At 35.6% G+C, this 230,686-nt stretch carries 214 protein-coding genes, 8 tRNA genes and 1 other RNA gene (2 of these 223 cut by a window edge); 105 read left to right on the forward strand and 118 right to left on the reverse strand.

Annotated elements, in window-relative coordinates:
• The 3 genes from AC52CF_RS01670 to AC52CF_RS01680 all read left to right on the forward strand — a co-directional run.
• A protein-coding gene (locus tag AC52CF_RS01670) for a DUF8202 domain-containing protein (protein ID WP_290263770.1) crosses the window boundary here: on the forward strand, positions 1 to 870 show its final stretch. The gene continues 1,098 nt to the left of window position 1, outside the view; the window shows 870 of its 1,968 coding nt (coding positions 1,099–1,968); its start codon lies off the left edge, out of view; its stop codon occupies positions 868 to 870.
• A 114-nt stretch (positions 871 to 984) separates the two neighbouring features.
• Complete coding sequence (locus AC52CF_RS01675) at positions 985 to 11,022, forward strand: SpvB/TcaC N-terminal domain-containing protein (RefSeq protein WP_496517753.1); 10,038 nt, start codon at positions 985 to 987, stop codon at positions 11,020 to 11,022.
• 6 nt (positions 11,023 to 11,028) lie between these two features.
• Entirely contained in the window at positions 11,029 to 11,313 is a 285-nt protein-coding gene (locus AC52CF_RS01680) for a hypothetical protein (RefSeq protein ID WP_214591046.1), read from the forward strand.
• A gap of 438 nt (positions 11,314 to 11,751) precedes the next feature.
• On the opposite strand, the gene AC52CF_RS01685 is transcribed toward AC52CF_RS01680, so the two are convergent.
• The 3 genes from AC52CF_RS01685 to AC52CF_RS01695 form a co-directional block, all read right to left on the reverse strand.
• Positions 11,752 to 12,714 carry an IS256 family transposase, variant Zn-binding type gene (locus AC52CF_RS01685; protein WP_250902065.1) on the reverse strand — a complete coding sequence of 321 codons (963 nt, stop codon included), beginning with the start codon at positions 12,712 to 12,714 and terminating at the stop codon, positions 11,752 to 11,754.
• Positions 12,715 to 13,324: 610 nt separating this feature from the next.
• Positions 13,325 to 13,660, reverse strand: a complete 336-nt coding sequence (locus AC52CF_RS01690; protein WP_002976288.1) for a DUF3276 family protein — start codon at positions 13,658 to 13,660, stop codon at positions 13,325 to 13,327.
• 99 nt (positions 13,661 to 13,759) lie between these two features.
• Positions 13,760 to 15,421: an ABC transporter ATP-binding protein gene (locus tag AC52CF_RS01695; protein ID WP_496517754.1), complete on the reverse strand. Its 1,662-nt coding sequence runs from the start codon at positions 15,419 to 15,421 to the stop codon at positions 13,760 to 13,762.
• 91 nt (positions 15,422 to 15,512) lie between these two features.
• Between AC52CF_RS01695 and AC52CF_RS01700 the strand changes: the two genes are divergently transcribed.
• The 5 genes from AC52CF_RS01700 (at position 15,513) to AC52CF_RS01720 (ending at position 19,166) form a co-directional block, all read left to right on the forward strand.
• On the forward strand, positions 15,513 to 16,418 hold the full coding sequence (locus AC52CF_RS01700; protein ID WP_087709578.1) for a transcription antitermination protein NusB: 906 nt from the start codon (positions 15,513 to 15,515) through the stop codon (positions 16,416 to 16,418).
• An 11-nt stretch (positions 16,419 to 16,429) separates the two neighbouring features.
• Positions 16,430 to 16,927, forward strand: a complete 498-nt coding sequence (locus AC52CF_RS01705; RefSeq protein ID WP_496517755.1) for a DUF1573 domain-containing protein — start codon at positions 16,430 to 16,432, stop codon at positions 16,925 to 16,927.
• A gap of 10 nt (positions 16,928 to 16,937) precedes the next feature.
• Positions 16,938 to 17,300: a preprotein translocase subunit YajC gene (gene yajC / locus AC52CF_RS01710; protein WP_214591145.1), complete on the forward strand. Its 363-nt coding sequence runs from the start codon at positions 16,938 to 16,940 to the stop codon at positions 17,298 to 17,300.
• A gap of 586 nt (positions 17,301 to 17,886) precedes the next feature.
• Positions 17,887 to 18,687: an SDR family NAD(P)-dependent oxidoreductase gene (locus tag AC52CF_RS01715; RefSeq protein ID WP_375181149.1), complete on the forward strand. Its 801-nt coding sequence runs from the start codon at positions 17,887 to 17,889 to the stop codon at positions 18,685 to 18,687.
• Between the two features lie 8 nt (positions 18,688 to 18,695).
• Positions 18,696 to 19,166 carry a hypothetical protein gene (locus AC52CF_RS01720; RefSeq protein ID WP_214591041.1) on the forward strand — a complete coding sequence of 157 codons (471 nt, stop codon included), beginning with the start codon at positions 18,696 to 18,698 and terminating at the stop codon, positions 19,164 to 19,166.
• Here AC52CF_RS01720 and AC52CF_RS01725 read toward each other — a convergent pair.
• The 7 genes from AC52CF_RS01725 to ku all read right to left on the reverse strand — a co-directional run bounded on the left by AC52CF_RS01725 (position 19,159) and on the right by ku (position 25,502).
• Positions 19,159 to 20,067, reverse strand: a complete 909-nt coding sequence (locus tag AC52CF_RS01725; protein ID WP_375181150.1) for a helix-turn-helix domain-containing protein — start codon at positions 20,065 to 20,067, stop codon at positions 19,159 to 19,161. The genes AC52CF_RS01720 and AC52CF_RS01725 overlap by 8 nt on opposite strands.
• Before the next feature lies 1 nt (position 20,068).
• Positions 20,069 to 20,431 (reverse strand): hypothetical protein, encoded by a 363-nt coding sequence (locus tag AC52CF_RS01730; protein WP_214591039.1) that lies wholly within the window; start codon positions 20,429 to 20,431, stop codon positions 20,069 to 20,071.
• 13 nt (positions 20,432 to 20,444) lie between these two features.
• The gene (locus AC52CF_RS01735) at positions 20,445 to 21,380 is read right to left on the reverse strand and encodes an oxidoreductase (RefSeq protein WP_375181151.1); all 936 of its coding nucleotides are present in this window, start codon (positions 21,378 to 21,380) and stop codon (positions 20,445 to 20,447) included.
• Between the two features lie 4 nt (positions 21,381 to 21,384).
• Positions 21,385 to 21,834, reverse strand: a complete 450-nt coding sequence (locus tag AC52CF_RS01740) for a DUF2147 domain-containing protein (protein ID WP_214591037.1) — start codon at positions 21,832 to 21,834, stop codon at positions 21,385 to 21,387.
• Positions 21,835 to 22,156: 322 nt separating this feature from the next.
• Positions 22,157 to 24,037 carry a DNA ligase D gene (gene ligD, locus AC52CF_RS01745; RefSeq protein WP_375181152.1) on the reverse strand — a complete coding sequence of 627 codons (1,881 nt, stop codon included), beginning with the start codon at positions 24,035 to 24,037 and terminating at the stop codon, positions 22,157 to 22,159.
• Positions 24,038 to 24,114: 77 nt separating this feature from the next.
• The gene (locus AC52CF_RS01750) at positions 24,115 to 24,717 is read right to left on the reverse strand and encodes a DNA polymerase ligase N-terminal domain-containing protein (protein WP_375181153.1); all 603 of its coding nucleotides are present in this window, start codon (positions 24,715 to 24,717) and stop codon (positions 24,115 to 24,117) included.
• A complete protein-coding gene (gene ku, locus AC52CF_RS01755) occupies positions 24,717 to 25,502 on the reverse strand; it encodes a non-homologous end joining protein Ku (RefSeq protein ID WP_375181154.1) in 786 nt (261 codons plus the stop codon). Before ku ends, AC52CF_RS01750 begins: the two co-directional genes overlap by 1 nt.
• A 197-nt stretch (positions 25,503 to 25,699) precedes the next feature.
• On the opposite strand from ku, the gene AC52CF_RS01760 reads away from it, so the two are divergent.
• Positions 25,700 to 26,038, forward strand: a complete 339-nt coding sequence (locus tag AC52CF_RS01760) for a hypothetical protein (protein WP_496517756.1) — start codon at positions 25,700 to 25,702, stop codon at positions 26,036 to 26,038.
• Between the two features lie 354 nt (positions 26,039 to 26,392).
• On the opposite strand, the gene AC52CF_RS01765 is transcribed toward AC52CF_RS01760, so the two are convergent.
• The 7 genes from AC52CF_RS01765 to AC52CF_RS01795 all read right to left on the reverse strand — a co-directional run bounded on the left by AC52CF_RS01765 (position 26,393) and on the right by AC52CF_RS01795 (position 34,670).
• Complete coding sequence (locus AC52CF_RS01765; protein ID WP_375181156.1) at positions 26,393 to 28,558, reverse strand: hypothetical protein; 2,166 nt, start codon at positions 28,556 to 28,558, stop codon at positions 26,393 to 26,395.
• A 46-nt stretch (positions 28,559 to 28,604) separates the two neighbouring features.
• Positions 28,605 to 29,135 (reverse strand): hypothetical protein, encoded by a 531-nt coding sequence (locus AC52CF_RS01770; RefSeq protein WP_214591031.1) that lies wholly within the window; start codon positions 29,133 to 29,135, stop codon positions 28,605 to 28,607.
• Positions 29,136 to 29,168: 33 nt separating this feature from the next.
• The gene (gene aspS / locus AC52CF_RS01775) at positions 29,169 to 30,923 is read right to left on the reverse strand and encodes an aspartate--tRNA ligase (protein ID WP_214591030.1); all 1,755 of its coding nucleotides are present in this window, start codon (positions 30,921 to 30,923) and stop codon (positions 29,169 to 29,171) included.
• A 138-nt stretch (positions 30,924 to 31,061) separates the two neighbouring features.
• Positions 31,062 to 31,493 (reverse strand): ankyrin repeat domain-containing protein, encoded by a 432-nt coding sequence (locus AC52CF_RS01780; RefSeq protein WP_214591029.1) that lies wholly within the window; start codon positions 31,491 to 31,493, stop codon positions 31,062 to 31,064.
• A gap of 57 nt (positions 31,494 to 31,550) precedes the next feature.
• A complete protein-coding gene (locus AC52CF_RS01785; protein ID WP_375182233.1) occupies positions 31,551 to 33,731 on the reverse strand; it encodes a S41 family peptidase in 2,181 nt (726 codons plus the stop codon).
• Between the two features lie 132 nt (positions 33,732 to 33,863).
• Entirely contained in the window at positions 33,864 to 34,070 is a 207-nt protein-coding gene (locus tag AC52CF_RS01790; RefSeq protein ID WP_039365153.1) for a helix-turn-helix domain-containing protein, read from the reverse strand.
• A 3-nt stretch (positions 34,071 to 34,073) separates the two neighbouring features.
• Positions 34,074 to 34,670, reverse strand: a complete 597-nt coding sequence (locus tag AC52CF_RS01795) for a DUF2975 domain-containing protein (protein WP_375181904.1) — start codon at positions 34,668 to 34,670, stop codon at positions 34,074 to 34,076.
• 201 nt (positions 34,671 to 34,871) lie between these two features.
• On the opposite strand from AC52CF_RS01795, the gene AC52CF_RS01800 reads away from it, so the two are divergent.
• Entirely contained in the window at positions 34,872 to 36,266 is a 1,395-nt protein-coding gene (locus AC52CF_RS01800; RefSeq protein ID WP_496517757.1) for an MATE family efflux transporter, read from the forward strand.
• A 187-nt stretch (positions 36,267 to 36,453) separates the two neighbouring features.
• Positions 36,454 to 36,573: a 30S ribosomal protein THX gene (locus AC52CF_RS01805; RefSeq protein WP_076390669.1), complete on the forward strand. Its 120-nt coding sequence runs from the start codon at positions 36,454 to 36,456 to the stop codon at positions 36,571 to 36,573.
• A 56-nt stretch (positions 36,574 to 36,629) separates the two neighbouring features.
• Here AC52CF_RS01805 and AC52CF_RS01810 read toward each other — a convergent pair whose 3' ends face one another.
• Together AC52CF_RS01810 and AC52CF_RS01815 are read right to left on the reverse strand one after the other, a co-directional pair.
• Positions 36,630 to 37,283: a DUF937 domain-containing protein gene (locus tag AC52CF_RS01810; RefSeq protein WP_496517758.1), complete on the reverse strand. Its 654-nt coding sequence runs from the start codon at positions 37,281 to 37,283 to the stop codon at positions 36,630 to 36,632.
• A gap of 123 nt (positions 37,284 to 37,406) precedes the next feature.
• Complete coding sequence (locus tag AC52CF_RS01815) at positions 37,407 to 37,916, reverse strand: DUF2480 family protein (protein WP_496517759.1); 510 nt, start codon at positions 37,914 to 37,916, stop codon at positions 37,407 to 37,409.
• A 78-nt stretch (positions 37,917 to 37,994) separates the two neighbouring features.
• On the opposite strand from AC52CF_RS01815, the gene lpxB reads away from it, so the two are divergent.
• The 13 genes from lpxB to AC52CF_RS01880 all read left to right on the forward strand — a co-directional run bounded on the left by lpxB (position 37,995) and on the right by AC52CF_RS01880 (position 64,525).
• Positions 37,995 to 39,098: a lipid-A-disaccharide synthase gene (lpxB, locus tag AC52CF_RS01820; RefSeq protein WP_496517760.1), complete on the forward strand. Its 1,104-nt coding sequence runs from the start codon at positions 37,995 to 37,997 to the stop codon at positions 39,096 to 39,098.
• Positions 39,099 to 39,240: 142 nt separating this feature from the next.
• Positions 39,241 to 41,016 (forward strand): ComEC/Rec2 family competence protein, encoded by a 1,776-nt coding sequence (locus tag AC52CF_RS01825; protein WP_496517761.1) that lies wholly within the window; start codon positions 39,241 to 39,243, stop codon positions 41,014 to 41,016.
• A gap of 142 nt (positions 41,017 to 41,158) precedes the next feature.
• The gene (locus AC52CF_RS01830) at positions 41,159 to 41,824 is read left to right on the forward strand and encodes a succinate dehydrogenase cytochrome b subunit (RefSeq protein ID WP_214591020.1); all 666 of its coding nucleotides are present in this window, start codon (positions 41,159 to 41,161) and stop codon (positions 41,822 to 41,824) included.
• A 15-nt stretch (positions 41,825 to 41,839) separates the two neighbouring features.
• On the forward strand, positions 41,840 to 43,852 hold the full coding sequence (locus AC52CF_RS01835; protein WP_214591019.1) for a fumarate reductase/succinate dehydrogenase flavoprotein subunit: 2,013 nt from the start codon (positions 41,840 to 41,842) through the stop codon (positions 43,850 to 43,852).
• 25 nt (positions 43,853 to 43,877) lie between these two features.
• The gene (locus tag AC52CF_RS01840; RefSeq protein ID WP_076390676.1) at positions 43,878 to 44,645 is read left to right on the forward strand and encodes a succinate dehydrogenase/fumarate reductase iron-sulfur subunit; all 768 of its coding nucleotides are present in this window, start codon (positions 43,878 to 43,880) and stop codon (positions 44,643 to 44,645) included.
• Positions 44,646 to 44,780: 135 nt separating this feature from the next.
• Positions 44,781 to 46,349, forward strand: a complete 1,569-nt coding sequence (locus AC52CF_RS01845; protein WP_214591018.1) for a TlpA family protein disulfide reductase — start codon at positions 44,781 to 44,783, stop codon at positions 46,347 to 46,349.
• A gap of 105 nt (positions 46,350 to 46,454) precedes the next feature.
• Positions 46,455 to 47,867 carry a 23S rRNA (uracil(1939)-C(5))-methyltransferase RlmD gene (gene rlmD / locus AC52CF_RS01850; RefSeq protein ID WP_496517762.1) on the forward strand — a complete coding sequence of 471 codons (1,413 nt, stop codon included), beginning with the start codon at positions 46,455 to 46,457 and terminating at the stop codon, positions 47,865 to 47,867.
• A gap of 76 nt (positions 47,868 to 47,943) precedes the next feature.
• A complete protein-coding gene (locus AC52CF_RS01855; protein WP_214591016.1) occupies positions 47,944 to 48,426 on the forward strand; it encodes a DUF6452 family protein in 483 nt (160 codons plus the stop codon).
• Positions 48,392 to 49,057, forward strand: a complete 666-nt coding sequence (locus tag AC52CF_RS01860; protein ID WP_214591015.1) for a DUF6048 family protein — start codon at positions 48,392 to 48,394, stop codon at positions 49,055 to 49,057. Before AC52CF_RS01855 ends, AC52CF_RS01860 begins: the two co-directional genes overlap by 35 nt.
• 209 nt (positions 49,058 to 49,266) lie before the next feature.
• Entirely contained in the window at positions 49,267 to 52,182 is a 2,916-nt protein-coding gene (locus AC52CF_RS01865) for a reprolysin-like metallopeptidase (protein WP_214591014.1), read from the forward strand.
• Between the two features lie 153 nt (positions 52,183 to 52,335).
• Positions 52,336 to 54,369 (forward strand): M43 family zinc metalloprotease, encoded by a 2,034-nt coding sequence (locus AC52CF_RS01870; protein WP_496517763.1) that lies wholly within the window; start codon positions 52,336 to 52,338, stop codon positions 54,367 to 54,369.
• Positions 54,370 to 54,811: 442 nt separating this feature from the next.
• Positions 54,812 to 57,799, forward strand: coding sequence for a reprolysin-like metallopeptidase (locus AC52CF_RS01875; protein ID WP_496517764.1), 2,988 nt, complete (start codon positions 54,812 to 54,814; stop codon positions 57,797 to 57,799).
• Positions 57,800 to 58,078: 279 nt separating this feature from the next.
• Positions 58,079 to 64,525, forward strand: coding sequence for a GEVED domain-containing protein (locus AC52CF_RS01880; RefSeq protein WP_496517765.1), 6,447 nt, complete (start codon positions 58,079 to 58,081; stop codon positions 64,523 to 64,525).
• A 113-nt stretch (positions 64,526 to 64,638) separates the two neighbouring features.
• Here AC52CF_RS01880 and coaE read toward each other — a convergent pair whose 3' ends face one another.
• Genes coaE through ruvB form a run of 3 tightly spaced genes read right to left on the reverse strand, consistent with a single transcriptional unit; the run spans position 64,639 to position 67,223 of the window.
• Positions 64,639 to 65,274 carry a dephospho-CoA kinase gene (gene coaE / locus AC52CF_RS01885; protein WP_214591011.1) on the reverse strand — a complete coding sequence of 212 codons (636 nt, stop codon included), beginning with the start codon at positions 65,272 to 65,274 and terminating at the stop codon, positions 64,639 to 64,641.
• Between the two features lie 9 nt (positions 65,275 to 65,283).
• Positions 65,284 to 66,150 (reverse strand): MBL fold metallo-hydrolase, encoded by an 867-nt coding sequence (locus tag AC52CF_RS01890; RefSeq protein WP_076390684.1) that lies wholly within the window; start codon positions 66,148 to 66,150, stop codon positions 65,284 to 65,286.
• 50 nt (positions 66,151 to 66,200) lie between these two features.
• The gene (gene ruvB / locus AC52CF_RS01895) at positions 66,201 to 67,223 is read right to left on the reverse strand and encodes a Holliday junction branch migration DNA helicase RuvB (RefSeq protein ID WP_214591010.1); all 1,023 of its coding nucleotides are present in this window, start codon (positions 67,221 to 67,223) and stop codon (positions 66,201 to 66,203) included.
• Positions 67,224 to 67,397: 174 nt separating this feature from the next.
• On the opposite strand from ruvB, the gene AC52CF_RS01900 reads away from it, so the two are divergent.
• The 5 genes from AC52CF_RS01900 (at position 67,398) to AC52CF_RS01920 (ending at position 71,874) form a co-directional block, all read left to right on the forward strand.
• Positions 67,398 to 67,763 carry a four helix bundle protein gene (locus AC52CF_RS01900; RefSeq protein WP_375180897.1) on the forward strand — a complete coding sequence of 122 codons (366 nt, stop codon included), beginning with the start codon at positions 67,398 to 67,400 and terminating at the stop codon, positions 67,761 to 67,763.
• Between the two features lie 28 nt (positions 67,764 to 67,791).
• Positions 67,792 to 69,015 carry an imidazolonepropionase gene (gene hutI / locus AC52CF_RS01905; RefSeq protein ID WP_375180896.1) on the forward strand — a complete coding sequence of 408 codons (1,224 nt, stop codon included), beginning with the start codon at positions 67,792 to 67,794 and terminating at the stop codon, positions 69,013 to 69,015.
• A gap of 127 nt (positions 69,016 to 69,142) precedes the next feature.
• Positions 69,143 to 69,454, forward strand: coding sequence for a GIY-YIG nuclease family protein (locus tag AC52CF_RS01910; RefSeq protein ID WP_076390687.1), 312 nt, complete (start codon positions 69,143 to 69,145; stop codon positions 69,452 to 69,454).
• A 59-nt stretch (positions 69,455 to 69,513) separates the two neighbouring features.
• The gene (gene hutG / locus AC52CF_RS01915) at positions 69,514 to 70,434 is read left to right on the forward strand and encodes a formimidoylglutamase (protein ID WP_214591143.1); all 921 of its coding nucleotides are present in this window, start codon (positions 69,514 to 69,516) and stop codon (positions 70,432 to 70,434) included.
• A gap of 141 nt (positions 70,435 to 70,575) precedes the next feature.
• Positions 70,576 to 71,874 (forward strand): aldehyde dehydrogenase family protein, encoded by a 1,299-nt coding sequence (locus tag AC52CF_RS01920; protein WP_214591008.1) that lies wholly within the window; start codon positions 70,576 to 70,578, stop codon positions 71,872 to 71,874.
• Positions 71,875 to 72,020: 146 nt separating this feature from the next.
• Here AC52CF_RS01920 and pyk read toward each other — a convergent pair whose 3' ends face one another.
• The 5 genes from pyk to AC52CF_RS01945 are packed head-to-tail and all read right to left on the reverse strand — an operon-like array spanning position 72,021 to position 76,202.
• A complete protein-coding gene (pyk, locus tag AC52CF_RS01925; RefSeq protein WP_214591007.1) occupies positions 72,021 to 73,466 on the reverse strand; it encodes a pyruvate kinase in 1,446 nt (481 codons plus the stop codon).
• Positions 73,459 to 73,932: an IPExxxVDY family protein gene (locus AC52CF_RS01930; protein ID WP_214591006.1), complete on the reverse strand. Its 474-nt coding sequence runs from the start codon at positions 73,930 to 73,932 to the stop codon at positions 73,459 to 73,461. The genes pyk and AC52CF_RS01930 overlap by 8 nt, the downstream gene beginning before the upstream one ends.
• Positions 73,910 to 74,674: a ribonuclease III gene (gene rnc / locus AC52CF_RS01935; protein ID WP_076390691.1), complete on the reverse strand. Its 765-nt coding sequence runs from the start codon at positions 74,672 to 74,674 to the stop codon at positions 73,910 to 73,912. Before rnc ends, AC52CF_RS01930 begins: the two co-directional genes overlap by 23 nt.
• 9 nt (positions 74,675 to 74,683) lie before the next feature.
• On the reverse strand, positions 74,684 to 75,928 hold the full coding sequence (gene fabF / locus AC52CF_RS01940) for a beta-ketoacyl-ACP synthase II (RefSeq protein WP_076390692.1): 1,245 nt from the start codon (positions 75,926 to 75,928) through the stop codon (positions 74,684 to 74,686).
• 34 nt (positions 75,929 to 75,962) lie between these two features.
• A complete protein-coding gene (locus tag AC52CF_RS01945; RefSeq protein ID WP_002976354.1) occupies positions 75,963 to 76,202 on the reverse strand; it encodes an acyl carrier protein in 240 nt (79 codons plus the stop codon).
• A gap of 302 nt (positions 76,203 to 76,504) precedes the next feature.
• Here AC52CF_RS01945 and AC52CF_RS01950 point away from each other — a divergent pair, with 302 nt between their 5' ends.
• Complete coding sequence (locus tag AC52CF_RS01950; protein WP_375180895.1) at positions 76,505 to 77,002, forward strand: thermonuclease family protein; 498 nt, start codon at positions 76,505 to 76,507, stop codon at positions 77,000 to 77,002.
• Between the two features lie 41 nt (positions 77,003 to 77,043).
• Here AC52CF_RS01950 and ssrA read toward each other — a convergent pair.
• Positions 77,044 to 77,445, reverse strand: a transfer-messenger RNA (tmRNA) gene (gene ssrA / locus AC52CF_RS01955).
• Between the two features lie 370 nt (positions 77,446 to 77,815).
• Entirely contained in the window at positions 77,816 to 81,643 is a 3,828-nt protein-coding gene (locus AC52CF_RS01960; RefSeq protein WP_375180894.1) for an FIDD domain-containing protein, read from the reverse strand.
• Positions 81,644 to 81,995: 352 nt separating this feature from the next.
• Here AC52CF_RS01960 and rpsU point away from each other — a divergent pair, with 352 nt between their 5' ends.
• The 15 genes from rpsU to AC52CF_RS02035 all read left to right on the forward strand — a co-directional run bounded on the left by rpsU (position 81,996) and on the right by AC52CF_RS02035 (position 92,728).
• On the forward strand, positions 81,996 to 82,193 hold the full coding sequence (gene rpsU / locus AC52CF_RS01965) for a 30S ribosomal protein S21 (RefSeq protein ID WP_062697349.1): 198 nt from the start codon (positions 81,996 to 81,998) through the stop codon (positions 82,191 to 82,193).
• Positions 82,194 to 82,276: 83 nt separating this feature from the next.
• Positions 82,277 to 83,164, forward strand: a complete 888-nt coding sequence (locus AC52CF_RS01970) for a phage lytic cycle repressor MrpR family protein (RefSeq protein ID WP_235131841.1) — start codon at positions 82,277 to 82,279, stop codon at positions 83,162 to 83,164.
• Complete coding sequence (locus AC52CF_RS01975) at positions 83,161 to 83,451, forward strand: HPF/RaiA family ribosome-associated protein (protein ID WP_375180893.1); 291 nt, start codon at positions 83,161 to 83,163, stop codon at positions 83,449 to 83,451. Before AC52CF_RS01970 ends, AC52CF_RS01975 begins: the two co-directional genes overlap by 4 nt.
• Before the next feature lie 109 nt (positions 83,452 to 83,560).
• Positions 83,561 to 83,634: transfer RNA gene (locus AC52CF_RS01980), tRNA-Thr, on the forward strand.
• Positions 83,635 to 83,654: 20 nt separating this feature from the next.
• Positions 83,655 to 83,735 (forward strand) — tRNA-Tyr (locus AC52CF_RS01985).
• Between the two features lie 84 nt (positions 83,736 to 83,819).
• A tRNA-Gly gene (locus AC52CF_RS01990) sits at positions 83,820 to 83,892 on the forward strand.
• Positions 83,893 to 83,984: 92 nt separating this feature from the next.
• A tRNA-Thr gene (locus tag AC52CF_RS01995) sits at positions 83,985 to 84,058 on the forward strand.
• A gap of 20 nt (positions 84,059 to 84,078) precedes the next feature.
• Positions 84,079 to 84,159: transfer RNA gene (locus AC52CF_RS02000), tRNA-Tyr, on the forward strand.
• An 84-nt stretch (positions 84,160 to 84,243) separates the two neighbouring features.
• Positions 84,244 to 84,316: transfer RNA gene (locus AC52CF_RS02005), tRNA-Gly, on the forward strand.
• Positions 84,317 to 84,356: 40 nt separating this feature from the next.
• A tRNA-Thr gene (locus AC52CF_RS02010) sits at positions 84,357 to 84,428 on the forward strand.
• Between the two features lie 288 nt (positions 84,429 to 84,716).
• Positions 84,717 to 85,397, forward strand: coding sequence for a response regulator transcription factor (locus tag AC52CF_RS02015; protein ID WP_235131842.1), 681 nt, complete (start codon positions 84,717 to 84,719; stop codon positions 85,395 to 85,397).
• A 1-nt stretch (position 85,398) separates the two neighbouring features.
• Positions 85,399 to 86,763, forward strand: coding sequence for an ATP-binding protein (locus AC52CF_RS02020; protein ID WP_496517766.1), 1,365 nt, complete (start codon positions 85,399 to 85,401; stop codon positions 86,761 to 86,763).
• Positions 86,764 to 87,010: 247 nt separating this feature from the next.
• Positions 87,011 to 88,252, forward strand: a complete 1,242-nt coding sequence (locus AC52CF_RS02025; protein WP_496517767.1) for a TolC family protein — start codon at positions 87,011 to 87,013, stop codon at positions 88,250 to 88,252.
• 2 nt (positions 88,253 to 88,254) lie between these two features.
• Positions 88,255 to 89,340 (forward strand): efflux RND transporter periplasmic adaptor subunit, encoded by a 1,086-nt coding sequence (locus tag AC52CF_RS02030; protein ID WP_496517768.1) that lies wholly within the window; start codon positions 88,255 to 88,257, stop codon positions 89,338 to 89,340.
• A gap of 289 nt (positions 89,341 to 89,629) precedes the next feature.
• Positions 89,630 to 92,728, forward strand: coding sequence for an efflux RND transporter permease subunit (locus AC52CF_RS02035; protein WP_496517769.1), 3,099 nt, complete (start codon positions 89,630 to 89,632; stop codon positions 92,726 to 92,728).
• Between the two features lie 432 nt (positions 92,729 to 93,160).
• Here AC52CF_RS02035 and AC52CF_RS02040 read toward each other — a convergent pair whose 3' ends face one another.
• Complete coding sequence (locus AC52CF_RS02040; protein WP_496517770.1) at positions 93,161 to 94,666, reverse strand: DUF4394 domain-containing protein; 1,506 nt, start codon at positions 94,664 to 94,666, stop codon at positions 93,161 to 93,163.
• Between the two features lie 335 nt (positions 94,667 to 95,001).
• Here AC52CF_RS02040 and tuf point away from each other — a divergent pair, with 335 nt between their 5' ends.
• The 24 genes from tuf (at position 95,002) to AC52CF_RS02160 (ending at position 124,019) form a co-directional block, all read left to right on the forward strand.
• Entirely contained in the window at positions 95,002 to 96,207 is a 1,206-nt protein-coding gene (gene tuf / locus AC52CF_RS02045) for an elongation factor Tu (RefSeq protein ID WP_336733083.1), read from the forward strand.
• A 60-nt stretch (positions 96,208 to 96,267) separates the two neighbouring features.
• A tRNA-Trp gene (locus AC52CF_RS02050) sits at positions 96,268 to 96,338 on the forward strand.
• Positions 96,339 to 96,350: 12 nt separating this feature from the next.
• A complete protein-coding gene (gene secE, locus AC52CF_RS02055) occupies positions 96,351 to 96,557 on the forward strand; it encodes a preprotein translocase subunit SecE (RefSeq protein WP_076390705.1) in 207 nt (68 codons plus the stop codon).
• A gap of 22 nt (positions 96,558 to 96,579) precedes the next feature.
• Positions 96,580 to 97,122, forward strand: coding sequence for a transcription termination/antitermination protein NusG (nusG, locus tag AC52CF_RS02060; RefSeq protein WP_002976412.1), 543 nt, complete (start codon positions 96,580 to 96,582; stop codon positions 97,120 to 97,122).
• A gap of 67 nt (positions 97,123 to 97,189) precedes the next feature.
• Entirely contained in the window at positions 97,190 to 97,993 is an 804-nt protein-coding gene (locus AC52CF_RS02065; protein ID WP_496517771.1) for a hypothetical protein, read from the forward strand.
• A 154-nt stretch (positions 97,994 to 98,147) separates the two neighbouring features.
• Positions 98,148 to 98,594: a 50S ribosomal protein L11 gene (gene rplK / locus AC52CF_RS02070; protein ID WP_076390708.1), complete on the forward strand. Its 447-nt coding sequence runs from the start codon at positions 98,148 to 98,150 to the stop codon at positions 98,592 to 98,594.
• An 11-nt stretch (positions 98,595 to 98,605) separates the two neighbouring features.
• A complete protein-coding gene (rplA, locus tag AC52CF_RS02075; RefSeq protein ID WP_029295585.1) occupies positions 98,606 to 99,298 on the forward strand; it encodes a 50S ribosomal protein L1 in 693 nt (230 codons plus the stop codon).
• 17 nt (positions 99,299 to 99,315) lie between these two features.
• A complete protein-coding gene (gene rplJ / locus AC52CF_RS02080; RefSeq protein WP_496517772.1) occupies positions 99,316 to 99,903 on the forward strand; it encodes a 50S ribosomal protein L10 in 588 nt (195 codons plus the stop codon).
• A gap of 45 nt (positions 99,904 to 99,948) precedes the next feature.
• Positions 99,949 to 100,317: a 50S ribosomal protein L7/L12 gene (gene rplL / locus AC52CF_RS02085; protein ID WP_076390710.1), complete on the forward strand. Its 369-nt coding sequence runs from the start codon at positions 99,949 to 99,951 to the stop codon at positions 100,315 to 100,317.
• Positions 100,318 to 100,826: 509 nt separating this feature from the next.
• Positions 100,827 to 102,023 (forward strand): phage tail-like protein, encoded by a 1,197-nt coding sequence (locus tag AC52CF_RS02090; RefSeq protein WP_214590993.1) that lies wholly within the window; start codon positions 100,827 to 100,829, stop codon positions 102,021 to 102,023.
• Between the two features lie 30 nt (positions 102,024 to 102,053).
• Positions 102,054 to 104,639 carry a T9SS type A sorting domain-containing protein gene (locus AC52CF_RS02095; protein WP_496517773.1) on the forward strand — a complete coding sequence of 862 codons (2,586 nt, stop codon included), beginning with the start codon at positions 102,054 to 102,056 and terminating at the stop codon, positions 104,637 to 104,639.
• A gap of 688 nt (positions 104,640 to 105,327) precedes the next feature.
• Positions 105,328 to 109,149, forward strand: a complete 3,822-nt coding sequence (gene rpoB / locus AC52CF_RS02100; RefSeq protein ID WP_116547782.1) for a DNA-directed RNA polymerase subunit beta — start codon at positions 105,328 to 105,330, stop codon at positions 109,147 to 109,149.
• Positions 109,150 to 109,233: 84 nt separating this feature from the next.
• Positions 109,234 to 113,499: a DNA-directed RNA polymerase subunit beta' gene (rpoC, locus tag AC52CF_RS02105; protein WP_375180904.1), complete on the forward strand. Its 4,266-nt coding sequence runs from the start codon at positions 109,234 to 109,236 to the stop codon at positions 113,497 to 113,499.
• Positions 113,500 to 113,585: 86 nt separating this feature from the next.
• Entirely contained in the window at positions 113,586 to 113,891 is a 306-nt protein-coding gene (locus AC52CF_RS02110; protein WP_029295596.1) for a DUF3467 domain-containing protein, read from the forward strand.
• Between the two features lie 170 nt (positions 113,892 to 114,061).
• Positions 114,062 to 116,893: a T9SS type A sorting domain-containing protein gene (locus tag AC52CF_RS02115; RefSeq protein WP_375180905.1), complete on the forward strand. Its 2,832-nt coding sequence runs from the start codon at positions 114,062 to 114,064 to the stop codon at positions 116,891 to 116,893.
• 3 nt (positions 116,894 to 116,896) lie between these two features.
• Positions 116,897 to 117,376: a hypothetical protein gene (locus AC52CF_RS02120; RefSeq protein WP_375180906.1), complete on the forward strand. Its 480-nt coding sequence runs from the start codon at positions 116,897 to 116,899 to the stop codon at positions 117,374 to 117,376.
• A 60-nt stretch (positions 117,377 to 117,436) separates the two neighbouring features.
• Positions 117,437 to 117,937 carry a hypothetical protein gene (locus AC52CF_RS02125; RefSeq protein ID WP_214590988.1) on the forward strand — a complete coding sequence of 167 codons (501 nt, stop codon included), beginning with the start codon at positions 117,437 to 117,439 and terminating at the stop codon, positions 117,935 to 117,937.
• Positions 117,938 to 117,972: 35 nt separating this feature from the next.
• Positions 117,973 to 120,117 carry a TonB-dependent receptor gene (locus tag AC52CF_RS02130; RefSeq protein WP_214590987.1) on the forward strand — a complete coding sequence of 715 codons (2,145 nt, stop codon included), beginning with the start codon at positions 117,973 to 117,975 and terminating at the stop codon, positions 120,115 to 120,117.
• Between the two features lie 117 nt (positions 120,118 to 120,234).
• Positions 120,235 to 120,885 carry a Crp/Fnr family transcriptional regulator gene (locus AC52CF_RS02135; RefSeq protein WP_214590986.1) on the forward strand — a complete coding sequence of 217 codons (651 nt, stop codon included), beginning with the start codon at positions 120,235 to 120,237 and terminating at the stop codon, positions 120,883 to 120,885.
• A 121-nt stretch (positions 120,886 to 121,006) separates the two neighbouring features.
• Positions 121,007 to 121,852, forward strand: coding sequence for a DUF5777 family beta-barrel protein (locus AC52CF_RS02140; protein WP_214590985.1), 846 nt, complete (start codon positions 121,007 to 121,009; stop codon positions 121,850 to 121,852).
• 3 nt (positions 121,853 to 121,855) lie between these two features.
• On the forward strand, positions 121,856 to 122,194 hold the full coding sequence (locus tag AC52CF_RS02145) for a c-type cytochrome (protein WP_235131857.1): 339 nt from the start codon (positions 121,856 to 121,858) through the stop codon (positions 122,192 to 122,194).
• 8 nt (positions 122,195 to 122,202) lie between these two features.
• Positions 122,203 to 122,748 carry a YceI family protein gene (locus AC52CF_RS02150; RefSeq protein ID WP_214590984.1) on the forward strand — a complete coding sequence of 182 codons (546 nt, stop codon included), beginning with the start codon at positions 122,203 to 122,205 and terminating at the stop codon, positions 122,746 to 122,748.
• Positions 122,745 to 123,272 (forward strand): ankyrin repeat domain-containing protein, encoded by a 528-nt coding sequence (locus AC52CF_RS02155; protein ID WP_214590983.1) that lies wholly within the window; start codon positions 122,745 to 122,747, stop codon positions 123,270 to 123,272. Before AC52CF_RS02150 ends, AC52CF_RS02155 begins: the two co-directional genes overlap by 4 nt.
• Positions 123,273 to 123,275: 3 nt before the next feature.
• Complete coding sequence (locus AC52CF_RS02160; protein ID WP_214590982.1) at positions 123,276 to 124,019, forward strand: T9SS type A sorting domain-containing protein; 744 nt, start codon at positions 123,276 to 123,278, stop codon at positions 124,017 to 124,019.
• A 28-nt stretch (positions 124,020 to 124,047) separates the two neighbouring features.
• On the opposite strand, the gene AC52CF_RS02165 is transcribed toward AC52CF_RS02160, so the two are convergent.
• Entirely contained in the window at positions 124,048 to 124,227 is a 180-nt protein-coding gene (locus AC52CF_RS02165) for a hypothetical protein (RefSeq protein ID WP_214590981.1), read from the reverse strand.
• Between the two features lie 132 nt (positions 124,228 to 124,359).
• On the opposite strand from AC52CF_RS02165, the gene AC52CF_RS02170 reads away from it, so the two are divergent.
• Positions 124,360 to 125,643, forward strand: a complete 1,284-nt coding sequence (locus tag AC52CF_RS02170; RefSeq protein WP_375180908.1) for an alkaline phosphatase family protein — start codon at positions 124,360 to 124,362, stop codon at positions 125,641 to 125,643.
• A 308-nt stretch (positions 125,644 to 125,951) separates the two neighbouring features.
• On the opposite strand, the gene AC52CF_RS02175 is transcribed toward AC52CF_RS02170, so the two are convergent.
• Complete coding sequence (locus AC52CF_RS02175) at positions 125,952 to 126,521, reverse strand: Rossmann-fold NAD(P)-binding domain-containing protein (protein ID WP_496517774.1); 570 nt, start codon at positions 126,519 to 126,521, stop codon at positions 125,952 to 125,954.
• Positions 126,521 to 126,835, reverse strand: coding sequence for an NAD-binding protein (locus AC52CF_RS02180; protein ID WP_496517775.1), 315 nt, complete (start codon positions 126,833 to 126,835; stop codon positions 126,521 to 126,523). The genes AC52CF_RS02175 and AC52CF_RS02180 overlap by 1 nt, the downstream gene beginning before the upstream one ends.
• A 102-nt stretch (positions 126,836 to 126,937) precedes the next feature.
• On the opposite strand from AC52CF_RS02180, the gene AC52CF_RS02185 reads away from it, so the two are divergent.
• On the forward strand, positions 126,938 to 127,321 hold the full coding sequence (locus AC52CF_RS02185) for a winged helix-turn-helix transcriptional regulator (protein ID WP_496517776.1): 384 nt from the start codon (positions 126,938 to 126,940) through the stop codon (positions 127,319 to 127,321).
• A gap of 101 nt (positions 127,322 to 127,422) precedes the next feature.
• On the opposite strand, the gene AC52CF_RS02190 is transcribed toward AC52CF_RS02185, so the two are convergent.
• On the reverse strand, positions 127,423 to 128,478 hold the full coding sequence (locus AC52CF_RS02190; RefSeq protein ID WP_496517777.1) for an NAD(P)-dependent alcohol dehydrogenase: 1,056 nt from the start codon (positions 128,476 to 128,478) through the stop codon (positions 127,423 to 127,425).
• A gap of 195 nt (positions 128,479 to 128,673) precedes the next feature.
• On the opposite strand from AC52CF_RS02190, the gene AC52CF_RS02195 reads away from it, so the two are divergent.
• Together AC52CF_RS02195 and AC52CF_RS02200 are read left to right on the forward strand one after the other, a co-directional pair.
• Positions 128,674 to 129,576 (forward strand): helix-turn-helix domain-containing protein, encoded by a 903-nt coding sequence (locus AC52CF_RS02195; protein WP_375180912.1) that lies wholly within the window; start codon positions 128,674 to 128,676, stop codon positions 129,574 to 129,576.
• A gap of 130 nt (positions 129,577 to 129,706) precedes the next feature.
• Complete coding sequence (locus tag AC52CF_RS02200) at positions 129,707 to 131,035, forward strand: carboxylesterase family protein (RefSeq protein ID WP_496517778.1); 1,329 nt, start codon at positions 129,707 to 129,709, stop codon at positions 131,033 to 131,035.
• A 127-nt stretch (positions 131,036 to 131,162) separates the two neighbouring features.
• Here the strand turns inward: AC52CF_RS02200 and AC52CF_RS02205 are convergent, their stop codons facing one another.
• The 5 genes from AC52CF_RS02205 to lpxK form a co-directional block, all read right to left on the reverse strand.
• Entirely contained in the window at positions 131,163 to 132,635 is a 1,473-nt protein-coding gene (locus tag AC52CF_RS02205) for an alpha-amylase (RefSeq protein ID WP_496517779.1), read from the reverse strand.
• A gap of 47 nt (positions 132,636 to 132,682) precedes the next feature.
• Positions 132,683 to 133,777, reverse strand: a complete 1,095-nt coding sequence (gene dinB / locus AC52CF_RS02210; RefSeq protein WP_496517780.1) for a DNA polymerase IV — start codon at positions 133,775 to 133,777, stop codon at positions 132,683 to 132,685.
• 179 nt (positions 133,778 to 133,956) lie between these two features.
• Positions 133,957 to 134,472 (reverse strand): TlpA family protein disulfide reductase, encoded by a 516-nt coding sequence (locus tag AC52CF_RS02215; RefSeq protein ID WP_496517781.1) that lies wholly within the window; start codon positions 134,470 to 134,472, stop codon positions 133,957 to 133,959.
• Between the two features lie 389 nt (positions 134,473 to 134,861).
• Positions 134,862 to 135,677, reverse strand: a complete 816-nt coding sequence (locus AC52CF_RS02220; RefSeq protein ID WP_496517782.1) for a purine-nucleoside phosphorylase — start codon at positions 135,675 to 135,677, stop codon at positions 134,862 to 134,864.
• On the reverse strand, positions 135,661 to 136,686 hold the full coding sequence (gene lpxK / locus AC52CF_RS02225) for a tetraacyldisaccharide 4'-kinase (protein WP_087707434.1): 1,026 nt from the start codon (positions 136,684 to 136,686) through the stop codon (positions 135,661 to 135,663). The genes AC52CF_RS02220 and lpxK overlap by 17 nt, the downstream gene beginning before the upstream one ends.
• Positions 136,687 to 137,068: 382 nt before the next feature.
• Here lpxK and truA point away from each other — a divergent pair, with 382 nt between their 5' ends.
• Entirely contained in the window at positions 137,069 to 137,803 is a 735-nt protein-coding gene (gene truA, locus AC52CF_RS02230; RefSeq protein WP_214590973.1) for a tRNA pseudouridine(38-40) synthase TruA, read from the forward strand.
• A 200-nt stretch (positions 137,804 to 138,003) separates the two neighbouring features.
• On the opposite strand, the gene AC52CF_RS02235 is transcribed toward truA, so the two are convergent.
• Entirely contained in the window at positions 138,004 to 138,249 is a 246-nt protein-coding gene (locus AC52CF_RS02235; protein ID WP_496517783.1) for a hypothetical protein, read from the reverse strand.
• 140 nt (positions 138,250 to 138,389) lie between these two features.
• Between AC52CF_RS02235 and AC52CF_RS02240 the strand changes: the two genes are divergently transcribed.
• Positions 138,390 to 140,147, forward strand: coding sequence for an ABC transporter ATP-binding protein (locus tag AC52CF_RS02240; protein ID WP_214590971.1), 1,758 nt, complete (start codon positions 138,390 to 138,392; stop codon positions 140,145 to 140,147).
• A 48-nt stretch (positions 140,148 to 140,195) separates the two neighbouring features.
• On the opposite strand, the gene AC52CF_RS02245 is transcribed toward AC52CF_RS02240, so the two are convergent.
• From AC52CF_RS02245 to AC52CF_RS02255, 3 genes are all read right to left on the reverse strand, one after another.
• Positions 140,196 to 141,017: a CPBP family intramembrane glutamic endopeptidase gene (locus AC52CF_RS02245; RefSeq protein ID WP_496517784.1), complete on the reverse strand. Its 822-nt coding sequence runs from the start codon at positions 141,015 to 141,017 to the stop codon at positions 140,196 to 140,198.
• 100 nt (positions 141,018 to 141,117) lie between these two features.
• Positions 141,118 to 141,723, reverse strand: coding sequence for a class I SAM-dependent methyltransferase (locus AC52CF_RS02250; protein WP_214590969.1), 606 nt, complete (start codon positions 141,721 to 141,723; stop codon positions 141,118 to 141,120).
• 399 nt (positions 141,724 to 142,122) lie between these two features.
• Positions 142,123 to 142,800: a DUF4919 domain-containing protein gene (locus AC52CF_RS02255; RefSeq protein ID WP_214590968.1), complete on the reverse strand. Its 678-nt coding sequence runs from the start codon at positions 142,798 to 142,800 to the stop codon at positions 142,123 to 142,125.
• Positions 142,801 to 143,025: 225 nt separating this feature from the next.
• Here AC52CF_RS02255 and AC52CF_RS02260 point away from each other — a divergent pair, with 225 nt between their 5' ends.
• The gene (locus AC52CF_RS02260) at positions 143,026 to 143,238 is read left to right on the forward strand and encodes a hypothetical protein (protein WP_214590967.1); all 213 of its coding nucleotides are present in this window, start codon (positions 143,026 to 143,028) and stop codon (positions 143,236 to 143,238) included.
• Positions 143,239 to 143,288: 50 nt separating this feature from the next.
• On the opposite strand, the gene AC52CF_RS02265 is transcribed toward AC52CF_RS02260, so the two are convergent.
• The 5 genes from AC52CF_RS02265 to AC52CF_RS02285 all read right to left on the reverse strand — a co-directional run bounded on the left by AC52CF_RS02265 (position 143,289) and on the right by AC52CF_RS02285 (position 148,089).
• The gene (locus AC52CF_RS02265) at positions 143,289 to 144,581 is read right to left on the reverse strand and encodes an MFS transporter (RefSeq protein WP_214590966.1); all 1,293 of its coding nucleotides are present in this window, start codon (positions 144,579 to 144,581) and stop codon (positions 143,289 to 143,291) included.
• A gap of 15 nt (positions 144,582 to 144,596) precedes the next feature.
• Positions 144,597 to 145,496, reverse strand: a complete 900-nt coding sequence (locus AC52CF_RS02270) for a DUF5655 domain-containing protein (RefSeq protein WP_214590965.1) — start codon at positions 145,494 to 145,496, stop codon at positions 144,597 to 144,599.
• Between the two features lie 113 nt (positions 145,497 to 145,609).
• On the reverse strand, positions 145,610 to 146,404 hold the full coding sequence (locus AC52CF_RS02275) for a DUF3575 domain-containing protein (RefSeq protein WP_214590964.1): 795 nt from the start codon (positions 146,402 to 146,404) through the stop codon (positions 145,610 to 145,612).
• A 320-nt stretch (positions 146,405 to 146,724) separates the two neighbouring features.
• Positions 146,725 to 146,919 carry a cold-shock protein gene (locus AC52CF_RS02280; protein WP_214590963.1) on the reverse strand — a complete coding sequence of 65 codons (195 nt, stop codon included), beginning with the start codon at positions 146,917 to 146,919 and terminating at the stop codon, positions 146,725 to 146,727.
• Positions 146,920 to 146,970: 51 nt separating this feature from the next.
• Positions 146,971 to 148,089, reverse strand: coding sequence for a DEAD/DEAH box helicase (locus AC52CF_RS02285; RefSeq protein ID WP_214591141.1), 1,119 nt, complete (start codon positions 148,087 to 148,089; stop codon positions 146,971 to 146,973).
• A gap of 429 nt (positions 148,090 to 148,518) precedes the next feature.
• Between AC52CF_RS02285 and AC52CF_RS02290 the strand changes: the two genes are divergently transcribed.
• Positions 148,519 to 149,466 carry a beta-1,6-N-acetylglucosaminyltransferase gene (locus AC52CF_RS02290; protein ID WP_496517785.1) on the forward strand — a complete coding sequence of 316 codons (948 nt, stop codon included), beginning with the start codon at positions 148,519 to 148,521 and terminating at the stop codon, positions 149,464 to 149,466.
• 12 nt (positions 149,467 to 149,478) lie between these two features.
• Here the strand turns inward: AC52CF_RS02290 and AC52CF_RS02295 are convergent, their stop codons facing one another.
• Complete coding sequence (locus tag AC52CF_RS02295) at positions 149,479 to 150,540, reverse strand: 3-oxoacyl-ACP synthase III family protein (protein WP_235131880.1); 1,062 nt, start codon at positions 150,538 to 150,540, stop codon at positions 149,479 to 149,481.
• A gap of 448 nt (positions 150,541 to 150,988) precedes the next feature.
• The gene (locus AC52CF_RS02300; RefSeq protein ID WP_290263555.1) at positions 150,989 to 151,990 is read right to left on the reverse strand and encodes a T9SS type A sorting domain-containing protein; all 1,002 of its coding nucleotides are present in this window, start codon (positions 151,988 to 151,990) and stop codon (positions 150,989 to 150,991) included.
• 670 nt (positions 151,991 to 152,660) lie between these two features.
• On the opposite strand from AC52CF_RS02300, the gene AC52CF_RS02305 reads away from it, so the two are divergent.
• Complete coding sequence (locus tag AC52CF_RS02305; RefSeq protein WP_214590959.1) at positions 152,661 to 153,098, forward strand: transposase; 438 nt, start codon at positions 152,661 to 152,663, stop codon at positions 153,096 to 153,098.
• Positions 153,062 to 153,418, forward strand: coding sequence for a helix-turn-helix domain-containing protein (locus AC52CF_RS02310; protein ID WP_214590958.1), 357 nt, complete (start codon positions 153,062 to 153,064; stop codon positions 153,416 to 153,418). The genes AC52CF_RS02305 and AC52CF_RS02310 overlap by 37 nt, the downstream gene beginning before the upstream one ends.
• Before the next feature lie 267 nt (positions 153,419 to 153,685).
• Here AC52CF_RS02310 and AC52CF_RS02315 read toward each other — a convergent pair whose 3' ends face one another.
• The 16 genes from AC52CF_RS02315 to AC52CF_RS02390 all read right to left on the reverse strand — a co-directional run bounded on the left by AC52CF_RS02315 (position 153,686) and on the right by AC52CF_RS02390 (position 163,102).
• Entirely contained in the window at positions 153,686 to 154,210 is a 525-nt protein-coding gene (locus AC52CF_RS02315) for a hypothetical protein (RefSeq protein WP_290263552.1), read from the reverse strand.
• A 36-nt stretch (positions 154,211 to 154,246) separates the two neighbouring features.
• Positions 154,247 to 154,657 carry a hypothetical protein gene (locus tag AC52CF_RS02320; RefSeq protein ID WP_214590956.1) on the reverse strand — a complete coding sequence of 137 codons (411 nt, stop codon included), beginning with the start codon at positions 154,655 to 154,657 and terminating at the stop codon, positions 154,247 to 154,249.
• Positions 154,654 to 155,205: a bifunctional (p)ppGpp synthetase/guanosine-3',5'-bis(diphosphate) 3'-pyrophosphohydrolase gene (locus AC52CF_RS02325; RefSeq protein WP_214590955.1), complete on the reverse strand. Its 552-nt coding sequence runs from the start codon at positions 155,203 to 155,205 to the stop codon at positions 154,654 to 154,656. Before AC52CF_RS02325 ends, AC52CF_RS02320 begins: the two co-directional genes overlap by 4 nt.
• Positions 155,206 to 155,265: 60 nt before the next feature.
• Positions 155,266 to 155,625 carry a hypothetical protein gene (locus AC52CF_RS02330; protein WP_214590954.1) on the reverse strand — a complete coding sequence of 120 codons (360 nt, stop codon included), beginning with the start codon at positions 155,623 to 155,625 and terminating at the stop codon, positions 155,266 to 155,268.
• 7 nt (positions 155,626 to 155,632) lie between these two features.
• Positions 155,633 to 156,514 carry a hypothetical protein gene (locus AC52CF_RS02335; RefSeq protein WP_214590953.1) on the reverse strand — a complete coding sequence of 294 codons (882 nt, stop codon included), beginning with the start codon at positions 156,512 to 156,514 and terminating at the stop codon, positions 155,633 to 155,635.
• Between the two features lie 134 nt (positions 156,515 to 156,648).
• A complete protein-coding gene (locus tag AC52CF_RS02340) occupies positions 156,649 to 157,494 on the reverse strand; it encodes a metallophosphoesterase family protein (protein WP_214590952.1) in 846 nt (281 codons plus the stop codon).
• A gap of 227 nt (positions 157,495 to 157,721) precedes the next feature.
• Complete coding sequence (locus AC52CF_RS02345; protein ID WP_214590951.1) at positions 157,722 to 158,279, reverse strand: hypothetical protein; 558 nt, start codon at positions 158,277 to 158,279, stop codon at positions 157,722 to 157,724.
• A 50-nt stretch (positions 158,280 to 158,329) separates the two neighbouring features.
• Entirely contained in the window at positions 158,330 to 158,635 is a 306-nt protein-coding gene (locus AC52CF_RS02350; protein WP_214590950.1) for a hypothetical protein, read from the reverse strand.
• Between the two features lie 28 nt (positions 158,636 to 158,663).
• Positions 158,664 to 159,407 carry a hypothetical protein gene (locus tag AC52CF_RS02355; RefSeq protein ID WP_214590949.1) on the reverse strand — a complete coding sequence of 248 codons (744 nt, stop codon included), beginning with the start codon at positions 159,405 to 159,407 and terminating at the stop codon, positions 158,664 to 158,666.
• A gap of 34 nt (positions 159,408 to 159,441) precedes the next feature.
• Complete coding sequence (locus AC52CF_RS02360) at positions 159,442 to 159,975, reverse strand: hypothetical protein (RefSeq protein ID WP_290263509.1); 534 nt, start codon at positions 159,973 to 159,975, stop codon at positions 159,442 to 159,444.
• A 417-nt stretch (positions 159,976 to 160,392) separates the two neighbouring features.
• A complete protein-coding gene (locus AC52CF_RS02365) occupies positions 160,393 to 160,917 on the reverse strand; it encodes a hypothetical protein (RefSeq protein WP_214590947.1) in 525 nt (174 codons plus the stop codon).
• Positions 160,914 to 161,375 (reverse strand): DinB family protein, encoded by a 462-nt coding sequence (locus AC52CF_RS02370; protein WP_214590946.1) that lies wholly within the window; start codon positions 161,373 to 161,375, stop codon positions 160,914 to 160,916. Before AC52CF_RS02370 ends, AC52CF_RS02365 begins: the two co-directional genes overlap by 4 nt.
• Positions 161,376 to 161,391: 16 nt before the next feature.
• The gene (locus AC52CF_RS02375) at positions 161,392 to 161,994 is read right to left on the reverse strand and encodes a short chain dehydrogenase (protein WP_214590945.1); all 603 of its coding nucleotides are present in this window, start codon (positions 161,992 to 161,994) and stop codon (positions 161,392 to 161,394) included.
• A 154-nt stretch (positions 161,995 to 162,148) separates the two neighbouring features.
• Complete coding sequence (locus AC52CF_RS02380) at positions 162,149 to 162,256, reverse strand: SymE family type I addiction module toxin (protein ID WP_496518200.1); 108 nt, start codon at positions 162,254 to 162,256, stop codon at positions 162,149 to 162,151.
• A gap of 107 nt (positions 162,257 to 162,363) precedes the next feature.
• Complete coding sequence (locus tag AC52CF_RS02385; RefSeq protein ID WP_496517786.1) at positions 162,364 to 162,786, reverse strand: hypothetical protein; 423 nt, start codon at positions 162,784 to 162,786, stop codon at positions 162,364 to 162,366.
• Between the two features lie 136 nt (positions 162,787 to 162,922).
• Positions 162,923 to 163,102 (reverse strand): SymE family type I addiction module toxin, encoded by a 180-nt coding sequence (locus AC52CF_RS02390; protein WP_214590943.1) that lies wholly within the window; start codon positions 163,100 to 163,102, stop codon positions 162,923 to 162,925.
• 93 nt (positions 163,103 to 163,195) lie between these two features.
• Between AC52CF_RS02390 and AC52CF_RS02395 the strand changes: the two genes are divergently transcribed.
• Positions 163,196 to 163,414, forward strand: a complete 219-nt coding sequence (locus AC52CF_RS02395; RefSeq protein ID WP_076390764.1) for a helix-turn-helix domain-containing protein — start codon at positions 163,196 to 163,198, stop codon at positions 163,412 to 163,414.
• Between the two features lie 57 nt (positions 163,415 to 163,471).
• Here the strand turns inward: AC52CF_RS02395 and AC52CF_RS02400 are convergent, their stop codons facing one another.
• The 6 genes from AC52CF_RS02400 to AC52CF_RS02425 all read right to left on the reverse strand — a co-directional run bounded on the left by AC52CF_RS02400 (position 163,472) and on the right by AC52CF_RS02425 (position 166,784).
• Entirely contained in the window at positions 163,472 to 163,966 is a 495-nt protein-coding gene (locus AC52CF_RS02400; protein ID WP_214590942.1) for a hypothetical protein, read from the reverse strand.
• A 67-nt stretch (positions 163,967 to 164,033) separates the two neighbouring features.
• A complete protein-coding gene (locus AC52CF_RS02405; RefSeq protein WP_290263498.1) occupies positions 164,034 to 164,942 on the reverse strand; it encodes a DUF4299 family protein in 909 nt (302 codons plus the stop codon).
• Positions 164,943 to 164,993: 51 nt separating this feature from the next.
• Positions 164,994 to 165,716, reverse strand: a complete 723-nt coding sequence (locus AC52CF_RS02410) for a TauD/TfdA family dioxygenase (RefSeq protein ID WP_214590940.1) — start codon at positions 165,714 to 165,716, stop codon at positions 164,994 to 164,996.
• A complete protein-coding gene (locus AC52CF_RS02415; RefSeq protein WP_214590939.1) occupies positions 165,691 to 166,017 on the reverse strand; it encodes a hypothetical protein in 327 nt (108 codons plus the stop codon). Before AC52CF_RS02415 ends, AC52CF_RS02410 begins: the two co-directional genes overlap by 26 nt.
• A 63-nt stretch (positions 166,018 to 166,080) precedes the next feature.
• The gene (locus tag AC52CF_RS02420; RefSeq protein ID WP_214590938.1) at positions 166,081 to 166,221 is read right to left on the reverse strand and encodes a hypothetical protein; all 141 of its coding nucleotides are present in this window, start codon (positions 166,219 to 166,221) and stop codon (positions 166,081 to 166,083) included.
• A gap of 383 nt (positions 166,222 to 166,604) precedes the next feature.
• Positions 166,605 to 166,784 (reverse strand): SymE family type I addiction module toxin, encoded by a 180-nt coding sequence (locus AC52CF_RS02425; RefSeq protein WP_214590937.1) that lies wholly within the window; start codon positions 166,782 to 166,784, stop codon positions 166,605 to 166,607.
• Between the two features lie 308 nt (positions 166,785 to 167,092).
• Between AC52CF_RS02425 and AC52CF_RS02430 the strand changes: the two genes are divergently transcribed.
• Positions 167,093 to 167,350, forward strand: coding sequence for a hypothetical protein (locus AC52CF_RS02430; protein WP_214590936.1), 258 nt, complete (start codon positions 167,093 to 167,095; stop codon positions 167,348 to 167,350).
• Between the two features lie 344 nt (positions 167,351 to 167,694).
• On the opposite strand, the gene AC52CF_RS02435 is transcribed toward AC52CF_RS02430, so the two are convergent.
• Positions 167,695 to 168,213 (reverse strand): hypothetical protein, encoded by a 519-nt coding sequence (locus tag AC52CF_RS02435; RefSeq protein ID WP_214590935.1) that lies wholly within the window; start codon positions 168,211 to 168,213, stop codon positions 167,695 to 167,697.
• A gap of 214 nt (positions 168,214 to 168,427) precedes the next feature.
• Between AC52CF_RS02435 and AC52CF_RS02440 the strand changes: the two genes are divergently transcribed.
• Entirely contained in the window at positions 168,428 to 169,270 is an 843-nt protein-coding gene (locus tag AC52CF_RS02440) for a phage lytic cycle repressor MrpR family protein (RefSeq protein ID WP_214590934.1), read from the forward strand.
• Positions 169,271 to 169,363: 93 nt separating this feature from the next.
• Here AC52CF_RS02440 and AC52CF_RS02445 read toward each other — a convergent pair whose 3' ends face one another.
• The 5 genes from AC52CF_RS02445 to AC52CF_RS02465 form a co-directional block, all read right to left on the reverse strand.
• Positions 169,364 to 170,251 carry a hypothetical protein gene (locus AC52CF_RS02445; protein ID WP_496517787.1) on the reverse strand — a complete coding sequence of 296 codons (888 nt, stop codon included), beginning with the start codon at positions 170,249 to 170,251 and terminating at the stop codon, positions 169,364 to 169,366.
• A 22-nt stretch (positions 170,252 to 170,273) separates the two neighbouring features.
• Entirely contained in the window at positions 170,274 to 170,696 is a 423-nt protein-coding gene (locus AC52CF_RS02450) for an arsenate reductase ArsC (protein ID WP_496517788.1), read from the reverse strand.
• 121 nt (positions 170,697 to 170,817) lie between these two features.
• Positions 170,818 to 171,354, reverse strand: coding sequence for a DUF6428 family protein (locus AC52CF_RS02455; RefSeq protein WP_496517789.1), 537 nt, complete (start codon positions 171,352 to 171,354; stop codon positions 170,818 to 170,820).
• A gap of 17 nt (positions 171,355 to 171,371) precedes the next feature.
• A complete protein-coding gene (locus AC52CF_RS02460) occupies positions 171,372 to 171,704 on the reverse strand; it encodes an ArsR/SmtB family transcription factor (RefSeq protein ID WP_496517790.1) in 333 nt (110 codons plus the stop codon).
• A 543-nt stretch (positions 171,705 to 172,247) separates the two neighbouring features.
• Positions 172,248 to 172,427, reverse strand: coding sequence for a SymE family type I addiction module toxin (locus AC52CF_RS02465; RefSeq protein ID WP_336731782.1), 180 nt, complete (start codon positions 172,425 to 172,427; stop codon positions 172,248 to 172,250).
• Positions 172,428 to 172,733: 306 nt separating this feature from the next.
• Between AC52CF_RS02465 and AC52CF_RS02470 the strand changes: the two genes are divergently transcribed.
• Genes AC52CF_RS02470 through AC52CF_RS02490 form a run of 5 tightly spaced genes read left to right on the forward strand, consistent with a single transcriptional unit; the run spans position 172,734 to position 174,141 of the window.
• A complete protein-coding gene (locus AC52CF_RS02470) occupies positions 172,734 to 172,967 on the forward strand; it encodes a helix-turn-helix domain-containing protein (protein WP_496517791.1) in 234 nt (77 codons plus the stop codon).
• A 39-nt stretch (positions 172,968 to 173,006) separates the two neighbouring features.
• On the forward strand, positions 173,007 to 173,294 hold the full coding sequence (locus AC52CF_RS02475) for a helix-turn-helix domain-containing protein (protein WP_336688518.1): 288 nt from the start codon (positions 173,007 to 173,009) through the stop codon (positions 173,292 to 173,294).
• Positions 173,295 to 173,336: 42 nt separating this feature from the next.
• Complete coding sequence (locus AC52CF_RS02480; RefSeq protein WP_336688519.1) at positions 173,337 to 173,597, forward strand: helix-turn-helix domain-containing protein; 261 nt, start codon at positions 173,337 to 173,339, stop codon at positions 173,595 to 173,597.
• Positions 173,598 to 173,651: 54 nt separating this feature from the next.
• Positions 173,652 to 173,876: a helix-turn-helix domain-containing protein gene (locus AC52CF_RS02485; RefSeq protein WP_496517792.1), complete on the forward strand. Its 225-nt coding sequence runs from the start codon at positions 173,652 to 173,654 to the stop codon at positions 173,874 to 173,876.
• A gap of 46 nt (positions 173,877 to 173,922) precedes the next feature.
• Complete coding sequence (locus AC52CF_RS02490) at positions 173,923 to 174,141, forward strand: helix-turn-helix domain-containing protein (RefSeq protein WP_496517793.1); 219 nt, start codon at positions 173,923 to 173,925, stop codon at positions 174,139 to 174,141.
• A gap of 155 nt (positions 174,142 to 174,296) precedes the next feature.
• On the opposite strand, the gene AC52CF_RS02495 is transcribed toward AC52CF_RS02490, so the two are convergent.
• Positions 174,297 to 174,755, reverse strand: a complete 459-nt coding sequence (locus AC52CF_RS02495; protein WP_496517794.1) for a nuclear transport factor 2 family protein — start codon at positions 174,753 to 174,755, stop codon at positions 174,297 to 174,299.
• A gap of 64 nt (positions 174,756 to 174,819) precedes the next feature.
• Positions 174,820 to 175,863 (reverse strand): aldo/keto reductase, encoded by a 1,044-nt coding sequence (locus AC52CF_RS02500; protein ID WP_496517795.1) that lies wholly within the window; start codon positions 175,861 to 175,863, stop codon positions 174,820 to 174,822.
• Between the two features lie 243 nt (positions 175,864 to 176,106).
• On the opposite strand from AC52CF_RS02500, the gene AC52CF_RS02505 reads away from it, so the two are divergent.
• Entirely contained in the window at positions 176,107 to 176,934 is an 828-nt protein-coding gene (locus AC52CF_RS02505) for a helix-turn-helix domain-containing protein (protein WP_496517796.1), read from the forward strand.
• Positions 176,935 to 176,964: 30 nt separating this feature from the next.
• Here the strand turns inward: AC52CF_RS02505 and AC52CF_RS02510 are convergent, their stop codons facing one another.
• The 16 genes from AC52CF_RS02510 to AC52CF_RS02585 form a co-directional block, all read right to left on the reverse strand.
• A complete protein-coding gene (locus tag AC52CF_RS02510; protein WP_496517797.1) occupies positions 176,965 to 177,465 on the reverse strand; it encodes a 2'-5' RNA ligase family protein in 501 nt (166 codons plus the stop codon).
• A 38-nt stretch (positions 177,466 to 177,503) separates the two neighbouring features.
• Positions 177,504 to 178,583: a serine hydrolase domain-containing protein gene (locus AC52CF_RS02515; protein ID WP_496517798.1), complete on the reverse strand. Its 1,080-nt coding sequence runs from the start codon at positions 178,581 to 178,583 to the stop codon at positions 177,504 to 177,506.
• A 185-nt stretch (positions 178,584 to 178,768) separates the two neighbouring features.
• Entirely contained in the window at positions 178,769 to 179,368 is a 600-nt protein-coding gene (locus AC52CF_RS02520) for a GNAT family N-acetyltransferase (RefSeq protein ID WP_496517799.1), read from the reverse strand.
• Positions 179,369 to 179,517: 149 nt separating this feature from the next.
• On the reverse strand, positions 179,518 to 180,678 hold the full coding sequence (locus AC52CF_RS02525; RefSeq protein WP_496517800.1) for an FAD-dependent oxidoreductase: 1,161 nt from the start codon (positions 180,676 to 180,678) through the stop codon (positions 179,518 to 179,520).
• 28 nt (positions 180,679 to 180,706) lie between these two features.
• Positions 180,707 to 181,462, reverse strand: coding sequence for a helix-turn-helix domain-containing protein (locus AC52CF_RS02530; RefSeq protein WP_496517801.1), 756 nt, complete (start codon positions 181,460 to 181,462; stop codon positions 180,707 to 180,709).
• A gap of 137 nt (positions 181,463 to 181,599) precedes the next feature.
• Positions 181,600 to 181,803, reverse strand: a complete 204-nt coding sequence (locus AC52CF_RS02535) for a tautomerase family protein (RefSeq protein ID WP_214590918.1) — start codon at positions 181,801 to 181,803, stop codon at positions 181,600 to 181,602.
• Positions 181,804 to 182,007: 204 nt separating this feature from the next.
• A complete protein-coding gene (locus AC52CF_RS02540) occupies positions 182,008 to 182,472 on the reverse strand; it encodes a MarR family winged helix-turn-helix transcriptional regulator (protein WP_214590917.1) in 465 nt (154 codons plus the stop codon).
• Entirely contained in the window at positions 182,469 to 182,888 is a 420-nt protein-coding gene (locus AC52CF_RS02545; protein ID WP_214590916.1) for an SRPBCC family protein, read from the reverse strand. The genes AC52CF_RS02540 and AC52CF_RS02545 overlap by 4 nt, the downstream gene beginning before the upstream one ends.
• A 206-nt stretch (positions 182,889 to 183,094) precedes the next feature.
• Complete coding sequence (locus AC52CF_RS02550; RefSeq protein WP_496517802.1) at positions 183,095 to 183,484, reverse strand: nuclear transport factor 2 family protein; 390 nt, start codon at positions 183,482 to 183,484, stop codon at positions 183,095 to 183,097.
• Between the two features lie 65 nt (positions 183,485 to 183,549).
• The gene (locus tag AC52CF_RS02555; RefSeq protein WP_496517803.1) at positions 183,550 to 184,446 is read right to left on the reverse strand and encodes an MBL fold metallo-hydrolase; all 897 of its coding nucleotides are present in this window, start codon (positions 184,444 to 184,446) and stop codon (positions 183,550 to 183,552) included.
• A 194-nt stretch (positions 184,447 to 184,640) separates the two neighbouring features.
• Entirely contained in the window at positions 184,641 to 185,342 is a 702-nt protein-coding gene (locus tag AC52CF_RS02560; RefSeq protein ID WP_496517804.1) for a dioxygenase family protein, read from the reverse strand.
• Between the two features lie 14 nt (positions 185,343 to 185,356).
• Positions 185,357 to 186,247, reverse strand: a complete 891-nt coding sequence (locus tag AC52CF_RS02565; RefSeq protein WP_496517805.1) for a nuclear transport factor 2 family protein — start codon at positions 186,245 to 186,247, stop codon at positions 185,357 to 185,359.
• A 356-nt stretch (positions 186,248 to 186,603) separates the two neighbouring features.
• Positions 186,604 to 187,341 carry an SDR family oxidoreductase gene (locus AC52CF_RS02570; RefSeq protein WP_496517806.1) on the reverse strand — a complete coding sequence of 246 codons (738 nt, stop codon included), beginning with the start codon at positions 187,339 to 187,341 and terminating at the stop codon, positions 186,604 to 186,606.
• The gene (locus tag AC52CF_RS02575; RefSeq protein WP_496517807.1) at positions 187,338 to 187,691 is read right to left on the reverse strand and encodes a darcynin family protein; all 354 of its coding nucleotides are present in this window, start codon (positions 187,689 to 187,691) and stop codon (positions 187,338 to 187,340) included. Before AC52CF_RS02575 ends, AC52CF_RS02570 begins: the two co-directional genes overlap by 4 nt.
• Positions 187,692 to 187,835: 144 nt before the next feature.
• A complete protein-coding gene (locus tag AC52CF_RS02580) occupies positions 187,836 to 188,429 on the reverse strand; it encodes a Crp/Fnr family transcriptional regulator (RefSeq protein ID WP_496517808.1) in 594 nt (197 codons plus the stop codon).
• Positions 188,430 to 188,658: 229 nt separating this feature from the next.
• Positions 188,659 to 188,841: a SymE family type I addiction module toxin gene (locus tag AC52CF_RS02585; RefSeq protein ID WP_496517809.1), complete on the reverse strand. Its 183-nt coding sequence runs from the start codon at positions 188,839 to 188,841 to the stop codon at positions 188,659 to 188,661.
• A 350-nt stretch (positions 188,842 to 189,191) separates the two neighbouring features.
• Here AC52CF_RS02585 and AC52CF_RS02590 point away from each other — a divergent pair, with 350 nt between their 5' ends.
• From AC52CF_RS02590 to AC52CF_RS02600, 3 genes are all read left to right on the forward strand, one after another.
• Complete coding sequence (locus AC52CF_RS02590) at positions 189,192 to 189,473, forward strand: helix-turn-helix domain-containing protein (protein ID WP_235129599.1); 282 nt, start codon at positions 189,192 to 189,194, stop codon at positions 189,471 to 189,473.
• A 169-nt stretch (positions 189,474 to 189,642) separates the two neighbouring features.
• On the forward strand, positions 189,643 to 189,819 hold the full coding sequence (locus AC52CF_RS02595; RefSeq protein WP_496518201.1) for a hypothetical protein: 177 nt from the start codon (positions 189,643 to 189,645) through the stop codon (positions 189,817 to 189,819).
• Between the two features lie 77 nt (positions 189,820 to 189,896).
• Positions 189,897 to 190,148 (forward strand): helix-turn-helix domain-containing protein, encoded by a 252-nt coding sequence (locus AC52CF_RS02600; RefSeq protein WP_087707305.1) that lies wholly within the window; start codon positions 189,897 to 189,899, stop codon positions 190,146 to 190,148.
• Positions 190,149 to 190,292: 144 nt separating this feature from the next.
• On the opposite strand, the gene AC52CF_RS02605 is transcribed toward AC52CF_RS02600, so the two are convergent.
• The 10 genes from AC52CF_RS02605 to AC52CF_RS02650 all read right to left on the reverse strand — a co-directional run bounded on the left by AC52CF_RS02605 (position 190,293) and on the right by AC52CF_RS02650 (position 198,697).
• A complete protein-coding gene (locus AC52CF_RS02605; RefSeq protein ID WP_496517810.1) occupies positions 190,293 to 190,592 on the reverse strand; it encodes a type II toxin-antitoxin system RelE/ParE family toxin in 300 nt (99 codons plus the stop codon).
• Positions 190,585 to 190,833 (reverse strand): type II toxin-antitoxin system ParD family antitoxin, encoded by a 249-nt coding sequence (locus AC52CF_RS02610; RefSeq protein ID WP_336716849.1) that lies wholly within the window; start codon positions 190,831 to 190,833, stop codon positions 190,585 to 190,587. Before AC52CF_RS02610 ends, AC52CF_RS02605 begins: the two co-directional genes overlap by 8 nt.
• A gap of 150 nt (positions 190,834 to 190,983) precedes the next feature.
• Positions 190,984 to 192,555 (reverse strand): endonuclease NucS domain-containing protein, encoded by a 1,572-nt coding sequence (locus AC52CF_RS02615; protein ID WP_496517811.1) that lies wholly within the window; start codon positions 192,553 to 192,555, stop codon positions 190,984 to 190,986.
• A gap of 239 nt (positions 192,556 to 192,794) precedes the next feature.
• Positions 192,795 to 194,420: a chaperonin GroEL gene (gene groL, locus AC52CF_RS02620; protein WP_076390782.1), complete on the reverse strand. Its 1,626-nt coding sequence runs from the start codon at positions 194,418 to 194,420 to the stop codon at positions 192,795 to 192,797.
• 74 nt (positions 194,421 to 194,494) lie between these two features.
• Positions 194,495 to 194,851 carry a four helix bundle protein gene (locus AC52CF_RS02625; RefSeq protein ID WP_394665469.1) on the reverse strand — a complete coding sequence of 119 codons (357 nt, stop codon included), beginning with the start codon at positions 194,849 to 194,851 and terminating at the stop codon, positions 194,495 to 194,497.
• 47 nt (positions 194,852 to 194,898) lie between these two features.
• On the reverse strand, positions 194,899 to 195,177 hold the full coding sequence (locus AC52CF_RS02630) for a co-chaperone GroES (RefSeq protein ID WP_040997294.1): 279 nt from the start codon (positions 195,175 to 195,177) through the stop codon (positions 194,899 to 194,901).
• Positions 195,178 to 195,324: 147 nt separating this feature from the next.
• Positions 195,325 to 196,215: a hypothetical protein gene (locus tag AC52CF_RS02635; protein ID WP_496517812.1), complete on the reverse strand. Its 891-nt coding sequence runs from the start codon at positions 196,213 to 196,215 to the stop codon at positions 195,325 to 195,327.
• Between the two features lie 78 nt (positions 196,216 to 196,293).
• The gene (locus AC52CF_RS02640; RefSeq protein WP_496517813.1) at positions 196,294 to 196,989 is read right to left on the reverse strand and encodes a DUF3108 domain-containing protein; all 696 of its coding nucleotides are present in this window, start codon (positions 196,987 to 196,989) and stop codon (positions 196,294 to 196,296) included.
• 381 nt (positions 196,990 to 197,370) lie between these two features.
• Entirely contained in the window at positions 197,371 to 197,697 is a 327-nt protein-coding gene (locus AC52CF_RS02645) for a magnetosome magnetite crystal formation protein family (protein WP_496517814.1), read from the reverse strand.
• Positions 197,698 to 197,809: 112 nt separating this feature from the next.
• Positions 197,810 to 198,697 (reverse strand): hypothetical protein, encoded by an 888-nt coding sequence (locus AC52CF_RS02650; RefSeq protein WP_496517815.1) that lies wholly within the window; start codon positions 198,695 to 198,697, stop codon positions 197,810 to 197,812.
• A gap of 444 nt (positions 198,698 to 199,141) precedes the next feature.
• On the opposite strand from AC52CF_RS02650, the gene AC52CF_RS02655 reads away from it, so the two are divergent.
• On the forward strand, positions 199,142 to 200,935 hold the full coding sequence (locus AC52CF_RS02655) for a hypothetical protein (protein ID WP_214590901.1): 1,794 nt from the start codon (positions 199,142 to 199,144) through the stop codon (positions 200,933 to 200,935).
• Positions 200,936 to 201,050: 115 nt separating this feature from the next.
• Here AC52CF_RS02655 and AC52CF_RS02660 read toward each other — a convergent pair whose 3' ends face one another.
• Positions 201,051 to 203,435 carry a M1 family metallopeptidase gene (locus AC52CF_RS02660; RefSeq protein ID WP_214590900.1) on the reverse strand — a complete coding sequence of 795 codons (2,385 nt, stop codon included), beginning with the start codon at positions 203,433 to 203,435 and terminating at the stop codon, positions 201,051 to 201,053.
• A gap of 68 nt (positions 203,436 to 203,503) precedes the next feature.
• Positions 203,504 to 204,082 carry a HupE/UreJ family protein gene (locus AC52CF_RS02665; protein ID WP_214590899.1) on the reverse strand — a complete coding sequence of 193 codons (579 nt, stop codon included), beginning with the start codon at positions 204,080 to 204,082 and terminating at the stop codon, positions 203,504 to 203,506.
• 67 nt (positions 204,083 to 204,149) lie between these two features.
• On the opposite strand from AC52CF_RS02665, the gene AC52CF_RS02670 reads away from it, so the two are divergent.
• The 3 genes from AC52CF_RS02670 (at position 204,150) to AC52CF_RS02680 (ending at position 205,156) form a co-directional block, all read left to right on the forward strand.
• Positions 204,150 to 204,392, forward strand: a complete 243-nt coding sequence (locus AC52CF_RS02670) for a hypothetical protein (protein ID WP_214590898.1) — start codon at positions 204,150 to 204,152, stop codon at positions 204,390 to 204,392.
• Positions 204,368 to 204,592, forward strand: a complete 225-nt coding sequence (locus AC52CF_RS02675) for a maltogenic amylase domain-containing protein (protein WP_496517816.1) — start codon at positions 204,368 to 204,370, stop codon at positions 204,590 to 204,592. The genes AC52CF_RS02670 and AC52CF_RS02675 overlap by 25 nt, the downstream gene beginning before the upstream one ends.
• Positions 204,593 to 204,655: 63 nt before the next feature.
• On the forward strand, positions 204,656 to 205,156 hold the full coding sequence (locus AC52CF_RS02680) for a DUF6702 family protein (protein ID WP_214590896.1): 501 nt from the start codon (positions 204,656 to 204,658) through the stop codon (positions 205,154 to 205,156).
• Positions 205,157 to 205,159: 3 nt separating this feature from the next.
• Here the strand turns inward: AC52CF_RS02680 and AC52CF_RS02685 are convergent, their stop codons facing one another.
• From AC52CF_RS02685 to radA, 5 genes are read right to left on the reverse strand one after another with little or no spacing between them, the layout of a single operon-like run.
• Positions 205,160 to 205,753, reverse strand: a complete 594-nt coding sequence (locus AC52CF_RS02685; RefSeq protein ID WP_496517817.1) for an acyl carrier protein phosphodiesterase — start codon at positions 205,751 to 205,753, stop codon at positions 205,160 to 205,162.
• A complete protein-coding gene (locus AC52CF_RS02690; protein ID WP_496517818.1) occupies positions 205,750 to 206,457 on the reverse strand; it encodes a VanW family protein in 708 nt (235 codons plus the stop codon). Before AC52CF_RS02690 ends, AC52CF_RS02685 begins: the two co-directional genes overlap by 4 nt.
• The gene (locus tag AC52CF_RS02695; RefSeq protein WP_496517819.1) at positions 206,454 to 206,897 is read right to left on the reverse strand and encodes a methyltransferase domain-containing protein; all 444 of its coding nucleotides are present in this window, start codon (positions 206,895 to 206,897) and stop codon (positions 206,454 to 206,456) included. The genes AC52CF_RS02690 and AC52CF_RS02695 overlap by 4 nt, the downstream gene beginning before the upstream one ends.
• A complete protein-coding gene (locus AC52CF_RS02700; RefSeq protein WP_496518202.1) occupies positions 206,827 to 207,123 on the reverse strand; it encodes a methyltransferase domain-containing protein in 297 nt (98 codons plus the stop codon). Before AC52CF_RS02700 ends, AC52CF_RS02695 begins: the two co-directional genes overlap by 71 nt.
• 22 nt (positions 207,124 to 207,145) lie before the next feature.
• Positions 207,146 to 208,498, reverse strand: coding sequence for a DNA repair protein RadA (gene radA / locus AC52CF_RS02705; protein ID WP_076390791.1), 1,353 nt, complete (start codon positions 208,496 to 208,498; stop codon positions 207,146 to 207,148).
• 59 nt (positions 208,499 to 208,557) lie between these two features.
• Between radA and AC52CF_RS02710 the strand changes: the two genes are divergently transcribed.
• Together AC52CF_RS02710 and AC52CF_RS02715 are read left to right on the forward strand one after the other, a co-directional pair.
• A complete protein-coding gene (locus AC52CF_RS02710; protein ID WP_375181721.1) occupies positions 208,558 to 208,965 on the forward strand; it encodes a hypothetical protein in 408 nt (135 codons plus the stop codon).
• A gap of 64 nt (positions 208,966 to 209,029) precedes the next feature.
• Positions 209,030 to 209,599 carry a YceI family protein gene (locus tag AC52CF_RS02715; protein ID WP_375191085.1) on the forward strand — a complete coding sequence of 190 codons (570 nt, stop codon included), beginning with the start codon at positions 209,030 to 209,032 and terminating at the stop codon, positions 209,597 to 209,599.
• 32 nt (positions 209,600 to 209,631) lie between these two features.
• Here AC52CF_RS02715 and AC52CF_RS02720 read toward each other — a convergent pair whose 3' ends face one another.
• Positions 209,632 to 210,078, reverse strand: coding sequence for a hypothetical protein (locus tag AC52CF_RS02720; RefSeq protein ID WP_375181723.1), 447 nt, complete (start codon positions 210,076 to 210,078; stop codon positions 209,632 to 209,634).
• Between the two features lie 92 nt (positions 210,079 to 210,170).
• Here AC52CF_RS02720 and pyrG point away from each other — a divergent pair, with 92 nt between their 5' ends.
• From pyrG to AC52CF_RS02735, 3 genes are all read left to right on the forward strand, one after another.
• Positions 210,171 to 211,778, forward strand: a complete 1,608-nt coding sequence (gene pyrG, locus AC52CF_RS02725; RefSeq protein ID WP_375181724.1) for a CTP synthase — start codon at positions 210,171 to 210,173, stop codon at positions 211,776 to 211,778.
• A 181-nt stretch (positions 211,779 to 211,959) separates the two neighbouring features.
• Positions 211,960 to 213,780, forward strand: coding sequence for a membrane protein insertase YidC (gene yidC, locus AC52CF_RS02730; RefSeq protein WP_375181725.1), 1,821 nt, complete (start codon positions 211,960 to 211,962; stop codon positions 213,778 to 213,780).
• Positions 213,781 to 213,947: 167 nt separating this feature from the next.
• Entirely contained in the window at positions 213,948 to 214,910 is a 963-nt protein-coding gene (locus tag AC52CF_RS02735; RefSeq protein ID WP_496517329.1) for an IS256 family transposase, variant Zn-binding type, read from the forward strand.
• 217 nt (positions 214,911 to 215,127) lie between these two features.
• Here AC52CF_RS02735 and rnhB read toward each other — a convergent pair whose 3' ends face one another.
• On the reverse strand, positions 215,128 to 215,712 hold the full coding sequence (rnhB, locus tag AC52CF_RS02740) for a ribonuclease HII (protein WP_214590888.1): 585 nt from the start codon (positions 215,710 to 215,712) through the stop codon (positions 215,128 to 215,130).
• 118 nt (positions 215,713 to 215,830) lie between these two features.
• Between rnhB and AC52CF_RS02745 the strand changes: the two genes are divergently transcribed.
• The 5 genes from AC52CF_RS02745 (at position 215,831) to argS (ending at position 227,352) form a co-directional block, all read left to right on the forward strand.
• A complete protein-coding gene (locus AC52CF_RS02745; RefSeq protein ID WP_214590887.1) occupies positions 215,831 to 218,851 on the forward strand; it encodes a SusC/RagA family TonB-linked outer membrane protein in 3,021 nt (1,006 codons plus the stop codon).
• A gap of 26 nt (positions 218,852 to 218,877) precedes the next feature.
• Positions 218,878 to 220,431, forward strand: a complete 1,554-nt coding sequence (locus AC52CF_RS02750; RefSeq protein WP_214590886.1) for a SusD/RagB family nutrient-binding outer membrane lipoprotein — start codon at positions 218,878 to 218,880, stop codon at positions 220,429 to 220,431.
• 407 nt (positions 220,432 to 220,838) lie between these two features.
• Complete coding sequence (locus tag AC52CF_RS02755; RefSeq protein WP_214590885.1) at positions 220,839 to 223,754, forward strand: SusC/RagA family TonB-linked outer membrane protein; 2,916 nt, start codon at positions 220,839 to 220,841, stop codon at positions 223,752 to 223,754.
• Positions 223,755 to 223,756: 2 nt separating this feature from the next.
• Positions 223,757 to 225,133: a SusD/RagB family nutrient-binding outer membrane lipoprotein gene (locus tag AC52CF_RS02760; RefSeq protein WP_214590884.1), complete on the forward strand. Its 1,377-nt coding sequence runs from the start codon at positions 223,757 to 223,759 to the stop codon at positions 225,131 to 225,133.
• 104 nt (positions 225,134 to 225,237) lie between these two features.
• Positions 225,238 to 227,352: an arginine--tRNA ligase gene (gene argS / locus AC52CF_RS02765; protein WP_214590883.1), complete on the forward strand. Its 2,115-nt coding sequence runs from the start codon at positions 225,238 to 225,240 to the stop codon at positions 227,350 to 227,352.
• A 45-nt stretch (positions 227,353 to 227,397) separates the two neighbouring features.
• Here argS and AC52CF_RS02770 read toward each other — a convergent pair whose 3' ends face one another.
• The 3 genes in view from AC52CF_RS02770 to AC52CF_RS02780 are tightly spaced (at most 12 nt apart) and all read right to left on the reverse strand, a layout consistent with a single transcriptional unit that may run on beyond the window.
• Positions 227,398 to 228,333: a YihY/virulence factor BrkB family protein gene (locus AC52CF_RS02770; protein ID WP_214590882.1), complete on the reverse strand. Its 936-nt coding sequence runs from the start codon at positions 228,331 to 228,333 to the stop codon at positions 227,398 to 227,400.
• A gap of 12 nt (positions 228,334 to 228,345) precedes the next feature.
• Entirely contained in the window at positions 228,346 to 230,673 is a 2,328-nt protein-coding gene (tamL, locus tag AC52CF_RS02775) for a translocation and assembly module lipoprotein TamL (RefSeq protein ID WP_290264742.1), read from the reverse strand.
• 11 nt (positions 230,674 to 230,684) lie between these two features.
• Positions 230,685 to 230,686 carry a 2-nt sliver of a translocation/assembly module TamB domain-containing protein gene (locus AC52CF_RS02780; RefSeq protein WP_496517820.1) on the reverse strand. Its footprint extends 5,017 nt past the window's final position, so only 2 of the gene's 5,019 nt are visible here; the start codon falls outside the window, past its right edge — the gene reads right to left on this strand; its stop codon straddles the right edge of the window (only 2 of its three bases are visible, at positions 230,685 to 230,686).

A 230,686-nucleotide genomic window follows, 5' to 3' on the forward strand; every position in this document is an offset into this window, starting at 1 on the left:
GGAAATTTTAATTCTGCCAACGTAGAAGTATTTCCTATGGATTATGTAGATGCAGATCAAAATGTTCATTTTAATAATATCACCTTTGATCAGGATTTATCAGGAACAGATGTTTTCACTTTTGCTTTAGGAAATAAAATATTATCAATTAATGAACTTCAGCAGCCTACTTGTACACAGAAGAAGGGAACATTAAATATAAATATTAAAGGAGGTAAAGCTCCATACCATATTCAATTAACGGGTAACGGTATTAATCAGAATTTTAATGTTTCTACATCCCAGTTATCTTTCCCCGACTTGGTAATCGGAAACTATCATCTTATCATTACGGATGCGGATGGGAATATAATTAATGAAGATTTTACAGTCAATGATTTTAACTCGATCAATTTAGATTTAGGACCTGATGTGATAATAAGTTCCGGAGGATCTGCTCATTTCGATGCAAGTACCCAGATCTCGAATCCGAATGCTACTTATCAATGGACATCAGATAATGGATTTAGCAGCTCTTCCGCTAATATTACAGTGTATGAACCTGGAGTTTATACGGTAACAGTGAATACACCAGATGGCTGTACAAAAAAAGATACAGTAAAAGTAACTCGTAAAAGAGAAAACGGAATTGTATTATACCCAAATCCAGTGCCTAAAGGTCAGGTGTTTACCATAAGAATTATATCAGATATAAAAGAGAATGTAGATATCAAAATCTATGATGCTTCGGGAAGGCTTGTAAAGACCATACAGGATAATGGAAAAGACTATTATGAAATTAAAGATACGCTTTTAGTAGAGGGAGCTTATGTAATTGTTGTGAAAACGACTTCTGAATTAAAAGTATTTAAGCTCATCGTCACCAATTAGCCGCTAATAAACAATCTCTTATAGATAAAAAAGGAATTAAACAAAAACTAATTGCCTGAAATTCTTTCAACAGTTTACAGGTAATCATTTTGTAGTAGAAAAGCATATACACAAATGAGAAATTCGATATTAAGTAGATTAAGAGAAAATCCTAAAATTGTAAAAGTTCTGGTTTTTCTTACTTCATGGACACAAGTTCATGCTTACGCAAATACAGCGTACTTAAATAAGCCCAAAGAAACTTTACCGGGTGCAGATTTTCATTATTCAACTGTTGTTCAAAATGACGGCAGCTTTTTGAAGAATACTGAAAAAACTTCAGCAACCGATAAGACTTTAGAAAATACTATTTCTTATCCAAATGAGAAAAATATTGATTCTGAAGATATCCTTAATCGATCAGGAAATGGAAATAAAAAGTTGATTAGCGGACAAAAAGCTTTTATTAATCAGCCGGTATCAGGGTTGTATATTTCTGATATAAAAGAAGGAATTATAGGAAAAGATTCCGAACATCCGATAGATCAGATATATGATAACATATTTAATGTTACAGTAAATGAAAAAATCAGATCTGAAAAACAATATAGCTTGGAATATGATCTTTATGGATTAAAAGATTATAAGCAGGTAAGCAAAGTTATCAATGATGAATTGGCTGTAGGAGGTCAAAACTTGGAAAAAACAACATTTTGGACACACCAAACAGAGCCGGTAAAAGCAACGGCTGTTAAAGAAGGCAAAAATATTATTGTATTTACAATTCCTAATTCTTCCGATTACAGCTACAAAATCAGAAATCTTCGTATAGTTGCTTCGGATAAAAAGAGTACTCCTTCAGAATTTGCGAATTCATACGTGGGGCAAACCAATTCTAAATATATAAATGCTCAAAGCCAGACAGAAGAATTAAGTTTAAATTCAGCTACCTTAAAAATAGAAGGAAGTTCTGTGAAAAATACTGCAGTATATTCCATTACTGCTCTCAGAGATATTGATATGCCTGCTCTTACTCCTGAAATGGTAAATGTAACGGCAGATCATTTCGGATATAGATTTTTACCTCACGGAGAGAATTTTTCGGTGCCGGCAAAAGTATCCATTGGATATGATAAATCTAAAATACCGGCAGGATATACCGAACAGGATATCAAAACCTTTTATTTTGATCTTACTCAGAAAAAATGGATTCCTTTAGAGAAAGCCGAAAGAGATTCTCTTCAAAAAAGTGGCAATGTTATTGTATCTAAAACAACCCATTTTACGGATATGGTAAACGGGATCATTAAAGTTCCCGAATCTCCGGAAACAGGAAGCTATGCTCCTAATTCCATAAAAGACATTAAAGCTGCTAATCCAACAGAAGGAATAGTTTCTATTGCACCACCTACCGCGAACAATATGGGAGCTGTTAATACAAGTTTTCCAATTAAACTACCAGCAGGAAGAGGCGGAATGCAGCCATCGTTATCCGTAAATTACAGCAGCGAAGGCGGTAATGGCTGGTTAGGATTAGGCTGGGATCTTTCTATTCCATCGATTTCCATTGATACACGATGGGGAGTTCCTACTTATGACCAAAACTTTGAAACTGAGATTTATACTTTGGGGGGAGAGCAATTAACCTTTAAAGTAGGAGATAATTATGTTTTGCCTAACAGAAATGAGGGTTTTGAGAAAAGCAGGTCTGCAAACTTGGAGCCGGATAATACAAAAAGATTTTATCCGAGAATAGAAGGTGGATACAGTAAAATCATACGTCACGGAAACTCTCCTAAAGAATATTGGTGGGAGGTAATTTCCAAAAATGGAACGAGAAGTATTTTTGGAAATGATGGAACTGCCAATAACCCGCAACAGTATTATTTAAAAGATGCACAAGAAAATATAGGACATTGGGCATTGTATAAAACCATAGATACCAATGGAAATTACGTGGTGTATACATATGATAAATTTCCATATACTTCTACCGAAAATGTAATAGGTAAAGGAGGTATAGAGTATTATATAAAAAATATAGAATATACTAAAAATGATTCTAACCCTTCACTAAAAAAATATTTCATAAATTTTGAATATGATTCCCAGAGACAGGATGTACAAGTGAATGCTCGTTTAGGATTTGTGCAGGTTATGTCTAAAAAGCTAAAAAATATTGTAATTCTTTATGGTACAGATAAGGTAAGAAGTTATGATTTTGGTTACAAAGAAGGAGCTTTTAAAAAATCTCTGTTAGAAACTATTACGGAGAAAGATGCAAATGATCAGGTTTTTTATGCTAATAGATTGGAGTATTTTAATAATATTGAAACTTCGCAGTATTATAGTGAAACAATTATCGATGCGGTTACTAATGATGCAGGAATAAATAGTTCATCTCTACTAGGACATGGCGACTCTAAAAATACAACGATTGGAGGTGCTCTTACATTTGGAATTGCATTAGCTGGAGATAAAACAGGATATAATCCACTAATCAAAAATGCAACTGTGGGTGGGGATTACCAATATAGTGAGGGAGAAGGAGGAGGAAGACTTTCTATGACAGATATTGACGGTGACGGACTCCCTGATAAGATTTTAAAAACGGATTGGAATTATCCAGATACTGTATTTAAATATAGAAAGAAGGGACCGGATATGAGCTCTTTTGGTAGTACTCTTTTTACACCGGAAAATTCCAAATCATTTTCTTATTCAAAAAACTTTACTAATAGTTTTGGGATTCAAGCAACAGCAAGTGATATGGTTTTCGCATCAGCATCATCTGGAACCTCTAAAACTAAAGATTTTACATATAATTATTTTACAGATACTAATAATGATGGTATTCAGGATATAGTTAGTAATGGTCAGGTCTATTTTGGTAGAATAGACAATGGAGTTTTAAAATATACAACAGATGTTTCACTTACACCAAATCCTATTAATAAGGGAGCTGCTATAAGTGCTCCAAGTATCGATTGTAATGATATTTTGGAAGATTATAAAAATTCCCCCCTTCATGATGTTGTGAAAGTGTGGAAAGCTCCATATGATGGATACATTAAAATTATTGGATCTTTTAAATTAAAGAATTTATCAAGTACTGATGGTGTTAAAATAAGTCTGCAGCATTACAAGCTTCAAGCTAATAATTCTTCTTTTATTGTTCCGATGACAGTACTAAATTCAGCGAATAGTGTTTACACAATTAATCAACCGTCAATAGAAGTTAAGCAAGGAGATTATTTTTATTTTAGAGTAAATTCAATAGATAATGGAAACAATGATATAGTTGAATTGCCAGTAAATATGGAGTATATATATGCACCTTTGGCTAATATATATTATTTATACAATGATTCTTCCGAAACGCCATTGCGTCAGTTTAATAATACAAACCTTGTAAGTAATAAAAATGGAATTGGGATTCCTTTCAATGTAAATACAGGCTCAATTACAGGAACTTTTGTTAAACCAATAACCGTAAGAGATATTAATATTGACATCCTGAGAAAACAGACCAATGGAACCGTGAACGTAATTGGAAACTTGCAATATCCTTATAATAATAGTGGAAATAATTCTATTCTTTTTAATACAGGAGCGCTAACAGAAGGAGATATTATATATTTTCAGGTAAAATCGAATGTTAATGAACAATGGGAAAATTTAATTTTTAATAATCTAAAACTTACGATAAATTATAATGGGGATAACATCGAATTTCCAATCATTCCAGATTATCAGTTCTATAATTTAAAGACAAATAATCCTACCACTTTTAAACCTCATTTTGCTCCCCCAACAAATAGCACAAATTACGGACTTTATGCAAAATTATATAACAAGCCGTCAGGAAAGTATACTTTTATAGTAAGATCAAGAACTACAGGAACAGGCAATTTTAGCTCGCCACAGATTACAACAATAAATTGGACGGGTACTATGAGTTCAATTCAAGCCCTTGCAATTCACCAATCGATTACGCAAGGTAATGAATATTATGTAGAATGCTATTCAGATGTAACCTCAGATGAGGGATTAGATAGTAGTGCACCCAATATAGAAGTCGAATTGCGAGAGCCAGTATATTTTAATACTTCTGCTCCTACAGTATTTGCAACTTACGGGATTAATGTATACGGAAAAGATAAGGATAATATTTATCAAACAGGTTCTTCAACCAATCTTTCAAAAGATGATGGAAGGTTTGGAGCTATGTATAGAAACTGGGGACAATTTATTTATCATGGAGGATATGGCAATTTGCCAACTTCTTGTAGTCAGTTACAAAATCAATTGATCGATTATGGAAGTCTGTCAATTGATCCTATGAAATTAATCCCACCAATTAATCCCAATGATTCTACTCCTTTGAACGAAAGGGTATTCATAATGATGAATGCTTATAATGGAAAAGATGTAAACGATCAGGCAAATCAAGACTATATCCAAAAGCATATCGGATTGAGTAAAACTACATATGTTAAAGGTTTAGATATCTCTACTTCAAGACTTGGAATGAATGATATGAGTATTCTTACACAAGGATCTCCAATTAATACCTCAGGAGTTTTCAATGCACCTATTAAACAATCAAAAACTACAAATTCTAATGGGGGAGTAGGTGCAGGAGTGGGTCCATTGGTATTAAATACAACAACATCTAGTGGTAAAACTATTAATATATTGGATTATTTTGATATGAATGGAGATGGTTATCCAGATGTATTAAATGGGAATTCTGTACAGTTTACCAATATGATTGGTATGCTGTCTGCAACATTTTTACAAGGATCTAATGATAATCCCCATAGAACAGATCATGAAAATAATGGATTTGGAATGGGACAAAACTATCCGTTATCAGGAAAATCAAATGAATCAAATAATAAAAAAGCAGAGAAAGCAGCAGAAGCTGGAATAAATTTTTCTGCGGGACAATCTTCAGGCAATGATACTTCAACATACAGCTATATTGATGTAAATGGAGATGGCTTATTAGATAAGGTGAATAAAGGAGGTCAAGTTCAGCTTAATTTAGGGTATTCTTTTGCCGCGCCTGAAAACGTCTCTTTTAATGATTTTAGAAATGGTGATACCAACTCTTCCAATATAGGAGTAGGAGCATCTATTGGTGGTACTATAACCAGTAATTTACCTAAAGGCATAAGCCTGTTTAATGCAAGTATATCTTTTGGAGCTGGAAAATCAGAAACTATAAATAACCAAAAAACATCATTGTTGGATATAAACAATGATGGATTAGCTGATCTTGTAAGTAGTTCAGGAGGGAATATAAGTGTTTTACTTAATACAGGGAATAAATTTATTTCTATACCATGGAATGCTTCTTCTGCCATTTCAAAAGATATTTCACGAGGATTTAATTTTAATATTGGATTTACGGCATCTGTTTTGATCCCTATTGGTACAACGGGAAACTCTCTTAAAATTTCTATTAATCCAAGTACTAGTTTCGGTGAAGGAGATAGTAATGTACAACATCAAATAGCAGACATTAATGGCGACGGGTTTCCAGATTTACTAAAGTCACAAATAGATAACAATGGTAACTTCAACAATGATGCAGCTATTGTGAAATATTCTAGTATCGGCACCACCAACCTCCTTCGCAAAGTAACTACACCATCCGGAGGAAGCTGGGAAGTGGAATATGAGAGAGTTGGTAATACGTACGATATGCCACAAAGCAAATATGTATTAAAAACGGTTACTACCAATGATGGATTTACCGGAGATAATGCATTCAGCCCTGATGTTTCAAAAGTTACCATTCAGTATGCAAATCCTTATCACAGCAGAAGAGAACGTACTTTCTATGGTTTTGAAAAAGTTACGGTTAATCAGATTGACACAAAACAGGGAGGAATTTCCTCAAATGTGATTTACAGAAAAACCATCCAGACTTTTAATAACTCGAATTACTATCTAAAAGGAAACTTACTGAATGAAAAACTTTTAGATGCTGGTGACAAGATCTGGACTGAGAAAAATAATAATTACAGTATCAGAAGTATTCATGAATATACAGAAAATGTAAATGGTAACCCTGTTTTACATGGATTTAATATTGATGAAACTGTTCTGACAAAAGAAAATGAAAAAACAGCTAATAAATATGCTTATTTTGTTGCGCTTAAGAATACAGATTCTAAATTTTATGAAGGAACAGGGGTTGCAAAAAAATCAACAAAAACAATAATAGATGAATATGATCAATGGGGAAATATCAAATTAGTTTCCGATTTTGGGGATTTCGATATCAGTGGATCAACACAGGTGTTAGGATCGGATGGGATCATATCTGAAGTTACTTACGAAGAAGTTGCTCCTGGGAAATATGTCATTGCTCCTAGAACAGTAAAAAATACTGCAACTGGCGTTACACGTGAAAAAAGAGCAGATTACAACTATTTAACAGGTGATCTGAAGAAAATGGTGATCAAAAATCAAGGAGTAGATTACTCTGTGTATGAGTTTGAATATGATGTATATGGAAATATCACAAAATCTACAGGTCCTGCAAACAGTGCAAACCAAAGATTTTTCCATCTGTATACGTATGACGACAATGTGAAGACCTATCCTGTAAAAGTTCAGGACGCATTTGGATACACCAGCAAAACGCAGTACGATTTCCGTTTTGGTGTACCTACGCTTACGGAAGACATGAATTTGCAGCCAATGAAGTTTGCGTATGATGCAAAAGCAAGAACTACCGAAATTACAGGACCGTATGAAATGTTCAATAATATTCCTTGGACAATAAAGTTTGAATATAACCCTATTACCGATGCTCCGCTTAATGCTACCAATGCACAGTCTTACGCCATAACAAAACATTATGATCCGGAATATACTGACAGTACCATTAATACCATCACCATTGCGGACGGTTTTGGTAAAGCTATTCAGGTGAAGAAAACGGGTGATATTTATAATGATGGAGTTAAATATATTGTTGCCGGAAAAGTAGAATCAGACGCTTTCGGAAGAGCGTTAAAAACATACTATCCTACAACAGAAAACCTAGGAAGTGGAAACACCTTGTACAATGCTTCTGTGGACACTACTGAGCCAACAATTAATCAGTATGATGTATTGGATAGAGTAGTGTATACAAAACTACCGGGAGAAAACCTGTTTTCAACCATAGAATATGGCTTTGCTGATGATGTACAGGGAAGACAGATGTTTGCAACCACCTTTAAAGATGAACTGGGAAGCATTAAAAAGTCTTATACAGATATCAAAGGCAGAACAACTTCTGTCTGGGAAGTTTCGAACACCGGAGATATTAAAACAAAATTCACGCATGATGCGATCGGACAGATTCTTCAGGTGGAAGATGTGGCAGGAAATATCACGACGTCACAATATGACGATTTAGGAAGAAGAATTTCATACAAGCATCCTGATAGTGGCATTACCACTTATAAGTATGATCCGGCAGGAAATATGAATTCAAAAACCAATGCTGCCAATGAAATTGTTAATTACAAGTATGATTATACAAGGCTGAAAGAAGTAAACTATCCTGTTTATCCTGAAAATAATGTAAAATATTATTACGGAGCTGCAATGGATGCATCTGCCATGGATAATAATGCAGTGGGAAGACTTTGGTATCAGACAGATGCTACAGGAACGCAATATCTGAAATACGGAAGACTGGGAGAACTTACCTACCAACGCCGTTCTGTTGCCGTTCCGGATGCCGGAGTATATTGGTTTGGAACATCTTGGGAATATGACACATGGAACCGTGTGAAAAAAATCACCTATCCGGATGGAGAAGAAGTGAAATACACCTACAATAAGGCAGGTAATCTTTTCAAGATGAACTCTGTAAAAGATGGTTTCAGCAGAGACATTATAAAGAATCTGGGGTATGATAAATTTGAGCAGAGAGTTTATCTTCAGTATGGAAATGGTACGGAAACAACCTATGAATACGAAACCAACCGTAGAAGACTGCTTAAAATGTATGCTAAAAACAGTAACAGATACTTTATGCAGAACATTTACCAATATGATGTGGTATCTAATGTAATGCAGGTACACAACAATGCACCTGTGGTACAGGGATTATTAGGAGGAGGAACCAACTATGCCTATGGATATGATGATCTGTACCGTCTTACGTCTTCATCAGGGAACTGGAGAGGGATTAAAATGAAGGAAACTTATGATTCTCAGGGTAATATTATTTACGTTCCTACAGAAGAGAGACACCGTTTCACCGTAGGGATGACGTATGATAATATGCATAATATCATGAGCAAAACGCAAAAGCATGAGTGGGTAGAAGGTACTACTTCTAACAACTGGGCTACTGTTGAACCGACTTCCTACCGTCTGAACTATAAATATCAGGATCCTTCGCATCCGCATGCGCCATCCAGAATTATAGATGAACCGAATGTTGTCCCGAATGCTACATGCTGTAATCCGGACGATCCGGGAGTAAAATTCCAGGATTATCAATATGATCCTAAAGGAAACCCTACGAAGATCCTGCAGCAGACGTGTACCAATCAGGAAGAAAAAGCGGTGTATCTGTGGGACGAAGAAAACCGTTTACGATTTGTAGATACCAATCCTACAACACCGGAAGCAGATGGGGCGGCAATTTATACCTATGATGCAGGAGGAGAGCGTATTATAAAAGATGTTCTGTTTAAAGGAAAAATAGGAAAATACAATAGCGACCATATAGAAGTAAGTGGCGAAACCATTCATGAAGCATCGATATATCCAAGCGGATTGATTACACTTAAGCTTACCTATGATCTTCAGAACGGAATATTACAGGAGCCAAGCTACACCAAGCATTATTTTGCAGGAAGCCAGAGAATACAGTCTAAAAACGGAAACAGCGGAAATGTAGGAGCATTTGACTGTGCATGGCTTATCATCCCGTTTGGAGGAACAACACCGCCAATTAATCCTGTGAATGTTTCTAACCAGATCTTGCAGACGGCTACCCAAAGCAATCTGGTGATTATGCAGACCAATAACCTTACTCCGCCAGTAAATTATGGGCAGAATGGAGGATATACCGGAAATTGCGTATCTTCGTATGCAAGTAATGTTGAGGAGAAGGAAATCTATTGGTTCCATCCCGATCATTTGGGCAGCAGTTCTTTCATTACCGGATTAGATGGCGAAGTAACCCAGAATATGGAGTATTTCCCAAGTGGAGAAATCTTCGTGGAAAACCATTATAAGGATGACTTAAACAGCCAATACAAGTTTAATGGTAAGGAAATGGATGGCGAAACAGGATATTATTACTATGGAGCAAGATATTATAATCCGAGAGTTTCTCTTTGGTTGAATGTGGATCCGCTAGCAGAGAAGTATCCTTACATTTCACCATATAATTATTGTAATAGTAATCCTGTTAAATATGTTGATCCAAACGGAAAAGATTGGTATGTGAATTCTGAAACAGGTCATTTTAAATGGTTTGATGGTAGTGAAAATGTACCGGGGTATTCACATTTAGATGGGAGTGGAGAAAGCAATATTCCTATTTTACAAAAGACGACAGATGGGCATCCATCTTGGGGTGTTATATTAAACCCTGATGGAACTGTTACAGATTGGATAAATCGTGACAATATAGCGATGGATGGGCGGACATTCAAAACTCCAGATGGAATATATTATACTTCAGGAAGCAGAGAAACTAGAATAGAGTATGAACACAAAACTTGGAGAACAGTAGCAGATGTATTGGAATGGACGAGTATTGCTTTAGATGTTGCAGGAGCAACTACGGCAATACCAACAGCTGGAGCGGGTGGAACACTCTTGTTGGCTGGAGAAGTTATTGGGTATGTCTCTACGGGAATGAATGTAGTAATGGATATAAGGGAGGAAAAATATGGTTCCGCCACAGCGAGAACTGCGCTTTTTGTTCTTACATTTGGTTTAGGAAATGGTATAAATAAACTAACAACAAAACCTAGTGAGAAAACGGCGGGGGTTATAGCAAAAACGGCAAATGATAAAGCACTTGATACTGCGAGAGGTTTAGAGGTTGAACGAGTGAGACAAGAAGAAGCAAAAAAGCAACGAGCTTTAGAAGTGGCAAGGTTAAAAGAATCGATCAGATTAGAAAACTCAAAATAATTTAAAATGGATGATTATTTAAGAGAACATTTTTTTGTTAAATTTCTTGTGTTTTTATTACTGGGAATCGGGGTATTTGTATTCTCATATCGGATATTAAAATCTTATAAAAAAGAAGAGTTAGAGCCTATAAAAGAGAATACTTATAGTAGGATGATTTATTGGCGCTCAATAGGCGGCATGTGCCTAGGATTACTTATTATATTAATGTCTTTTTATATGATATTTGAAGATTTAACACAGGTTAAAGAGAATAATGATGTAATTATGAATGTTCAAGTTAGGAAATAGTTTACTAAAAACCCGATAGCGCGGATTTGTAATCCGTGCCTGTAATCGCAACAAAAACTTTGCAATCTGCAAAGTTTTTGTTGTAAATAGATGTTTTAAGAGGGATTTTATAAAAAATGTAATTACAGAATCTCTATTATTATAATGCACACAAAGGATTTACTATTTTTGCTTAATGTCTTATGCATAGTCATTAACATTTAGAAAACTCAAAATAAATTTTATAATGGATGAATATTTAAGGTAATGTACTGAAAAATAGTTGGTGAAATTCAGGATATATTTTAATAAATTATGGATGTTAATCCGAAGAGGACAAAAGCACTGGTGGAGATCAACTTTTCAGCAATAGGATTAATGTTCAAAACGATAGTTTTAAGGTGAGGTTTCCCTCACCTTTTCGTTTATTATCGGATGAACCTTATGGCTAAAAAAACTCTATTTTTCGTTAGAAAAATAAATATACCATTTGATGAAATTGATTCGGTTTTTCAATGTGAGACCTCTGTGCAGGTCGAGATGATTTTTTAAATGGCTGAAATATCCCTCAATACCATTGGTTGTTTTAGGAATATTGGGATTTTCCAGATAATGAAACATATTGGGCAATGCCCGTTTTATAGTAAAATACGATCGTCTGATAAGCTTGTGGGTATACCAGTATCTTTCGGTTTCAAGATTAATTGTTTTTTCATTAATATAATCCTGATGTCTCAAATACCAGTCGTTGAGTTCATTTTTCCACCAGATTTTATCGTTTTGTGTTTTAATTTTCAGTAATAATAAAACGTGTTTTCGAAGTTCCTGACCGGCAATGTGTTTAGGAAACTTTGTGAGCCAGATCAGGCACATTCTCTGAATATGAACCAGACATCTCTGAGTAATGATGTCTCCATCAGATTTATTTATGGCTTTCAAAACGCTTTTATGTCCATCTGTAGTAATGCTTTCCAGCTTTACGCCCAGCCGTAAAAGATTGTTTAAATCTTCCCTGATTTCTTCATAATGTTCTCCATCGGTAAAACGGATAAGCTGTGTATATCCATCAAAATCATCCTGATAAGCAATTAAACAGAACTGAGCAAAATAAGTTGCATCCATTCTTAAATTCACCTTTTCCCGTTTGATGATCTTTAAGGTAGGAGACTGCTCTAAAATGGTATAAAATGTTTTCTGCAAAGTATCTTTCGAATAACCGCTGTCTCTGCAAAGCGTTTTGTAGGTCTGCCTTTCCAATACCCATTTTTTGAACCAGATAAAACGATTTTTAATTCTCTGCTCCGTTCTGTTTTGAGTAAATAAAATCCCGCAATTTTTACATTTAAATCTTTGCTTTCCCCCTTGTTTTCCCCAACGAATTACCTCCAGGCTTGAACAAGACCAACAACGTTTTTTTGCCATTTTTCAGACAAAGAAAAAGTTTTATGAAACACGTTTCATAAAACTTCCTCCAAGCAGCCTAACAATGAGTTTTTGATAGGATTCTACCAACTATTTTTCAGTATTATGCCATATTTAAAGGAACATTTTGTAATCAAATTTTTTTTAATCCTTGTTTCAGGTTTTGTATTGTTTGTATTTTCGTATATTATATTTAAATCATATGACAAAGAAAAGTTAGTAACCATAAAAGCTAATGCATTTAGCATAAAGGTATATTGGAGGTCAATAGGCGGTATGTGCCTAGGGATATTTACCATGCTATTTTCTTTTTATATGCTATTTGAAGATTTAACACAGGATAAAGAGAATAATAATCTAATTATGAATGTTCAAGTTAGGAAATAGTTTACTAAAAGCCCGATAGCGCGGATTTGTAATCCGTGCCTGTAATATAAGAATCCGTCTCACAGCTATTTGTGTGGCGGATTTTAGATTTAGGATAATTTATTTTCCTCAGGAAAAAGAAAAATATGCTCTGCTCAGATAAAGTCGTGGCTATTACAGATAAAATATAGGCACAAAAAAAGCACCCTTTTTCAGATGCTTGTGTTTTTAGAATTATTCTTTTTTAAACTTCGTCGTCAGAATCGATGGTGTAAGATCTGCTTTTGAAGTCTTTGTCGTGTTTTTCTGATATTACATCCTCACCCTTCTCGTTAATGATGAAATCTGTGGACTCATTAAACATCTCCTGAAAACTCTTAAAATCTTCCTTGTAAAGGTAAATTTTATGCTTCTCGAATGTAGCTTCTCCATTCTCTCCGAAATTCTTTTTGCTTTCGGTAATCGTAAGATAATAATCTCCTGCTTTCGTCTCGCGCACATCAAAGAAATAAGTTCTTCTCCCTGCTTTTAACACCTTCGTGAAAATTTCATTTTCATGGCGTTCCTTGTATTCACTCATTGTTAGATATTTTTTAATCTTGTTAAGAACAAATATAAAAGTTTTCTTTTAATCACAAAATTTTTTTTATGATTTATTTAACATTTGTGAACGATTCTGCTATGCTGTTACGGAATTGTTAATTTCGGTTAAGTTGAGGATTTTGTCGGCTCTCTGTGCGCTAGACTCTCTGTGTGTGATGATTATAGAGGTCGCATTACGGATTTTACGGTCTATATTTTCAAGAATGTTCTGTTCTGTTTCAGTGTCCAAAGCAGAGAGAGAATCGTCAAAAATAATGATGTTCGGATCTTTAATCAGTGCTCTGGCAATACAGATTCGCTGTTTCTGACCTCCGGAAAGCATAACGCCACGCTCTCCAACCATGGTTTGGTACTGTTCCTTGAACTCAACAATATTTTTGTCGACATCAGCAATTTTGGCATATTCCACCACTTTTTCGTGAGAAGGTCTGTCGATCGCAAAACCGATGTTGTTTTCAATAGAATCTGAAAAAAGATAACTTTCCTGAGGAATATATCCGATGAAATTTCTGTAGTTTTCTAAATTATGCTCCTTTAAATTCTTACCGTCAATTAAAATTTCACCTTCCGTAGGATCAATCAAACGGCAGAGAAGCAAGGCAATCGTAGATTTTCCGCTTCCTGTCTTTCCCATGATCGCTAAAGATTCTCCGGCTTTCAGGGTAAAACTTAAATTATCCAAAGCTCTGATTCCCGTATTCGGATAGACATAAGAAACATTTCGGAACTCAATATCGCCTTTAATTTCATAATTGTCGAAGTTCTTATTAACGATTTCAGATTTTTTATCCATGAATTCGTTAATTCTCTGCATGGAAGCTTCTGCTCTCTGATTCACGGAGGTAACCCAGCCAACCATTGAGAAAGGAAAAATAAGCGTATTGATATACATGAAAAAGTCGGCAATTTTACCGATGCTTAATTCTCCGGCAATGTATTTCTGTCCGCCGATCCAGATAATGGCAACATTCAGCAAACCGATAACAAATAAAATAATCGTAAAGAAATAGGCTTCCGTTTTTGCCAGATCCAGTGCTTTGTTCTGATAGTCGGTTACCTTCGTACCATAATTTTTTTTGATATAATTTTCCCTTGCAAAAAATTTCACCACACGGATTCCCGAAAAACTATCCTGTACAAAAGTGGAAATCGCCGACTGGCTTTTCTGCATGATCTTCGATTTCTGATTGATGATCGAGCTTACCTTGTAAATCGCAAAGGATAAAATCGGAAGGGGAAGCAAAGTCCAGAGTGTCATCGAGACATCCGTAGTAAGCATATAAATTGCTGTGATTACCACAAGAACAATTAAATTGGCAACATACATCACGCCCGGACCAAGATACATCCTTACTGCAACCACATCTTCACTTAAACGGTTCATTAAATCTCCGATCGTGGTTTGTTTATAATCTGTTAGAGATAAATCCTGATAATGTCTGTAGATTTTATTTTTAAGTTCATATTCTATTCTTCTTGAAGCTACAATAATCGTCTGCCGCATCATGAAAGTAAAAAATCCGGTGAGTAAAGAACAGCCGACAATAATCGCAACATACACTAAAACCTGTCTGTTGAAGCCTAAATTTCCGTTTTTTGTAAGCTCGTCTACAGATTTTCCTACATACTGTACCTTATATATGTTGAAAAAATTACTTGCAATGATGAATAATACTCCCCAGAACAACAATGTTTTGTGCTTCCAGAAATAGGGGTTTAATGTTTTTAGCGCTTTCATAAAGTTTCACAAAATTACAAAAATCACCTCAGACTACGAATTTCATAAATTTTAAATTTCGTATCTTTGCACCCATAAAAAAGCTCTTTGAATGTTAGGAAGACGACAAATCCGTGAAAAAGTAGTACAGACTGTGTATTCTTATTACCAGAATCCTGTAAAGTTTGATGTATTAGAGAAAAATATGTTTGCTGGAATAGAGAAAATCTATTATCTCTACATCTATCAGTTAAACTTTTTGGTTGCGCTGAAAGAACTGGCAGAAAATCAGATTGAGATCGGTAAAAACAAATACATCAAAACCGATGCTGACATTAATCCTAACCAAAAATTCATCAACAATCAAGTTTTAATTAAATTGGAAGAAAATCCTGAGAGATTATTTTTCACAGGACAGCACAAGCAATTGAAATGGGACCTGCATGATGATCTTTTGGTAAAAACTTTCCAGAGAATGTCTGCCGGAAAGCGTTATCAGGATTTTATGAAAGAAGAAGGATATTCTTTTGAGGAAGATCAGAAGTTTATCGGGAAATTATTCTTAAGATACATTGCTGAAAATGATGATTTTCATGATTATCTTGGTGATAAAGAACTTTCATGGTATGATGATATCCACATCGCGAATTCAATGGTGCAGAAAACCATCGGTTTCCTAAAAGAAGATGAAGAAAGCCGAACTTTAATTAAAATGATTAAAGACGAAGACGATAAAACGTTCGCAATGAAACTTCTTAGAAATACTTTGGACAGTTGGGAAAACAACGAAAAGAAACTGGAAGAAAGACTGGAAAACTGGGATCTTGAAAGAGTTTCTCTAATGGATAAAGTGATCTTATCAACAGCAATGGCGGAACTGGATAATTTTCCTTTTACCCCTTCAAGAGTAATCATTAATGAATATATCGAGATCGCAAAAGTTTTCGCAACAGACCGCTCCAATATTTTCATTAACGGAATTTTAGATAAATATTGTAAAGATTTAAACAGAATATAAATTATCTTCATATGAAAAAGACATTATCCATCATTGCTTTGTCTGTCATAGGCTTTGGATTCGTTTCCTGCAAAAAAGAAAATAAAGAAGTTACAGGAACTGAAACTGCTGCTTCAACGCCTGCAGCAACGGGAGACTCTGCTGCTGTAGCTCCGGTTTCAGGAGAAACAACTGCGACTCCGGCTTCCAATCAGCCTTTAACTACGGTTGCACTTTCTGAAAACAATTTTGATTTCGGAAAAATTAAAAAAGGTGATAAAGTAGAGCACGTTTACGAAATTACCAATACCGGAACAAATCCTTTGGTTATCTCTGAAGTAAAGCCCGGATGCGGATGTACAGCTCCTGATTTTACTAAAGACCCGATTATGCCGGGTAAAAAAGGAAAGATTACTTTGCATTTCGATTCTACAAACTTCGACGGAAATGTTAACAAATTTGCAGATGTTTTCGCAAACGTAGAAAAAGCTCCGATCCGAATTAATTTCACAGCTAATATTCAACCATAAGATCATGAACATGTTATCCATATTTTTACAGGCACAGCCACAAGGTGGCGGAGGAATGATGATGATCATGATGGGGGTGATGGTGGTAGGTTTCTACTTCCTGATGATCAGACCTCAGATGAGAAAGCAGAAGCAGGAGAAAAACTTTCAGGAAACTCTGAAAGTGGGAACGAGAGTGGTTCTTACTTCCGGACTTCACGGGAGAATTGCTCAGGTTCAGGACGATGGTTTTGTTATCGAAACATTATCAGGAAAACTGAAATTCGAAAAAGCTGCGGTTTCAAGAGAGTTTACGGAAGCGCGTTTTGGAGATAAATCCAAGACTTCTGATAAAGCAGAAGACAAAAAAGAAATCGAAACTGAGAAAAAGTAATTTTTCAGTTTTTAAAATATTTCGTTTCGGCGGGGTGAGCTTTGCTCACCCCGCCGAAACTTTTTATATGAATATTTTTCTATTTTAATATCCGGAAAGGTTATCCTTCGTAGAAATTTAACCTACAATTATTTTTAACGTAGGATTGTCATTCTGACCGCAGCGAAGCGGAGAGAAGAATCTACTTCAATCATCTTAACTCCTCAACTAAAATCTTAATGGTAAAAATTAGATTTCTCCTTCGTCGAAATGACAGGAGAGCATTTAGCAATTGTGTTTATTCGTGAAAAAACATTTGTGAAATTCGTGTTAAAAAAACTCTGAAAAAATCAAAAGCGAAGCTCCAGCCTTAATAATCTTAACTCCTCAACTAAATCTTAACGGTTAAAAAATAGATTTCTCCTTCGTCGAAATGACAGGAGAGCATTTAGCAATTGTGTTTATTCGTGAAAAAACATTTGTGCAATTAGTGTTTAAAAAAACTCTGAAAAAATCAAAAGCGAAGCTCCTACCTTAATAATCTTAACTTCTCAACTAAAATCTTAACGGTTTAAAAATAGATTTCTCCTCCTTCGAAATGACAAAAATGGCGGTAAATCTTTGTGCCATTATTGAAAATATTTGTGTTATTTGTGGTTTAAGTTATCTTTGCTCCATGAATCAAAACACAAACAAAACCGTTCTCATTTTAGGCGCGAATTCCGATGTTGCAAAACAGGCAGCGAAACAATACGTCGAAAAAGGATTTTCCGTTATTGCCGCTTCCCGTAATACAAACTCTTTAGAACAATTTGTTTCGGAAAATAATCTGAATTCCAAAGTCAAGGTTTTATCTTTTGATGCTGTTGATTTTGATTCTCACCAGAAATTTTATAATGAGCTTCTTGTAAAACCTCATATTGTGGTCTATGCAGCAGGTTTTTTAGTGGATAATGAAACCGCTTTGATAGACTTCAAAGGAGCTCAGCAAATGATGCTGGTCAATTATATGGGAGCCGTTTCTATTCTGAATATTATTGCAACGGATAAAAACAATAAAAATCTCGAAAGAATTGTCGGTTTATCTTCGCTTTCGGGAGTTCGCGGGAGAAAAAGCAATTTTGTTTACGGCAGTACAAAAGCTGCTTTTACCACGTATTTAGCTGGCTTAAGACAGGAATTGGCTTCAAGAAATATAAAAGTCAATGCTTTGGTGATTGGCTACATTCGTACAAAAATCAATGAAGGCTTACAGTTGAATGAATCTTTAATGATGGAGCCTGATTATGTGGCGAAACATATCGTAAACGCAGGAAATTCTTTCACTATTGTTCCGAATTTCAAATGGAAAATCATTTATCTGATTTTGAAAATGCTGCCTGAAAGTCTTTTGGCGAAACTTCCTTAACTCATACTATGAATGATCAGTTTTTAGAAATTAAAACTTATATTGACAATATAAGCTCTTATGACAGTTCGGAAAATTTTGAATATGATCATTTTCCGTATCTTAAAAATATTTTAGATCATTTTACAGCAAAACAGCATGATGATTTTATAGAAGAAGTTTTTACATGGGAAGATCATCAATTATATTTTATTGCAGATTTTTTAGATTTTACACAATTTATATTAAAAGGAAAATATAATTCATCCTACGTTTTCTGCGAGTGTTTTTCAAAAATTAATAATGTTGAATATCTGAGATATATTTATATTAATTTGGAAATGTACTTAATGCGGAGAAAATTTTTTAACGATGATTTAATTTTATCTGTTGATGATATTGTTAACAATTTATACCTACTCATCAATCATTTAAGAGATGAAAACAGCATCGATTTTTGCTTAAAAATGATTGAAAATTTAAATGAATTTTTTAATTAAACTTTAGGCGAAATTCGTTAGGTGTAACATTCATTTTATTTTTAAATAATTTACTAAACGATTGCGGATACTCAAATCCTAATTTGAAAGCTATTTCACTAACGCTTAAATTGGTAGAAGTAAGCATATCTTTAGCCAATTCGATTATTTTCTCATGAATATGTTGTTGAGTGTTTTGACCTGTACTATTTCTTAACATGTCACTCAGATAATTTGGAGAAATATTTAAACTGTCTGCTAAATATTGTACTGTGGGAAGACCTTTTTCCAAAACAAGGTTTTCACGAAAATAGTGATCTAATAAATCTTTGAGCCGAATCAGTAAATCATTATTACTGTTTTTTCTTGTAATAAATTGCCTATTATAGAATCTATTAGAATAATTTAGTAATAATTCTAATTGGGAAATCATAACATCCTGACTAAAGCTATCAATAGATGTATTATATTCTTCTTCTATATTTTTGAAGATAAGTTCAATCATATTCTCTTCCTTTTCAGAAAGATGCAGTGCTTCATTAACTGAGTAAGAGAAAAAGCCATATTCCTTTATTTGCTTTGCCAATGGATATTGCCTTATAAAGTCTGGATGAAAGATTAACCACCATCCTTCCGCTTTATTATCTTTGTCTGTTGTTGAGATAACCTGACCCGGCTCTAAGAATGCAATTACCCCTTCGTCAAAATCATAGTCTTTTTGTCCGTACTTTATTTTGTTAGAAATACATTTTTTCAGTGAAATGGTGTAAAAGTCAAGTATAATAGACATTGGACTTTCGAAATCCTGTGCAACAACTTCATTTAAATTTATTAAACTGATTAAAGGATGTTTCGGCTTAGATAAATTTGAAAGTTGATGAAATTTTGAAATAGAACTAATTCTTATAAACTTATTTTCCATATTATTCTTTATTTTCCGTACGAAGAGTTCTCAATGTCCAGATTGCTCCTAATAAATCAACTACGCCAAACATTATTAGTTTTAAAGGGGCTAAGTCAAAAAGCACAAAACCTATAAAAAATAAAATAACGGTTAATCTTCCATAGGATGCAGCATAAAAAAATGATTTAACTTCATTCTTTGCCATTACTCCATAATAGCTACCAAGCAGAATGGTCATCATTCCGACAGCTCTTACCCAAATATCAGAGGAAGCAGGAAGTCCTACCAAATTTAGAACAATATTTGGTATAAATACGAAACCTAAACCCGATATTATCATATAAATAAAAAACACATATATTGTTTTAGCACTTTTACTCATAGTAATTTAAATTTTAGCCATTATTAAATTGATAAACGAAACCTGTAAGTTTTTCTGAGATATCCCATAATTTCTCCGATAATTTCTTATCATAAGATTTTTCGCTGGATTTTACTACTTCAGGATATCCTTTAAGTTCACCCATTTTAGTCGGACCAATAAATTCTCCACCTTTAAGATGGGGATCTGTAGCAGCTCGTAATATTTGCAAACTACCTTGTTGAACATTCATAGCAAAAAGATTATTCATCAATACCGATACAAAAAAACCATAATTTTTTTGAAGATTCGTATTGGTATATCCGGGATGTGCTGCTGTCACAATCACTTTGCTGTTTACAGATTTCAATCTTCTATCCAATTCATAAGCAAAGAGAAGGTTAGCCAATTTACTTTGTCCGTAAGCATAGTCCTTATTATATGAATTCTCCCAATTTAAATCATCAAAGAATATATCTGCTCCTCCGTAAGTTTTTTGTTTGTGTACCAAACTGCTTTGTACTGCTATTCGGGAATTGGGAGTCTTATTTAAAATGTCTACTAATAAACCCGTTAAAAGAAAATGTCCGAGATGATTTGCTCCAAATTGTACTTCAAATCCCTGTTTTGTAATTTCTCTTTTTTTAGGAGCCATAACTCCTGCATTATTAATCAGGATATCTAACTGATTGTACTTTTTATGAAAATTTGCAGAAAATTTTTTAATAGAGGCAAAATCAGCTAAATCCAATTCCATTACATCAAGATCAGCATGAGGATTGTTTGTTTTTATCAATGTAGCTGCTGCTTCTCCTTTATCTAAATTACGGACAGCCATAATTACTTTTGCTCCTTTGGCAGCCATAACTCGGGAAGATTCCAATCCTATCCCGCTATTGGCTCCTGTTATTATTACTACCTTATTTTTCTGAGATGGAATATCGCCATCATTCCAATGTATTGTTGCCATATTATTATTTGTATTTATGAAATGTAATCGTTTTACCTAAAATTGAGATACCTAAATATCCTCTCAGATAGAGTTTATTATTTTCTATCCATGCTTTACAAGTGTAGGTTTTGCCATCTTGTGGATTATACATATTTCCATTAATAAACTCGTCATTCTTCCAAATAAGTCCTTTCAAACTTACAACTCCAACCAAATTTCTTGATCTTAATTGAGGATTGGGATTTTTAGTATCCTTTTTTGAAGTTCTGCCGTCACTTTCTACAATTTTAGAACCTGCTAACATTCGGGCTTCATATGAATTTCCTACTTTAAAAAATTCAAGTCTGAATCGGTCATCATTATCCGATTCCCATTGACCAGTAATATCTGTTTTATTTTGCGCATTAAGAAATGAAGCGAAGACTACCAGAAATAGGGTCAGAAATTTTAAATAAAATGTTTTTGCTTTCATTATGATGAAATGTTTCAATTATGTTTTGCAAAATTGTCACATTTACGTAGATAAAAAATAGCTGAATCCCTGATATGTGTATCCAAATCAAGGAAATATTACATTTAGAAAAGTCTTAGGATAGATAAAGTCTGAAAATGAGGTATAACTTCATTTGAAATATGGAAAACAGTTAATTACACTACAATTATATACAATTGTAAGGGATGTGATAAACTTAATTTGCCCTCTCACATAGTTATAATTTTGCTAAATAATTATGAGAAAGAATTAAATATTTTGATTTTTGATATAAATTGATTGAAAATTTAAAGTATTAATTTCATTCAGCATCTTGCAACAATTCCAGCGCCTTCATCATATCAATTCCCTTTCCCAGAACAGGTTTAAACAAATCTCCCTTTTCTTTAATTCTGTCTAAAGCATTGTGAATGTTGAAATCTGTAGGTTTTAAACCTTTTTTCAGTTCTTTCCATTCCAGAGGCATTGAAACAGATGCTCCTTCTTTTGGACGCAAACTGTAAGCACTTGCTAAAGTCTGTCCGGTTCTGTTTTGAAGATAATCGAGGTAGATTTTCTTGTTGTCACGCTTCTGTAAGCTTCTTTCCAGTGTCGTGAGTTTCGGCAATTTTTTATTGACTTGTTTCATTAAAAGGTGCGCAAAATCTTTCACCTGATCAAATTCGTATTTTCCGCCCATCGGAATATAGATGTGAATTCCCGTGCTTCCGGAAGTTTTGCAGTATCCGTCGATTTTTACATATTCTAAAACGTCATTCACCTGCAAAGCTGTTTCAATAACCTCATCAAACGTATTCTTTTTCGAAGGATCGAGGTCTAAAACCAAAAAGTCAGGATGATCAAGATCGGGAAGTGAAGAATTCCACGGATTCATATCGATACACCCCAGATTGTTTAAATAAGCTAAAGTTGCTTTGTCGTTACAATAAATATAATCGATGTCTTTATCATTCGATTCCGAATAAATCTGTGTTGTTTTTATCCAGTCCGGAATATTGTCACCGGCATCTTTCTGATAAAAATTCTGCTCTTCAATTCCGTTTGGAAAGCGGTTTAGCGAAAGCGGACGGTTTTTAAGATGAGGTAAAATATACGCTGCAACCGACTGGTAATATTCAATGATATCGCCTTTTGTAATACCATCTTTAGGAAAATAGATTTTGTCCTGATTGGTCAGTTTTACCTTATGTCGGTTTATGGTAATTTCTTGTTCGTTTTCAGACGATTTTATCTTTTTTGGAATTGCCATTGTCGTTGTTTTTGGTTGGGAAACAGTTTCATGATCTTCAGAAGAATTTCTAACCTCTTCAGGTTCTTTATCTTCTCTCAATGCCACAAAAACAGGATGGCGAAAAATTCCGTCTTTTGTAATTTCGGAATATTTTATTTCGCACACCAGTTTAGGTTTTGTCCATGTTACAGGCATATTGGTTTTGGGTTTGATCTCGAAAGGTGATTTTGAGACAGTGATTCTTTCTAATTTCTGAAGTATTTCATGGATTAATTCGCGGTTAAATCCCGTTCCTGTATGTCCGCTGTAAGTAAGCTTTCCGTCAATATATTTTCCTAAAATCAAAGCTCCGAAACCTTTTCTCGAACCGCGAGGTTCTGTAAAACCGCAAATAATGGCTTCTTCAGTATTGGTGAACTTGATTTTCAGCCAGTCGGAACTCCGATGATTTTCTACATAAATGCTGTTGGCTTTTTTAGCGATCATCCCTTCAAGCTTCATCTTTTTCATCTGACTGAAAAATACAGTCCCTTTTTCCGGAACGTGATCACAATATCTGATGACATCGGTTTCCACTAAAGCTTCTTTTAAAAGTTCTTTCCGCTGAATCAACGGAAGTTCTTCCGTAGAATGGCCATTCAGCCACAAAATATCAAAAACCTGATAAGTGAGAGCCAGATCCGGATTGTCTCCAATCTGCTGAAGCCATTGGAAATTGGGTTTTCCGTTTTCATCATAGGCAACAATTTCACCGTCAAGAATCATATGATGAATCTGATTTTCAAAATCCCGTGATATTTTTTCAAATTTTGAAAGGAAAGAAATTCCGTTTCTGGAGTAGAAGAAAGGTTGATCGGTGCTTAAATCGGCAACGGCGCGATAACCATCCCATTTGATTTCAAAAATCCAGTCTTCATCATCAAAAGCCTCATCATGTGGTTTTGCCAGCATGGGCTTGATAAAGTTTTCAATTTTCTTTTCGTCAACTAAAGAATTGTACCGTTTGAATTTAGGCTTTATTTCTGAGGTTATGACTTTTTTTTGCTGCTTTTGAGGCTTTTTTTTTCCTCTAAAAATTTTGTGACCTGAGAATTTTTTGCGGTGTTTTCCTCTGCATCATAATCACTTTCGGCGAAGTCATCTTTATGTTTAATTAACAGCCACGAATTTTCTTCCGTGTTTTTCATTTTAACCAAAGCAAATTCACCTTTCAGTTTTTTTCCATGAAGGATAAATTTTAATGATCCGGCGTGAAGCTCTTTTAGCAGCTCTTTTTCGTCTGAAAGTTTGGAATTGTTATCAAGAGGTTCATAGGTTCCGCCGTCCCAGATTTCAACCTGTCCAGCTCCGTAATTTCCTTCCGGAATATTTCCTTCAAAATCTTTGTAATCGTAGGGATGATCTTCCACCATCATCGCAAGACGTTTGTCTTTAGGGTCTAATGACGGTCCTTTTGGAACGGCCCAGCTTTTCAGCACACCATCCATTTCGAGACGAAAATCATAATGCAGTCGTGATGCAGCGTGTCGCTGAATCACAAAAATAAGCTGATCTTTGCTCTTTTTTGTTTTTCCTTTCGGTTCGCTGGTTTCATCGAATTTCCGCTTTTCGTTGTAATCTTTCAGAGCCATTATGATGCGTTTTTAGATTTGGTATTCTGTAAACTGGCTTTTAACTGCGCCATCAGATCAATTACTTTTCCTTCTTTTGCAGGTTCCACTTTTTTCGTTTTGATGTTTTTGCCTTTCGCTTTCTGTTTAATGATCTTCATTAAAGCTTCAGAATAGGTGTCTTTGTACATTTCAGGATCAAATTCCTGTGAAAGCTGTTCGATGAGGTTTACTGCCATTTTTAATTCAGCAGGTTTCGGAGCTTTCGCCGCCGGAATTTTAAGATTTCCGTAATCCCTGATTTCCTGTGCGAATCTTAATCGGTTTAAAACCAAAACTTCATTGTTATAAGGGCGGATCATTCCGATGGCTTCACTTTCGCGCAGAACAAATGTTCCTACTCCCACCATTTCTGTTTTTGCTAAAGCTTTCAACAAAAGACGATAGGCATTTTCACCATTTTTCTGCGGTTCGAGATAGTACGGATTTTCAAAATAAACAGAATCTACTTCACTTTCTTTTACAAACTGATCGATGGAAAGGATTTTGGATTTTTCAGGACTTGCGGCTTCATAATCTTCTTCATCCAGAATAATGTATTTGTCGTCCATGAGATATCCTTTTACAATGTTTTCCCATTTCACTTCCTTGCCTGTATTTTCGTTCACTCTTTTAAATCTGATATTAGAAAAATCAGACTTATCCAGCATATCCAAATCCAGTTTGGTGGTTTCGGTAGCAGAGTAGATTTTGACAGGAATATTGACTAATCCAAAGCCAATGGCGCCGTTCCAGATTGCTTTCATTGTACTTTATTTTCTGTAAATCGTACAATGATTGTGCCGTGTAATTATTTTGTGGTATCTTAAATAATTACAATTGAGTTATTTATGTTTTTTTAGGAACAGGTTATGTAAGAAATACTCCGTAAGAATCCGGAAGTATAATATTACCTTTACCGTAACATTTATTTAATCACAGCAAGATATATAGGTAAAATTCTATGAAATTTAAAATTATCACAGTATTTTTTTTATTCTTATTTCAGACGTTGCTTTTAGCGCAGAACGAAAAAGCAATTGATATTTTTAACAACAGAAACGAAGATTTAAACAAAGCAGTAAAAGATTTATCTGTATTAAGAAAATCTGCGAAATCTGATGAGAGCCAATTGCTTCTGAATTCTTTACTGGCATTAACCTACATTACCAGAAAAGATTATGAATCTGCGAAAAAGTATATTACGGAAGCTGAGAAATTTTCCGGTAAGAATGGGAATTCTCCACATTGGCTATTTATTCTTTATTTTAATGATTTTGGGCATAATAAACGCCGCAAATGAAAAAGAAACTCCACTACCGCTTATCGGTAATATGTTTGTAAATAAATTTTCTTTTATCAATTAAAAATTCATTTCTTTACAAAGACTGACAAATCTTTTTATTCTCTATAAAAAGATTTTCAGTTTTTGCAAAAGCTTTCTTATCACGGTTTAAGATACACCCAATACATCAACATAAAAATCATCCTCATAAACAAGCGGAGAAAAAACGAATAGAGGTCAGAAGAAATTCAGACCTTTTTATTTTTACAGATCTACGGTAATATTCAAGGATCTAAAGTGTTGCTTTTTATATTGATTTTTGTTGTCGATAAGTTCTATAAGGATTGTGTTGTGTGATGAATATTCAATGGCTTATTTTGAGTTTATCTCTCTGTAAACAAGAATTTTATCGATATAGTAGCCATAATTGAATGAAACAATCTTGGAATGCTCTTCTTTAAGTAGTTTTTTATCTTTTAAATATTTTCTCCATTCCCAAGCGCGGTCGGAAGGCGGACAAATGTACATTCCTGCAGAATTACAAAGTTTATCCGGATAACCCAGTGTAGTATTTTGTTCCAGTTCTAAAAGTTTAATAACAGCACCAACTTCATTTTCAAGTTCCTGACTGCCAGTGAAAGGAGTTACGATATCGAATTTCAGAATTTCATAAATTTTATCGTAATCTAAACTTTCATCCTGATTTTTATAATCAATTCCGGCAAGATCAAGATAATATTTATAAAGCTCTTTTTCCGTATGCGATTGATAAACGGATATAAATCCGTCTCTTACTTTTTTATCTTTCCAGTTTTCAATTACAAAAAAGCCGAAATCTCTTTCAAACATTGAATATTTGTTATTGTAGTTATTTTCTTTGAAATTTAATTTTTCTAAAATCTGTAATGCTTCAGGAATCTGTGAATACCCCACTTTTGAAAAAAGTTTTAAAATTTTATATTCAAAATCATCACTGTCTTTTGCTGTAACTTTTATTTTTTCAGTCTCATCTTTCAGATCAACTTTTTCACTGTTAAAGTTTCCATCGGATATTTTTTGAGGTGAAATGGGATAGTCAAAACTTTTCAGACACATTTTTTTCGCATTTTCTATTTGAAAAACAATATCGGGATCTTCTGATTTAATTTTATCTAAAAGTTTTATCACATCATTTCCGTTTCCTGTGAATTTAAAAAGATAATAATTAACATTTCCGTTAATGCCAATTCTTCCGTATAATAAAGATTTTTTTAGGTACAATTCTAACTGCTTTTCATTATTGAGAATTGTATCCCAGTTTTTCGTATAATAAATGTCTAAAATTCGTGAAACAGATTCTGATAATTTTGGTCTTTTTTCATAAATCAATGACCAATATTCTAATGGAGTGAGATCTTGTAAAGTAAGATGGTCTATTAAATAGTTTTCGTACTCCCTTCTTTCTTTAAAAGAAATCTTCGAACTTAATTTTTCAATATACGTATGAAGATCTTTTGTTCCCTGAAAATCGATATGGTTTTGTCTATAATACAATGTAAGAAGTGATAGCTGGCTAAGAAATCTATAGGGAAACATTGGAATAATAGGATTAGTACTGCTAAGAATGTTTCTTTCCTTTTCTGCACTAATTTCGTTTACTCTTTTAGTGTCGCTTTGCGAAAGCTTAATGAATGTATTTAAAGCAATGGAGTCATTATCATTGGAAAGTTCTTCAAAAAGATTCGCGACATCGTCTATTTGTTTAGATTTCAAAGACTTATTAATGAAACAATGTGACGAATTGTCCCAAACAAAATTTTTGTAGTTTTTTGAGAAATAAATAAGCAAATTAAGGATTGCATTGTTATCAAAATTAGAATCATCAGTATCCCATACTCTGTAATCATTTCTTCCGACAGAACCAATATCTTTATGAATCAGCAATTTTAAAAGCTCTGCAAAATCTTCCTGATCTCGATTGAAAAAGTTAAATTTATCTCTTAAACGATAAAATTCTTCACAAATTTTTACAAGAGATTCGGGATTGTTCTGGCGTATTAAAACATCAATTCCTCTTGCTTTTATCCAATCTTTAGTGATGATTTCAGAGCGTCTTTTAATAAGTTTCTGTAGTTTTGCAATCGGCAGCTCCCGAAATTCTATGAAATCTTTTCTGTCTTTGAGAGGGGTAATATAAAATGTTTCTAATTCTGGAGAATAGTTTATTTTATTGATGGTTTTAGTTAAAAAATCAGAGTAGGTTTCAGAATTTTTTATTTCTTCAAGATTAATTGCCTGCTCAGGAAAAATGAAATTTTCTTCAATAACTCTTTTTGCAAGATAGAATTCTTCAGTTTCATGATAATGATGCCCAAGATATTCTGCCAGTTTTTTTGAGCTGTCAAAATAAGGTGTTAGTTTATAGAGCGCTTTTTTGTCACCTTTCTCAATTCTTAATTTTAGTTTATAAATTTCACTTTCATAATATTGTCCTTCTGCATATTGACAATTGAATAAATGGATAAAAAATAAAAAGAATAGTGGTATTAGTTTTTTCATGACAAAAAGAAATGGTTCTTTTATTAACGAGATGTATGTTTAAAAATTATTGAATACTATCAATATTCTTTTTTAGATAATCAAACTTGTCTGTTCTGATGTCTCCAATGGTAGATTCTACGCTGTATTGTTTAGAAACAATAATATATCTGTTCTTTTCATAGCAATGCTTTATAATTTCAACAGAAATCGATTCGTTGTTATCCAGATTAATAATTCCGCTAAAGCTTTCGCACCTGTAACGTCCTTCATCATTTTCGAAATGATCAAAAATACCTTTCATATCCTCCTGACTGAAAAATATGTTTTCAATATCTGCTGAAACAATAGTGTGTTTTCTCAACGTTCTTTTAAAATCATATTCTACAATTTCTTTAGCTACCCCAAAGCAGGTTGAGCTAAATACAAGCAATAATCCTGAAATGTAAGAGAGCTTCATTATTTCTTCATAAACTTTTTCTTTTACGTTCGGAGGGTAATAAAGTATTTTCTTTATAAATATGATTATGAAATAAACTGCACAGGCTATTGCAGAAATATATCCTAAAGTGGCTATTAGAGAAATTAGTGTTTTCATAAAAAAAGCGGAGAAAAAATCCCCGCTTCTAATTTATGCTTTTAAATTTAATTTCAGTTCCAGTTCATCGAGCTGTTCCTCAGCAATCGAAGAAGGCGCATCGATCATTACATCACGTCCTGAGTTATTTTTAGGGAAAGCGATATAGTCTCTGATCACTTCGTTTCCGTCCAGAATTGCTACCAAACGGTCAAACCCGAAAGCTAATCCACCGTGAGGCGGCGCTCCGTATTTGAAGGCATTCATTAAGAAACCAAACTGTGCTTCTGCTTCTTCTTTTGAAAATCCTAAAAGATCGAACATTTTAGACTGAAGATCTTTATCGAAAATTCTGATGGAACCTCCGCCGATTTCATTTCCGTTCAATACCATATCGTAAGCGTTTGCTCTGGCTTTTCCCGGATCTGTTTCCAGCAAATGAATATCTTCCGGTTTTGGAGACGTGAAAGGGTGGTGCATCGCGTGATAACGCCCGCTTTCTTCATCAAATTCCAAAAGAGGGAAATCAACTACCCAAAGTGGTGCGAATTCGTTTCCTTTTCTTAATCCCAAACGGTTTCCAAGCTCCATTCTTAAAGCCGAAAGCTGCGTTCTTACCTTATTTTCGTTTCCGGAAAGAATCAACATTAAGTCTCCTTCTTTAGCTCCGAATTTCTCAATAATTTTTGCTAAATCTTCCTCGCTGTAGAATTTATTTACTGAAGACGTTTTTACCCCGTCATTCTGGAATTTCACCCAAACCATTCCCGAAGCTCCGATTTGTGGTCTTTTTACCCAATCCACAAGTTCGTCGATCTGTTTTCTTGTATAGTCTGCACAACCTTCAACATTGATTCCCACAACCAGTTCTGCTTCATCAAATATTTTGAAATCTTTTCCTTGTACCAGTTCATTCAGTTCCACGAATTCCATTCCGAAACGGATGTCCGGTTTGTCGTTTCCATATTTCTGCATCGCATCAGCGAAAGTCATTCTCGGGAAATCTCCGAATTCCTGACCGGTGATATCTTTCAATAAAGTTTTCGTCATTCCTTCGAAAACATTCATCACATCTTCCTGCTCTACGAAAGCCATTTCGCAGTCGATTTGTGTAAATTCCGGCTGTCTGTCGGCTCTTAAATCCTCGTCACGGAAACATTTTACGATCTGGAAATATTTATCCATTCCGCCGACCATCAATAATTGCTTGAAAGTCTGCGGAGATTGCGGCAAAGCATAAAACTGTCCCGGATTCATTCTGCTCGGAACCACGAAATCTCTCGCACCTTCCGGAGTAGATTTAATTAAAACCGGAGTTTCAACTTCGATAAATCCGTTGTCTGAAAGATAGTTTCTTACTTTCTGCGCCATTTTATGACGGAAAATCAATTTATCTTTTACAGGATTTCTTCTGATATCAAGGTAACGGTATTTCATTCTCAATTCTTCGCCACCGTCTGTTTCGTCCTCAATGGTGAAAGGCGGAAGCTGAGATTCATTAAGAACCGTTAAATTCTCCACTAAAATCTCAATTTCTCCTGTCGGAATATTGGGGTTTTTGCTTACTCTTTCGATAACTTTTCCGGTAACCTGAATCACAAATTCACGTCCCAGTTTTTTTGCATTTTCCATCAGTTCCGCTGTAGAACGGTCCTGGTCGAAAACAAGCTGCGTAATTCCGTAACGATCCCGAAGATCTATCCAAATCATAAATCCTTTATCACGGATAGTCTGTACCCATCCTGAAAGTGTAACTTCTTCATTAAGATTTTTAAGAGATAATTCTCCGTTTGTGTGCGATCGAAACATAATTATTTGTTTAAAGTTCAATGTATAAGGCTCTGATCCGAACCTTGAATTTTCCGTTGGCAAAGATAAGATTTTTGCAGGTTTTAAAAACAAAAAAACTTCCCGAAGGAAGTTTTAAATTATTTATCTCTAAAAAAATTAAAGAACCATTGCCATTGCAGACTGTTTATTTTTAACAGCGTAGTCTTTTGCCGTTTTGCCTTTGCTGTCTTTTGCCTCTTTTTTAGCCCCGAATTTCATCAGCATTTTTGCGGCATCCATATTTCCTGAAGCTGCTGCGCTCATTAGAGGAGTAACATCGCTGCAGGATTTATTTACGTCAGTTTTACTTACCAGATAATTGAAGACATTCTTTTTGTTTTCTTTTACACTCAAAGAAAGTAAATCTGTTTTTGTACCATTTACGGTATAGCATTTTGAAAAATCTTCCTGACTGAAAGCTTTCTGGAAACTTTCCAGATTATCGGTGCGGAAGGTTTTCAACTGGTCTGCTGATAATTCCTGTGCAAATAATCCGTTGGCAAAAACAGAAAGTCCGAATAGCAAAGTTGCTGTAATTATTTTTTTCATAAAACTTGATTTATCTAAAGAATATACAAAGCTAAATAAAATTTTCGATCAGTGTTGCTAATTATTAATCCATTTTGTTGCTTTTTCCAAAACTTCGTCCTTATTGTTTTTTATTCCGTCTATTGTAGGTTTTACTTCCACATCGGGAACAATTCCTATTCTCTGGGTTTCTTTTCCGTCGGGATAATAAATACCGATTCCGCTGATCATGGTCGAAATATTTCCCGGGAGTTTTATATCAGAAACATTTCCATCGGCTCCTGCCGTTGTAGAACCGAAAACTTTCGCATTGGGTGCGGTTCTGAAAGCCATGGTGTGATATTCTGCACTGCTTTGTGTTGTTTCATTAATTAAGATGGCAATTTTACCCTGATAATATTTTTTTCCGGTTCCCTGTGTTTTTAAGCTTGGTGTAAAAGTGAAAAGTCCCGGCTGACTGTTGTTTGTATTCGTGAATTTTACGAAATCCAAGGGTTCTGGTTTTAACAGTTTTCCCATTTTAAAAACCACAAAATCTGAAGGATAGCTTCTGAAATCGATAACCAAACCTTTCGTGTTTTTAATTTTTTCAAAAACTTCAGGAAGAAGATCGGCATTTACACTTCCCATATAAACATAAGCAATGTTGCCATCGAGCATTTTAAAAAACTCTTTTGGCTCTTTTTTTATTTTAATATCTGAATAAGCATAGGTTTTTATAGTTTTTTCTTCCGTTTTTCCGTCTCTTAAAATGGTAAGACTAATGGTTTCTGCATTGCTTCGCAATAATTTTCTTGAAATGTCCCGAAGTTGGGTAGGGTAATTGGAAGCAGGAAGATATTTCAGACTTCTTTTAATGATGGCATCTACATTTTCTCCGTTAATTTCTGTAATAACATCTCCCTTTTTCAGTCCGGTCTGTGTTCCTAACTTTTCATCATAGAAATCTTCAACCACAGGTTTATTTTCTGCAAAAGTTAATTGTACCGGAGAATACCTTTCGCCAAAATATTTTTCAAGCGATTTGCTGTTTCCCCAAATGTTGGCATGAGTGTCGTGAATTCTTCCGATCAGTTCCAGAGAAGCGAGATTGTATTCCGTTTCGTCTTTTGCGTTGATGAATTTTGGTATAAATTCTTTGAGCACGCCTTTCCAGTCTTCTTCGATGAGGTTTTTGTAAGGAAAATAATACTGAATCATGTTCCAGTATCTGTAAAGAGAAAGCAGCCTGAAACCTTCATCGGGATACTTCATCTCTCTGTAAGGATTTTCATGCCTGAAATCAGGATTGTCTACATTCGGAAAGAAATCGACGTAATAATTGACTTTTGGTCTTTTAGCATCTTTCAGTTGTAAAAGCAGCTCTGTAAGTTCTTTCGAGAAGCCGGAATTGGTGATCCAGTCGAGATCCGGTTTGATTTTTACATTCTTCGGCTCAGAATTTTTTGCTGTCTGAAATTTGCCTAAACCTTTGATCCAGTCTGTTAAAATCTGGTCTCTCTCTTCAGCAGCAGCATTTTCAGTTTTTTTATAAATTCTGAAAAGTTCGTAATCCCAGTTGTAATTTCCTTCGGCTACGCCTGGATGATAATATTTCAGATACCCCCAGATTAATCCCAGTTTTTTAAGGTTTTCAATATTATTCTGATTGAGGCTGATGTTGGATATTTTAGAGCCTTTATCAAATTCTTTATCAAGCTCAACTTTCGTTAATTTTTTCTCGAAAATTTTAGCATGATCAATGTCTTTTCCGTCGATGGAAACTTTTAAGTTGTCTACCCAGATTTTTCCTTTTCCGGAAAGCAAAGCTCCTATAACAATTTGCTGCGTGTTTTCGGGAGACATATTAAGCGTAACTTCGTACTTTTTCCAGTCGTTTGTACCTTTCAGACCAATGTTTTGCATATTGTTAAAAGCAACGTCGGGATCTATTCTCATCCATAATCCTGCAAATCCATCCGTTACATTTTCTGTTTTAATATAGCCGGAAAGCGTAATTTTTCTTCCTGCATAATTGTTGGGAAGTGTGTACATGATTGCTCTGAAACCTTCTGTTCCTTCAGATTCTATCACGGCGGATGCTTTTCCCTGCTGTTTTTCATTAAAATCCGAAAATACTTTTGCAGAATTGTTTCCCATTAATTTCCATAAGGTGGGAGAATTGTTTTCTGTGGTTTCAAAATCGAGATTTTCAATTTTTTGCTGGGCAAAAGAAGCCATTCCCCATAGAAGAAATGGGACGATGAAATATTTTTTCATAGTGATTAAATTTTTTGTCAAATCTAAAAAGTCAGATCTGATATTATTGTGAGTGAATAATGGTTTTAAGGAAGTTTGTGAGGTTAGTGAATACTTTTAACGGATTTTTTAGTTTTAAAATCTTAAAGAATATTAATCTTTTACATATTCCAGGATGTCTCCGGGTTGACAATCCAGTGCTTTGCATATGGCTTCCAGTGTTGAAAGCTTTACGGCTTTGGCTTTACCGGTTTTAAGAATGGAAAGATTAGCCTGAGTAATGCCAATTTTTTCGGCAAGTTCCTGAGACTGCATTTTCCTTTTCGCCAACATGACGTCTACGTTGATGATTATTGGCATAAATTAAATTGTTAAATCTACTTGTTCCTGAAGTTCTAACCCTTTTTTGAAAAATTCTACAATGAATAATATTAAGGCTCCGAAAAATAAGAATATTACAACAGAGTACATAACCGCAAAGAAACTTTTTACCGTAAAAGGAACGATAGCCAATGTAATGGCTGTATAAATAATATTAAGCCAGCCGAACCTTTTCAGCCAAAGTAAAGCATCGGCATTGAATACATTTTCTTTGCTGATTTCTCGTAAAAATTTATAACTGATGAAAAAAAGCAGAGTTATAAAAATTTCGTTGAAAACATTGCTTAGAACATTTCCCGGATTAAACAGTCCTGTAAGAAGATTCTGTTCGGTGAAAGGAATAAAGAACTTAAATTTCATCAGATATTCCATTGGTTGTGTCCATTCATTTTTAGACCAGCCTACATCGGTTCCGATGATAAAAAAGTCTGAAAGAATATTATTGCCTGTCTTGAAATTATAAAAAGAAACGGAAAAACCAATAACAATGTAAATAAGCTGAAGAGCAAAAAAAGCTGCCAGCAACAAGAGCAGATAACTGATGTATTGTGAAAGAGAATTTTTACCGATGATTTTCATGATTATTCATTTTTATTATTGCAAATATATAATTATTTATTGTTTTGCGATAATAATTTATTGAAATTTTTATTTTTGATTTTTCTGATTTGGTAATTGCGCTTCGACTGATCTGTTCAGAATCTTTTTCAGAAAACTTTTCATAAGCCAAGTTATAATCATTTTCGAATCTATATTTTTGCGGAATATAAAACCGAATCCATGTCAAAATATTTCAATTTTCTGAAGAAAGCTTTAAGCGGTGAAGAAGTAGATTACACTAAAGCAACGATACGAAGTGCGGTTCTTCTTCTCGCCATTCCCATGATGCTGGAAATGGCAATGGAATCTGTATTCGCATTGGTAGATCTGTATTTTGTAGGTCATCTTAAAGAAAGCGGATTTGCAATACAGACAGTGGGATTAACAGAATCTGTACTTTCCGTGATGTATTCCATCGCAATCGGGATGAGTATGGCGGCAACAGCAATGGTAGCAAGGAGAGTGGGGGAGAAAAATCCCGAACAGGCTTCCAGAAGTGCAGCGCAGGTTTTATTGGTCTCTTTTGTCATTACTTTTCTATTGAGTCTGCTTGGAGTGATCTACGCAGAAGAAATTTTAATTCTGATGGGTTCAAAGCCTGAAGCAGCAGCGTACGGAAAAGAATTCACAAGAATTATGATGGGAAGCAGTGTCATCATCATGCTTTTATTCTTAATCAACGGAATTTTTCGTGGCGCCGGAAATGCTGCCATTGCAATGAAATCTCTCTGGATCGCTAATATTGCCAATATAATTTTATGTCCGCTTTTAATCAAAGGTTTTGATCCGGTTCCGGCAATGGGATTAACGGGAGCAGCTTTGGCAACGACCATCGGCAGAAGTATTGGAGTGATCTATCAATTGTATCATCTTTTGATTGCAGATACGCAGATCAGAATTCAGTCAAAATATTTTAAACCTGATGTTGAAATCATTAAATCCGTGATAAAAATTGCAACTCCCGGAATTTTTCAGTTTGTAATTGCTTCATGCAGCTGGATTTTTCTGGCTCAGCTGGTCGCAACAACCGGCGGTGAAAATGCTTCCGCAGGTTATCAGACGGCTTTACGTTTAATGATGTTCTTTTTGCTTCCGGCTTGGGGATTAAGCAATGCGGCATCAACGTTAGTCGGACAGAATATGGGAGCCAACGAAATGCTGAGAGCGGAACAGTCTGTTATGAAAACCGTGAAATATAATGTGATCTTTATGGTAACTGTAAGTATTATTTTCTTTTTTCTGGGTGATTTTTTAGTAGGATTTTTTACCAACGAACCTGAAATTAAAACTATTGCCACGAATGCTTTACATATTATGGCGGTAGGATTTATTTTCTACGGAATAGGAATGGTGATGATTAATGCTTTTAATGGCGCAGGAGATACCTGGACTCCGACTTGGGTGAATTTGTGCGGATTCTGGCTGTTCCAGATTCCTTTAGCCTATTTTCTATCGAAATATTTCGGAATGGGACCGAAAGGGGTCTTTATATCGATTCCCGTAACCGAAACTTTAATTACTATTGTTGCATTTATTTTGTTTAAAAAAGGAAAATGGAAAACAGTAAAAGTGTAAAAGTATGGATGATGGAAGATTGGAGCTAAAGGTTTTTTAACAAAGATAGATTTACGCTTTAATATAATCTTCCAACACCTGTCTCTCGGCTTCCCGCCACAGAATTATAAAAATTTTAACAGCTCCAATCTTTGATTTTTACAGGGTATTTTTTAATTTCGTAGTCAATCAACTAAAATTTATTTCTATGGGAAAAGGAGACAAAAAATCTAGAAGAGGTAAGATCAACAATGGAAGCTATGGAAAAAGAAGACCGAGAAAAGCTTCGAAAACGGTTGCTGCTTCAGAAGAAAAAACTAAAAATTAAAATAAAAAGACCGGAGATTATTTTTTCTCCGGTCTTTTTTATGTAGCAAAATTAAATTATTTTCCAAAAAATCCGCCAAGGATATCTCCCAATCCGCCTCCGCCTTGCTGCTTCTGCTGATTGCCTCCTCCAAGAACGCTTCCCAGAATGTCATTCAAAGGATTTCCGGACTGAGAATTTCCGCCGCCCAAAACGCTTCCTAAAATATCATTCAATGGATTAGACTGCTGTTGCTGCGCCTGATTGGATGCATTCCCAAGAATTCCTCCCAAAAGATCGCCTAAGCCTCCTGCTCCTACATTGTTCTGTTGCTTTTCTTTTCCGATGTAGCCCATAATTACAGGAGCCAGCATGGCTAAAACAGGTCCCACTTTATCAATGGAAATTCCTGTATTCTGTGAAAGCTGGTTTTCTACATTAGATTTATCTCCACCAAAAATATGGCTTAATATAGAACCTCCTTCAGCCTGTCTCGCATCTGCCTGAGAAACGTCGTCCAGAATACTTCCGTCGTGATCTTTATCCAAAGCGTTATTTAAAGCTTCAGCTTCTTTTGCGTCCTGAGATTTGTTTCTAAGGTAAGAAATAATTAGCGGTGCAGCGACTGCAAGTAAAGCAATAACCTGCGTTTTGCTGATCCCGAATTTGTTTTCAGCCTGTTCAGCAACCTGGTTGCCGGTGTTCCCTGTAAGTAGGTCGATTAAACTCATAGTTTGTGTTTATTTTATTATTAAGTAAACCAAAGTTATCAAAAAATATTCCCCAAAGATTTTTTTTAATTAAAATTTGAGATTAATTTTTATAATTTAATTTAAGTTGTTGATTTTTAGGATTTAATTTTTTAAAATCGGAACATTGGAACAGGCTTCTCCAAACATCAGCGATTTTACAATCGGCTGCAGTTGTTCAACCAGTTCGATGTAGGCGTTTTCAGGGATTTCTTTATCTGAACATCCTTTTACCAGCACTCTTTTTCCGCGCATTTCATCAAAATCATGACTTTGAATGGCGTTGTGCATCAGAATAACTTCCAGATCCTCACGGTTTCCGAAAACTATTTTTTTGGTTACTCCCGTAAGTCTCGCCGTAATCAGGAAATATGCCCAAAGCGGAACGATCGCGTCCGCAGAATTGTATATATATACATACGCATCACGATATTCTTCAACATTTATGGCTGCCACTTTTTCGCGGAAGTCTTTTTCCTTTAAGATTATTTCCATGAAAAGAAAATCTTTAAGATCAATTCCTTTTCTGGCTCCCTTCGGAACAAGATCCGTAAGATCAAAATTGATTAAACCGCTTTCCGCAACTTTATTCCGTATTTCAAATTCTTCTGACATTTTTTATCATTATCTTTGAACAAATTTACAAATTAAGATCGTACAACGTCTTATTTGTTCTCTATTCTGATTATAGAAATGAAATATTACATTATCGCAGGAGAGGCTTCCGGAGATTTGCATGGAAGCAATTTAATGAAGGCTTTAAAGCAGAAAGATCCCCATTCGGAATTCAGATTCTGGGGTGGAGATTTAATGGCGAAACAGGGCGGAACTTTAGTGAAGCACTATCGTGATTTAGCTTTTATGGGATTTCTGGAAGTAGCCAGAAATCTGCGGACGATTCTCAATAATATTAAATTCTGCAAGGAAGATATCCGAAATAACAGATCGGATGTTTTAATTCTGGTGGATTATCCCGGATTCAATTTAAGGATTGCAAAATTTGCCAAAGAATTAGGCATTAAAGTCGTTTACTATATTTCTCCACAGCTTTGGGCATGGAAAGAGGGGAGAGTAGAGATCATTAAAAAATATGTGGATGAAATGATGGTCATTCTTCCTTTTGAAGAAGATTTTTACAAAAAACACGGGGTACATTCGCATTTTGTAGGTCATCCTTTGTTGGATGCGATTTCAACGCTTCAAAATATTCACGTTGAAGATTTTAAAAAGGAAAATAATTTAAACGAAAAAGAGATTATTGCGCTTTTGCCTGGTTCCAGAAAACAGGAAGTGGAAAAAATGCTGGAAATGATGCTTTCTGTAAGACCTTACTTTAAAGAATATCAGTTCGTTATTGCAGGAGCGCCGAGTTTGCCTAAAGAATTTTATCAGAATTATGTAGACGAAAATGTGCATTTTGTTTCAAATAAAACGTATGATTTGCTGAGGTGCTCGAAAGCAGCTTTAGTAACATCGGGAACAGCCACGTTAGAAACTGCTTTACTGAATGTTCCGGAAGTGGTTTGCTACCGTGGAAGCAAAATTTCTTATGCAATTGCGAAAAGGCTCGTTAAAAACATCAAATATATTTCTCTGGTGAATTTGATTATGGATCGTGAAGTCGTTAAAGAACTGATTCAGAACGATCTTAACACGAAGAATCTGGTGGAAGAACTGAAAAAGATTTTAGAAACTGATAAAAGAATACCGCTTTTAAGAGATTACGATTTGCTGAGAGAAAAGTTGGGCGGAAAGGGAGCCAGTGAAAATGCGGCTGATGTTATTTTAAAGGTTTAAAAAATCAAACAAACCATAAAAAATCGTAGAAAATTTTTCTGCGATTTTCCTTTTATATCATGAATTGAGGTCAAAATTTAAGATTTTAAAATTTTGATTTGCTGATTGTTATTCAATTAAATATTTTTGAGAAGCACAAATTTTGAAATTGAATCAACAGCCGATTTTAATTCTTGCCATCTTGTTTATTTTGGGTATTTTTGTTCAGGACTTTTTTTCTCTGGATCAAAATTTTGTTTACTTCATTATCATTATTTGTGCTTTCATTTTAGCCATCACTTTTCTTAAAAATTACTACCTCCATAAGGCGAAACCTTATTTTCTCGGTTTTATGTTTTTTGGGATCGGAATCATTCTGCATTTTTTCAATGCTTTTGCTTCCGGAAATGTTTCGGTTTCTAAAAATGAAACCATTGTTTTTAGAATAGCTAAAAAATTGAATTCCAGTGATAAAAATCGGAAGTATGAAGGCGTGATACAAGCCGGAAAGCAAACTTTCAATGCTGTTATTTACATCCCGAAAAGCGAAAAGGAACCTGATTTTTTACATTATTATCAAGCTCATGCTTACATTTCAAAGCCGAAGCCGCCACAATATGATTTTCAGTTTGATTATTCGAAATATCTTTTAAGGAAAAATATTGAATACCAGTGTTATATCAGTGATGAAATTGCGGAAGCGGAAAGGAAAGATTTAAGCTTCACGGAGAAGTTTTCTCAGAAAAGACTCGAAGTTTTGCAAAGAATAGACGAAGCCGGAATGTCTTCAAAGTCAAAAGAATTTTTAAAAGGAATTATTCTCGCCGACCGAACGGAAATGGATGGGCAAACGGTTCAGGATTTTAACCGTTCCGGACTGGTGCATTTTCTTGCCATTTCAGGAACACATATTGTTGTCATTTTCGGATTGTTTTATCTTTTACTAATTAAAATTTTACCATTAAAATTCAGAAAATACGCAATAATTTCCAGTTTAATTTTTATATGGTTATTTATTGTTTTTATCGGATTCGGAAGCTCCGTTGTACGTTCAGGTCTTATGTTGAGTATCTACTTTGTATATGTTTTGCTTCAGAGAAAACCCGATCTGCTGCATTCGCTTTCCCTGTCTGCTTTTATTATTTTAATATTTGATACTCAGCAGCTTTTTGATGTCGGTTTTCAGTTGAGCTTTTGTGCGGTTTTGGGAATTTACTGGCTGAATCAGCCGATTTTAAATTATTTTCCGATACAGGATAACTGGTTGAAAAAGTTAATTTTTAATACCGTTTCTATTTCTGTTTCTGCCCAGTTGGCAACGCTTCCTTTGGTTCTGTATTATTTTCATCAGTTTTCGTTTATTTCAATTGCTGCGAACTTTTTTATTGTTCCCTTTTCTGAAGCAATTATTATTTTTTCATTTTTAATGACCATTTTCATTGCTTTAAATCTTGATTTTAATCTGATGAATGTTGCGTATGATTTCATCATTCAGCTATTATTAAAGGTTATTCATTGGTTTGCAGATTTTAATGATTTGTTCCTTGAAAATATTCCCATGAATCTGATCGAGGTTATTGCATTATTTCTGATCGTTTATTTTCTGAGATTTTTTATTCTGAAACCGAAATTGAAAAATCTTACAATCGTAATGACAGCAGTTTTTGCTTTTTATATTTTAAGAATTGGTTTTAATTCTTATGAAAACCAGCGTGAGGAAGTTCTGTTTCATGATTTTTCCAAAACTAGAATGATGTCTGTAAAAAAGGGAAGCAACGCCTGTTTCTGGATTGAAGAAGTTTCCGACAAAAGAAAAATTATTCAGTTTGTTATTAATCCTTACTGCTCTGCAAGACGCATCCGTAATTACCAGATTAAAACCTTCCCTAAAGAAGTAACAAAAGTAGTTTATAGTGGCAAAATTTATAACTTTAATTAATCATTACATTTTCTGTTTTTCCTTTATTTATAATATTTTAACTCTTATTTAGAAAGATTACAAACTGGGTTTTTGTGAGATTTCTCACTTTTTGATGTTGTTAACATTTCTTAATTTTGTGGAAAATCAAATTTAAACTTATATGGCAGGTTTAACGAGTTCTACGATAGGTAGAAAATATGCTATGGCATTATCAGCTCTGTTTTTGCTGATTTTTCTTATACTGCATTTGACGACCAATTTGTTATCAGTCCTTAATAACCATGATGTATTTAATAAAGCATCGGAATTTATGGGCTATAATCCTTTTGTGCAGTTCTTAATGCAGCCTATTCTTGGTTTTGCAGTCTTTTTCCATTTCATTATGGGATTTGTTCTTGAAATTAAGAATAACAAAGCACGTCCTGTGAAGTATGAAGCAAATAACGCTTCTGCAAATTCTTCATGGATGTCCAGAAATATGATTATTTCCGGATCTGTAGTGTTGGCTTTTTTAGCGCTTCACTTTTATGATTTCTGGTTACACGAAATCAACTACAAGTATGTTGAGCAAATTGCTCCTGATGCTGAACGTTTCTGGCCGGAACTTCACGAGAAGTTTGCAGATATCTGGAGAGTGGCTTTGTATGTAATCTCTTTCGTTTTATTAGGATTACACCTTGCTCACGGATTCCAGTCTTCATTCCAGTCAATCGGGGCGAGACATCCAAAATATACGCCGGTAATTAAGGCTTTCGGAAAATGGTATTCTATCCTGATTCCGGCAGGTTTTATCTTTATCGCAATTTTTCACTTTGTAACTCAATAATATCAATATACTAATATGAGTAAATTAGATTCAAAAATTCCAGCGGGTCCTCTTAAGGATAAATGGAAAAATCATAAAGACCATATGAACCTTGTTGCACCAAACAACAGAGACAAGATTGATATTATTGTTGTAGGTACAGGTTTGGCAGGTGGTTCTGCTGCGGCTACTTTAGCTGAGCAGGGATATAACGTAAAAGCATTCTGCTATCAGGATTCTCCGAGAAGAGCGCACTCTATCGCAGCTCAGGGAGGTATCAACGCAGCTAAAAACTATCAGGGAGACGGTGACTCTACGTACAGATTGTTCTATGATACCATTAAAGGGGGAGACTACAGGGCAAGAGAGGCAAACGTTTACAGATTGGCTGAAGTTTCTGCAAATATTATCGACCAGTGCGTTGCTCAGGGAGTTCCTTTCGGACGTGAGTACGGAGGTCAGTTAGATAACCGTTCATTTGGCGGGGTTCAGGTAAAAAGAACCTTCTACGCAAAAGGACAGACAGGTCAACAGTTATTATTAGGTGCCTATTCTGCAATGAGCCGTCAGATCGGTAAAGGCAGAATTAAAATGTACAACCGTCATGAAATGATGGATCTTGTGATCGTAGACGGAAAAGCAAGAGGAATCATCGCAAGAAATCTTGTGACAGGTGAAATCGAAAGACATTCTGCACACGCAGTGGTTATTGCTTCGGGAGGGTACGGAAACGTATATTTCCTTTCTACAAACGCAATGGGTTCCAACGTTTCTGCAGCATGGAAGATTCACAAAAAAGGAGCGTATTTCGCAAACCCTTGCTACGTACAGATTCACCCGACGTGTATTCCGGTTCACGGAACACAGCAGTCTAAGCTTACTTTGATGTCTGAATCTTTAAGAAACTCCGGAAGAATCTGGGTTCCTAAAAAGATTGAAGATGCAGAAGCAATCAGAGCAGGAAAATTAAGACCTGAAAACATCAAAGAAGAAGACAGAGATTATTATCTGGAAAGAAGATATCCTGCATTCGGTAACCTGGTTCCTAGAGACGTTGCTTCAAGAGCAGCTAAGGAAAGATGTGATGCCGGATATGGAATCGAAAATAACGATACTCAGGAAGGTGTTTACCTTGATTTCTCTACAGAGATCATGAAAAAAGGTAGAGAAGCCGCTATTGAGAAACACATCAGCAATCCTACAGATCAGCAGATTTATGATTTGGGTAAAAAGTGGGTTGAGGAGAAATACGGTAACCTTTTCGTAATGTACGAAAAAATTACAGCAGATGATCCTTACAAAACTCCGATGAAGATTTATCCTGCGGTTCACTATACCATGGGTGGAGTTTGGGTAGATTACAACTTACAGTCTACTATTCCGGGATGTTTCGTTATCGGGGAAGCGAACTTCTCAGATCACGGAGCCAACAGATTGGGAGCTTCCGCTTTGATGCAGGGACTTGCAGACGGATACTTCGTACTTCCTTACACTATTGCAGATTATCTTTCTGCAGATATCAGAACAGGAGCTATTCCTACAGATTCTTCTGCTTTTGCGGAGGCTGAAAAAGGAATTAAAGAGAAAATTGATTTCTTCTTAAATAATAAAGGAACGCATTCAGTAGATTATTTCCACAAGCAGTTAGGAAACATTATGTGGAATAAAGTAGGGATGGGAAGAACTCCTGAAGGATTAAGAGAAGCCATCAGAGAAATTGAAGAAGTAAGAAACAATTTCTGGAAAGACGTAAAAGTTCCGGGAGATAACGACGGAATGAATACTGAGCTTGAAAAAGCGTTCAGAGTTGCCGATTTCTTAGAACTTGGACAGTTAATGGCTATCGATGCATTGCACAGAAACGAATCTTGTGGAGGACATTTCCGTGAAGACCACTCAACTCCGGACGGAGAGGCTGAAAGAGATGACGAAAATTACAAATATGTAGGAGCTTGGGAATATCAGGGAAGCGATATCAACGCGGAAGTGTTGCATAAAGAAGAACTGATCTACGACAACATCGAAGTTAAAACAAGAAGTTACAAATAATCTCCAATCTTTTAAATATACAATTATGAGTGCAAAAAAAGGCTTACATCTTACGCTGAAAATTTGGAGACAAAAAAATAATAAATCTAAAGGTCAGTTTGAGACTTATAAAATATCGGATGTTTCTACAGATTCTTCATTTCTGGAGATGTTGGACATCCTTAACGAGAGTTTAATTAACGAAGGAAAAGAGCCGGTAGCTTTCGATCACGACTGTCGTGAAGGAATCTGCGGAATGTGTTCTCTTTACATCAACGGTAGAGCACACGGTCCGGATACAGGAATTACAACCTGTCAGCTTCACATGAGAATGTTCAAAGACGGTGAAACCATCGTTATTGAACCATGGAGAAGTGCTGCTTTCCCGGTTATTAAAGACTTAATGGTAGACAGAAGCGCATTCGACAGAGTAATGGCTGCAGGTGGTTTCATTTCAGTGAACACTTCAGGAAATACTTTGGACGCCAATGCAATTCCGGTTCCTAAAGAAGATGCAGACAAAGCAATGGACGCTGCTGCCTGTATCGGATGCGGAGCTTGTGTGGCTACCTGTAAAAACGGATCTGCAATGCTATTCGTTGGGGCTAAAGTTTCTCAGTACGCACTTTTACCGCAGGGTAGAGTAGAAGCGAAGAGAAGAGTGCTTAACATGGTAAAAGCCATGGACGAAGAAGGATTCGGAAACTGTTCAAACACAGGAGCTTGTGAAGTGGAATGTCCGAAAGGGATTTCTCTTGAAAACATTGCAAGAATGAACAGAGAATTCATCACAGCTTTTGCTGACAGAGGATAAAATCTATCGGGATAACATAAAAAATCGTCTCCTCACCGGATGGCGATTTTTTTTAGTTAAATCTTTCATAAAAGTAACATTTAATTGCTTTTAGTTTATTGAAAAAACTATTTTTGCGTAATTATAAAATTCAAAATGAAAAAATATCTTTTATTGTTTATCATCGCGGTTTTTGCGATGTCTTGCTCTAAAAAAGTAGAAGTAAAAGGAAAAATCACGGGAGGTTCTCCGTTGGAGAGAATCGAATTAATAGAAGCTTCGGGAGTAGCTACTTTACCATTAATGAATATCGGGGTAAATAAAGACGGAACTTTCACAGGAAATTTCGACGCTCCGAAAAGCGGAATGTATCTTCTTTCTTACGGAGGAAAAAGAAATTTAATCTACCTTAAAGGAGGTCAGAAACTTGAAATTTCAGGAAATGCAATGACTTTCCCGACTGAATATGTGATTACGGGAGATGCAAAGAATAACAACGATTTCTTTATGGCTACCCAGAAATATCTTGCAACATACGCTCAGACGGTTAATATGAATGAGCTGATGTCTAAAGACGAAAAAACCTTCCTTAAAGGAATGGAAAAAGTTCAGGCAGATATTAACAAAAATATTGATGAAAACGTTAAGAAGTTCAGTCCGGATAACGAAGTTGTTACCTGGAAGAAAAATGATCTTTCAACGACTTTGCTTACCATCCTGAACCAGTATGAAATGGGTCACAAGCAAATGGGGAATCCTTCATTTAAAGTGACTAAAGCCTTCACGGACTTTGCCGGAAAACTGGAAGAGAACAAAGATGTACTGGTAAAAGAACATCCTTTGTACAGAGAATATCTTTTAACCAAAATGAGTCCAGATTTCCAGAAATATGCTCAGGCAAAAACTGCCGGAAAAACAGATGTTACTACTTCAGAACTATTCACAGAATATCTAAAGAAAAATCAGAAAGATCTTTCACAGACCGCTAAAGATTATTTACTGGCATTTGTAATGGCGCAGTCGGATATTCATCCGGGTTCACCTGAGAAAACGGTTGAGAAGATCAAAAAAATTATCGATGAAGATATTAAAGATGCTACCATTAAAGAAGATCTAAAGAAAATTCAGTTTGCCATCAATGGATTCAAAATTGGAGAGCAGGCTCCTGAAGCTTCTCTGGTAAAAGCAGACGGAAAATCTTACAATCTTTCTGAAAATAAAGGAAAACCATACTTATTGGCGTTCTACGCTTCATGGAATCCATACATCGGAGAAGCTACAACTCCTGTATTGAAAGAAGTAGTGAATTTTTACAAATCTAAAATGAACTTTGTTTTTGTAAATGTTGACGATACAAAAGATCAGTTTGTAAAAACAAGCAGCTCTTTATTAAAAGGAATTACAGGAACAAATGTATATGGCGAAAACGGGTTAAATTCTGATATTGCTAAAAAATACGGAGTTTATGCATTTAAGTTACCTTGCTTTATCGTAGTAGATAAAGACGGTAAAATTGCAAGCAAGCCGTTCTTTAACTTAGGAGATCCTGAATTGGTGACCGTTTTAGACAAGCAAACAGGTCTTTCTGCTCCAAAGGTAAATCCTAACGTTCAGTTACAACCGGGATTAGGAATGGATCCTGCAGTGGTTGCTGCTCAGCAGCAGGCAGCAGCGCAACAGGCTCCTCAGCAACAGGCAAATCCTCAGCCGGCTCAGACAAAATAATTTAAATTGAGTACAGATATAAACCTTATCTTCGGATAAGGTTTTTTTTATTGTATTTTTGCAGACTGAAGCGTAAAGTTTCTTTAGGAAAATAGAAAATAGATAATGAGCAGAAAGAATAAGAAAAATTTAATTCTTGAAAATATAAAACTCTTAAATGCAGGAGCTAAAGGAGTGGCAATAGGAAGAACAGAAGAAGGGAAAACCGTTATGGTTTCCGGTGCAATTCCGGGTGATGTGGTGAATGTAAGAGTGAAAAAAGCAAAGTCCAAATACTTTGAAGGTGAAGCTTTAGATGTTTTGGAAAAATCGCCTTACAGAGTAGAACCGAAATGTGCGCACTTTGGAGTTTGCGGAGGCTGTAAATGGCAGAATATGAGCTATGAGAAACAGCTTGCTTTCAAACAGGAGGAAGTGTACAATAATATTAAAAGAATCGGAGGGATTGAAAATTTTGAGACCGTTCCGATCTTAGGTTCGGAAGAGCAGTATTTTTACCGAAACAAAATGGAGTTTTCTTTCTCCAATTCCCGTTGGCTTACCCAATATGAGATCAGTTCCGAAGAAAATTTCGGCAGCAGAGATGCTTTAGGGTTTCATATTCCGGGGATGTGGAGCAAAATTCTTGATCTTAAAGAATGTTTCCTTCAGGAAGATCCTTCGAATGCGATCCGATTGGCAGTAAAACAATATGCTGTAAATGAAGGCTTAGACTTCTTTGATGTCCGCAATCACGAAGGTTTTTTAAGAACTTTAATGATGAGACAGAACTCGAAAGGCGAATGGATGGTTCTTTTTCAGCTTTTCAGAGAAGAAAAAGAAAACAGAGAAAAACTATTCGGCTTTTTGCTTGAAAAATTCCCGCAGATCAAGACTTTGGTCTACGCGATTAATCAGAAAGCCAACGATTCTATTTATGATCTGGATATCAATGTATATTTCGGGGAAGGTTATTTAATGGAAGAAATGGATGGTCTGAAGTTTAAAATCGGTCCGAAATCATTCTTTCAGACCAACTACAAACAGGCTTTGGAATTATACAGAAAAACGCTTGAATTTGCAGATTTAAAAGGAGATGAAGTAGTATATGATCTTTATACGGGAACAGGAACAATTGCGCAGTATGTCGCAAGAAATGCAAAGCAGGTGATCGGGATAGAATCTGTACAGGAAGCCATAGATGCAGCGATTGAACACGCGCAACTGAACGGTCTTACGAATACAACATTCTATTGCGGAGATATGAAAGATATTTTCAATGATGATTTCCTCGCAAATCATCCTAAAGCAGATGTTTTGATCACGGATCCGCCAAGAGACGGAATGCACCAGAAAGTGGTTGAACTGATTTTAAAACTTTCTCCGGAAAAAGTGGTTTATGTAAGCTGTAATTCTGCTACCCAGGCAAGAGATTTAGCCTTAATGAAAGAACAATATAATGTCGTGAAGATTTTGCCTGTGGATATGTTCCCGCAGACCCATCACGTAGAAAATATTGCGTTGCTGATTAAGAAATAATTTAATTACTTTTGAAGGAATCAAATCTTAATATGAAATGCCGGATTTGCCCGGTAAAGTAAAACAAAATGTTCAGATGAAATATTTTAAATTTTTAATTGCCATTTCCTTTATCAGTCTGCTGTTTTCGTGTGGAGGAGATAACGATATCTGCGAAAGCGGGGAAGGAACCCCACGAATGAGAGTTTCTTTCAAAACACAGGCAACCGATAAGGAAAAAACGCTGGATTCTCTTTATGTAGCGGTAGATTACGGTTCCGGAAAAGTGCAGTTGGGAGGACAGGCTAAAATTACGTCAAGGGTTATTCCTTTAAGAGTAGACAATTCTGCGTATACAGATATTTATTTCAGAATTACCAACAAAGGTGCGGAATCTAAAGTAAGAGTAAATTACACTACGAAATCTGCATATGTTTCTCCGGGATGCGGAATAAAGCTTACCTACGAAAATTTAAATTCTGTATTAGATCCAAACACAACGACTCCGGTAAAGGAAATCCAGGCCGGACAAAATTTTATAGAGAATGAAGACAAGACTAATCTTTTCCTTCTTTTTTAGTGTAATCAGTCTTTTGGGTTTTGCTCAGGAGAAAAAAGAAAAGGAAACTGCAAAGGAAAAATGGAAATATGAACCGAATTTCATGATCGGTTTTGATGTTCTGAATACGGGAGTTTCTTTCTTTTCAGACAGAAAGCTGTATCAGGGATTTGTGTCTTCAAAGCTGAAAGATAATCTTCATGCCATCGCAGAAGCCGGTTTCGAATCTAACGTTTATCAAAAGAATGGGTATGACGGAAAAGCAAACGGACCTTTCGTAAAGATCGGAGCCTTTTATATGTTGGCTAAAGATCTTGAAAATGAATTCAATGGTTTCTATGCCGGAGGAAAAGTAGCCGGTTCATTTTACAAACAGGAATATATGGCAGTTCCGGTTCGTGGTTACGGTGGAAGCAGCTCTGCAATATCTTTTCCTTCCTCTACACAGTCATCTTATTGGCTGGAAGGAACACTGGGAGGAAGAGTACAGCTTTTTGAAACTAATTTCTACATTGATGTCAATCTTCAGCCGAGATATCTGGTATATACCACAAAGCAGGATGAAATCCAGCCCATGATCGTACCGGGATTCGGAAGAAGCTCTTCTAAATTCGGAATGGGCTTCGCGTGGAATCTGGCGTATAAATTTTAAATCAGCACATTAAAGCAAGGTATGCTTTTGAATTTTTAAAGGATTATAGTTTAAATAAAATTTTTAATCTATTATATGATAATTGTTAAAATTAATATATAAATACGATTTTTATACTGTTTTTTAATTAAATTTGTATTTTTTCATGTTTTTTCTTTGATTTTTAAGTAATGTATGAGTATTTTTGAAATATTAAAAATATTCTTAGTATGAAAAAACTCATTACTACCTTTTTATGTAGTTTAATTGGAAGTACAGCTATTGCTCAATGGACTCCAACTACATTCGCAGGTAGATCGGAAAAATCTTCTAATATTAGAAGTTACTATAAGTTAGATCTTGCGAAAATAAGAAGCCAACTTAAAGATGCACAAGAATCAGGAAAAAATGCTAGACCCGTAGAAATTTCACTGCCAACGATGGATGGTAAGATCGAAAAATTTTCAGTGTATAGCTTTCCGGTTGTAGTAAAAGAATTAGCAGATCAGTATCAATTGGGATCATATGTTGGTGTAGGAATTGATGATCCTTCCAAATATTTGAGATTTTCAGTTGCTCCAAATGATTTCCAGTCAATGGTTATTAAAGATGGAGTTTATGAATTTATTGAACCTCAAAATGCTGATAAAACAATTTACGGAGTACATCCTAAAACGAATAAGGCTCAAGGAGGTTTTGTTTGTAGTATGAATGAAAGTGTATTATCAAAAAAACAAATAGACGCTTTATATTCAAGAGGAAAAACATTCGATAAAAACCCTACTAACTTTGCTAAATCTTCTGCTCAGAAATACAGAACCATGAGATTAGCAATGTCTGTAACAGGGGAGTATACACAGTTTTTTGGTGGAACGGTAGCAGGAGCTCTTACTGCAATTAACGCCACAATGACGAGAGTAAACGGTGTTTTTGAAAAAGATTTTGCATTGCACTTAATTCTACAAAATTTCCCGGGAGTTATTTACACCAATGCTTCCACGGATCCATACTCTGCGGCGTCTGCCGGTGCAGGAGGTGCTTGGAATCTTGAATTGCAAAATACTTTAACAGCAAATGTAGGAAATGCGAATTATGACATTGGTCATTTATTTGGTGCTTCCGGAGGTGGGGGAAATGCAGGATGTATTGGTTGTGTATGTACAGATCCTACTACTGCTGAACCAGAAGGTAAAGGATCTGGATTTACCTCTCCTGCAAACGGAATTCCTCAGGGAGACAATTTTGATATAGATTATGTAGCTCACGAGATGGGGCATCAATTAGGAGCTAACCACACATTCTCTATGAATGTAGAAGGAACAGGGGTTAATATGGAACCAGGATCAGGTTCTACTATTATGGGATATGCAGGTATTACTGGGGCTACAGATGTACAAGCACACTCAGATCCTTATTTCCATGTTGCAAGTATTTTACAGGTTGAAGATAATCTTACTACCACAACCTGTGATATTGAAACTTCTGTTACGAATAATCCTCCGGTAATAGGAGCCCTTTCAGATTATACTATTCCGAAAGGAACTGCATTTGTTCTTACGGGAACAGCTACAGATCCCGAAAATGATCCAATGACTTATACTTGGGAACAATTTGATGATACGGATATTCCGGTAACAAGTGTAACAGGAAATAACACAACAGGAGCATTGTTTAGATCTTTGTCTCCAACAGCTACAGGAAATACAAGATATTTTCCAAAATTATCTTCAGTATTAGCCGGAAACCTTACAGTTCCTGCAGACTGGGAAACTGTTTCGAATGTTGCAAGACCTACCAATTTTGTATTAACGGTAAGAGATAATAACCCAACCACAACATCTCAGCAAACACAAAGTGATATTTTAACGGTTACGGTAAGTAATGACGGACCATTTAAAATCAACACTACTCAGGTTTATCATAATGCTCCATCAATAGTATCATGGGATGTAGCAAATACTGCTGCAGCTCCGTATAATTCTGCAAACGTAAAAATTGATTATACAACAAATAACGGAACAACCTGGACTGTTCTTTCTGCTTCTACAGCTAATGATGGATCGGAAACTTATACTTTTCCGGTTGCATTAAATGGACAGAATATTAAATTGAGAATTTCTTCAATAGGAAATGTTTTCTATGCAGTTAAACAAATGTTAGTAACAAGTGCTGCGGCATGTAATGGTAGTGCTCCTACTGGTATTGCAATTTCCAATGTTACAGCTTCTTCTGCTGTAATAAGCTGGAATTCAATTTTAAATGCTACTTACCAGATAAGATATAAAAAAGTTACTGAAACAGCATGGCAACAAACAACTTCCTCTACCAATACTGTTACTTTAAATAATCTGGAAGAAGGTGTTAAATATGATGTACAAGTTGCAGCAGTTTGCTCAGGAACTTTAGGTACATTCTCTGCGAATAATCAATTCGTTACTCAATCATCAGTTTCATATTGTGCATTATCATCAGCTGATCCATCAGAAGAATACATTTCTAATGTTACATTGGCAAATCTTAATAACACTTCAGGAGCAAGTACCTATACAGATTACGGAACTGACCCTACAAAAACTATAAATCTAATAAGCGGATCTAATAATAATACAGTTTCCGTAACCAAGACTTGGCCGGTTGATATATATTCTGAGGCAGTAAGAGTATGGATTGATTTTAATAGAGATGGAACATTTGATACAAGTGAACTGGTAATGAATGCAGCAGCAAATTCTACTCCAACAGTAAGTGCTACGTTTACAGTGCCATCTACAGCAGTTCAAAATAAAATGCTTAAAATGAGAGTTGCATTACGTTATAATACATCACCAGAAGCATGTACATCTTATACTTATGGCGAAGTTGAAGACTACAACGTATTCGTTACATCTACTATTTTATCAACAAGCGATATTAGTAATCCGGAAAGTAATATTGAAGTATATCCAAACCCAGCTTCGGATGTTCTAAATATTACAAAAGTTTCTGGTAAAGCTAAATATGAAATTTATAATGCAGTAGGGCAATTAGTGAAAGCAGGAAATATTGATAATAATCAGGTGAGAGTTTCTGAATTGGTTAAAGGAACTTATATTATCACTGTAAAAGAGGGTAATATCTCTGAAAACATTAAGTTTATTAAAAAGTAAATAAACAATATACACTTATAAAAGCTCTGGAATTTTATTTCAGAGCTTTTTTTATAATGTAGTAATGGTTTTTTTAATTTTTGTTGTTGAATATTTTTAATTTAACTTTTATTTTATTCAAAACAATTATATTTTTGAATATTAATACATTATATGCGAAAATCTACTACTTTTAAAGCTGTACTTTTTTTATCTTCTTTTATTGCTGCAGACTTGGCAGCTCAGAATTTTACTAAAAGAAAAGCTGATTTTAATGTTGAAAAATCTCCTTCTGAACTAGCACAATCCTTCGGGTTCAACAGATGTTCAACAACCGAGTATGAAGAGTTTTTACAAAAAACATTTCCGGGAAGAATGACTGCCGAGCAGTTTGAATCCTGGCTGGCTCCCTTAGTGGAGAAGGCGAAAGCAAATAAATCCCAAAACGGAAATATTATTACCATTCCAGTCGTAGTACACGTTATTCATAGTGGCCAGAATTTAGGGGTAGCTCCAAATATTGTTGATGAACAGGTAATGTCTCAGATAACAGTAATGAATAATGATTTCAGAAGACTGGCAGGAACTCCCGGATTTAATACTAACGCAGTAGGAGCAGATACCATGATTCAGTTTGCCTTAGCCAAAGTAGATCCCAATGGAAATCCCACCAATGGAATTGATCGCGTAAACCTTTGCCAGGCTACATGGTCTCAGGCGGAGATTAACTCTTTTGTAAAGCCGGAAACAATTTGGGATCCTACCCAATATATGAATATGTGGAGTGTAAGTTTCACAAGTTCTAGCTTATTAGGATATGCGCAGTTTCCGTCCAATTCTAATTTGGGAGGTTTAAATACTATTGGAGGTGAAGCGTATACCGATGGTGTAGTCGCCAATTATGCAACTTTCGGAAGCAGTGATTACAATGTGAATAATTCTTTCCTGCTTGCCGCGCCTTATGATAAAGGGAGAACGATGACCCACGAAGTAGGTCACTTTTTAGGATTGAGACATATCTGGGGAGATAATTCTTCCTGCGTTGTAAATGCTGCCGACAGTAATAAAGATTATTGTCCGGATACCCCTGCTGCAAGCGCTCCTAATTACAACTGTGTAACGGTAGATTCATGTCCTTCCGCTCCTGGAAACGATATGATCCAAAATTACATGGATTATACAACAGATACGTGTATGAATGTCTTTACTGTAAATCAAAAAGACAGAATAACCGCCGTAATGAATAATTCTCCCAGAAGAGTTGAACTGAAAACATCCACAAAAGATATTGCAATACCTTTATTTGCAAATGATGCTGAGGTGAATCTTGAAAGAGAATGCTCCACAGTGAATTGTTCAAGCACAACACAGGCTCCGAAAATTTCTCTTTACAACAGGGGAACAGCTACGATGACTTCTGCAGTAATAACTTATACACTAAATGGGAATGTTCAGATCTACAACTGGAGCGGAAGCTTAGCTCAGGATAAATATGCAATTATTACGCTTCCTATGAGTTCCACAGCTCTGGGAGGTCAGTTAAATATTAACGTAACATCCGTAAACGGAGTTGCAGACCAAAGGACGTCGAACAGCAATATAACCGTAAATTATCTTGGAGCTCCCGCGAGAGTGAATACCAACGTAGTATTTAATCTTCAGTTGGATAACTATGGAAGCGAGACTTCATGGGCGCTGACCAACAGCGCGGGAACCGTAGTTTACAGCAGCCCTGCAAGTGGATACATCGACTCAGGAGCAACACTTCCTGCACTCATTACTGAGAACTGGTCATTAAACCCAGATGAATGCTATACCTTTACCATTAACGATTCTTACGGTGACGGGCTTTATCCTTACGGCGGATATTATAATATCAAAACTCAGGGAGGGGTAACTTTACTTTCAGGATCGCACTTCAGTTCTACGCAGAGCAGATTCTTAAAGGCACAGGTTTTATCAGCCAGCGATCTGGCTAATCCTGAAAATAATATTCAGATATATCCAAACCCAGCTTCGGATGTTCTAAATATTACAAAAGTTTCAGGTAAAGCTAAATATGAAATTTATAATGCAGTAGGGCAATTAGTGAAAGCAGGAAATATTGATAATAATCAGGTGAGAGTTTCTGAACTAATTAAAGGAACTTACATTATTACTGTAAAAGAGGGTAGTCTCTCTGAAAACATTAAGTTTATTAAAAAGTAAATAAACAATATACACTTATAAAAGCTCTGGAATTTTATTTCAGAGCTTTTTTTATGATCTTCACATTAGATACATATTTATTTAGTGTAAATCTTAATCGAAAAACAGATATGCTTCACGCCGGAAATATTATTACGATTTTATGGTAATAGACAAACAATATAATAATGAATAAGTTGTTGTTTTGTCATTAATTAAATATGGAATTTGTGATCATTACTAATGGAAAAGCAGGAAACGATTGGCAATTAAGTTCATTAAAAAGTAATAAATAATTAATCAAATTGTTAATGATAAAATAATCTCCGGAAAAGTCCTAAGATTATTTACTTTTTTGTGAAATAATGCTAGTATAAAATATTTTTTTAGTTAAAATAGTTATTAATATGATATTATTAGCTGAAATGGCTATATTTGGTGTGTAAATTTAATTTAAAAAGCTATGAAGAAATTTTTTACTTCTTTCTTTTCTCTTTTTATGATTGGTGCAGCAACCGCACAATGGTCACCAACGTCATTTAAAGGAGAGAAAGTAAGAAAAGAGGCTGATATAAAAGCCTATTATTCATTGGATATTTCAGCTTTAAGATCTAAGTTGGCACTCGCTCAGGAAGCGGGTTCAAATGCTAAAGCAGTTGAAATTTCTTTACCTACTCAAAATGGCAAAATCGAAAAATTTGCAGTCTACAGTTTTCCTGTTATGGCAAAGGATCTTGCTGATAAGTATCAGCTAGGTTCGTATGTAGGTGTGGGAATTGATGATCCTTCAAAGTATCTTAGATTTTCACTCGCTCCAAATGATTTTCAGTCGATGATTATTAAAGAAGGAGAATATGAATTTATAGAGCCGGCTAATTCCGAAAAAACAGTTTACGGTATACATCCCAAATCCAAAAAGAATGAAAACGGTTTCCTGTGTTCTACTCAGGAGGATCCGGCTGCAGTAAAACAGGTTGATTTGTTATTGAAACGTGGACAATCTATTGCAAACCAGCCTACAAACTTTGCTAAAAGTTACGATAAAAAGTATAGAACATTAAGATTAGTAATGTCAACTACCGGAGAATATACTCAGTTTTTCGGTGGAGTTGCTGGAGCGCTGACTCAAATTAATGCTACAATCACAAGAGTGAATGGCGTTTTTGAGAAAGATTTTGCGGTTCATATGAATTTATTAAGCTATCCGGGGTTAATTTATCCGGATCCTGCATCGGATCCTTATGATTCGGTTACAAGTGCTTCTTCTCCTCCGGCAACATGGAATACTACGCTTAGAGACGTTTTGGCGGCTAATGTGGGACAGGCTAACTATGATATCGGGCATTTATTTGGTGCATCCGGCGGCGGAGGTAATGCAGGTTGTATCGGATGTGTTTGTTTAAGTCCTGTTGGTACCGGATATGATTCTGTAGCAGGTTACGGTAAAGGTTCAGGAATTACTTCTCCTGCAACAGGAAGTACTTTACCGAGTGCAGCAAATCCTCCGTCAGGTGATAATTTCGATATTGATTATGTAGCTCACGAAATGGGACACCAATTAGGAGCGAACCATACTTTTGCTCACACAATGCAGGGGAATCCTGTACAGATGGAGCCGGGATCAGGCTCTACTATTATGGGATACGCAGGTATTACCGGAGCTACAACAGATGTTCAGCCTCATTCAGATCCGTATTTTCATATAGGAAGTATTGAACAGGTACAGGCTAATTTAGTTGCAAAAACTTGTGATGTTGAAACCAGTATTACAAACAACCCTCCTGTAATTGCTGATTTGCCAACGTACAACATTCCTAAAGGGACTGCTTTCGTACTTACGGCTAATGTAACAGATGCTGAAAATGATCCGATGACTTTTACATGGGAAGAAATTGATAATGCAAGTGTGGTTATCAACAAAACCAATTTAGGAACTACAACTACAGGTGCTTCTTTTAGATCTGTGGCTCCTAGTACAACTCCTACGCGCTATTTTCCTAAACTATCATCAGTGTTAAATGGGGTTTTAGATAACAGCGGAAATACTTGGGAATCTGTTTCTCAGGTAGCAAGAACTACAAACTTTGCTATAACTGCAAGAGATAATAATGCTGCGGCTAACCAGCAACAAACTGACTATAATGTTCAGACAATTATTGTAGGAAACGACGGACCATTTAAAGTAACTACTCTGTATGCAAATGTGAGCATTCCTACTGCAATCAATTGGGATGTTGCAAATACTGCATCTGCTCCTTATAATGTTACTAATGTAAAAGTGGATTACACAACGGATAACGGGGTAACCTGGAATGTATTATCCGCTTCGACTCCTAATGATGGTACGGAAAATTTCACATTTCCTTCAACATTGAACGGACAAATTATTAAACTGAGAATTTCTTCCATTGGAAACGTATTCTATGCTATCGGGAAAATTAATGTTGCTGCTTTTGCTGCGTGTGACGGATCTGCTGTTACGGGTGTTACCACTAGTAATATTACTGCCAATAGTGCTACTGTAAGCTGGAACCCGGTTCTTAATGCTACTTACGTTATTCGTTATAGAGTAGTAGGAACAACAACTTGGCAACAGACGACTTCCGCAAATCCAACTCTTACATTGTCTGGATTAAGCGATGCAACTAATTATGAAGTTCAGGTAGCGGCTGTTTGTTCAGGAACTCCTGGAGCTTATTCGGCTACAACTACGTTCTCAACAATTGGAATTCCATATTGTACAGCTGCGTCTACAACTGCTGCTAATCTTTATATTTCTAAAGTACAGGTAGCTAATATCAACAATACTTCTGCTGGAGCTACTTATTCAAACTTTACAACCAATCCTTCTCTTCAGGTTAATCTTGTAAAAGGAACTGCTTATCCTATTACAATCAATAGCAATATTGCAGCATATGATTTTGCAATGGTGTTTATTGATTATAATAGAAATGGAACATTTGAATCAACAGAAAGAGTATTAAATTTCCCTGTAGCTGCAGTATCTTCATTCTCTGGTACATTTACGGTTCCTACAACAGGTGTTGTAGAAGGGCAGACTTTAAGAATGAGAGTGATACTTGGGTACGCAGGATCTACGAATGTGGGATTAAATGCGCCTGCGACGTGGGTATGTGGAAATAACTTTAATGATGGAGAAGTTGAAGATTATAATGTTGTTGTTACTGCAACGCCATTATCAACAAATGATGTAAACGGACCAAAAACAAATATTCAATTATATCCAAACCCGGCATCAGATATTTTAAATATTACAAAAGTGTCAGATAAAGCTTCTTATAAAATTTACGGAGCAACAGGGCAGTTGGTAAAACAAGGAAATATTACTGCCGGACAAATTAATGTTTCAGAATTAATTAAAGGCGGATATGTAATTACGATTGAAGAAAAAGGAAAAGATTCTTTCACTTCTAAATTCATCAAAAAATAATTTAAGCCTTATTTAAATAATAAAATCCTCAGATTTTCTGGGGATTTTTTTTGCTTATTACTGTATGCCCAATTTGTATTCCGGATATTTTGTTTTTAATAATATCCAATGAATTAAAATAAGATCAGATTTTCAATTTCGTATATATTGTTTGTTTGGTTAGTTATTCCCAATGCTTTGAATTGAATTGTTGAAAAGTCTGTATAAAAAAAATGGAAATATTTTTAATTTAATAATTAAATTTGTTTAGATTTGTGTAATTAATATATTGAGAAAGTTATGAAGAAAAATTTTACTTCTTTCTTTTTCCTCTTTTTGTTTGCGATTACCAGTGCACAATGGAGTCCCACGACATTTCGAGGGGAAAAGACGAGAGCTAGTTCTGAGATTAAGAACTACTACTCTTTGGACATTTCTCTACTAAAGTCTCAATTGGCGAAAGCTCAGGAAACGGGAAAAAATGCAAAACCCGTCACGATCTCTTTGCCAACTTTAGATGGGAAAATTGAAAAATTTGCCGTTTACAGCTTCCCTGTGGTAGTGAAAGAACTGGCAGACCAGTATCAGTTAGGCTCTTATGTAGGAGTCGGGATAGATGATCCCGGCAAATACCTGAGATTCAGTTTAGCACCGGATGATTTTCAGTCGATGATCGTCAAGGATGGTAAATATGAATTCATAGAACCTGCTGATAAAAACAAAACAGTTTATGGTGTGCATCCAAAAACTGATAAAAGTAATGAAGGTTTTCTTTGTTCTATGAACGAAGATAAGCTGTCTAAGCAAGAGATAGCAAATCTTTATTCAGCAGGGAAGTCATTTGCCAACCAGACAACAAACTTTGCCAAGTCATCCGACAAAAAGTACAGAACCATGAGACTGGCAATGTCTGTAACGGGTGAATATACTCAGTACTTCGGAGGTACAGTTGCTAATGCTTTAACAGCAATCAATGCTACATTAACAAGAGTAAATGGTGTATTTGAAAAAGATTTTGCGCTACACCTTAATTTACAAAATTATCCGAACATAATTTATACCAATGCTTCTACCGATCCATATTCGCCTGCAGCGCAGATGAATAACTGGAATTTGGAACTTCAGCAGACTCTTACAGCCAATGTTGGTAATGCCAACTACGATATCGGACACTTATTCGGAGCTTCCGGAGGGGGTGGTAATGCGGGTTGTATCGGGTGTGTCTGTATAGATCCTACAAGTTCCACTTCTCAACAGAAAGGATCCGGATATACTTCTCCGGCGGATGGTATTCCTCAGGGAGATAATTTTGATATAGATTATGTTGCTCATGAAATGGGACATCAGCTGGGAGCAAACCACACCTTTTCTCACGGTCTGGAAAGTGCTGGTGTAAATGTTGAGCCGGGTTCTGGGTCAACAATTATGGGTTATGCAGGGATTACTGGAGCAAATACGGATGTTCAGGCTCATTCTGATCCTTATTTCCATGCCGTAAGTATTACACAGGTACAAAATAACCTTACCAGCAAAACCTGTGATGTTGAAACACCGGTTACAAACAACCCTCCTGTAATTGCGCCATTATCAACATTTAATATTCCTAAAGGTACAGCATTCGTTTTAACGGCTTCTGCAACAGATCCAGAAAACGATCCTATGACGTATTGCTGGGAAGAAGTTGATAATGCAAGTGTTACTATTAATAAGAATAACTTAGGAACTACTGCAAGCGGAGCCTCATTTAGATCATTTAACCCTACAACAAGTCCAACAAGATATTTTCCTAAATTATCTTCTGTATTGGCGGGAGTATTAAATAACTCTAACAATGGATGGGAATCTGTTTCTACCGTTGCAAGAACAACAAACTTCAGAGTTACGGTAAGAGATAATAATCCGGTGCCAACCCAGCAGCAGACTCAGTTTGCCAATCAGCAGATCATTGTTGGAAACGACGGGCCGTTCAAAGTAACTACGACCACAGCATATAATAACGGTGCAACGAACGTAACATGGGATGTGGTAAATACTACCGCTGCTCCTTATAGTGTAGCGAATGTAAAAATTGATTATACTACAGACAACGGAGTAACATGGACGGTAGCTGCAGCTTCCACACCAAATGACGGAAGTGAGTCTCTTAACCTAACGGGTCTTACTCTTGGAGGAACAGTTAAGATCAGAGTAAGCTCTATCGGAAATGTTTTCTATGCAATCGGAAGTTCAACAGTAGCTTCTTTGCTAAACTGTACCGGAGCTGCTCCTACAGGTATTGTAGTTTCCGCTATTACACAGACTACTGCTACAGTAACATGGACAGCAACTGCTAACTCTACTTATATTGTTAGATATCGTCCGGTAGGAAGTACAACATGGATTACTGTGAATGCGGCATCAAACTCTGTAAACCTTACAGGTCTTAGTGACAGCATCCAGTACGAAGTACAGGTTTCTACAGTTTGTAGCGGTGTTCAGGGACCTTTCTCTGGTTCTACGAACTTTACAACTTTAGGACTTACTTATTGTACAATGACATCAAGTAACCCTACAGAAGAATATATTTCTAACGTTACGGTAACTCCTGTAGGAGCTTCTGTAATGAGTAATAACTCTGCAGGTGCTACTTACACAGATTACTCTACTACAGCAAGTGCTTTGGTAAATTTAGTAATCGGTTCTACTGGTAATACAGTTTCAGTTAGCAAGGCTTGGACAGGTACAGTATATAGTGAAGCTGTAGGAGTATGGATCGACTTCAACAGAAACGGAGTTTTTGAAGCTACAGAACAGGTAATGAACTCTGCAGCAAGTACAACTACTCCTGTATCTGCCACTTTCAATGTTCCGACAACTGCTTATAACGGACCAGCAACTACTAAGATGAGAGTTGCATTACAATTCAGCTCTTCTCCGGTAATGTGTACAAGTTATACATATGGTGAGGTTGAAGATTACGCAGTAAAATTAATTCAGCCAATTGCTTGTACAAATAATGCTCCGTTAAACTTATCGGTTACAAATATTACAGCAACTTCTGCATATGTAACATGGGATCCTGCAACGGGGGCAACTTATGTTTTACAATACAGACAGGTAGGTTCTCCGACTTGGATTACAGTTCCTTTAACAACGAATGCTTATACACTGAGCAACCTTCTTGAACAGACTCAATATGAGGTTCAGGTAGCTTATGTTTGTTCGGGAACTACGGGAACATTTACTGCTCCTTTGCAATTCACTACTCCGGCGGTTACATATTGTAATATTACTTCTACGAATAATACCAATGGATATATTTCTAACGTAATGGTAGCTCCAGTGAGTTCTTACGTAATGAGTAACAATTCAGGAGCGAATTCATATACGAATTATTCTCCTGATCCTACCAAATTGATAACATTGGTTCGTAATACTGCCAATAACTCAATTTCTGTTTCTAAATCTTGGTTAACAACTACTCAGTCTTCACTGGCAGTCGGAGCTTGGATTGATTTCAACAGAAACGGTATCTTTGAAGCTGCAGAAAGAGTAATTAATACTACTGCAAGTACAACCACTCCTATTACAGCTACATTTACAGTTCCTACAACTTCTTACAATGGTCCGTTAACACTTAGAATGAGAGTTATTTTCTCTACTTCTACAATTACAGATCCTTGTGCAACGGTTGCGAACGGAGAAATCGAAGATTATGCGGTGAAGATTATTGATCTTGCGGCTTGTACAACGGCTCCTCCAACACCGATAGTGGTTTCAAACGTTACAGCTTCTACAGCTTTGGTTTCTTGGATCAATACAACCGGAGCAACTTATACATTAAGATACAGAACAGGTACTGGTGCTTGGACGGTAATTGCTGCTCCGGTAACCAACCCGTACACTATTATAAACTTAAATGCTTCCACTACTTACGAAGTACAGGTTGCAACTATTTGTGGTGGTGTTACAGGGGCTTGGTCTGCTTCTACTTATTTTACTACACCTGCAATTTCATATTGTAATTCAGGGACTGCGACAGTAACTGACGGATACATTAATAATATTACTGTTACAGGTACGAATACACCGATGATGTCTAACAACTCCGGAGCTAGTACTTACACAGATTATTCTAATGATCCTACTAAGATCATTACTTTGGCTCGTAACTCTACAGGTAACGTACTTTCTGTAGGAAGAACGATCTTATCAAGCACATATTCTACTTATGCTTGGATTGATTTTAACGGAGATGGAATTTTTAATAACAATCCTACTACAGTTGCTGGTGGAGAAAGAATAATGAACTTAGGTTATTCTTCCACAACACCTGTTACTGCTAATTTCGCTGTTCCTGCCGGAGCTTACTCTGGTACGAATAAAGTAAAAATGCGTGTGATTGTTTACTTCTTAACTCCTACCGATGCTTGTTCACCTCTTACAAGTAATGGCGAGGTAGAAGACTATCAGGTTCAGTTTGTAGATATCCAGCCATGTACTACGGCTGCACCTACAGGGATTACAATATCAAATATTGCAGCTACTACAGCTACAGTATCTTGGATCTCTTCTACTGGGGCAACTTATTTGGTAAGATGGAGAACTACCAACCCTGTGGGAGCTTGGAATACATCTCCTGTAGTTACAGGAAACCTTTATAATATTACAGGGCTTACTGAACAAACTGCTTATGAAGTACAGGTAGCTACAATTTGTGGTGGAGTTCAGGGACCTTGGTCTAACTCTGTACTTTTCACAACTACTCCGATTACTTATTGTAATATGACGGGTACAGGAACGACTGACTTTATTTCAAATGTGACAATAACTTCAGTGAATCCGGGTATTCCTCCAATGAGCAATACTTCTGTACAGACAAACTACATCAGCTATACCACTCCGGCAACATTGGTAAATCTGGAAATAGGTTCTACAAATAACCAGATTTCAGTAGCTAAAGGCGGGGCACAAAATGATGCAGTTTCAGCTTGGATCGATTTTAACAGAAACGGAGTATTTGAAACTACAGAGCAGATTATGGCGTCTGCGGCAAGTACTACAACTCCTGTTACAGCATTATTCAGCGTTCCTTCAACAGCATATAACGGGCCTTTGACAACTACAATGAGAGTTGTTCTTAAACGTACAAGTGCACCAGTTATGTGTCAGAATGCAGTGAATGGTGAAGTCGAAGATTATGCGGTGAAATTGAGACCTTGTTCTACAACAGCACCTACTAATTTAGCATTTAACACAATTACTCATACTTCTGCGAATGTTACATGGACTGTGCCTGTAGGCGGTCTTACATTTATTGTAAGATACAGAGTGGCAGGAACAAGTACATGGACTCAGGTTGTGGTATCAACTTTAACAGGTAACCCACCATTGGCTTTAACCGGTTTAACACCTGCTACAACTTATGAAGTACAGATAGCAGGAAGTTGTGGAACAACTCCGGGTACATTTACACCTACACAGACATTCACTACAAGATGTGATCCTACACCTCCGAATGTTACAATAGGAACTGTAACTACCAACTCAGCCGTAGTAACATGGGCTCCTGTTGTACCAAGTGCAACGTATGTAATCAGATACAGAATTGTAGGTACAGCAACATGGTCTACAATAAACGTTACTGCAGCACCATTAAATACATATACACTTACAGGTTTAAGCCCGTATACAACTTATGAAGTACAGGTGGCGAATATCTGTAATGGAGAAACTACTGTAAATCCATGGTCTAATCCTAAAGTGTTTACTACGGAAAGAACTTGTCAGTTACCTCCTCCGGGACTTACCATTACAGCGATTACTCCGACTACGGCGCAGGTAACATGGGATCCTTTCCCGGGTGCTACTTATATCCTGAGATACAGAAAAGTAGGTATTCCGAGCTGGACAATGGTACCATCGAATACCAATACGATTACTCTTACAGGTTTATTAGAGTTAACACAGTATGAAATGCAGGTAGCAAACGTTTGTAGCGGAACTCCGGGTACATATACACTGCCTTATTTCTTCACGACACCAACAATTGTTTACTGTCAGATGGCATCTACCGGAACAACAACTTCAGAGTACATCTCTAAAGTAACGGTAACGCCAAATGGTAAGCCTCAGATGACGAATACTTCCGTAGGATCTAATTATACAGATTATACAGGAGTTCCGGCTAAATTTATTGAACTGATTCAGGGGTCTTCCGACAATAAAATCATAATTGATAAAAAGCTGTCAGGAAACAATAAAGCAGGAGTTGCAGTATGGATCGATTTCAACAGAAACGGATACTTCGATATTAATGAAAGAATCCTTGCTGACGGACCAAACAGTAATCCAACTGCGAGCACCACATTTACGGTACCTGCAGATGCGTTCATCAGTCTGGTAGACTACAAATATGTAGTGATGAGAGTAGCAATGGGCAAAGATGTTATTCCTGTAAATTGTACCAACTTCCCGAATGGCGAAGTAGAAGATTACACGGTAAGAATTTCTAAGCTTCCTGTTGCTAATTCAATTAATCAAACAGATGTCATGATTTATCCGAATCCGGTGAGTTCTGTACTGTATGTGAAAAATATCAGCAAAAAAGCGAATTATAAGATCTACAGTTCAGCAGGACAATTGGTATCAAGCGGTATTATCCTGAATAATAAGATTGATGTACACAATTTAATAAATGGACTTTATGTGATAGATATTTTGGATGGAAATACTATTTCTGTTCAGAAGAAATTTGTCAAAGAATAATACATTTAATCATTAATCAACTAAGCAGGCTCTCAGAAATGAGAGCCTGTTTTTTATGTGAGAAAACACAAGCACTAAAAAACTCGTTAGAAATACATCCAACGAGCTTAATTTTATTCAATATCAAAAACAACTTTTTCGGTTTGTTCCTTGAGGTCTTCAAGATTTGTGTTGTTATAGATAATGCAGTCGGCAATTTTTATTTTCTCTTTTTCCGGCATTTGTTTTTCCATAACAGACTGAACTTCGCGGTAGGTTTTTCCGTCCCGGTCCATCACTCTTTTTATTCTGATATTATCTTCCGCAGTTACCAGTATAGACTTGTAGCATTGCAGGTTTAATTTTAACTCAAACAATAAAGCTGTTTCTTTAAAAACCAGATATTTCGTTTGTCTTTTTACCCAATCCTCAAAATCTGTTCTTACAGCAGGATGAATAATTTTATTTAATCCCTGAAGTAAATCTTTATCGTTAAAAACTTTTTCAGCAACATATTTACGGTTGTAGACTCCGTTTTCATCATAGGCATTATCTCCTAAAAGTTCTTTGATCTTCTGTTTTAAATCATCATTGTCATTCACAATATCTTTTGCCCTGTCATCCGAATAATAAATCGGAAATCCGAATTCTTCAATGAATTTGGCAACCGTAGTTTTTCCGGATCCGATTCCGCCAGTTAAGCCAATGATTTTGGGTGCAGATAAGGGATCAGGTTCTGCTTTCTGAGTTTCTGAATGTAATTTCTCCATAGTTAAAAATTAATATCCAAAAACATCATTAAAACTAAACGTCTCATCTAATCTTACCCCTTTTTCAGTCATTTTCAGACTTGCCAGTTCGTTGTGTGCGTCATGCTCAAAGAACAACAGATATTCATTATCCACACACTGCTTAAGAAATTTACCCTTTTCTTCTAAAGTTAAAAGAGGTCGGGTATCATAACCCATCACATAAACCTGAGGAATATGTCCCGCTGTCGGAATTAAATCGGCTGCAAAAACAATCGTTTTTTCCTGATACTGAATGACAGGAAGCATTTGTTTTTCGGTATGACCATCAACGAAAATCACATCCATTTTCAAGTCAGGTGCAAAACCGTAATTTCCCGTTGCCGGAAGAGGTAAAAAGTTAAGTTGTCCACTTTCCTGAATCGGGATAATATTCTCTTTCAGAAAACTCGCTTTTTCTCTTGCATTAGGTTCCGTTGCCCATTTCCAGTGGTTTTCATTCGTCCAGAACTGTGCATTTTTGAATGCAGGTCTGTAACCTGTTTTATCGTCATTCCATTCAATTGCGCCACCGCAGTGATCGAAGTGAAGGTGAGTAAGAAAAACATCCGTAATGTCTTCTCTTACAAAACCATATTTTTTTAAGTTTTTGTCTAAATTATCGTCTCCCCAAAGCGAATAATGACCGAAAAATTTATCGTCCTGCTTATTTCCTAAACCGCAGTCAATTAAAATTAATTTTTTTCCGTCTTCCACAAGAAGAGAACGTGTTCCCAGCTCAATTAAGTTTCTTTCGTCTGCAGGATTGGTTTTTTCCCACAAACTCTTTGGGACGACTCCGAACATCGCTCCGCCGTCGAGCTTAAATTTTCCGCATTGTATTGGATATAGCTTCATATAATATTGAGTTTTTTATAATGTTATTTATTTTTTATTTAAGTCAAAAATCAGAAAAGTTCTCCTGGGTTTTTAGGCATTGAAATGTTGAGGTGTTTATAAGCTTTTTCCGTTACTTCACGACCTCTCGGTGTTCTGATGATAAATCCTTCCTGAATTAAAAAAGGCTCATAAACTTCCTCCAGAGTTTCCGGATTTTCTGCAATAGATGTTGCCAAAGCCGAAATTCCCACGGGTTTTCCTTTAAAATTTTCGATCATTACGCGCATGATTTTGTTATCCATTTCGTCCAGACCATATTCGTCCACATTTAATGAATCCAAAGCATATTTTGTAATGTTAATTTCGATTTCTCCGTTTCCTTTTATTTCTGCAAAATCACGGACTCTTCTTAAAAGTGCATTGGCAATTCTCGGTGTTCCACGGCTTCTTCTGGCAATTTCAATTGCGGCATCTTCATAGATTTTTACGCCCAGAACTCTTGCACTTCGGATAATAATCATCGACAAAAGTTCAATCGTATAATATTCAAGTCTGCTTTGGATACCGAATCTTGCCAGCATCGGTTTGGTAAGCATTCCGCTTCGTGTTGTTGCTCCCACCAAAGTAAACGGATTCAAGCCGATCTGTACACTTCGTGCATTCGGACCGGTTTCCAGCATGATGTCGATTTTATAATCTTCCATCGCAGAATACAGATATTCTTCCACAACAGGAGAAAGACGGTGGATTTCATCAATGAAAAGCACATCATTTTCTTCCAGATTGGTTAATAAACCGGCTAAACTTCCGGGTTTATCCAAAACAGGTCCCGAAGTTATTTTGCAGTTTACCCCAAGTTCATTTGCGATAATATTGGCCAAAGTGGTCTTTCCCAAACCGGGAGGACCGTGCAAAAGAACATGATCCAAAGCTCCGCCACGTCTTTTGGCAGCCGTTACGAAAACTTCGAGATTTTCCAATGTTTTTCTCTGTCCGGCAAAATCTTTAAAACTCTGGGGACGAATCTGCTCTTCCTGCGCAAGTTCTTCGCGGGAATAATTGTCTTTATCTGGATGTAAAAAATCGGGCATTAATTCAATTTCATTTACCGTAAAGATAGGAAAATTGAGGTAAAAATTAAGGTTGAGGCTGAGATTAATTTTAGTGTAATTCTGAGCTTTAAGTAAAGATTAAGGGCAAGTGTATTTGTGATTTACAATATTGATATATTTTAAGTATTTTTGAGAGGCAAATAGTAATAACAAATGATAAAAGATTTTACTGAGATGCCCGTTTGGCAAAAGGCAATGGATATTGCTGAAAAATGTTTTAATATATCTGAAAGTTTACGCAAAAAAGAAGATTATGCGTTGACTTCACAATTAAGAAGATCAGCGGAAAGTATTTCAGCAAATATTGCTGAAGGTTTTGGGAGAAGAACAGCGAAAGATAAAGGCAGGTTTTATGATATTTCCAGAGAATCTGCATTTGAAACTAAAAGCCATTTGATATACGGAAGCCGAGTAAAATATTTTTCAGAAAATGAGTGCTTAGAAATAAAAAATTTAATTAATGAAGTTGTACATGATTTAAATAAGATAACAAACCATTTAAGCAGAATTCATCCTTAATCTAAGCCTCAATCTTAATCTTATAGTAATGAAACTAATTGGTCCTTTCAAGCAGGTTGTAACACTTGCAAACCTTCCTTTAAGAGGAAAACTTTCAGACGAACAACTTGAGATCATTCCCGATGGAGGAATTTTAATCAATAATGATAAAATTGAGAAAGTCGGAAACTTTGATATTCTAAAATCCGAAAACCACAATATAGAAATTGAAACGGTAGAAGGAGAGCAGATTGTTCTTCCGGCTTTCGTAGATTCCCACACGCATATTTGCTTTGGCGGAAACCGTGCGAATGATTTTGCCATGCGTAACGCAGGAAAAACGTACCTCGAAATTGCCGAAAGCGGGGGAGGAATCTGGAGCTCGGTGAAGCATACAAGAAATGCATCGGAGGAAGAATTGTTAAAAACTTTGCTGGAAAGAATTGACTTTTTAATTTCTCTTGGAATTACCACCATCGAAGTAAAAAGCGGGTATGGTTTAGACGTAGAAAACGAACTGAAAATGCTTCGCATCATTAAAAAAGCACAGGAACAGACGAAAGCCACTTTGGTTTCGACCTGTCTTTCCGCACATCTGAAGCCAAGAGATTTTGAAGGAAGCAATGAAGACTATTTACACTATATTGTAAATGAAATTTTACCGGAAGTAAAAGAAGAGGATTTGGCAAAGCGCGTAGATATTTTCATTGAAAAATCTGCATTTCAGCCCGAAGAAAGTAAAAACTTTTTGTTAAAAGCTAAAGAATTAGGTTTTGAAATTACAGTTCATGCCGATCAGTTTACTCCGGGAAGTTCAAGAATTGCAGTTGAAGTGGGGGCAAAATCTGCCGATCATCTGGAAGCAACTGTTGATGACGATATTGAATTTTTAGCCAAATCCGATACGGTGGCAACCGCTTTACCCGGTGCAAGTTTAGGATTGGGAGAAAAGTTTACGCCGGCGAGAAAATTACTGGATGCAGGAGCGATTGTAGCGATCGCAAGTGACTGGAATCCAGGTTCTGCGCCGATGGGAAATTTAATTACTCAGGCTTCCATTCTGGCAACATTTGAAAAATTAACCACAGCAGAAGTGTTAGCAGGAATTACTTTCAGATCAGCTTTTGCATTGGGTCTGGAAGACAGAGGAAGATTAACCGAAGGACAAAAAGCAGATTTTGTGACTTTCAAAACCAATAATTTCCAGAATGTCCTTTATAATCAGGGAAGCTTGAAAGCGGACAAGGTTTATATTGATGGAATTAAAATTTAAAAAGCATGATGTTTTATATTACAGATTAATTTAGATGCTTTCAGCATGACAAATATTACGCTATATTAAGACGTTCGAATTGTCATGCTGAAAGCATCTAAATATACTTTAATACAAATGATAAAAAATGTTCGAATTAAATGAAGGAATTTATAAATTTTATGTTTACATCTTAACTAATAAAAACAGAACAGTTTTATATACGGGAGTTACCGGAAACTTGCATCAGAGATTATCTCAGCATATAAATAAATTAAATCCTGATAGTTTTACCGCAAAATATAATGTCTGTTTTCTGATTTACTATCAAAGCTTTGGCTGGATACATCAGGCGATAGAAAGAGAAAAAGAAATAAAATTATTAAAAAGAGACAAAAAACTTGAATTAATAAGAGCAATAAATCCCAATTTAGAATTTCTTAATTATCTTTTTGAATAAATTGCAGAGAGGCTTCCGGGATAATAATTATAAACACACACAAATTAAACTTATTAATGATGAACACGATTTGGCAGGGAAGATTAGACGGAGAAGAACTTCTTTTCCACAGAATATTTCAGAGGGTGAAAGAAGAAAATAATTATGATCTTGTTTCACCTAAAGATTTCGTTTTACATGGATTTGCTGTAGATGAAGGTGTTAGACGGAATAAAGGAAGACAGGGCGCAAAAGATGCTCCGGATATTATCCGCAGAAATATGTCGAATTTTCCTGTAATCCGTCCAGATTTTTCTTTGCTGGATTTTGGAAATATTACCTGTGAAGACGGAAATTTAGAAAATACCCAAAACAGTCTTGCCAAAAATGTTTCCAAAGTGTTGCTGAAAGGAGGAAGGTCTGTGGTTTTAGCCGGAGGTCATGAAGTCACTTACGCACATTATTTAGGACTAAAAACAGCTTTTCCTGAACAGAAAATAGGAATTATTAATATTGATGCTCATTTTGATAACAGACAGCCTGAAAATGGAGTAGGAGCGAGTTCGGGAACCGGATTCTGGCAAATTGCTCAGGAAGGCGAAATTCATTCGCTGCATATCGGGATTCAGAGGAATTCTAATACTCTGAAATTATTTGATACCGCTCATCAGTACGGGATGAAATATATTCTTGCCGATGAACTTTTCTTTGAAAATTTACCTTCTGTTTACCAGAGAATAAATGATCTTCTCGACAGTGTAGATTATCTGTATCTTACGATTTGTATGGATGTTTTTAACGCTTCCATTGCTCCGGGAGTTTCTGCTTCTGCATACAACGGTATTTTTGCCGATGCGACATTTATGCATTTTTACAGACATATTCTGAAAAGTGAAAAGCTTTTGGCACTTGATGTGGCAGAAGTAAATCCGCAGTTTGATATTCATGAAAGGACGGCGAGACTGGCGGCAACGCTTGTGAATGAATGGTTTATGATTTAACATAAAATTTAACAATATTCCGATAGAAAAAATCATTATTTTATATAACCCGAAGGAACAGGATTTGTTGCTTCCAAAACGCTTGAAGAAAGCATGAATTAAATTCGGCACAGATTCGGATTTAAAAACAGAAATTATAGTATGGAACAATTAATTGAAAATAAACTTATCAAAGCAGATAAGGCATTTTCAGAATGGAGAAAAGTACCATTCGAAGACAGACAGAAACTCATTGCTAAAGCAGCGGAAATCTTAAAAAACAATTCTGAAAAATTTGGAACGATCATTACTCAGGAAATGAACAAACCTATTTCAGAATCTATTGCTGAAGTGGAAAAGTGTGCTTTAATGATGAATTATTATGCAGATGCCGAAAATATTTTAAAACCAGAGAAAATCGATTCTGAATTTTCTTATTCTGAAGTTCATTATGTTCCAAAAGGGGTAATTTTAGGAGTAATGCCATGGAATTTTCCTTTCTGGCAGGTCTTGAGATTTGCTGTTCCAGCGATTTTAGCAGGAAATACCGTTGTATTAAAACATGCTTCAATTTGTTTTGGAAGCGGAAACGCTATAGAAGAAGTACTTTTGGAAGCCGGATTTCCGGAAGGAATTTTCCAGAATCTTGAGGTAAGTCATAAAGAAGTAAAAGGAATTCTCGAACATGATGCGGTAAAAGGAGTTAGTCTCACAGGAAGTGGAAAAGCCGGAGGAGAAGTCGCTTCTATTGCAGGACTAAATATCAAAAAATCATTACTTGAACTTGGTGGAAGTGATGCATTTATTGTATTGGACGACGGAGATCTGGATGAAGCGGCAAAAGCAGGGGTAAAATCAAGACTTCAGAATTGCGGGCAAACCTGTACTGCGGCAAAAAGATTCATTATTGATGAAAAAATTGAAGACGCTTTTCTTCCTAAATTTATTGAAGAATATAAAACATATGAAGTTGGAGATCCGATGAATAAAGAAACCAAAATTGCCGGAATGGCAAGACCGGATCTGGCGGATGAACTGGAAAAACAGTTTCAGAAAGCACTGGAACACGGAGCTGAAATCATTCTTCCGTTGGAAAGAATTTCTGAAAATGAATTCAGACCTGGTTTAATTCGTGTGCAGGAAGGAAATCCTATTTTGCAGGAAGAGCTTTTCGGACCTTTGGGAATGGTGATGATTGCTAAAAATGACGAAGAAGCTTTAAAAATGGCGAATGATATTCCTTTCGGGCTTTCTAATTCCGTATGGACAAAAGATCAGTCACGACAGTTATTTTTTATTGAAAACCTTGAATCCGGAACCGTTAATATCAATAGAATGACCAGTTCTGATCCGCGTTTTCCATTCGGAGGATCAAAGGCTTCAGGTTACGGAACAGAACTTTCTTTATTGGCTTTACGCGAATTCGTAACAGCAAGAACTGTGGTGGGAAATTATGAGTAAAGAAGGAAGTTGGAAGAGGGGAGATGGAAGTTTATAATAGTGCTGCTTAATGCGCTTTCAACATTTATTCTTTCCGCTTTTGGCTCATAAAAAAAACTCACGAAGATCTTTCGTGAGTTTTTTTGTTTATAATGACTTCGTTTGAATTAAACTGTCGTTAATCTTAAGGTATTTGTTTTTCCGCCTTCGTAAGATGGAGTTGCATTGATGTTGATTACAAAGTCTCCAGCCTCGATATATCCGTAGTTATGTGTCAGCATATTTACTTGGATAATCGTTTCATCAGTAGATTTCTTCATATCGTAATAATAGGCGTGAACTCCCCAAAGAAGGTTCAGCATGGTAATAACCCTCTTGTTTCCACTATATACGATGATGTGTGAATTGGGTCTGTGTGCAGAAAGCTGAAACGCTGTATATCCTGAACTTGTTAAGGTAACAATCGCAGAAACGTTGGTAGTTTTCGCGATTCTTACTGCCGCAAGACAAACTCTGTTGGTGATAAATCGATCATCAATACAGTTGAAATCCTTTTCGATAGGCTCGTTTTTGTGCTGGTAAAAATGCGTAGTTTCAATATTCTTTACAATTTTAGCCATATTTTCCACCACCTGAACCGGATATCTTCCTACAGAAGTTTCTCCTGAAAGCATTACCGCATCCGCTCCGTCCAATACAGAGTTTGCAACGTCATTTACTTCCGCTCTTGTTGGTGTTAAACTGTTAATCATCGTTTCCATCATCTGAGTAGCGATAATTACCGGCTTGGAATAGAATCTTGCCTTTTCCACAAGAGTTTTCTGGATGGCAGGAACTTCTTCCATCGGAACTTCCACTCCTAAATCTCCACGTGCAACCATTAAACCGTCGCATTCCAATAAAATTTCTTCTATATTTTTTACACCTTCCGGCTTCTCAATTTTCGCAATGATCGGCGTTTTGAATTTTCCGTTCGGATGTTTAGAAATCAATTCTTTAAGATCTATAATATCCTGTGCATGACGAACGAATGAGAGCGCGATCCAGTCTACCTCCTGATCCAGCATAAAATTCGCATCCTGAATATCTTTTTCTGTTAATGCAGGAAGAGAAACGTTTGTATTGGGAAGGTTTACTCCTTTTTTGGAACTTAATGGTCCCCCCTGAATGGTTTTCGCTTTTACGGTATCTGTAAGGTTGGTTTCAGTTACTTCTAAAACTAATTTACCGTCATCAATAAGAATTCTTTCCCCAACTTTCACATCCTGTGGAAACTGTTGGTACGTCATGTACACTTTTGTAGAATCTCCTTCAATTTTTTCATTGGTGAAAGTAAGGATGTCTCCCGGATTAAGGTAAGAACCTTCTTTTACAACTCCTACTCTTAGTTTAGGACCCTGTAAATCTCCTAAAATACCAACCGAGAAACCGTATTCTTTATTGAGTTCTCTGATGATTTCGATATTTGAACGAACTAAGTCGTAATCAGCGTGTGAAAAATTGATTCTGAAAATATCAACACCTGCTTTCATTAACCCTAACATTACTTCCTTTGACGATGAAGCCGGACCAAGCGTTGCAATAATTTTTGTTTTCTTTAAATACTTATTCATAATACTGGATAATTTGATAAAGTTCTTCTTCAGAACCTAGTGTATAATCTTGAATTGGAAACACAAGATTTTCAGGGAGCAAAATTACGGAAAAATCAGGAAACTGTTCCGAACTGTGCAAAATATATTGCACTTCTACCTGATTATTTAATAAAAATTTAATGTTTTCTTCTTCCGAGAAGAGCTCTGTCTGTAATTTTTTTTGTTTACTTTCCGAAGATCTGTTCGAAATAAAAGTAAAACAGGTCTTTGTAAACTTATGGTAAGCCTCAAATCTTGAAAAAAAATAATCATAAAACGACCCGTGAAGAATAACATCTTCAATCCTTTTGAATGTAAGATCGTTGTTTTGATTCACCTTGTAGAAAAACTCATGATCGGGTATATTTTTTGCTAATCTTACCAATCCGATGGTAATATCTTCAAATTCTATATCATCAATGTCATAAAGTTTTTGGATTTCCAAGTATATTTTCTTTTTTGTTTAAAATATAAAATGCTCTTTGTGCTGCCTTTTCTTCGGCTTTTTTCTTAGAAGTTTCTGTGGCATTCGCGATTTTTTCTTCTCCCAGCCATACATGACAGCGGAAAACAATCGATTTATTTACCTGAATTTCTTCGCAGGTTTCGTACTTTATATTCAGTTTCTTCTTTTGGCTCCATTCGAGCAGAAGACCTTTGTAGCTTACAATTTTATTTTCCAGCTTGTTAATTTCCGTTGGCGTCAGTAATCTTTCCAGAATGATCTTTTTACAGGTTTCATACTGGAAGTCGAGATAAACAGCACCAATTAAAGCTTCAAATAAATTTCCGGAGATGTTTTCACCTAAAGCCACCACAGAGTTTTGTTTCTGCAGAAGATTGGTAAGTTTTAAATCTTCTCCTAATTTATTAAGATTCTTCCTATTAACAATCTTAGATTTCATCTGCGTCAGATATCCTTCATTGGCTTGAGGATAGGTGTGAAACAAATGACAAGAAATAATTGTACCCAAAACAGAATCTCCTAAAAATTCCAGCCTTTCGTAATTGCTGTCTTTATTTTTAGAAGAATTTTTTAAAGAAAAAGCTTCGCGGTAGAGGGCAACATTCTGTACCTCAGTTCCAAGCATTTTGCTGAGTTCAGTAATGAGAAAATAATCTCTCTCCGTTAATTGTCTTTTTCTTTTTTTGAGAAGGAATTTAGAAAAGTATTTCTGTAACTCCATTCAGTAGATTTAGATTTTCTTAAATAGAACGCAGGCATTGTGCCCACCAAACCCAAAAGTATTACTCATGGCTACTTTTACATCTTTCTTAGCAGCTTCGTTGAATGTGAAATTCAGTCTGCTATCGATATTTTCATCATCAGTAAAATGGTTGATGGTAGGAGGAACAATACCATGAATAATAGTTCCCAACGCAGCAATAGCCTCAATAACTCCTGCAGCACCCAAAAGGTGACCGGTCATTGATTTTGTAGAATTAATCTGAATGTCGAAAGCATGTTCTCCCAATAATTTTGAAATAGCATTGGATTCTGCAATATCTCCTAATGGAGTAGATGTACCATGCATATTGATGTGATCTACTTCATCAGCAGTTAATCCTGCATCTTCCAGACAGTTCTTCATTACGAGATAAGCTCCTAAACCTTCAGGGTGAGGTGCAGTCATGTGATGTGCATCTGCACTCAGACCGCCGCCTTTTAATTCTGCGTAAATTGTAGCCCCACGTTTTACTGCGTGCTCATATTCTTCAAGAATGATACATCCTGCTCCTTCACCAAGAACAAATCCATCTCTGTCTTTGTCGAAAGGTCTTGAAGCCGTTTTAGGATCATCATTTCTTGTAGAAAGTGCCATCATTGCATTGAATCCACCGACACCACTTGCTGTAACGGCTGCTTCAGAGCCTCCACATACAATTACATCTGCTTTTCCAAGCTGGATCAGCATTTTGGAATCAATTAAAGCGTTTGCAGAAGATGCGCATGCAGAAACAGTAGTATAATTCGGACCATGGAAACCATATTCAATAGAAATATGCCCTGGTGTAATATCCGCAATCATTTTAGGGATAAAGAACGGGTTGAATCTCGGGATTTCCGTGTTTGCCCATCCTAAAACTTCAGTTTCAAAAGTCTCTAAACCTCCGATTCCTGAACCCCAGATTACGCCGACTCTGTTTTTGTCTACATTGTCTTCAATAATTCTTGAGTGCGTTACTGCTTCTCTTGCAGCAACAAGCCCAAGCTGTGTATTCCTATCCATTTTTTTAGCCTCTTTCTTATCGAAATGGTCTAAAGGATTGAAATTTTTAACTTCGCAAGCGAACTTAGTTTTAAAGTTTGTGGCATCAAAAAGAGTAATAGGAGCAGCACCGCTCTCACCTTTTACAAGATTTTCCCAGTATTCTTTTGCATTATTTCCAATTGGTGTTATTGCTCCAAAACCGGTTACAACTACTCTTTTTAATTCCATAAACTTTGTTTAATTTCTTTTTTGTTGAAGAATATTATTTATTTACTACTTCTTCGATATAAGCGATAGCGTGTCCTACAGTAGTAATTTTTTCTGCTTGATCATCAGGGATTTGAATATTGAATTCTTTTTCAAATTCCATGATAAGTTCAACTGTATCCAATGAATCAGCTCCTAGATCGTTTGTGAAGCTAGCTTCTGGAGTTACTTCTGTTTCTTCAACGTCAAGCTTATCAGCGATGATAGCTTTTACTCTTGATGCAATGTCTGACATAGTAAATTTTTTTTTAATTGTTAGATGGTGCAAATATATAAAATTCTTTACGATAAAACATTTTTTTAGTCTTTTTTGTGGTTTACATAAGAGTATTTTGTAGTTTGTGAGTTTAGTCTTTTAGTTTTCAGGGGTTTATATTTTAACATTTCATTGTCTTATTTAAGTTTATCATTCACAATTTTTTGGACTCAATATAGAATCTGTCTGATTGAGCTTTTTAAAAGTTATTTTTTACCTCAGAGCTTTATAATTACTACTTTTGCAGCCTGTTTTAAAATTCGAAATATTATTTGTTATTGATGAAAAAAAATCTGCTCATTCTTTTTGTATTGTTTTCAGTTCTTATTTCTTCACAAACGGCAGGAAAGGTAATTAAAGTGAAAGATGGTGATACGGTGGTTGTGCTGTTATCCGACAGCACACAGGAAACTTTAAGGCTCGCGGAAGTAGATTGTCCCGAAAAAGGCCAGGCTTTTGGTAAAAATGCCAAACAGTTTACCAGTGATGCCGTATTTGGCAAAACAGTTACATTTTACAGAACCGCAAAAGACCGATACCAAAGAACTGTTGCTAAAATTTTTTACGATCATAATAAATATCTTTCTGAGGAAATCATTAAAGCAGGTTTCGGATGGTGGTATTTTAAAGCATCGAAGAATCTTGATCTGCAAAAACTACAGGACAGCGCGAAAGAGAATCGTTTGGGTTTATGGACGGATAAAAATGCAGTTTCGCCTTGGGAATACCGAAAGAGCAGAAGGAAGAAAAACATGGACAATAAAAGTAAAGCCCTTTAATATCTGAAAAAGAAAAAAGAGACTGCTGAAAACAATCTCTTTTGTGGAGTTGGAGGGATTCGAACCCTCGTCCAAACAAGCAATACATAAGCTTTCTACATGCTTATTCTGCTATTGATTTTCGACGGGAAGCAGAGAGCAGACACCCAACTTCCGGCTTATCTTCTGAGGTTTTCGAGCTTTAGCCGAAGCGTCCAAAGCCTTATTTCCGCATTCCTATATCCCAGAATCAAACGCCGCAGAACAGGGCATTTGTGGAATATCTTGCTTCCCTACTAACATCTTCGGGAAAACGCTTGATCTACTATACTTCGATATTAAGCTGCAAGAGCGAACTCTTCGTTGCCAGTTAAAATTTTGTAGCAAGGGATTATAGAGATCGCGCTACGGTTCTCTGCATGCTTACTTACCCATTGGTCTTGCTGTCGAAACCAGTCAACCCCATGAATAAAGTGAATGCAAAGATAACACTTTTATTCAAATTCAGTTCATATTCTTTCAGTCATTTTAAAAATGGAATTTCAAGGTGTTTTTTATTTGGAGCTTTATCCTGCTTTCCGTTACAATTCCTCATTGCGCGGCTCCGCTTTGCTCCGCCGCTCCAGTCCGGGATTTTCTCTTCAATCAGGGCTAGGATAGAAGTGGGTAGTATAAATGATAGTCAGAAAAAAACTTTCAGCAAAGAACAAAAGTCTGAACAGCAAAAAACAAAAAGTGCCGGAAAAAACTCCGACACTTATATAATTTATCTAATTCCTTTCCTCAATCTTAACTTCAACCTCAATCTCAATCTCAGTCTTAACTTCAACCTCATCAATCCCTGTTTTTCAGTAAAATCCATCCCGAAAGCTGAACAGGCTTTTTAATGATTTTATCTTCCCATTGTAATTTATACCAATAAGTTCCGGTTGGGAGAGGTCTTCCGATGTATTTTCCGTCCCAGATCGGTGTTTTGGTGGTTGGTCGGAAAACTTCTTTTCCGTATCTGTCGAAAATACCCCCTTCAAAATTTCCGTATTTGCTGATTTCGCTGAAATCAATCACATCATTGCTTCCGTCGCTGTTTGGAGTAATAACGTTTGCCATAAAGAAGGTGTAATATTCTGCGGTGGTATCGCAGGTTGCCCCTCTGTTTCTTACCCTTATCGAATATTTCGTGTTTTTTAGCACCTGAAAAGTGTTGGAAGTCTGCCAAGTTACGCCTCCGTCTATGGAATACTCTATAGGTACATTGCCATTATTTTGTACAACAATCGTTAAAAAAGGATCTTTGTAAGTGATTTCTTTAATTTGAGGAGTAACAATATATCCTACCGTTGCGGTAAAGGTCTTAGAGCACACTCCATTACTGATGGTTACAGAATAAGTTCCTGGTGTGTCCACATTGATGGTTTGAGAAGCTGCTCCGGTATTCCACGAATAAGAATAATTCGGTCCGCTTCCTGCATCCAGAATACCTTTGTCACCTTTACAGATTTCGATATTTTTCAGAGTAGAAACAATTTCCGGAACAACCGTGATGGTAATCGTAGCAGGAGTTGTAGCAGAACAGCCGTTTGTCCCGATTCCCGTTACTGTGTACGTTGTAGTCGTAGTCGGGGAAACAATCTGTGTGTTGCCGTTTCCTGTTAATCCCGTCCATGTGTAGGTTGCTGCGCCCATTGCCGTAAGAGCAATAGACTCACCTTTACAAATTGATAGTTTAGGAGCTGAAACGCTTATGATCGGCGGTGTGATATTCTTAATGACCGTCACTGAACCTTGTTTCGCACATCCGTTGGAAGTCGGGCTCGTAATCGTTAAAGTGTAAGTTCCCGCATTATTCACTACCGGAGTTAAGGTATTGGCTCCGGAAACAATATTTCCACCTCCCGTAGCGGTCCATAAAAACGTTGATCCCGGTTGGTATACAGACGCTGTAGCATTTAAAGTAACCTGAGAATTTGTACAGTTAATTTCTGCCGGAGTATTAATATTTACTATAATAGCCGGATCCATCGTAACGGTTGCTGATTTTGTGTACTGACAGCCGTTAGGAGTGGTCACGGTCACGGTATAAGTTCCTGATGCGGTTACCGTTGTGCTAGCTGTTGTTGATCCGTTGGACCATGAAAATGTATTTCCCGTTCCGTTTGCAGTAGCCGTTAAAGTGGTTGAAGCGCCTTCACAGAAATTTAAATTCCCGGAAATCTGAACATTCGGATCAGTTCCCTGAGTTATAATCACAGAAACAGGATCGCTTGTGCAGGTTCCGTTATTATAGGTTAAAGTATAAGTTCCCGGAGTTGATACGGTAATTGACGGTGTCGTTGCGCCGTTAGACCATGTATTTCCTGTTGCTGAACTTGAGGTTAAAGTAACAGCATTATTGTTACAGATGACATTCGACGAAGCAGTAATCGTCGGAACAGGTTTTACATTGACAATTAACTGTAATTCTGCTACTTTCGAACAAGAACCGGATTTCACCAAAACATACATAGTAGCGTTTCCTGAAATATATGCCGAAGGATTTGCAATGGTATTGCTGTTTCCTGCCAATGCATCCGCCTGATTCAGATAATAACTGAATATTACTCCTGTCGTTGTACTGATGTTAGGTTGCGCTGATGTTAAATTAAATGTCCCGGTATTGTTATTTGAACAGACACTTAAAGATGAATTTTGTACAACAGGCACAGCCCCCTGAACTACTGTCACGGATTTTGTGTACTGGCAGTTCGCAGGAGTTTGTACTGTAACCGTATAAGTTCCCGGCGCAGAAACTGAAATTGAATTTCCTATGGCACCTGTAGACCATGAATATGTATTTCCTGTTCCGGTTGAGGTTGCTGTAAGTGTGGTCGGAGATCCGCACACAATTAAATTTCCTGTAATCTGAGGATTAGGATCACTTTCTGCGGTTAATGTTACTGAAACCGGTGCGCTTGTACATGTTCCGTTGGTGTTGGTTAAGGAATAAGTTCCTCCGGATGTAACCGTAATAGATTGCGTTGTTGCTCCGGTAGACCATGTATTTCCTGTCGGAACACTTGATGTGAGCGTTACATTTCCACCGAAACAGATCGTTGAAGATGAACTGGTAATTGTAGGAGACGCAAGCTGAGTTACATTGAGCTGAAGCGAAACGACTTTTGAGCACGTTGCAGTTTTCACTCTTACATAAATTGTTGCGTTTCCTGATGTGTAAGCGGTCGGGGTTGCGATGGTATTTGTATTTCCGGCAATGGCATCTGCCTGATTTACATAATAATCAAAAGTAACTCCCGAAGTCGTGCTGATGTTAGGCTGAGCGGTTGTTAAATTAAAAACTGCTGTGCTTGTACTGGAGCAGTTGGTTAAAGTGGCATTCTGAGCAACGGGAACAGTTCCCTGTACAACGGTTACAGATTTAAGATATTGGCAGTTTGCCGGAGTTTTCACTGTTACGGTGTATGTTCCCGGTGTGGTTACAGTAATTGTAGGAGTGGTAGCTCCTGTAGACCATAAATAGGAGTTTCCTGTTCCGGTTGAGGTTGCGGTAAGTGTCGTGGAAGTATTTTCGCACAATGTCAGATTTCCTGTGATCTGCACATTCGGATCCGTGTCCTGAGTGATGGTAACCGAAGCTTGTGGGCTTGTACAAACTCCATTGCTGCTGGTTAGGGTGTAGGTCCCTGGTGTATTTACCGTGATAGACTGGGTTGTAGCTCCTGTAGACCATGTGTTTCCGGTAGCGTTACTTGATGTTAGTGTAATATTTCCGCTTGGGCAGAGTTTTGTTGCAGATGCAGTAATAGATGCAGTTAAACTTTTGTCTTTAAAAACTATGGCATTTGTCTGTTTGCAGGAATTGATGGAATTGTTAGGATTGTTAGGATCCTGATAGCTTATATTATAATAATAGGTATTGCCTGTATTTACAGTAATAGGTGCTGTGATAGGGTTGCTTCCTGTTGCAGCATTGTTTGCTGTGCTATAATATGAAACGAAAAAATTAGAATTTCCGTTTAGTATCCCGGGAGATAATGTGCTGAAATTAAAAGTTGCAGAACTTCCGCAGATATTTATTTCTCTCGGAGAGCCTGGAGTAGGTCCGGGGTTTCCGGGAGGAACAAAAGGGTTGGGGGCAAGTGTTGAATTGGTAAAAGGTGAAACAAAAGTTGCAGTTCCGCCCCAAGTTAGATTAAAAGTGTAAACCGACGGAGACCAGTTATCTATATATAAGTAATACGTCTGTCCTGCCAAAACATCCATGTATTTACAATAAGGATCTGTATTTCCGGCACCGGATGAAGTGTTGGTATTGGTCATGTTCATTCCGGTATTAACGTAATATCCTGAAGCATTACATCTTACCGGAGTTCCTCTGGTGGAACAGGTTACATTTGGCCCGTAAATCGCCCAGTCATAATCTACCGGTCCTGTGGGAACCAGATCAAAAGTAAGGGTTCCGCTGGTAGCTATTGTAAACTTATACCAAACTGAATGATTTTCGTATGAGAGACATCCTCCCAGAGTTTCATTGATGTTTCCTATTCCTACGGGAGTATAATTTATACCTGAATTTCCGCAGACTGTAATGGCAGAAATACAATCTTCCTGTGAAAACACGAAACCGGAAAAGAATATAAAAATAGAAAAGAGTAATTTTTTAAGCATTGTGAAGGGAATATGAATATGGTTTTACTCAGAATAAAATCAGGATCCGGAATTTGCCAGAGATAAAGCAAAATCTACTACAATTAAAAGTTATGGAAATGTACGCATAGCTGTTTGGTTTTAAACAATTTAATATTATTTACAAAAATAAATAAATAAGTACGTAAAAGTATATAATTTATTAAATAATTATTTATAAATAAACATAAATTATTATAAAATTATTGTTAAATGTCAGTTTTATTAAGCTTTTTCAAAATTTGAATTCATTTACTTTGAATGTTTTATTCAATAAAGTTTTGTGTTTTAATAAATAATGTTTATTTTTGCAATCCAAAATGAGATGTAATATATGTTAATAATTCCAGTAAAAGACGGAGAGTCTATCGACAGAGCATTAAAAAAATATAAAAGAAAATTTGATAAAACTGGTACAGTTCGTCAGTTAAGAGCTAGACAACAGTTTATCAAGCCTTCTGTAACTTTAAGACAAGCTAGATTAAAGGCTGCTCACAAGCAAAGAAATCTTAGCAAAGAAGAACAGGCTTAAGAATTTTCTTACCCACATACTAAATTCACTCTTTAAATGTTTATATTTGAAGAGTGAATTTTTTGTTTTTTATATACTAAATGATGCTGGACAAATTCCTGGAATATTTACAATTTGAGAAGAGATATTCTCCTCACACCATTACAAGCTACCGAAAAGATCTTGAAGATTTCTCCCGTTTCTACATGAAAACAGAATCTTCAGAAGATATTTCAAAAGCGGACAAAAAAATTATCAGAAATTTTATCGTTGAATTAAGCGAAAATGATATTTCCAAACGAAGTATCAACAGAAAATTGTCTTCTCTTCGCAGCTTTTATTTATTTCTGCTAAAAATCGGCGAAATAAAAGTTTCTCCCACAGAAAGTATTTCGTCATTAAAATTTTATCCCGAAAAACAGATCCCGATGTCAAAAGAAGAAATGCAAAAGCTTAATGATCAGGTTTTTGAAGAAATTCAGGATGTTTTGCATAAATGCATTGTGGAGGTTCTTTACCAGACAGGAATCCGGAAAGCAGAGCTTTGTGGTATGACTTTTGAAAATGTAAATCTCAGCGGAAACGAACTGAAAATAATAGGAAAGGGAAACAAAGAAAGATATATTCCCATCTCCGGAGAGCTTTCGGATCTGCTGAATCGTTATTTGAAAATAAGGAAACCGCTGCCTGAACATGATTTATATTTTTTTGTCAATACCAAAGGCAAAAAACTCACTGAAAAATTTGTTTATGTGGTCGTTAATAAGTACCTTAGTCTTATAACAACAAAAGAAAAAAGAAGTCCTCACATCCTTCGTCACAGCTTTGCTACACACGTTTTGGATAATGGGGCAGAGATCTCTAAAGTAAAAAAAATATTAGGACATTCCAGTCTTGCAAGTACTCAAGTCTACACGAATGCTAATATTGAACAATTGAAAAAAGTGTTTAATCGGGCTCATCCAAGAGCTTCAAAAAATGACGAATTATGAAGATCACAGTACAATCAATTGGTTTAACTCCACACGAACCACTAGAATCACACATTGAAAAAAAAGTAAGCAAACTGGATACTTTTTATGACAAAATTCAGGAGTGTAAAATATTCTTAAAAGTAGAAAACAACTCGGATAAAGCGAACAAAACGGCCGAGATTATTCTGGCGGTTCCGGGAGACGATATCGTAGTAAAGAAAACCTCTACAAGTTTTGAAGAAAGTTTAGACCTATGCGTTGATACTGCTAAAAAGCTATTAATCAAGAAAAAAGAAATGGCTTAGGAAAAAAAGTTAAAAAAAGTTATTAAAAAATTTGAGAATTCAAAAAATCCGTTCTATATTTGCACTCGCAAAAAGGGAACAGCGATCTTTTGAATTCTTTTTTAATAATGCTTCCATAGCTCAGTTGGCCAGAGCACGTGATTTGTAATCTCGGGGTCGTGGGTTCGAATCCCTCTGGAAGCTCAATTTAATATAAAATATCTGGGGAGATTCCAGAGTGGCTAAATGGGACTGACTGTAACTCAGTTGCTTCGGCTTCGTAGGTTCGAATCCTGCTCTCCCCACATTTTATATTAGAAAAAAGTTGCATAAATAAAGGATTTTCCTTAAGTTTGCACAGCGTTACCAATAATTTTGGAAACAAAATTGCGGAAGTAGCTCAGTTGGTAGAGCGTCAGCCTTCCAAGCTGAATGTCGCGGGTTCGACCCCCGTCTTCCGCTCGAATATCACACTCTTAAAAAGCGTGATTTTTTTTACTACTGAAATGATGTAGAGTAGAGTTTCTCACAGCATTCAGTCCATGTATTAAAATGCTTCCATAGCTCAGTTGGCCAGAGCACGTGATTTGTAATCTCGGGGTCGTGGGTTCGAATCCCTCTGGAAGCTCAATTTAATATAAAATATCTGGGGAGATTCCAGAGTGGCTAAATGGGACTGACTGTAACTCAGTTGCTTCGGCTTCGTAGGTTCGAATCCTGCTCTCCCCACATTTTATATTAGAAAAAAGTTGCATAAATAAAGGATTTTCCTTAAGTTTGCACAGCGTTACCAATAATTTTGGAAACAAAATTGCGGAAGTAGCTCAGTTGGTAGAGCGTCAGCCTTCCAAGCTGAATGTCGCGGGTTCGACCCCCGTCTTCCGCTCAATAAAAATCACGCTTTCCGGTGTGATTTTTTAGTTTAAGCCGACTTAGCTCAGCGGTAGAGTGCTTCCTTGGTAAGGAAGAGGTCACGGGTTCAAGTCCCGTAGTTGGCTCTCATTTCATCCCGATTTCTTCGGGATTTTTTTATGTATTTATTTTATGTCTGAATTTCGTCTGAAATTTTAAAAACTTTCGGGAAAATGAAAAATAGTGATCCTTACCTTATAGATTCTGTTAAACACTCTGCATAAAAAGCAATTCGAATTTATTTTATTTTCAGGATAAAAATTTCCAGAAGCATTTAATACAAATCTTAAAATTCAATTAAAAGTAATTCCTGCACTTTTGAATTCCTTTACAATCACCAAAAATTTCGTTACATTCGTATAAAATAATTTTCGATGAATATTCTTTTATTGGAAGACGATTTAATTCTTTCCGCGGAACTTTGCAAATTTCTGGAGTCAAATAATTTTACATGCGACAAGATTTATGATGGGGAAACATTTCTTCGCCAGATCAGGAACAGTTCCTACGATTTGTATCTTCTGGACATCAATGTTCCGAAAATTAACGGACTAGACGTTTGTCAGACCATCCGTTCTTTCGATAAAAATACACCCATTATCATTATTTCTGCTTACGGAGACCTTTCCGATAAAAAAGATGCCTTTACACGTTTGGCGGATGATTATCTGGTAAAGCCGTTTCAGTTTGAGGAATTATTGCTGCGTATCAATTCTCTGCTGAGAAGAAAAACACCTTCTGAAAATATGGATCAGGAAATTATCAGGATTGATGATCTCATTGTGAATAAAACTGAACAGAAAGTCTATCGTGGCGGAAATGAAATCAGTCTTACCCTGAAGGAATTTCAACTGTTGGTTTATCTTGCGGAAGCGCAGGGAAGAACTGTTTCCAAACAGCAGATTACAGAACATGTGTGGGAACATAACTTTAATACCAATACCAATACTGTAGAAGTCTACATCAATTTTTTGCGTAAAAAGATCGATAAAGATTTTAAAGTAAAACTGATCCACACCCGATCGGGTTTTGGATATTATTTAAGCCCGTTATAGAATGTCTCTAAAAAGGAAGATCGCACTTAATCTCAGTATTGCCTTTTCATTGCTTTTCGGTATTGTGATGGTAGTCATTTATATGTCTTTTAATGATTTCCGAAGAGAAGAATTCAAAGAAAGATTCAGGCAGAGACTGGAGTTTACTTCTCATTTCATTGCCAAGTCTAAAGATTTTGAAGAAGAAGCTCCCATTTTTTTTAATGAAAATTCAGATAACATTCTTTTAAACGAAACCATATTAATTTTCAACGGGCAGAAAGAACTGATCTACAGCACCATTAAAGACCGTAATGTGACCTGGGATAATGATCTTCTTAAAGAGCTTGACGAAAAAAAAGTAATCTATTCCGAAAAAACAGTTCCGGAAATTTATGCGGCGCTGAGAACCATCAACGGAGAAAATTACTATATTTTAACAAGTGCTTTAGATACCAATGGAAAATCCAAACTGGAATATCTTAAATATCTTTTAATAACGGCTTATGTGATGAGTGCCCTTCTCATTGGCTTCTTTAGCTATTATTTCATGGGACAGTTTTTAAAACCTCTGGAAGATCTTAATCAGGAAATTTCTGAAGTTACAGCTCATAAATTAACAACCCAGATCCCGGTTCGTAATTCTAATGATGAGATTGATGTTCTTGCCAAATCATTCAATACGATGATTGCAAGGTTGGACGATGTTTTTCAGTCACAGAAGGATTTTACTGCAAGTGCTTCCCACGAAATACGCACTCCCATCACAAGAATGGCTTTTCAGCTTGAAAATTTAATAAAATTCGGGCAGCATTCTCCTGAAACTTTATCATCTTTGCAGCAGATTCAGAGGGATGTGTATCAGCTTTCAGATCTTACCAATTCACTTTTGCTGCTTACCAAATTCGACAGGGAAAATATCCAGAGTATTTATGAAGAAGTGAGAATTGATGAAGTTATTTTTGAATCCTTTGAGGCAGTTGAAAAAAGCTATCCCAAATTGAAACTGGATTTTCTGATCTCCGAAGATACTTCTGAAGATGCCCTTTTAACCATTAAAGGAATTCAGTCTTTACTCGATATTGTTTTCATCAACTTATTTAAAAATGCAGCCATCTATTCCGATGATGTGGAAGTGGATGTACTGATTAAAGAAAATGACGAATATCTGATTGTTGACGTTATTTCCCACGGAAATACCATTCCGAAAGAAGAACAGGTAAAACTTTTTGAAGCCTTTAAAAGAGGAAAAAATTCTCAGAATATTTCCGGTTCCGGATTGGGTTTAAGAATCGTTAAACGAATTCTCGAATATCACGGGGCTCAAATTACCTATACTTCTCCGGCGGATCTCCTCAATAAGTTCAGTGTGATTTTTGTGAAATAGTTTTTTAAGTTAATCTAAAAATATTTACGCAGTTCAGCCCTTGCAAAAGAAAATATTCCCAAAAACTTTAAATAAATCTTTGCAAACTTAGCTTTTACATGAATTCAATTAATACTATAATCGGCTCGTAACTTGATTTAAATGAGATGATTATATGTTGCTGCTTAAAAAATTTAATTTTTTTTTAAGCATTCTTTAAGAGCATTTTAATAGCAGAAAGGCATTTTTGTATCATAAAATCAATAAAATGAACAAATTTGCAGGGCTGTTCATCGTCATTTCTTCATTCATGACGGCACAACAGCAAATGTCGCTTCGGGATTGCGAAGAAGCTTTCCAGAAGAACAATTTACAACTGCTCGCCGAACAGTACAACATTAATATGGCTGATGCAGATATTTTGCAGGCTAAAATCTGGGAACTTCCGCAGTTGAGCGGACAAATAAACGCATACAACCCCGAAGACAGAAAAGTTTTCGATTTCGGACACGCAAAAGGAGCGCAGGTCACTCAATTAATTTACATGGGGGGCAAAAAGAAGAATGAAATTGCCTTCGCAAAATCCAATAAAGAACTTGCGCAGCTTCAGTTTGCCCAGCTTTTGGTAGATCTCAAATCCCAGCTTCGTTCCACTTATTTTGATCTTTACTACGAAAAACTAAAACTCGACAATACCAATAAGCAATTGGGTTACATGAACGATCTTCTGGCTGCCTACAAAATACAGTCTGCCAAAGGAAATGTTTCGCTGAAAGACGAAGTTAGACTGCAAAGCATTGTCATTCAGTTAAATAACGATAAAGTAGGAATCAATAAAAATATTCTTGAATTTGAACAGGCTCTGAAACTTCTTACAGGAGTCACCGAAGATATAGAACCACAGCTTTCTGATTCCGAAGCGAAAGAAATTCTTGCCGCTCAGCCTTTTGGCGACGAAACGGAACTTCAGAAAAAAGCACTCGAAAACAATGCCGATTATCAATATAATTTAAAATTAATCGACAACAGTAAGCTGTATGCGCAATGGCAGAAATCTTTAAACGTTCCCGATCTCAATCTCGGGGCAGGGTGGGACCAGAATGGCGGAACCTTCAAAAATGAAGTCAATCTGATGGTCGGAATTCCTCTTCCGCTTTGGAAATCCAATAAAGGAAATGTGGATAAAGCGAATTTTGCCATTCAGCAGAATCAGAAAAATGCAGAATTTCAGAAGCTGAACCTTGAAACAAAAGTACAGTCGGCTTACAAAATCTGGAAAACACAATACGATCAGCTCAGTCAGATTAAATCTACCGATCTTAATAATATGGAACTGGTCTATAACGGGATGCTGAATAATTTCAGAAAAGGCAACATCAGTCTTATTGAATTTACAGACTTTATGGACAGTTACCGCGAAACGGCACTTCAGATTTACGATATGAAAAACGGGATCATGCAGTCTGCAGAACAATTGAATCAACTAGTACAAACGAAAATCTTCTATTAAACATGAAAAATTATATAATTCCGGTAATGATTGCCCTGTCTGTTTTATCTTGCTCCAAAAAAGAGGAAGAAACAAAACCGCAGGCAAAAAAAGGTTTTGAACTGAGCAACACTATGCTGAATTCAATCGATTTAGCAAAAGTTGAAAAAAAATATATAGAAGACGATTACAATTTCTACGGAAAGATTTCAGCAGACAAAAACAGCTACATCGATGTCTATCCTTTGGTCGGAGGAAATGTTTTAAGCGTTAATGTTGAACTGGGCGATCATGTAACCAAAGGTCAGGTTCTCGCCACCATACGAAGTACAGAATTGGCGGAAGTGCAGAAAGATGTGAGCGATGCAAAAACAGATTTGGTTGTTGCCCAAAATAATCTTCGCGTTGCCAAAGAAATGTACGAAGGAAAACTGAATACAGAAAGAGACGTTCTGGAAGCCAAAAGTCAGCTTCAGAAAGCACAGGATCAGTTGCAGCGGGCAAGTGCAGTGAGTACAGTATATAATGTAAAAAAAGGAAATATTTACAGTGTTCTGGCGCCAATCAGCGGATATATTGTTCAGAAGAACATCAATAAAGATATGCAGCTCAGAAGCGACCGAAGTGATAATATTTTTGATGTCGCCAATACCACCAACGTTTGGGCAATCATGAACGTTAACGAATCTGATATTGATAAAATCAGTCTCGGAATGAAAGCGCAGGTTTCCACATTATCGTATCCTGATAAGGTTTTTGACGGGAAAATTGATAAAATTTTTAAAATCATTGATCCTCAAACCAATGCGATGCAGGCGAGAGTAGTGCTTGATAATCAGAATGGATTATTAATTCCGGAAAGTAAAGCAACAATAAAAGTAACAAGTTCTGAGAATAAAACCGCACTTACGGTTCCTTCCAAAGCCGTGATTTTCGATGATAACAGAAGTTTTGTGGTGATTTATAAATCCAGAACCGATGTAAAAGTGAAAGAAATAAAAGTCCTGAAACAAGTAGGAGACATTACCTATGTTTCCGAAGGGTTATCCGAAGGAGAACAGGTAATCACAAACAATCAGTTGTTGATTTATCGCTCTTTGAATAGCTGATTTTATTTAAACCATTAGATTTTAATTGAGAAGTTAAGTTGAATTAAGAAAATATCTGAAGATATTTTAGACATCGGTTTTTAAAATCGTTTATAAGTCACCTAATAATTCTTAACTCTTAATGGTTAAAATCAAAAGATCTTCGCTGAGTGAATAGTTTATGCTGAGCTTGTCGAAGCACCTTTGCAAACTTAAAAACATATGGTTTGTAAAAAAAGCTTCGCGCTCCTTGCGTTAAAAACAAAAGAAAATAAATTCAACGACTTTTTTAGGTCAAAAAAAATCCATCATGAACAAATTCATTAAAAATATCATTGCTTTTTCGTTAAAAAATAAAGCATTCACCTTTATTTGGGTAGCGATTCTGGCGGTTTCGGGATTCATAAGTTTCAAAAATATGCCCATTGAAGCCTTTCCCGATGTTACCAATACCCAGATTGTCATCATTACCCAATGGAACGGGAGAAGTGCTGAAGAAGTAGAACGTTTCGTTACCACGCCTATTGAACTCGCAATGAGTCCGGTTCAGAAGAAAACCAGTGTAAGAAGTACCACAATGTTCGGACTTTCCATTGTTAAAATTCTCTTTGACGATGGAGTAGACGATATTTTTGCCAGAAATCAGGTCAATAATCAGCTTCGGACGGTGAGTCTTCCCGATGAAGTGGATCCCGAAGTACAGCCGCCTTACGGACCGACCGGAGAAATTTTCAGATACACTTTACAAAGCAAAACCAAAGATTCCAGAGAACTATTAACCTTACAAAACTGGGTGATCGACCGTGCTTTGAGAGGAGTTCCCGGTGTTGCAGACATAAACGTTTTCGGAGGTCAGGACAAAGTGTTCGAATTAAGCATCGATCCGAGAGCATTAGATAAATACAATTTAACGCCGCTTCAGGTATATGATGCCGTCACAAAAAGTAATTTAAATGTCGGCGGTGATGTTATTGAGAAAAACGGACAGGCTTATGTGGTGCGTGGAATCGGTTTGGTGAAATCTGTTGCCGATATTGGAAATATTACCATCCAGAACGACAGTGGAAATCCTGTTCTCGTTAAAAATGTTGCGGAAGTACACGAAAGTTCGATGCCGAGAGTGGGGCAGGCGGGACTCAATCATCAGGAAGATACTGTTGAAGGAATTGTCGTGATGCGGAAAGGAGAAAATCCGCGTGAAGTTTTGGTCGGTGTAAAAGCAAAAATTAAAGAACTCAACGAAAAAGTGCTTCCGAAGGATGTAAAAATGGTCACTTTTTATGACCGTGATAATCTCATGGATTTCACCACACACACCGTAATGCATAACCTTATTGAAGGAATTGTTCTGGTTACCGTAATTGTTTTGATTTTCATGGCAGACTGGAGAACAACGCTTATCGTTTCCATCATTATTCCTTTATCCTTATTGTTTGCATTTTTATGTCTGAAACTCGCGGGAATGAGCGCAAATTTACTTTCACTCGGAGCGGTAGATTTCGGAATTATCATTGACGGAGCGGTCGTCATGGTGGAGGGACTCTTTGTGATGCTCGACCATAAAGCCCACAAATACGGTGATGAAAAATTCAACAAACTGGCAAAAGCAGGCTGGATCAAACAGACGGGAACAGGTCTTGGAAAAGCAATCTTCTTTTCAAAATTAATCATCATTACTTCCCTGATCCCGATTTTCTCATTCCAGAAAGTGGAAGGAAAAATGTTTTCGCCATTGGCTTTTACGTTAGGTTTTGCTTTAATGGGCGCTTTGATTTTTACGTTAACGCTCGTTCCGGTTCTTTCGCACATCCTTTTAAATAAAAATGTAAAGGAAAAAAATAATCCGTTCGTGAATTTCTGGGACAGAATTGTGTTGAAAGGATTCAATTTTACCTTTAAACATAAAAAGCTCAGCTTAATTGTTTCTTTGTCATTTTTAGCTGTGACTTTATTTTCAGGGAAATTTTTAGGAACCGAATTTTTACCGCAATTAAATGAAGGTTCATTGTGGATCACCGCCGAAATGCCGATGAGTTCATCATTAAAAGAATCTTTAAATACAGCCGATCTTCTCAAGAAAGACATTATGAGTTTTCCGGAAGTCACGGATGTTCTCGCACAGACAGGAAGAAGCAACGACGGAACCGACCCGAATGGTTTTGGGTTCGTACAGTTTGCCGTGAATCTTAAACCCAAAGAAGAATGGAAACGGAACATCACTTATGAAGAACTGATTGAAGAAATCGATAAAAAATTAAGAAACTATCAGGGAATTACATTCAATTATTCCCAGCCGATTTCAGACAACGTGGCTGAAGCAGTTGCTGGTTTCAAGGCAGAAAACGGAATTAAAATCTACGGAGATAATCTTCAGACTTTGGATGTACTTGCCGAAAAAGTTTTAAAGGAAGTAAAAGATATTAAAGGTGTAAAAGATGCCGGAATTATCAAAAATATTGGTCAGCCGGAAGTAAGTGTGGTGCTCGACAGAGATAAAATGGCAGCGTATGGAGTAATGCCCGATGATGCACAGTCTGTTCTGGAAATGGCTTTCGGAGGAAAGACCGCTTCAGAAATGTTTGATGGCGAAAGAAAATTCCCGATCCGTCTCCGTTATTCGCAGGAGTACAGAAAGGATGAAAATGATATTGCAGCCTTGATGGTTCCTACACAGGACGGTGCTAAAATTCCGTTAAAAGAAATCAGCACGATTGAAAAAGACAACGGAGCCGCATTTATTTACAGAGATGATATAAAAAGATACATCGGGATTAAATTTTCCATCCGTGACCGTGACTTGGGAAGTACGATAGCCGATGCGCAGAAAGCGGTTTCTAAAATTGATCTTCCGGACGGATATTCCGTAGGCTGGACCGGTCAGTTTGAAAATCAGCAGAGAGCTTCAAAACGATTGGCGCAGGTTGTTCCCATCAGTATTTTAGGAATTTTCTTCCTTTTATTTATTCTTTTCGGAAACATAAAAGATTCTTTACTGGTTTTGGCAAATGTTCCTTTTGCATTAATCGGCGGAATTATCGCACTGCACGTTACCGGAATTAATTTCGGAATTTCAGCCGGAGTAGGAATGATTGCTCTTTTGGGAATCTGTATTCAGAACGGGGTTATCCTCATTACGGAATTTCATCAGAATGTTAAAAACGGAATGGATCTGGACAGCTCATTGCTGAATGGGGTGAAATCCAGAACGCGTCCTGTGATTATGACGGCTTTAATGGCATCCATCGGATTAATGCCTGCTGCTTTATCCACAGGAATCGGATCAGAGTCCCAAAAACCTTTGGCTATTGTCATTATCGGAGGATTAATTACAGCAACTGTTTTAACCCTGCTGATTTTCCCGATTATTTTCTGGATTTTCAACCGAACTAAAAAATCTCAGCAGATCTGATTATTTCTTTCATTTATATTTTAAATTTAACCGCAGAAGAGACAAAAGACTTTATTTTATTCATTTAAAGTATTTCAAAAGTCTGCAAAGAGAAAAATCTTTGATTCTTTTTAACTTATCTGCTCTTTTTTCCATTTAAGTATTAAACTTAAACAACTAAAGTGTTACAATCTTTTGCATCTTTTGCGGTAAAAAAATTTAGACAAGTTTTACTTTAACCTTTTATTTAACCACAGGTGGCAAAAGATATTTAAATAAGATAACTAAAACTTTAAAGAAAGAGTTTGTGTTTTCTTGTCTTCACCTTAATAATAAACTATCAATATATTTTTGAAATCTTTTGCCTTTGCGGCTAATAAATATTCGGTTAAAAAAGAATCGCGGAAAACGAAGTTTTCCGCGATTCTCGCTATTGAAATAATTATTATGAGTTTAGAATCCTAATCCCACAGCAAAACCTCTTACTGCATTTGGGAAATCTGAAACCGCAGTCGCAGCTCCCGTAGAAGTATTAATGCTGTATACTTTTGTTACCGTTCCTACCGTTGCCAGTAAATATGCTTTTTGGCTCATGCTTCCTATATCGAAACCGTTCGCACTGGTAATATTGATTCCTAAAGAACCTGTCTCTACCAAAGTTCCGTTATTCGGTGGATTTTGTTGATACAGTTTGTCCGTATTATGATCGATAACGAATAAAGTTGTTGAAGTAGCTCCTGCGAAATTATTGGTATAAGCAGCCGCTCCGATCATCGGAGTTCCCGGATTCAGCATTCCGTCTGCTGCCGTTATTCCGCCTGTTACAGGATCAAGACGAAGATTTTGTCCCGTGTTGCTCACGACTCTGATCTTGTCAACGGTCGGATTAAAATCAAACCCGAAATCTGTTCCCGCAAGTAACGTAGCAAAAGGAGAAGTTCCTACTGCAGTTGCAGCTCCTGTTCCTAAGTTAATAGTATACAGTCTGCTTGAACTTCCCAAAGCATAAAGCTGTCCGTTCAACGGTCTGAAATCTATTCCTAAAATACTTTCACCTGTCTGGAGACCTGTAATAGCTTTTGAAACAGGCATCGGACTGTTCGGATTGAAAATCTGAAGGTTGTTTGAATTATCTACAGCGTAAGCAACCGGTTCTGTAGGAATCGCAAGATCAATGATCTGCTGCTGAAGCATCCCGATGTTGGTTGCTTTACCAGTATTCAGATCCAATAAATGCAGATTGTTATTTAAAGCTAATAACGCTGCACCGTTATCATATTTAATATCAAAAGCAGCCTGTCCTGTAAAAGTAGTTCCCAGACTTCCGACTTCTACCAATGTTCCATTGTTAGGCGGATCCTGCTTAAATAACTTTCCGGAGGTCATATCAATATCATACAAAACTGTGCTTGAAGCTCCGGATTTGCTGTTGGTATAAGCAACCCCTGTTACAGAAGGAGTTCCGCCTCCGTTAATGTTCATATCGGTTGCCGCCACTGCTCCCGTTTCCGGATGAAGTCTTAAATTTTGCCCTGTATTGCTTACCAGACGGATTCTGTCAACGGTAGGATTAAAATCAATCGAAGCGATAGTTCCTGAGACAGCAGGTGAAAATGCGGTTGTACTTACCGCTCTTGCAGAAGCATTGGAAGTGTTGATGATGTAAAGCTTACTTGCATTGGATAAAGCATAAAGCTCTCCTGTTGCAGGTCTGAAATCGATGCTCATCAGTTTTTCTCCGGAAACGACTCCTGTAACAGCGGTTTTAGAAGTAAACATTTTAGGATTGTTGGCATTGAAGGCAACAAGTTCGTTGTTCGCCGTAAGTCCGTAAGCCATAAGATCGGGTCCCTGAACAGGCATATTCATGTCTGTAGACATCATATCATCGGAATCATCACACGAAAATAAGATGATGGTGCTGAACAGTACGGTACATAAATGTAATAATTTTCTCATAATATATTATTTTTAATGGTTCATACTTTCATCTACGATAAAAGATAAATTATGGTTTTGCCGTACTGTAATTTTTTCTCAAGATTCTTTTTCGCCTATTTTATTGTATTCATAATTAAAGAGATAGTTTATATTTTGACTAAAAGGTCTATTCCTGATTTTCTAAATTGAGAAATTTGTGTAAATTTGCAATCTCAATACATTGAAATATAAGGTTTGTGCTTCATTGGATTCGAATATTGAAACTTTTTTTAATAAAAAGGTTTTGGTATTTAAAAATTCATTATATTTGCACACCGAAAATTTGAAAAACAATAAATAAATAATTTTAAATCATGGCAAAGGAAACGTTTAATCGTAACAAACCACACTTGAACATTGGTACTATTGGTCACGTTGACCATGGTAAAACTACTCTTACAGCTGCTATTTCTGCTGTATTAGCTAGCAAAGGTCTTGCTGAGAAAAAAGACTTCTCTGCAATTGACTCTGCTCCAGAAGAAAAAGAAAGAGGTATTACTATCAATACAGCTCACATCGAATACGAAACTGAAAAAAGACACTATGCTCACGTTGACTGTCCAGGTCACGCGGATTACGTAAAGAACATGGTGACAGGTGCTGCTCAGATGGACGGAGCTATCGTGGTATGTGCTGCGACTGACGGACCAATGCCTCAAACAAGAGAACACATTCTACTTTGCCGTCAGGTAAACGTACCAAGAATCGTTGTTTTCATGAATAAAGTTGACATGGTAGATGATGCTGAGTTATTAGAGCTTGTTGAAATGGAGCTTAGAGACTTATTATCTACTTATGAATTCGACGGAGATAACTCTCCAGTTATCCAAGGTTCTGCATTAGGAGCTCTTACTGCTGCTACTGAAGGTAACTCTGATGACAAGTGGTTCAAAACTGTTGAGCAGTTAATGGATGCTGTTGACGAGTGGATCGAAGAGCCAACAAGAGATACAGATAAGCCATTCTTGATGCCAATCGAAGACGTATTCTCTATTACAGGTAGAGGTACTGTAGCAACTGGTAGAATTGAAGCTGGTATCATCAACACTGGTGATCCTGTAGATATCGTAGGTATGGGTGATGAAAAATTAACTTCTACAATTACAGGGGTTGAGATGTTCAGAAAAATCCTAGACAGAGGTGAAGCTGGTGATAACGTAGGTCTATTGTTGAGAGGTATTGAAAAAACTGACATCAAGAGAGGTATGGTTATCGCTAAGAAAGATTCTGTGAAGCCACACAAAAAATTCAAAGCATCTGTTTATATCCTTTCTAAAGAAGAAGGTGGACGTCACACTCCATTCCACAACAAATACCGTCCTCAGTTCTACGTAAGAACTACTGACGTTACAGGTGAGATCTTCTTACCAGATGGTGTAGAAATGGTAATGCCTGGTGATAACTTAGAGATCACTGTAGAATTGTTACAACCAATCGCTCTTAACGAGGGTCTTAGATTCGCGATCAGAGAAGGAGGTAGAACAGTTGGTTCAGGTCAGGTAACTGAAATCTTAGACTAATCATCTAACACAATATAAAAGCTTCCGTAAGGAACTTCTTTACGGAGGCTTTTTTTAACTACGGGCATCGTCCAATGGTAGGATACCGGTCTCCAAAACCGTTGATCAGGGTTCGAATCCTTGTGCCCGTGCAAATAACAATTATGAGTTCATTTGTCGATTTTTTAAAAGGTTCTTATAACGAGTTCAGACATAAAGTTGAATGGCCAAAGTGGTCTGATCTGCAATCGTCTACAATTGTAGTAACTGTTGCAACAGTGATCTTGGCGTTATTTACTTTTGGAGTTGATGAATTGTTTTCTAAAGCAATCAGCAACATCATTGGAATGCTAATCAACTTGTTCAATTAATAATAAAAGTATTTTCCCAATAATGAGCGAATTGAAATGGTATGTGCTGAAAGCGATCAGCGGACAGGAAAATAAAGTGAAAAACTACATTGAGACGGAAATCAAGCGTTTAGGGTTTGAGCAGTACGTTACTCAGGTAGTTATTCCTATGGAAAAGGTTATTCAGATCAGAAACGGTAAAAAAGTTCCTAAAGAAAGACCTTACTATCCTGGATACTTAATGATTGAAGCTGATTTGATGGGAGAGATTCCTCACGTTATCAAAAACATTCCGGGAGTTATTTCTTTCTTAAGCTTAACAAAAGGAGGAGATCCTGTTCCGATGAGAAAATCTGAAGTAAACAGAATGCTTGGAAGAATGGATGAACTTTCTGAATTTGCAAGCGATGTTGAAATCCCTTATGTAGTGGGTGAAAACGTTAAAGTAATTGACGGACCATTCAACGGATTCAACGGAACTGTTGAAAAAATTCTTGAAGATAAAAAGAAAATTGAAGTTTCTGTACTTATCTTCGGTAGAAAAACTCCAATGGAGCTTAGCTATATGCAGGTAGAAAAAGTGTAAAAGCTTTAAAAATAATTTAAAAAGACTGTTCGGAAGAATGGTCTTTTCTTTTTTAATATATTTGATGATGATTCGAACTATTTCATTATATGTATTCTTAACATTGCTTCTTTTGTCTGCAATGAACTGTAAAAAGGAAACTTCTTCGCCGCCATCGGTCAATTCTCCGTTACCTCAAAAGCAAAATGTTGTAATGGCTGTAGATACAGCTTTAACTTCGGGAATTGTAGATAATCTTTTAAAACCTGTCTATGATACGATGAATATGAAACCTTTAGAAGAGATGGATGAGGAAATACAGCTTTCAAGATCAGATATCAAACGTTTTGTAATAGGAAGAGAAAAATTTGCTGCTATAGTAGTAGAAAATCAATATCCTTTTGCAGGCGCATCTACAGGACATTGTGATCTGTTCATATTCCGATTCAATGGGAAGAATTGGGAAACTGCTGATTTTATGATCGAAGCAGGAAGTGGTGGAATGTATGGAAATTCCGGTTCGTTGCATAGCTTTACTGTGATTGGTAAAGAAACAGTATGCTTTGCTTTATCAGGCGGACAAACTCATATGGGAACTTTATATTATGATGATTTGGTTATTTTCAGCCAAAATAAATTAAGAAAGGCTTGCACTGTTACTACAAAATATTCTTACGGAGACTGGGATGATAATTCAGATGGAACCAGATTTTGTTATGATGTTCAGTATGCGTTTCTTCCATCAGAGAAGGCGGTGTACGATTTGCAACTTGTAAAGAGAAGTTGCTTAAAAGAAGATAAGGATAAAATTCTGGATAAAATTGTTGTGCCATTCGATAATAGGGACAGTATGTTTAAAATTCCACAGGCGTTTGACGAAAGTTTACCTTAATTTATTTAAAAATCAATCTATTCCGTTTGCTATTTCAAAAATATTTCATAATTTTGCAGTCCGAAAAGTAGGATTATCTAATGTGAGAATGGATAACCTGCTGAATAATAAATGCTTCCAAACTCATTAATTATTCAAATTTAAAAAACAAACAATGGCTAAAAAAGTCTTTAAAATGGTAAAGCTTCAGGTGAAAGGTGGCGCAGCTAACCCTTCTCCACCAGTAGGTCCAGCTTTGGGTTCTGCAGGTGTGAACATCATGGAGTTTTGTAAGCAATTTAACGGAAGAACTCAAGATAAGCCGGGACAAGTTTTACCTGTAGTAATTACAGTATACGAAGACAAATCTTTTGAATTCGTAATCAAAACTCCTCCTGCAGCGATCCAGTTAATGGATGCGGCTAAGATCAAAGGTGGTTCCGGAGAACCGAACAGAAACAAAGTAGGTGCTGTAACTTGGGCTCAGGTTCAAAAGATTGCTGAAGATAAAATGGCAGACCTTAACTGCTTTACAATGGATTCAGCTGTTTCTATGGTTGCAGGTACTGCAAGATCTATGGGATTAAGAGTAACAGGAACTAAACCAACTTTTAACGCTTAAAACTTAAAGAAATGGCAAAATTAACAAAGAAGCAAAAGGAAGCTTTAAGCAAAGTAGAAAAAGGAAGAATCTATAACCTTGAAGAAGGTGCAGCTCTTGTAAAAGAAGTAAATACTGCAAAGTTTGATGCTTCTGTAGACATCGCTGTAAGATTAGGGGTAGATCCAAGAAAAGCAAACCAAATGGTAAGAGGTGTTGTATCTCTTCCTCACGGAACTGGTAAAGATGTTAAAGTTTTGGCTTTAGTAACTCCAGATAAAGAAGCAGAAGCTAAAGAAGCGGGTGCTGATTATGTAGGTCTTGATGAATATTTACAAAAAATCAAAGAAGGTTGGACAGACGTTGACGTTATCGTTACGATGCCGGCTGTAATGGGTAAATTAGGACCATTGGGTAGAGTATTAGGACCAAGAGGTTTAATGCCAAACCCTAAATCAGGTACTGTAACAATGGAAATTGGTAAAGCAGTAACTGAAGTGAAAGCTGGTAAAATTGATTTCAAAGTTGATAAATACGGTATTATCCACGCTGGTATTGGTAAAGTGTCTTTCGATGCTGCTAAAATCAAGGAAAATGCTCAGGAATTGATCTCTACTTTGATCAAAATGAAGCCAACTGCTGCTAAAGGTACTTATGTGAAGTCGATCTATCTTTCTTCTACAATGAGTCCTGGTATTGCAATCGATACTAAATCTGTTAACTAATTATAAATCCTAAGACAATGACAAAAGACCAAAAAGTTGTAGCAATACAAGAGATCAAAGATTTGCTTCAGGATGCTAAAGTAGTTTATGTTGCAGATCTGGAAGGTTTGAACGCTGGAAAATCTTCTGACTTCAGAAGACAGGCTTTCAAGCAAAATATCAAAGTAAAAGTTGTTAAAAATACACTTTTACAAAAAGCAATGGAGCAAATTGAAGGAGTAGATTACTCTGAGATGTTCCAGTCTTTCAAAGGAAATTCAGCAATTATGATTTCTGAGACTGCAAGTGCTCCTGCAAAATTAATCAGAGACTTCAGAAAGAAAGAAGAAAAGCCGGCTTTGAAGTCTGCTTTCGTTCAGGAAACTTTCTATGTGGGTGACAATAACCTAGAGATGTTAGCTAACATCAAGTCTAGAGAAGAAATGATCGGTGAAATCATCGGATTACTTCAGTCTTCAATCCAGAGAGTTGTTTCTGCTCTTCAAAACAAACCTGAGACAGTAGAAGCTAAAGCTGAAGAAGCTGCACCTGCAGTAGAAGAAGCTCCTGCTACTGAAACTCCGGAAACTCCGGCTGCTGAAGGAGAAGCTCCAGCTGCTGAATAATTTACACTCAAAAAATAATCAATAATCAACAAAAACATTACAACAATGTCAGATTTAAAAAATTTAGCTGAAACGCTAGTAAACTTAACAGTAAAAGACGTAAACGAATTAGCTGCTATCCTTAAGGATGAGTACGGAATTGAGCCAGCTGCTGCTGCAGTAGTAGTTGCTGCAGGTGGTGCAGGTGAAGCTGCTGAAGAAAAAACTGAATTCGACGTAATTCTTAAGTCTGCAGGTGCTTCTAAATTAGCTATCGTTAAATTAGTAAAAGATTTAACTGGTGCTGGTCTTAAAGAAGCTAAAGACATCGTAGACGGTGCTCCAGCTCCATTGAAGCAAGGTGTATCTAAAGACGAAGCTGAAGCTCTTAAGAAGCAATTAGAAGAAGCTGGTGCTGAAGTAGAATTGAAATAATTTCACTTTACTCAAAAATATCGGGCCTGAACAATTTGTTCAGGCCTTTTTTTGTTTATTACTTATTTAATATTCTTATTGTAATAATGACTTATCTATTTAAAATATGTATTTATAAATTTTTATTTTTATTTATTTCATAATTTTTATTATTTTTAATTAATTATTATGTGTTAAATTGTATTTTTATTTAAATTATTTAACAATAAATATTATTTTGATTGAAAATATATTATATTTGTATTCTCAAAAACACACAGCTTTGGATACAAATTATTTTCTTTCGGAGAATCTTCTTCTGATTATTCTTTATTGCACTTTTCTATTTCTAATTAATAAAAATAGGCATTTTACTACGGTCCTGTTTCTGAAATCTGCAGCTTTAAATAAAGTTAAAACAACAGCTAATACGCAATAAATAATATTTATTTTGTAGCTTATATTTTAATGTTCATTGTTAATGAACCCACTTTACATATTTTTTTCTAAAAACTACAAAAATCACTAAAATGAAAAGCAAATTATTCGGATTATCTATCCTAACATTTTTGGGATGTATTGTTAATGCTCAAGTAGGTATCAATACTACTCAAGGTCAGGCGACACTTGATGTCACGGGCTTTCCTTCAAATCCAGCGAAATTTGATGGGATTATCGCGCCCAGATTAACAGGAGATCAGTTAAGAGCTAAAAGTTATACCACGGCTCAAACGGGTGCGATAGTTTATGTAACAGCAGCCGATACAACACCTTCAGGACAGACTGTTAATGTGACGAATGCAGGGTATTATTATTTTGATGGCTCTGTCTGGACTCAGATGAATCAGCCTCAGTCTTCAAACTGGAAAATTACCGGAAATTCCGGTACTACTGCCACGTCTTCAGCTTTAGGAACTGCTGTTTCTTCCGGAAATTTCCTGGGAACAACAGATAGCCAGAATTTAGTTTTAGCAACAAATAATTCCGTAAAAGCAATTCTTGATGTAAACGGAAATTTTAGAGGAGGAAATTCAAATACATCCGCACCTTATGCTTCAGTTTCATGGGGGTCAAATAATACTTTATCAAACAATACTTCTTCAAATGTAGCTTTAGGAAGAGAAAATACGGTTGCCGCACAGGCTGCTAATTTTCCGGGAGTGGCGATTGGAGCTACCAATAGTTCTTTGAGTGGCGCAAAAACAATAGGTAACAACAATTTTGCGACAGGTGCAAATACGATTGTTCTGGGAAATAACAACGGAACTTCCGGAACGAATGTAAGCGGAATTAATGTAGGAAATTCTAACGTCAATTCAGGAGGTTTTGCTTTTGGTACAGGAAATACTGTAACGAGTAATAATTATGCATTTGGAAATGCCAATGTTGCCAGCGGAGCTGCTGGAGCTATTGCCTTCGGAACTAATGCGAGTGCAACCATTGCCAATCAGACCGTTTATGCAAATACTTCTCATGCTTTCTCAGGACAGGGTGCAATAGGCACGGCGGTTACGGATGTGGGAATTAATATGACCCCGAGCGGAACCAATATTCCGGATCTGGAAATCAGCAAAGGAATTTTAATTAAAGCAACCGGTGTTCCAGTACCTTCAGACTGTAATGCGAGTAATGAAGGAACCATTGTTTACGGAAAATCCGCCACTGCAGGAAATTTTTACGGATGTAAACTAACTTCTACTGGTGTTTATGCATGGCAACAATTTTAAAAAAATACACAAACTTTAAACCAATTTAAAATGACAAAAAAATTATTCGGGAAAACTACAGCTTTTCTGATGCTGTTACTGTTGTCCGTAAAGATTTTCGGACAAGGCTACACACCGATCCGCGGAATGGGTGTGGAGGCAAAACCATTAAATGCTAATGGTATATGTATTGCCTGTTACAGCGGAAGCATGAATCCTCTTATTGATGCCAATTTAGATAACAGTGTCAGTATGGGAAGCTTTGCCACTTTGGTAAGCGGAAACGGAGTATCTGTAAAAAATACAAATGTTACCTATCCTGCAGGCTATATTACAGGATTTAATGTAGATCTTGGTACCAGTATTTTTACAGCAAGTTTTTTAAGTAATTTAAGAATAAGTACTTATAAAGCGGGAGTTCTTCAGGAATGTTCCAATAGTGCTACTTTGTTGTCTGTACCTGCATTTGGAGGTACAAAAACAAGAGTTTTCCTGCATTTTAAAACGTCTAAAAGTTTTGATGAAGTAAGACTATATCAGGTTAATGCTCTCTCAGTATTCAGCGCGCTGAATGTTTATTATGCATTTGCTTTCGATCCGAACAAAGTTCCTGTAGACAATAACGGGATTTGCGATGATATTATTGCCGGAAACGGAGTGGATGGGAATGTTTCAGGAAGCAGTAACTTTTTAGCACCTCTTTCTTTCGTAATTGACAGAGATAAAATTGGAGACGGAGACAAAAATTCTTATGGTTCTGTTGTTTTACCTGCTGGTTTGTTAGGTTCTTACTCTGTGGGTGTTTTAGATAAAAATCAGGTTTATCCTGCAGGAAATAAAGCGGGCTTTGTAATCGAACCTGATGATCAGGGCAAGTTATTGAGTGCTGAATTTTTGAAAAACATAACAATTGAAACTTATTTATTCGGACAGTTACAGGATTCTAAAAACTTATTTGATGGAGGAGGGCTTATTAATATTAAAGTTTTAAGATTCGGTTCCAACAAACAGAAGATTTCCCTCAATACAACAAAACCTTTCAATGAAGTGAGATTAAAGATCACTCAGACTGTAGGGGTAAATTTTGGTGCGATGAAAGTATTTTATGCCTTTGAAGAACCTCAGGATTGCGATTGTAATGAGTACATTCAGACTTCGGGAACTTCAAGATTAGGAGATGTTGTACAGGGGGCTTCTTGGACAGGTGCTTCCGGAACGATTTTCGGATTAACCAACATTACCAACACAGGAAACGTTGTAGATACCAACACCACAAATTTTGCTACAGTAAATTTATCTCCTATAAATTTGTTAATTCCTACCGTTAGACTAACGGTTAAAAGCAATACGGGAGAATATCCTGCGGGAACTTTTGGCGGATTTACATTAACGAAAAGTGCTAATTTATTAACTGTAAATGCTTTAGATTATATTACCATTACTTTTTATAAAGGAACAACGGTAACGGAATCCAGAACTTCAGGCGGATTGTTCAGCGGACAGTTCTTTACTTCTGCAACCAATCAGTTTTATGTAGGCTTTACTGCAACAAAATCGTTTGACAGGATGAAAATTGAAATCAATCCGGGAATCGGAATCACTCTGGCTCAGCAATATTATATTTATAATGCTTTTGTCCAGCTTGATGATGATCAGGATGGTGTTCCGAACTGTAATGATAAGTGTCCGAACGGAAACGACAGTATTGATAATAACGGAAATGGTATTCCGGATTGTGCGGAAGGATGTTCTGCGGTGAACGATAAGTCTTCGGCTGTAGACAGTGATGGAGACGGAATTGCTGATGCTTGTGATAAAGATTCTGATAACGACGGTATTCCGGATGCGCTGGAAGATCTTAACGGAAACGGAAAATTTGAAGATGATGATGTGGATGGAAATAAACTGGTAATTTCAGAATTGGGAGACGGAATTTCAAGTTACCTTGATCTGGATTCGGATAATGATGGTATTTTAGATTTATTTGAATCAGGAATCCCGGCTTCGGTTATTGATCAGATTGATGCAGACCATAATGGAGTAATTGATAGTGGAGTTGCGGTAGGAAATAACGGAATTGCAGATGTTCTTGAAACAGCACCGGATTCCGGAGTGATGAAATATCCTTTAAAAAATACAGATGGAGATGATAAACCAGACTTTGTGGATCTTAAATCCAATAACGTGGATTTCGATCTTTATACCATCGGTAAGGATAATCTTGATGATCTTGGAGAAGGATTTATTTCAAGAATAGATGATGCAGATGCAGATGGAATTCAGGCGGTTGTGGATACGGATCTTGTTAAAAAAGGTTCTCCGAATTCTCCTCTTTCTCCATATTCTTCTGTAGCTAAAAACAGCGGTCTGACAGCAAAAGCATCTCTTGGAGAAGTAAAAACTGCTGCAAATGATGTTAAAGTATATCCTAATCCTGTAAAAGCAGGTGAAAATTTAAATGTAAAATCTAACGAAGAGGGTATTTATACTTTGTTTTCAGCTCAGGGACAATTAATTAAATCAGGTAAATTCTCCGGAAATGCTGAAATCGGTACTTCTTCTTTACCTGCAGGAATGTATGTTATAAAAGTAGAAACAAAAACGACTGTAAAATCATATAAGGTCATCGTGAGGTAATTTCAATAAGCAAATAGTTTCTACACACAAGTCATCCGAAGGGGTGACTTGTGTTTTTGAGATTTAATTATCTGAAAATTAATATTTTAATTTTTTTTTTATTAATTTTATATATTGACAGATTAAAGTTTAAAATATTTTTAGTTTTGAAAAATATATATTGTAATAGAATTAATTATTCTGTTCAGTATTTAAAATACAGCTAAATCTTAGGTTATAATAATTAATTTTAAGATTAAGTTTTTTTTATTAAGGGCGGGTCATCCATATTTTGGATGACCTTTTTATTTTTCAGCGAAATAATTAACATCTTCAAAATGAAGTTGTTTTATTTGTATATAAAAATAAAATGTTGTAAATTTGCAGTCTCTTTTGGCGCGAATAATTGTTTGTAAATCTATAAAATATTGAATATCACCTCTTTCATGGAAATGAAGAGGATTTCGTGTGTATAGATACTGCGGCTGTTCTGCCTCAAAAGTAATAAAAATATTTTGCATTACGCTGTGAAAAGATATACCAGTGTTGCAGTTAGGAATAAGATTCTGAGAATCAAGAGAAAAAAATATAAGACTATTTCTAATAGCGCCAACATTATAAGGTCTTTTGGAACTTTTCTCTTCTCAAACTCTTTTTTCTGATATTTTTTAATGAATCAAAATATTTTTTAACCTTTCTTAAAAGTTTTATGAGTAAAACAACACCTACAACTAGGGGAAATCAGAGAGTGAATTTCTCTTCAGCGAAAGGAAAAATCATTACTCCGGACTTTCTGGATATCCAGATTGAGTCTTTTAGTGAATTTTTCCAGCTTGATACGCTTCCTGAAGACAGAAAAAATGAAGGTCTTTACAAGACTTTTCAGGAAAATTTCCCGATTACCGATTCCAGAAACCAATTCGTATTGGAATTTTTGGATTATTTGGTAGATTCTCCACGTTATTCAATCGATGAGTGTGTGGAAAGAGGTTTAACGTATTCCGTTCCTCTTAAAGCAAGACTTAAATTGTATTGTACAGATCCTGAACACGAGGATTTCCAGACTGTGGTTCAGGATGTATACTTAGGTCCGGTTCCTTACATGACGCCGTCTGGTTCATTCATTATCAATGGAGCAGAGCGTGTAATTGTAACTCAGTTACACAGATCTCCGGGTGTATTCTTCGGACAGACTTATCACGCAAACGGAACCAAATTGTACTATTCAAGAATTATCCCTTTCAAAGGATCTTGGATGGAATTTACGACCGATATCAACAGCGTAATGTACGCGTATATCGACCGTAAGAAAAAATTACCATTAACCACTTTATTAAGAGCGATCGGGTATGAGTCTGATAAGGATATCCTTCAGATCTTCGACCTTGCTGAAGAAGTGAAAGTTTCTAAAGCTGCCCTTAAAAAAGTAGAAGGAAGAACATTGGCTGCGAGAGTATTGAACACTTGGTTCGAAGATTTCGTAGACGAAGATACCGGTGAGGTTGTTTCTATCGAAAGAAACGAAATCATCTTAGACAGAGAAACGATTCTTGAAAAAGAACATTTAGATCTTATTCTTGATGCGGGTGTGAAATCAATCCTGATTCACAAAGAAAATAGCAACGAATTCTCTATCATCCAGAATACACTACAGAAAGACCCTACAAACTCTGAAAAAGAAGCAGTAGAGTATATCTATCGTCAGTTAAGAAATGCAGATCCGCCAGATGAGGAAACCGCAAGAGGAATCATTGAAAAATTATTCTTCTCTGAGCAAAGATACTCACTTGGTGAAGTGGGACGTTACAGACTAAACAAAAAATTAGGGCTGAACATTCCTACGACAACTGAGGTTCTTACAAAAGAAGATATTATCGCGATCGTAAGACATTTGATCGAGCTTGTGAACTCTAAAGCTGAGGTTGATGATATCGACCACTTATCAAACAGAAGAATTAAAACTGTTGGTGAGCAATTAGCAGGACAGTTCGGGGTAGGTCTTTCAAGAATTGCAAGAACAATCAAGGAAAGAATGAACGTTAGAGATAACGAAATCTTTACTCCGCTTGATCTTGTTAACGCGAAAACATTAACATCAGTAATCAACTCGTTCTTTGGTACCAACCAGCTTTCTCAGTTCATGGACCAGACCAACCCACTATCAGAAATCACGCACAAGCGTAGACTTTCTGCATTAGGACCTGGAGGTTTATCAAGAGAAAGAGCAGGTTTCGAGGTTCGAGACGTTCACCATACCCACTACGGAAGAATTTGTCCGATTGAAACTCCGGAAGGACCAAACATCGGTTTGATTTCATCTTTAGGTATTTATGCGAAAATCAACAGACTTGGTTTCATCGAAACTCCGTACAGAAAAGTAGCAGACAGCAAGATTGATCTTAATGCAGATCCTATCTACTTAAATGCAGAAGACGAGGAATCTAAAGTAATTGCTCAGGCAAACGTTGAATTGAGCGATAACGGTGAATTCGAAACAGACAGAATTATTGCAAGATTAGATGGTGACTATCCTGTAGTTGAGCCATCTCAGGTAGACCTTATCGACGTTGCACCAAACCAGATCTCTGGTATCTCCGCTTCATTAATTCCTTTCTTGGAGCATGATGATGCGAACCGTGCGTTGATGGGATCGAACATGATGCGTCAGGCAGTTCCTCTATTGAAGCCGCAGGCTCCGATTGTAGGTACAGGGCTTGAGCAGCAGGTTGCAAGAGATTCAAGAATCTTAATTAACGCTGAAGGTACAGGTACTGTAGAGTATGTGGATGCCGACAGAATCGTTATTAAATATGAAAGAAGCGAAGACGAAGATTTAGTACAATTCGAATCTGCTACTAAAACATATAACTTAACTAAGTTCAGAAAAACCAACCAGAGTACTACCATTACTCTAAGACCTAACGTAAGAGTAGGTGATGTAGTGGAAAAAGGACAGGTACTTTGCGACGGTTATGCTACTGAAAAAGGAGAATTGGCTCTTGGTAGAAACTTAGTGGTTGCGTTCATGCCTTGGAAAGGATACAACTTCGAGGATGCGATCGTAATCAACGAAAAAGTAGTTCGTGAAGACTGGTTTACTTCAATCCACGTAGATGAATATTCTCTTGAAGTTCGTGATACCAAATTAGGTATGGAAGAATTGACAGCAGATATTCCAAACGTTTCTGAAGAAGCTACTAAAGATCTTGACGAAAACGGTATGATCAGAATCGGTGCTGAAGTGAAGCCTGGAGATATTATGATTGGTAAAATCACTCCAAAAGGTGAATCTGATCCGACTCCTGAAGAAAAACTTTTGAGAGCGATCTTCGGTGACAAAGCTGGTGATGTAAAAGATGCTTCATTGAAAGCAGATTCTTCATTAAGAGGTGTTGTTATTGACAAAAAATTGTTCTCAAGAAACATCAAAGATAAAAAGAAGAGAACTGAAGAAAAACTTAAGCTTGAAGAAATTGAAAACACTTACAAGGCTAAGTTTGATGATTTGAGAAATACTTTAATTGAAAAATTAAATACCCTTGTAAGCGGTAAAACTTCTCAGGGCGTGAAAAACGACCTTGATGAAGAAATCATCGGTAAAGGGGTGAAGTTCACTCATAAATTATTAACTTCAGTTGAAGATTATGTAAACGTTAGCGGTTCAGACTGGACAGTTGATAACGATAAAAATGAATTAATCAAACAGTTAATTCACAACTACAAAATCAAGTACAACGATATTCAGGGAGTTAAAAACCGTGAGAAATTTGCAATTTCAATCGGAGACGAATTACCTGCAGGGATCATGAAGTTGGCTAAAGTGTATATCGCTAAGAAACGTAAACTGAATGTAGGAGATAAAATGGCGGGTCGTCACGGTAACAAAGGTATCGTTTCGAGAATCGTTCGTGAAGAAGATATGCCATTCCTTGAAGACGGAACACCGGTAGATATCGTATTGAATCCACTTGGGGTACCTTCGCGTATGAACATCGGTCAGATCTATGAAACAGTTCTTGGATGGGCTGGTCAGAAATTAGGATTGAAGTTCGCGACACCAATCTTCGACGGAGCTAGCTTAGACCAGATTACAGAATACACTGAGAAAGCAGGTCTTCCTAAATTCGGTCACACTCACCTTTATGATGGGGGTACCGGAGAAAGATTTACTCAGGCTGCAACAGTAGGGGTAATCTATATGTTGAAACTTGGGCACATGGTTGATGATAAAATGCACGCACGTTCTATTGGTCCATACTCATTGATTACTCAGCAGCCGTTAGGAGGTAAAGCTCAGTTCGGAGGTCAGAGATTCGGAGAGATGGAGGTTTGGGCACTTGAAGCATTCGGTGCATCAAATATCCTGAGAGAGATCCTTACCGTGAAGTCGGATGACGTTATTGGTAGAGCGAAAACTTACGAAGCCATTGCAAAAGGTGAATCAATGCCTGAACCAGGTATTCCGGAATCCTTCAATGTACTGCTTCACGAGTTACAAGGTCTTGGATTAGACGTAAGACTAGAGGAATAATTTTAAATTTTAAATTATAAATGCTGAATGGAAACATTCGGAAATTAATCTAAAATCTAAAATCTAAAATTTAAAATCTAACAAATGTCAAATAAAAATAAATCAAGTAGATTTAATAAAATAACCATCGGTTTAGCTTCACCGGAATCGATTCTTCAGGAATCGAGAGGGGAGGTTCTTAAGCCGGAAACTATTAACTACAGAACGCATAAGCCTGAAAGAGACGGTTTGTTCTGTGAAAAAATCTTCGGTCCTGTAAAGGATTACGAATGTGCTTGTGGTAAATACAAGAGAATTCGTTACAAAGGGATCGTTTGTGACCGTTGTGGAGTAGAAGTTACGGAGAAAAAAGTACGTAGAGAGAGAATCGGGCATATCAATCTGGTAGTTCCAATTGCGCACATCTGGTATTTCCGTTCTTTACCGAACAAAATCGGTTACCTTTTAGGAATTCCTTCCAAGAAATTGGATATGATCATCTACTACGAAAGATATGTAGTGATCCAGCAGGGTATTGCTAAAAAATTAGACGGTTCTGATTTCGAAAATATGGAGTTCTTAACTGAAGAAGAGTACCTTGATATCATGGAAACTCTTCCGATTGAGAACCAGTATCTTGATGATTCTGATCCGAACAAATTCATCGCTAAGATGGGTGCGGAAGCGGTTGAAGAATTATTAAAAAGAATCGACCTTGATGCATTGTCTTTCGACCTGAGACACAAAGCACACAACGAAGGTTCAAAACAAAGAAGAACTGAGGCTTTAAAAAGATTGAACGTTGTAGAAGCATTAAGAGGTGCCAATACAAGAATGATCAACAAGCCTGAGTGGATGATTATGCGTGTGCTTCCGGTTATCCCGCCAGAACTAAGACCATTGGTTCCGTTGGATGGTGGACGTTTCGCGACTTCCGATTTGAATGACCTTTACAGAAGAGTTATTATCAGAAATAACCGTTTGAAGAGATTGTTGGAGATTAAAGCTCCGGAAGTAATCTTAAGAAACGAGAAGCGTATGCTTCAGGAATCAGTAGATTCATTATTCGATAATACAAGAAAATCTTCAGCAGTAAAATCTGAATCAAACAGACCATTGAAATCACTTTCAGATTCATTGAAAGGGAAGCAGGGTCGTTTCCGTCAGAACTTATTAGGAAAAAGAGTAGATTACTCTGCGCGTTCCGTAATTGTTGTAGGTCCGAACTTACAGCTTCACGAGTGTGGTATTCCTAAAGATATGGCTGCGGAACTTTACAAACCGTTCATCATTAGAAAACTAATTGAAAGAGGAATTGTAAAAACAGTAAAATCTGCAAAGAGAATTATCGATAGAAAAGAGCCGGTAGTTTATGATATCCTTGAAAACGTGATGAAAGGTCACCCTGTTCTACTGAACAGAGCACCTACGCTTCACAGACTGGGTATTCAGGCTTTCCAGCCTAAGATGATCGAAGGTAAGGCAATCCAGCTGCACCCGTTGGTAACAACAGCATTCAACGCCGATTTTGACGGTGACCAGATGGCGGTACACTTACCGTTAGGTCCTGAGGCGATCCTTGAGGCTCAGTTATTAATGCTAGGTTCTCAAAATATCTTAAACCCTGCAAACGGTTCTCCAATTACAGTACCTTCTCAGGACATGGTTCTTGGTCTTTATTTCATGACCAAAGAATTGAGTTCTACAGAAGATATGAAAGTAAAAGGTGAAGGTCTTGCATTCTATTCTCCTGAAGAAGCGGAAATCGCTTATGCTGAAGGTCGAGTTTCATTAAACGCTAAAGTAAGATGTAGACTACCAGTAAAAGAAGACGGAGAAATCGTTACTAGATTAATCGAAACTTCTGTTGGTAGAATTTTATTCAACCAGATTGTACCGAAGCAGGTAGGTTATATTAATGAACTTCTTACGAAGAAATCATTAAGAAACGTTATCGGTAAGATCCTTGCAGATACAGATTTCCCTACAACTGTGAAGTTCCTGGATGCAATGAAAGACTTAGGATATTCAAACGCATTCAAAGGAGGTCTTTCTTTCTCATTAGGAGACATCGTGGTACCTGTTGAGAAAAAGCAGATGATTGCTCAATCAATCGAAACTGTAGACGAAATTAGAGCTAACTATAACATGGGTCTAATTACAGATACAGAACGTTATAACCAGGTAATTGACGTTTGGACAAATACCAACGCAGGATTAACGGAAATGATCATGAGCAGAATGAAAACTGACCAAGGTGGTTTCAACTCTGTATACATGATGCTTGATTCCGGAGCGAGGGGTTCTAAAGAACAGATCCGTCAGTTATCAGGGATGAGAGGTTTGATGGCAAAACCGCAGAAAGCAGGTTCTACCGGTGCGGAGATCATCGAAAACCCGATCCTTGCAAACTTTAAAGAAGGTCTTTCCATTCTAGAATACTTTATCTCTACCCACGGTGCCCGTAAAGGTCTTGCGGATACCGCTCTTAAGACTGCCGATGCAGGTTACTTGACGAGAAGATTGGTAGACGTTGCACAGGATGTTATCGTTACAGAAGACGACTGTGGAACTTTAAGAGGTACAGAAGTTACCGCACTTAAGAAAAATGACGAGATTGTTGAAAGAATTTCAGAAAGAATCTTAGGTAGAGTATCATTACATAATATTTATGATCCTGAAACGGACGAATTAATTGCAGAAGCAGATCAGGTAATCACTGAATCATTCGCGAAGAGAATTGAAGAAGCTGGATTAGAAGCTGTTGAAGTTCGTTCGCCACTTACTTGTGAGGCTAAAAAAGGGATTTGTGCAAAATGCTACGGTAGAAACTTGGCAACAGGTAAAATGATTCACATGGGTGAAGCGGTAGGTGTAATTGCAGCACAATCCATCGGGGAACCGGGAACTCAGCTTACGTTGAGAACTTTCCACCAGGGGGGTACTGCAGGAAACGTATCAGAAAACCCGTCAATTGTTGCAAGAAGAGACGGTATCGTTGAAATGGATGAGGTAAGAACAATTACTTCTGAAGATGAAAACGGTAATACTGCTGAAGTGGTAGTTTCTCGTTCAACAGAATTCAGATTAGTTGCTGATAACGAGTCAAGAACTCCGTTAATGGTGGCTAACGTACCTTACGGTTCCATATTATCTGTGAAGCCGGGTGATAAAGTGAAGAAAGGTGACGTAATCTGTAAGTGGGATCCGTACAACGCGGTTATCATTGCAGAAACTGCAGGTAAGGTAGAATACGAAGACATTATCCAAGGGGTATCATTCCAGTTGGAGATTGACGAACAGACAGGATTTGAAGAGAAAGTAATCTCTGAATCCAGAAATAAGAAAGCCGTACCAACCTTGAAGGTGGTAGATTCTAAAGGGGTTGAGCAGAAAGCATACAACTTACCGGTAGGAGCCCACTTAATGGTAAACGATGGTGAAAAAATTAAGGCTGGTAAAGTCTTAATCAAAATCCCGAGAAAATCTGCAAAAGCAGGGGATATCACCGGAGGTCTTCCGAGAGTTACCGAATTATTCGAAGCAAGAAACCCTTCAAACCCGGCGGTTGTTACAGAAATCGATGGGGTAGTTTCTTACGGAAAAATCAAGAGAGGTAACCGAGAATTGATCGTTGAAGCTAAAACAGGAGAGAGAAAAATTTATTTAGTTAAATTATCCAACCAGATTTTAGTACAGGAGAATGACTTTGTAAGAGCTGGTTCACCACTTTCTGACGGTTCTATTACTCCGGACGATATCTTAAGAATCAAAGGTCCAACTGCGGTTCAGGAATATTTAGTAAACGAAATTCAGGAAGTTTACCGTTTACAAGGGGTAAAAATCGACGACAAGCACTTCGAAATCATCGTAAGACAGATGATGACGAAAGTATCTATCGTTGACGGAGGTGATACTCAGTTCCTTGAAGGTGCTCTTGAACACAAATATGATTTCTTGGAAGAGAATAACAGAGTATTCGGTCTTAAAGTAGTAGTTGATGCCGGAGATTCTAAAGTATTCCTGCCGGGACAGATGATTACTGCAAGAGAATTAAGAGACGAAAACTCCAAACTGAAGCGTGAAGATTTAGCTTTAGTAGAAGTAAGAGAAGCTTTACCGGCTACAGCAACGCCTGTATTGCAGGGGATCACGAGAGCAGCTCTTCAGACGAAATCCTTCATGTCTGCAGCATCGTTCCAGGAAACGACTAAAGTTCTTAACGAAGCAGCAGTTGCAGGTAAAGTAGATGATCTTAACGGTCTTAAAGAAAATGTAATTGTAGGACACAGAATTCCTGCAGGTACTGGTCTTAAAGAATACCAAAATGTGATCGTAGGTTCTAAAAAAGAATTCGAAGATCTTAACTAAAAATAATGATTCGGAAATTTGAGGTTTGAATTTATTTTTATATTTTCACAACCTCAAAATTTCGAATAAAAAAATATTTTATAACAATGGACAACAATCAAAATCCACAAGACGGAAACATCAACATCGAATTAAACGAAATGGTAGCAGCTGGAATCTATGCTAATTTAGCTTTAGTAAACCACTCTCCATCTGAGTTTGTAGTAGATTTCATCCAGTTAATGCCGGGAGTACAGCAGGCGAAAGTAAGATCAAGAGTTATTCTTGCTCCACTTCACGCAAAAAGAGTACTTTCTGCTCTTCAGCAAAATATTGCTAATTATGAGCAGCAATTTGGAGAAATTAAAGAAGTTGAACCTTTCGTATTAGGAGGAAACAACGTAAACGCTTAAGATTTACTCTAAAAAATAAAAGAATGCCTCAATTTTTATTGAGGCATTTTTTTATAACCCTATTTAACATAATAATTGATTTTGCTTTTTTTATTGGATTATTTTACATAATTTATAAATTTTTATAATATTATTTGCGTATATGATTTATATTTGTAAAAAATCTAAAAATGAAACGATATACTATTCTTGGTATTATGTTATGCATAACCGGAAATATACATGCACAAGATAAAACGCTTCAGGCAAATCAAAAGCATCTTCAGGAATTATACTCCAAATATCAGAAAAACTTAAAAAAACAGCATAAATTATCGAAGTCTGCGGGAATTCCACCTAATCCTTATAACGAAGAAGATTTCAAGAGAACGATGGACCCTGTAACGGGTGAAAATAATTTTGGTTCTCTTGCAAAGCTGAGTGAAGAAATTGCTCAGGGGAAATATGCGCCAACTGCTCCTATGTCTTTTATTAACAGAGGAGGATCTTCTACCAATAAGATCGTTAACGAACCATGGATTGAAAGAGGACCGTACAGTGTAGGCGGAAGAACGCGTGCTATTATGTATGATCCGAATGATCCTACAGGAAAGAGAGTGTTTGCGGGAGGTGTTTCAGGAGGACTTTGGGTAAATCAGGACCCTTCGGTAAGTACAAACGAATGGACTCCAATAAGCACATTCTGGGCGAATACTTCTATATCGTCCATTGCTTATGATCCAAATAATCCACAGATAATATATGTGGGAACAGGAGAGTCCTGTACTGCGGATGCAATAGGTTCAGGAATATGGAAATCCATTAACGGAGGAAGTACATGGACGCAGATTTTTACCATTACTCCAACCTATTCCGGTAACGTAAGAAGCGGAAATTTTTACATCAATGATATCAAAGTAAGAAACAATGGAGGAGTTTCGGAAGTTTATGCCGGAGTAAGCGGTAATTATAACGACGGAGCATTTCAGGGTTTAAGTCAGGCAGGATTGTATAAATCTACCGACGGAGGTGCTACCTTTACAAAAAATACAAGTTTACTGGCACTTAATACCACTACCAATACAACCAGTACAACGGGCTATTCTATTCAGCAGATAGAAATTGGAGCAGACAATTCAGTTTGGGTGTCTACAAGATCTTCAAGATATTCTAATATAGATTCAGGAGGAAGAATTTTAAAATCTGCGGATGGAAATACTTTCAGTGTAGTTTACAATGTCGGAAATTCCGGTGCGAGAGTTAATTTTACACTTTCCAGAACAGATGCCAACAAAGTTTACGCCCTTATGCAGGGAGCGAACAGTACTTCTGAACCTGTTCGTATTGCTAGATCTACGGATGGAGGAACAACATGGCAGGCAACAAATGATGCCACTCCGGTTATCACGCTTCCGACAGCAACAGATACAGGAATTCCGGCAAACGATTTTACAAGAGGACAGTCTTTCTATGATCTTATTATTGCTACCGATCCTCTGGATGATAATACAGTTTATATAGGAGGAGTTGATCTGTACAAATCTACAAACGGAGCAGCAAACTGGACGCAGATTTCAAAATGGTCCAACAACAATAACATGGCTGCGTTACAGGTTTCGCAGGTACACGCAGATCAGCATGAAATAGTTTTTAACCCTTTTAATAACTATTCTACCAATCAGATGATGTTTGGAAATGATGGAGGAATTTATTTTGCGGCAAATAAAAACACTATTGCAACCACATCAGGTTTTGCTGCAAGAAACACAAGATACAACGTTACCCAGTTTTATACTGCTATGCTGAATCCTATTAAAACACCTTCTAATGAAGAACTTTTAGCGGGAGCTCAGGATAATGGTTCCTGGTGGTTATATGGTGCTCCACAGGCGAATAATTTCTTAACAAGTCAGGCAGCAACATCAGGAGACGGAATGTATACCGAATATGACGATCAGGATAATTATGAAATTGCAAGTTATGTGTACAATAATCACTATCTGTTAACGAGCAGTACTTATTATCTTATCTCTAGCGCCAACAGAAATGCTTATGGTCATTTCGTGAACGAAATTGCTTTGGACAGAATTAATAATGTATTCTATTCTTACCGTTCAGGGTTAACTATATTCAGAACAGGTGGATTGTCTGCCACATCAACTACATTTACTAATGATGTAGTTACTGTGGGAACAGCACAGACAAACGAGCAGATTTCATGGATGAAGGTTTCTCCTTATACAACAGCTTCTACAACACTATTTGTAGGAACTAATTTAGGAAGAATTATCAAGGTTACAAATGCAAATACGACATCGTATGCGTTTACTGTACTTACAACACCCGCTGCGGGAACCATTTCTGATATCGAATTCGGAAAAAATGAAAATGAGATTATGGTAACATTATCCAACTATAATCTTACAAGTGTATTCTTTTCTACAGACGGAGGAACAACTTGGCAAAACAAAGAAGGAAATCTTCCTGACATGCCGGTAAGAACAATTCTTGGAAATCCTGATGACGCTAATGAAGTAATCCTTGGAACAGAAATGGGAGTGTGGGGAACTACCAATTTCCTTTCTGCATCGCCAACCTGGTCTTCTATCAGTGGAAATATCGGAAATGTAAGAGTTACAAATTTAGATTACAGACCTACAACAAGAACCGTTTTGGTTTCTACCTATGGAAGAGGAGCATGGACTACTCAGAATACAACCGTTACTTTAGCTACTGGCGATGTAAAAAGTAAAAACAACGAAACAAGAATATACCCTAACCCTTCAAAAGGGATTTCACACATAAGATTTGATTCTGCTAAATACAATACAGTAGATATCAGTATCTTTGATGCTTCAGGAAGACTGGTTTACAGCAAAAAGAATGTGAAATCTGATGAAGAATTCGGTCAGAGATTAACTCCGGGGAATTACATCCTGAAAGCTGAATCCAAAGGAACAGTTGTATACAGCGGAAACTATCTGGTTTTAGGGAAAGTAAATGATGACGGAGATGACGATTAAAAAATGAACAATCAGCTATTGATAATTATATTTTGGATACTGGCGTTTTCCTGTAAAGCGCCGGTTTCCTCATTTTATCAGGGGAATGTAACTTTAGTTTCTGCGGAAAAAACAGAATGGTCCGGCGGAAGACCCGGTGTAAGAGGAATTTTATACACTGTAGCTTTAAAATTAAAAAACAGTAAAGATCGTATTACTGTAAAATCTTTCAAAGCTGAAGGCAATGTGTTGAAGTTTGCACAGTCTGTTTCAGGAAATACAATAACTGTAAAAGGTAACCTTCAAAAACCGGACGAGATCAATAATCTGGAATATTCACCTTCCGGATCTGCAGTTGTAAAATCTGAAAAAACGATTTCTTCAGACCCAAAAGAAAACTGGATAGAATACACCGTAAAAGATTCTGATAAAAGTTACAAAATCAATATCCCAAAATTCACTTTGGTAGAACCAGAGGGAGAACTCATCCCCCGAAGACAATAAATTTTTTTGCACAAAAAACTGTTTTTCATATTTCTGTTTATTCCTTTAATGATCGTATTGATGAATATGATCTATCCTTTTGTTTCCTACATTAAAACCAAAATTTATGAAACAACACAATATCATATTTTAAATCATAAATTGGATGCAGCAGAAACCATTTATTTTTCTGAGAAAGAAATTGTAAATGCTGAATGGAAGGAAGAAAAAGAATTTACATTAAACGGATTTTCTTACGATATCATTAAAGTTGATCTTAAAAACGGTGAAAAATACTATCACTGCTATTTTGATAAAAAAGATATTGTTATTCATTCAATTCTAAAATTTTCAGAATTTTTTGCGGCAAAAAAAATAGGGGCATGGCGGCATTTTAATTCGCCTTTTCAGCATAAGAAAATCATAAAGACATCCAGCTTTTTTACTTTTTTCGAAGCAGAAAAACTTCATTTTTTTACCTTTTATTTCAGACCGAAATCAGATTATCTTAAAAGATTAAAAAATACATATTATCTGTCAGTTATTATTCCGCCTCCGGAAAAAAGTTTTATCTCATCATAAACTTTTAAACGACAAATAATTAATTTTTAAAATCAATGAAAAAATATATATGCATTGCAGCTTTATTAGGCTGCACAATTGCAAGTGCCCAACAATCATCAGAAATCGAAGAAGTTGCAATCCAGGGAAGAAAAAAAATAAAACAGGAACGGGCAGAGTTCAAAAGACATGCACAGTCCGTGGAAACCCTTTCGGAAGAAGAACTTAGCAGAAATAATCCGGCAGCAATAGACCAGACTTTATCTACAATGCCCGGAGTTCAGGTCGATAAAAGAACGAATTTCGGAGGACAGAGACTGGTTGTCCGCGGATACGGAAACGATCAGAAGTTTAATAACTGGGGAGTAAAAGCCTACTGGAACAATATGCCTTTAACCAATGCCGAAGGAATTACCATTCTGGATGACATCGATTTTGCTTATGTAAACAATGTTGAGGTGATCAAAGGACCTGCGGCAACCATGTATGGCGGCGGAGTAGGAGGAGCGGTTCGCTTTTATACCCGTCCGGATTTTACCAAAGGTATTACTGTTTCAGAAAACGCTTTAGTTGGTGCTTTTAAAACATTTCAGTCCCGCACTCAGCTCAATGTTGCGGATGAAAACTATTCTGTGAACGCTGCATACGGTCACCTTGAAACCGATGGTTACAGACCTAACGGAAGCGGTCTGAAAAACTTTTTTAACGTAAACGGAACAGTTAAACTCGGAAAAAATGATCAGTTAAGCTTCTTTGGAAGTCAGGCTTACTCTTACGAACATACTTCAGGACAGATTTCTTATGATGATTATTATGCAGGAATCGACAATGGAAATCCGGCTTACATCAGAAAAAATTCAGGAACAAAAATAAAATCCACACGAGTAGGATTAAGCAATTCTGTAAATATTCTTCCGAATCTTAGAAATTACACCACGCTTTTTTATTATAATGGAAATACGGAGAGTGTTTCTGCAGGGGCTTTCGGTGTAACCAGTTCTCCCAATGTAGGATTACGTTCCACATTTACCCTGAAAAATGAATTCAAAGATTTCGAAAACAGATTGGATTTCGGAACGGAGATTCAGAATTCAATGTCTACGACTTCAAGTTACCGTTTTACAGGATCAATTACAAATCCATTAGAAACTACAGGCATTTCAGGAGCTTCTTATTTTAAATACAACAACAATCAGGCAACCTATTTTGCAATAGATTATCTAACGTACAAACCTTGGGGATTGACATTTCTTGCGGGATTAAGTGCGAACAGAACCAATTACGACAGAAAAGACTTGTTTGCAGTTCCGGGTTTAATTACGGGGAAGAAAGACCAGTCATTTACCAAGCAGTACGAAACAGCTTACACTCCGCACTTTGCACTACAGAAAGAGTGGAAAAATCAGATTTTTAATCTAAGCTACAGTGAAGGATACAACGCTCCGACAGCTACGGCTTCTTTTATTAATTTTACGAATACCGCAAATAACGATTTGCAGCCTGAACGTGCTAAAATGCTAGATTTCAGTGTACACGGATTATTATTGGATACCAAGCTTGATTATCAGGTTTCTGTGTTCAGAATTGATTATTCTAATAAATTGACACAATTAGTAATCCCAAATTCGGGAAACCAAACATATTGGTCAAATACAGGAAGCCAGAAAAATAATGGTCTGGAAGTGAGCATAGGATATCAGTATAAAAACGATAATTCTTTCATCAACAGAATCGTTCCTTTTGTTAATATGTCTTATTATGATGCTAAATATAAAGATTTTAAAACAAGATTGCTGGGAGCGGATCAAACTTATGACCACAAAACTGTAGTTGGCGTTCCAAGAAATAAATACGCAATTGGTCTGGATTTATATACAAAACCCGGTTTTTATCTCGTAAACACATACAATTATTTAGGAAATGTCTACACAGATTTTGCCAATACCAATCTGGTAAAAGGATTTGGATTGCTTAATTCCAAACTGGGGTATAAAAAATCTTTCGGAAGATTCGATCTTGATGCTTATGTGATGGGAAATAATCTCACCAATCAGATTAATTATACATTTCTGTTCTTAGGAAACAGCATTAATGATTCAGATACAGGAAGTGGTTATCCGAAAGGAGTAGCAACGGATCTTAATCCGGGACCAAGCAAATCCTATTTCTTTTATGGTTTGAACCTTAAATACAGGCTGTAAATTAAAGAAAGCTGTTTCACAAAAGTGGAGCAGCTTTTTTTTATAATATTCTTCAATAATTCTCTGCATTAATATGCTGATATTTTTTAAATTTGTTTTTTAGTTAGGGATATAAAGATGATCAATAATCCGTTTATTATTAACAAGTTTGGCTTTTTAGGGAATGACTTTTTAAAAGAGCTGGATAAGCATGCTGTTGTTACTGAAATTAAAGCCAAAACCGAAATTGTAAGAGAAGGGCAGAAAAATAAATTTGTTCCCTTTCTTATTAAAGGATCTATACGAGTGTTCAGCCTGAATGACGGGCGTGAACTGATTTATTATTATATTCGTGCCAACGACAGCTGTCTGATGACATTTTCTTCAATTTTTACAGACTACACAAGCCGGATCTATGCCGTTACGGAAGAAGATTCTGAAGTCTTATTATTTCCTGTATCCGTTGTTCACAGATGGCTGATTAAGTTCCCTGAAATCAACAGGCTTTTCTACTCAGAATACGATAAAAGATTTATCGATTTAATGAATATGGTTAATGATGCAGTCTTTCACAGGCTAGACAAGAGAGTTTTAAATTATATAAAACAGCAGATTTCAGTTACCGGAAATAATCCGATAAAACTTACCCATAGAGAAATTGCAAACAGTTTGGGTACCTCGAGAGAGGTGGTAAGCCGTGTTTTGAAAAAAATTGAGAATGAGGGAGAGATCATCCAGACAAAAGAAGGCATAAAAATATCTGTAAATGAAAATGTTAGTCAGGGCTAATACATTACATTTAATTAATTTAACATTTTGATTGATAAAAACAATTCAGTCGGTGACTTTTATCACACAATTGTAACTCGATAAGTCGATAAGTTTGTTATACTAATTTAAATATACTTGTATGACAAAAGCTCTCTTATTTTTGTCAATGTTCGCATCAGTTTTTTCCTTTGCACAGGAAGATCTGCTGAAAGATATTGATACCATTCAGACAAAAAACACCGATGTTTCCCAACCCGCTTTTAAAGCATTACAAATTGTTACAGGGCAATCTACCAAACTTCCTGCAAAGAACGAGTGGTATATTGTTGTAGCGCACCGTTTTGGTGATGTAAGCAAAGGCTTTAAAGAATTCTTCGGGCTGGATGATGCTTCTACAAAACTGGGTGCAATTTATGGTGTTACAGATAAAATTTCATTAAGTCTTTCCAGAGAAACCAACCTGAAAACTTTCGAAGGCGGAGTAAAGTACAAGCTAGTACAGCAGAATGAAAATTTTCCTGTAGACATTGTAGGGTATAATGTTTTGGCAGTAAATACAGATCTCAGCAAAGATAATTATCCGCATCTTCAGTTCGGAGACAGGCTTTCTTATCTTACACAGGCATTAATTTCCAGAAGATTCAGCGATAAATTTTCCCTTCAATTGTCGCCATCGTATGTTCATAAAAATCTATATGAGCCTACCATTGAAGACAAAAACCAGTTTCTTGCAGGTTTGGGAGGACGTTACAAAATCTCTAAAAGAGTTTCTATTAATGCAGAGTATTTTGTGAATTTCGACAATCACAGTTTTTATAAAAATCCACTTTCTTTAGGGATGGATATAGAAACCGGGGGACACGTGTTCCAGCTATTATTCACCAACTCCCAGCTTAATTCGGATATCGGTTATTTAACCAATGCTGCAGGAAAATGGGAAAAAGGGCAGATTTTCTTTGGGTTTAATCTTTATAGAGTATTTTAAAGTATGAAAAAGTTTATGTACATCATTTCATCAGCAGTTGTATTAACCGCTTGTGAAAGCAGAACGTATGAGGAAATCTCGGATAATACTCCGATTACCGGAGTTGTAACCTATAATAAAGATGTAAAACCCATTATTGATGCCAATTGTGTAAGCTGCCATTCTCCGGGACCTGAAGATCTTAGAACGTATTCTCAGGTGAAAGGCGATATAGATGGAATTATCGACAGGATAAGCCGCGCGAACGGCGATCCTTTAAAGATGCCTCAAGGCGGAAGCTTATCACCTGCACAGATTAATATCATTACAAAATGGAAAGCCGACGGGCTTCTTGAAAATTAAAGATCAATATGAAAAAGCTAATTTTAATTATATCAGCATTATTTTTTACTAATCTTGCGTTTGCACAGAAATATATGTCTAAAACCGGAAAAGTTTCTTTTGAAGCCTCGGTTCCTTTATTTGAAGATGTTTTTGCGCAGGACGACAATAATGTGGCAGTTATCAATGCCGATACCGGAGAGTTTGCGTCGGTTTCAGTGGTTAAAAATTACCATTTCAAAACAAAATTAATGGAAGAGCATTTCAATGAAAGCTATGCTGAAACTGCTAAATATCCAAAAGCAACCTTCACCGGAAAAATACTGAATTTTGATAAGTCTAAATTATCGGCATCTCCTCAGAAATATACAGTTCAGGGGAAATTGAATTTTCATGGAGTAGATAAAGCGTATAATTCCACTGCTGCTATTTATTCCAAAGACGGAAAAATTTATATGTCAGGCGGATTTATAGTAAAAACGGCAGATCATAAAGTAACCATCCCTAAAATGGTGTCTAAAAAAATTGCTGAAAGTGTAAATGTTCAATACAATTATGTTCTTACAAAACAATGAGAAAATTAATTTTATTGATGGGAATTTTCCTGAGCTTTACTTTTGTAACAGCTCAGGATAAGACTAAATCTATATTTGATCTTGCGAGAAGCGGTACAGTCGCTGAAGTTAAGGATATGATGAAGCAGAACCCTGATATTATTAATCAGACCAATGAAAGCGGTTTTTCTCCTTTAATTCTGGCTTGCTACAGAGGAAATGTTGAGGTTGCCAAATTTCTGATAGACAATGTGAAAGACGTGAACTATAAAAGTCAGGAAGGAACTGCATTATCAGGGCTTTCTGTGAAATATAACAAAGATCTCGTAACCTATCTCCTCAATAAGAAAGCAGATCCTAATATTGCAGATGCTACAGGATCTACCCCTTTATTTTGGGCGGTGAAATTTGGTAATAAAGAACTGATAGAATTGTTACTCAGATATAAAGCAGATAAAACCTTAAAAGATGCACAGGGAATGACTCCTTTTGAGTATGCTTTACAGACAAACAATAAAGAAATAATCAACCTACTTAAAAATTAAAAGATGAAAAAAATTCTACTTATTATTTCAATGGCCATTGCTAATCTGGCTTGGTCACAATTTACGACAAGTACAGTAAGTTTGGGATCTACAGGAATGACTGTGAAAATAGATACCGATGCTACAACAGCTACAATTACGTTAACAGGTTCCAGTACTACATGGTTAGCTATAGGTTTTGGAGGAACGTCTATGAGCGCGATTACAGATTATTTTATCTGGAATTCTACCACAAGCAGAGACTATACAGGTTTAAGCTGTCAGTGTCAGCCAACTGCTGACGCTTCTCAAAGCTGGACGGTAACATCCGATACTACTTCGGGAACTGTAAGAACTGTTGTTGCAACACGACCGTTAACATCATCAGGAGATTATACTTTTTTGAATAATACATCCTCAATTCCTATTATTTATGCCAAAGGTTCTTCAACTACTTTAAGCCAGCACTCATCTACCAACAGAGGTTCCACAACTCTAACGAGAACGGCTCTTCTGGCAACCAACGAAGCAGCAGCTCAAAGCAAAAAAGTAGTTCTTTACCCAAATCCTGCAAAAGAAACCGTTAATTTTAAAAACGCAGATAAAATAAAAAATATCGATGTTTTTGAATCTACAGGAAGAAAGGTAAAAACCATAAAAGCAGATGCGAAGGAAATAAATATTTCTGATCTAAAATCCGGAAATTATTATCTGGAAATTACTTTGAAAGATGGAACAACTTCTTTTGAAAAGTTAATCAAAGAATAAAACAGAGACCACTGAAAAGTGGTCTTTTTTATGAAAAATATAAAATGATAATTGTGGCAGAAACGATTAATATAATTCCTGCTAAAGTATTTTTTAATCCCTCAGATTTAGGATGGGAACGGTATTTCTCGTTCATTCTTTCAGAATCGCAGTGGTAAATAAATATCCAGCGAATAAAATTTCCTAAAAGATCCAGTAAAAATTCCAATATTTTATATTTTATCCAAATATAAAATATTCTTTATTTACACTCATTCTAAAAAATACTTTTAATCTTTTTTTAACCGGAGAATCTTTTCTTTCAGGATTCTAGATCCTAATTTTGCACAAAATATAAATCATGAAGAAAAGCCTTCAATTTTTACTGTTAATTTTTTCACTGACAGTTTTCGCCCAAAAAGAAAACACTGATATAGAAGAGGTTGTAATTGCTGATCGGTACAATACTGCTGAAGCCCAGACAAAACCTTATGTCATCATGATTTCTACCGATGGGTTTCGTTATGATTATGCTAAAAAATACAATGCAGAAAATCTGTTGAAATATTCCAATGAAGGAGTTCAGGCAAAAGCAATGATTCCCAGTTATCCAAGTATTACTTTTCCCAATCACTGGACATTGATTACCGGATTGTATCCCTCTCATCACGGACTGATCGATAATTATTTCTACGATTATCAAAAGAAGGAAAGTTACGCCATGAGCGATAAAAAAAATGCCGAAGACGGAAACTGGTACGGCGGAACTCCGCTTTGGGGACTCGCTGAAAAACAGGGAATGCTTTCTGCTTCGTTAATGTGGGTAGGTTCTGCAAGTAATGCCGGAGGAAACAGACCAACCTATTATTACCATTATAACGAAAAATTCTCACCGCTGGAAAAAGTGGATAAAGTAATCGAATGGCTAAAATTGCCAATGGAAAAAAGACCGCATTTCATTTCACTGTATTTTCCTGAGGTTGATGCAAGCGGACATCATTTCGGTCCGGATTCCAGAGAAACGGAAGATGCGGTTCATCTTGTGGATGGAGCCATTGGAGAACTGGTGAAAAAGGTTCATGATTTAGGCTTACAAAATGTAAACTTTGTCTTTGTTTCGGATCACGGAATGATAAAAGTGGATGGAGGAAGCCCGTTGGAAATTCCCGCAATGCTTTTTAATAAGGAAAGATTTGATTTTTACAATTCACAGACTTTATTAAGAGTATACGTTAAAAATCCTGATGAGGTTAAAAAGGTTTATAAAGAATTAAAAGCTAATAAAACAGAAGATTATGAAGTCTATCTGGATAAAAAGCTTCCCAAATATCTTCATTTTTCAACAAAAGATGATCGGTACAAAAGAATCGGGCAGATTTTATTAATTCCGAATGCTCCTAAAATATTTTTGGAAAAAGGTAAAAAATCATCAGTAGGAAAGCACGGCTACAATCCGCAGACAGTTCCTGAAATGAAAGCCACATTCTTTGCGTGGGGACCGGAATTCAAAAATAATAGGGTAATCGATGAATTTCAGAATATCAACGTTTATCCTTTGGTTGCAGAAATTTTAGGATTGAAAATCGATCAGCCGATTGATGGGAAATTGAAGGTTCTGAAGGGGATTTTAAAAGAAAAGGAATAAATTAAGGTTGAGGTAAAGGTTAAATTTAAATAATCTATTGATAAAAGTTTCGGCGAGCCTTTGGCTCGCCGAAACTGATTTGAATGTAATGATTAAATGAAATAATGAAAATGGAGCATTAAGAAAATTTAAATTTAGTCCGTTAAGAAATTTCCACTCTTTGAAGCGCGAGACAAATATTAAATCAAAAGACAAATCTTTAATTCGCGCAAGTTTTGGAAATTTTAGGATTAAATTTTAATGTTTAGCGCAAGTTTCCGAGTCTTGAATTTTTGTTTCAGGACAAAAGAAAAAGTTATAAAATAACATTAAGCATTAAATTTATCCGCAAACTCTTTGGCAAACTCCTCCAGTTTAATTTCGCCATCAACAATAGAACCATGTTCAATAAAATCCTTTTGAACAATGCCTGTTCTGATTCCTCTTCCCATTTCCGTATACAATTCTGCCATTTCCTGCGGAACTCCTGCCTGAAGCATTCCGTGTAAAGAATCTTCATCCTTAAATTCTATCCAAGGAAGTTCCGGTTTTCCGATGGTATTTCCGAAAATATTTGCAAAATCCTGCGCTTTACGAACGTCGCTCACAATATATCTTATATTTTTACCTTCAGAATTTTTTACCAGTTCTTCAGCAGCAGCTTTTGCAATATCTTTTGGATGAACTAATGGAACTTCCGTGTGATCCGGATAATTTGCGCCAAGAATTCCTGCGTTTTTAATCAGAGGAATATCATTAAAGAAATTGATGTAGAAATATCCTGCTCTTAAAAAAGTGACTGACGTATTTTCCAGCTCATTGTAGAATTTCTCAATAGCATGAAGACCTTTTATCGGTCCGTTTTCCACAAGAGAATCTGCTCCGATGCTGCTTAGCATTACGATTCTTTTAACTCCGGTTTGTTGTACGGCTTCAGCATAATTCTTTCCTGCATTTTTGTGTTTTCAACAAGATTTTCAAATCCCATATTGGGTGGAGTCATCAGAAACGCGGCATCATTTCCTTTAAAAGTTTCAACTAAAAAGTTCAGGTCTGTAATAGAACCGATAGCGGCTTTGGCTCCCAGATTTTCAATTTCACTTTTTTTAGATTCGCTGCTGCTGATTACGGTGATGTCATGTCCTTCTGCAATTAATTGCTCTGCAAGAGGTTTTGCTACATTTCCCAATGAACCGGTGATGATGATTTTCATAATTTTTATTTTTTTGTTGATAAATATTTTTTTATTTCCTGATACAAAGGTATATTTGTACTTACTTTTATACAAGTACTTACCCTAAAGTATGTATTCATTATGACAGCCATAAAAGAAACATCAACCATTCAGCAGAATAAAAAATACGCACTCGATTCCTGTCCTGTAACGTATGTCATGGAAAAGATCGGCGGATTCTGGAAACCGATAATTTTATATCATCTTTCCAACGGAGACAAAAGATACAGCGAACTGAAGCGCTCCATTCCTGCGGTAACCGAAAAGATGCTCATCCAGCATTTAAAGCAACTTGAAAATGACGGACTGATTATCAGAACCGCAAAACCTGTTGTTCCTCCACACGTAACCTACGAATTGAGTGAGGCAGGAAAAGGTTTAATTCCCGTTATCAGTTCCATGGCAGAATGGGCATTTAAACATATGGAAGGAAAATATGACCATTTAAGAAATGCAACATTCTAAAAATTTAACAATCAGAAAGCTTAATTTCCATAAACCATAAACCACCAACCGTCAACAAAAAAGCCCTCCGAAGAGAGCCTTAGTTAACAATATACAAAGAATTACAAAGATTGCATATCAATCACGAAACGGTATTTCACGTCGCTTTTCAGCATTCTGTCATACGCTTCATTAATATCCTGCATTTTGATTAATTCAATATCAGATACAATATTATGTTTTCCGCAGAAATCCAAAAGTTCCTGAGTTTCGGCAATTCCTCCGATTAAAGATCCGGCAACAGAACGACGCTGGAAAATAAGCGGTCTTGTACTTGGAGCTTCATTTTCGAATTCACCTACAAATCCTACCATAACCAGAGTTCCGTTTAAAGCAACGGTCTGCATGTAAGGATTAATGTCGTGTTCATAAGGAACGGTATCAATAATCACATCAAATTTCCCTTTTACAGCATCCATCTGATCCTGTTCTGTGGAAATCACCACATAATCTGCTCCCAGATTTTTAGCATCATCCGTTTTTCCCGGAGTTCTGGAGAATAACGTTACTTCAGCACCTAAACCTTTTGCCAGTTTAATCGCCATGTGTCCCAAACCTCCCAAACCAACAACAGCAACTTTAGAATCAGGACCTACATTCCAGTGTCTTAACGGAGACCATGTTGTAATTCCTGCACAAAGAAGAGGAGCAACAGCCGCTAAATCTAAGTTTTCAGGAACACTTAATACGAAATGCTCATCTACAACTACTTTTTGAGAATACCCTCCGAAAGTATGTCCTCCTAAATGTTTGTCAGCTCCGTTGTAAGTTCCTGTGAAACCATTTTGGCAATATTGTTCAAGATCATGTTTACAGCTTTCGCAATCGCCGCATGAATCTACCATACAGCCAACTGCAGCCAGATCGCCAACCTTAAATTTTAAAACCTCACTTCCTACATTAGTCACCCTTCCTACAATTTCGTGTCCCGGAACCACAGGATACATCGATCCGCCCCAGTCGTTTCTTGCGGTGTGAAGATCGGAGTGGCAAACGCCGCAGTAAAGAATTTCAATTTCTACGTCTTTTGCGGTTACTTCTCTTCTGGTGATATGTAATTCCTGTAAATCGGCAGTTTTGGATTCTGCCCCGTAAGCTTTTACTGTGAATGTGCTCATTTTTGCTAAGTATTAATTATTTTGATTAATCTGTTTGATTCAGAATAGGAAATTCTTCATTTTCCTAGCTGCAAAATTCGAACCTTTTAGAATAAATCATCTTATATAAATTACGGAAAGATGTACCAATTTTACAGACGGAATAAAATGTAGGGTTAAAAGTGGTAATTTTGAATAGCAATTAAAATTTACTTCATGGAAAATCGGGAGACTGAAATCTACAATACAGTTTCAGAATACAATAAAATGCTGAATCACGAGACGTTACATCCTTTGGTAAGTGTAATCGATTTTTCCAAATCTGATCCTATTTGTCAGCATGTAAGACAGTTTGGTTTTTACACGGTCTTTTTAAAAGATGTCATGTGCGGCGATATGCAGTACGGAAAACACAGCTATGATTATCAGGAAGGAACACTGGTTTTTATCGCTCCGGGACAGACGTACGGAATTTATAATGCAGGTACCTACATTCAGCCAGCCGGTTTTGCTCTCATTTTTCATCCTGATTTATTAAAAGGAACCAATCTGGGAAAGAATATCAAAGACTATAATTTTTTCTCCTATGACGTGCATGAAGCACTGCATCTTTCAGAAAAAGAAAGAGAAATTATTCTCGAATGTTTTAAAAATATAAAGCATGAACTGGAACAGCCGATTGATAAGCACAGTAAATCTTTAATTGTAAATAATATCGAACTGTTCCTGAATTACTGTATGCGGTTTTACGACCGCCAGTTTATCACCAGAGATCACGTCAATCAGGGAGTCATCGGAAAATTTGAAACTCTTCTGAATGATTATCTCACCTCCGAAAAACCAAAAAATATAGGCTTTCCAATGGTAAATTATTTTGCGGAACAACTTAATCTTTCCGCGAATTATTTTGGCGATCTCATTAAAAAAGAAATGGGAGTTTCTGCTCAGGAATTTATCCACAATAAACTGATTGATGTGGCAAAAGACCAGATTTTCGATTCTGCAAAATCCATCAGTGAAATTTCTTATAATTTAGGCTTTAAATATCCGCAACATTTTACCAGACTTTTTAAAAGCAAAGTCGGTGTTTCTCCAAGTGAATATAAAACATTGAATTAGTTTAAAAAAATAAATTTCCACGGGTAAAACGAACAGATCTGTTGGTGAAATTAGCACAAAAAAGAGATATTGAGGCGGAGTTAAATTAAGAAATCACTACCTTTAAAAAGCAGACCAATATTGTTTCATCATGACGGCACAACAAAATACAGGAATTCATACTTTTCATACTTCTATCGGTAAAATATCTGCAATAAAAACAAACGGTGTGATCAAAGCGAAAAGCATCCGTTACGCGCGATCAGAAAGATATAAAAAGCCCGTTCCTGTAGAAGAAATGCAGAATCACGAAATTTTGGATAAAACACCGGTTTGTCCTCAACACATCAGTCCGCTGCTGGAAAGATTGATCCAGAAAACCAATGTTGATCATTTTGAACCCGATGAATCTCCTCAGTTTTTAACAGTCACCCGTCCTGAAAATTTTGAAGAAAATGAAAATCTTCCTGTGGTAGTCTGGATTCACGGAGGTTCGTATGAAATCGGCTGCGGAGATCTTCCCACTTCCGATCCTTCCGTTTGGGTGAAAGAACAGCATACTATAGTTGTTTCTGTAAGTTATCGTCTCGGGCTTTTCGGGTTTTTGGGTGGAAACGAAGAAAGACCTGCCAATTTAGGTTTGTTCGATATTATGGAATCCCTGAAATGGATTCAGAAAAATATTCACAGTTTTGGCGGAAATCCGGAAAATATTACTCTTTTCGGGCAGTCTTCGGGAGGAGATGCGATTGCACATCTCATGATTTCCGAAGGAATTGATGGTTTGTTTAAAAGAGCGATTATTCACAGCGCGCCGCTTGGTTTCAGGATGAAAAGAAGCAAAATGTCTTTAGAATTTTTCCATAAGACCGATTTTCTGAAACATGAAAAAGATCCCCTGAAAATGGTGGATGAATACATGAAATTTTTACCGTCATTCAGAAAATATGGTTTAAAAACGTCCATGCCTTTTTGTACGCAATATGGTTTTGCGCCTTTATGCACGGAAGAGGAAAGTTTACCAGAATGGAAAGCGAATGCGAAAAAATATGATGTATTGATCGGTTCCAATCATGATGAAACTGCTTTTTATGTAAAAACGGCTCAGGAAGGATTTTACACTTATCTTCACGAAAAGATTCTCAACAAAATCGTTCGTAAAACAACAGAATCCATTTACGAAAAACCGGCAAAGATTTTTGCTGAAAATTATGCTTCGGGTGGTGGAAATATTTATCAGTTTAAAATTAATTCTGTTCTGAAAAATAATTACATCGGAGCTTCCCACTGTGCAGATCTTCCGCTGATTTTCGAAAATCAGGAAGCATGGAAATCGGCAGAACTTTTAAAAGATGTGCCGTGGAAACACATTCAGGAAAACGGAAAAAAACTTCGCGCATTGTGGGCGGAATTTGCAAGGACAGGAAAAATTTCCGATCACTCTGAGCGACCGGAAATTCTTGAACTCCGAAAAGTTTAGTTTTATTTTTTTAACACAACTGTCACAAATATTTTCACGAATAACTCAAATAAATTTTAGATAGCTTCATTTAAAAAAAAGTATTCATGTCATTTGTGAAAGCTATTGGTTATATTCGTATTCAGACTCATTCAGCAAGCCATACACTCACATTTCCTGCCGGAACCGGGAAATTTCCCCAACCGTTTTCATCAATGGTAATCTTATCTTCAAATCTTCCCAAAGCATCATAAAACGTTTGTCCGATATATCTTTCGCCCATTTCCATCGGTTTTTCGTAAGCATCTTTATTGCTTAAAACAACTGCACATCCGGAATGTTCCTCATCGCCTTCACGAACCCAGCCCAGACAATTGGCATCCTCAAAATAATCTCTCTGTTCACCGTAAGCATTGTTTTTTCTGGCTTTCAGAAGTTCTTCAATACCGTCCACTTTATTTAAGAATATTTCCTGATCATTGCCTTCCTTATCTTTATCCACATAATGCGCTCCGTAGAGATCCGGATAAAATACACACGGATAACCGTCTTTTCTCAACAGAATCAGTGTATACGCCAAAGGTTTGAACCATTCTTCAACTGGAGCTTCAAGATCCTGTAAAGGCTGTGTATCATGATTATCCACAAGACTTACCGAGTGAAGCGGATCTGCCTGAGTAAGACTTTCGTCAAAAATTCTCCGCAAATCGTAAGACGCTCCTTCATTGGAAGCGGTATGGAAACTATTCTGTAGAGAACTGTCGAACAGACTCATGCATCCTTCTGTAACTTCTATGTATTTCTGCAAGAGATTCAGATATCCGGGAGCCCAGTATTCGCCGACCGCAAAAATATTTTTTCCGGTATTGGAACGGAGAAGAGTAAGCCATTCTTTATAAAAATCAAATGAAATATGCTTTAAGGCATCCAGTCTCACGCCATCGAAATCGGTTTCATCAAAATACCATTTTGCCCAGTTGTTCAGTTCTTCGCGCACGAAAGGATTTCTGTGTTCCACATCATTGTACATCAGGTAATCGTAATTTCCCTTCTCATCATCGATCATTTCTTCCCAGTCGGTTCCGTATTCATTTTTAATTTTAAAAATCTGCGAATCCATTCCTTCGGCATAATCTACACCGCTGAAGCAGGTGAAGTTCCATTCAAATTCAGAATATTTTTTATTTCTTCCGGGAAAGGTGAATTTGGTATAAGACTGTATTTCTATTTCATCCGAGATAATTTTTTCTCTGTTTTCTTCGTCTACTTTTAATGCTTTAAAGGTTTCCAGTTCATCGCCTCCGCCTTTATGTCCAAGTACAATATCTACAATTACTTTAATATTGTTTTCTTTAAGCGCTTTTATTGCTTTAATATAATCTTCTTTAGTACCGTATTTGGTGGGAATCGTTCCTTTCTGATCAAATTCTCCGAGGTCATAGAGGTCGTAAGCATCGTAGCCAATAGAATGACCTCCTGTTGCGCCTTTGTAAGCGGGCGGAAACCAGACTGAGGTAATGCCGAGTCCGGCTAAATATTTTGCGTTTTGTTCTGCTTCTTTCCACAGTTTGCTGTCTCCTTCTGTATACCAGTGGAAATACTGAATCATCGTTTCATTCATAAATTGTAAAATTTGGTTACTACAATTTAGTGAAAAAATCCGGATTATCAGTCTTCGAATTCTTTAAACGGAATTTTTAGTTGAACAGAAACCTGTTTTTTTTCTTCGGTGTTGAGGTGGGAGAGAGATAATCCCAACAGTCTCACCGGTTTATCAAAAGGTCTTAATTCCCAAAGTTTTTTTCCGGTTTTAAGATATTGTTCGGCAGAGGAAAAATATTCTTCTTTGGTGATGCTTCTTGTGTAGAGTGAGAAATCTTTGTATTTAATTTTTAAAGTTAAAGACCTTCCGAGAATATTATTTTTCTGTAATCGTGTGTGAAGCTCTTCACTCAGGCTTTCCAGTTTTTCATTGACTTGTTGTTCATCAAAAAGATCTTCAAAAAAAGTTCTTTCTACCGCCACACTTTTCTGGATGCGGTGCGGTTTTACTTCCGAATGATGAATTCCCCGAACCACATTGTAATAATAAGCTCCGGATTTTCCGAACAGTCTTGTTAAATCTTCAATGGATCTTTTCTTTAGATCTTTTCCTTTGTAAATGCCCAGACTGAACATTTTATTAGCCGTTACTTTTCCGACTCCATAAAATTTTTCTACAGGAAGTTCTTCCAGAAAACCTTCGATTTTGTCGGGATGAATGGTTTTCTGTCCGTTCGGTTTGTTGATATCTGAAGCGACTTTGGCTAAAAATTTATTCACAGAAATTCCGGCGGAAGCAGTAAGTCCGGTTTCGGCAAAAATTTTCTGACGGATCTCTTTGGCGATCTGATTGGCAGATTCCATTCCTTTTTTATTTTCTGTAACGTCGAGGTAGGCTTCATCCAAAGAAAGAGGTTCCACCAGATCGGTGTATTCGTAAAATATTTCACGGATCTTTTTAGAAATTTCTTTATAACGCGCAAAGCGCGGAGGTACGAAAATAAGGTGCGGACATTTTTCTTTTGCCGTTTTGCTGGGCATTGCAGAACGGACTCCGAATTTTCTGGCTTCGTAACTTGCCGCCGAAACCACACCACGATGTCCGCCTCCGACTGCAATTGCTTTTCCTTTCAATGCAGGATTGTCATGCTGCTCCACAGAAGCATAGAATGCATCCATATCGACATGAATTATTTTGCGCATGGGAAAAGAAGAATCCATACCGCAAAGATATGGATTCCTGTATTTTTAATTATTTTCTTTTGTCCTTAATTTATTTAATCGCAAGGATAGACAAAGGTTTATAGAAATGAAATATTTTTAAGATAAAACAAAGCCGTTTCACTTATTTTCGAAATACAATTGAATAAATTTTGTCTTACTTCGCGGTAAAATAAGAATTACTTCAAAAGTTGATCAATTGTTGCCTGAATTTCAGGATCTTCAGGAGTAATGGCGTAATATTTTGCAATGGCAGATTTCTGATCGATCACCATATATCTCGGAATCCAGTTCAGATCAACATAATTATTGAAATCGTTTTTCCAGCCGGATGAAAACCAGTAGTTCTCTTTGTCTTTCATTTCAAATTTTTCCAGACTTCTGTCAAAGCCTTCTTTGGAACGGTCTAATGATAGAAATACAAAATTTATGTTTTTATTTTTTTCTTCCAGTTCTCTGGCTTTCGGAAGTGCATTTAAACAGTCTCTGCACCATCCTGACCAAAAATCAATAACCAGAACTTTACCTTTATGCTGATCCAGAATCTGCTGAATGGTAACCGTTTTTCCGTCTTCATCTTCCAGTTTCTGCGCCAAAGCTTCTTTGGAGAAACCCTTTTTCAGAACTTTCGGCGTCTGCTGAGAACAGCCTAATCCGAAAATTCCCATCATTAATAGTAACAACAGTTTTTTCATGTTCAAAAAAATTATGTATGCAAATCTAGACAATGCCTTGCAATCTGTACTGATTTTTTGATGACTTTATGAAAATTGATTGGATTGAATATTTCTATTGAATTCAGATTTTAAAAATATCAACAAGTTTTATCGTTTTGAAAACATCGACAAATATTAAGTCTTTTAAACTTTTATTTAACCGCAAAAGTCACAAAAGATCTACTAAATTTTTTATTTAAAGTTTATTATTATAAATGAAAAAGCTCACAATAGTTTTTAAAAATCTTTGATTTTTATTCTTTTGGGTGCTTTGATTATTCCGGAAATTCGCTTTAACATTATCTTTTGTCCCTTTTGCGGTTAATTCTGAAATTAGTTTAAACAAGTTTATTTTGATAATCTTATGTTTATGAATAATTTTTCACCAAACCTTTTACCACTTCAATTACATTCGGCATGGCTGTATTGGCTGCGTTCAGAACTTCTTCGTGAGAAACGGAGTGGGCAATATCGGGACCGCCCAAATCGGTCACGACAGAAATACCGAAAACATCCATTCCCATATGTTTAGCAACGATCACTTCCGGAACGGTACTCATTCCCACAAGATCTCCGCCAATGGCTTTAATCATTCCGTATTCTGCGGGAGTTTCGAAAGTGGGTCCCTGTAAAGCTACATACACACTTTGGTGGACGGTAATATTTTGTTCAGAAGCAGTATTTTGTGCCACGGAGATCATTTTTCTGCTGTAGGGTTCGCTCATATCCACAAATCGGGGACCGAAGGAATCGATGTTTCTGCCACGAAGCGGATGTTCAGGCATCATATTGATGTGATCCCGAATGATCGCGATATCACCGATCTTATAGCCCGGATTAATTCCGCCTGAAGCATTGGAAAGAATGAGATTTTTAATTCCCAACAGATAAAAAACACGTATCGGAAAGACCACCGTTTCTATGGAATGTCCTTCATAGTAATGAAAACGACCGCTCATCATCAGAACTTTTTTTCCTTCCAGAATTCCGTAGATCAGTTTTCCGCCGTGTCCTGCAACGGTAGTCTTCGGAAAGTTGGGGATTTCAGTGTATTCTAAAGTATGAATGGCTTCCACTTCATCCTGCAGCTTGCCTAAGCCGGAGCCTAAAACAATGGCAAAATCGGGAGTTTCTTTAATGATGTTTTTAACGAAATCTGCGGTCTGCTTAATTTTTTCTAACATAATCTAAGATGATTTGATTGAATTCTTCTTTTTTATCAATAATTACATTGATCGGCCAGTAGTAAACAATATCTCTAAGATAGTCAAAACTTTTCAGACGAACATAGTCTTTTTCAGTGGTTAAAATCAATTTATATTCCCCTAGTTTTTTATATTCCGCTACAATATTTTTGATGTCTGCTTCCGTGAAATTATGATGATCTCTGAATTTTAAGTGTTTTACCCTTTGCGAAAATTTTGCAAGATGGGTGAGGAGAGGTTTCGGATTGGCAATTCCTGTAATTAAAAGAATATCATAATAATTCAGGTTGTTATCGGGAAGCATTTTTTCTCTTCCGTATACATTTTCGTCGTATCCGATGGATGAAAAGAATACTTTCTGGGTACGGTCCGGTCTTATTCTGGAAATGTAATACTGTTTGGTTTCCTCGGTAAGTTCATCGGGACATTTGCTCACCATGATGATATCTGCTCTTTTGGACCCTGCTCTGGATTCTCTTAAATCTCCCGCCGGTAGAAGATGATCTTTAAAATAAGGATCATTAAAATCGGTCATCATAATATTGAATCCTGCTTTTATTGCTCTGTGCTGCATTGCATCGTCCAGAACCAGAACATCAAGATCCATATCGCTGATTACTTTTTTGGCTCCCGGAACTCTTTCTTCGGAAACGGCGATTACGAAACGGTTTTTAAAACGTTCAAACAACTGCATGGCTTCATCGCCTACTGTTTTGTAATTGCTTTCGTAATTCGTAACAGCATATCCTTTCGTAAGTCTTCCGTATCCTCTGGAAAGCACGCCGGTTCTGTAATGTTTGGACAGGAAGTGTGCAAGATACATCACCATCGGCGATTTTCCGCTTCCGCCCACAGAAAGGTTTCCGACACAGATTATCGGCGTTTTGAATTTCACAGATTTAAAGATTCCCAGATCATACATTGTGTTTCGGATACCCGTTACCATGTGATAACCGAGGGAAAAAGGATAGAGGTACCATCTTTTCATACGTTTGCAAAAATAGGAAATTTCATATGGATTTGGATGATTATGGTAGCTACTTTTCGATATTTATTTTAAAAAATCTGTTATTGATTATCATCAAATTAAAGTATTTTTGTAGAGTTATAATCTGCTGTGCATTTTAACTTGTCTTTCTATAATAAGTGAAATGCCTTTGTTTATCTTTAAAATGGTTGGGAATTGTAGATAAATAAAAATCTTTGTATGCCTTTGCGTCTAAGTTCTCGCAAGGTTAAACAAAGTTTTATTAAAACAAATCTTTTTTTAAGTTAAACAAAGCCACTTCGTTTATGGAAGAAATACAAACTGATATTGATTCAAATTAAGTTATATGTAGAAATAAACAACAGATATTTATTTTATTACCTTGAGATATTTTATAGAATTTTCCTACAACGGCAAGAATTATTTCGGTTACCAGATTCAGCCGAATGCTATTTCTGTGCAGGAAGAGCTGGAAAAAGCACTTTCCACGATTTTACGAGAAGAGATTAAGACAACGGGAGCGGGAAGAACGGATACGGGCGTTCATGCGAAGAAGATTTTTGCTCATTTTGATACGGAGAAAATTCTGGATCAGGAACTGGTGAGAAGACTGAACAGTTTTCTTCCGGCAGATATTTCCATTAAAAGGATTTTTCCTGTAAAAGATGATTTCCATGCGCGTTTTGATGCTACTTACCGAACGTACGAATACTATATTTCCCTTGAAAAAAATCCGTTCACGGAAGAATCGGCGTGGCAGCACTGGAGAAAACCTTTGGATGTCGAAAAAATGAATGAAGCCTGTAAAATTTTATTTGAATATGAGGATTTTACGAGTTTTGCAAAATTACACACCGACAATAAAACCAATCTCTGCAAAATCTACAAAGCAGAATGGGAGCAGCATGGAAGCGAACTGAAATTTACCGTTTCTGCGAACCGCTTTCTGAGAAATATGGTGAGAGCTATTGTGGGAACAATGGTAGAAGTAGGTTCCGGAAAATTACAGCCTGAAGATGTAAGAAAAGTTATTGAAGACAAACATCGGAATTCTGCGGGAACTTCTGCACCGGCTCACGGATTGTATCTCGTGGATGTTGGATATGATTTTGAGTGATATTTAAACACAAATTCCACAAATAATTCCACGAATATTCACAAATAATTTTAGATTTTCTTTATTAGATTTGAGTCATTTGTGAAAAAATATTAGTGTAATTTGTGTTTAAAAGAAAATAAAAAAACGAAAATCATGAACGAAATCGAAAAACTTGCCTGTGCATTACAACATCTCGCGGGACTTGAGGAGTATGATTTTCAGCCGTCATTGGTAGTTTGCCTCGTCGGACGTTCAAATTTGCTTCCCTGAATATTGGTTTGCGCTGTCGGAAGTTCATTTTTGCCTGCCCAAGAATTGGTTTGCCCTGTCGGACATTCACACTTGCTTTCCTGAATATGGGTTTGCCCCGTCGGAACTTCCGACGATAAGAACCTGTAAAATCTTGCCGCCGGAGATCTCCGATGATCTGTGTTTTTTGCTCTGATTATTTTTAAATTGAGCATTTTTATTGTTTTTCATCTATACCATAAATAACACCTATCTGAATTTTTCATGAGTATTTCACAATCTTGTAAACGCAGACAAATTTGAAAGTCTTATTTTTGCATAGAATTTTATATAATTCTTTTCTTCAATTCGTACAATGAAAAAACAAGATACCTGGGGAATTGTAAAGAGGCTGTTCTTTATCGGAATGAAGTTCCGTTCTTGGTTCATCCTTACTTTAGTGATTTCCATTTTTCTGGCAATAGTTTCTACTTACCGTCCTTATCTTACCATGGAAGTGGTGGATAATGATATTACCAAGCTGAAAGATAAAGCGCTGATGTTAAAGCATATTTATCTTTTGGTCGGTCTGGTTTTCACAGAAACCATTTTAAACTTTTTTCTGGTTTATTTCTCCAATTTCATTTCGCAGAATGTAATCCGAGACATAAGAGAGAGGCTGTATAATAAGCTGATTTATTTTAAAACATCTTTCTTCGATAAAACTCCGATCGGACAGTTGGTGACGAGAGCGGTAGGTGATGTGGAAACCATTGCAACGGTTTATACGGATGGTTTTTTAATGGTTTTCGGGGATGTGCTGAGAATTATTTTTGTACTGGTAATGATGTTCAGTACCAATGTTCATCTCAGTTATATTACACTGGCGATTTTACCTTTAATGGTCGTGATTACAAGATTTTTCCAGAAAAGGCTGAAAAAAGCATTCGGAGATGAAAGAAACTGGACTTCCAACCAGAATTCCTTTGTTCAGGAAAGACTGGCGGGAATGCCGATCATTCAGGTTTTCAACAGGCAGGAAGCGGAATTTAAGAAGTTTGATGATATCAATATTACTTTAAAGAGTGCTTTGCTGAGAACGGTTTTTATCTTCTCGCTGTTTTTTCCTGTGGTGGAATTAATTTCTTCTCTTTTCATCGGGTTTATCCTTTTTTACGGAGGATATATTACAATCAGTGCAGGAGTTGTGATTGCATTTATCCAGTATATTTCGATGCTGATCCGTCCTTTACGGCAGATTGCCGACCGTTTCAACAATATTCAGCGAGGAATTGTAGGCGCAGAAAGGGTTTTAGGATTAATGGATGAAGACAATGCCATGCCGAACAACGGTAGAGTGGAAAAAGACCATTTTGACGGAAAAATTGAATTTAAAAATGTACATTTTGCGTATGACGAAAAGCAGGAAGTATTAAAAGGAATTGATTTTAAAGTAAATCCGGGTGAAACTGTGGCAATTGTAGGCGCAACCGGAGCCGGAAAATCTACGATCATCAGTTTAATTACAAGATTGTATGATATTAATTCCGGAAATATTTTAATTGATGATGTGGATCTGAAAGATTACGAACTGTATAATTTAAGAAGCCACATCGGAGTCGTTCTGCAGGATGTTTTCCTGTTCCACGGAAGTATTTATGAAAATCTTTCTTTCGGGGATGAAAGCATTACACTGGATAAAATAAAGGCAGGAGCAAAAGAAATTGAAGTTGATGAATTTATCGAACAGCTTCCGGGAGGATATGATTATGTGGTAAGCGAAAGAGGTTCGTCCATTTCTCTGGGACAGAGACAATTGCTGTCTTTCTTAAGAGCCTATCTGTCTGATCCTAAGATTCTGATTTTAGATGAAGCTACCTCTTCCATCGACCACGAAAGTGAAAAACTGATTCAGAGAGCCACGGAAAAAATTACGAAAAACAGAACATCAATCATTATTGCACACCGACTTTCTACCATTGAAAAAGCCGATAAAATTATCGTGATGGAACATGGAAAAATTGTTGAAGAAGGCAAACATCTCGAACTTCTGGACAAAAACGGATATTACTCCACCCTTTACAAAGCTCAGCTGAGACATGAAGTGGAACTGGAAGAAGAAACTAAGAAGTAAATTTATTATCTATAGAAAAGGTTAAAATCGATTGGTTTTAACCTTTTTTTATTTGATTTCGTATTCTTTCTGTAAAATTTTCAAAAATTCATCTTTGGAGATTCCTTTTTCTGATTTGAAATGAATATTCATCAGGCCTTCATCCGTTGTCAATTTATCTTTTCCGTAAAGATGATCCAATAAACTCTGAAGTGAATATTGTCTGGTTTCAACGCTGTGTATTCTGTCATCAACAATTTTCGTTTCAGATAATACAGGTTCGTTGGCATTTATAAAAGCTTTCTGCTCAATTCTTATATCGTAATCCTGTGTTTTTTCAGCAAAAGGAGACGTAAAAAGCAACATGATGCAAGGAATAGAAATTCCGAACAGAAGATTCCATAACGCATGATAAAGCATGCTGTAAAAAATATTCAGTCTTACACGGATGTAGCTTAAAATAAGTCCACCCGACAATTGAGAAGCCACAATGAAGGGAGACAATGCATAAAAAGTCCACGAATCATTCACGTAATTATCCAGATGTACCAATCCGAAGATGATTGAAGAAATATAAACGAGAAACGGAAAAATTCTGTTCCATTTTTCCCTGCTGATAAAGTGTGAAAAAAGCTTTTTGTAACGAAGAACATACCGGAAAATAAATTCTTCCGAAAGCGGAGCAAAAATTACCATTAAAAAGACCGCCTGAAGCCATGTTAAGTTTTCAAAAGCATCGGATGGTTTTAGAGTGATGCATTTTTCCGCCAGATAGTTTAGAGGAAGTACGACAATCAAAAAGAAAACGATCTCAATAATCAGAAGATTGGAGATGAGCTGAAGTTTTCTTTTGGAAGAAAGTGCTGTCTGCACATCATCAGGCTTTTTCATAAACTGTAAAAAAGCGGAGATATCATGTTTAAATCTCAGAAAGTAATTCACGGATTGTTTTTAGGAATAAGTTTTAAGAATTATAAATTGGTTACGGTTTTTATTTCTTTTTAAAGGTACAGAAAATAAAGTTTTGGACAGTGCTGAAAGGAGTAATGTGATCTTCTGTGATACAATCTGTTTTTTCAAAGCTGTTTTCAAAAATAGAATTCATCGATTCTTCATCATATTGCGAGATTTCAAGTCCGCTGCATTTTTTCGGACCGTTTTTAGAAAAAGTTCCTACAATAAGGTTTTTCGAAACCGCTTTTTCTGCAATTCTTACATATTTTGAAATATCTTCCGAACGGGTAAAGAAATGAAAAGCTGCTCTGTCATGCCAAATGTCATACGTTTCTTCAGGAGTAAAGGCAATGATGTCTGCAACAATCCATTGTATTTTTTCTGCGTCTTTCCCTAACCTTCGTTTTGCTCTTTCCAAAGCTTTTTCAGAAATATCAAGAACGGTTATGTTTTCGTAGCCCTCTTCCAGAAGAAAATCTGCGAGATTGCTGTCTCCGCCGCCAATATCGATAATTTTTACACTTTTATCCGATCCTAAAGATCTGATGAGTTCCAGTGAGGTCTGCGGTTTTTTCTGCGTCCAGCTTACTTCTTCAGGGGTTTTGGTTTCATAGACATTTTCCCAGTGGCTTTTATTAGTCATTTCGAAATACTTTTAGAAATGCTAAATTAAAATTTTAACATCAAAGTTGTTTAAAGTAAAATGGTAGAAAACTCTATAGAGTTTTATCTGTGTAGACACCATATTCGCAAGGCGTTCTGCGTTCCGTAGGAACGCTATCTTTAGAAAATTTATCGTATTTAAGATATCAATCCATAGGATTGATTGACGGATTTATTCTTATTTCTACACAGATTCTGCTCCTAAAGGAGCAAACTCTTTTACTTTAAACAACTTCATCAAACTTGTTTAATCAAACTTAGACTCTCACTGCAAATGTCGCTAAACCTACTGATAAATAATAGGATAGTATATTGACTTTCTTAAAGAAATAAAACTCATCATTTGTACCTTTTACAGTTGCATAAGACGTAAACAAATCTATCTTTTGAAGGACATTTTCCCGTAAAGTTTACTCACATTAAAGTATAATCCGGCAATTTTATATTTGCCTTTTTCAAACTCCTGATAATCGCACACTCCGTCATAACTCTGCGATTGGGCTTCCATTTCAAACATATTCATGAGTACATATTCATGAGATATGGAAATTACATGAAAGCCTGTTCCACACGTCATTCCGTCTCCGCTGGAAAGAAATGCTTCCAGTAATCCGTGAAAATTACGTGAAATCTTTTTTGCTGTCACCTCGTCTTTGGTGAGATGGTACAGATAAGCGAGATAATTCATTGCCCTTAAATCCAGAGGATTTTTTTCCAGAGTTTGTCTGAACAGTTTAATTCCTTTTGGCAGATCTTTATCAGATATTTCTCCACGGTAGAATTTCGTCATTTCTTCAAGATTATCGTCGATCTTATACGGTTCATAATCTGGCTGAAAAGTATATCCGTAATAGAGATGACGGTATTGTTCCTGTGTAATGAGTGTATCGTTCTGCTTTAGTTTTTTCAGGAGATCGGGATAGTAAAACTCCGACTTTTTATCTTCTATGTTCTTCTGAATGGAAGCATAATCGGGAGCTTTGAATTCCGGCTTCTGGGTTCTGAAAAAATTAAACAGTAATAAAAGTGCTACGGTAAAAGCGGTTTTAAGCGTCATTGTTATTAAGTTTTTAAATTATTTATTTAAACGTTAAATCTGTTAAAAATGTATATATATTATAAAATAATTTAGATTGTCGTAAATTTTTTATTAAAATATTGTCTAAATCTTATGTTTGTATGGAATATTTCATTAACTTTATTCAGAATTTAAACACGACCCCCTTGTTTTGGTAGGGTGTTTGATGTAAAGAGATAGTTTTAATTAAATCCAAAAATATAGATGAAGAATATACAAGATGAATTTCAGGTTTTTAAAGACGAATTAAGAAAGTTGAATATCGAAGTACAGAAAGTGGTAAAAGTAGGAAACGGCAGTATGGATTTCCACGAAGTTTTTTATAAATCGCCGAGGTATGAAGAGGTGAAGAGTGTTTATGTTCAGAGGCATAATCTGGACAATATTTTAGAGAAATTTAAGCAGGCTTATCATTAAAATAAAAAAGTTCGGCTCAGGGAACCTGAGCCGAATTTTTTTATCATCAATTAATCTTTATCCAGCGTTGAGGTTTTCTTTGTATCCTTCATTGTGGCGTACACTACAAAAGAAAAGAAAATACAGGCAGTAATGTACCAGTAAAAATAATGTTCCACATTCGCCTGTTTAAACCAAAGTGCGATATATTCTGCAGTTCCGCCGAAAACAGCAACCGTTAAAGCGTAAGGTAATCCTACACCCAAAGCTCTTACTTCAGAAGGAAAAAGTTCTGCTTTTACAACCGCATTAATAGAAGTATAGCCGCTTACAATAATTAAAGCAGACATAATCAGAAAAAATGCACCCCACATAGAGGTTGTATGGCTTAAAGCATTCAGAAGAGGGTAGGTGAAGACGGTTCCCAAAACTCCGAAAGCTAATAGTAATGGTCTTCTTCCGATCTTATCCGACAAAGCTCCGAAAACAGGCTGTAAGCAAGCAAAAATAAAGAGAGAGATGAAGGAAACCAGTGTGGATTCTTCCTTGCTGAGATGAACCGTGTTCACCAGAAATTTCTGCATATACGTTGTGTAGGTGTAGAAAGCCAGTGTTCCTCCCAACGTTAATCCGACAACCGTAATTAAGGCTTTCGGATGTTTAAGCAGTTCCTTTAAAGTTCCTTTTTTTTGTTCACCCATATCTTTTTTATTTTCAAAAGCTTCGGTTTCATGGAGATTGGTTCTCAGGTATAAAGCAATAACAGAGAGCAAGGCTCCGATTACGAAAGGAATTCTCCATCCCCAATCTTCCAGTTGGGTTTCCGTTAAAAGTAATTTCTGTAAGATCAGCTGAATTCCCAATGCAATTAACTGTCCGCCAATTAAAGTCACATACTGGAAGCTGGAATAAAATCCTCTGCGATCGGCAGTTGCCATTTCGCTGAGGTAGGTTGCCGAAACACCGTATTCTCCGCCAACACTCAGTCCCTGAAGCAATCTTGCGATCAGCAAAAGGAGAGGAGCTAAAACGCCGATGGTTTTATAAGTAGGCGTTAAAGCAATCAGTAAAGATCCGAAAGACATCAGCAAAACGGAAAGTGTCATTGCTTTTTTTCTTCCGATTCTGTCGGCAATACTTCCGAAAAGCCATCCTCCGACAGGTCGCATCAGAAAACCAACGGCAAAAATTCCGGCTGTATTTAAAAGCTGCGCCGTCATATCCGAATCCGGGAAAAAAGAATTTGAAAAATAAATGGCAAAAGCAGCATAAGCGTACCAGTCGTACCATTCTACCAGATTTCCGATTGATCCGCCTACAATCGCTTTGATTCTTTGGGCAGTGGTGATTTGTGATGAATTCATGGGTTTTTGATGTAGTTAAATTACATCTTTGTATGATTGTTCTATGATATTAAATACATAATCCATTGATTCCTCATTTTTTAAATATATTCTTCTATCCATTGTCCATTGATATTTATCAGAAATTTTTTCTACTAGATTTTCCGGATCATTATAATCAATTGGTCTTAAATGTATTTTTAAATGGTTTTTAGCAATGTGAATTTCCACAAAGTTTTTTGCTAAGCGATAAGCTACATACAGAGTTGTGATTTTTTCAATGATATTTTCATCTAATTCAAAAATCTTACTCCTCAAGTCCTTAAACAAATCTTTTATGTTTTCATTTGCTTTGATCAAATGAGAATCAAGGTTCAGGTTCAATAATTCAGCTTCCGCATTTGTTGTCAAATCATTATTAGATTTTTGAATCTGTTCATTAACATTGATAGGTTCAAGGCTAAATATACCATTGTCGTAATATCTATATTTAAATAATTCAATTCTCATTGGGATAACCTCAACAGTGTCAATATCAAATTTGTTATAGGATTCAGCTATACAAATAACTCTAGGATTTTTCCAATCAATTATGAATGATTTTGAAAATTCATCTCCAAATTTTTTCAGAATTAACATCTGAAAAAATTCTATTTTTTGGGCCTGTAACCACCTCAAATAAGAAAGACCCTGATTTATTATATTGTCATTTTTATTTCTTTTATATTCAATTATAACAGGGGCGCCATTTCTGTCAACTGCTAGGGTATCAATTCTGCCACCATTTGTGGTGTACTCAGTCGCAAGAAAATGCATATCTAAAACTTCTAATAAATTTCTTTCAACAAGATTTTGAATTTCTTTTTCTTTTGTTGCAGTATAAGAATGAAGCTTTTTTAATTTTCCATCCTTTTTATCTTCAATAAATATTGCCATTAGTTTTAACCTTTAAGAGTTGAAATTTACTCTTTTTATTGAAACGTTACAATTATATTTAATATAAAACCGCTCTCCGGAAAGAACGGTTTAAAATAGCTAAATAAAATTTTTTAAAACCGATATCCCAGAGACAATCCGCTTCTGAAACCAAGCCATGGTCCGTCTACATTTACTTTAGCGCCGTTTGCATTGGTTTCCACCGTGTAATTCACATAAGGGATATCCAGATCTTCAATTTCCTTTTTCAGCTGAGCCTGCATATCGGGGGTTAAGATCACATCACTCGTCATGGTAAAATCGCCCTGTCCTTTTCCGTAATGCGCTCCCGCGATCCAGAAATCCAGTATCAGATTTTTACTTGGTGTAAGGAAAAACTGTACACCTACCATTACGCCGCCGCTGTTTCCGTGTGCGCTTCCGTTTCCTTTCAATGGAATCTGGTAGGTTGTTCCGCTGAATGTATAATCATAGTAAAAATCAAACGTATTGGAAGTTATTTTAGAGTATCTGTAATAAGGCGCTACATAAAATCCTTTTCCATAGCCTGCTCCCAGATAAAAGCGGGGTTCTATTGTAAAATTGAATGATTTTACTTCAAGGTTCTGAAATCTTTTTTCATCTTTATCGCTGAGAAATGCATTGATGAATGGAACTTTTCCTTCAGGCATGGTCCCAAATCCCATATTTAAGGAAAACCGTTTACTAAAGGCTCTTTCGTAAGACAGATTGATGTTTCTTAAAACATATGCTGTAACATTTGTCTTGATAATGTTCATTTTATCTGGGGTTTCAGGTGCTCTCATTTTAATGACATCCTTTTTAGCCGGAGTTTCAGGAATAGTAGTTTCCTGTGCCGAAAATCCTGAAAAGATAAAAGAGGGAAGGAGAAAGATAAATTTTTTCATGATCTAATATTTAGTGGTTGATATTTTTCAAAAAGCAAAAAGCGGGCAAAAATTGAAATGATAGATTTTTGTGTGAAAAACAAAATGTTCTTTTAATAATTTATTTTTTATTTAAAAATTTTAAACTTATAATTGTTTATTATTGTATTTGGTGAATTTATTCGCTGCCTATAAAATTAATAAAACCTCTTGTGAAACACAAGAGGCAGATGAACATAATAAAATAAAAAGTAAATCTACTTAATACCGTCAAACATTATATGAATTTACAGATTATCATGTAAAATTATGTTAGAAAATTTTTTCATCAGATGATGGGATTAAACTAACTTAACGTTAACTGCGTTCAATCCTTTTTCGCTTTTCTGTACATCAAAGCTTACTTTATCGTTTTCACGGATTTCTCTGGTGCTTAATCCTGAAGAATGTACAAAAATGTCTTTACTCCCGTCTGCAGGAGAAATAAATCCGAAGCCTTTTGCTTCGTTAAAAAATTTTACTGTGCCTTGTTGCATGGTAATGGGTATTAAAATTATGGTATTATAAATCTGTCGACTTCACAGATTTTATTTTTGAAACGAAATGACAGGCATTGTAAATCCTATCAGTTTCTGAATGTTTTTTAAATCGTTACGTTCCTGATCGTCACAAAATGAAACTGCCGTTCCTTCAGATCCCGCTCTTCCGGTTCTTCCGATCCGGTGTACGTAGGTTTCAGGTACATTGGGAAGCTCATAGTTAATCACGTTAGGAAGTTCATCAATATCTATTCCTCGTGCTGCAATATCGGTCGCAATCAAAACATTTATCCTGCTGTTCTTAAAATCATTGAGAGCAGTTTGTCTTGCCGTCTGAGATTTGTTTCCGTGGATTGCCATAGCAAAGATTCCTGCGCTTTCCAGCTGTTCAACAAGTCTGTTGGCGATATGTTTCGTTTTGGTAAAAACAAGAGAACGCTCTTGTCCTTTATCTTGAAGAATATTAATGAGTAACCCTGTTTTATCTTTTTTCTCTACAAAGTAGACAGACTGCTGTACACTTTTTGCTGTAGAAGATACCGGATTTACCGTTACTTTTTCAGGATTATTCAGGATTGTTTCCGAAAGATTTTTAATACTTTCCGGCATGGTTGCAGAAAAGAATAAAGTCTGTCTTTTTTTAGGAAGCATCTGAATAACTTTTTTTACATCATTTACGAATCCCATATCAAGCATCCGGTCTGCTTCATCCAAAACGAATATTTCAATTTTGGAAAGATCAATATATCGCTGGTTTACAAGATCCAGTAATCTTCCGGGAGTTGCAACCAGAATGTCCACCCTTTTTCTGAGGGCTGAAAGCTGTGCTCCGGCCGATACACCTCCGTAAATAGAGAGTTGCGAAAGAGGTAAATATTTACTGTATATTTTAAAGTTTTCTTCTATCTGTATGGCAAGCTCGCGTGTTGGCGTAAGAATCAATGCCCTGATTGATTTATGTTCCGGTGTCTGTCTTTTCAGAAGCTGAAGGATAGGCATCGCAAAAGCGGCTGTTTTTCCAGTTCCCGTTTGTGCGCACCCTAAAATATCACTTCCTGCTAAAATATGTGGAATTGCAGAAGCCTGTATTTCGGTTGGCTTTGAATATCCGGCTTCTGTAACAGCTCTTACAATAGGATTGATTAAATTTAAATTTTTAAAACTGATCATATTAATTTCGGTTTCCCGTTATGGTAAGCAAATTCATTTTAAGAATTTGAATAGGTTATGGCTGAGAAACAGTGTTTTATATTGCTGTTATCTCAATGTTCTATTGTATTGCGTTGATATTATTTTAGTAAAATAATGTGAACAGCACACAATGACATATCATCTTTCAAATAAAAAAATGCTGAATTCTACTTGAAATCGCTCTGATAATCGGGTGGCTGAAAAAGCAAACTGAAAGAAAAATTGTGATCTTAAACTATTACAGAATAGCGAAGGCAGAAACCTGTTTTATTAATGCTTCTGCAAATATAAGATAAAATAAGCGAATACTCTTTAATTTAATTAATTGATTATCAAAATTTTATTCTTATCTTTCACGCACAACAGAATTGTTTGCATAATGCCGATAATTTTAATCTAATCTTTATGCAAAAATACGCAGATGCAATTCTGGCATACCCACAGAAATCTCCTTCCGGATCTTTAAAGCAGGTAAGAATCGCATATTTTATTATGATCCATCATAAGCAGGATGTCTTTAAAGAAATGTTTGAAAAGATTTATACCAGAGATCAGTTCTATCTTATACATATAGACCGGAAGGCAAAAGCAGAATTAACGGAGGAAATACAGAATTACCTCGTCCGGTTCCCCAATGTATATATCTTAGAAAGCGTAAACATTGTTTCCGGAGGTTTCAGCATGATCCAGACAGAACTTAATGCGATGGAATATCTTCTTAATGCAAGCATTGAGTGGGACTACTTTATTAATTTAAGCGGTGAAGATTCTCCTTTGAAATCGCAAAATATTATCCGGCAGTTTCTTACTGCTAATAAAGGCAGAAATTATATTTTTTATTACGACCAAAAGTTTTACAGACCAGATACACTTCAGAGAATACAAAATCATTTTACGGAACTTACCCACAAAATTTCTTCCTATGTCTATAAAAGAGAGTTTATGAAAGGCGTTGTGCCTTACATTGGAGGGAAATGGTTTATGTTTACAAGGGAAACCTGTGTTTTTTTAACCAATAACAAAAGGGTTATGGATTTTGAAGATTATTATCTGCATACGCTGCTTCCGGCAGAATCTTTTTTTCAGACCGTATTAATGAACACTGATTTTTCTGATATTATTGTAAATGACGATAAAAGGGCAGTTCTTGAGAAGACATTTTTCAGCAGAGATGTTTATACTGATCAGTTTATTGAATCCCTTAAAGCGGGAAACCACCTTTTCATCAGAAAGATGAACAGGCATACCCATCAAAATCTTATCAATTACATTGAAGACAGCTACCTTCTTCCGCTCACAGAAGTTAATGAGATAGAAAGAGAATTACAAAAACATAACCGCCAGAATAATTAATAATCTTTTATTTTAAAATTTATAAACAAAAGCATTAATGTTCATTCCTGCTCCTACAGAAGCAAACAAAACGATATCTCCCTGCTGGATCTGATGCTGTTCCAGTTCTCCTTTTAAGATCATGGTAAGAAGAGAAGGAATGGTTGCCACACTGCTGTTTCCGAGTTTCTGGATCACCATAGGCATAATATTTTCGGGCATTTTTAATCCGTATAAGCGGTAAAATCTTTCCACAATGGCTTCGTCCATCTTTTCATTTGCCTGATGGATGATGATTTTATTAACCTGATCGATGGTATATTTGCTTTCATCAAGACATTTTTTCATGGCATCCGGAACATGTACAAGCGCAAATTCATAGATTTTTCTGCCCTCCATTTTTATATATTTTGTATCCTGACAGGCTTCATTATCATATGATTTTCCAAAAAACAGATAGTCTTTTTCTTTAAGAGTATAAGAAGCTGAAAGATGAGACTGGATACCCGAATTATCCTCATTGTTGTATTCCAGTACAACTGCTCCCGCTCCGTCTGCATAGATCATACTGTCCCTGTCATGAATGTCTACCACTCTGGATAATGTCTCGGCTCCAATAATAAGACATCTTTTTGCCATTCCTGCTCTGATGAAGGCATTTGCCTGAATAACTCCTTCAATCCAGCCGGGACATCCGAAAAGAACGTCATAAGCAACACAGAAGTTATTTTCAATTTTAAGCAGATGTTTTACTCTTGCTGCAAGACTCGGAACCATATCCGACTGCACGGTTCCGTAGCGTACATCACCAAAATTATGGGCAAAAATAATATAATCGAGAGTTTCCGGATCTATTCCTGAGTCTTCTATGGCGGCTTTTGCAGCAATTAATCCAAGATCTGAAGTAACCTGATCGTGAGATGCGTATCTTCTCTCTTCAATACCTGTAATTTTCTTTAATTTTTCGGTAAGTGAGAAATTGTCATCTTTTAAGAGAACACCTTTATCGTCTAAAAAAATATGATTGTTAAAAAATAAATTATCAATAGTTTCGGAAGGGATACAGTTACCGATTCCAATAATTTTACCTGTCATTTGAAAAATTTTATTTGTGATCTATAAACAAAATATTTAATACTTTTTTATCTTTCGTGTAAACTTTATGAATAAAATACTCAGTCCTGCTGTTCCTGACAGATGTATGTTTCTTATGAATTTTTTTCAATAAAAAACGTCATTTAAAAGTGATAATATACTTATTTTCTAGAATGAATTTATAACTCTAAAGGTAGCGGATTAAAAATAAATAATACCATATTTTTAAATCTTTATCTGCAAACCTATATGAGTTGCATCATATATAGTAGTTAAGGAAATATTTCCTTCTAAGTTTAGAAAATACCATATTATACTGTCCGAAAAGCGAGCAGATTAGAGTGAATAACAACGATGATACATTATTACTTGCCGGTTTTAATATCTAATTATTGTAAAGCCGCCCGAAAAATTTTTCGGGCGGCTTTTGTTTTTTATCTAAAAGTTTTTATTTCTTAATGAATTTCGCTGCCTCAGGTTTACTGTTTTTTCCAGAAACTTCAATAAAATAGGAAGCTGGCGGAAGATCAGAAACCGGCACTTTTCCGGATTTCAGATCCGATTGTTTTATGAGTTTTCCATCTAAACTGTAAATTTTTGCTGTTGCGTAATTTTCAGTATCTCCTTTAAGATTAATAAAATCATCTGCAGGATTCGGATAAATTTTTAATCCTTTTGCTTTGGCAGACGAATCTCCGGCTGCCAATACTATTGTACTTAAAGCCTGAGCAGAGCTTGTGGTCTGGTTATTAATTCCCGCTACCGGAATATTTACCACCGTCTCATTGGTTGTAAGGAGAGGGAATTTATAGGTGCTTCCATAATATGAATACGAAGTATTAACAATAGAGCCTATAGGAAATACAAAAGAAGTATCATTCGGAAGATAAAGATTGAAATTCTGAACAGATTTTACTCTTAAAACATTGGTAAAGGAGGATGACGCCAAAAGTAAAGTTCCCCATGCATCGGCTGCAAGCGTTATAGTTCCCTTGCAAAGACCGTTGGCGGTTGTTGAGGTGAATGTTCCCTGTGCCTGATCAGTCTCGTTATATCCGTAAGCCGCAGGATAAGAAATAAACGTTCCGTTATTGGTAGATAAATTAAGCGTGGCATCTGTTGTTATAAGACCCGTAATTTCAAGTTTTGAAGCCGATTGTTTATAATAGACTGTATTGGGACTTCCGGTTAGTTTCAAAGTAGAAGAAGGGAAGGTAGAAATTTCAGAAGCTGAAGGAGTAGAATAAACTCCGGGTGCAGAACTGCCTAACACCAAAGAAGAATTATTAAAAGTTATATTCGCACCTGTTCCGGAATTATTTGGAGTTCCGGTGGCCGTAAGATAATTGGCATTATCTCCGGAAACAGGATCGTTAAAGGATTTTGTGACGGTTGTCTGAGCGTCACATAAGCTATAAATTGATAATACAAATGGTAAAAGTTTTTTCATTCTGTTTTTTTACTAAAGATAATCAAAATGTTACGTTCAAAATAATTTTTTAGTCTAAAATTTTCAATAAAATGTATGCATCGAATTTTTAACTTTTAAAAACTTAATTTATAAAGAAATTTGGCATAAATACTTAATATTGCCGGCTTCGAATATCAAAAAGACTGCTCAAAAAAGAACAGCTATGCTGTGCATTAACTGATATGATTTTATTTATTTTTTTATTAATGCACAGATGAAAAATTTCGTAATTTTTTCAGAATTGAAAATAAAACGCAAATGGATTTTTTAGTAATTACAAACACTTAATCAATTCAAAAATTAGTGAATAATTATAAGATCTACATATTTTTAATGGGAAACTATATTTATTGCAAATTTTACTCTTCAGAGAATTTTTTTTAGGTGAATTGTATTTTAAGATACTTTTACTCGCTGGATTTACAAAATAGCTTATTTAAACAACTGTTTATCAGTTGTTTATTTTAATTTAAGCTAAATTGAAAAATATTGTGATTTTTACTATTTAATTTATATCAGAATCTATATTTGTACAAAACAAGCAAGGATTGTAAAAATAAAATAATGCAAAAATTTCATGTTGTCTTATAAAATGACTTTGATGAAAAAACAAAAAGGTAAATAACACAAATAGCAGATTTAAAAAATTATGTCTTTAGATATAAAAAACATTCATATAGGAAAAATTATTCGCGAGGTGGTGAATGAAAAAGGGATAGAAATGTACAGAATAGAAAAATTCATGAAATGCACCGAGAAAGAAATTTGTTCTATGTACGAAAAGAAAAGCATAGATACCCATGTTCTTTTGAGATGGAGCAAATTGCTTAAGTATGATTTTTTCAGGATATATGTACAGCATATTATTCTTTTTTCTCCTTCCGGAAAAAGTAAAGCAGGCACAAGCGAAAAGCAGAAGCTGCCCGCTTACCGGAAAAATATTTATACTAAAGAAATTATCAGTTTTGTTCTCGAATTACTGAATAAGAATTTAAAAACAAAGGCCGAAATCATAGAAGAGTATAAAATTCCTAAAACAACCTTATACAGATGGATAGAGAAGTACAACATCCCGAGTTCCGAATAAATTCACCTGATTACAAGAGAATATATACTGATATTCTGGAAATGCGTTATCGTAATAAAAAAGATAAATGCGAAGCGTTGCTTAATAAACCGAGGCTTTCGGTAATGGATATTCTTGAACTGGAAAAGAGAATCTTTGATGAAAAGGAAATTACTGATGAAAAAGAAAACAAGAAATTCCGGGCGTACGATGATGAAGCTATCCTGCAGATTCTTCGGTATCAGAAAAACAATAATATGAATAATAATGATACTGCGGCTTATTTCAAAGTAAGCAGAAACTCTGTTGCAAAGTGGAAAAGGCTGTTTCCCAAAATCTGAAAAAGCTTCATATAAGAATTACAGAAATTAACAATTAAAAAAAAGTACTGTAATAATAGGAAATGTTCTTAGGTGAATAATGAAAATTTATTTACAGATGACAAGGTAAGAAGATCATATTTTAAGAAATTAATTCTTCATGTTTTGTAAACATCCAAACGGGAATTTTTTCTAAAGGTTATTTCAGTATGACACAAATGTTTATTATAATTATTAATGAAAAGGCTGTTGTAACGACAGCTTTTATTTTTAAATTGAATCAATCAGTTATTCGTAAATTCTTCCCATTTCAAGCAAATCTCCTAGAGTTAGCCAGCTTACTTCAAACTCTTCATCATTACTTTCATCATCACCGTGGTCTAAGTAACATCTCATGCCACATTCCAAAATAGAATCCGGTTCAAAATTATACCATCGGTTGCCAGTTTCAGAATCGATTCCAAAATGACGCCATTCATCTTCCAGCTGTTTTCCTTTCATTTTATGCAGCTCTGCAATCTGAAATTTTATAACGGCAATTGTATAATCATATTCGCCGGATGAAGAACCTGTCTTTGAATTGATGAATTTTTTTTCGTCCGGCGCTTTTATAATCTTTAACCATTCTGTATCAAATTGTTTCGGCTCCGAAGTAAATGCATCCATTAGAATTTTCGATAATAAATCGGCTGTCAAAGGTTGTTCTTTTAGGTGTTCTACTATCTTCAATAAAGCCAGAAGATAAGTTTCCATATCTCTTTTTTCGATATTGTTGTTAAGGTTGATGCTGTTGTAAAATTCGTTGTATGTCATAATTTAATAAAATGAATTTGCATTAATTTAAGAAGGCTAATACATAAAAACATCTAAATAATCCTTTAATGTTGTGCTATGACCAATTACCTCGTTTATAAGCTCTTTAATTTTCTGTATCAGTTCAGATTCGTTTGTGTTTTCATCGATGTCTATCAGTTTTAATGTAATTTGAGATTCATCATCTTTTAAATTGATTTTGATAGATCTTCCGTCAAGAATCGTTATTCTTTTGGGAACAGAAGGGTTTCTGTAACATTCTTTTATAAGATTTGTGATCTCAAAAAGCTTTTCTGTTTCGATAATTTTTCCACTCCAGACTTTACCATTGTGATCTTTGAAATATTGTGATTTGGATGCAATAATTAAAAGGGTATAAAAATTTTCGTTTTTCTTGATTTCAATATCAAATTGTCCTGCAAGAGTATGTGTTTCAATCTTAATCATTTATTTTTATAAGCCTCTATTTTTTCGTATAATCTTTTAGCCAAGTATTCATTACCTTCTTTCAGATGCTCATAGATAACTTTGGCTTCTTCAAGGTATTTCTTTTTCTTTGATTCGTTCCAGAAATAGGGTGGAGCATATAAATTACAAATTCTGTCTGCCATTTTAACGGCCCAGACTTCTTTGGGCTGTTGCTTTATTCGGTTTAAGCTGTCGATCATTTGATGTTCCTTTGCTAGTTCCGTATTTTTTGTGAGAGCAAGAACACCTTCTTTCACTTGTTTGCCATATTCTTTTTCGAGATCTTCGACTGGGAAATCTGTATCTTCTATGGTGTCATGCAAAAACGCACATTTGATGGCAAGATCAAAATTAAAATCAGGAGTATTTTTAGAAGCATTGATGATTTCAAATACCACACTTCCGATGTGATTGATGTATTCTATTTTTTGGTTTTTGTTTTGTCCGCCGTATGTTTGTCCGTTGTGCAGAATGCTTACTTTCTGCCATATATCCTGTAAATCGTCTATTGTAAAGTTTTTGTTCATTTTTTGTGATTGTTTATATGTAGATTTTATTTAGATAGAGCTGATTTTTCCAATTAAATTTTATTCTATCACCAGTTTTAAATAAGTAATTCCGTCTTTTCCGATATATTCGGAATTATATACTCTCTTTCCGATAATTGATTGAATGGCGTTCTGAACATCTGCTAATTCTCCTGCTAATTCAAGACTGATATTTTTTGAGCTGTAAAAAGCATCTTCATCAAGAAAATCAGAAACGTGCAGGTAAAATTTATCTAAAACATCTTCAAGCGGATATTGAGAATCTTCCTCTTCTTCCAGTTCGAAATTGATTGCAAAAACATAGATGTCCTCTTCTGTGTTTTTATAGATTTTATCTTCAATAAGTTCATATTGAGAATTTCTGTGCTTCTCCAGATCAATTAGTTGTATGTTTTTCATTTATGATTTAATATTGTGGTTTTTTAAAAATATCTTCAGGCTTAATATTTTCATCAGCAAAAAAATCTATGATTTTATTATAATCTTTTGTTGCTGATTCTTCAAATTCTTTTAAAAATTCATGCAGTGTTTCTGTTCGATTATTTGGTAATTTCAACTCAGAGCTTCTGTGTTCAACCGAAAAAAATGTAGCCAGTAGAAATTCCATGTAAATAACAAAGTCACAATAGGTAAGATCATTATAAGATGCACTGTGGTCTTCACCTAAAATAATGCTGAGATTGGGATCATCTTTTGATAAAACAACAGCTGTATCGTTATAATAATTGAAATAGTCTAAAAAGCACATTTGTAAACCTTCCTCCTTATTTAGCCCTTCATTATATCCTGCATAATCAAAATCAGATTCAATAGAGTATTTATAAGGATCTATAAATGCCTGAAGAGGAATCAGAGCACAGAAACCTTCAAAATCGGCTCTAGCATCTTCTCCAGGGGTTGCCGAAAAGAAAGATTCAATATTTTTATCTTTTGTGTGGATGTTTTCCAAACCGGAAGAATGCAGATTGGAATGCCATATGATATTCAGTCCGTTACTGATTTTGTAAAATGCTCTAATATAGCTGTTAAATTTAAATTTTTTATCAAAATCGTATTTTATTTCATTGATGGCTTCATGATTATCTTCAAATTCATAATCATCAATAACAGTTTGTACAACATTGTTTAACATTGACGTAATTTCCTCTTCAATTTGATCTATTTCGGAATCATTTAATCCTTTATACTGAATGCTTACGACCTTATCCACCGAAGAATGTACATTAAGAATTTTAAGTTTTTCTTCTAATGTTAAGAAATAATTATTTGCCCATTCTGTTGCGTTCATTTTTATAATTTGTTTAATTATGGGGTTTGGGTTTGATTAGATTTCTATTTCAATTTCAGCTTCATTCATCACAGCTTCTGTACTGTTTGAAAATCTTTCCATTTTGTTTTAATTGAACTAATTTTTATACTCTTTTACTGAGACTTCCAGTTAAATTTTGTCATTTTATTTGTCAGCTTCTGATCAACAACTTCAATGCTTAATTCTTCTTTTTCTTTTGTGAGAATAATCATACAGCCGTTTTCTAATATTCCGTCTTCGTTGAATTCCAGTTCCTTTATTTTAATAGACTGTGTGATGCAGTTGGAATCTATTTCCTCTTTAAAAGGCTCTCCCGTATGTCCGTAAAAATGATATTGGAAAATTACATTGTCCAGCACTTGTCTTATTTCAGTCATTCCGTAACCGCTTTGGCTGTCGTCTTTGTCGTGAGTAATCAGGACATCAAAAGTATTTTTAGTTTTTAACAGTTTTCTGATTTCCTTTCTTTCGTAATCCTGAATAAAGCGCTTTTCGGATCTGTCTTTTCGGTCTCCGATTCTTCCGATTCCAACAAACTGTAAAACTTCATCTTCCGATTCCAATGTTTGTTCTAAACCAGATTTGCAGACGAAAACTCTTCCGTAGATATCGATAGGAAATATGCTTTTGTCAGGATTTTCTTTTTCAAGTTCATCTAAAAAATCGTGGTCTTCATGATTTCCGCGAACGCAGATCATGTTAATATTAAGCTCATTCAAAAATGCCCTGATCTCGGGATTTTCTTTTTTGAAATCATCATGAAAACCGAGTTCGTCTCTGTCGTATTGTGCGTGGTTTATCGTTGCTTTATCAAGGTTTTCGATGTTTGGATAGGCTCCCATGTCTCCGCACTGTAAGATAAAATCAATTTTGCAGCCCGTTTCTTTCTGGTAAAGATCAACAAGTTTGAAAGGTAACAGAATTTTACCGTGAATGTCTGAGAAAAGAGCAATTTTCATATTTGAGTTTGGTTATTTTATTTTCGGATATCAGTTTTTTAGCATTTTAGAAACTAATATGGAAAACAAATATATCGAAAACAATTAAAGGAAAAACAGTTTTTGCGATTTCCATTTATTCTGATATAAAAAATCCCGAACCTAAAGTCTGGGATTCTGTATTGTTTACTCTGAAACTTTCACAGAACTAAGAGCTGATGAAAATACTCTTTTTAGAACTTTTATAATTATTTTGCTACCGTTGCTTTTGCAGCTTCATACATTACTCTTATATCTTCATCGGTATACTTTGTAAATTTATCGGGTGATATATCATAAGTAATACCATCAGAGATCATAATGGCATTATCTCCGGCTTTTACTCCATAAGTAAATGATAGACCGCCTACTGTACTTCTGTTCAGGAAACCGTTTTTATCTTCTGCTTCAAATTTTACAAAGCCAGGATTCATTTCTTTATCACTTGCTAATGTTTTAATATCTGCTACTTTCTCGGCAATATTGCTGTATTTTTCATCTTCATTAAATGGATTTGAAAAATCTTGTTTAGAAAAGGTCATTTTGAAAAATTTTCCTCCATAAACAGCAATATCTTTTCCATCCTGAATTATTCTGGCTCCTTTTGGAGCTTTGGTAATTACATTATACCCTTTGCTGCTTAAGTCAAGATCTACAAGATCTGATGTTTTGAAATGATTTTCATTAATGCTTTTTTTAGAAGTTTGTGCCTGAAACATCGTAAAGGAGAATCCGAAAATCAGTAAAAGTAAATTAATTTTTTTCATTGTATAAGTTTTATAGAATTTCAACAAAATCTTGTTAAAAACTTTATCATTTAAATTTTAAAGAGGTTCATGGAAATGATAAATCCTACAACTCCTGCAACCAGCCAAGCTATTTTGTGACTTTTCGGAGCTTCATTTATCCATACTTTTGGATCTTTAGTCTTATTCCTGCTTTCAGCTGTTGTAATGTCCCCACCGGGAAAAAATAACATGGCAATTCCAATTAAAACAAAAACCGGCGCTGCTATTACAAACTTAAAAACCGATCCTGTGGTTTGCATCATTTCATATCCCATGTAAGTAACATAACCTCCTCCCAGAATAGCAAGAATTCCAAATAATCTTCCTAATTTCATACTCTATTTTTTATTAATATCTGCTTTATTATCTGTAATGAGGCTTTACTACAATGCTTGTAATTTTCCCATTTTCCCAGGTTGTATACACTTTTGCTATGTTTTTAATAATATCGGTTACTTTAAAGATATATAGCTTTCCATCCGGGGAAAAGTAATTTACTTCAGCTTTCATGCTCAAACGGTTAACAGGCAAATCTCCCTCGTCTTTCGTGATCGAAAGAACGTCTTTACCATCTTTTACATATGGAGCAAAAGCATTTAAAAGATTTATTTCTTTAGCAAAAGAGTCTACTATTTTCTGAGCTTCAGGAGAAATTGCAGTAGTAGATTTTGTAATTTTTGGATTCGTCAAAACAAATTGCGATTCTGATGGATCTGTAATCACTAATTTATCAATCGAGCTGTTGTCATCAATCAGGAAGTAATCATCGGTAAATCCTTTGTCGATATCATGTTCGTAATCTGACAAAGATAAATCGTCATCATATTTTACCTCCACATCTTTATTGAAAGCTTTTATGAAGATCATTTCATTTTTAGGATTTTTCACTTCTGCATAAACATACTTTTTTCCATTGGGAGCAAAAAGCAGGGTAGAATCTTTGTCGTTTCTGAGAATTTTGCTTTCTTCTACTTTTAAAACGGTAATGGGATTTTCATACACTTTGAATTCTTTTCCCATTTCTATGTTTTGAGGTTTTTCTCCACAAGAGATAAGCATTAAGGAAACAGCAAAAAAAGATGCTGCTAAAATTGATTTATTTTTCATGTTATTAATTTTAAGAATATTTGTTTATGATATTTTAAAAGGCTTCTCCTTCTTCTTTCTTTGATCCGTTGTATTCAATTAAAGTCGTAACCGCTTTTTTTAATCTTTCTACCAAAATCTGATCCGGGGTAAAATTGAACGGAGCTGAATAGTCATTATAGTTAGGACCGCTTATGGAAAATACCTGATTCAGTGTAGCATTCTTTTCACCATCACAAATAACTGATAGGCAGCCTTTTCCTGTTACATAGAAATCGTCTGAATATTCAGAATTCATTCCTGTAATTTTATTAAGGTCAATCGTTGTTGTGCAGAAGTTGTTTTCTCTTTCATATGGCTTTTTATAGACAAATTTTCCGTCGGAATAAGAAACAAATGTTCTGTATGATCCTAGGTTTTCCTTCATTTTTCCGGCTATCCAATCCATTGTTTCCTGCTTGCTTGGTTTTGAAGATTTGCTTTCTGTAGAAGGCTTTGTAGCTTTTGCAGGTGCTTTTTTCTGAGCATTTGCATTCATGCTTGCAACTGTTAGTAATAATACAACTGCAAACTTTAATTGTTTGGTCATTATGTTTTATTTAAATGTTGGTCTTTTTAAGAATTTAAAATTCTGACTTTGTGTTTTTTAATCTTTTAACGGATCTTTTTTATAAAGGATATGACTGACTGTAAGCGGTAGATTTTAAATGAAATTTTTCTTGTGTCTTTAAGTGTTAAAATATAGAATAACACTTTTACAAATAAAAAGTAATTTTTGTGGTATAATTTAAATATTTCAACGGTTTTTAGTTTTTGATTTCGGCAAATATAGAATTTACTTTACAAATCCGCAAATTGAATAAGTGGAAATCAGGTTAATTTCCAACGTTAAATTCAGCTATTTATAATTTTAAATAATGCTTATTTATTCATTTTCAATTCTATAAGTTCTTGGGTGTGGTAGGTTTTATTTTCCAGATTAAATCTTATAATTAATCCATATTCCTCAAAATTCTTTAGAAAAACCATTCTGTATCATTGCAATCGCCAAATCTTCTTTGTTTAAAATCATTGAATACCAAAAACCTTTTCCCCAGATTTTGTTTCCGGAAAATTCTTCGGTATATTTTGAACTTAACAGGACAGAAGAGGTTTTGCTTTTCAGTCTTGAAATTTTCTGATTGAGTACTTTTATATTCGAAAGCACGACTATTTCAACTTTTGATTCATTAATATGAAGCGCTTTAATTTCAAGTCCGTCAATTACTCTGTCGCTGTTTTCTCTGCAAAGTTCATGAATATCAAGCCGCAATTGGTTTATAGATTTTTCCTGTAAAAGAATCCTGTTGTTTTGTGGTGTTTTATTGATATATTCATCGGGTAAATTGTGGGATAATGTGCAGCTTATATTCTGGTGGCGTAATTTCGAGTAAGTATCAGTAAGTTTTTTCCAACAGCCGTTTCTATCCCAAACAGGATATTCATTATAAGTTGTCCAGATAATGTGGAAGAGTTGATTGTTATTCGTCATTTACTCTTCAAAATATCATTAATTATTTCCACATGATGATTCGTGTGTATTTCCAGAAATTTAATTGCCTTTTTCAGTTTTAAATCTCCGAAAAAAGGATGATTAAAATATTTATCAGGATTAAGATTTTCCAGTTGCCTGATTTTCGTTTTGGTGAATTGCAAATGCTGCTCCAAAGTCTGCTCATCATAATGTCCCGGAGTCACTACTTTTGGGGATTTTGCGCGACCTCGCGGAATTTTATTCAAAGCAAAAACCATAATTTTCGAAAGCTTAAAGCTCCATTTATAATTTTTGGGATCAGATTTTTCTATGTTTTCAATGATGGCATTAATTGTCAGCAGAATATGTTCGATTTGCCATCCTACAGTTGATTTCGAAATTTCAGGATTTGAAACAGCGTGTTTTGAGATTTTTTCTTCGAGATCATTTAAATATTTCGGCAGTTTATTCATCATTCAACCTTATATTTTTTTAGTTATAAATTCTGATGACTTCGCCGTTTCCTTTTCCGTTTACGCTTCTTACGTAACCATTGATGACTTTTTTCATGGGAATAGGGTTGTGTCCCGGAAAATAATCTCTGTATTTTTCATAAGCGTCTTCCACCATTCCGGAAGAGACAACGTTCAGTCTGATTCCGTTTTCCAGTTCCAGCGCTGCCGCCTGTACAAAGCTGTGAATTCCGCCGTTCACCATTGCTGCACTTGCAGTCTGAACAACCGGATCATCCGCTAAAATTCCTGTAGATAAGGTGATAGAACCATTGGAATTCAGATAATCTTTTCCGATACGGACGAGATTAACCTGTCCCATCAGTTTGTTTTTCAGTCCGATATAATAATCTTCTTCGGTAAGGTCTTTGAAATCAGCCCATTTTGCTTCACCGGCGATACAGATGATGGCATCCAGTTTTCCTGTTTTTTCGAACATTTCTTTAATGGAATCGCTGTCTGCAATATCCACCGTTACATCTCCGGAATTTCTTCCAGCAATTACAACTTCGTTGTTCTCTTTAAAATGTGCTGCTACTGTTTTTCCGATGGTTCCGTTACCGCCAATGATGAGTATTTTCATGCTGTGATGTTTATTGATGATGAATAATTTCCTGAAATTTCAGATATAATCAAAGGTACGGAAAGTATTTAACCAAAAAGAGTGCAAAATTTGAGTTTTTTATGATTGAATTTTATAATTAAATGTTGCGAATAACAAATACATCATATCATATTTATAACTCATCAACGGTAATAATCAGTTTATTTTTCTTTTGCTGAATATTCACCATTTTTCCTTTTCCGAAGCCTATTTTATCGAGCCATTTTCCTCTGATGCGGATTTCGGGATAATTTTTTTAATGCATATCTGAAGATATAATCTGTTATCAAATATAAAAAAACCGCTCTACCTTTTGTAGAGCGGGTATCTATTAAGTTTGATAATCAATTATCTTCTGATTAATGTTCTTCCTGAAATGTTTTCATCGTAATTGCTGATGAAAATATCAATTTTCGATTCATCAAGTTTTCCGTTTACAATAACTTCATTTTTAAGTAATAATTTTAAAGCTTTCCTGATATCTCCACCGGAAATTTCAAGATTTTTCCCCACGATTAAAAATCTTATGATAACGTAATCATCAGATAGTTCCATATGAGTTCCGCCATTATTGGATATTAGGGAAAGGAAAGGCTTAGTTGAATCTAAAGGAGATATATCGTAACCCGCAGCACCAAACGTTCCGGCTCTTTCGGTATTAAAAGCCTCTTTGCCGTCGATTAGTACTTTGTCTTTCTTGAATTTAATATCCTGTGCAAAGGAAACTATCGGGAACAAAAGGAGGTAAAGAAAAATGTAATGTTTTTTCATGGCTGAATAATATAAGGGTTTTTAATAATTTAAGGATTCAAATATATGTATTCCTTTGAATAAAAGAAAGACATTTTTAAAGGCAAAGTGCTCCAAAGTTTATTAAAATGATAATGATCTAAGAATTTATGCATGCTCAATTATCCACCGTAATAATCAGTTTATTTTTCTTTTGCTGAATATTCACCATTTTTCCTTTTCCGAAGCCCAGTTCATCAAGCCATTTTCCTCTGAGGCGGATTTCCGGAACGATGATCAGTCGGTTGCTGCTTTTCTGAAATCTTGAGTGTATTTTAAGTTTTCTTGAATTCATCATTGTCGTATTTTTATATGACAAAAATATAAAAAAAATCAATTTGTCAACTTTTTGTATGACAATTTTGTAAGCGAATTAGCTGACATTTGAATTATGACCAGAGAACAGCTAAAGACAGAATTGGGTAAAAGAATTATTAGACTTCGCGAACAAAAGGGTTGGAGCCAGTCGGATTTTGCCCGTGCCTGTAATAAAGACCGACAGGCAATTGAAAAATTGGAAAACGGAAAAGTAAATCCTACACTTTATACTTTGCTGGAATTGGCTATTGCTTTGGAAGTTTCTTTGTCTGAACTGGTGGATTTAAAATGATATATTATTTCACCCGATGTCGCGGATTTCAAATCCGCGACATCGGGTTATCAGGATTTAGATCTCTGATATTTTTGTTTCAGTATTTCTATACTTTTCTTTTAAGGTGTTAATTCTCTGTTCAAAGTACTTATGATTTTCTTCAATTTCTCCGGGGTAAAAATTCAGCCAGCGATTGTGCTCTCTATACGCTTTCTGTCCATCAATAAGTTGTTGTTTTCTTTTGGATTCGTTGGGTACTAAAATATTGTCGATGATTAATTCGTACGGCTTTAACATTTCAGACAAGGTATCAAAATCTTCCAGATTCGATCTTGTGTTGTAAATTACAATATTATCTTCCGAGCTGATAATCATTTTAGAAAGGTATTCAAGTTTATTCAGCTCTGAATCTTTTAAAGGATCATAATTATTTTTTTGAAGAACGTCGGAAAAATCCACAATTTTAAAATGTGCAAATTCAGAATTTCTTATATCAGATTCGTCAATCCTATACGTTAAAATTACTTTTATTTTCTTTTCTGGTTTTGATAAAATTTGTCTGAAATTCATAGTCCTGTTTTTTTGTTTTACTAAAAATATAAAGCAATTTTCACAAATGTTTCATTTCAACCCGTTATTACTTCCAAAATTCCCACCATTTCTTTGGAGTTCTGATTTCAGATTCTGGTTTTGTTGTATTTTCAGCCTTATTTACAGAAGAAATTTCCACTGCCTTCAGATAAATACTTTTATACTCTTCATCCGTTAATTCATCCACCACATATTGTTTCTCATCTACTAAATGAAATTTTTCAGTTGCCAGTAATTTTATTTTATCATACGGAATTTTAATTCTGGATTCTCCGTCTGATAAAACTACTTCATCTGCTTTGCTTAAAAACTGATTTCCATTTTGGTATAAAAGAACAAGCTCCTTATCTTCACCCGTATCTTTATCTGTAAATCTTATAATACTTGGAATGTGGTATTTTTCTCTGTCCCAAAATTGTGTGCTGCTGATATAGCTTACTAACCCTTCGTAATAAGATTTCTCGGAACCTGCATCCAGCTTTTTATGAATATCGGGACCAACCAGATAACTCATATAACAGCATGCTATTTCTAACGTATCTCCATCATTACCGATTTTGTCTAAGAAAATACTTACTCCCAGATATTTTTCTTCTTCTATCCAGTTCTTATCATAATGGTTTCTAAAGGTAACTATGTCAATAGGAGTTTCTCTGTCTTCTGGTAATATTTCAGCCTCTGTAAGTTTGGAAAGGGCTTCAACAATAAGTAATGCAATTTCAAAATCGGTTTCACTGGCAATTACATTCAGGCTTACGGAATAGTTTTGTTCGCGATGGCTTAAATTTACGCCGCGTGTAGATTTGTTTTTAATAAAAGCTTTGTAATTATTTTCCCCAATATAATCATCAATGTCTTCTAAGTGACCAAATTCTATATTTTCAAGAGGTAACTCGTTGATTAATTGTCTATACGTGATTTCTTTTTCTGATTGGATAGTGAAATAAAAACTCATGGATCTGTAATTTTATTAGTTTTTTAAAAGATTGTGGAAGCAAAATTTTCTTTAGGAAAAATTAGCAATTGAGAATCTGATTCTTTTCAGCAGTCTTTGGGAGTTGATGTTAATTTTCTCTCTTCCATGTAGCAACAGATCATTTCTGAATAAGATTAAATCACCTTTTTCCAGTTTAATGCTAAAGGAAAAACGTTTGAAAAGTGCATCCAGTTTATTTAATTCTTCAATTTCGTCAGGATTTAATTTCGAAAAGGATTCCATAGTAATTCTGTCATAACAGATTGTATACCTTCCATTTTCTATTTGCAAAATACTTCTCTGCCGATTTCTGAATTTCCATTTTTTTTCTGAAAGTTTCTGTACTTCATCTTGCGGTAAATGATCCAGTAACGTATGAAGAAACATAAACTTACTGGTGCCTTCATTATGATCTGCAGGTTCTGCACACAGCAAACCTATAACGTTCGGAATTACATCAAAATCGGCACAATCTGTATGTAAAGGAAATTCTAAGTTAGAATTTGCAATGGATGTGAAGAAATTATTAAGACGGGCTATTTTTACATCAAAAACCGCTTTACCATTATTATTTCGTCTTTCATTTATGGCAATTCCCAATCTGCTGATGAATGTTTCCAGTTCTTCATCATCTAACGGAAAGTCTTTTATTATAACTAAATTTCTTCCTTGCTGTAAATTTTTCTTGATTTCCTGATCATTGAGAAGGTCTTCTCTCCATCTGTAATTAATTAACAAGTTTTGTGCTTCCATCTATAAATAAATGTAATGCTCCGTCCTGCCCGTGTTTAGGGAAACCAGAAATCTTTTCTTCCAGATCCGTAATCATAGTGTACTCGTTAAATTCTTTTTTTTCAATGAAATAATATGTACACGATATTTTCTCTGTCAGATGCTCCCACTTTAGTTCAAAATTAGTAGGAATGTGTAAAAGTTCGTGAATTTTTGAAATGAGTTCGCCAATGGAGGAGGAATTTTCATCAATATCTATGTCCAGAATTTTGGGAAATTTTTCATGTTCAAATGAAAGTAGGGTTTCTAATTCGATTTTCATCCGTATTTAGTTTTTTAATATAAGGAGCCAAATATAAGAATTTTAATTTTCAAAAAGCAAAAGTTAGCTCCAAAAAGTATAAAGATTACAGTTTTTCAAATTGAATTTTATTGATAATTCATCCACCGTAATGATGATCTTGTTTTTCTTCTGCTGAATATTCACCGATATAGCAGATTTGCAGTCCGTGACTTTAATTTCCATATTGTAAAATCAAGGATTACAAATCCGCGCTATCGTCATCTCCGTTAGTTCCAAACAAGGTTGTTTTAGATTTCCGGAGTACTCCGGAGGTCTTGCGCAACTTGCGGGAAACCAAACACGGTCGCAGGAGATTACAAACAAGGTTGTTTTAAACTTCCGGAGTACTCCGGAGATCTTGCGCAACTTGCGGGAAACCAAACACGGTCGCAGGAGATTACAAACAAGGTTGTTTTAAACTTCCGGAGTACTCCGGAGGTCTTGCACAATCTGCGGGAAATCAAATGCAGTTGCAGGAGTTTACAAACAGGGCTGTTTTACATTTCCTGCAAACGCAGGAAGTCTCGCGCAGTCTGCGGGAAACGAAATGCATTTTTCAGATTTTGCTAGTTCGCAACAGTAATGGTGAGTTTCTTTTTCTTTTGCTGGATGTGTATAGTTTTTCCTTTTCCGACACCCAGTTCATCAAGCCATTTTCCTCTGAGCCTTATTTCCGGAACGATGATGCGTTTGTTGCTGCTTTTCTGAAATCTTGAATGGATTTTAAGTTTTCTTGAATTCATCATGGTGTTTTTGTTATCTGATAAATTTGTTTTTGGTTATTTGTTTTTACATTTTTCTGGCTGTACAGGAGGAAGCTGTAAAAATACCTGAACTTCCTGCCTATACAAACCAAGGGTATATGATAAATTGTGTTTTATCTCTAAATAAGCAATTTATTACGGCATTTAATGATTTTATATTTCATCAAACGTAATAAACTTCTTCTAATCAATTAATTGTTCGGCAAATGTAATAAAAATACTTTTGTATTACCGAATTCAGTAATGGTAATTTATACTAATAATTTCAATTTGCACAAAAGAGTGCAGTTATGAATGAATTTAAGACCGATGAAATCAAAAAACTGGTTTCAGAAAAAATAAAAGAAATAAAAGGAGAGATTCCATATTCTAAGATTTCTGAAAAGTGCAATGTTACAGCGGCAAGAATTAGTGATGTTGCCAATAACAAAATCGATTGTCAGCTCAGTACTTTCATTGAAATTGCTACCGGATTAAGAATACATCCAAAAGAATTATTTGATATTGTTTTTGATTTTGAAGAGTATTATTCCGAATTGGATAAATAATCCCGATGTCGCGGATTTATAATCCATGCTTTTACAATATGGAAATTAAAATCACGGATTGCAAATCCGCGCTATCGGGTTGTCTTGTCCATATACCATCCCAGTCAATGTCAACAGGGTGGCAATAAGCGTTATTTTGATGTTTGACATAATTATCTGATTTTTTTTGGTGTTCTTATTCTTAAGCATTGAGCATAACGTTTCGGTGACTTTACGAAGGTGGAGAATTTTTTTGTAGTAAAGTTTAATAGAACTACTGAGATTGAGCTCTGCTCAAATTTTTCTCAGAAGTACGTCAGTCACCATATTACCTAAGCGTCGTAATTTTTTGTCAAGTGAAGTGATTAGCCATTCACGCCAATTAGGCATGAACCATTCTTTTTAAGCCAAATCCCAATTTGGCAACCCAAAAATGTATTTCCAGACATAAATATTCCTCCAATTTTCAATTCATTTCCAGTCGTGTCAATAAGGTTTGGAGATGGTGAAGCTGAACATTTTACGAAATAGCCATCAGGTGTATAGAGTTCCGCATTCGTTTTAAAAGCATCACCTGTTTGTTGTTGTATCTCAAACAAGATTTGTTTGTCCATTGTACATACCCACAAATTGTGATGCTTTTCAATTTTTAAACCTGCTTTTTCACCGTCTTTGGTTAAGTACATTCTAGTTCCTTTTACTTTAGCTAAATAAGTCCCGTCTTGATGGTATATTGGAATTTGTGTTGTAAATCCAATACCTTCTTCCTTAATAACTTCAATCATATTGGTGTCTTCGTATTTTAAAATAACAGGAACATTTATAAACTTGTTAGTTGCTATTGTTACTTGTGGTGAATTTTGAAAGATTAATGAGTTTTCCATATTGTTTTATTTTAATGTTTGTCTTAGTATAATCGCTGACATTTAAATTTACGCATTGCGCAAATACAAGATTTATAACATGCGTCCATTCATTTTATAATCAATACAATAATATTGGTTAAATTGCTGATTTAAAAGCTTGTAAAGTGTATTTTTCTGAGGTTTTATTTTTTTTGTATGGGTGAAGTTTTATATATTTGATGAAAACTTAACCATGGAAATTATTTCGCTTGTAAATTCTTACAAAGAGAAATTAATTATTCAAAGATACAGTTCATCGTCTGTAAAAAACTATTCAAGTGCTCTTCAGAATTTTTTGAGTATGGCTTCTCAAAAGTATACAGATCCGCTTGATATTTCTTTAGAAGATGTTGAAAAATTTATCTTTTGGAAAATTAATAAACATCATATTTCTGCATCGCATCAAAGCATTATTCTTTCGAGTATTGCTAAATTTTACAAATTATTATTTGGTAAGGATATCAATCTTAAACATCTGTATCCTAAAAGAAGAGAAACAAAGTTGCCTAAATTTCTTACCCGCAACGAAGTAAAAAAGATCCTTGAATGTACCGAGAATATAAAGCATAAAGCTCTCCTTACTACAATCTATTCGTGTGGTCTGAGATTAAGTGAAGTTCTGGAACTGAAAATATCGGATATAAAATCTCAGGAATCTGTTCTTTTAATCAGACAGGGAAAAGGGAAGAAGGACAGATTCGTAAACCTCTCTCCCAAATTGCTCGAATTATTGAGAGTTTATTTTAAAATCTATCAGCCGAAAACGTATTTGTTTGAAGGTCAAAATACAGAACAATACTCAAAAAGAAGTGTGCAGCAGGTATTTAAAAACTCATTGAAAAAGGCAAACATCAGTTCTCCCGCAACTGTTCATACACTGCGCCATTCTTACGCAATGCATCTTTTGGAAAACGGTACAGATATCAGAATAATTAAAGAACTTTTAGGGCATAATGATATTAAAACCACAGAAATTTACACCCATATTACAGATATTTCCAAAAGTAAAGTCAAAAGTCCTTTAGATTATTTGTAAAAAAACTTCACAAAATCAGTGTAATTCTCGCGATGTCACGGATTTGTAATTTTCATATTGTAAATCACGGATTGCAAATCCGCGCTATCGAGTTTAATAAGTTGATTTATACTCTTCTCTGGGGGGAATTTCTTTCCATTTTTTATTTTTATATTGATAGACTTTATATTTACTATCTTGAAATTCTCCTGATTCGTCTTGATTATACTTGAATCTAACAATAACAATTTTATCTTTTATATTTTCAAAAGAAATAAATATGGATTGATAATTTTCTGCTTTCCCCTGAATTTTTCTTAAAATTAACTCACTTTTTTCTCCTTTGTTAGAAAAGTAATAAAATGGTAAGATATCTTCAGTTTTACTTCCATTCGGGTTTTTATATTTTTCAATAAACAATCCTTTAGATTCTTTCTTTGCTGTTAGTATTATATCTTTAGAATTATCATAATAATACGGTTTAATTTTTTCTTCAAAAGTCTGGTAAGGTTTATCGTCAGTAATAAAACTATCCACGTAACCCAAATAAGGAATCAAATTAACATTGTATTTGCTCACAATGTATTTTATTGTTTTCTCTGTCCAAAAATGAGTTTGGTTATATGCGGGACATATGGTCTTGTAAGCACAAAAATGAATGGAGAATAGGTCGTCATCGATATAATGATCACAATAGCCATTATAATAGAAAATTATATTTTTACTTTTTAAATTTTTAAACCCTATATCTTTAATGATTTTCTTATTGAGTTTTGAATAGTCTAAATTTTTAAAATTTGTAATTAACTCATTACTCAATTTCATTTTATTATCATATACAGCTGTTGCTAAAGAATCTCTAATTTTAACTCTATTAATGTCTTGACATTTAAAATTAGATAAAAAAAGCAATAAAAATATTAAATATATTTTTTTCATTCTTTCATTTAAAATATTTTCTCCCGATGTCGCAGATTTGCAATCTGTAACTTTAATTTCCATATTGTAAAATCGCGAAACCTGGCTATAAATTGTCTGCGATAAACTGTTGGCAATAGTCTTTTATTTGTTGTCTTACTTTTCTAAACTCCTCTTTAATTGCTTCTTCTTTTCCGGTAACCTTTGCCGGATCTGGAAAGTTTTGATGAAATTTTTTTGCCTTGCTCGGAAAATAGGGACAACGTTCTTTTGCGTTGTCACAAACTGTAATTACAAAATCAAACTCAATGTCGGAATATTCTTTAATGTTGTTTGAAGTGTGTTTTGAAATATCAATGTTATCTTCCTGCATTGTGGCAACGGCTTTGGGGTTCACCCCGTGTGTTTCAACCCCCGCACTGTAAATATCTGCTTCATTATTTGCAAAATACCTCAGATATCCTTCTGCAATTTGGCTTCTGCAGCTATTGCCCGTGCAAAGCACCAGAATTTTCTTTCTGTTTGTCATACAAATAACCAAATGATGTTTATGATGAAAAATTTCGGATCAAAACCGAATATGAGCTGTAGCACAATAACCGAAGTTGTTATAATAATTGGTTTTTTGTGTTTTATGAAAAAAGATTTCATCAGCAGCAAACATTTTTGTCGGAACTTACAGTTTCATCAACATTGGCGTTACAGCCGCAATTATTTTTAACGTTTTCCGATGAAACGGTACAGCAAGCGGATTGCATTGTGAGGTCAGATAAATTTACTTTTTGTTTTTCCTGCGGAATACCGCATTTGTCATTTGCCAGACAAGCCGTTGTTTTGTTTTGCAAAATAAAATTTACCCCGTCAAAAGCCAGCCCGTATTTTCCGATTGTATTGCTTTGATATTCAACTTCAATTTCAGTATCTTCAATGTTCAATTGCTTTTCCGAAAGCTCGATGATGTTTAAAAGCTTTATGGGTTTCAAACGATGTTCGAGGTCGTTTGCATTCCACAACTGAAAGTTTACCATTTTTTCTTGGCGTATTGTTCCGCCGCAATCGATGAAGTTTTTAGTAACCATTCCGATTTCGGTAACGTGAAAATGTTCAGGAACGAAAGTTCCGTTTTCCAATTTAAACGTAACATTGTCTAATGTAGGCAAAAGTGCTTTTACTTGTGATAATTTCATTTTTATTTGTTTTTAGTTCAACAGCAGTTGTTTTTCTTGTTAGAAAGTTTTATTGAAATGTTGGTGAAATAATTTTGCAGCTTCTCGATAGCTTCTTCTTCAATGCAATAACAGATTGAATTTCCCTCAATACTGCCTTTTATCAGTCCTGCATTTTTGAGTTCTTTCAGGTGTTGTGAAACAGTAGGCTGTGCAAGTGGCAGTTCGTTTACAATATCACCACAAATACAAGTATCAACTTTCACTAAATATTCTATAATTGCCACCCTTGCAGGATGCCCCAACGCTTTTAAAAGTGTTGCAACAGTATTTTGTTGGTCTGTAAAATGGTCTGTTTTAGTTGCTCCCATTTTTTTTCTTTAATTTTATATTGCAATATTACGATATAGATTTTAAACTTACAAACTTTTATTTTCTTTCTTGTAAGAATAAAGACAACCTATGTCACAATCCGCGCTATCGTCATCTCCGCTAGTTCCAAACAAGGTTGTTTTAGATTTCCGGAGTACTCCGGAGGTCTTGCGCAACTTGCGGGAAACCAAATACGGTCGCAGGAGATTACAAACAAGGTTGTTTTACATTTCCGGAGTACTCCGGAAGTCTTGCGCAACTTGCGGGAAACCAAATACGGTCGCAGGAGATTACAAACAGGGTTGTTTTAAACTTCCGGAGTACTCCGGAAGTCTTGCGCAACTTGCGGGAAAGTAAATACGGTTGCAGGAGATTACAAACAAGGTTGTTTTAGATTTCCGGAGTACTCCGGAGATCTTGCGCAACTTGCGGGAAAGCAAATGCAGTTGCAGGAGTTTACAAACAGGGTTGTTTTACATTGCCTGCAAACGCAGGAAATCTCGCGCAGTCTGCGGGAAACGAAATGCATTTTTCAGATTATACTATTTCGCAACAGTAATGGTGAGCTTCTTTTTCTTTTGCTGGATGTGTATAGTTTTTCCTTTTCCGAAACCCAGTTCATCAAGCCATTTTCCTCTGAGTATTATTTCCGGAACGATAATGAGTTGGTTGCTGCTTTTCTGAAATCTTGAATGGATTTTAAGTTTTCTTGAATTCATCATGGTGTTTTTGTTATCTGATAAATTTGGTTTTTGGTTATTTGTTTTTATATTTTTCTGGCTGTACAGGAGGAAGCTGTAAAAATACCTGAACTTCCTGCCTATACAAACCAAGGGTATATGATAAATTGTGTTTTTTATCTCTAAATAAGCAATTATTTGTTTATTAATTTTGGCGACTCTATATCAGAATCTTTTTAGCATTCTGAATAATAATCTTTTTCAAATATACGAAATTTACTATTTGTTACAAGTTCTTGTAATAAAATTTATAAAAAAAATTACGCCCTTTGTGTAAACTGCTTACAAATGGACGTTTTACAAGATGAGATACTAAGAAAATTTGGAGAACACGTTAAAAATTTAAGGCTCAAATCTGGACTTACCCAAGATGATGTTGTTCTTAACAGCTCCAAAATTACTAAGGCTACAATAAGTGATATAGAAAATGGAAAAAGAAACTTTGCATTTACCACATTAATTGATCTGGCGAAAGGTCTGAATGTATCGCCTAAAGATTTATTAGATATTAATTTTGATTAAAAAAAGTTGGAAACTTTCTGAATAACTACGTCAACATTTATGCATGATTCTTTAGACGAAATAGAACGATATATAATTTCAAAGGTGAAAGAAATAAGAGAACAACGAGGAATTAGTCAAACTTCTCTTTCTTTGGCTATCGGCAAGAGTACGAGTTATATTTCAGACATTGAAGCACACTCCAAAACCGCTAAATATAATATTAAAAGTTTAAACTTAATATCAAAAGCTTTGGGTTGCTCTCCCAAAGACTTTTGGCCTGAACAGCCAATTTTAGAGGATAAATATGAGTTTGTAAGAGAAATCGAAATAAAGAGAAAATCTTAACAACAGCATTAAATTTCAAAATTGCTGTTAATTCTAAAAATAATGGATAGCAAAGACGTTTTAAAATTGTATATGAAGAGTTTTTCTGAACATCTCAAGGAGATTAGGAAGGAGAAATACAATTCTATGGACGCTGTTGCTGAAAATTCCGTTTTCGATTCCAGTAATTATAATAAGTTTGAAAACGGTAAAGGAAATCCAACCATTGAAACTATTCTTAAAATGGCTTCAGCCTTTAAAATTCCGCCAAAAGAATTATTCGATTTTGACTTTGATATAGAAAAATATAAAATTGATGAGTAAATTCTGAGAACAGTTGGAAACTTTCTAAATCACAACGTTAACATTTACAATGGAATGGATAGAATTGAATTTCGGATAACTTTTGGGAAAAGAATTGAAAAATTTAGAAAAGAATTAGGATTAAGCTATCGGGAATTAGCTCAAAAATGCGATGTCGACCATAGTAATATTAGCAAAATTGAAAAAGGAGAAGTTGATGTTAGAATTTCTACCATACAGGAATTAGCGAAAGGCTTAGAAGTACATCCGAAAGAATTGTTTGATTTTGAAGTAGGGTAGACGTTTTTAGCTAATAGAATAACGTTTTTACACGATGTCGCGGATTATGACCAGAGAACAGCTAAAAACAGAATTGGGTAAAAGGATTATAAGACTGCGCGAACAGAAAGGGTGGAGCCAGTCGGATTTTGCCTGTGCCTGTAACAAAGACCGACAGGCAATTGAAAAATTGGAAAACGGAAAAGTAAATTCTACACTTTATACTTTACTGGAATTGGCTGCTGCTTTGGAAGTTTCTCTGTCAGAACTGGTGGATTTAAAATGATATATTATTTCTCACGGATTGCAAATCTGCGATATCGGAAATTTTAAAAAAAACAAATTTAAAAATAATACTAAAGGCTGACAAAAGTAGCATAGTTCAGTTACTTCTATCAGCCGTCATTATAACAATATCTTGTTAGCAGTGCTTTTATTTACTTATTTCACTTCTTCTGTTTCACTATCTACAAAATTTGAAGTACGGTGTTTAATGAGCCAATGCCCATTTTGTTTTACAAATTCGTCTTTATAAATTGTGTAAAGTGTGGTTTTCATTTGCTTTCCTTCTTGTTTTCCTATTAAAATTACACGGCAGTAAGACGTTGCTTTTGCAGTGTTTTCAGTTAATTCATCAATAGTCTGTTGTCCATTTTGATGATATACTGTATGGAAATTTGAAAGAAAAGCCGAGAAAGCCTGCTTGAGTTCCAATCGTCCTTTCAGAATATTGTTTTGTCCATTGGTGACGGAATTCACAACTCCGTCTTCGGTAAAAAGAAATACCTGTTTGTCTATTTCTTTCGTATCTGCCAAGTTAGAAAAGACATCCACTACATTTTTGATTGCCATTTTGTCTTCAATAGTTGCAATACGTTTTTCTAAATTTTTATTGTCCATTTTTTGTGCGTTTAGATTAATTGTTACTAGAAATAAGGTTAAAGCCCAAATTATATTTTTCATTTTATTTTAGATTATTTTTTTTTAATTCGTGTTCTACATCGCTCATTAATTTCAATGATTCGCTTGTGCGGTCGCCCGTAATTGTAATTTTTTCGAATTCTGTTTTTATTAATTGCAGATCTTCGGCAGTTAGATGAACATTTACAGCATCAATATTTTCATCTAAATGATCCAGATTGGTTGTTCCCGGAATAGGAACAATGCTTGGATGTTGAGCAAGCAGCCAAGCCAAAGCAATTTTTGCAGGTGTTGAATTTTTTTGTAAAGCCATCTTTTTCAATAAATCAACAACAGGTTGGTTGGCTTTAATAGCTTCCGGTGTAAAACGAGGAAAACGATTTCTTAAATCACCATCCACAAATTTTGTTAAACTGTTAATTTTTCCTGTAAGATAACCCATTCCCAATGGGCTCCAAGGTACAATGCCTATTCCTAATTCAATACAGGCAGGAAATGCAAAAGGCTCGGAATCTCTTGTCCAAAGTGAATACTCATTTTGTACAGCTGTAACAGGGTGAATTTTATGAGCTTTGCGAATAGTTTCTGATCCTGCTTCTGATAGTCCATAATGTATAATTTTTCCTTCTGTGATTAAATCTTTCATTAAACCTGCAACTTCTTCAATAGGTACATTTGGGTCAACTCGGTGTTGGTAAAGTAAATCAATATAATCGGTTTTTAAGCGTTTTAGCTGCATATCCACAACTTTTCTTATGTGTTCAGGGCGACTATTTAAACCTTCGAATTGTTTGGTTTCAAAATTAATATCAAAACCAAACTTAGTAGCAATCACTACTTTGTCTCTCACTGGTTTTAATGCTTCGCCCACATATTCTTCATCGATAAAAGGACCATACGCTTCTGCGGTATCAAAAAAAGTAATACCTTTTTCATAAGCATTACGAATAAGAGAAATGCCTTTATTTTTATCAACTCCTGTTCCATAAGCCCAAGTTAAATTCATACAGCCAAGCCCTACTGCAGAGACTTCAAGTGCTCCTAATTTTCGTTTTGGCATATAGCCAATAGTATTTTTTAAATTCATTATTTATTATTTTTTGTTTGCTTTTGAGATAATAATGTTTGAAGCAATGTGGTGGAAATTGCCGACGTTGCTAAAGAATATTAATCCCGAAATCTCTATGATTGACATTGCTTTCTTTTTTCATTTTAATAAAATTTATAAGTGCAAAAATATGTTATGTTTAAAAATATTATATGTTATATATGACAGTAATGTTTGTACAAAACACGGTTTTACTATTTTTGTGCTTTCAAACAATACAAAATGATTTTAGAGGAAAACAATAATGAAATTATTTCTAGAAAAGTTGCTAGAATATCCGATTTTAGAGGGTTAAATTTTCAAAAATATTTTGTTCATATTCTCTGTCTTAAGGGGAAAGCCACAATAAAAATCAATGGAAATCCATTTAAACTTGATAAAAATAGTCTGACCATTTTACTCCCTGATGTTGAATTTGAAATAGTTCAATGTGATGAAAAATTTGAAGCAACCTGCTTATCCGTTTATTTTGAACTAATGAGCAAAAATAATCCGGATATTAGCTGGGGGATAAAAGGCTATCTCTTTTCTAAAGAAACGCCTGTGGTTAAGCTTTCCAAATCAGATGCTGATGTTTGCTCAGCAAACTTTAAAATGTTAATGACGAAATATCAAGATCTTTACCATCGTTTTCGTATGGAAATTGTCGGTCACCAATTGCAAATTTTAGTAATGGATATGTGGAATATTTTTTCGTCTGAAATTCAAAAAAGAAATGTATCAGCTCAGAAAGGTAATTTGTTTGAGCGATATTTGCAACTTGTCCAGCAACATTGTATGGAAAACAGAACAGTTGAGTTTTATGCAGAGAAATTATTTATTACTCCAAAATATCTGACTGAAATCAGTAAAAAAGCCAGTGGTAAGACACCTTCTGAATGGATTGAAAATTACACTACCCGGCATTTAATAATACTTTTACAAAACACTCAGCTCAATTTTTCAGAAATAGCTAATACGCTTCATTTTTCAAGCCTCTCATTTTTTAGTCGTTATGTTCGTAAAGTATTGGGCTGTTCTCCAAGCCAATATCGTAACCGGCTGGTGTAGGATTGGTTGCATTAATGCTATCATTTTATTTTAAGACAATGGAAATCTTTGCAGCGTCTTCCATTCCAGATCATCAGTCTGTTCTATGAGGTCGATATTTTTGAAAACTAATGTTTCAGGAAAATTAAACAAGCTTATTTTCTTAAAAATATCATCTGTACAGGTTGAATTTCTGGGATGCATAAGCGTAATGTGAGGTTCCTGTAATCTGGGATTTTCAACCACTCCTGTTAAAATATTTCTTCGTAATTTCTTAAAATCATCGTCAGATTTTGCAGGCAGCAAGACTCCTTTTCCATTATCAAACCTTATTGGTTTACCAAAATCAATGATCATTTGGGATTGTGCGAGACTGGAGATGTTTTTTAATACTCTTTCAATATCTTTAATTTCGTCTTCTCTGCACAATGTAACATGACTTTTGATGAGTTGGCTTTGTTTCGGATTAAATTTTTGTCTCACAGCTTCAATTACTGCAGCGCTTTCGTGTTCTACGAATAAGGTGAGCTGTCTGCGGATTTTCTTAAGCATTTGTTCCGTTTTTTTCAGTGGCGTTCAGCAAATCAATTCTAACTCCCATAGTTTTCCTTCAGCTTTCTCATTAAAAGTCTCACGCCCTGTTGTGTATCCGGATTAAAAGAGTTGGTTAAAATAATATACGCTTTATGCTTTAGTCTGTCGATATGAACAAGGCTGTAATACGTTCCTGCTGTACCGGAATGAGTAGAAAGCTCCTTTCCGTTCTCGTAAATATTAAACCATCCGATCGAATAATTCGGAATTCCTTTGTGAATAAAAGTATACGTTTTGGCTTTCAGATAATTGTTTTTTCCTTCAAGTCCCTGAATATTAAGCTGAATGAATTTGATGTAATCTTTCAGTTTTATATTGATATCTCCCGAAGGTTCTGTATAATCCAGATGATAATCAAATGTGGAAGGAACAGGCTGTAGTTTGCCATCTTCCGTAAAATGTCCCCAAGTGTCTTTCTGCTTCTGATTTTCCGGCCACGATAATTGTACGTTTAATTTTAAATCTTTGTTAAAGACCTGATCATCCAGTTGTTCCCAGCTTTTGCCCGTTACTTTCTCTACCATTAAAGTCGCTAAAGTATATCCTGCATTGGAATAGATAAACGGATGCTGCTCGTCTGTTTTCATAGGTTCCAGCGTAAGTACAAATTCTCCGAACTGCTTTCTTTTTTCCTGATGCGTTCCTTTAAAATCCGGAATTTTGGGATCGTCTTCTCCCTGAAACGGCTGAATTCCTGCTTGGTGAGAAAGGAGATCCTGTAAGGTAATATTGGCGTATTCGGGTTTGCTTTTCGGCTTCCATTCGGGAAACAGATCGAAAAATTTAGTCGTCCATTTTAATTTTTCGTTTTCAACATATTTGGCAATGATAAATGCAGTCATTGCTTTGGTATTGGAACCGATATGAAATCTGTCGTTTAAAGTTGCCGTGTCCGGAAGATCAACAGCGTGTTTTCCTAATGCCGCAATTTCCAGTGTAGATTTGCTGTCGATAACCGCGTAGCTTATTTCCGGAATGTGATAAGCTTTCCGGATTGAATCCGCAAAATGAACGGTTTTCTGACCAAAACAGATTGCACACAGCGCCATCAATAAGATTGTCATTAATTTTCTCATATGTTTTTTTGATCGTTTTTTAATGATTTATTACAGTTTTGCTGAGGTTCATTCATGTTAATGACTATTGAAACTGTAATTCATCACGGTTTTGTGCTAGTTTTTAAATAAGCTAAATGTAAACAATTTCAGTTTTTCCCAAAATAAGTTCAATGAAAATTTATTATACAGAATTTTGTATAAGATCAAAGCAAATTTATTTTTTCTTTTAAATTTTGTCTTACAGTATTGAACCATTCGTCTTTTATAATGCTGAGAACTATGGCATCAATTCGATTGCCGCGTGCATCTGCCGAAAAGTTTCTTAAAACGCCTTCCTCTGTACAGCCAATACTTTTCATTGCAGAAATGCTTTGTTTGTTTAAACTGTTAGCCCGAAAACCAACGCGTTCCATACCGAGCTTTTCAAAAGCAAATTCTAAAAGCAGATATTTACAATTCTTATTAACATATGTTCTCTGATATTTTTTGCCATACCATGTATATCCGAGTTCCAGTGTTTTATTCTCCGGATTGATGGCATAAAAACGGGTGCTTCCAACTGCTTTATTTTCTGCTTTATCAATTACAATGAAAGGGTAATCTGCCTTTTTTTTCCTGTTGTTCAATGCGGTTTCAATATATGTTTTTAAATATTCCGGGCTGCTTGGTCCCAAAGCGTTAAAATTCCAGAGTTCTGGTTCATTAACAGAAAACTCAACAAGAAGATCAAAATCATTTTCATTCAGGGGTCTTAAAATAATTCTGTCATTTTCTAAAATATAATCTTTACTAAAATCAATCATTTTATATTTCTGGTTTCAGTTATTTGCAGCATTTCTGCTATCCATTCAGAGTAGTGCTTTTTTGCTTATGTACTAAAGATGATAAATATAAAAAATAATCCGGCTCGGTTGTGAGACGGATTTATATCATTTAAAAAAACTCGGTTTTTTTAGTGTTCGCTGAAAAACTCCAGCATTGTTTCGAGAGCTTCCTGGCTGTGCATTCTTTCTCCGTTTTCAAGCGATTCTTTTGCTGCGTCAGAGGCTCTTTCGCGCATATTTTTTTCATAGGCAGCAATTGCTTCCTGCAAAGTGGGGTATTTGTCGGATGTAAGACAGCCGCTTAGTTCCAATGCATCACGCATTGCCATATTTACACCTTCACCCGCAAATGGCGGCATTACATGGGCTGCATCACCAAGCATGGTAAGATTGGGCTGTGCTTCCCAGTCCTGATCTAATGGCATACAGTAAATTGGACGCGGAATAAAAGGGGTTTCTGTATTTTCGAAAAGTTCGTACCAAATATTGTCCCATTCAGAATAAGCAGTTTTAAACCAATCAAGGAGCTGCGATTTGTCATTAAAGTTTAAACCACTGTTCGCAGCCCAGTTTTCCTCTGCTTTAAAGCTTAAATAAAATCCCGCTTCACCATTTCCTTTTTGCCCCATTAAAATATCTTTTTTATTTCCGAAGGCCATTATTTTTCCGCCATTAAGCAGTTCCGCCATTTTAGGCGCTGCGTTTTTTACATCATATATATTGCCTTCAAGCATAATGATGCCCGAATAAAAAGCTTTAATATCTGTAATGTAAGGACGGATTTTGGAGTTTGCTCCATCTGCTGCAATAACAATATCTGCGTAAACGGATTCTCTGTTTTTGAAGTGAATCAGCCAGCCTTCATTCTGCTTATCCATGGAAATAAAATGGCTGTTCCAGACAACTGTTTCGGGCTGTAAAGACTCCAGCAAAATTTTCCGCAATGCGCCACGGTCTATTTCCGGACGAAAATAAGGATTGCCGAAATTTTCTTCTACTTTGGTTTCGTGGTCACTTAAAAATACTACCGCTTTTTCGTTCATTATTTTCTTTCTGTCCGCTTTGGGAAGAAAGTTGTTCTTGAATTCTTCAAGCAGACCTGCTTTAATAATTGCTGCCAAACCGGAATCATCATGTAAATCCAGTGGAGAACCCTGTACCCGCGCATTCTTATTTACATCACGTTCATATATTTTTACATCGGCTCCTTTAAGCTGTAATAGTTTTGCTAACGTAAGTCCTCCCGGTCCTCCGCCTACAATAGCAATTTTTTTGTTGTGTAATTTCATACCGTATAACTTTTTTTACAGCACAAAATTATTTCAATGTAATTGTTGAAAATTGTATAAATCGGTCGTTTTGGTTTTGTTTAAGTTCTTTTGGTGAAACACCGGAAAACTTTTTAACGGTTTTAATAAAATGCGACTGATCGGCAAAATCTTCCTGCGGGAATAACCTGCCTTCTTTTATATGACTGAATGAAGCCCGAAACCGAAGAATATTACAGTAGGCTTTTAATGAAATCCCGAATTGCTGATTAAAATAACGGTTGATCTGCCGGCTGCTCCAAGATACTTTTTCTGAAAGTTCATGTACAGACAGTGATCCGTTGGAAGAATAAATAAGATCAAAAAGTTTTCTTTTTCTGCTATCTGTTTCTTCAGGCAGAAGTGACTGAATTTTTTGCGTTGCTTTTTCGCAGAAGAGTTCAAAACTATTCAGGTCATCTTCACTAAAACTCCAAAAATCAAGAGGTAAATGTTTTGCGTTATCCAATACGTCTGAAACCGGATCCCGAAAAATATATTCTATGGCAAGAAGTTTAAAACTAATGGCAAACATCACCGTCTTAGTAGATAATATCGCAGTGTCCGGTTTCGTTTCAAGTCCGGAAAGTGTAGTGTGAAAAGGCTCAGATGCGGATCTGGAAAAAAACAGATCTACTCTTCCGTCGGGTAAAATAACAATGTTTTTGTCTTGCTCGGAAAGATTTTGAAGCATCCAAAAGCTCTCTACAAAATCGTCCAGCGATTTGTCGGGCTTGATGAGTTTGAAGTCAAAATCATTGTTCATTTTTTTTCTGTGTTGGGTTGCGCAGTCTTTTGTCTTTCTGATATGTTTGTTTCAGTGAATACAGAAATCTGAAAACCTAAATCAAATATAGACAAATATTTACAGAAGGACAAGCTTCAATAATTTCCATAGATGCATTATTTTGATTTCAGGTTCTCCTTTATTTCTTTTACGCTGAGACCTCCCACAGCAATGTCTTCATCTGGTTTTTCATTGATGGTGATAAAGAATAAGTGTTTCGGAATCCCCGTAATTTTTACAGAAATGTCTGTAAGTTCTTTTATCAGTTGTTTTTTAACTTCCGGGGATAATTGCCCCGCTGTGAATTCGATGATTGGCATAATTTTATAGAAAATGGTTTATGTCGCAATAACAAACAGAAGTGCTGTTTTATTTCAGGAGTCGCCATCAAATTATATTACACTTTTCTGTCTGATTCGAGGTTAATTTAGCATTTTTTTCTGAATATTTTCAGATTAATAATTACACCGCATTTTTCTTGAAAGCCAAGCATGAGTAAAAATCGATACCGGTTTCATTCAAAATTAGCTTTCGTTTTTATTTTCGAGCAATATCAGAAGCTGTTTATTGAAAGATCCTGTTGTATCGCCGAGCTTTGCAAAAAAAGTTCTGTCGAATTCTTCAACTATCTTTACAGCCTGCTGGATTATTTTTTCTCCGCTATCGGTAAGTCCCACTGTTTTTGCCCTCGTATCTGTTAAATGTTCCCTTCTTTCTAAAAGCCCTTTTGTTTGTAAAGTTCTCAGGACAGTAGAGGTTGTCATAGGATCAATTTTTGTATGCGATGAAAGCGCAATCTGAGTTACTTCCTGTTGATGCAGGGTAAGCCAGTGAATGCTCGCCATTAAAACAAACTGCGAATGCGTTATGCCATAAGGTTCTAATGCTTTTTTAATTTCCCGCTGCCAAAGATTAGTCACCTGCCACAATAAAAAACCGGAGCTGTCTTCTGCTTTTTCTACACTGAAGGTATTGTCTTTATTTTTCATAGAGATTTTGCTGCTTTAATCTGGGTTTGCATATCTTCCGGTAGCGCATCAACAATTTTTTGAGCTACAATTTTACGCCATAAAAATCCTAAAACTCCTTTTACGGTGATGGTGTTTGTGATTTTTAAACCTTCCTGCGTTTCTTCGAAAGTGTGTTTGTCGTACATTTTGGCAAGCGGAAATTTTGTAACATCCAGAAACATTTTATTTTCTTCTGTTTCTAAGAGTTCTACTTTTACATCGGGACCGCCTTTCGGTCTCAACATAAAAAAGTTTCCTTTCTCAAATTTACCTTCCAGTTTGGCAAATTCAATACCTTCATCCCAGGTTTGCCAGTTATTTACGTCAGCAAAGAGTTTCCACATTTGCTCTTTTGTAACTTCTCTCGTTACGATTGAATGACTTCTTGTCCACATATCTTTAAATATTAAATGAATTAATTTTATAAGTGCAAATATAATAAGCGTACTTATAATATGCAAATTTATTTTCATTTAATTAATTTATCACCTTAATGGAATAGTATTCTTCACTTTTACTCGATAGCGATTTAAGTATAATGATCTGGAAAATAAAGGATTAAAGATTTTAAATCAGAAGGTTTTGCCACAGGATGTTTTGTTTATTTTATAGCATCATCCACTGTTTTGCTGTCTACAAACTGCTCAAAGCTGATAATTTTTCCGTTTTTCAGTTTCCAGATGTGGGCTACTCTGGCTTCAAAATACTTGTTGGTACGTTTATAAGTTCCAGAATAAGTACCGTAAGCAACCACTTTATCATCACTAGCCACATAATCTTCCGGTGTAAATTTATAATCTGTCCATTCAGTTCCTAATCTGCTGAAAACATTTTTTGTAATGCTTTCTAATCCCACATACGTTCCGTTATAGGGAAAGCCTTTTGCTTCTGTCCAGTGAATATCTTCAGCTACATATCTGGCAAGATTTCTTCCGTTTTCTTCCGATGTTTTTCCTTCGTAAGTACTTTTTATTATTTCGAGATTTGTCATTGCTTTATTGTTTAAAGAACAGCCTGACAGAGCAAGAAGCATAGCCAGGCTGAAGATATATTGTTTTACCATTTCATTTCTCCCGTATTTACTTTTGCGCCAATTTGCAGGGCAATGTCAAAAGTTAATGTTGGATATTTTGCTTTGATCGCTTTAATAAGTTCATCTGAGGTTTTGTTTGTTTTCAGTGCTTCTTCATAAAACTGAATGTAATTTCGCGTATGTTTTACTGCCGAAATATCAAAAGCTGAATTATTGCTCGCGTGCGCAGGAACTACGACTTCAGGATGCAGACTTTCAATTTTATCCAATACGGAAATCCATTGTTTGCGTGCTTCTGTAGTTTGTGCATCTGCCATCCAAAGGTTGAAGCTGGTACCAAAAATATTAATACCGCCCACAACTGTTTTTTCTGAAGGAATCCATACAAAAGTCTTATTGGCAAAATCTTCCAGACCAATGATTTCAAGATTTTCACCTTCCAGCTGTATAGAGTTTCCTTTTAAAATCTGTGGCAAAATTACATTGGAAGTGATATTTTTACCCAGTCTTTCGCCCCACACTTCCAGTTTTTTCTGTGCTGTAGCTTTAATGTGTTCCACCGTTGCAGGAGAAGCGTAAGCGGTAACTTCCGGAAAATATTTTTTGAAAACTTCTAATCCGAAGTAAAAATCCGGATCACCATGAGAAACATAGATTGTGGTCAGCTTTTTGCCGCTGTGTTTAATTTCCTGAGCTACTTTTTCGGCATCTGCCAAGGTAAACTGTGCATCGATCAATACGGCATCCGTCTTGCCCGAAATAATTACCGAGGCAACGCCAAAGCTGTTTTCGGATGCGTTATATACTTTTAGGTTTAAATTTTTTGTTTCGATAGTTCTGAAACTTTGTGCTGTTGCTTCCATTGCTGTAAAAATTGATGTTGTAATTAAAATAGATTTAAAAAAATTCCTTATTTTCATTTTTTTGGAATGATTTGTTATTAAAATTTGTTCATTTATTCCTTTATTTAATATTGAAGGGCAGCACTCTGAAGTGTCTTTTCGTAGGAGATCCTTCAAAAAATTCAACCTGACATTTCGAAAACTAACTGTAATATTATTATGATTGTCAGGCTGAAATCTTTATTATTAAAAAGAACAGGTTTATGTATTTTTTATGCTACCGTTATTGTTTTTAACAAGGTATAGCCATCGGTATTATTACCCGTTACACTGTCTGCCATATTCTGGTTCAAACTATCTGAAAAAATTGAATCCTGCGTATTCGATCTGTCCGGCGCTCCATGATATCCTGCAGTTGCATAAACAGCGGAGTATATTGCAGCCGGAAAAGCAATTTGGGTAACCAGAAGCGAAACTCCGGCACTATCATAAATATGTACATGAATGTGTGGCGCTCTTCCGGGATACCAGCCCGGAAAAATACTGATGAAGGATACTTTTCCGTTGGCGTCGGTAGCCTGTCTTCCCCGAAGGAAATTTTGACCTGTATAATCTGCGGTCTGCAGCTGGTTTCCTCCGTATTGCGAATAGTTTCCGTCTTTATCGCATTGCCATACATCTACAAATACACCGGCTAAAGGAGTACAGCCATTACTCTGGTCTTGTATGGTGAGCGTCATTAGAAGGGGAATTCCGGTTCGGTCTCCGATGATGCTTGCCCGAACATATTGTGCAGGTGTAATAATAGGAAAAGGACCAATTGTTTCGGTAGGCGATACGGAACAGTTACCGTTGGCAGAACCTGAAGTACCGGTTTCATCATCTTTTGAGCAGGATGCTAAAACGGTGGGTAGTGCTACAATTGAACCTAAGCCTAAAATTCCTTTGGTTAAAAATTTCTTTCTGTCCATCATTTCTCATTTTTTTATTAAAACATAGGATGCGGATTGGCAGACGATGAAGGTGCAGCCTGTATAACGTCCCAATGTTCTGTGATTTTGTTATTCTCTACGCGGAAGAATTCTGAAATTGCCTGATAGCTTCCGTCAGGTGTAGGAGCTTTTATATGAAGAGCCACAATATTTCCTTCAGAAACCGTTTTGCGGAAATCGACTGTAGATTTTGGTGTACCTGCAATCCACTGGGTTGCCATTGCTTTCAGTGGTGCTTTTCCATCGGCAACCTGCGGATTGTGCTGTATGTAGTTATCTGCAATATAATCGTCAATAGCCGAAGTGTCTTTATCGCCAAAAAGTCTTTGGTAGAATGCAACCACTAATTTTTTGTTGGCATCCTCCTGTATAATATTTCTTGCAGCTGTAGTATTTGCATCGTTACCAAACATCGGATGCGTATTGGCAGAAGTTGCAGGCGCATCCTGAATGACATCCCAATGTTCTGTGATTTTGTTATTCTCTACGCGGAAAAACTCTGTAATCGCCTGATAAGTGCTGCCGTCGGGAGACGGATTTCTTACGTGCAGAATAACCAGATCGCCTTCTGCCAGTATTTTTCGGAAATCTACCGTGGTTTGTGGTGTACCGGCGAGCCATTGGGAAGCTACTGTTTTTAATGATGCTCTTCCATCTGCAACCTGCGGATTGTGCTGGATGTAATTTTCAACAATATAATCATCAATAGCTGTAATATCCTTATCTCCGAATAAACGCTGGTAAAAAGTTTTTACTAAAAGTTTGTTTGCTTCCTCCTGCTGAATGTTTCTTGATGACGTTACTCCATTGTCATCATTGTCTGAACAACTTGTGGCTAAAAAAGCAATACTTAAAATCATGAAGACTGCTAAAATTCTTTTTTTCATTTTCTGAAGTTTTTAAATTAATGATGCAAAGTTGCTTCACTTCAGGTTTAAAAACATTGAACAAGTTCAATAAATTAAAAAAGCATCAGGCTGAAGTGAAAACTTCAGCCTGATGCTTTTATTTGGTTATCCGAGAGTTGTTTCGAAAAGTTTTTAAAACAGTTTTTAGACGCACAGATTTTATCTTAGATAAAATTAAGCATGAATCCTTATTGAAAATCTTTGATTTTCCTGCGGCTTAAAAATTTAGGACGAATACAAATCCTGCGACCTTTGCCTTTTCCAGTAAGAATATTTTTATTTTAAAAAAGTTTAAACCACCTTATTTACTAAATTAATGTTTTTGCTTCGTTTTTTCATAGTCCATTTTTCATAATTCTGTCGGCAAGTCTTTGGGAAAAGCGGTGAATAAGTCTAAGCAACTTTGTTTTGCCAATATAGCTTTCGTATTGGTCAGCTTTAAAATTATGAATAAATTCATCAGTTAATTGTTCGGTTGTTATTTTTGATTTTCCGCGTCCTTCCGTCATGGGAGTGTCGATTAAAGCGGGTATGATTTCAAAAACTTTGGTGTCTGTATCTTCAAGCTGATAGCGCAATGTTTTGCTGAAACTGTGAATGGCACTTTTTGTGGCACAATACACGGAAGCCGATTTTTTGGGTGCAATAAAAAGTCCGCTGCTTACATTTACTACTGCGCTATTTTTGTTTTTCAAAATAAAAGGCAATAGGAGGGAAGTCAGTTTTATGGGAGCTTTTAAATTTGCCGAAATTTCATACTCTATTTTATCCGTGAGATTAGTTTTATCTGTAAAATGATAATTGTACTGAACTGCAGCATTGTTAATTAAAATGTTTACATCTGAATGTTGTCGTTCAATAAACAAAACTAATTCGTCTAACGAAGTGCTGTCGGTTAAATCGCCTGCAAATATTATTAATTCCGGAAATTCATTTTTTATTTGTTCCAGCTTTACTTTGTCCCGTCCTGTAATAATAACTTTGTTTTTGAGCAGCAAAAACCGCTTGGCTAATGACAAACCAATGCCGGAAGAGCCACCGGTAATTAAAACGGTATTTCCTGTTTCAGTCATTTCTTCTCTTTTTTAAACTGTTCGTTAAAATCTTCAAATAAATTTTCCTGTCCTGTAATGATGTCTTTTATTTCGAAATAGGGAACTTCATAAACTTTAGTATCACGAAGTAATTCAATCATCAGTTTATAATCGTCCAGTTTGGTTGTTGTTACTATCATAAAGTCCGAAACAGAAGCATGAAAGTATTCGCTGTCAAATAACTGAACGGTTACTGTCTGGCTTACTCGTACAAAAATGGGAGTTAATTCTTTTTCAACGAATTGGCTTCTTTCGTCTCTTGATAATGAAAGCCATTTCGGAGTTGCATTCATCAACACTAAAATGGTGTAAGGTCTTTTATTTTCCATATCACTTCGCTTTGTTTGTGCATTGCCCGATAAACATAATGCGGTGAATAAAATGAGAATCAGCTTATTCATTTTGCTTATTTAATATCTATTGCAAAATTGAAGAAGCTGATGGTAAATTCAATTTACATAGGTTGATAAATGCTATCTGCCTGAAAGTTTTTTTCTGATCCGGCTTAATTGTGTGGGAGTGATGCCTAAATAGGAAGCAATATGATATTGAGGAATTTGCTGTTCCAGTTGTGGAAAATCTTTTTGGAAAATCTCGTACCTTTTATCGGCATCCAGCAAAACAATTTCAATCTCTCTCTGCTCTTTCTGTACAAAAAAGAGTTCAGCTAAGATTCGGGCTGCGCGTTCGATATCGGGACAGGCTTTGTAAAGGGATTGTATCTCTGCATATTTTGCCGTGAGGATCTTACATTCGGTAAGAGCTTGCTGATTGATCTGATTGGGTGTTCCGGTTATCAGAGAAGAGTAGCCACCAATGAAACACGGGTTAACGAAAAAATGTTTGTTGTATTCTGTACCTTCGTTGTTTCTATAAAATGCGCGGACAACACCTGTTTCTAGAAAACCGATTTCCTTTGCTGTCTGTCCGCTTGTGATAAAATAGTCGCCTTTTTTCAGAATTTTTGGTGTAAATAATGCGGAAAATTGTTCCCAGCTTTCATTGGAAACAGGGGATAGGCTGTTGAAGAATGTTTGTATGTCACTTACTGTTTTTTCCTGCTGCACACTTTTCTGTTTTTCTTTTTCAATAATGGAATCAATGAAATTGTTAACATTTTGTTCTTTTAGTTCTGCATATTTTTTAAATCTGTGAAACTTTTATAGTGATTTTAATAGACTGGATCATTGCGGCTGACTTTCAAATTTACACATTCGTAGATTGTACACATACACAAACCATTGTTTTTCTTCACGTTTTTTAGAAAGTTAATAATTTTGTAGATATTGCGATGATTTATAATTTATCCACCGTAATGATAATTTTGTTTTTCTTCTGCTGAATATTCACCATTTTTCCTTCTCCGAAGCCTATTTCATCAAGCCATTTTCCTCTGAGGCGGATTTCCGGAACGATGATGAGTTGGTTGCTGCTTTTCTGAAATCTTGAATAAATTTTAAGTTTTCTTAAATTCGTCATGGTGTTTTTGTTATCTGATAAATTTGATTTTTGTTATTTGTTTTTACATTTTTCTGGCTGTACAGGAGGAAGTTGTAAAAATGCCTAAACTTCCTGCCTATACAAACCAAGGTATATGATAAATTGTGTTTTTAATCTCTAAATAAGCAATTTCTTACACGCTTTCATTAGCTTTCTGTTTATCGTCTTATATGCTAAAAATTACCAGCTTTCTAAGCAATAGCTTTTTGTATTCTTTGAAGTATCGCAAAGGTATTTTTAGCGTAACTTGTTTTACAAATATAAAACAATTCTTGAAATATGTACTATAGTACATAATTTTTTTTAATGTTTTTCATTCACTTTGACTTATGAATGAATCATTAGACGAAATAGAAAGATTTGTTATAAAACGTATAAAAGAAATACGTGAAACAAAAGGTATTACTCAAGAAGAGTTATCTCTTTCGATTGGTAAGAACATAGGATTCATTTCACAAATTGAGGCACCTTCTAAAAAAGCTAAATATAACTTAATTCATTTAAATTTAATCGCCATTGCATTAGGTTGTTCTATTAAAGATTTCTTTCCCAATGAACCAATTAAAGAGACGAAATACGATATTAAAGAAATTAAAACGAATAAGTCCTGATGAAGTTTGAAACTTTTAAAAAGTCTAAAATTTATCCCATGTATAAATGGGAGATTGAAGAATTAAAATTCCAAATTGGTAAGCTTATTCAATTGCATAGGTTAAAGAAAAGTCTTTCACAGTTCCACTTGGAAATGAACTTAATCTATCAAGTAATCACGTTGGTAGAATTGAGCGAGCCGAAACTAATCCAACAATAGAAAACCTAGTTAAATTCTGCAATTTTTTTGAAATTGATATGTTATTTTTACTTGCGAAGCTAACTGATAAAGAATTAAAGAATATTGAAAGTGAGATTGAACACCTGCAAAAAGAATTTAAAAATAAAAATAAAACAAAATCCTAACGAGAGTCGGGATTTGCTTTTATTATACCAATAATATTTATTTTTATAAATGCAATTTAATTGAAAACATAGTATTAATGGATTTTCACAAAGACCTGCAAATTTTGATAGGAAAGCGTATTTCTGAAATTAGAATGAAAAATAACCAAACTCAACAAGATTTAGAATTTCTAACAGGTATTGATTCGGCAGAAGTAAGTAAATATGAAAAAGGAAAAAGAAATCTAACTTTGAAAACTATGATAAAGTTTGCCGTAGCATTACAAATTCATCCAAAAGAATTATTTGATTTTGACTTTGATATAGAAAAGTATAAAATTGATGAGTAAACCTCGATATCGTAGATTTGCAATCCGTGATTTAAATTTTTATATTGTATAAGCGTAGATTGGAAATTTTTACGAATGAGGTTCTTTGGTAGAGAAAAATGTCACGGATTATAAATCTGCAATATCGGATTATCGGTTAGTTCTTTATTCATCAAGTCTATTTTTCAAGTCCATTCTTTCGTGTAAAATTCTTACAACTTCAATCCTGTCTTTTGAAATAACTTGATAGAAAATTATGTGTTTTCCAGTTCTCAAACCAAGCAAATTCTTGCTTATTCCATCATATTCTTTTCCAAGTTCAGGGGTTTTTCGTATTTGTGTACAAGCAAACTCTATAGCTGCATAGTATTTATCGGCTTGCTTTTCAGACCATTCGTCAGTAGTGTAAATCCAAATGTCATTTAAGTCATCAATGGCTTCCTGTCTGAAAATTACTTTAGCCATTTTTTCTTTTTTCTTCCTTTAATTTTTTTAAATTTTCTTTGAAGTCGAAATTTTCAACGAGAGGACTGTCTAATCCTTTCTGGATTGCAGCTTTCAGAGCAATTACTTTGTTTTCTTCGTCTTCTAAAAGTCGAAGTCCGGCACGAACAACTTCGCTAACATTTTTATAGCGTCCTGATGAAATCTGACTACTTACAAACTGATCAAAATAGTTTCCGAGTGATATTGATGTATTTTTCATGTTGTCCAAACTTTTCTCAAAGTTACCAATTTTTGGTAAATATAAATGTGCTGTCTTTACACTTTTTCAATTAAAGTTGTTAACGTACCTTCACAATATGGATATGGAAATTAAAGTAATGGATTGTAAATCAGCGATATCTGGTCGTGTCTAAAAAGTGAAAAATCCTGAACCAGCATGCCGCTCGTTGAATATTTTAGCTACTTTCTCAACTGTATCTTTTTTTTCTTGCAGAAACGATAAAAAGGGAATCGATTGAGTGGGACTTTCCGATATACTTTTTCCTCTAACAATAATGTTTTTTTTGTATTCTTCACCACTTTGACTAACAATAACCAGATCAACTTGATATTCCAAACCTAAACGAGCCATAAACTCTAAGTCTTTCTCTCGCTGGCTACCAAAATGTCTATGGATTAAGTAACCGTTAAATGTTTCATAAATATCTTTGATTGCTTGGTCAAGATTTATTTCTTTCTTATTCCAAGCTATCTCGCCTAAAAAGATTTCTGCATTGTCATTATTTTTAGGGTCAATAATTACATAAAAGGTTGGAGTCCATGAGAACGGATTGTCTGTTCTTGAAAGCCACAATGTTTCTAAAATATCGTCCTTACTAAAAACATAAACTGTCATACTACAGTCTGCTTTGCTTGTGGCGTAATTTATTATGTCTTTTATTTTATATCGCCAAGTATCATTGTGAAATAAACACGACTCAATATTTTTTGATATTTCTTCAATCTTAGAACGGTTGTCTGTCGTCGTTGATGCAAAATAATATACAAACGAAGATCCAGTGTAACCTTTCATATCCATCAAAAGCAGATCATCAGTAAGTCGGTCATCATTTTTAAATATGCCATACTTCGTTATACTTTTTAACGTCCATAAATTATCAGTAAGTCGTTGCACCAATTTTTCGGGATATCCTATTTCTGCAGTTTCGCATCGCACTTCAATTTGATCATCTAATTTATCTGCAAGTTCGTCCAACGAATCATCTTCATCCATCTCGGAGATATAATCTAAAAACTCTTCAAGGTTTTCTTTTCCTAAAAGAGGAGTTAATTTTTCAAGATAGAATTCTCGGCTTTTTAATTGTTGTGCCCAATATAAAACCAACGTGCTTCCGTAGTATTTGTCTATGAAATTAAGTTTGAATTTTGTAATTAGAAAGTCACTTAATCCCAATCGATTTGCTTGCTCTACAATGCTCTCTTCTGCTTTTTTAAAATCTTCTTCAGTTTTATAATAGCGGATAAAGTGTCGCCTGCAAATGTTCCTTCCTGAAATTTCTGGTAATGGAGTGATTCTTTTAATTGACAATGGAACATTGTGACTGTCAGTTTGGAGTTGATATCCTTCAAGTTGATAGGTTGTTGCATTAAAAAATTCTGAAAAAGGAACAAGTAATTCATGCCATTCAGTAGAAATAACAATAAGTCGGATTTCACTGTTCTTGATATTTTTAATTCGCCTAATTAGAGCAACGTATTTTGAAAGTTCTGTTATAGTTTCTCTGGCAGCGGCATCAGAGCGTTTTAATTCAATAATAACTAAATTACCTTTTGAGTCCTTCGCAAAAATGTCAATGAAGCCTCCAGCTCCGTTAGGATTTTTGACATGATACTCATCTTCAATCAAAGTCAGTCCTGGCTCAATTAAATCAAGCCGGCTAACCAATTTGTTCCGAATCTTATCTTCAACTCTCTCTTTCATGCTGTATATTTGATATTTGTACTGTCGTTATAAAATAGCCACTAACATTTAAATTTACACATTAGATAAATTCATATTTATAATAAGAGCCTAGTATATAATTACATTAATGTAGCAGTGATTATTATCAAATATAAATAATAAATATAACATTTCCTTACGGGAATCCATAATTCAAACAAAAAAACCGTCCTATAAAATAGAACGGTTTATATATAAATTGTCTCAGCGACACGCTGTTACATCATTCCCGGCATTCCGCCACCCATTGGCATTGCTGGTTCGTCTTTTTTCACTTCTGTAATTACACATTCAGTTGTTAAAAGCATTCCAGAAACAGAAGCTGCGTTTTCAAGAGCAACTCTTGTTACTTTTGTTGGATCGATGATCCCAGCTTCAAGCATGTTTACATACTCGTCAGTTTTCGCATTGTACCCGAAATCTCCGCTTCCTTCAGCAACTTTAGCAACGATTACAGAACCTTCTCCTCCTGCGTTGGCAACGATTTGTCTCAATGGCTCTTCGATCGCTCTTTTCACGATCTTAATACCTGTATTTTCGTCTGCATTTGCACCGGAAAGGCTTTCTAGAGAAGCGATTGCTCTTACCAAAGCAACACCACCTCCTGCAACAATACCTTCTTCTACAGCAGCTCTTGTTGCGTGAAGCGCATCGTCCACTCTGTCTTTTTTCTCCTTCATTTCCACTTCAGAAGCAGCACCTACGTAAAGTACAGCAACACCTCCTGCTAATTTAGCCAGTCTTTCCTGAAGTTTCTCTCTGTCGTAGTCAGAAGTAGTCGTTTCCATCTGAGCTTTGATCTGTGCAACTCTTCCTTTGATTTTGCTGTCGTCACCACCACCGTTTACAATCGTTGTGTTGTCTTTGTCGATAGAAACTTTTTCAGCAGTTCCCAACATATCCAAAGAGATGTTTTCCATTGTGAAACCTTGCTCTTCAGAAATTACCTGTCCTCCTGTTAAGATCGCGATATCTTCTAACATCGCTTTTCTTCTGTCTCCGAATCCAGGCGCTTTTACCGCAGCAATTTTAAGAGAACCTCTTAATTTGTTTACCACTAAAGTTGCCAAAGCTTCACCTTCAACTTCTTCAGAGATAATTAATAAAGATTTTCCTCCCTGAGCAATTGGTTCAAGAACAGGAAGCAATTCTTTCATGGAAGAGATTTTTTTCTCAACCAAAAGGATGTATGGGTTTTCCAATTCAGCCAACATTTTTTCAGGATTTGTCACGAAATACGGCGACTGATATCCTCTATCGAACTGCATTCCTTCTACAACGTCTACTGTTGTATCGATTCCTTTAGCTTCTTCTACAGTGATAACACCTTCTTTACCTACTTTTCCGAACGCTTCAGCGATTAAAGCACCGATAGTTTCGTCGTTGTTCGCAGAAACAGAAGCTACCTGCTTTACTTTATCTGTAGAATCTCCAACTTCCTGAGACTGAGCTTTTAAATTCTCAACCACTGTTGCAACAGCTTTGTCGATTCCTCTTTTCAAATCCATTGGGTTTGCACCTGCAGCTACGTTTTTAAGACCTTCTCTTACGATAGCCTGTGCCAGAACAGTAGCGGTAGTAGTACCGTCTCCTGCGATATCATTGGTTTTGGAAGCCACTTCTTTTACCATTTGCGCTCCCATGTTTTCTACTCTGTCTTCAAGTTCGATTTCTTTTGCAACTGAAACTCCGTCTTTGGTAACGTGAGGAGCACCGAAAGATTTTTCGATTACCACGTTTCTCCCTTTTGGTCCTAAAGTTACTTTTACTGCATTAGCCAATGCATCAACACCTCTTTTTAAAGCGTCTCTTGATTCGATATCGAATTTTATTTCTTTTGCCATTGTTTTAAGCTTTTGGCGATTTGCTTTTAGCTTTTGGCTTTAGCAATTCGCGGTTTATTTTTTATAATTTGATTTTAATTTCCGTTAAGCCTGTTCCAAAGCGTGACAAGCTTCTTTTTTAGCAGGATTAATTCTTCTGAAAGATTTTGGTATTCATTTTCATGAATGTATTCTAAATCTTTAGCAAGAATTAATTGGTTTTCTGCTTCGTTGGATGATCCCAGCGCAATATTGATGAAATTAGCAAACTCTTTATCTGAATTTCTTCCGCTTCCTTCCGAAATATTATATCCGATAGAAGCAAATGATCTTCTGATTTGAGAGGTCAACCCAAACATTTCTTCCTTTGGGAAATTTTTGGTTGAGGTATAAATTTTTAAAGTCAGTTGATGGCTTATTTGCCAAACTTCAAATTTTTTGAAATCTCTCATTTACTATTTTCGATGCTGGAAAGCCATCTGCCGGAAGCAAAAAGCTATTAGCCAATTATTCCTAGTAAATCTCCTTCTTTTACAATTAAATAATCCTTTCCTTCCAATTTCAATTCAGAACCTGAATATTTCCCGTAAAGAACTTTGTCACCCACTTGTACAGTTGTAGGCTCATCTTTTTTGCCCGGACCAACTGCCACAACAGTACCTTCCTGAGGTTTTTCTTTTGCGGTGTCCGGAATAATAATACCTGAAGCTGTTTTAGTTTCTGCAGCGATCGGTTCGATCAAAACTCTGTCTGCTAATGGTTTAAAGTTTACTGACATAATATATTTAATTTTTTAATTATTTCTGTCTTGAAATTCTCTAATTGTATGCCAACACAGGCAAAAGAAAATTTTGGCAGACTAATTTTTTTTGAACGGAAATTTTGGCAGAAAAAAAGTCACTTCAAAAATGAGGTGACTTGTATTTTATTGATGACAAGAATCTTTGTAATCGTCAATCAGTTTTTTATAGATATCAGTGTATATTGCTGATTTATATTTCATATTTATCTTTGAAGCTTCAGCTCCTCTTTTACCTTTAAGCGCTGCTTTTCTTTCGTCATCGGTTGCTCTTTTCTTTTCCTTAAAAGTTTTATTGGAAAAATAATCGTTCTGTCTTGCTTCATCTACTTTTTTAAGAAACTCCGGACAGTCTGCTCCTACCATTTCATAGGCTGTATAGAATTTTTTGTATAATGTTTTAAGATTAAATAAATCTAAGGGACTTAAGGAAGGATAATCTACCGGCGCAATGGCAACGGTGTCGCCTGGTTTGCTTAAATAAACCATTACATAAGTTAACTGACAATCGTTTTCGTTTCCATTGGAAGCTGCGGAATAATTATTTCCAAAATCTGCCTTGCACATCATGCTTCTGTAACCATAAAGATTTATCAGTCCTTTTTCCATCAAAGGAAGCATCAGTACTTTTCCTTCGGATTCCAGTTCCTGATCTTTGTTGATCTCTTTTACCAGACGTTTGTCCAGTTGAAATTGCTCCTGGGTTTCTTCATTTGTATACAATAAACTTTTAATATCAGAAACAGGGATTAATTGTACTTTGGTATCGCTTTTTGAAGATTTAAATTTTACTTCTTTTCTGTCTAAATTGGCATATTTAGGACCTTTTCCCATGAAACTGAATGTTGCAACATCAGGAAGCATAAAGTCTTGTGCAAATCCTTTTTTTGTACTGCCGTCTTCCATTAGAATTTCTATGGGAAGGAAATCTCTTTTTCCTGTATAAAACTGTAGAGATTGTGCAAAGAAGTTTTGTGCTGAAAGAATAAACACCAATAAAAGGCTAAGTTTTTTCATGGATATTTTTAAAGTTTTTATCTGGTGCAAATCTAAAAAAAGTATCCAGATTCTGAATACTTTTAAAGAATAATCTTTTTATTTTACAGATTCCATAACCATTTTTCTTCCGTCGGAATCTATTTCCTGTTTCAGAACCTTCCTTGTGGAAAAATCAATATAATACGTGACTACAGACTTTCTGTCCTGAATATCATCCGTGGTTTTTACGATCCAGACTTTTTTACCGTTAAGATCTCCTTGGGTTACATTTTCCACATAGGCTTTTATAACGCCTTTTTTAGCAGCCGGATTATAATCGAAAATCGGCATTTCTGCGGATATATTTTCTTTTAAAGGCATAAATCTTATGATTGCGGGATAGGCATTGCTGTCGAAATATTCAGTAGAAATTTTTTCGTCAATAATGTCTTTTTTCTGTGCTTTTTTATCGAAATAATATCCTGTTGCTTTATTTTTTTCAAACTTAATCACCATGTCTCTCATCATATTGTAGGAAGAATGATACATCGGCTGGAAATCTGAAATTCTTACCACCGTAGAATCTGCCCATGGTTTGTCCGGAGCCTGATTCATCTTTACCGTAGTTTTAAGAAGAAGTCTGTTTTTGTCTAGCTTTTTTACCTCGGAGGTTATTTTCCCGATTTCCATTTTCTGGTCACCTTTCGAAGCGTACCATACTGCATCGGATATTTCATCTTTAATGTATTGGGATTCAAGCTTTACATTACCCGGAGTAACAGTTTTCTGAGCAAAAATTTGGGCACTACTCATTATTAAAAGGATCAGAAATAGTCTCATGAATTTTTTTAATAATTAGTTGTGCCCTTTATGTAAAAGTTACAGTATTTTAGTCATTTGTGTTCTTAAATTTCACAAGCCATTTATTAAAAAAATATTGCAGCAATAAAGCAACAGGTAGATAAATTACAGTATTTCCGATAACAAATAAACCCTGAATATTTCCACATCTTGATTTTTGATCTGCAAAGTTCAGAAAATCCTCCAAAGAGAATAGCAAAAAAGGGTATATCAAAATAATAAATGTGGTAAGTAAATAGGTTAAAAATTTCTTTGTTAACATTAATTTTTTAAACAAAAGAGCGATAAAAAACGGTACTAAAATGTACGTTAACAGTTCCAAATTCCTGTTATTTATTTGATGAAATTAAATTTATCTTCAAATAACCTGCCGATCATAGGAATCGGCTTTTCTACTGAATTTACAACATTAATGATTCCGAAAATCCATAATATCAAAAATACAATTGCAAAATAGTTGATAAATGATAATGATGGCATTATTGAAGTCAGAATGCCTGCGGCAATACCAAAAGCAAATTGTGAAATAATAAGCCCGAAAGACTGTTTCAAATGATATTTTACAAAAGAATCTCTTTTGTCGCTGTTTGTAATCAGATACGAAATCAACCATCCGATGATGGTGAGGTAAGAAATGATTGCTGCATTTTTTTTGTCCATGATGAAATTATTTTAAATGATTAATAAAATTGTGATTTGGTTAAAACAACACTGCGTGAATGGAAATTTACTTTTATTATTGATTTGTGTTTTTAAAGTGTAAGGTTTTTATTTAAAACTTAGAAATTATGATCCAGTTGCTTCCGTCACTTTGTACAGAAATACCTCTTCCTCCGTCAGAATTGTTAAGCGTATAGGAATTAAATATATTTCCGTTCAATCTGAAATTTCCCGAAACAGTTTGTGAGGCGGCCGTATCGTTAATAAGATAATATATACGTCTTATGTTGGCGGAACTTGCAGCAGGCAGACTTACAGAACCCTGAACCAATAGCGTGAAATCATTATCTGCAACAGTTCCCGAAGACAAAGCTCTGATATTTCCGCCCACAGAACCTTTTACGTCCAAAGTGCTTACCGGAGCAAGATTTCCCACATTGTTTATAATCCCCATCCCTACATTTCCGGAAGCCGTCATCGTAGTAATTGTTCTGGAATTGATTACAAAATAGTGGTTTCCTCCTACTGTGCTTCTTAGCTCATGGCTAATGTTGTCTCCATTGGAAAAGTAAACCCCCAGATTAGCGTAAGGTATTCCATCTCCTCTGGTTCCCGTATAAGATCCATCAAAAGTTGTGACCTGAGTTTCCTTTCCCTGAAAATTAGCCACTCTTAGAGTAGATTTTTCCTGTAAAGATCCCGGAATCATATAAATATCCGCGCTTGCTTCCTGAATGTTTGGAATCTGATTGGTAGGACCCACAATTTCCAGCATATGACCGGAGCCTATCGTTGTCGTTCCTATTCCTACTTTTCCTGTTTTGGTCACAATAAAATCATTGGATTGCTGATCTGTTGTCGGAATTCCGGATGATGGATTGTCTTTTCCGCCGTCAACATGAAAAGTGTCTAACGGATTAGGAGTATTAATACCGATCTGTGCTGTTGCAAGACCCGAAATGAATATAAGAAATAATTTTGCCGTCTTTTTTGTGTTCATTATTTAAAAGTTGCTATTTATTGGTTTACATTTTTTATTTAAAATCTTAATGCAAAACTCTTTTAAATTGTCAGCCGAACAATAAAAAAGGATACCACAAAACGGCTACCTTTAGTAAAAAGTGTGACTACAAAGTGACTACATGATTTTTAAATAGCTGATGTTTAGTTTTTTAGAAGTGCTTTGAAATTGTATTCGATTTCATTATCTGTTCCTAAATAATATAATTTTGCAACATGAAAAACTATAAGCAGGTACATGATTAACCATCTTCTGTCAAAAGCAAAAAGAAAAACGGAATTATAAAGACTGAATTATTGCTCTTTTGCGGAAAAAAATATCAATCGGAGAAAAATATGCTGAATTTTCCCTTTGCTTCTGACGTCATTCCTGGAGCTAATTGGATTAAATGCTGAAGTTTTTCACTACATTTTAAAACCCAATATGAAGAAAATTATTTTTTTAATACTGATTCTTTTGAACGTATTTTATCTGCAGGCACAGGTGAAAGATATAAAAGTTGTAAAACTTCTGAAAGATGCCGAACTTTCAAGATTAAATGAGGATTTTTCAACGTCTTTAAGACTTATAAATAAAGCAATTTCAATATCAGAGCCTAAAAATGATGATGTTGCTCTGGCGTACGAATATGCCTCTCTAAGCAAAATCTTCACGTTTAATGACAATGTAAAAGAGGCTAAAAATGCGATAAGCAAGTCATTATATTTTGCTGAAAAATCGAAAGATGATCTCGCAAATGCTGTGGCTTTATCAGCAAGTTCCTACTTCTATAAACACAATGAAATACTGGACTTGTCCATCCGCGATGCACAGAAAGGAATTCATTTTCTTAAAATTAAAAAAGATTACAGACTGTTGTCTTTGCTGTACTGGGATATGTATTATGCCTATGAACAGTGGGGAAAACAGGATAAGGTAAAAATATATGCTCATCTGGCATTGAAGAATGCAGAAAAATCGAAAAATGTTAATTGTATAATAGATGCATATGACGCAGAAATGCATTATTACGATCATATGGAATTTGCAACCAAAAGCAAAAAATACAAAGACAGTGTATTTTATTTTGCAGAGAAAATAAATAACCTCTGCGAAAAATATCCGGAAGAGATTGGCTACACTGCCTATTCCAGAATGAACATTAATCTAGCCACCTTTTCTTTAGCTTATCTTCCTCAAAATAATGATACTAAAAGAAAAATAGGCCATTATTTACAGATAGTAGAACAAACAGTAAAAAATCATCCTCTCAAATATGATTATCTCACCAATGTATACGGAATAAAAGGTGCATATGCGGAAAATGAAGGCGACTTGGCAGAGGCAGAGAAATATTATCTTTTGGCAGAAGAAAAAATGCTTCAGAAAAATCCTCCCTATTACTATACCTGGATGAATGATTATCAGGCTTTGGTCAATTTATATGAGAAAAAGAAAAATTTCAACAAAGCATTTGTCTATCAAAAAAAACTGCAGGATGTTATTGGAAAAATCAATAATCAGGAACAAATAAAAAATGCCCAGAAATTAGAGATCCAATACGAAGTAGAGAAGAAAAATACAGAATTGGCAACATTGAAGGAAAGGGCAGAGAGCAGGACGCTGCAAAATTATCTTTATCTTGGAATTTTTGGGGTTACTTTAGCGGGATTGGGATTCATGTTCCGTTCTTATCATTACAAACTTAAATACTCTACACAAAGAGCAAAAGAACTGGAAGCCAAAAAGCAGGAAGCCGAACTGCAGGCAAAATTCGAAAAAGAAGAAAAAGCAAGGCTTAATCTGGAGCATGAACTCTTAGCCGTAAAACAAAGCCAGCTTCAAAAAGAAATGATAGCAAGCAGTTTGCAGCTTTCTAAAAAAAATGAAATGCTTCAGCAGATTAAAGCCAAAGCCAACGAAGGAGAAACCCAGCAGATCAATAAGCTCATCAAAGAAGAAATGCTCAGAGATCATGATTTTGCCGAAATAAAATCTCAGGTACAGCAACTACATCCGGATTTTTTTAACTTACTCCATGATAAATCTGTGCAGAAACTTTCGCAGTTAGACATGAAATACTGCGCCTGTCTTCATTTACAGATGAATACGAAGCAGATTGCAGGTTTATTTCATATAGAAGCCAAAAGTGTAAGAGTGGCAAAATACAGAATTAAGCAGAAATTGGGGTTGGGAAAAGAAGATGATCTGGACCTTTTTCTACAGAAAATAAGATAAAATAAAACAGATACTTTTTGAAAAGAAAGAAAAATAAATAAATCTTACATTTTCAGAAAATATCTGTTTTAAAAATATAACTTTTACAGTTATGGATATGCTTTGATGGAAAATTTTATTTTTTCCCTGCAGCCTGCATCGGATTTACTTTTCCGTTAGAAGCGCCTCTTGCATTTCCTGTTTCTTTCTGTTTGAACAGATCGAATTTGGAAACCTGTGCTGTTCCGCCGTCATTGCTCCAGAAATTGTTGGAAGTATCAATATCGGCAGTTTCTCTCATTGGATCAAGCTGAACAGATTTTAATTTCTTTTCAAAATAATACGTTTTAGAAACTTTCTGCTCGTTCATTCTCCAGATCTGTGCAGAAGATTTGTCGGTAAGTTTTGTTCCGTCCTCAAAAGTAAATTCTAAAATAATCGGCATTACCAAACCTCCTTTGTTCACGAAATCAATCTGATAAGCGGTAAGATTTTTAAATTTATCTTTTTCTTTCTGCGTTAAAGGTTCGGTTCCCTCGAATTTAGAAACGTATTCCTTATCGTTATCCACTTTTTCCTGACTTCTGTCGTATCTGTAATAGAAATCCTGTGCTTCCTTGTCTTTGTCTACGTAGAAAGTAATGTTTTTATCTTCTCTGTTTCTGATTTTTGAAATATCTTCAAATTCGTTCAGGGCAGGTTTATCAACTTTATATTTATTTTCTTTGGCTTCTCTTGGAGCAGTATTCAGATCCGGAGTTGCAATCGTCACTTTATCAATCGCGATATCTACAGGATCAGTTCCGTAGAACCATCCTCTCCAGAACCAGTCCAGATCTTCACCGCTTGCATCTTCCATCGTTCTGAAGAAATCTGCAGGTTCAGGATGTCTGAAAGCCCATCTTTTAGCGTAGGTTTTAAAAGCTTTATCAAAAAGTTCTCTTCCCATGATCGTTTCACGAAGAATATTTAATCCGGTTGCCGGTTTGGAATACGCATTCGGACCAAACTGAATAATGTTTTCAGAATTACTCATAATTGGCTCCAGTTGATCTTTCGGAAGTTTCATGTAATCTACAATTGTCCACGCCGGACCTCTTTTTGACGGGAATTTATTGTCCCATTTTTCTTCAGTAAGATATTCCACGAAAGTATTTAAACCTTCGTCCATCCAGCTCCATTGTCTTTCGTCTGAATTAATAATCATCGGGAAAAAGTTATGTCCCACCTCGTGAATCACAACGCCCAACATTCCGTTTTTAATTCCTTCCGAATAGGTTCCGTCTTTTTCCGTTCTTCCGTAGTTGAAGCAGATCATCGGATATTCCATTCCGTTTGCCGCTTCTACAGACTGTGCGACAGGATAAGGATAAGGAATGGTGAATTCTGAATAGGTTTTAATGGTATGCGCAACTGCTTTGGTTGAATATTTTCTGTATAACCCATAAGCTTCTTTCGGGTAAAAGCTCATTGCCATTACTTTATTGTTGTTTTCAGGAATCGTAACGCCCATTCCGTCCCACACAAATTTTCTTGAAGAAGTCCATGCGAAATCTCTCACGTCATTCGCTTCAAAAGTCCATGTTTTTCTCTGCTTGGAATGATTTTTCTCCGCTTTTTTAGCTTCATCCAGAGTCACGATTTCTACAGGTTCAGTAGAAGTTTTAGACTTGTTGTATCTTGCCAATTGCTCAGATGTTAAGACCTGATCATAGTTTTTACATTCTCCTGTTCCTCCTACCACATGATCTGCGGGAACATTCATCGAAACTTTAAAATTTCCGAAAACCAGAGCAAATTCTCCTCTTCCTGTAAACTGATGATTCTGCCATCCGTGGAAATCGCTGTATACGCACATTCTCGGATACCATTGCGTCATCGTATAAAGATCGTTTCCTTCTTCAGGGAAGTTTTCGTAACCGCCACGACCGCCCATTTTCATTCGGTTCGGGATATTGTAGTTCCAGTCTACTTTGAAAACCAGTTTTTCTCCTTTTTTCAGAACTTTAGGAAGATCAATACGCATCATGGTTTTATTGACGGTATATTTCAAAGGATTTCCTGAAGCATCCGTTACTTTTTCAAGATTTACTCCATATCCATTATCGATTGCCGGAACTTCAGAAGCTTTCAGCTGTTGGTCTGTTGCCGCTTTCGGAAGGGTAGAAGAGAACGGGAAGTCCGCTTTCTTTACTGTCGACTGTTGATTCTCATCAAGCTGAAGCCAGATATAATCCAGATCGTCCGGAGAATTGTTGTAATACGTAATGGTTTCAGAACCTTTCAGATTTCTTTTGTCTTCGTCCAGATAAGCATTGATCTCGTAATCGGCTCTGTTTTGCCAATAACCATGACCGGGAGCTCCGGAAGCGGTTCTGTAGATATTTGGTGTAGGAAGAATGGTTCCTAACTGCTCGAATTTGTTTCCGTGGTTGCTTCCAGGATTGTTCTGGATATTTTGTGCGGTGAAACCTGTATACGCAAATACAGAAAGAGAAAGTATGGCAACTTTTAGTTTCATAACCGAAATTGTTTTAAAGATTTTCAAATATAATAATAAGTAGCTGAAAATTTGAAAATGTTTCAGCGTTAAAAAGGAATTCTTTCTAATGTCATTTTTAAAGAGAGGGCAAATACTCCGGAAGAGACAAAAAGGATCCAGTCTTTCTGATTTACTTTGAATAGTTTAAGCAAAATAAAGAGCAGTATTAAAATCCCGAAAACAATGGCAATCTGCCCCAATTCCAAACCGATATTGAAGCCTAAAAGAGGAACAGCAATACTCTGGCTTTTGGCAATCATCACTCTTGCGGTATTCGCAAAGCCCATTCCGTGGATCAGTCCGAAAATTAAGGCTAAATAGTAATTGGCGTTATTCTGAGACTGTTTTTTATTTCGGATGAGAATATTATTCAGCGAAGTTAAAACAATCGTCAACGGAATCAGAAACTCCACCCAATCCGAATTGATTCTTATGATATCAAAAGTGCTTAATGCCAAAGTAATGGAATGACCGATGGTAAAAGCGGTAACAAGAATTAAAACTTTCTTTAGATCGCTAAAAGAATATACCGCAATTAAAGCCAGAACAAAAAGCTGATGATCGAGTGCATCCAAAGAAATAATGTGTTCCCAGCCGAGATTCAGATAGAATAAAAAATCCTGCATTTTTCCAATATTATTTTTGAAACGCGATGATACAAAATTTATTTTAACTTTGTGTAAAATCAATACAATGAACCTTACCATAGAAATAGATAATAAAGAAGATTATTTTTTCGTTAAGCAGCTTTTAGAAAGACTGAAAGGAGTAAGAATTGTAGAAAATAATTATGAAATGGTTGAAGGTCTGCCTTCTCATGTTTTTGAAGAGATTGAAAAATATGGGGAATCTCTGAAAGATGACGATATGATCTCGAAAAATGATTTCTTTAAGTTTATTGATGAAGAAATATGCAGATTGAATTCTCAGAAATAGCAAAAAAAACGTTAGCAGAGAATATCGAATTTCTTAAGAGAATCTGGACAAATCGTGAAGTTGTTATTTTCTTAGAAGATGTGAAAAGAATAACGAATGATCTTGAAAATGGAAAATATTCGTTCCCTTCACAAGACGAAAAGTGTTTTAATCGGCAAAAAACACGTAAGAATGTTCTTCCGAAAGGAAAACGAGACTAAAATTAAAGTTCTTCTGTTCTTCGATATGCGACAAGATCCACAAAAAATCCTTGATTTATTACAATGAAAAAACTGTTTTTCTTCTTTACCGTTTTAATTATATTTTTCTCTTTTACAAAGGCAAAACATCCTTATCATGTAGGTTCTGTAGAAATTAATTACAATCAGAAATCCAAAACGTTTGAAATTACAGGGCGTTTTTTTCTGGATGATCTGGAAAACGGACTGAATAATAAATACAGCAAATCGCTTCATTTCAACGATCCGAAATTCAAAACACAGCTCAACGAATCTCTTAAAAATTATTCTGCGGAATATTTTAAGCTAAAAGGCAATAATAAATTTCTGAATGTTAATTATGTAGGCTATGAAGAAGATCAGGAATCGGTAAATATTTACCTTGAATCTGAAAAAATCGACAACCCGAAAAAAGTAGAAGCAGCGGTAAGTTTTCTGTATAATTTATTTGACGATCAGATCAATATTGTTCACATCATCGTTAACGGAAACCGGAAAAGCGAAAAATTAACCTATCCGAACCGTTATCTTTTTCAGCAGTTTTAAAAATTAATTTTCGAGCTGTAAAAGTGCATTGATTCCTTTGGCGTGTTCCAATAAATCAGGAAAAAAATCATCATAACATTCCTGAAGAAAATCTTTATTTTTCAAAAAAGCTTCGTGAACGGGAATATCAATGTTTAAATATTTTGCTTTGTTGAGAACGTTTCTCATACTGTAACCGATGTTTTTCTCGAAACGGTAGTTGTAAAGCCAATCGCCTTCTTCCATCTTTTCAAGCATGATTCTGAAGTTTTCGGGAAGAAATTCATAATTTTCATTCAAAACACGGTAAACTTTTCGGGAATGATTTTTCCAGCCTTCCAAAGAATTCAGACTTAAATCATTTGCTACAAAATAATCCATAGAAACATCCACAAAAGCTCCGGCATACAATCTTACCAAAGGTGCAAAGACTTTTTTTGCTTCATGAATGGCAGGATGACCGTCTGTAAAAGTATCAATAGCGCGGTGTAAAGTGATTCCGTCCTGAATATCTTTCGGAAAAGAATAGCGGTCTCTGTTTTTAATGAAATCTTCCAAAAACTGACCGACAATCTGTCCGTCTGTAAAAGTAAGAAAGGAATGCGCCAAATAATTCATAAACGAATATAGAAATTTTTAAGCAAAACTTTACCGTCCTGTAAAGTTTCAACCCAGACTCCGTTTTCTATTTCAGAATAGCTGAAATTGATTGTATTCAAAACGATTTCTTTCGGTGAAAGAAAACAGACAGAAAGTTCTTCATCATTCACAAAACATTGCAACTGAACCGGAAATGAAAAAGTATTCTGAAACTGTAAATCTTTATAGCCATAAACCACGGTACAATCTGAACCTAAAGGCGTAAAACGCTCATGATCCTTATAAATATCAACGGAATGAGGAAATCTTTCAATGATTTTTAAGCCTGACTGTAATGCTAAGAAGTATAAAATTGAAGAAAACTGACAAATCCCGCCTCCAAAATCACTCGAAATATGATTTTTAATTAAATTTCGTCCTTCTTTAAAATTATTTTTCTCATTCGGTTTTCCGATCAGTTTCCAGAAAGAAAAAACTTCGTTGGGATAAATAATCAGATGGTTGATTTTTTCTCCCACAATCTTCAGATTATGAAGTTTGTTCTCATAAAATTCTCCTTTCCTGATGATTTGCCGGAGTTCAGTTTTATATTCTCCAATATTTTCTGAGCTGTAATATTTCGGATAAGAATATTGGGTTTTGCTTTCGTTAATATACCTTCTCAATAATTTCCATTGCAGTTTAAAACCATATGGAAGGAGTTTTCGTAGTTGCTGTCTCATATCTTTTCTAAAACAGCAATGTGATAAGAAGCCCAGTTTTTCAGAAAGGTTTTACAAAGCAAAATATCCAGCGGAAGGAAATATTTTCTCAAACTTTTTGGAATTCTATGAATCGGGAACAGTAAAATTCCGGTTGAATTTTTTATTTTCCATCGTTTTCCGGCTAATTCAGAAATTTCTTTGGGGGTGAAACTGTTTCCTGCGTGCCAATCTTCCTGTGGAGAAACAACTTTCCGTCTGTTTTTCGTGGGATAATCGAAAATTAAAGTTCCTTTTTGGGTTAATTTTGAAAAGCATTCATCCAAAAAAGCTTCTGTTTCCTTTCTGTTTTGATGCATAATGACATGGAAACAGAAAATACAGTCAAATTCATCTGTAAAAGGGATTTTTGAAATTTCTCCTTTGGCTAAGATTTTTTCCAGGATATTTTTGTCGGGCAATATTCAGCATTTCTTCACTGAAATCTGCGCCGTGAGTGGCAAAATTCAGTAATCTTCCTGTTCCGCAACCTAAATCCAGAATTTTTGAATAACTTTTATTTTTAAAAAAGGAATTTAAAAAAGCTCTTTCCTGTTCATCGATATATTTTCCGTAGGAATTCTCGAAACGGTTTTCGTCATAGGTTTTTGCAAGATGGTTATAGTAATTGAGAATGTTGGTTTTCATCATTTAATATTTTGTGTTCTAATTAAAATAATCTTTCATGAAAATCCTCAATTTTGCTTACCTCTTCAATTTTAATCCCGAATTTTTTCTTCGGAAGTTTATTTAAATTAGAAATGAAAATCTTTTCGTAGCCTAATTTTTCCGCTTCGGTAATTCTCTGTTCTGCCTGTGCAATCGGACGGATTTCGCCACTTAAACCAATTTCTCCCGCAAAACAATAATGTTCGGAAATCGCAATGTCTTCATTGGAGGAAAGAATAGAAGCGACAACCGCTAAATCTAAAGCCGGATCATCGGTTTTTATGCCTCCGGTAATATTTAAGAAAACGTCTTTTGCTCCGAGTTGAAAACCTGCTCTTTTTTCCAGAACCGCAAGAAGCATATTTAATCTTTTGGCATCAAAACCGGTGGAACTTCTCTGCGGTGTTCCGTAAACTGCAGTACTTACCAAAGCCTGAATTTCCAACAGCATTGGACGGTTTCCTTCCAAAGTTACAGCTACAGAATTTCCGGAAAGTTCTTCGAATTTTTTGGTGATTAAAATTTCAGATGGATTTTTAATTTCCTTTAAACCCTGAGAAATCATTTCATAAATCCCTATCTCGGAAGTCGATCCGAAACGGTTTTTGTTGGCCCTCAATAATCTGAAAAGGTGGTTTCTGTCACCGTCGAAATTTAAAACTACATCGACCATGTGTTCCAATACTTTCGGTCCTGCAATTTGTCCGTCTTTGGTAATGTGACCTACCAAAAACACAGGAACGTTGTTTTCTTTGGCGTATTTAATAATTTCATTGGAGCATTCGCGGATCTGGGAAACGGTTCCGGGAGAACTTTCAATCAGTTGCGACTGCAATGTCTGAATGGAATCGATAATGACGAAATCAGGCTCCAGTTTTTTAGCTTCATGAAGAATTTTTTCCAGATTGGTTTCTGTAAAAAGAAAACAGTTAGGATTTTGGATGTCAGTCAGACGGTCGGCTCTCATTTTAATTTGAGAAGCACTTTCTTCTCCCGAAACATAGAAGACTTTTTTCTTCATTTTCAGAGCGAGTTGAAGAAGCAGGGTAGACTTACCGATTCCCGGTTCTCCGCCGATCAGCGTAACGGATCCTAAAACAATTCCGCCTCCCAAAACCCGGTTGAGTTCTTCGGAAGGTGTTTTTATTCTCGGTTCTTCATTGGTTTCAACTTCTACGATATTGATGACGTGCTGTTTGGTCTTCGAAAAGGGTGGTGTTTTGTGTGAAGTTGTTTTTTCCACGACTTCTTCCACCAAAGTATTCCATTGTCCGCAGTTTTTGCACTGTCCCATCCATTGGGAATACTGGGTTCCGCAGTTCTGACAGAAATATGCTGTTTTGAGTTTTGCCATACTGCGAAGTTCAAAATTTTTTTTGAATTTTTCTTTCGAATTTTAGTTAATTTTCGGCTATGAAAAATATTTTTTTGAGTTTGCTGATTTTTGTGGTAATGTCGCTTTTGCATGCTCAGTTTACAGAATGGACGGTGAGATTTCTAGGTTTGCCCGGTGGAGACTTTGGAATGTATTCTTATTTAATTTTGATCTTTTGTTGTGTAATTACTGCAATTGGTTTGCTGACTGTGATTATTTTTAGAAAAAGTTATCATTCAATTTCTAGGATCGCTATTTTATTTGAAGCTATTTATTTGTTATTTTTAATCATTTCAGGGAATAATCCTTTTGCTTATTTTACCAATTCCAGTAATGAAAATCTTTTGATGATCATGATGTATGCGAATTCGCTGATTGTATTTATATTGATGTATTTGCTTCATTTAATTTATTCAAAAATAATTTTAACAAAATCAAAAAACTAATCAAGGCTTGTTTTACATTATAATAACTTATTTTTACTTTAGAATTAATTCAAAATAATATATAATGAAAAAGGTATTTTTAACTTTTGTATTTACTCTGCTCAGTATATTCAGTTTTGCGCAGACAGACTGGGTGGTAGATCCGATGCATTCTTCTGTTAATTTCAACATCAAACATATGGGAATCAGCTTTGTACAGGGGAGATTTGATAAGTTTGACGGGAAAGCTTCCACAAAAGGCAATACTTTAGAAAATGCAGACCTTAATTTTACGGTTGAGGTAAACACCATTAATACAGGAGTTGAAATGAGGGATAAGCATTTGAAAAGCGAAGATTTTTTTAGTGCAGAAAAATATCCGACGATGAGTTTCGTAACAACTTCCATGAAGAAGGATAAAAATAACACCTACATTCTGAAAGGAAAATTAACCATAAAAGATGTTACGAGAGATATCACTGTTCCCGTAACTTTTGGCGGAATTGCGAAAAATCAACAGGGGAAAGAAGTAATGGGTTTCCAGACGAATTTTACCATAAACCGTCTGGATTATGATATCAAATATGATCCTACAGGAACAGGAGTTGCTAAAGATGTGGATGTTAATCTGTATTTTGAAATGACCAAAATATAATTTGTACAATTATAAATATTAATAGAAGGTTTTCAGTTTTGGAAACCTTTTTTATTTGTTGTCAGCAATTGCAAATAGGTACTTTCGAGCTTTTCATACTCATTTTTCCAATCCTGAGCTGTTTTTTCTATTCTTTCAAACTTAAAATCTAAGATTTCTATTTCTTCAAGATTATCCACCGTATTTCTATCTTCAATATGATCAAAATATTCTGCATACCATACATTTAAATTTTGATTTGAAATTTCAATGTACAGTTGTTCTCCAATGTGACTTTTAAATAGTAAATGGTAATTTAGAACATTTTCTTTGAAGTAAATAAATATTCCGTCATAATAATCCTGAAAGCGATCTGGAAAATAACTGTTGACACTATTGATTCCCCAAATCTGCAAATTGTCGAATTTTAGTAACAGACCATTTTCGGGAATAAGTTCAACCTGTTTTAAATAGACTAATTGATTGATAATTTTCATCATTAAAAATTTAACAGACTAAAATACATAATCAAATTTAGATACAAAATTGCTTTGTATTTCTTTTTCCCCTAACTTTGCACAAACCTAATCTAATGAGTAAAAAGAATACAAAGTACATCTTTGTGACAGGAGGTGTAACTTCATCTTTGGGAAAGGGAATCGTTTCAGCTTCTCTTGGACTTCTACTAAAATCGCGTGGCTTCAACGTAACTATTCAAAAGCTTGATCCTTATATTAATATTGATCCGGGAACTTTGAATCCTTATGAACACGGAGAATGCTACGTAACCGAAGATGGCGCGGAGACGGATCTGGATTTAGGACACTATGAGCGTTATCTTGATGCGCCGACTTCCCAAAACAACAACGTTACAACAGGAAAAATTTACCAGACGGTAATCGAAAAGGAAAGAAAAGGAGACTTCCTTGGAAAAACAGTTCAGGTAATTCCTCATATTACGAACGAAATCAAACGCAGAATTAAAATCTTATCCAAACAGAACTACGATATCATTATTACGGAGATCGGCGGAACTGTGGGAGATATAGAATCTTTACCTTACATTGAAACGGTTCGTCAGTTAAAATGGGAGTTGGGTGAGAAAAATTCTATGGTAATTCACCTTACTTTGTTGCCTTATCTGGCTTCAAGCGGAGAATTAAAAACAAAACCTTCTCAGCATTCTGTTCGTCAGTTGATGGAGAGCGGAATTATGGCGGATGTTTTGGTTTGTCGTACGGAACATAAGATCCCTAAAGACCAGAAAGCGAAACTGGCTCAGTTCTGTAACGTTCCTTTAGATAATGTAATTGAATGTAAAGATTTAGATACAATCTATGAGGTTCCAATGTACCTTCAGAAACAAAACTTTGATGATGTGGTTCTTAAAGAATTGGATCTGAAAAGTGATAAAGAAGCGGATCTTAAAGACTGGAAATCATTCCTTAAAAAATTCCAGAATCCTAAAAAATCTATTGAAATTGCGTTGGTTGGAAAGTATGTTTCTCTTCAGGACTCTTATATTTCCATTGCTGAGGCTTTCAAACATGCCGGAGCAGATCTTGAAACGGAAGTGAAAGTAAGATGGGTTTATAGTGGAGATTTAACTTCTGAAAATATTAAAGAAACTTTATCCGGAGTTAGCGGAATTTTAGTTGCACCGGGTTTTGGCGACAGGGGAATTGAAGGAAAAGTTCTTACGGCTCAATACGCAAGAGAAAATAAAATACCGATGTTGGGAATTTGTCTGGGAATGCAGATCATGACGATCGAATTCGCCAGAAATGTTTTAGGGTATACTAAAGCGAACTCTATGGAATTCGATACTTCTACAGAACATCCTGTAATTTCTTTGATGGAAGAACAGAAAAATGTAGTAGATAAAGGCGGAACCATGCGTCTTGGAGCATGGAAATGTTCTTTGAAAAACGGTTCTAAATTAAACGAAATCTACGGAGCAAAAAATATCACGGAAAGACACCGTCACAGATATGAATTCAACAGTGATTACATTGGAGAATTCGAGAAAAACGGTTTCCTAGCGACAGGAACAAACCCTGAAACCGGATTGGTGGAAGCGTTGGAAATGCCGGATCATCCTTTTTATGTAGGAGTTCAGTATCACCCTGAATACAAGAGTACGGTTGCAACACCGCATCCTTTATTCAGAGCTTTTATTAAAGCATGTACTTCAAAATAAAGTAATTTAAAAATTACAAACGTCATAAATAAACTCAGACTGATTATTCTCAGCCTGAGTTTATTATATAGTAATATATTATAGCATAGAGTTTTGATAAAAAAACAGTATTTTTGTCGACTCGAAAATGTATAGCGTTAACTATATATTATTTAATAGGTAAAATTTTAATTAAAATAAAATGCAACAGAACAACGGACTCGATAAAAGTCAGATTATTAGTTTTGCGGTTTTATGCTTAGTTCTTTTTGGTTTCATGTTTTATTTCCAAAACAAGCAATCAAAGGAAGACGCAGTAAAAGCTCAGCAGCAGAAAACTGAACAGGCCAAAAATGCCGTAAAACAGACTCAGGCAACCAATATCAATCCAAATGTAACTCCCGGCTCAATTCAGACGGCTACGCTTGCAAACAATGAATTGAAAATTGAATTTAACAGTTTAGGAGGGCAGGTTTCTAAAGTGGAACTTGCAAAATACAAAGCATACGATCATAAAACGGATAATGCGGATCTTCCGCTTTACCTGATTACAAAAAACAACTCCAACTACGGTTTTCAGTTTAAAGACAAGACGGGGAAAATTATTAATACTAAAGATTTAGTTTTTGCTCCTGTTGTCAATGGAAATGTTGCAACCTTAACGGCGAATTACAATGGCGCAGTTATTCAGTTTGTATATTCATTAAACAGTAATCCAAAAGCAGAACTGAAAGATCAGTATGCTTTAGATTTTAAAGTAAGAACTCAGGGGCTTGCTAAAATTACTTCCGACAATAAGGCAGACTTCATTTGGGATTACAGCGTAAGAAACTTGGAAAAGGGTAGAGCGCAGGAACAGTCTCACTCGGAATTCTCATATGCTTTCAATAATTATAAAGACTATGATTATGATGGAAGAACAACGATGACTGAGGATAAAGAGACGCTTAATTGGATCGGGGTTAAACAGCAGTTTTTTGCTTCTGTGATTGAATCTAAAACAGGGTTTACCCAAAGTAAAGGAAATCAGGAAGCCATTGAAGAAGGAGAATATCTGAAAAAATTAAACTATGAAGGTTTTGTTCAGATGACAGGAAGTGAGCTGAATCAGGATTTCACATGGTATTTCATGCCTTTGGATTTACCATTATTAAAAACATATGATAAAAACTTTGATGAAATTCTTCCTTTAGGATGGTCTTTCATCGGATGGATGAACAGAGGGTTCTTTATTCCTATCTATAACTTTATCGCATCTTGGGGATTAACTGCAGGTTGGGCAATTTTTTTACTGACCATCTTGGTTAAATTAATCTTATCGCCGATTATGTACAAACAGCACAAGTTAAGTGCAATGATGAGAGTAATCCGTCCGGAAATTGATGAGGTGAATGCCAAATTTAAGGATGCAGATCCGATGAAAAAACAGCAGGCTACAATGGAGGTCTATCGAAAAGCCGGAGTTAATCAGATGGCGGGATGTTTGCCGGCGTTGGTGCAGATTCCTATTTTCTATGCATTATTCCGTTTCTTTCCGAATTTTATAGATTTAAGAGGTAAAGGATTCTGGTTTGCAAAAGATTTAACGGCTTATGATGATTTAATTAAATTGCCATTTAAAGTGCCTTTCTTGGGAGATCATTTAAGTATTTTTGCTTTGGCCTGTACTGTTGTGATTTTAATTTATACTGTAATGACTTCAGGAAATATGCAACAGCCGCAACAGGAAGGAATGCCTAATATGAAGGTCTTAATGTACATCTTCCCGGTTACCTTCTTATTCTTCCTGAATACTTCAGCATCCGGTCTTTCATGGTATTATTTTGTTTCGAATGCGATTAACATCTTAATAATCCTTGTGATTAAATATGTAATTCTCGATGAAAAGAAAATCCATGCGCAGATTCAGGCGAATAAAGAAAAGCCGAAAACAGAAGGGAAGTTCCAGAAGAGAATGAGAGAAATGATGGAGAAAGCTCAGGAGCAGCAAAAATATCAGGAGCAGCAGAAGAAAAAGAAATAAAATTTCTGAGAATAAAAAAAGAGAGGTAAATTTAAATTTTGCCTCTCTTTTTTATTTGGCATAATACTGAAAAATAGTTGGTAGAATTCTATCAAAACCTCATTGTTAGGCTGCTTGGAGGAAGTTTTATGAAACGTGTTTCATAAAACTTTTTCTTTGTCTGAAAAATGGCAAAAAAACGTTGTTGGTCTTGTTCAAGCCTGGAGGTAATTCGTTGGGGAAAACAAGGGGGAAAGCAAAGATTTAAATGTAAAAATTGCGGGATTTTATTTACTCAAAACAGAACGGAGCAGAGAATTAAAAATCGTTTTATCTGGTTCAAAAAATGGGTATTGGAAAGGCAGACCTACAAAACGCTTTGCAGAGACAGCGGTTATTCGAAAGATACTTTGCAGAAAACATTTTATACCATTTTAGAGCAGTCTCCTACCTTAAAGATCATCAAACGGGAAAAGGTGAATTTAAGAATGGATGCAACTTATTTTGCTCAGTTCTGTTTAATTGCTTATCAGGATGATTTTGATGGATATACACAGCTTATCCGTTTTACCGATGGAGAACATTATGAAGAAATCAGGGAAGATTTAAACAATCTTTTACGGCTGGGCGTAAAGCTGGAAAGCATTACTACAGATGGACATAAAAGCGTTTTGAAAGCCATAAATAAATCTGATGGAGACATCATTACTCAGAGATGTCTGGTTCATATTCAGAGAATGTGCCTGATCTGGCTCACAAAGTTTCCTAAACACATTGCCGGTCAGGAACTTCGAAAACACGTTTTATTATTACTGAAAATTAAAACACAAAACGATAAAATCTGGTGGAAAAATGAACTCAACGACTGGTATTTGAGACATCAGGATTATATTAATGAAAAAACAATTAATCTTGAAACCGAAAGATACTGGTATACCCACAAGCTTCTCAGACGATCGTATTTTACTATAAAACGGGCATTGCCCAATATGTTTCATTATCTGGAAAATCCCAATATTCCTAAAACAACCAATGGTATTGAGGGATATTTCAGCCATTTAAAAAATCATCTCGACCTGCACAGAGGTCTCACATTGAAAAACCGAATCAATTTCATCAAATGGTATATTTATTTTTCTAACGAAAAATAGAGTTTTTTTAGCCATAAGGTTCATCCGATAATAAACGAAAAGGTGAGGGAAACCTCACCTTAAAACTATCGTTTTGAACATTAATCCTATTGCTGAAAAGTTGATCTCCACCAGTGCTTTTGTCCTCTTCGGATTAACATCCATAATTTATTAAAATATATCCTGAATTTCACCAACTATTTTTCAGTACATTACCTTTTATTTTAAATCCTTAATATTAGTCATATTTCAACCTGAAAGACTGCCTGTGATATTTTGTCGGCCCGAATTTTATCAGCGCTTCCTGATGTTTTTTAGTAGCATAGCCAAAGTTTGTGTTCCAACCGTATTCAGGATGCTCTTCATGAAGCTCAATCATTAATTTGTCTCTGTAATTTTTTGCCAAAATAGAAGCCGCAGCAATTGATAATACTTTAGAATCTCCTTTGATAATACATTCATGAGGAATAAAATTGTATGGATGAAATCTATTCCCGTCTACTAAAATCAGCTCCGGTCTGATGATTAGTTTATCCAAAGCCTGATGCATTGCATGAATACTTGCATTCAGTATATTGTGCTGGTCTATAAAAGCAGGAGAAAGTTCTGCAATTGCGTAATCTTTTACATTATCTTTGATATAACTGTCAAGATCCATTCTAGTCTTAAAATTTAACTTTTTAGAATCGTTAACCAAATTTTGGTTAAAATTCTCATCTAAAATTACTGCAGCAGCGACCACAGGTCCGGATAAACAGCCTCGACCCACTTCATCGCAACCTGCCTCAACATAAAAAATCGACCATTTTTTTATTAAATCCATAATTTTCGCTATTTCACCCAAGTAAAATCATGCAATATTAAAGATTTTTAACAAAATATTTGGTTACTTTAAGAAAGTTTTACATATTTGCAAATAATAAAAAATAATCAATTTAAATATGAAGAAATTAACAGCAAGTGTTCTACTGGTAGTTTTATCATCTTCTTTTGCGGTTGCTAACGCCCAAAATAGAGGAAATAGAGATACTATTAAAACACAAAACATTGAAGAAGTTGTTTTCGTTCAGCCAGTAACTGGAAGATTGAAAGTAAAAGATGAAGTTACTACAGCTCAGCAAATTATTAGCAATCAGCAGTTAAAAGCTGCTAATAACCCGAATGCAATCAGTGCTATTGCAGGTAAGGCTTCTGGTGTAAGAATTAATCAGACAAACAGTAGTGTAAATTCATCTCAAAGTATTGTAATCAGAACTCCTACGACAATTACTGGTAGCCAAGAAGCTTTAGTTGTTATCGATAACGTTATTTCTAGTGCTAACATTTTGGCTCAGCTACCTCCTGATTTGATAGAATCTGTAAATATTATAAAAGGTGCCGGTGGAGCAGCAATATATGGTTCTCAGGGTATTAATGGGGTAGTAGTAGTGACTACGAAAAGAGGTACTGCGAGCGGAGGATTAAGAATTAATTATAACTCTTCTGTAGATTTCGAAACAGTCGCTTTCTTACCAAAAAGACAAAGAAGCTATGGACAAGGATGGTTTGGTAAAAAAGTTAATGTAGAAAATGGAGCATGGGGTCCTGCATTCAATGATCCTGCATATGCAGGAACAATGCAGCCATATGGTGTTCCTTTATATGATTTTGATGGAGATGGTTTTATCACAGTGAATCCAAATGACAATAATCCTACTGGTGATGAAGGAGCTTCAATTATGTCAACTTTTGCACCTTATGGTAAAGATAATGTAAGAGATTTTTTCCAAACGGGTACAATTTTCCAAAATACTTTATCGGTATCTACAGGTAACAATAATGGGTATTTTGGTTTAACTCTTGGAAGTTTAGAGAAAGAATTTATTGTGGCTAATGATAAATTAAGTAGATACTCCGTTTTAATGAAAGGAGGTACCAAAATCAATAAATGGTCTTTTGACGGTCAAATTAATTATATCAGAACTAAAACTTCTCAGGCTGATGCAACAATTTACCATGACTTACTTCAGAGTGCGTCAGATATTCCAATTGAGAAGTTTAAAGATTATTCAGACAATGCATATGGTTGGAATATTTATTATACTAGTCCATATTTTAGACAAAAGCATATAAGATCTAATTCCATTCAGAATTATTTTAATCTAATTGGTGCAGCTGCTTATAAGTTTGACGATCATATTAATTTATCATATCGTGGTAACATGAGCTTTAATAATGCTGAAAGCAGTAATTATAATGATGGTTATGTAGTAGCTCCAATTTACGATGGAATTTTCCCTAATGTTCAGTCGAGTTATTTTCAATCAAATGTAAATCAACAGAACTATTATGGAGATTTAACTTTAAATTTAAATTATGATATCGCAACGGATTTAAATTTAGATATTACAGTAGGTCATAACTATCAGGACAGAAGAACTACAAACAGCCAAGCTGGAGGTACAGGTTTATTGATTCCGGGATTATATACTATTCCAAATCTATCTAATCCGGCGCAGCCAAGTACTTTAAATAATAGAAAATTCCACACGAATGTTCATGCGTTTTTAGGAAATATCGATTTATCTTACAAAAAATACTTATTCTTCAACGCTGCAGGAAGATATGAGATGAACTCAAGTTTAAAACAATTATCTGTAAATAATGATTTCTCTTATTTCTTCCCATCAGCTTCACTTTCATTTATTCCGACAAAAGCATTTGATTTTGGAGGTAAAATTTTGAATTATTTGAAGGTTAATGCAGCATTAGAAAGAACAGGAGGAATTTCAGCTATTGGGAATTATCAGTTATATCCAGTTGCTACTGTAGGTGGTGGATATCCATATGCTGGTAGTGGATATATTAGTTATCAGCCACAAACAAGTGTAACAGATCGTTCATTAAATCCTGAATTTACGACTAGAGCCGAAGTAGGGTTATCATTTGGATTATTCAATGATAGAATTACTTTTGATGGAGCAGTATATAAAAGTAAAACAGACGATCTTATTACTTTTCAAACAACATCTAGTACAACAGGTTTAAGTGGACAATGGAGAAATGTTGGAGATATGGAAGGAAGAGGTATTGAGATGAATATTAATTTTGTTCCAATCAAAAATAAAAATATACGTTGGGATATTGGAGCTAACTTTACAAGTGGCTATAGTAAAGTTACTAAATTGGCTGATGGTGCAAAAGAGATTGCTCTACTTTCTTCTTCTTCTGTAGGTATTTTTGCTGTTGAAGGTGAGAAATTTGGAGTAATTAAAGGAACAACTTACGTTCGAGATGATCAAGGAAGAATCGTTGTAAATGCTGCTACAGGTTTACCTCAGGTTAATTCTCAGCTTAGCGTTTTGGGAAGAAATACACCTAAATATATTTTAGGTCTTACAACTTCATTAAAAGTAAAAGGCTTTACATTATCTGCAACAGCTGATTACCGTACAGGACACGTATTCTATTCAGGTACTAAAAATTCGATGGCATTCTCAGGTCAGCTTGAAGAATCTGCAGCTTTTGATAGAACAAAACCTTATGTAATACCGAATTCTGTATACTTACAGAATGGTGCTTACGTTGCGAACACGAGTGTTCCTATTTTTGCAACTACTTACAATAATCCTAATAGTGCTAATTATAATCCTACATTAGCTTTATCAGAACATTATGGAGGAGCTACTTATAATTCTGTAGGTGAAAATTTTGTAATGGATGCTACAGCGTTTAAAGTTCGTGAAATTGCTATTTCTTATACATTTGATAAAAAGATATTAGGGAATTCTAAAATTAATGAGCTTACTATTGGATTCCAAGCTAGAAATCCATTCATTAAATTTGCAAAAGAAAACAGAAATTATGATGATCCTGAAACAGGATTTGATGGAAATGGTGCTTATGCTGGTTTTATTGGAAATGCAGCTACACAGTATCCTAACCTAAGAACTTATGGAGGTAATATCAGTATCACTTTCTAATTCACTCACTAATTAATTTTATTACAATGAAAAAATATATTTTTATAGCGTTAGCAGCATTATCAGTTGCTTCTTGTAAGCTTGATGATAACATTTCGCCGAACGACCCTAGCGTTGAGGCTGTAACTCCAAATTTATATTTAAGTGCAGCTCAAACTTCTAACTATAATGTGCAGGTAGGAGATATTTTCGAATTATCCAACGTGTGGATGAATAACTGGGCTGGAAATATTTATTATTTTGCTTCTCCTTATAGTGCTGAATATCAGTTACAGGTAACTTCAGCATTTACCAGAGGAAATAACTTTTGGAATAATAGTTATATAGCAATGAGTAGATATGCGAATATTTATAATAATCCACAAGCTGCTCAGTACTCTAATCACGCTGCGATTGCGAAGATTTTAATGGCAAATGAAATGCAGTATATTGTAGATTTTTTTGGAGACGCTCCTTTCTCTGATGCATTCAAGCGTGATGCGAATCTTACTCCAAAGTATGATAAGGGTGAGGATATTTACAAGAATTTAGTATTGATGATCAATGATGCGATCACTAGCATTAATACTGGTAATCCTCAATTTGCGGTAGGTACAGAAGATGAAATTTTTGCAGGTGATATGACTAAATGGGTAAAACTAGCTAATACAATTAAGCTGAGATTATTACTTAGACAGTCAAAAGTTACAGATGCTACTATAAAAGCTTTTGTAACGGCTCAACTTCAGTCTTTACAAGGAGCACAATTCTTATCTGAAACTGATGGAGATGCTACAATTAATCCAGGTTATGGTAGTGGTACTGCTGCACAGCAAAATCCATTAATCAGAAATTATGCTTATTTAAATTTTGATCAGCAAACTGAGAATATTCAAGGATATAGACTTATTGATATTTCAAGTCACTTTGCAGGTTTATTAAATGGAGCTAATGCTAAAACTACAGGAACTACTGATACTCGTCGTGGAAGTATGTACCGAGCTGTTGGTGGTACTATTAGAGGTATTACTCAAGGTGATGGTCAGATTCCTGGAACGACAGAAGCTTCTTTTTCACGATTAGGTTGGAAGTTCCGTCAGATTAACGCTCAAGGTACTGCATTTGTCGACAATTCTAATATTGATGGAGTAGTAATGAGTGTTGCAGAGTCTGAATTGTTGCAAGCTGAAGCAGCAGAATTGTATCCAGCAATCTTTACAAATGCAGTTGGTCATTATAATCAAGCAATCGTATCATCATTTAGATTCTTTGGTTTAACGGCTGCACAGGCAACTGCTTATACGACTTCTTTGTCTACTAAACCTTATGGATGGAATGGATCTGATGGTCATATTGCAGCAATTCAATATCAAAGAATGGTTGCTTTACACTTCATCAAACCACAGGAAACTTACATCAACTATTTAAAAACAGGTTATCCTGTAACTCCTTTAGCTCTTACGGCTACTCAGCCGAACAAGCCGTGGAGATTAGTATATCCTTCTAGAGAATATAACACAAACAGTGCAAATGTACCGGTTGTAAACCAAGCAGATGTTTTTGTGAAAAATCAATTTACTCCTTTCTGGAATAGAAACTAATCTATTTGAAATAATATCTAAAAACCGCCTTCGGGCGGTTTTTTTATTTTTAAGTGTTAAAATTTTAGTTTCCTCATCAATAAAATGTATGCGAAACATCGTATTTAATCTTTATAAAAAGAGATAAATGCGTTTTTATTTTATGTAAGTTGTTGTTTATCAGATTTAATGAGTTTAATTTTTATTTTTATTTGTGTTCGATTTATACCAGTTTGATTTTTGAATCTAAGAAAGCTTTAATATGTTAAAACTGTATAAAATTTGTTAATTTTAGTTTTTTTAACATATTTTGTTGATTTTTTATAGATTATTAATTGTTTTATATGTGTTTTTGTTAAATTTCTGGCATATTGTTTTGTATTAATCATAAAATTATACAAATTTGTGATAAGTAAATATAATGTGATATGAAAAAACTGACGGCAGGTGTTCTTGTTCTTGTTTTGTCTTCATCTCTAGCTGTAACTATGGCTCAGAAGAAGAAGAGTGATACAGTAAGAACACAGGAAATTGAAGGTGTGGTTGTAACTGCACTCGGTATTAAAAGAGAGAAAAAAGCTTTAGGATATGCAACGTCCCAGATTGGAGGTGGAGATTTGCAAAAGTCTGGCGAAGCAAACGTAATTCAAGGATTAGCAGGAAAAGTTGCAGGTGTACAGGTAACCGGAACGGCAGGTACTCCTGGGGCATCAAGTAGAATTGTTATCAGAGGACAGAAATCACTAGAACTTAGCAGCCAGCCTATAATTGTGCTGGATGGACAGATTATAGATAACTCATACAATAATAATGCAGGATCCGGAACTAATATCGGAGGTGTTGATGATTCTAACAGAGCGGTTGATATTAATCCTGATGATATTGAAAGTGTAACTGTACTAAAAGGAGGTGCAGCCGCTGCATTATACGGTGAAGGAGCCAGAAATGGAGTTATCATTTATGTTTCTAAAAAAGGAAAAAAAAGAAAAGGTATTGGTGTAGATTTTTCGACTACTGTAGGTTATGACGAATTGAGTAATATGATTGATCTTCAAAAGACTTATGCAGCAGGTACTAATGGTGTTACCTATATTGCTCCGGCTCAATACGGAGCAGATGGGTTGGCTTTAACATCAGGTACCAATCAGTCTTGGGGACCATTAATTTCAAGTGTTCCAGGTTTGAAATCTTATGATAATGTTAAAAATTTTTATAAAACCGGAGTTACTAATAACTATAATTTAGCACTTTCAGGAGGCGGAGAAAATGGTAATTTCAGAGCTTCATTTGGCCATTTGGATCAGACAGGGATTGTTCCAAATACCAGTCTGAAAAAAACATCTTTCAACATTAATAGCGAATATAAATTTACAGATAAATTAAAAGCAGGAGCAGATTTTCTTTATAGTAATACCACTGGAGTTAGAGCTCAAAAAGGAAGTAATTTGTCTGGTATAATGCTTTCTTTGTTAAGAATGCCGTCTACTTATGACGTAAGAGATTATCAAACGCCACAAGGATATAATAAGAATTATTTTGCAGCATACGACAATCCATTTTATACTGTTTACAATAATCCGTATAAAGATGAAACCAATCGAGTAATTTTTAATGGACATGTCAATTACAATTACAGCAAATGGCTAAATGCAACTATTAGAGCAGGCGTGGATACCTTTACTACTCACGCACAGCAAAATTATTCATTTTCTAGTAATGGAAATACTACGGGGGACAGATCCGGGCAGGTTATTATAGATACTTTTACCAAAAGTTTATACAATTTTGACTTAATTTTCAATGGTTTGGTTGATATTACAGAACATATCAATATGAATTATAATATTGGTGGTCAGATTAATTCTACTTTTTTTAATGATCAGTACAGTATAGGATCAACAATGCTTGAAATTAATCAGTATAATCTTAGTAATTTCTCTACATTTACTGCTCAAAACAGTGACTATAAACAGATCAGAAGGGGGATTTTCGGATCATTAGAATTTGGTTTTTATGATCAGTTTTATTTAACGGCAACAGCTAGAAACGATTGGAATTCAGCTTTACCAAAAGCAAATAATTCCTATTTTTATCCATCTTTGTCAGCTTCTTGGCTATTTAACAAAACACTAGGATTGCCGGATTGGGTAAATTTAGGAAAAATTAGAGCGTCGTATGCAAGTACCTATGCAGCACCACTCTCCTATAATGTAATTACCCCATACACAACACCTCTTTTTACGGATTCATTTGGTCCACAACTGACTTCTCCATATAATAGTGTAGGAGCCTATGGTTTTTCTACAATGCTGAGAAATTCTAATTTAAAACCAGAACATAATAAAGAGTTTGAAATTGGTTTAGAGTTGGAGATGTTCAAAAGACTTCATTTTAATGCTAGTGCTTATAAGTCTACTAATTATGATTTGCTAATACGTCTTCCTATAGCACCTTCTTCAGGATATTCAAGTTATTATACCAATGGACCGACAGTAGAAAATAAAGGGCTAGAGCTAAGTCTTGGTTATGATATTCTAAAAAATGAAAATTTTGGTTGGGACTTTACACTAAATTGGTCTCTTAACAGAAATAAGGTGACAGATCTAAATGGTGTTCAAAATAATTCTGCTATGGGCAATGATTACTTTAGTGGTAATCTAACACCAACCATATCTTTGGGACAGCCTCTGGGCATTTTTTATGGTTCTTCATACAAGAAAGATAACAATGGTAATTTAATAATTGGCTCTAATGGTCTTCCTATTTTAAATTCTGAATCTCAGTTAATCGGAAATCCTAATCCTGATTGGACTGGCGGATTCAGAAATAATTTCAGATATAAAAATATATCATTAAGTTTCTTATTAGACTTTAGAAAAGGTGGAGATATTTGGAATGGTACTTTAGCAAGACTGAATAGATTAGGAATGACGCAGGCTTCAGCAGATAATAGAACGGGAACATACATAATACCAGGTGTTTTAGAAGACGGTACACCAAATAATATAGCTATTTCCAATAAAACGTATTATGTTAGTTATTTGGGAGATGGTTCAGGTAGTGCCAATGAAACAGCAGTTGAGAAAGATATTAACTGGTTAAGATTAAGAGATGTTAGCTTAAGTTACAATTTAAGTAAAGTTTTTTCACAATCTATGGGCTTATCATTTGTAAAGAATGCAGAACTAAGTTTAAGCGCCAGAAATCTTTTCCTTATTACTAATTATAAGGGGATAGATCCTGAAAACTCCTTTGCTGGTTCAGCATCCAATACACAGGGCTTCGATTATTTTAATAATCCAAATACCAGAAGCTATTATTTTACATTTAAATTCGGATTTTAATTATGAAAAAGTTTACATATATAATAGGTAGTGCGATGTTTGCTCTACTCAGTTTAAATTCTTGCCAACACGAAATAGATACGTTTAACGATAATCCCAATAGTCCTACGGAATTATCTACTCCTACTACTTTATTAACAGGGGGCGAAATAGGAACTATTATTAATTCTACGGGCAATCTTCCTAGAACTTTGAGTTTATTTACACAGCATACAAACGGAAATCAGTTCCAGTCATTAGATTATACCAATTATTTTATAACAGAAACGGATGTTGAGACAGATTGGACCAACATCTATCAGGCAGGAGTTAATTTAAATCAGATTATTACACAATTTGGAGCTCAGAATCCCTATTATGATGGCGTTGCAAGAGTATTATTAGCTATGAATGTGGGGTATGCAACCGATGCTTGGGGAGATGTTCCGTTTTCACAGGCATTTCAAGGCAATAATAACCTGAATCCTAAATATGAAACTCAACAACAGGTTATTTCTCAAATTCAGTCTTATTTAGATATTGCAATTGCAGATTTTGCTAAACCTCAAAGTGCGAATAAGTATTTACCTTCTTCTAATGATATCTTTTATGGGGGAGATATAGCGAAATGGAACAAGCTGGCGTATGCATTAAAAGCAAGATATGCTTTAAGATTAACACAGAGAGACGGAAGTACAGTTGCTGCACAGAAAGCATTAAACTATCTTCAAAACTCATTTACTTCCAAAAGTGATAATTTAGTGGCAACTTTTGACGGAGGGAATAATCAGAATCTTTGGTATGGTTTTAATAACCAAAGAGCAGGTTACATGTCTATGGGAAAATATTTTGTAGATATTCTTAAAAATAACAATGATCCAAGACTTGCATATTTTGTAGGATTAGATAGTCATAATCCACCAGGTTATTCAGGTTCTGCTCCAGAAGATGCTGATACTGATGCTTCACCATTTGGAAATTATTTTTCTGGAAATGCAAGTACGCCCAATGTAATATTTAGTTATAGTGAAATTAAATTTATAGAGGCAGAAGCTCAGTTCAGATTAGGAAATACAACGGCTGCTCAGGCGGCATTGAAAGCTGCTGTAAGCGCTTCTTTAGTAGATGTTACGGGAGCAGATAATCCAACATTTGCAAATACAGCATCAGCAGCTGTCACCTTACAAAATATTATTACTCAGAAGTATATTGCATTGTTTACGACTATGGAGCCGTATAACGATTGGAGAAGAACAGGCTTTCCTGCCCTGACACCTAATCAAAGTAGTCAGTCAAAGAAAATTCCTCTTAGATTAATTACTCCAAAATCTGAACGAACTTTGAACACTAATGCTACAGTTGTAGGAGATTTATATGCTCCTGTCTGGTGGGATAATTAAAAAATATATTAATATACAAAAGTCAACCGCCTTCGGGCGGTTTTTTTATTTCCGTATATTTGCAGAGCAGAAAAAAGACTCATTCGTTTTTTAAATAACAGACAATGAATATTAAAAATATAATAGAAGAAAAACTTTCGGAGGTTATTTTAAATGTGTTTCAGTTGAAAGACATTACGCTGGAAGTTCAGGAAAACAAAACAGAATTTGAAGGAGATTTTACAATTGTAACGTTTCCTTTGGTGAAGCAGTTAAAGAAAAAGCCGGAACTTATCGGGGTAGAGTTAGGAGAAGCTTTAACAGAACAGACCGATTTACTGGAAAGTTTTAATGTGGTAAAAGGTTTCCTGAATATTAAAATCAGAAATCAGTTTTTTGTAGACAATTTTACATCTGCTTATAATGATTTCGATACTGTAGAAAGTAAAAATGCTACGGTAATGGTAGAATATTCTTCTCCCAATACCAATAAGCCGCTTCACTTAGGACACGTAAGAAATAATTTATTAGGTTTTTCCGTTGCTCAGATCTTGAAAGAAGCGGGATATGATGTCATTAAAACGCAGATCATTAACGACAGAGGAATTCATATCTGTAAATCTATGCTTGCTTGGGAAAAGTTCGGGAAAAATGAAACTCCTGAATCTACCAATACAAAAGGAGATCATTTCGTAGGAAAATATTATGTAGAGTTTGATAAGGAATTGAAAAATCAGACCAATATTATCTTCAATGATTTCAGAATAAATAAATTTGATCAGTTTGACACTCCTAAAAAAGAGGAAGTTAAAGCATTAAACGAAAAAATAAATACTCTTGAAGCTAAGAGAAAAGAATTGCTTCAGACAGTTGATCTCTCTGAACTTTCTGCATTGCATGAAGAGTTCGAAAAACAGTTTGAAGAAGCTTTAAATAATGATTCTTTGATTTCTGCTGTTCCTAAAAAGGTGGAAGAAATCATTTCCAAAAAGAATAAGGAAGAAAATATTTCTGACGAAAAAGAGCTGGAAACCATTAAATCTCAGACCAAAGTTTTTCAGAATATTTTTAAGGAAGTATTGGAAGTTGAAGGCAAACTTGAAGCTGAAAAGTCCAACCTGAAAGAGATCTGTAAACCGGTAACCGAAATCATGAAAGAAGCGCAACAAATGCTTCTGGATTGGGAAAACGGTGACGAAAAAGTAAGAAACCTCTGGAACGAGATGAACTCTTGGGTTTACAAAGGATTCAACGAAACATACAACAGATTGGGAGTGGATTTCGATCAGGTTCAGTATGAAAGCAATACCTATATTTTAGGAAAAGATTTGATTCAGGAAGGTTTGGATAAAGAAGTGCTGTATCAGAAAGAAGATGGTTCGGTATGGTGCGATCTTACCGACGAAGGTCTGGATCAGAAATTACTGCTTCGTTCAGATGGAACTTCCGTGTATATGACTCAGGATTTGGGAACTGCGGTAGAGCGTTTCAAGCAGAATGATATTCAGAAACTGATTTACACCGTTGGAAACGAGCAGGATTATCATTTTCAGGTTTTATTTAAAATTTTAGGAAAATTAGGATATTCATGGGCAGATCAGCTGTATCATTTATCTTACGGGATGGTGGAACTTCCGAACGGAAAAATGAAATCCCGTGAAGGAACCGTAGTAGATGCAGATGATTTAATGCAGGAAATGTACAAGGAAGCTAAAGCAATTACCACTGAACTAGGAAAACTGGAAGGTCTTACCGACGAAGAGAAAGAAGCTTCTTACGAAATTATCGGGCAGGCTGCGTTAAAATATTTCATGCTGAAAGTAGATCCTAAGAAAAAAATGCTGTTCAATCCGGATGAAAGTGTAGAATTTGCAGGGAATACAGGACCTTTCGTTTTATATACTTATGCACGTATACAATCCGTTTTGTCTAAAGCTCATTTTGAATTTAAAGCAACTTCAGATCTGGTTTTGAATGAATATGAAAAGGAACTGATTATGCTTTTAGCAAACTACAAAGGCACGGTAGAGAAAGCTGCCGAATTATTAAGTCCGGCGTTCATTGCCAATTATGTGTATGATTTGGTTAAATCTTATAATTCATTCTATCAGAGCAATCCGATTATCAGTCAGGAAGACGAAAATCTGAAACAGTTCCGATTGAATTTATCAGATCTTACGGCAAAAACCATAAAAAAATCATTAGGTTTACTCGGAATAAAAACCGTAAACAGAATGTAAAAATAAAACCTTCAGAACGCTCTGGAGGTTTTTTATTTTATCATTTTAAGCTTTTTCAGCATTCATTTTCTCTTTTAGACTGTCTTCATATAATTTGGCATCACTCCATTTTGCGTGTTTAGAGGGTAAAATCGTATATCCTTTTTTATAGGCGTAAACTTTCGTGTATTCCGCGCCAAAGAAAATCAGCATACAGGAATAATTAATCCACATCATGATCAGAATCACGGTTCCTGCAGCTCCGAAAGCGGAAGTAGGTTTCGTAGTTCCGAAATAAAGACTCAGTAAAAATTTACCCAGAGTAAACAATATTGCCGTTAGAAAAGCTCCGTTCCACACCGGTTTCCAACGCATTCTTACATCAGGAAGAATTTTAAACATCAATGCAAAAAGCAACATGACAATGGCAAAACCGATCACAAAATTCACCAACTGAACAATCAGATAGGTTTCCAGACCAAAATAATTCGTAATCCAGTTATTCAGGATACTGATCATTGAAGAAAGTACCATTGTGATCATCAGTAAAAAACCGATAATCAGGATCATTCCCAAAGAGTTGGCTCTGTCCAGTAAAAATTTAACGAATGCTTTCTGCGGAGTTGCCTGAACATCCCACAAATTATTAAGCGAGTGCTGAAGCTGAAAGAAAAGAGTAGTGGAACCGAAAACCAAGGAACCGACTCCCACAGCTTTCATAAAAATATTTTCTCTGTCAATTAATGCCCCTGCAATCATGTCCTGAATGCTTTTTGCAACATCTTTTCCCATGATTCCGCTGATCTGATTCGTGATTTCGCCGCGAATTGCCTCCTCTCCAAAGAAATATCCTGCAATCCAGATGATGATAATTAAAAGCCCGGGAATTGAAAAAATAGCGTAATAGGCAAGACTTGCGGCATCACTTGAAGCCGAAGAATTATTCCATTGTCTGAATGATTCTTTTAATGTTTCCCAGAAAAATTTTAATTGTTCGATCATTGATGGTGGTGTTTAGAAAGGATATCCGATGGCGATATTCAGGATAAGATTATCTTTTCTCCAGCTCGAATCTCCGAAATTAATTTTATCAAATGTCCATCTTTCACCCCTTTCATAATAAGGAACGCGCAATGGCATTGCTAGATCCAGTCTCAGGATCAGTATAGAGAAATCAAGTCTCAGACCAAAACCTGCGCCTACAGCCATTTCGCTTAAAAATTCTTTAGAAAATTTCGCTCCCGGTCTTTGAGGATCATCATTAATCAGCCATACGTTTCCGGCATCGGCAAACACGGCAACATTTAAAAATTTATACAAATTGGCTCTGTATTCCGCATTCAGTTCAAGTTTTACATCTCCCGACTGATCAAAATAATAGCCGGGCTTAATGGTTCTCGGATCAAAGCTTCCCGGTCCTAAAGTTCTTGCACGGAAGGCTCTCACACTGTTGCTTCCTCCGGAGAAAAACTGTCTGGAAAAAGGAATATACTCCGAATTTCCGTAAGGATAGGCAACTCCCGCAATGGCTCTCGTCGCCAAAGAAGTTTTTTCATTGAATTTATGATAGAACCTGAAATCATTCTCAATTTTGGCAAACTGACTGAACGGAACGCCGAAAATTTTTCTTTCTTTATCTTTTTCAACATTCGCTCCCGTAATCAAACCGGTTAAATTTCCTGCAAGATCCAAAGTTCCTTTATAATAAAAAGTATTCGGCTTCTGGAGCATCGTGTTGGTATACGTATAGGAATAAATCGGTCCGAATATCAACTGAGGTTTTACCACTCTGGCTAAAGCATCGTTATTCCTTGAAATTGAATCGTAAAGAGGTGTAATATTTGCCGGAGAAACATAGGTGATGTCAAAAATCTTCAGATCATGCTCTTTTCTTGCATTTTCTTTCCAGTTGTACCCGAAAGATCCCGTAAAAGTATTCAGGGAATAATATTCTGTTCTGTTCTGGAATTCGTAGCCAACCGAAATATTGGTTCTCGGAACAAATGCGCTCGAAGAATTAAACCTGAAAGGCGCAACAATCCTCGGAATTGAAAGTTGCGCATTGGCTCCCGTTCTGAAAATATTTTTCGCGTTTTCCGGACCTCCGATCTGGAAATCAAAAGCACCGTAAACAGAAGCTTTAAACTGTTCGGCGCCGCGGAAAAAATTACGGTGGGTCCAGTTAAGATTCACTTCACTTCCGGCGTAGTTTGCAGAATTGGTTCTTCCCAAAGCTTCCAGACGAAGCGACTGAAGCTCTCTCGGAGTCAGAAGATAATACGTGTCAAATTTATGTTGTAAAGAATCGGAAACAATAAATTCATTTTTCACAAATTTGAAGACACCAAGACTGATGAGTCTGTTCAGCGTAAGATTATGATTCGTTCTGTTGTACAGATCTCCTTTTTTAAAATATAATGCTCTGTCGAAAATTTTTGGTTTAAATTTATTCTGAGGATCAATAACATAAATGTCGCCGTGTTCATATTTCTGAAGCGAATCTGTGTTCATCGGGATCGAATATTTTCCCTGTTTCACATCCTGAATACTATAATTCGGGAAAACAATTACTTTATCAATGCTGAATTGTTGCGTAGACAGATCCGGAGTATTATCCTTCAGCTTCACATTCAGTTCCACCTTGTGATTTTTGCTTACTGTACTGTCTGCCTGAACAATAAGATTATCGGGATGGAAATAATAGAATCCTCTTTCTTTCAGACGGTTATCTATTCTTTCTCTTTCAGATTTTATCACATCAAGATCAAAAGGATTTCCCTGCTTCAAAAGCGTGTAGTCTTTCAGGTTCTGGATTTCCTGATTCACCAGTGAAGAATCTTTCTGGAATTTTACATTGCTGATCAGGTATCTTGCTCCTGGTTTCAAAGTATAAATTACTTTGGCTTTTTTATTTTTGGAAACCGTGTCATACGTAGCTCTTGCATTGAAATATCCTTTGTTTTCAGAATAATTAACAATGATGTCTTTATTGAATTCGCGGTCTACATCTCCCAGCAAAACAGGTTTTTCTCCCACTTTATATTTCAGCCAGTAATTGAAGCCTTTTTCTTTTTTCGGTTCTTTGGCAATATTATAAAAATACAGTTTAGGTCTTAATCCTAAAAATGAAGAGTTCGGTTTGGGAGTCAGCTTATCCTGAAGTGCGCTCTGAAGATCTTTCTTTTCCTTTTTCGGCAAAGTGTCGTTTTCAATCTTCACTTCCGCTCCTGTGTAAAGCATCTGTCCTTGCTTCAGAAATCGTGTATTGCTGCAGGAAAGTGTTGCAGAAGCCATTCCGCAGGTGATTAAAAATTTAAAATAGGTATGATAACTTTTTTTCATTTACTTAAATTCT

It is taken from the genome of Chryseobacterium sp. 2P, from assembly GCF_059579425.1.

What these genes read in the sequence shown, in the direction of transcription:
- AC52CF_RS02575 (WP_496517807.1), bottom strand. Translation starts at nt 187,691, where the DNA reads ATGGAAAATAAAAGACCTTACACCATTTTAGTGTTGATGAATGCAACT.
- AC52CF_RS01765 (WP_375181156.1), bottom strand. Translation starts at nt 28,558, where the DNA reads ATGAAAAAACTAATACCACTATTCTTTTTATTTTTTATCCATTTATTC.
- AC52CF_RS01680 (WP_214591046.1), top strand. Translation starts at nt 11,029, where the DNA reads ATGGATGATTATTTAAGAGAACATTTTTTTGTTAAATTTCTTGTGTTT.
- AC52CF_RS02445 (WP_496517787.1), bottom strand. Translation starts at nt 170,251, where the DNA reads ATGGAAATTAAAGTTACAGATTGCAAATCTGCGACATCGGGAGAAAAT.
- AC52CF_RS01720 (WP_214591041.1), top strand. Translation starts at nt 18,696, where the DNA reads ATGAATGATCAGTTTTTAGAAATTAAAACTTATATTGACAATATAAGC.
- AC52CF_RS01690 (WP_002976288.1), bottom strand. Translation starts at nt 13,660, where the DNA reads ATGAGTGAATACAAGGAACGCCATGAAAATGAAATTTTCACGAAGGTG.
- AC52CF_RS02395 (WP_076390764.1), top strand. Translation starts at nt 163,196, where the DNA reads ATGACCAGAGAACAGCTAAAGACAGAATTGGGTAAAAGAATTATTAGA.
- pyk (WP_214591007.1), bottom strand. Translation starts at nt 73,466, where the DNA reads ATGAATAAGTATTTAAAGAAAACAAAAATTATTGCAACGCTTGGTCCG.
- AC52CF_RS02190 (WP_496517777.1), bottom strand. Translation starts at nt 128,478, where the DNA reads ATGAGCACATTCACAGTAAAAGCTTACGGGGCAGAATCCAAAACTGCC.
- AC52CF_RS02195 (WP_375180912.1), top strand. Translation starts at nt 128,674, where the DNA reads ATGGAAAATCGGGAGACTGAAATCTACAATACAGTTTCAGAATACAAT.
- AC52CF_RS02245 (WP_496517784.1), bottom strand. Translation starts at nt 141,017, where the DNA reads ATGAAAAAGCCTGATGATGTGCAGACAGCACTTTCTTCCAAAAGAAAA.
- AC52CF_RS01975 (WP_375180893.1), top strand. Translation starts at nt 83,161, where the DNA reads ATGAAGATCACAGTACAATCAATTGGTTTAACTCCACACGAACCACTA.
- AC52CF_RS02090 (WP_214590993.1), top strand. Translation starts at nt 100,827, where the DNA reads ATGAAAAGCAAATTATTCGGATTATCTATCCTAACATTTTTGGGATGT.
- AC52CF_RS02215 (WP_496517781.1), bottom strand. Translation starts at nt 134,472, where the DNA reads ATGAAAAAACTGTTGTTACTATTAATGATGGGAATTTTCGGATTAGGC.
- AC52CF_RS02140 (WP_214590985.1), top strand. Translation starts at nt 121,007, where the DNA reads ATGACAAAAGCTCTCTTATTTTTGTCAATGTTCGCATCAGTTTTTTCC.
- AC52CF_RS02290 (WP_496517785.1), top strand. Translation starts at nt 148,519, where the DNA reads ATGCAAAAATACGCAGATGCAATTCTGGCATACCCACAGAAATCTCCT.
- rnc (WP_076390691.1), bottom strand. Translation starts at nt 74,674, where the DNA reads ATGGAGTTACAGAAATACTTTTCTAAATTCCTTCTCAAAAAAAGAAAA.
- AC52CF_RS01685 (WP_250902065.1), bottom strand. Translation starts at nt 12,714, where the DNA reads ATGGCAAAAAAACGTTGTTGGTCTTGTTCAAGCCTGGAGGTAATTCGT.
- AC52CF_RS01910 (WP_076390687.1), top strand. Translation starts at nt 69,143, where the DNA reads ATGTTCGAATTAAATGAAGGAATTTATAAATTTTATGTTTACATCTTA.
- AC52CF_RS02735 (WP_496517329.1), top strand. Translation starts at nt 213,948, where the DNA reads ATGGCAAAAAAACGTTGTTGGTCTTGTTCAAGCCTGGAGGTAATTCGT.
- groL (WP_076390782.1), bottom strand. Translation starts at nt 194,420, where the DNA reads ATGGCAAAAGAAATAAAATTCGATATCGAATCAAGAGACGCTTTAAAA.
- aspS (WP_214591030.1), bottom strand. Translation starts at nt 30,923, where the DNA reads ATGTTTCGATCGCACACAAACGGAGAATTATCTCTTAAAAATCTTAAT.
- AC52CF_RS02455 (WP_496517789.1), bottom strand. Translation starts at nt 171,354, where the DNA reads ATGAAATTATCACAAGTAAAAGCACTTTTGCCTACATTAGACAATGTT.
- AC52CF_RS01960 (WP_375180894.1), bottom strand. Translation starts at nt 81,643, where the DNA reads ATGCTTAAAAAATTACTCTTTTCTATTTTTATATTCTTTTCCGGTTTC.
- AC52CF_RS02510 (WP_496517797.1), bottom strand. Translation starts at nt 177,465, where the DNA reads ATGCTTAAGAAAATCCGCAGACAGCTCACCTTATTCGTAGAACACGAA.
- AC52CF_RS02655 (WP_214590901.1), top strand. Translation starts at nt 199,142, where the DNA reads ATGAAGAAAATTATTTTTTTAATACTGATTCTTTTGAACGTATTTTAT.
- AC52CF_RS02640 (WP_496517813.1), bottom strand. Translation starts at nt 196,989, where the DNA reads ATGAGTAGTGCCCAAATTTTTGCTCAGAAAACTGTTACTCCGGGTAAT.
- AC52CF_RS01830 (WP_214591020.1), top strand. Translation starts at nt 41,159, where the DNA reads ATGGCAGGTTTAACGAGTTCTACGATAGGTAGAAAATATGCTATGGCA.
- ku (WP_375181154.1), bottom strand. Translation starts at nt 25,502, where the DNA reads ATGAAAGCAATCTGGAACGGCGCCATTGGCTTTGGATTAGTCAATATT.
- AC52CF_RS02590 (WP_235129599.1), top strand. Translation starts at nt 189,192, where the DNA reads ATGAATGAATCATTAGACGAAATAGAAAGATTTGTTATAAAACGTATA.
- AC52CF_RS02585 (WP_496517809.1), bottom strand. Translation starts at nt 188,841, where the DNA reads ATGACGAATTTAAGAAAACTTAAAATTTATTCAAGATTTCAGAAAAGC.
- AC52CF_RS02360 (WP_290263509.1), bottom strand. Translation starts at nt 159,975, where the DNA reads ATGACCAAACAATTAAAGTTTGCAGTTGTATTATTACTAACAGTTGCA.
- AC52CF_RS02645 (WP_496517814.1), bottom strand. Translation starts at nt 197,697, where the DNA reads ATGGACAAAAAAAATGCAGCAATCATTTCTTACCTCACCATCATCGGA.
- AC52CF_RS02610 (WP_336716849.1), bottom strand. Translation starts at nt 190,833, where the DNA reads ATGAAAAATACATCAATATCACTCGGAAACTATTTTGATCAGTTTGTA.
- AC52CF_RS01945 (WP_002976354.1), bottom strand. Translation starts at nt 76,202, where the DNA reads ATGTCAGACATTGCATCAAGAGTAAAAGCTATCATCGCTGATAAGCTT.
- AC52CF_RS02145 (WP_235131857.1), top strand. Translation starts at nt 121,856, where the DNA reads ATGAAAAAGTTTATGTACATCATTTCATCAGCAGTTGTATTAACCGCT.
- AC52CF_RS02030 (WP_496517768.1), top strand. Translation starts at nt 88,255, where the DNA reads ATGAAAAATTATATAATTCCGGTAATGATTGCCCTGTCTGTTTTATCT.
- AC52CF_RS02500 (WP_496517795.1), bottom strand. Translation starts at nt 175,863, where the DNA reads ATGAATTTAAAAAATACTATTGGCTATATGCCAAAACGAAAATTAGGA.
- AC52CF_RS01865 (WP_214591014.1), top strand. Translation starts at nt 49,267, where the DNA reads ATGAAAAAACTCATTACTACCTTTTTATGTAGTTTAATTGGAAGTACA.
- tuf (WP_336733083.1), top strand. Translation starts at nt 95,002, where the DNA reads ATGGCAAAGGAAACGTTTAATCGTAACAAACCACACTTGAACATTGGT.
- AC52CF_RS01835 (WP_214591019.1), top strand. Translation starts at nt 41,840, where the DNA reads ATGAGTAAATTAGATTCAAAAATTCCAGCGGGTCCTCTTAAGGATAAA.
- AC52CF_RS02605 (WP_496517810.1), bottom strand. Translation starts at nt 190,592, where the DNA reads ATGGCTAAAGTAATTTTCAGACAGGAAGCCATTGATGACTTAAATGAC.
- AC52CF_RS02440 (WP_214590934.1), top strand. Translation starts at nt 168,428, where the DNA reads ATGGAAATTATTTCGCTTGTAAATTCTTACAAAGAGAAATTAATTATT.
- AC52CF_RS02420 (WP_214590938.1), bottom strand. Translation starts at nt 166,221, where the DNA reads ATGGAAATTAAAGTCACGGACTGCAAATCTGCTATATCGGTGAATATT.
- argS (WP_214590883.1), top strand. Translation starts at nt 225,238, where the DNA reads ATGAATATTAAAAATATAATAGAAGAAAAACTTTCGGAGGTTATTTTA.
- AC52CF_RS02550 (WP_496517802.1), bottom strand. Translation starts at nt 183,484, where the DNA reads ATGACAAATCTCGAAATAATAAAAAGTACTTACGAAGGAAAAACATCG.
- AC52CF_RS01715 (WP_375181149.1), top strand. Translation starts at nt 17,887, where the DNA reads ATGGCGGTAAATCTTTGTGCCATTATTGAAAATATTTGTGTTATTTGT.
- AC52CF_RS02350 (WP_214590950.1), bottom strand. Translation starts at nt 158,635, where the DNA reads ATGAAATTAGGAAGATTATTTGGAATTCTTGCTATTCTGGGAGGAGGT.
- AC52CF_RS02535 (WP_214590918.1), bottom strand. Translation starts at nt 181,803, where the DNA reads ATGCCAATCATCGAATTCACAGCGGGGCAATTATCCCCGGAAGTTAAA.
- AC52CF_RS02630 (WP_040997294.1), bottom strand. Translation starts at nt 195,177, where the DNA reads ATGTCAGTAAACTTTAAACCATTAGCAGACAGAGTTTTGATCGAACCG.
- AC52CF_RS02125 (WP_214590988.1), top strand. Translation starts at nt 117,437, where the DNA reads ATGAATATGATCTATCCTTTTGTTTCCTACATTAAAACCAAAATTTAT.
- AC52CF_RS02300 (WP_290263555.1), bottom strand. Translation starts at nt 151,990, where the DNA reads ATGAAAAAACTTTTACCATTTGTATTATCAATTTATAGCTTATGTGAC.
- AC52CF_RS02700 (WP_496518202.1), bottom strand. Translation starts at nt 207,123, where the DNA reads ATGAAAACCAACATTCTCAATTACTATAACCATCTTGCAAAAACCTAT.
- AC52CF_RS02305 (WP_214590959.1), top strand. Translation starts at nt 152,661, where the DNA reads ATGTCTTTAGATATAAAAAACATTCATATAGGAAAAATTATTCGCGAG.
- AC52CF_RS01760 (WP_496517756.1), top strand. Translation starts at nt 25,700, where the DNA reads ATGAAATTTAAAATTATCACAGTATTTTTTTTATTCTTATTTCAGACG.
- AC52CF_RS01675 (WP_496517753.1), top strand. Translation starts at nt 985, where the DNA reads ATGAGAAATTCGATATTAAGTAGATTAAGAGAAAATCCTAAAATTGTA.
- AC52CF_RS01780 (WP_214591029.1), bottom strand. Translation starts at nt 31,493, where the DNA reads ATGAAAAAAATAATTACAGCAACTTTGCTATTCGGACTTTCTGTTTTT.
- rnhB (WP_214590888.1), bottom strand. Translation starts at nt 215,712, where the DNA reads ATGGATTTAATAAAAAAATGGTCGATTTTTTATGTTGAGGCAGGTTGC.
- AC52CF_RS02430 (WP_214590936.1), top strand. Translation starts at nt 167,093, where the DNA reads ATGAATGAATTTAAGACCGATGAAATCAAAAAACTGGTTTCAGAAAAA.
- AC52CF_RS02525 (WP_496517800.1), bottom strand. Translation starts at nt 180,678, where the DNA reads ATGAAATTACACAACAAAAAAATTGCTATTGTAGGCGGAGGACCGGGA.
- AC52CF_RS02675 (WP_496517816.1), top strand. Translation starts at nt 204,368, where the DNA reads ATGCAGATTGAATTCTCAGAAATAGCAAAAAAAACGTTAGCAGAGAAT.
- AC52CF_RS02530 (WP_496517801.1), bottom strand. Translation starts at nt 181,462, where the DNA reads ATGAACAATGATTTTGACTTCAAACTCATCAAGCCCGACAAATCGCTG.
- AC52CF_RS02385 (WP_496517786.1), bottom strand. Translation starts at nt 162,786, where the DNA reads ATGAAAAAACATTACATTTTTCTTTACCTCCTTTTGTTCCCGATAGTT.
- AC52CF_RS02025 (WP_496517767.1), top strand. Translation starts at nt 87,011, where the DNA reads ATGAACAAATTTGCAGGGCTGTTCATCGTCATTTCTTCATTCATGACG.
- AC52CF_RS02345 (WP_214590951.1), bottom strand. Translation starts at nt 158,279, where the DNA reads ATGAAAAAAATTAATTTACTTTTACTGATTTTCGGATTCTCCTTTACG.
- AC52CF_RS02370 (WP_214590946.1), bottom strand. Translation starts at nt 161,375, where the DNA reads ATGATGAATAAACTGCCGAAATATTTAAATGATCTCGAAGAAAAAATC.
- AC52CF_RS02690 (WP_496517818.1), bottom strand. Translation starts at nt 206,457, where the DNA reads ATGAGACAGCAACTACGAAAACTCCTTCCATATGGTTTTAAACTGCAA.
- lpxK (WP_087707434.1), bottom strand. Translation starts at nt 136,686, where the DNA reads ATGAAAAGATGGTACCTCTATCCTTTTTCCCTCGGTTATCACATGGTA.
- AC52CF_RS02540 (WP_214590917.1), bottom strand. Translation starts at nt 182,472, where the DNA reads ATGAAAAATAAAGACAATACCTTCAGTGTAGAAAAAGCAGAAGACAGC.
- AC52CF_RS02715 (WP_375191085.1), top strand. Translation starts at nt 209,030, where the DNA reads ATGAAAAAGGTATTTTTAACTTTTGTATTTACTCTGCTCAGTATATTC.
- AC52CF_RS01810 (WP_496517758.1), bottom strand. Translation starts at nt 37,283, where the DNA reads ATGAGTTTAATCGACCTACTTACAGGGAACACCGGCAACCAGGTTGCT.
- AC52CF_RS01845 (WP_214591018.1), top strand. Translation starts at nt 44,781, where the DNA reads ATGAAAAAATATCTTTTATTGTTTATCATCGCGGTTTTTGCGATGTCT.
- AC52CF_RS01970 (WP_235131841.1), top strand. Translation starts at nt 82,277, where the DNA reads ATGCTGGACAAATTCCTGGAATATTTACAATTTGAGAAGAGATATTCT.
- AC52CF_RS01890 (WP_076390684.1), bottom strand. Translation starts at nt 66,150, where the DNA reads ATGAAGCTATATCCAATACAATGCGGAAAATTTAAGCTCGACGGCGGA.
- AC52CF_RS02130 (WP_214590987.1), top strand. Translation starts at nt 117,973, where the DNA reads ATGAAAAAATATATATGCATTGCAGCTTTATTAGGCTGCACAATTGCA.
- AC52CF_RS02330 (WP_214590954.1), bottom strand. Translation starts at nt 155,625, where the DNA reads ATGAAAAACATACAACTAATTGATCTGGAGAAGCACAGAAATTCTCAA.
- AC52CF_RS01870 (WP_496517763.1), top strand. Translation starts at nt 52,336, where the DNA reads ATGCGAAAATCTACTACTTTTAAAGCTGTACTTTTTTTATCTTCTTTT.
- radA (WP_076390791.1), bottom strand. Translation starts at nt 208,498, where the DNA reads ATGGCAAAACTCAAAACAGCATATTTCTGTCAGAACTGCGGAACCCAG.
- AC52CF_RS02490 (WP_496517793.1), top strand. Translation starts at nt 173,923, where the DNA reads ATGACCAGAGAACAGCTAAAAACAGAATTGGGTAAAAGGATTATAAGA.
- AC52CF_RS02495 (WP_496517794.1), bottom strand. Translation starts at nt 174,755, where the DNA reads ATGGACAATAAAAATTTAGAAAAACGTATTGCAACTATTGAAGACAAA.
- AC52CF_RS01740 (WP_214591037.1), bottom strand. Translation starts at nt 21,834, where the DNA reads ATGAAAGCAAAAACATTTTATTTAAAATTTCTGACCCTATTTCTGGTA.
- AC52CF_RS02375 (WP_214590945.1), bottom strand. Translation starts at nt 161,994, where the DNA reads ATGAAAATACTCATCATTGGCGGTAACGGAACCATCGGAAAAACAGTA.
- fabF (WP_076390692.1), bottom strand. Translation starts at nt 75,928, where the DNA reads ATGGAATTAAAAAGAGTAGTTGTAACCGGTTTTGGAGCAATAACACCA.
- dinB (WP_496517780.1), bottom strand. Translation starts at nt 133,777, where the DNA reads ATGGATTCTTCTTTTCCCATGCGCAAAATAATTCATGTCGATATGGAT.
- AC52CF_RS02040 (WP_496517770.1), bottom strand. Translation starts at nt 94,666, where the DNA reads ATGAGAAAATTATTACATTTATGTACCGTACTGTTCAGCACCATCATC.
- AC52CF_RS02020 (WP_496517766.1), top strand. Translation starts at nt 85,399, where the DNA reads ATGTCTCTAAAAAGGAAGATCGCACTTAATCTCAGTATTGCCTTTTCA.
- AC52CF_RS01920 (WP_214591008.1), top strand. Translation starts at nt 70,576, where the DNA reads ATGGAACAATTAATTGAAAATAAACTTATCAAAGCAGATAAGGCATTT.
- AC52CF_RS02295 (WP_235131880.1), bottom strand. Translation starts at nt 150,540, where the DNA reads ATGACAGGTAAAATTATTGGAATCGGTAACTGTATCCCTTCCGAAACT.
- AC52CF_RS01855 (WP_214591016.1), top strand. Translation starts at nt 47,944, where the DNA reads ATGAAATATTTTAAATTTTTAATTGCCATTTCCTTTATCAGTCTGCTG.
- AC52CF_RS02560 (WP_496517804.1), bottom strand. Translation starts at nt 185,342, where the DNA reads ATGATGGACAGAAAGAAATTTTTAACCAAAGGAATTTTAGGCTTAGGT.
- AC52CF_RS02600 (WP_087707305.1), top strand. Translation starts at nt 189,897, where the DNA reads ATGGATTTTCACAAAGACCTGCAAATTTTGATAGGAAAGCGTATTTCT.
- AC52CF_RS01750 (WP_375181153.1), bottom strand. Translation starts at nt 24,717, where the DNA reads ATGGCTCTGAAAGATTACAACGAAAAGCGGAAATTCGATGAAACCAGC.
- coaE (WP_214591011.1), bottom strand. Translation starts at nt 65,274, where the DNA reads ATGGAGAAATTACATTCAGAAACTCAGAAAGCAGAACCTGATCCCTTA.
- AC52CF_RS02470 (WP_496517791.1), top strand. Translation starts at nt 172,734, where the DNA reads ATGGACGTTTTACAAGATGAGATACTAAGAAAATTTGGAGAACACGTT.
- AC52CF_RS02135 (WP_214590986.1), top strand. Translation starts at nt 120,235, where the DNA reads ATGATCAATAATCCGTTTATTATTAACAAGTTTGGCTTTTTAGGGAAT.
- AC52CF_RS02520 (WP_496517799.1), bottom strand. Translation starts at nt 179,368, where the DNA reads ATGATTGATTTTAGTAAAGATTATATTTTAGAAAATGACAGAATTATT.
- AC52CF_RS02015 (WP_235131842.1), top strand. Translation starts at nt 84,717, where the DNA reads ATGAATATTCTTTTATTGGAAGACGATTTAATTCTTTCCGCGGAACTT.
- AC52CF_RS02415 (WP_214590939.1), bottom strand. Translation starts at nt 166,017, where the DNA reads ATGAAAATCGAATTAGAAACCCTACTTTCATTTGAACATGAAAAATTT.
- AC52CF_RS01950 (WP_375180895.1), top strand. Translation starts at nt 76,505, where the DNA reads ATGAAAAAAAATCTGCTCATTCTTTTTGTATTGTTTTCAGTTCTTATT.
- AC52CF_RS01875 (WP_496517764.1), top strand. Translation starts at nt 54,812, where the DNA reads ATGAAGAAATTTTTTACTTCTTTCTTTTCTCTTTTTATGATTGGTGCA.
- AC52CF_RS01725 (WP_375181150.1), bottom strand. Translation starts at nt 20,067, where the DNA reads ATGGAAAATAAGTTTATAAGAATTAGTTCTATTTCAAAATTTCATCAA.
- AC52CF_RS02180 (WP_496517775.1), bottom strand. Translation starts at nt 126,835, where the DNA reads ATGAAAATCATCATCACCGGTTCATTGGGAAATGTAGCAAAACCTCTT.
- AC52CF_RS02680 (WP_214590896.1), top strand. Translation starts at nt 204,656, where the DNA reads ATGAAAAAACTGTTTTTCTTCTTTACCGTTTTAATTATATTTTTCTCT.
- nusG (WP_002976412.1), top strand. Translation starts at nt 96,580, where the DNA reads ATGAGCGAATTGAAATGGTATGTGCTGAAAGCGATCAGCGGACAGGAA.
- AC52CF_RS02275 (WP_214590964.1), bottom strand. Translation starts at nt 146,404, where the DNA reads ATGAAAAAATTTATCTTTCTCCTTCCCTCTTTTATCTTTTCAGGATTT.
- AC52CF_RS02115 (WP_375180905.1), top strand. Translation starts at nt 114,062, where the DNA reads ATGAAACGATATACTATTCTTGGTATTATGTTATGCATAACCGGAAAT.
- AC52CF_RS02720 (WP_375181723.1), bottom strand. Translation starts at nt 210,078, where the DNA reads ATGATGAAAATTATCAATCAATTAGTCTATTTAAAACAGGTTGAACTT.
- secE (WP_076390705.1), top strand. Translation starts at nt 96,351, where the DNA reads ATGAGTTCATTTGTCGATTTTTTAAAAGGTTCTTATAACGAGTTCAGA.
- AC52CF_RS01880 (WP_496517765.1), top strand. Translation starts at nt 58,079, where the DNA reads ATGAAGAAAAATTTTACTTCTTTCTTTTTCCTCTTTTTGTTTGCGATT.
- hutG (WP_214591143.1), top strand. Translation starts at nt 69,514, where the DNA reads ATGAACACGATTTGGCAGGGAAGATTAGACGGAGAAGAACTTCTTTTC.
- AC52CF_RS01730 (WP_214591039.1), bottom strand. Translation starts at nt 20,431, where the DNA reads ATGAGTAAAAGTGCTAAAACAATATATGTGTTTTTTATTTATATGATA.
- AC52CF_RS02555 (WP_496517803.1), bottom strand. Translation starts at nt 184,446, where the DNA reads ATGAAAATAAGGAATTTTTTTAAATCTATTTTAATTACAACATCAATT.
- AC52CF_RS02335 (WP_214590953.1), bottom strand. Translation starts at nt 156,514, where the DNA reads ATGAACGCAACAGAATGGGCAAATAATTATTTCTTAACATTAGAAGAA.
- AC52CF_RS02485 (WP_496517792.1), top strand. Translation starts at nt 173,652, where the DNA reads ATGGATAGAATTGAATTTCGGATAACTTTTGGGAAAAGAATTGAAAAA.
- AC52CF_RS01700 (WP_087709578.1), top strand. Translation starts at nt 15,513, where the DNA reads ATGTTAGGAAGACGACAAATCCGTGAAAAAGTAGTACAGACTGTGTAT.
- AC52CF_RS02390 (WP_214590943.1), bottom strand. Translation starts at nt 163,102, where the DNA reads ATGATGAATTCAAGAAAACTTAAAATACACTCAAGATTTCAGAAAAGC.
- AC52CF_RS02570 (WP_496517806.1), bottom strand. Translation starts at nt 187,341, where the DNA reads ATGACTGAAACAGGAAATACCGTTTTAATTACCGGTGGCTCTTCCGGC.
- AC52CF_RS02235 (WP_496517783.1), bottom strand. Translation starts at nt 138,249, where the DNA reads ATGCTCAATTTAAAAATAATCAGAGCAAAAAACACAGATCATCGGAGA.
- rpoC (WP_375180904.1), top strand. Translation starts at nt 109,234, where the DNA reads ATGTCAAATAAAAATAAATCAAGTAGATTTAATAAAATAACCATCGGT.
- hutI (WP_375180896.1), top strand. Translation starts at nt 67,792, where the DNA reads ATGAAACTAATTGGTCCTTTCAAGCAGGTTGTAACACTTGCAAACCTT.
- AC52CF_RS02270 (WP_214590965.1), bottom strand. Translation starts at nt 145,496, where the DNA reads ATGGCAATATTTATTGAAGATAAAAAGGATGGAAAATTAAAAAAGCTT.
- yidC (WP_375181725.1), top strand. Translation starts at nt 211,960, where the DNA reads ATGCAACAGAACAACGGACTCGATAAAAGTCAGATTATTAGTTTTGCG.
- AC52CF_RS01735 (WP_375181151.1), bottom strand. Translation starts at nt 21,380, where the DNA reads ATGGCAACAATACATTGGAATGATGGCGATATTCCATCTCAGAAAAAT.
- AC52CF_RS02160 (WP_214590982.1), top strand. Translation starts at nt 123,276, where the DNA reads ATGAAAAAAATTCTACTTATTATTTCAATGGCCATTGCTAATCTGGCT.
- yajC (WP_214591145.1), top strand. Translation starts at nt 16,938, where the DNA reads ATGTTATCCATATTTTTACAGGCACAGCCACAAGGTGGCGGAGGAATG.
- AC52CF_RS01815 (WP_496517759.1), bottom strand. Translation starts at nt 37,916, where the DNA reads ATGTCAGAAGAATTTGAAATACGGAATAAAGTTGCGGAAAGCGGTTTA.
- AC52CF_RS02505 (WP_496517796.1), top strand. Translation starts at nt 176,107, where the DNA reads ATGATTTTAGAGGAAAACAATAATGAAATTATTTCTAGAAAAGTTGCT.
- AC52CF_RS02110 (WP_029295596.1), top strand. Translation starts at nt 113,586, where the DNA reads ATGGACAACAATCAAAATCCACAAGACGGAAACATCAACATCGAATTA.
- ligD (WP_375181152.1), bottom strand. Translation starts at nt 24,037, where the DNA reads ATGCTGGCAAAACCACATGATGAGGCTTTTGATGATGAAGACTGGATT.
- AC52CF_RS02745 (WP_214590887.1), top strand. Translation starts at nt 215,831, where the DNA reads ATGAAGAAATTAACAGCAAGTGTTCTACTGGTAGTTTTATCATCTTCT.
- AC52CF_RS02365 (WP_214590947.1), bottom strand. Translation starts at nt 160,917, where the DNA reads ATGACGAATAACAATCAACTCTTCCACATTATCTGGACAACTTATAAT.
- AC52CF_RS02625 (WP_394665469.1), bottom strand. Translation starts at nt 194,851, where the DNA reads ATGAGAGATTTCAAAAAATTTGAAGTTTGGCAAATAAGCCATCAACTG.
- AC52CF_RS02750 (WP_214590886.1), top strand. Translation starts at nt 218,878, where the DNA reads ATGAAAAAATATATTTTTATAGCGTTAGCAGCATTATCAGTTGCTTCT.
- AC52CF_RS02400 (WP_214590942.1), bottom strand. Translation starts at nt 163,966, where the DNA reads ATGAATTTCAGACAAATTTTATCAAAACCAGAAAAGAAAATAAAAGTA.
- AC52CF_RS02315 (WP_290263552.1), bottom strand. Translation starts at nt 154,210, where the DNA reads ATGACATACAACGAATTTTACAACAGCATCAACCTTAACAACAATATC.
- AC52CF_RS01695 (WP_496517754.1), bottom strand. Translation starts at nt 15,421, where the DNA reads ATGAAAGCGCTAAAAACATTAAACCCCTATTTCTGGAAGCACAAAACA.
- AC52CF_RS02450 (WP_496517788.1), bottom strand. Translation starts at nt 170,696, where the DNA reads ATGACAAACAGAAAGAAAATTCTGGTGCTTTGCACGGGCAATAGCTGC.
- AC52CF_RS02435 (WP_214590935.1), bottom strand. Translation starts at nt 168,213, where the DNA reads ATGGAAAACTCATTAATCTTTCAAAATTCACCACAAGTAACAATAGCA.
- AC52CF_RS02250 (WP_214590969.1), bottom strand. Translation starts at nt 141,723, where the DNA reads ATGACTAATAAAAGCCACTGGGAAAATGTCTATGAAACCAAAACCCCT.
- AC52CF_RS01805 (WP_076390669.1), top strand. Translation starts at nt 36,454, where the DNA reads ATGGGAAAAGGAGACAAAAAATCTAGAAGAGGTAAGATCAACAATGGA.
- AC52CF_RS01790 (WP_039365153.1), bottom strand. Translation starts at nt 34,070, where the DNA reads ATGCCAATAATCATCAACGTAGACGTCATGTTGGCGAAAAGGAAAATG.
- AC52CF_RS02310 (WP_214590958.1), top strand. Translation starts at nt 153,062, where the DNA reads ATGGATAGAGAAGTACAACATCCCGAGTTCCGAATAAATTCACCTGAT.
- rplK (WP_076390708.1), top strand. Translation starts at nt 98,148, where the DNA reads ATGGCTAAAAAAGTCTTTAAAATGGTAAAGCTTCAGGTGAAAGGTGGC.
- AC52CF_RS02280 (WP_214590963.1), bottom strand. Translation starts at nt 146,919, where the DNA reads ATGCAACAAGGCACAGTAAAATTTTTTAACGAAGCAAAAGGCTTCGGA.
- AC52CF_RS02410 (WP_214590940.1), bottom strand. Translation starts at nt 165,716, where the DNA reads ATGGAAGCACAAAACTTGTTAATTAATTACAGATGGAGAGAAGACCTT.
- AC52CF_RS02240 (WP_214590971.1), top strand. Translation starts at nt 138,390, where the DNA reads ATGAAAAAACAAGATACCTGGGGAATTGTAAAGAGGCTGTTCTTTATC.
- AC52CF_RS02615 (WP_496517811.1), bottom strand. Translation starts at nt 192,555, where the DNA reads ATGAAAGAGAGAGTTGAAGATAAGATTCGGAACAAATTGGTTAGCCGG.
- AC52CF_RS02120 (WP_375180906.1), top strand. Translation starts at nt 116,897, where the DNA reads ATGAACAATCAGCTATTGATAATTATATTTTGGATACTGGCGTTTTCC.
- AC52CF_RS01705 (WP_496517755.1), top strand. Translation starts at nt 16,430, where the DNA reads ATGAAAAAGACATTATCCATCATTGCTTTGTCTGTCATAGGCTTTGGA.
- AC52CF_RS02480 (WP_336688519.1), top strand. Translation starts at nt 173,337, where the DNA reads ATGGATAGCAAAGACGTTTTAAAATTGTATATGAAGAGTTTTTCTGAA.
- AC52CF_RS02325 (WP_214590955.1), bottom strand. Translation starts at nt 155,205, where the DNA reads ATGAACAAAAACTTTACAATAGACGATTTACAGGATATATGGCAGAAA.
- AC52CF_RS02150 (WP_214590984.1), top strand. Translation starts at nt 122,203, where the DNA reads ATGAAAAAGCTAATTTTAATTATATCAGCATTATTTTTTACTAATCTT.
- AC52CF_RS01800 (WP_496517757.1), top strand. Translation starts at nt 34,872, where the DNA reads ATGTCAAAATATTTCAATTTTCTGAAGAAAGCTTTAAGCGGTGAAGAA.
- AC52CF_RS02205 (WP_496517779.1), bottom strand. Translation starts at nt 132,635, where the DNA reads ATGAATGAAACGATGATTCAGTATTTCCACTGGTATACAGAAGGAGAC.
- AC52CF_RS02650 (WP_496517815.1), bottom strand. Translation starts at nt 198,697, where the DNA reads ATGAACACAAAAAAGACGGCAAAATTATTTCTTATATTCATTTCGGGT.
- rplL (WP_076390710.1), top strand. Translation starts at nt 99,949, where the DNA reads ATGTCAGATTTAAAAAATTTAGCTGAAACGCTAGTAAACTTAACAGTA.
- AC52CF_RS02320 (WP_214590956.1), bottom strand. Translation starts at nt 154,657, where the DNA reads ATGATTAAGATTGAAACACATACTCTTGCAGGACAATTTGATATTGAA.
- AC52CF_RS02515 (WP_496517798.1), bottom strand. Translation starts at nt 178,583, where the DNA reads ATGAGAAAATTAATGACAATCTTATTGATGGCGCTGTGTGCAATCTGT.
- rplJ (WP_496517772.1), top strand. Translation starts at nt 99,316, where the DNA reads ATGACAAAAGACCAAAAAGTTGTAGCAATACAAGAGATCAAAGATTTG.
- AC52CF_RS02170 (WP_375180908.1), top strand. Translation starts at nt 124,360, where the DNA reads ATGAAGAAAAGCCTTCAATTTTTACTGTTAATTTTTTCACTGACAGTT.
- rplA (WP_029295585.1), top strand. Translation starts at nt 98,606, where the DNA reads ATGGCAAAATTAACAAAGAAGCAAAAGGAAGCTTTAAGCAAAGTAGAA.
- AC52CF_RS02355 (WP_214590949.1), bottom strand. Translation starts at nt 159,407, where the DNA reads ATGAAAAATAAATCAATTTTAGCAGCATCTTTTTTTGCTGTTTCCTTA.
- AC52CF_RS02760 (WP_214590884.1), top strand. Translation starts at nt 223,757, where the DNA reads ATGAAAAAGTTTACATATATAATAGGTAGTGCGATGTTTGCTCTACTC.
- AC52CF_RS02185 (WP_496517776.1), top strand. Translation starts at nt 126,938, where the DNA reads ATGACAGCCATAAAAGAAACATCAACCATTCAGCAGAATAAAAAATAC.
- AC52CF_RS02635 (WP_496517812.1), bottom strand. Translation starts at nt 196,215, where the DNA reads ATGAAAAAACTTAGCCTTTTATTGGTGTTTATTCTTTCAGCACAAAAC.
- AC52CF_RS02200 (WP_496517778.1), top strand. Translation starts at nt 129,707, where the DNA reads ATGACGGCACAACAAAATACAGGAATTCATACTTTTCATACTTCTATC.
- AC52CF_RS02255 (WP_214590968.1), bottom strand. Translation starts at nt 142,800, where the DNA reads ATGACGCTTAAAACCGCTTTTACCGTAGCACTTTTATTACTGTTTAAT.
- AC52CF_RS02755 (WP_214590885.1), top strand. Translation starts at nt 220,839, where the DNA reads ATGAAAAAACTGACGGCAGGTGTTCTTGTTCTTGTTTTGTCTTCATCT.
- AC52CF_RS02175 (WP_496517774.1), bottom strand. Translation starts at nt 126,521, where the DNA reads ATGCTAAGCAGCATCGGAGCAGATTCTCTTGTGGAAAACGGACCGATA.
- AC52CF_RS02460 (WP_496517790.1), bottom strand. Translation starts at nt 171,704, where the DNA reads ATGGGAGCAACTAAAACAGACCATTTTACAGACCAACAAAATACTGTT.
- AC52CF_RS02265 (WP_214590966.1), bottom strand. Translation starts at nt 144,581, where the DNA reads ATGAATTCATCACAAATCACCACTGCCCAAAGAATCAAAGCGATTGTA.
- AC52CF_RS02155 (WP_214590983.1), top strand. Translation starts at nt 122,745, where the DNA reads ATGAGAAAATTAATTTTATTGATGGGAATTTTCCTGAGCTTTACTTTT.
- AC52CF_RS02065 (WP_496517771.1), top strand. Translation starts at nt 97,190, where the DNA reads ATGATTCGAACTATTTCATTATATGTATTCTTAACATTGCTTCTTTTG.
- AC52CF_RS02425 (WP_214590937.1), bottom strand. Translation starts at nt 166,784, where the DNA reads ATGATGAATTCAAGAAAACTTAAAATCCATTCAAGATTTCAGAAAAGC.
- AC52CF_RS01785 (WP_375182233.1), bottom strand. Translation starts at nt 33,731, where the DNA reads ATGAAAAAATATTTCATCGTCCCATTTCTTCTATGGGGAATGGCTTCT.
- AC52CF_RS02665 (WP_214590899.1), bottom strand. Translation starts at nt 204,082, where the DNA reads ATGCAGGATTTTTTATTCTATCTGAATCTCGGCTGGGAACACATTATT.
- pyrG (WP_375181724.1), top strand. Translation starts at nt 210,171, where the DNA reads ATGAGTAAAAAGAATACAAAGTACATCTTTGTGACAGGAGGTGTAACT.
- AC52CF_RS02095 (WP_496517773.1), top strand. Translation starts at nt 102,054, where the DNA reads ATGACAAAAAAATTATTCGGGAAAACTACAGCTTTTCTGATGCTGTTA.
- AC52CF_RS02670 (WP_214590898.1), top strand. Translation starts at nt 204,150, where the DNA reads ATGAACCTTACCATAGAAATAGATAATAAAGAAGATTATTTTTTCGTT.
- AC52CF_RS01840 (WP_076390676.1), top strand. Translation starts at nt 43,878, where the DNA reads ATGAGTGCAAAAAAAGGCTTACATCTTACGCTGAAAATTTGGAGACAA.
- AC52CF_RS01795 (WP_375181904.1), bottom strand. Translation starts at nt 34,670, where the DNA reads ATGAAAATCATCGGTAAAAATTCTCTTTCACAATACATCAGTTATCTG.
- AC52CF_RS02475 (WP_336688518.1), top strand. Translation starts at nt 173,007, where the DNA reads ATGCATGATTCTTTAGACGAAATAGAACGATATATAATTTCAAAGGTG.
- AC52CF_RS01900 (WP_375180897.1), top strand. Translation starts at nt 67,398, where the DNA reads ATGATAAAAGATTTTACTGAGATGCCCGTTTGGCAAAAGGCAATGGAT.
- rpsU (WP_062697349.1), top strand. Translation starts at nt 81,996, where the DNA reads ATGTTAATAATTCCAGTAAAAGACGGAGAGTCTATCGACAGAGCATTA.
- AC52CF_RS01860 (WP_214591015.1), top strand. Translation starts at nt 48,392, where the DNA reads ATGAAGACAAGACTAATCTTTTCCTTCTTTTTTAGTGTAATCAGTCTT.
- AC52CF_RS02405 (WP_290263498.1), bottom strand. Translation starts at nt 164,942, where the DNA reads ATGAGTTTTTATTTCACTATCCAATCAGAAAAAGAAATCACGTATAGA.
- AC52CF_RS02770 (WP_214590882.1), bottom strand. Translation starts at nt 228,333, where the DNA reads ATGATCGAACAATTAAAATTTTTCTGGGAAACATTAAAAGAATCATTC.
- ruvB (WP_214591010.1), bottom strand. Translation starts at nt 67,223, where the DNA reads ATGCCCGATTTTTTACATCCAGATAAAGACAATTATTCCCGCGAAGAA.
- AC52CF_RS02035 (WP_496517769.1), top strand. Translation starts at nt 89,630, where the DNA reads ATGAACAAATTCATTAAAAATATCATTGCTTTTTCGTTAAAAAATAAA.
- AC52CF_RS02710 (WP_375181721.1), top strand. Translation starts at nt 208,558, where the DNA reads ATGAAAAATATTTTTTTGAGTTTGCTGATTTTTGTGGTAATGTCGCTT.
- AC52CF_RS02545 (WP_214590916.1), bottom strand. Translation starts at nt 182,888, where the DNA reads ATGTGGACAAGAAGTCATTCAATCGTAACGAGAGAAGTTACAAAAGAG.
- AC52CF_RS02340 (WP_214590952.1), bottom strand. Translation starts at nt 157,494, where the DNA reads ATGAAAATTGCTCTTTTCTCAGACATTCACGGTAAAATTCTGTTACCT.
- rlmD (WP_496517762.1), top strand. Translation starts at nt 46,455, where the DNA reads ATGAGCAGAAAGAATAAGAAAAATTTAATTCTTGAAAATATAAAACTC.
- AC52CF_RS02260 (WP_214590967.1), top strand. Translation starts at nt 143,026, where the DNA reads ATGAAGAATATACAAGATGAATTTCAGGTTTTTAAAGACGAATTAAGA.
- AC52CF_RS02685 (WP_496517817.1), bottom strand. Translation starts at nt 205,753, where the DNA reads ATGAATTATTTGGCGCATTCCTTTCTTACTTTTACAGACGGACAGATT.
- tamL (WP_290264742.1), bottom strand. Translation starts at nt 230,673, where the DNA reads ATGAAAAAAAGTTATCATACCTATTTTAAATTTTTAATCACCTGCGGA.
- lpxB (WP_496517760.1), top strand. Translation starts at nt 37,995, where the DNA reads ATGAAATATTACATTATCGCAGGAGAGGCTTCCGGAGATTTGCATGGA.
- rpoB (WP_116547782.1), top strand. Translation starts at nt 105,328, where the DNA reads ATGAGTAAAACAACACCTACAACTAGGGGAAATCAGAGAGTGAATTTC.
- AC52CF_RS02660 (WP_214590900.1), bottom strand. Translation starts at nt 203,435, where the DNA reads ATGAAACTAAAAGTTGCCATACTTTCTCTTTCTGTATTTGCGTATACA.
- AC52CF_RS02465 (WP_336731782.1), bottom strand. Translation starts at nt 172,427, where the DNA reads ATGATGAATTCAAGAAAACTTAAAATCCATTCAAGATTTCAGAAAAGC.
- AC52CF_RS01770 (WP_214591031.1), bottom strand. Translation starts at nt 29,135, where the DNA reads ATGAAAACACTAATTTCTCTAATAGCCACTTTAGGATATATTTCTGCA.
- AC52CF_RS02220 (WP_496517782.1), bottom strand. Translation starts at nt 135,677, where the DNA reads ATGTTAGAAAAAATTAAGCAGACCGCAGATTTCGTTAAAAACATCATT.
- AC52CF_RS02565 (WP_496517805.1), bottom strand. Translation starts at nt 186,247, where the DNA reads ATGAAAAAAAGAATTTTAGCAGTCTTCATGATTTTAAGTATTGCTTTT.